211 protein-coding genes, 4 tRNA genes and 4 pseudogenes are annotated in these 227,236 nt (G+C 64.1%); 146 read left to right on the top strand and 73 right to left on the bottom strand.

The window, feature by feature from the left end:
- Nucleotides 1–310: 310 nt before the first annotated feature.
- The 14 genes from rpoZ (at nt 311) to AC0L30_RS02280 (ending at nt 15,888) form a co-directional block, all read left to right on the top strand.
- Nucleotides 311–703: a DNA-directed RNA polymerase subunit omega gene (rpoZ, locus tag AC0L30_RS02215; RefSeq protein WP_007603391.1), complete on the top strand. Its 393-nt coding sequence runs from the start codon at nt 311–313 to the stop codon at nt 701–703.
- A gap of 209 nt (nt 704–912) precedes the next feature.
- Nucleotides 913–3,198, top strand: a complete 2,286-nt coding sequence (locus AC0L30_RS02220) for a RelA/SpoT family protein (protein ID WP_473365442.1) — start codon at nt 913–915, stop codon at nt 3,196–3,198.
- Nucleotides 3,199–3,243: 45 nt separating this feature from the next.
- Nucleotides 3,244–3,996: a pyridoxine 5'-phosphate synthase gene (locus AC0L30_RS02225; protein ID WP_473365443.1), complete on the top strand. Its 753-nt coding sequence runs from the start codon at nt 3,244–3,246 to the stop codon at nt 3,994–3,996.
- Nucleotides 3,993–4,412: a holo-ACP synthase gene (gene acpS, locus AC0L30_RS02230; RefSeq protein ID WP_473365444.1), complete on the top strand. Its 420-nt coding sequence runs from the start codon at nt 3,993–3,995 to the stop codon at nt 4,410–4,412. Before AC0L30_RS02225 ends, acpS begins: the two co-directional genes overlap by 4 nt.
- Nucleotides 4,413–4,660: 248 nt before the next feature.
- Nucleotides 4,661–5,425 carry a signal peptidase I gene (gene lepB / locus AC0L30_RS02235; protein WP_007603395.1) on the top strand — a complete coding sequence of 255 codons (765 nt, stop codon included), beginning with the start codon at nt 4,661–4,663 and terminating at the stop codon, nt 5,423–5,425.
- Nucleotides 5,422–6,273: a ribonuclease III gene (gene rnc / locus AC0L30_RS02240; RefSeq protein WP_007603396.1), complete on the top strand. Its 852-nt coding sequence runs from the start codon at nt 5,422–5,424 to the stop codon at nt 6,271–6,273. Before lepB ends, rnc begins: the two co-directional genes overlap by 4 nt.
- On the top strand, nt 6,263–7,189 hold the full coding sequence (gene era / locus AC0L30_RS02245; RefSeq protein WP_219684708.1) for a GTPase Era: 927 nt from the start codon (nt 6,263–6,265) through the stop codon (nt 7,187–7,189). The genes rnc and era overlap by 11 nt, the downstream gene beginning before the upstream one ends.
- 21 nt (nt 7,190–7,210) lie before the next feature.
- Entirely contained in the window at nt 7,211–7,591 is a 381-nt protein-coding gene (locus AC0L30_RS02250; RefSeq protein ID WP_007603399.1) for a hypothetical protein, read from the top strand.
- 91 nt (nt 7,592–7,682) lie between these two features.
- Complete coding sequence (recO, locus tag AC0L30_RS02255; protein ID WP_007603400.1) at nt 7,683–8,435, top strand: DNA repair protein RecO; 753 nt, start codon at nt 7,683–7,685, stop codon at nt 8,433–8,435.
- Between the two features lie 99 nt (nt 8,436–8,534).
- Nucleotides 8,535–8,819, top strand: a complete 285-nt coding sequence (locus tag AC0L30_RS02260) for a hypothetical protein (protein ID WP_007603401.1) — start codon at nt 8,535–8,537, stop codon at nt 8,817–8,819.
- 61 nt (nt 8,820–8,880) lie between these two features.
- The gene (gene parC, locus AC0L30_RS02265) at nt 8,881–11,139 is read left to right on the top strand and encodes a DNA topoisomerase IV subunit A (protein WP_007603402.1); all 2,259 of its coding nucleotides are present in this window, start codon (nt 8,881–8,883) and stop codon (nt 11,137–11,139) included.
- 253 nt (nt 11,140–11,392) lie between these two features.
- On the top strand, nt 11,393–12,943 hold the full coding sequence (locus AC0L30_RS02270; protein WP_473403721.1) for an ABC transporter substrate-binding protein: 1,551 nt from the start codon (nt 11,393–11,395) through the stop codon (nt 12,941–12,943).
- Between the two features lie 4 nt (nt 12,944–12,947).
- Nucleotides 12,948–14,492 carry a GMC family oxidoreductase gene (locus tag AC0L30_RS02275; protein ID WP_007603405.1) on the top strand — a complete coding sequence of 515 codons (1,545 nt, stop codon included), beginning with the start codon at nt 12,948–12,950 and terminating at the stop codon, nt 14,490–14,492.
- Nucleotides 14,493–15,537: 1,045 nt separating this feature from the next.
- A complete protein-coding gene (locus AC0L30_RS02280) occupies nt 15,538–15,888 on the top strand; it encodes a hypothetical protein (RefSeq protein WP_007603407.1) in 351 nt (116 codons plus the stop codon).
- A gap of 107 nt (nt 15,889–15,995) precedes the next feature.
- On the opposite strand, the gene chrA is transcribed toward AC0L30_RS02280, so the two are convergent.
- Nucleotides 15,996–17,381 (bottom strand): chromate efflux transporter, encoded by a 1,386-nt coding sequence (chrA, locus tag AC0L30_RS02285; protein ID WP_007603408.1) that lies wholly within the window; start codon nt 17,379–17,381, stop codon nt 15,996–15,998.
- On the bottom strand, nt 17,381–18,199 hold the full coding sequence (locus tag AC0L30_RS02290) for a chromate resistance protein ChrB domain-containing protein (protein WP_007603409.1): 819 nt from the start codon (nt 18,197–18,199) through the stop codon (nt 17,381–17,383). Before AC0L30_RS02290 ends, chrA begins: the two co-directional genes overlap by 1 nt.
- A 195-nt stretch (nt 18,200–18,394) precedes the next feature.
- On the opposite strand from AC0L30_RS02290, the gene dmeF reads away from it, so the two are divergent.
- Entirely contained in the window at nt 18,395–19,339 is a 945-nt protein-coding gene (gene dmeF, locus AC0L30_RS02295; protein WP_007603410.1) for a CDF family Co(II)/Ni(II) efflux transporter DmeF, read from the top strand.
- Nucleotides 19,340–19,417: 78 nt separating this feature from the next.
- Complete coding sequence (locus AC0L30_RS02300; RefSeq protein WP_007603411.1) at nt 19,418–20,248, top strand: N-acyl homoserine lactonase family protein; 831 nt, start codon at nt 19,418–19,420, stop codon at nt 20,246–20,248.
- Between the two features lie 5 nt (nt 20,249–20,253).
- On the opposite strand, the gene AC0L30_RS02305 is transcribed toward AC0L30_RS02300, so the two are convergent.
- Together AC0L30_RS02305 and AC0L30_RS02310 are read right to left on the bottom strand one after the other, a co-directional pair.
- Complete coding sequence (locus AC0L30_RS02305; protein WP_219684702.1) at nt 20,254–20,445, bottom strand: hypothetical protein; 192 nt, start codon at nt 20,443–20,445, stop codon at nt 20,254–20,256.
- 31 nt (nt 20,446–20,476) lie between these two features.
- Nucleotides 20,477–21,634: an MFS transporter gene (locus AC0L30_RS02310; RefSeq protein WP_007603412.1), complete on the bottom strand. Its 1,158-nt coding sequence runs from the start codon at nt 21,632–21,634 to the stop codon at nt 20,477–20,479.
- Between the two features lie 183 nt (nt 21,635–21,817).
- Here AC0L30_RS02310 and AC0L30_RS02315 point away from each other — a divergent pair, with 183 nt between their 5' ends.
- Nucleotides 21,818–23,077, top strand: coding sequence for an adenylate/guanylate cyclase domain-containing protein (locus tag AC0L30_RS02315; RefSeq protein ID WP_007603413.1), 1,260 nt, complete (start codon nt 21,818–21,820; stop codon nt 23,075–23,077).
- Between the two features lie 154 nt (nt 23,078–23,231).
- Here AC0L30_RS02315 and AC0L30_RS02320 read toward each other — a convergent pair whose 3' ends face one another.
- Nucleotides 23,232–24,476, bottom strand: coding sequence for an MFS transporter (locus AC0L30_RS02320; RefSeq protein WP_007603414.1), 1,245 nt, complete (start codon nt 24,474–24,476; stop codon nt 23,232–23,234).
- A 168-nt stretch (nt 24,477–24,644) separates the two neighbouring features.
- On the opposite strand from AC0L30_RS02320, the gene AC0L30_RS02325 reads away from it, so the two are divergent.
- The gene (locus AC0L30_RS02325) at nt 24,645–25,997 is read left to right on the top strand and encodes an Nramp family divalent metal transporter (protein ID WP_007603415.1); all 1,353 of its coding nucleotides are present in this window, start codon (nt 24,645–24,647) and stop codon (nt 25,995–25,997) included.
- 119 nt (nt 25,998–26,116) lie between these two features.
- Here AC0L30_RS02325 and AC0L30_RS02330 read toward each other — a convergent pair whose 3' ends face one another.
- The 3 genes from AC0L30_RS02330 to hemB all read right to left on the bottom strand — a co-directional run bounded on the left by AC0L30_RS02330 (nt 26,117) and on the right by hemB (nt 28,991).
- Nucleotides 26,117–26,893, bottom strand: a complete 777-nt coding sequence (locus AC0L30_RS02330; protein ID WP_007603416.1) for an arginyltransferase — start codon at nt 26,891–26,893, stop codon at nt 26,117–26,119.
- Between the two features lie 149 nt (nt 26,894–27,042).
- A complete protein-coding gene (locus AC0L30_RS02335; protein ID WP_007611123.1) occupies nt 27,043–27,582 on the bottom strand; it encodes an RDD family protein in 540 nt (179 codons plus the stop codon).
- Between the two features lie 347 nt (nt 27,583–27,929).
- On the bottom strand, nt 27,930–28,991 hold the full coding sequence (gene hemB, locus AC0L30_RS02340; RefSeq protein WP_007603418.1) for a porphobilinogen synthase: 1,062 nt from the start codon (nt 28,989–28,991) through the stop codon (nt 27,930–27,932).
- Nucleotides 28,992–29,113: 122 nt separating this feature from the next.
- On the opposite strand from hemB, the gene AC0L30_RS02345 reads away from it, so the two are divergent.
- From AC0L30_RS02345 to AC0L30_RS02420, 16 genes are all read left to right on the top strand, one after another.
- Entirely contained in the window at nt 29,114–29,611 is a 498-nt protein-coding gene (locus tag AC0L30_RS02345) for a DUF6163 family protein (RefSeq protein ID WP_007603419.1), read from the top strand.
- Nucleotides 29,612–30,017: 406 nt separating this feature from the next.
- A complete protein-coding gene (ldtR, locus tag AC0L30_RS02350; protein WP_007603420.1) occupies nt 30,018–30,536 on the top strand; it encodes a transcriptional regulator LdtR in 519 nt (172 codons plus the stop codon).
- A 199-nt stretch (nt 30,537–30,735) separates the two neighbouring features.
- Nucleotides 30,736–30,972 carry a hypothetical protein gene (locus AC0L30_RS02355; protein ID WP_007603422.1) on the top strand — a complete coding sequence of 79 codons (237 nt, stop codon included), beginning with the start codon at nt 30,736–30,738 and terminating at the stop codon, nt 30,970–30,972.
- A 37-nt stretch (nt 30,973–31,009) separates the two neighbouring features.
- Complete coding sequence (locus AC0L30_RS02360; RefSeq protein WP_007603423.1) at nt 31,010–31,231, top strand: hypothetical protein; 222 nt, start codon at nt 31,010–31,012, stop codon at nt 31,229–31,231.
- Nucleotides 31,232–31,501: 270 nt separating this feature from the next.
- Nucleotides 31,502–32,800 carry a serine hydroxymethyltransferase gene (gene glyA / locus AC0L30_RS02365; protein ID WP_007603425.1) on the top strand — a complete coding sequence of 433 codons (1,299 nt, stop codon included), beginning with the start codon at nt 31,502–31,504 and terminating at the stop codon, nt 32,798–32,800.
- A 29-nt stretch (nt 32,801–32,829) separates the two neighbouring features.
- The gene (gene nrdR, locus AC0L30_RS02370; RefSeq protein ID WP_007603426.1) at nt 32,830–33,312 is read left to right on the top strand and encodes a transcriptional regulator NrdR; all 483 of its coding nucleotides are present in this window, start codon (nt 32,830–32,832) and stop codon (nt 33,310–33,312) included.
- Entirely contained in the window at nt 33,309–34,457 is a 1,149-nt protein-coding gene (ribD, locus tag AC0L30_RS02375; protein WP_473403722.1) for a bifunctional diaminohydroxyphosphoribosylaminopyrimidine deaminase/5-amino-6-(5-phosphoribosylamino)uracil reductase RibD, read from the top strand. Before nrdR ends, ribD begins: the two co-directional genes overlap by 4 nt.
- Nucleotides 34,457–35,083: a riboflavin synthase gene (locus AC0L30_RS02380; protein WP_007603428.1), complete on the top strand. Its 627-nt coding sequence runs from the start codon at nt 34,457–34,459 to the stop codon at nt 35,081–35,083. The genes ribD and AC0L30_RS02380 overlap by 1 nt, the downstream gene beginning before the upstream one ends.
- Nucleotides 35,084–35,234: 151 nt before the next feature.
- Nucleotides 35,235–35,726 (top strand): 6,7-dimethyl-8-ribityllumazine synthase, encoded by a 492-nt coding sequence (ribH, locus tag AC0L30_RS02385; RefSeq protein WP_219685266.1) that lies wholly within the window; start codon nt 35,235–35,237, stop codon nt 35,724–35,726.
- Between the two features lie 2 nt (nt 35,727–35,728).
- Nucleotides 35,729–36,226: a transcription antitermination factor NusB gene (gene nusB, locus AC0L30_RS02390; RefSeq protein ID WP_007603430.1), complete on the top strand. Its 498-nt coding sequence runs from the start codon at nt 35,729–35,731 to the stop codon at nt 36,224–36,226.
- A gap of 176 nt (nt 36,227–36,402) precedes the next feature.
- Nucleotides 36,403–37,401 (top strand): thiamine-phosphate kinase, encoded by a 999-nt coding sequence (gene thiL / locus AC0L30_RS02395; RefSeq protein ID WP_007603431.1) that lies wholly within the window; start codon nt 36,403–36,405, stop codon nt 37,399–37,401.
- A gap of 234 nt (nt 37,402–37,635) precedes the next feature.
- On the top strand, nt 37,636–39,756 hold the full coding sequence (locus tag AC0L30_RS02400) for a sodium-translocating pyrophosphatase (protein WP_219685265.1): 2,121 nt from the start codon (nt 37,636–37,638) through the stop codon (nt 39,754–39,756).
- 345 nt (nt 39,757–40,101) lie between these two features.
- Nucleotides 40,102–41,310, top strand: coding sequence for a class I SAM-dependent methyltransferase (locus tag AC0L30_RS02405; RefSeq protein WP_246649478.1), 1,209 nt, complete (start codon nt 40,102–40,104; stop codon nt 41,308–41,310).
- On the top strand, nt 41,307–42,857 hold the full coding sequence (locus tag AC0L30_RS02410; protein WP_007603434.1) for an amino acid adenylation domain-containing protein: 1,551 nt from the start codon (nt 41,307–41,309) through the stop codon (nt 42,855–42,857). The genes AC0L30_RS02405 and AC0L30_RS02410 overlap by 4 nt, the downstream gene beginning before the upstream one ends.
- 35 nt (nt 42,858–42,892) lie before the next feature.
- Nucleotides 42,893–44,371 carry a hypothetical protein gene (locus AC0L30_RS02415; protein WP_007603435.1) on the top strand — a complete coding sequence of 493 codons (1,479 nt, stop codon included), beginning with the start codon at nt 42,893–42,895 and terminating at the stop codon, nt 44,369–44,371.
- Nucleotides 44,368–44,640 carry an acyl carrier protein gene (locus AC0L30_RS02420; protein WP_007603436.1) on the top strand — a complete coding sequence of 91 codons (273 nt, stop codon included), beginning with the start codon at nt 44,368–44,370 and terminating at the stop codon, nt 44,638–44,640. Before AC0L30_RS02415 ends, AC0L30_RS02420 begins: the two co-directional genes overlap by 4 nt.
- Before the next feature lie 79 nt (nt 44,641–44,719).
- Here the strand turns inward: AC0L30_RS02420 and AC0L30_RS02425 are convergent, their stop codons facing one another.
- Nucleotides 44,720–45,721, bottom strand: a complete 1,002-nt coding sequence (locus AC0L30_RS02425) for a Bug family tripartite tricarboxylate transporter substrate binding protein (protein ID WP_473403723.1) — start codon at nt 45,719–45,721, stop codon at nt 44,720–44,722.
- A gap of 86 nt (nt 45,722–45,807) precedes the next feature.
- Nucleotides 45,808–46,293: an outer membrane protein assembly factor BamE gene (locus AC0L30_RS02430; RefSeq protein ID WP_007603438.1), complete on the bottom strand. Its 486-nt coding sequence runs from the start codon at nt 46,291–46,293 to the stop codon at nt 45,808–45,810.
- 98 nt (nt 46,294–46,391) lie between these two features.
- On the opposite strand from AC0L30_RS02430, the gene AC0L30_RS02435 reads away from it, so the two are divergent.
- The 8 genes from AC0L30_RS02435 to AC0L30_RS02470 all read left to right on the top strand — a co-directional run bounded on the left by AC0L30_RS02435 (nt 46,392) and on the right by AC0L30_RS02470 (nt 51,925).
- Nucleotides 46,392–46,943: a ubiquinol-cytochrome C chaperone family protein gene (locus AC0L30_RS02435; RefSeq protein ID WP_007603440.1), complete on the top strand. Its 552-nt coding sequence runs from the start codon at nt 46,392–46,394 to the stop codon at nt 46,941–46,943.
- Nucleotides 46,940–47,503 (top strand): YceD family protein, encoded by a 564-nt coding sequence (locus AC0L30_RS02440; protein WP_219685261.1) that lies wholly within the window; start codon nt 46,940–46,942, stop codon nt 47,501–47,503. The genes AC0L30_RS02435 and AC0L30_RS02440 overlap by 4 nt, the downstream gene beginning before the upstream one ends.
- Before the next feature lie 298 nt (nt 47,504–47,801).
- Nucleotides 47,802–48,863 carry a phosphate acyltransferase PlsX gene (gene plsX / locus AC0L30_RS02445; protein ID WP_219685260.1) on the top strand — a complete coding sequence of 354 codons (1,062 nt, stop codon included), beginning with the start codon at nt 47,802–47,804 and terminating at the stop codon, nt 48,861–48,863.
- A complete protein-coding gene (locus tag AC0L30_RS02450; RefSeq protein WP_219685259.1) occupies nt 48,860–49,840 on the top strand; it encodes a beta-ketoacyl-ACP synthase III in 981 nt (326 codons plus the stop codon). Before plsX ends, AC0L30_RS02450 begins: the two co-directional genes overlap by 4 nt.
- Nucleotides 49,841–49,973: 133 nt before the next feature.
- Entirely contained in the window at nt 49,974–50,315 is a 342-nt protein-coding gene (locus tag AC0L30_RS02455) for an integration host factor subunit alpha (RefSeq protein ID WP_018456841.1), read from the top strand.
- A 27-nt stretch (nt 50,316–50,342) separates the two neighbouring features.
- A complete protein-coding gene (locus tag AC0L30_RS02460) occupies nt 50,343–50,921 on the top strand; it encodes a MerR family transcriptional regulator (protein WP_007611070.1) in 579 nt (192 codons plus the stop codon).
- A gap of 110 nt (nt 50,922–51,031) precedes the next feature.
- A tRNA-Pro gene (locus tag AC0L30_RS02465) sits at nt 51,032–51,109 on the top strand.
- A gap of 123 nt (nt 51,110–51,232) precedes the next feature.
- A complete protein-coding gene (locus AC0L30_RS02470) occupies nt 51,233–51,925 on the top strand; it encodes a hypothetical protein (RefSeq protein WP_354128894.1) in 693 nt (230 codons plus the stop codon).
- A gap of 6 nt (nt 51,926–51,931) precedes the next feature.
- On the opposite strand, the gene AC0L30_RS02475 is transcribed toward AC0L30_RS02470, so the two are convergent.
- Both AC0L30_RS02475 and AC0L30_RS02480 read right to left on the bottom strand, forming a co-directional pair.
- Entirely contained in the window at nt 51,932–52,732 is an 801-nt protein-coding gene (locus AC0L30_RS02475; RefSeq protein ID WP_473403724.1) for a tetratricopeptide repeat protein, read from the bottom strand.
- 249 nt (nt 52,733–52,981) lie between these two features.
- Nucleotides 52,982–53,323 carry a DNA methyltransferase gene (locus AC0L30_RS02480; protein ID WP_473403725.1) on the bottom strand — a complete coding sequence of 114 codons (342 nt, stop codon included), beginning with the start codon at nt 53,321–53,323 and terminating at the stop codon, nt 52,982–52,984.
- On the opposite strand from AC0L30_RS02480, the gene AC0L30_RS02485 reads away from it, so the two are divergent.
- Nucleotides 53,304–53,549, top strand: coding sequence for a hypothetical protein (locus AC0L30_RS02485; protein WP_157158691.1), 246 nt, complete (start codon nt 53,304–53,306; stop codon nt 53,547–53,549). The two genes, AC0L30_RS02480 and AC0L30_RS02485, sit on opposite strands and share 20 nt — an antisense overlap.
- Nucleotides 53,550–54,097: 548 nt before the next feature.
- On the opposite strand, the gene AC0L30_RS02490 is transcribed toward AC0L30_RS02485, so the two are convergent.
- Entirely contained in the window at nt 54,098–54,337 is a 240-nt protein-coding gene (locus tag AC0L30_RS02490) for a hypothetical protein (RefSeq protein ID WP_007603449.1), read from the bottom strand.
- Between the two features lie 330 nt (nt 54,338–54,667).
- On the opposite strand from AC0L30_RS02490, the gene AC0L30_RS02495 reads away from it, so the two are divergent.
- The 3 genes from AC0L30_RS02495 to AC0L30_RS02505 all read left to right on the top strand — a co-directional run bounded on the left by AC0L30_RS02495 (nt 54,668) and on the right by AC0L30_RS02505 (nt 58,078).
- Nucleotides 54,668–55,576, top strand: coding sequence for a dihydrodipicolinate synthase family protein (locus AC0L30_RS02495; RefSeq protein ID WP_007603450.1), 909 nt, complete (start codon nt 54,668–54,670; stop codon nt 55,574–55,576).
- 141 nt (nt 55,577–55,717) lie between these two features.
- On the top strand, nt 55,718–56,689 hold the full coding sequence (locus AC0L30_RS02500; protein ID WP_007603451.1) for an SDR family NAD(P)-dependent oxidoreductase: 972 nt from the start codon (nt 55,718–55,720) through the stop codon (nt 56,687–56,689).
- 276 nt (nt 56,690–56,965) lie between these two features.
- On the top strand, nt 56,966–58,078 hold the full coding sequence (locus AC0L30_RS02505; protein WP_007603452.1) for an alpha/beta hydrolase family protein: 1,113 nt from the start codon (nt 56,966–56,968) through the stop codon (nt 58,076–58,078).
- A 10-nt stretch (nt 58,079–58,088) separates the two neighbouring features.
- On the opposite strand, the gene AC0L30_RS02510 is transcribed toward AC0L30_RS02505, so the two are convergent.
- Nucleotides 58,089–58,595, bottom strand: a complete 507-nt coding sequence (locus AC0L30_RS02510) for a MarR family winged helix-turn-helix transcriptional regulator (RefSeq protein ID WP_007603453.1) — start codon at nt 58,593–58,595, stop codon at nt 58,089–58,091.
- 406 nt (nt 58,596–59,001) lie between these two features.
- Here AC0L30_RS02510 and AC0L30_RS02515 point away from each other — a divergent pair, with 406 nt between their 5' ends.
- The gene (locus tag AC0L30_RS02515; RefSeq protein WP_007603454.1) at nt 59,002–60,558 is read left to right on the top strand and encodes a porin; all 1,557 of its coding nucleotides are present in this window, start codon (nt 59,002–59,004) and stop codon (nt 60,556–60,558) included.
- A 294-nt stretch (nt 60,559–60,852) separates the two neighbouring features.
- On the opposite strand, the gene AC0L30_RS02520 is transcribed toward AC0L30_RS02515, so the two are convergent.
- From AC0L30_RS02520 to AC0L30_RS02530, 3 genes are all read right to left on the bottom strand, one after another.
- Nucleotides 60,853–61,332 carry a GcrA family cell cycle regulator gene (locus AC0L30_RS02520; RefSeq protein WP_007603455.1) on the bottom strand — a complete coding sequence of 160 codons (480 nt, stop codon included), beginning with the start codon at nt 61,330–61,332 and terminating at the stop codon, nt 60,853–60,855.
- Between the two features lie 72 nt (nt 61,333–61,404).
- Nucleotides 61,405–61,602, bottom strand: coding sequence for a hypothetical protein (locus tag AC0L30_RS02525; protein ID WP_007603456.1), 198 nt, complete (start codon nt 61,600–61,602; stop codon nt 61,405–61,407).
- A gap of 199 nt (nt 61,603–61,801) precedes the next feature.
- Complete coding sequence (locus AC0L30_RS02530) at nt 61,802–62,743, bottom strand: acetamidase/formamidase family protein (protein ID WP_473403726.1); 942 nt, start codon at nt 62,741–62,743, stop codon at nt 61,802–61,804.
- Nucleotides 62,744–62,925: 182 nt separating this feature from the next.
- On the opposite strand from AC0L30_RS02530, the gene AC0L30_RS02535 reads away from it, so the two are divergent.
- Genes AC0L30_RS02535 through AC0L30_RS02550 form a run of 4 tightly spaced genes read left to right on the top strand, consistent with a single transcriptional unit; the run spans nt 62,926 to nt 66,909 of the window.
- Nucleotides 62,926–63,675, top strand: coding sequence for a YdcF family protein (locus AC0L30_RS02535; RefSeq protein ID WP_245286059.1), 750 nt, complete (start codon nt 62,926–62,928; stop codon nt 63,673–63,675).
- Nucleotides 63,676–63,731: 56 nt separating this feature from the next.
- Nucleotides 63,732–64,514 (top strand): DUF169 domain-containing protein, encoded by a 783-nt coding sequence (locus AC0L30_RS02540; protein ID WP_007603460.1) that lies wholly within the window; start codon nt 63,732–63,734, stop codon nt 64,512–64,514.
- A 14-nt stretch (nt 64,515–64,528) separates the two neighbouring features.
- On the top strand, nt 64,529–65,707 hold the full coding sequence (locus AC0L30_RS02545; RefSeq protein WP_007603461.1) for a saccharopine dehydrogenase family protein: 1,179 nt from the start codon (nt 64,529–64,531) through the stop codon (nt 65,705–65,707).
- A 26-nt stretch (nt 65,708–65,733) separates the two neighbouring features.
- Complete coding sequence (locus AC0L30_RS02550; protein WP_007603462.1) at nt 65,734–66,909, top strand: saccharopine dehydrogenase family protein; 1,176 nt, start codon at nt 65,734–65,736, stop codon at nt 66,907–66,909.
- Here AC0L30_RS02550 and AC0L30_RS02555 read toward each other — a convergent pair.
- A complete protein-coding gene (locus AC0L30_RS02555) occupies nt 66,893–67,366 on the bottom strand; it encodes a hypothetical protein (RefSeq protein WP_007603463.1) in 474 nt (157 codons plus the stop codon). The genes AC0L30_RS02550 and AC0L30_RS02555 overlap by 17 nt on opposite strands.
- A 118-nt stretch (nt 67,367–67,484) precedes the next feature.
- Between AC0L30_RS02555 and AC0L30_RS02560 the strand changes: the two genes are divergently transcribed.
- A complete protein-coding gene (locus AC0L30_RS02560; protein ID WP_007603464.1) occupies nt 67,485–67,958 on the top strand; it encodes a MarR family winged helix-turn-helix transcriptional regulator in 474 nt (157 codons plus the stop codon).
- A 67-nt stretch (nt 67,959–68,025) separates the two neighbouring features.
- On the opposite strand, the gene AC0L30_RS02565 is transcribed toward AC0L30_RS02560, so the two are convergent.
- The 3 genes from AC0L30_RS02565 to AC0L30_RS02575 form a co-directional block, all read right to left on the bottom strand.
- Nucleotides 68,026–68,982 (bottom strand): quinone oxidoreductase family protein, encoded by a 957-nt coding sequence (locus AC0L30_RS02565; RefSeq protein WP_007603465.1) that lies wholly within the window; start codon nt 68,980–68,982, stop codon nt 68,026–68,028.
- A gap of 3 nt (nt 68,983–68,985) precedes the next feature.
- Nucleotides 68,986–69,882 (bottom strand): SDR family oxidoreductase, encoded by an 897-nt coding sequence (locus AC0L30_RS02570; protein ID WP_007603466.1) that lies wholly within the window; start codon nt 69,880–69,882, stop codon nt 68,986–68,988.
- 133 nt (nt 69,883–70,015) lie between these two features.
- Nucleotides 70,016–71,212, bottom strand: a complete 1,197-nt coding sequence (locus AC0L30_RS02575; RefSeq protein ID WP_007603467.1) for an FAD-dependent monooxygenase — start codon at nt 71,210–71,212, stop codon at nt 70,016–70,018.
- A 146-nt stretch (nt 71,213–71,358) separates the two neighbouring features.
- Between AC0L30_RS02575 and AC0L30_RS02580 the strand changes: the two genes are divergently transcribed.
- Nucleotides 71,359–71,835, top strand: a complete 477-nt coding sequence (locus AC0L30_RS02580; RefSeq protein ID WP_051058561.1) for a MarR family winged helix-turn-helix transcriptional regulator — start codon at nt 71,359–71,361, stop codon at nt 71,833–71,835.
- Here the strand turns inward: AC0L30_RS02580 and AC0L30_RS02585 are convergent.
- From AC0L30_RS02585 to AC0L30_RS02595, 3 genes are all read right to left on the bottom strand, one after another.
- A complete protein-coding gene (locus tag AC0L30_RS02585) occupies nt 71,804–73,060 on the bottom strand; it encodes an O-antigen ligase family protein (protein ID WP_007603470.1) in 1,257 nt (418 codons plus the stop codon). The two genes, AC0L30_RS02580 and AC0L30_RS02585, sit on opposite strands and share 32 nt — an antisense overlap.
- Before the next feature lie 160 nt (nt 73,061–73,220).
- Entirely contained in the window at nt 73,221–74,771 is a 1,551-nt protein-coding gene (locus AC0L30_RS02590; RefSeq protein WP_007603472.1) for an undecaprenyl-phosphate glucose phosphotransferase, read from the bottom strand.
- Nucleotides 74,772–74,891: 120 nt separating this feature from the next.
- A complete protein-coding gene (locus AC0L30_RS02595; RefSeq protein ID WP_007603473.1) occupies nt 74,892–76,025 on the bottom strand; it encodes a glycosyltransferase family 4 protein in 1,134 nt (377 codons plus the stop codon).
- Between the two features lie 203 nt (nt 76,026–76,228).
- Between AC0L30_RS02595 and AC0L30_RS02600 the strand changes: the two genes are divergently transcribed.
- The gene (locus AC0L30_RS02600; protein WP_007603474.1) at nt 76,229–78,505 is read left to right on the top strand and encodes a GumC family protein; all 2,277 of its coding nucleotides are present in this window, start codon (nt 76,229–76,231) and stop codon (nt 78,503–78,505) included.
- Between the two features lie 201 nt (nt 78,506–78,706).
- Here the strand turns inward: AC0L30_RS02600 and AC0L30_RS02605 are convergent, their stop codons facing one another.
- Nucleotides 78,707–79,888 carry a GNAT family N-acetyltransferase gene (locus AC0L30_RS02605; RefSeq protein ID WP_007603475.1) on the bottom strand — a complete coding sequence of 394 codons (1,182 nt, stop codon included), beginning with the start codon at nt 79,886–79,888 and terminating at the stop codon, nt 78,707–78,709.
- Nucleotides 79,889–80,011: 123 nt separating this feature from the next.
- Here AC0L30_RS02605 and AC0L30_RS02610 point away from each other — a divergent pair, with 123 nt between their 5' ends.
- Nucleotides 80,012–81,055: a polysaccharide deacetylase family protein gene (locus AC0L30_RS02610; protein WP_007603476.1), complete on the top strand. Its 1,044-nt coding sequence runs from the start codon at nt 80,012–80,014 to the stop codon at nt 81,053–81,055.
- Nucleotides 81,056–81,076: 21 nt separating this feature from the next.
- Here AC0L30_RS02610 and AC0L30_RS02615 read toward each other — a convergent pair whose 3' ends face one another.
- Entirely contained in the window at nt 81,077–81,298 is a 222-nt protein-coding gene (locus AC0L30_RS02615; RefSeq protein ID WP_007603477.1) for a DUF2842 domain-containing protein, read from the bottom strand.
- Between the two features lie 93 nt (nt 81,299–81,391).
- Here AC0L30_RS02615 and AC0L30_RS02620 point away from each other — a divergent pair, with 93 nt between their 5' ends.
- The gene (locus AC0L30_RS02620; RefSeq protein ID WP_354128904.1) at nt 81,392–82,474 is read left to right on the top strand and encodes a COX15/CtaA family protein; all 1,083 of its coding nucleotides are present in this window, start codon (nt 81,392–81,394) and stop codon (nt 82,472–82,474) included.
- Nucleotides 82,475–82,487: 13 nt separating this feature from the next.
- Here the strand turns inward: AC0L30_RS02620 and AC0L30_RS02625 are convergent, their stop codons facing one another.
- From AC0L30_RS02625 to AC0L30_RS02640, 4 genes are all read right to left on the bottom strand, one after another.
- Nucleotides 82,488–82,832: a hypothetical protein gene (locus AC0L30_RS02625; protein WP_007603479.1), complete on the bottom strand. Its 345-nt coding sequence runs from the start codon at nt 82,830–82,832 to the stop codon at nt 82,488–82,490.
- Between the two features lie 181 nt (nt 82,833–83,013).
- On the bottom strand, nt 83,014–84,294 hold the full coding sequence (locus AC0L30_RS02630; RefSeq protein WP_219682239.1) for an O-acetylhomoserine aminocarboxypropyltransferase: 1,281 nt from the start codon (nt 84,292–84,294) through the stop codon (nt 83,014–83,016).
- 138 nt (nt 84,295–84,432) lie between these two features.
- On the bottom strand, nt 84,433–85,017 hold the full coding sequence (locus AC0L30_RS02635) for a CoA-binding protein (RefSeq protein ID WP_219682238.1): 585 nt from the start codon (nt 85,015–85,017) through the stop codon (nt 84,433–84,435).
- A 122-nt stretch (nt 85,018–85,139) separates the two neighbouring features.
- Nucleotides 85,140–85,964, bottom strand: a complete 825-nt coding sequence (locus AC0L30_RS02640) for an enoyl-CoA hydratase (RefSeq protein ID WP_007603482.1) — start codon at nt 85,962–85,964, stop codon at nt 85,140–85,142.
- 72 nt (nt 85,965–86,036) lie between these two features.
- Here AC0L30_RS02640 and AC0L30_RS02645 point away from each other — a divergent pair, with 72 nt between their 5' ends.
- From AC0L30_RS02645 to AC0L30_RS02670, 6 genes are all read left to right on the top strand, one after another.
- A complete protein-coding gene (locus tag AC0L30_RS02645) occupies nt 86,037–86,465 on the top strand; it encodes a PaaI family thioesterase (protein ID WP_007603483.1) in 429 nt (142 codons plus the stop codon).
- Nucleotides 86,466–86,622: 157 nt separating this feature from the next.
- Entirely contained in the window at nt 86,623–87,087 is a 465-nt protein-coding gene (gene rplM, locus AC0L30_RS02650; RefSeq protein ID WP_007603484.1) for a 50S ribosomal protein L13, read from the top strand.
- Nucleotide 87,088: 1 nt separating this feature from the next.
- Nucleotides 87,089–87,568: a 30S ribosomal protein S9 gene (gene rpsI / locus AC0L30_RS02655; protein ID WP_007603485.1), complete on the top strand. Its 480-nt coding sequence runs from the start codon at nt 87,089–87,091 to the stop codon at nt 87,566–87,568.
- Between the two features lie 229 nt (nt 87,569–87,797).
- Nucleotides 87,798–89,030 carry a GGDEF domain-containing protein gene (locus tag AC0L30_RS02660; RefSeq protein ID WP_007603486.1) on the top strand — a complete coding sequence of 411 codons (1,233 nt, stop codon included), beginning with the start codon at nt 87,798–87,800 and terminating at the stop codon, nt 89,028–89,030.
- A 57-nt stretch (nt 89,031–89,087) separates the two neighbouring features.
- Nucleotides 89,088–89,324, top strand: a complete 237-nt coding sequence (locus AC0L30_RS02665) for a hypothetical protein (protein WP_007603487.1) — start codon at nt 89,088–89,090, stop codon at nt 89,322–89,324.
- A 100-nt stretch (nt 89,325–89,424) separates the two neighbouring features.
- A complete protein-coding gene (locus tag AC0L30_RS02670) occupies nt 89,425–89,721 on the top strand; it encodes an antibiotic biosynthesis monooxygenase family protein (RefSeq protein WP_007603488.1) in 297 nt (98 codons plus the stop codon).
- Nucleotides 89,722–89,727: 6 nt separating this feature from the next.
- Here AC0L30_RS02670 and AC0L30_RS02675 read toward each other — a convergent pair whose 3' ends face one another.
- Nucleotides 89,728–90,861, bottom strand: a complete 1,134-nt coding sequence (locus tag AC0L30_RS02675) for an AI-2E family transporter (RefSeq protein ID WP_007603489.1) — start codon at nt 90,859–90,861, stop codon at nt 89,728–89,730.
- A 256-nt stretch (nt 90,862–91,117) separates the two neighbouring features.
- Between AC0L30_RS02675 and AC0L30_RS02680 the strand changes: the two genes are divergently transcribed.
- Nucleotides 91,118–91,891: a gamma-glutamyl-gamma-aminobutyrate hydrolase family protein gene (locus tag AC0L30_RS02680; RefSeq protein ID WP_007603493.1), complete on the top strand. Its 774-nt coding sequence runs from the start codon at nt 91,118–91,120 to the stop codon at nt 91,889–91,891.
- A 265-nt stretch (nt 91,892–92,156) separates the two neighbouring features.
- On the opposite strand, the gene glnA is transcribed toward AC0L30_RS02680, so the two are convergent.
- Both glnA and AC0L30_RS02690 read right to left on the bottom strand, forming a co-directional pair.
- Nucleotides 92,157–93,566, bottom strand: a complete 1,410-nt coding sequence (gene glnA, locus AC0L30_RS02685) for a type I glutamate--ammonia ligase (RefSeq protein WP_007603494.1) — start codon at nt 93,564–93,566, stop codon at nt 92,157–92,159.
- A 149-nt stretch (nt 93,567–93,715) separates the two neighbouring features.
- The gene (locus tag AC0L30_RS02690; protein ID WP_007603495.1) at nt 93,716–94,054 is read right to left on the bottom strand and encodes a P-II family nitrogen regulator; all 339 of its coding nucleotides are present in this window, start codon (nt 94,052–94,054) and stop codon (nt 93,716–93,718) included.
- A 381-nt stretch (nt 94,055–94,435) separates the two neighbouring features.
- Between AC0L30_RS02690 and AC0L30_RS02695 the strand changes: the two genes are divergently transcribed.
- From AC0L30_RS02695 to AC0L30_RS02710, 4 genes and pseudogenes are all read left to right on the top strand, one after another.
- The gene (locus tag AC0L30_RS02695) at nt 94,436–95,935 is read left to right on the top strand and encodes an NAD(P)H-hydrate dehydratase (protein WP_473403727.1); all 1,500 of its coding nucleotides are present in this window, start codon (nt 94,436–94,438) and stop codon (nt 95,933–95,935) included.
- A complete protein-coding gene (locus AC0L30_RS02700) occupies nt 95,935–96,384 on the top strand; it encodes a GNAT family N-acetyltransferase (RefSeq protein ID WP_354128907.1) in 450 nt (149 codons plus the stop codon). Before AC0L30_RS02695 ends, AC0L30_RS02700 begins: the two co-directional genes overlap by 1 nt.
- A gap of 32 nt (nt 96,385–96,416) precedes the next feature.
- Nucleotides 96,417–96,701, top strand: a pseudogene (locus AC0L30_RS02705) (type II toxin-antitoxin system RelE/ParE family toxin); the annotation flags it as partial.
- Nucleotide 96,702: 1 nt separating this feature from the next.
- Complete coding sequence (locus AC0L30_RS02710; RefSeq protein WP_007603498.1) at nt 96,703–96,990, top strand: addiction module antidote protein; 288 nt, start codon at nt 96,703–96,705, stop codon at nt 96,988–96,990.
- A 10-nt stretch (nt 96,991–97,000) separates the two neighbouring features.
- On the opposite strand, the gene AC0L30_RS02715 is transcribed toward AC0L30_RS02710, so the two are convergent.
- A complete protein-coding gene (locus tag AC0L30_RS02715; RefSeq protein ID WP_473403728.1) occupies nt 97,001–98,317 on the bottom strand; it encodes a multicopper oxidase family protein in 1,317 nt (438 codons plus the stop codon).
- A gap of 153 nt (nt 98,318–98,470) precedes the next feature.
- Between AC0L30_RS02715 and AC0L30_RS02720 the strand changes: the two genes are divergently transcribed.
- The 8 genes from AC0L30_RS02720 (at nt 98,471) to AC0L30_RS02755 (ending at nt 107,111) form a co-directional block, all read left to right on the top strand.
- A tRNA-Leu gene (locus tag AC0L30_RS02720) sits at nt 98,471–98,555 on the top strand.
- 173 nt (nt 98,556–98,728) lie between these two features.
- Entirely contained in the window at nt 98,729–100,090 is a 1,362-nt protein-coding gene (gene tig / locus AC0L30_RS02725) for a trigger factor (RefSeq protein WP_007603500.1), read from the top strand.
- A gap of 318 nt (nt 100,091–100,408) precedes the next feature.
- Complete coding sequence (locus AC0L30_RS02730) at nt 100,409–101,044, top strand: ATP-dependent Clp protease proteolytic subunit (RefSeq protein WP_007603501.1); 636 nt, start codon at nt 100,409–100,411, stop codon at nt 101,042–101,044.
- A gap of 441 nt (nt 101,045–101,485) precedes the next feature.
- Entirely contained in the window at nt 101,486–102,757 is a 1,272-nt protein-coding gene (gene clpX, locus AC0L30_RS02735; RefSeq protein WP_007603503.1) for an ATP-dependent Clp protease ATP-binding subunit ClpX, read from the top strand.
- Nucleotides 102,758–103,080: 323 nt separating this feature from the next.
- Nucleotides 103,081–105,504 (top strand): endopeptidase La, encoded by a 2,424-nt coding sequence (gene lon, locus AC0L30_RS02740; RefSeq protein WP_007603504.1) that lies wholly within the window; start codon nt 103,081–103,083, stop codon nt 105,502–105,504.
- 73 nt (nt 105,505–105,577) lie between these two features.
- On the top strand, nt 105,578–105,982 hold the full coding sequence (locus tag AC0L30_RS02745; RefSeq protein ID WP_007603505.1) for a GFA family protein: 405 nt from the start codon (nt 105,578–105,580) through the stop codon (nt 105,980–105,982).
- A gap of 63 nt (nt 105,983–106,045) precedes the next feature.
- Nucleotides 106,046–106,122 (top strand) — tRNA-Val (locus AC0L30_RS02750).
- Nucleotides 106,123–106,250: 128 nt separating this feature from the next.
- On the top strand, nt 106,251–107,111 hold the full coding sequence (locus AC0L30_RS02755) for a class I SAM-dependent methyltransferase (RefSeq protein WP_007603506.1): 861 nt from the start codon (nt 106,251–106,253) through the stop codon (nt 107,109–107,111).
- 126 nt (nt 107,112–107,237) lie between these two features.
- On the opposite strand, the gene AC0L30_RS02760 is transcribed toward AC0L30_RS02755, so the two are convergent.
- From AC0L30_RS02760 to AC0L30_RS02785, 6 genes are all read right to left on the bottom strand, one after another.
- Nucleotides 107,238–108,206, bottom strand: a complete 969-nt coding sequence (locus AC0L30_RS02760) for a cation diffusion facilitator family transporter (protein WP_007603508.1) — start codon at nt 108,204–108,206, stop codon at nt 107,238–107,240.
- A 2-nt stretch (nt 108,207–108,208) separates the two neighbouring features.
- Entirely contained in the window at nt 108,209–111,427 is a 3,219-nt protein-coding gene (locus tag AC0L30_RS02765) for an efflux RND transporter permease subunit (RefSeq protein WP_007603516.1), read from the bottom strand.
- A complete protein-coding gene (gene ihpB, locus AC0L30_RS02770; RefSeq protein ID WP_473403729.1) occupies nt 111,420–112,409 on the bottom strand; it encodes a divalent metal ion exporter adaptor subunit IhpB in 990 nt (329 codons plus the stop codon). Before ihpB ends, AC0L30_RS02765 begins: the two co-directional genes overlap by 8 nt.
- Nucleotides 112,406–113,680, bottom strand: coding sequence for a divalent metal ion exporter subunit IhpA (gene ihpA / locus AC0L30_RS02775; RefSeq protein WP_219682223.1), 1,275 nt, complete (start codon nt 113,678–113,680; stop codon nt 112,406–112,408). Before ihpA ends, ihpB begins: the two co-directional genes overlap by 4 nt.
- A gap of 55 nt (nt 113,681–113,735) precedes the next feature.
- Nucleotides 113,736–114,101, bottom strand: coding sequence for a hypothetical protein (locus tag AC0L30_RS02780; RefSeq protein ID WP_473403730.1), 366 nt, complete (start codon nt 114,099–114,101; stop codon nt 113,736–113,738).
- 120 nt (nt 114,102–114,221) lie between these two features.
- Nucleotides 114,222–114,446, bottom strand: coding sequence for a protein-tyrosine phosphatase family protein (locus AC0L30_RS02785; protein ID WP_219682221.1), 225 nt, complete (start codon nt 114,444–114,446; stop codon nt 114,222–114,224).
- A 352-nt stretch (nt 114,447–114,798) separates the two neighbouring features.
- Between AC0L30_RS02785 and AC0L30_RS02790 the strand changes: the two genes are divergently transcribed.
- A complete protein-coding gene (locus AC0L30_RS02790; RefSeq protein ID WP_473403731.1) occupies nt 114,799–115,692 on the top strand; it encodes a hypothetical protein in 894 nt (297 codons plus the stop codon).
- A 22-nt stretch (nt 115,693–115,714) separates the two neighbouring features.
- Here the strand turns inward: AC0L30_RS02790 and AC0L30_RS02795 are convergent, their stop codons facing one another.
- The 3 genes from AC0L30_RS02795 to AC0L30_RS02805 all read right to left on the bottom strand — a co-directional run bounded on the left by AC0L30_RS02795 (nt 115,715) and on the right by AC0L30_RS02805 (nt 118,295).
- A complete protein-coding gene (locus tag AC0L30_RS02795) occupies nt 115,715–116,530 on the bottom strand; it encodes an alpha/beta fold hydrolase (RefSeq protein WP_473403732.1) in 816 nt (271 codons plus the stop codon).
- Between the two features lie 82 nt (nt 116,531–116,612).
- Entirely contained in the window at nt 116,613–117,863 is a 1,251-nt protein-coding gene (pepT, locus tag AC0L30_RS02800; RefSeq protein WP_219682219.1) for a peptidase T, read from the bottom strand.
- Between the two features lie 102 nt (nt 117,864–117,965).
- Nucleotides 117,966–118,295 carry an HU family DNA-binding protein gene (locus AC0L30_RS02805; RefSeq protein ID WP_007603525.1) on the bottom strand — a complete coding sequence of 110 codons (330 nt, stop codon included), beginning with the start codon at nt 118,293–118,295 and terminating at the stop codon, nt 117,966–117,968.
- A 234-nt stretch (nt 118,296–118,529) separates the two neighbouring features.
- Between AC0L30_RS02805 and AC0L30_RS02810 the strand changes: the two genes are divergently transcribed.
- Together AC0L30_RS02810 and AC0L30_RS02815 are read left to right on the top strand one after the other, a co-directional pair.
- Nucleotides 118,530–118,606: transfer RNA gene (locus AC0L30_RS02810), tRNA-Asp, on the top strand.
- 202 nt (nt 118,607–118,808) lie between these two features.
- On the top strand, nt 118,809–119,642 hold the full coding sequence (locus tag AC0L30_RS02815) for an FkbM family methyltransferase (RefSeq protein WP_473403733.1): 834 nt from the start codon (nt 118,809–118,811) through the stop codon (nt 119,640–119,642).
- Nucleotides 119,643–119,733: 91 nt separating this feature from the next.
- On the opposite strand, the gene AC0L30_RS02820 is transcribed toward AC0L30_RS02815, so the two are convergent.
- From AC0L30_RS02820 to AC0L30_RS02830, 3 genes are all read right to left on the bottom strand, one after another.
- Nucleotides 119,734–119,937 (bottom strand): hypothetical protein, encoded by a 204-nt coding sequence (locus tag AC0L30_RS02820; protein ID WP_473403734.1) that lies wholly within the window; start codon nt 119,935–119,937, stop codon nt 119,734–119,736.
- A gap of 141 nt (nt 119,938–120,078) precedes the next feature.
- Nucleotides 120,079–121,374 (bottom strand): spinster family MFS transporter, encoded by a 1,296-nt coding sequence (locus tag AC0L30_RS02825; RefSeq protein WP_473403735.1) that lies wholly within the window; start codon nt 121,372–121,374, stop codon nt 120,079–120,081.
- A gap of 60 nt (nt 121,375–121,434) precedes the next feature.
- On the bottom strand, nt 121,435–122,625 hold the full coding sequence (locus tag AC0L30_RS02830; protein ID WP_007603530.1) for an aromatic ring-hydroxylating dioxygenase subunit alpha: 1,191 nt from the start codon (nt 122,623–122,625) through the stop codon (nt 121,435–121,437).
- A 181-nt stretch (nt 122,626–122,806) separates the two neighbouring features.
- On the opposite strand from AC0L30_RS02830, the gene AC0L30_RS02835 reads away from it, so the two are divergent.
- The 29 genes from AC0L30_RS02835 to AC0L30_RS02975 all read left to right on the top strand — a co-directional run bounded on the left by AC0L30_RS02835 (nt 122,807) and on the right by AC0L30_RS02975 (nt 152,396).
- The gene (locus AC0L30_RS02835; protein WP_007603531.1) at nt 122,807–123,322 is read left to right on the top strand and encodes a MarR family winged helix-turn-helix transcriptional regulator; all 516 of its coding nucleotides are present in this window, start codon (nt 122,807–122,809) and stop codon (nt 123,320–123,322) included.
- Between the two features lie 199 nt (nt 123,323–123,521).
- Nucleotides 123,522–125,771, top strand: coding sequence for a TonB-dependent siderophore receptor (locus AC0L30_RS02840; RefSeq protein WP_473403768.1), 2,250 nt, complete (start codon nt 123,522–123,524; stop codon nt 125,769–125,771).
- A gap of 576 nt (nt 125,772–126,347) precedes the next feature.
- On the top strand, nt 126,348–126,713 hold the full coding sequence (locus tag AC0L30_RS02845; RefSeq protein WP_007603535.1) for an NADH-quinone oxidoreductase subunit A: 366 nt from the start codon (nt 126,348–126,350) through the stop codon (nt 126,711–126,713).
- Nucleotides 126,704–127,291: a NuoB/complex I 20 kDa subunit family protein gene (locus tag AC0L30_RS02850; RefSeq protein WP_007603537.1), complete on the top strand. Its 588-nt coding sequence runs from the start codon at nt 126,704–126,706 to the stop codon at nt 127,289–127,291. Before AC0L30_RS02845 ends, AC0L30_RS02850 begins: the two co-directional genes overlap by 10 nt.
- Nucleotides 127,292–127,302: 11 nt before the next feature.
- Complete coding sequence (locus AC0L30_RS02855; protein ID WP_007603539.1) at nt 127,303–127,917, top strand: NADH-quinone oxidoreductase subunit C; 615 nt, start codon at nt 127,303–127,305, stop codon at nt 127,915–127,917.
- Nucleotides 127,918–127,919: 2 nt separating this feature from the next.
- Nucleotides 127,920–129,116, top strand: coding sequence for an NADH-quinone oxidoreductase subunit D (locus AC0L30_RS02860; RefSeq protein ID WP_007603549.1), 1,197 nt, complete (start codon nt 127,920–127,922; stop codon nt 129,114–129,116).
- On the top strand, nt 129,116–130,078 hold the full coding sequence (locus tag AC0L30_RS02865) for an FkbM family methyltransferase (RefSeq protein WP_219682258.1): 963 nt from the start codon (nt 129,116–129,118) through the stop codon (nt 130,076–130,078). The genes AC0L30_RS02860 and AC0L30_RS02865 overlap by 1 nt, the downstream gene beginning before the upstream one ends.
- 12 nt (nt 130,079–130,090) lie before the next feature.
- Entirely contained in the window at nt 130,091–130,702 is a 612-nt protein-coding gene (gene nuoE, locus AC0L30_RS02870; RefSeq protein WP_219682217.1) for an NADH-quinone oxidoreductase subunit NuoE, read from the top strand.
- Entirely contained in the window at nt 130,702–130,908 is a 207-nt protein-coding gene (locus tag AC0L30_RS02875; RefSeq protein ID WP_007603552.1) for a hypothetical protein, read from the top strand. Before nuoE ends, AC0L30_RS02875 begins: the two co-directional genes overlap by 1 nt.
- 15 nt (nt 130,909–130,923) lie before the next feature.
- Nucleotides 130,924–132,249 (top strand): NADH-quinone oxidoreductase subunit NuoF, encoded by a 1,326-nt coding sequence (gene nuoF / locus AC0L30_RS02880; protein ID WP_473403736.1) that lies wholly within the window; start codon nt 130,924–130,926, stop codon nt 132,247–132,249.
- Between the two features lie 5 nt (nt 132,250–132,254).
- Nucleotides 132,255–134,330: an NADH-quinone oxidoreductase subunit NuoG gene (gene nuoG, locus AC0L30_RS02885; RefSeq protein ID WP_354128703.1), complete on the top strand. Its 2,076-nt coding sequence runs from the start codon at nt 132,255–132,257 to the stop codon at nt 134,328–134,330.
- A gap of 4 nt (nt 134,331–134,334) precedes the next feature.
- Nucleotides 134,335–135,402, top strand: a complete 1,068-nt coding sequence (gene nuoH / locus AC0L30_RS02890) for an NADH-quinone oxidoreductase subunit NuoH (RefSeq protein ID WP_007603555.1) — start codon at nt 134,335–134,337, stop codon at nt 135,400–135,402.
- A gap of 14 nt (nt 135,403–135,416) precedes the next feature.
- Complete coding sequence (gene nuoI / locus AC0L30_RS02895; protein WP_026232873.1) at nt 135,417–135,905, top strand: NADH-quinone oxidoreductase subunit NuoI; 489 nt, start codon at nt 135,417–135,419, stop codon at nt 135,903–135,905.
- A 9-nt stretch (nt 135,906–135,914) separates the two neighbouring features.
- On the top strand, nt 135,915–136,553 hold the full coding sequence (locus tag AC0L30_RS02900; RefSeq protein WP_007603557.1) for an NADH-quinone oxidoreductase subunit J: 639 nt from the start codon (nt 135,915–135,917) through the stop codon (nt 136,551–136,553).
- Nucleotides 136,550–136,858: an NADH-quinone oxidoreductase subunit NuoK gene (nuoK, locus tag AC0L30_RS02905; protein WP_007603558.1), complete on the top strand. Its 309-nt coding sequence runs from the start codon at nt 136,550–136,552 to the stop codon at nt 136,856–136,858. Before AC0L30_RS02900 ends, nuoK begins: the two co-directional genes overlap by 4 nt.
- A gap of 61 nt (nt 136,859–136,919) precedes the next feature.
- Complete coding sequence (nuoL, locus tag AC0L30_RS02910) at nt 136,920–139,019, top strand: NADH-quinone oxidoreductase subunit L (protein WP_007603560.1); 2,100 nt, start codon at nt 136,920–136,922, stop codon at nt 139,017–139,019.
- On the top strand, nt 139,020–140,528 hold the full coding sequence (locus AC0L30_RS02915; RefSeq protein WP_473403737.1) for an NADH-quinone oxidoreductase subunit M: 1,509 nt from the start codon (nt 139,020–139,022) through the stop codon (nt 140,526–140,528). It begins immediately after the preceding gene.
- A gap of 22 nt (nt 140,529–140,550) precedes the next feature.
- A complete protein-coding gene (gene nuoN / locus AC0L30_RS02920) occupies nt 140,551–141,987 on the top strand; it encodes an NADH-quinone oxidoreductase subunit NuoN (protein ID WP_007603562.1) in 1,437 nt (478 codons plus the stop codon).
- Between the two features lies 1 nt (nt 141,988).
- Nucleotides 141,989–142,795 (top strand): biotin--[acetyl-CoA-carboxylase] ligase, encoded by an 807-nt coding sequence (locus AC0L30_RS02925; RefSeq protein ID WP_007603563.1) that lies wholly within the window; start codon nt 141,989–141,991, stop codon nt 142,793–142,795.
- Nucleotides 142,795–144,465, top strand: coding sequence for a ribonuclease J (locus tag AC0L30_RS02930; protein WP_007603564.1), 1,671 nt, complete (start codon nt 142,795–142,797; stop codon nt 144,463–144,465). The genes AC0L30_RS02925 and AC0L30_RS02930 overlap by 1 nt, the downstream gene beginning before the upstream one ends.
- Before the next feature lie 12 nt (nt 144,466–144,477).
- Complete coding sequence (mce, locus tag AC0L30_RS02935) at nt 144,478–144,882, top strand: methylmalonyl-CoA epimerase (RefSeq protein ID WP_007603572.1); 405 nt, start codon at nt 144,478–144,480, stop codon at nt 144,880–144,882.
- Between the two features lie 9 nt (nt 144,883–144,891).
- On the top strand, nt 144,892–145,167 hold the full coding sequence (locus AC0L30_RS02940) for a DUF1467 family protein (RefSeq protein WP_007603573.1): 276 nt from the start codon (nt 144,892–144,894) through the stop codon (nt 145,165–145,167).
- Nucleotides 145,168–145,197: 30 nt separating this feature from the next.
- Complete coding sequence (locus AC0L30_RS02945) at nt 145,198–145,545, top strand: hypothetical protein (RefSeq protein ID WP_007603574.1); 348 nt, start codon at nt 145,198–145,200, stop codon at nt 145,543–145,545.
- A 31-nt stretch (nt 145,546–145,576) separates the two neighbouring features.
- Nucleotides 145,577–146,860: an S-methyl-5-thioribose kinase gene (gene mtnK, locus AC0L30_RS02950; protein ID WP_007603577.1), complete on the top strand. Its 1,284-nt coding sequence runs from the start codon at nt 145,577–145,579 to the stop codon at nt 146,858–146,860.
- 122 nt (nt 146,861–146,982) lie between these two features.
- Nucleotides 146,983–148,572, top strand: coding sequence for an ABC transporter substrate-binding protein (locus AC0L30_RS02955; RefSeq protein WP_088941256.1), 1,590 nt, complete (start codon nt 146,983–146,985; stop codon nt 148,570–148,572).
- A 60-nt stretch (nt 148,573–148,632) separates the two neighbouring features.
- The gene (locus tag AC0L30_RS02960) at nt 148,633–149,556 is read left to right on the top strand and encodes an ABC transporter permease (protein WP_354128702.1); all 924 of its coding nucleotides are present in this window, start codon (nt 148,633–148,635) and stop codon (nt 149,554–149,556) included.
- Nucleotides 149,553–150,374, top strand: a complete 822-nt coding sequence (locus AC0L30_RS02965; protein ID WP_007603580.1) for an ABC transporter permease — start codon at nt 149,553–149,555, stop codon at nt 150,372–150,374. Before AC0L30_RS02960 ends, AC0L30_RS02965 begins: the two co-directional genes overlap by 4 nt.
- On the top strand, nt 150,371–151,351 hold the full coding sequence (locus AC0L30_RS02970; RefSeq protein WP_007603581.1) for an ABC transporter ATP-binding protein: 981 nt from the start codon (nt 150,371–150,373) through the stop codon (nt 151,349–151,351). The genes AC0L30_RS02965 and AC0L30_RS02970 overlap by 4 nt, the downstream gene beginning before the upstream one ends.
- Nucleotides 151,344–152,396: an ABC transporter ATP-binding protein gene (locus AC0L30_RS02975; protein WP_007603582.1), complete on the top strand. Its 1,053-nt coding sequence runs from the start codon at nt 151,344–151,346 to the stop codon at nt 152,394–152,396. The genes AC0L30_RS02970 and AC0L30_RS02975 overlap by 8 nt, the downstream gene beginning before the upstream one ends.
- Before the next feature lie 97 nt (nt 152,397–152,493).
- On the opposite strand, the gene AC0L30_RS02980 is transcribed toward AC0L30_RS02975, so the two are convergent.
- The 3 genes and pseudogenes from AC0L30_RS02980 to AC0L30_RS02990 form a co-directional block, all read right to left on the bottom strand.
- Nucleotides 152,494–153,114: an alpha/beta hydrolase gene (locus AC0L30_RS02980; protein ID WP_473403738.1), complete on the bottom strand. Its 621-nt coding sequence runs from the start codon at nt 153,112–153,114 to the stop codon at nt 152,494–152,496.
- A gap of 8 nt (nt 153,115–153,122) precedes the next feature.
- Nucleotides 153,123–153,734 carry a hydrolase gene (locus AC0L30_RS02985; RefSeq protein ID WP_007603584.1) on the bottom strand — a complete coding sequence of 204 codons (612 nt, stop codon included), beginning with the start codon at nt 153,732–153,734 and terminating at the stop codon, nt 153,123–153,125.
- A 472-nt stretch (nt 153,735–154,206) separates the two neighbouring features.
- Nucleotides 154,207–155,145: pseudogene (locus tag AC0L30_RS02990) on the bottom strand (alpha/beta fold hydrolase); the annotation flags it as partial.
- A gap of 105 nt (nt 155,146–155,250) precedes the next feature.
- Here AC0L30_RS02990 and AC0L30_RS02995 point away from each other — a divergent pair.
- Nucleotides 155,251–156,210, top strand: coding sequence for a LysR family transcriptional regulator (locus AC0L30_RS02995; protein WP_219682212.1), 960 nt, complete (start codon nt 155,251–155,253; stop codon nt 156,208–156,210).
- A gap of 118 nt (nt 156,211–156,328) precedes the next feature.
- Here the strand turns inward: AC0L30_RS02995 and AC0L30_RS03000 are convergent.
- The 4 genes and pseudogenes from AC0L30_RS03000 to AC0L30_RS03015 form a co-directional block, all read right to left on the bottom strand.
- Nucleotides 156,329–156,472: pseudogene (locus AC0L30_RS03000) on the bottom strand (LysR family transcriptional regulator); the annotation flags it as partial.
- A 95-nt stretch (nt 156,473–156,567) separates the two neighbouring features.
- Nucleotides 156,568–157,827, bottom strand: a complete 1,260-nt coding sequence (locus AC0L30_RS03005) for a lipoprotein-releasing ABC transporter permease subunit (protein ID WP_219682211.1) — start codon at nt 157,825–157,827, stop codon at nt 156,568–156,570.
- A gap of 342 nt (nt 157,828–158,169) precedes the next feature.
- Nucleotides 158,170–159,159, bottom strand: a complete 990-nt coding sequence (locus tag AC0L30_RS03010) for an alpha/beta hydrolase family protein (RefSeq protein WP_354128698.1) — start codon at nt 159,157–159,159, stop codon at nt 158,170–158,172.
- A gap of 69 nt (nt 159,160–159,228) precedes the next feature.
- Nucleotides 159,229–159,855: a LysR family transcriptional regulator gene (locus tag AC0L30_RS03015; RefSeq protein ID WP_473403739.1), complete on the bottom strand. Its 627-nt coding sequence runs from the start codon at nt 159,853–159,855 to the stop codon at nt 159,229–159,231.
- 128 nt (nt 159,856–159,983) lie between these two features.
- Here AC0L30_RS03015 and AC0L30_RS03020 point away from each other — a divergent pair, with 128 nt between their 5' ends.
- Both AC0L30_RS03020 and AC0L30_RS03025 read left to right on the top strand, forming a co-directional pair.
- Nucleotides 159,984–160,376, top strand: a complete 393-nt coding sequence (locus AC0L30_RS03020; RefSeq protein WP_219682210.1) for a RidA family protein — start codon at nt 159,984–159,986, stop codon at nt 160,374–160,376.
- A 42-nt stretch (nt 160,377–160,418) separates the two neighbouring features.
- Complete coding sequence (locus tag AC0L30_RS03025; RefSeq protein ID WP_007603592.1) at nt 160,419–161,111, top strand: L-2-amino-thiazoline-4-carboxylic acid hydrolase; 693 nt, start codon at nt 160,419–160,421, stop codon at nt 161,109–161,111.
- A gap of 339 nt (nt 161,112–161,450) precedes the next feature.
- On the opposite strand, the gene AC0L30_RS03030 is transcribed toward AC0L30_RS03025, so the two are convergent.
- The 4 genes from AC0L30_RS03030 to AC0L30_RS03045 form a co-directional block, all read right to left on the bottom strand.
- On the bottom strand, nt 161,451–162,479 hold the full coding sequence (locus AC0L30_RS03030) for an ABC transporter permease (protein ID WP_007603594.1): 1,029 nt from the start codon (nt 162,477–162,479) through the stop codon (nt 161,451–161,453).
- A 12-nt stretch (nt 162,480–162,491) separates the two neighbouring features.
- The gene (locus tag AC0L30_RS03035) at nt 162,492–163,994 is read right to left on the bottom strand and encodes a sugar ABC transporter ATP-binding protein (protein WP_007603595.1); all 1,503 of its coding nucleotides are present in this window, start codon (nt 163,992–163,994) and stop codon (nt 162,492–162,494) included.
- A gap of 6 nt (nt 163,995–164,000) precedes the next feature.
- Complete coding sequence (locus AC0L30_RS03040) at nt 164,001–165,023, bottom strand: sugar ABC transporter substrate-binding protein (protein WP_007603596.1); 1,023 nt, start codon at nt 165,021–165,023, stop codon at nt 164,001–164,003.
- A 141-nt stretch (nt 165,024–165,164) separates the two neighbouring features.
- The gene (locus AC0L30_RS03045) at nt 165,165–165,569 is read right to left on the bottom strand and encodes a globin (RefSeq protein ID WP_473403740.1); all 405 of its coding nucleotides are present in this window, start codon (nt 165,567–165,569) and stop codon (nt 165,165–165,167) included.
- A gap of 477 nt (nt 165,570–166,046) precedes the next feature.
- On the opposite strand from AC0L30_RS03045, the gene AC0L30_RS03050 reads away from it, so the two are divergent.
- From AC0L30_RS03050 to AC0L30_RS03085, 8 genes are all read left to right on the top strand, one after another.
- Complete coding sequence (locus tag AC0L30_RS03050; RefSeq protein ID WP_245286061.1) at nt 166,047–166,421, top strand: DUF2946 family protein; 375 nt, start codon at nt 166,047–166,049, stop codon at nt 166,419–166,421.
- Between the two features lie 84 nt (nt 166,422–166,505).
- Nucleotides 166,506–168,713 (top strand): TonB-dependent receptor family protein, encoded by a 2,208-nt coding sequence (locus AC0L30_RS03055; RefSeq protein WP_007603599.1) that lies wholly within the window; start codon nt 166,506–166,508, stop codon nt 168,711–168,713.
- A gap of 140 nt (nt 168,714–168,853) precedes the next feature.
- Complete coding sequence (locus AC0L30_RS03060; RefSeq protein ID WP_473403741.1) at nt 168,854–169,372, top strand: copper chaperone PCu(A)C; 519 nt, start codon at nt 168,854–168,856, stop codon at nt 169,370–169,372.
- Nucleotides 169,373–169,404: 32 nt separating this feature from the next.
- Nucleotides 169,405–169,923, top strand: a complete 519-nt coding sequence (locus tag AC0L30_RS03065; RefSeq protein ID WP_007603602.1) for a YcnI family copper-binding membrane protein — start codon at nt 169,405–169,407, stop codon at nt 169,921–169,923.
- Nucleotides 169,923–171,485, top strand: a complete 1,563-nt coding sequence (locus AC0L30_RS03070; protein ID WP_007603604.1) for a copper resistance CopC/CopD family protein — start codon at nt 169,923–169,925, stop codon at nt 171,483–171,485. The genes AC0L30_RS03065 and AC0L30_RS03070 overlap by 1 nt, the downstream gene beginning before the upstream one ends.
- 153 nt (nt 171,486–171,638) lie before the next feature.
- Nucleotides 171,639–172,958, top strand: a complete 1,320-nt coding sequence (proS, locus tag AC0L30_RS03075) for a proline--tRNA ligase (protein ID WP_007603605.1) — start codon at nt 171,639–171,641, stop codon at nt 172,956–172,958.
- 90 nt (nt 172,959–173,048) lie between these two features.
- Nucleotides 173,049–174,329 carry a lipoprotein-releasing ABC transporter permease subunit gene (locus AC0L30_RS03080; protein ID WP_007603606.1) on the top strand — a complete coding sequence of 427 codons (1,281 nt, stop codon included), beginning with the start codon at nt 173,049–173,051 and terminating at the stop codon, nt 174,327–174,329.
- A 7-nt stretch (nt 174,330–174,336) separates the two neighbouring features.
- The gene (locus AC0L30_RS03085; RefSeq protein WP_007603608.1) at nt 174,337–175,038 is read left to right on the top strand and encodes an ABC transporter ATP-binding protein; all 702 of its coding nucleotides are present in this window, start codon (nt 174,337–174,339) and stop codon (nt 175,036–175,038) included.
- Nucleotides 175,039–175,116: 78 nt separating this feature from the next.
- Here AC0L30_RS03085 and AC0L30_RS03090 read toward each other — a convergent pair whose 3' ends face one another.
- Nucleotides 175,117–176,196, bottom strand: coding sequence for a zinc-binding dehydrogenase (locus AC0L30_RS03090; RefSeq protein WP_473403742.1), 1,080 nt, complete (start codon nt 176,194–176,196; stop codon nt 175,117–175,119).
- A gap of 107 nt (nt 176,197–176,303) precedes the next feature.
- Between AC0L30_RS03090 and AC0L30_RS03095 the strand changes: the two genes are divergently transcribed.
- On the top strand, nt 176,304–177,077 hold the full coding sequence (locus AC0L30_RS03095; protein ID WP_473403743.1) for a helix-turn-helix transcriptional regulator: 774 nt from the start codon (nt 176,304–176,306) through the stop codon (nt 177,075–177,077).
- A gap of 25 nt (nt 177,078–177,102) precedes the next feature.
- On the opposite strand, the gene pdxR is transcribed toward AC0L30_RS03095, so the two are convergent.
- Nucleotides 177,103–178,521 (bottom strand): MocR-like pyridoxine biosynthesis transcription factor PdxR, encoded by a 1,419-nt coding sequence (gene pdxR, locus AC0L30_RS03100; RefSeq protein WP_473403769.1) that lies wholly within the window; start codon nt 178,519–178,521, stop codon nt 177,103–177,105.
- Nucleotides 178,522–178,646: 125 nt separating this feature from the next.
- Between pdxR and AC0L30_RS03105 the strand changes: the two genes are divergently transcribed.
- Both AC0L30_RS03105 and AC0L30_RS03110 read left to right on the top strand, forming a co-directional pair.
- Nucleotides 178,647–179,111 (top strand): carboxymuconolactone decarboxylase family protein, encoded by a 465-nt coding sequence (locus AC0L30_RS03105; protein WP_007603613.1) that lies wholly within the window; start codon nt 178,647–178,649, stop codon nt 179,109–179,111.
- Between the two features lie 90 nt (nt 179,112–179,201).
- A complete protein-coding gene (locus AC0L30_RS03110; protein WP_473403744.1) occupies nt 179,202–179,840 on the top strand; it encodes an HD domain-containing protein in 639 nt (212 codons plus the stop codon).
- A gap of 35 nt (nt 179,841–179,875) precedes the next feature.
- Here AC0L30_RS03110 and AC0L30_RS03115 read toward each other — a convergent pair whose 3' ends face one another.
- A complete protein-coding gene (locus AC0L30_RS03115; protein WP_246648830.1) occupies nt 179,876–180,259 on the bottom strand; it encodes a hypothetical protein in 384 nt (127 codons plus the stop codon).
- 366 nt (nt 180,260–180,625) lie between these two features.
- Here AC0L30_RS03115 and AC0L30_RS03120 point away from each other — a divergent pair, with 366 nt between their 5' ends.
- Entirely contained in the window at nt 180,626–183,775 is a 3,150-nt protein-coding gene (locus AC0L30_RS03120) for a GAF domain-containing protein (protein WP_473403745.1), read from the top strand.
- Nucleotides 183,776–183,853: 78 nt separating this feature from the next.
- Complete coding sequence (gene map / locus AC0L30_RS03125; RefSeq protein WP_219682256.1) at nt 183,854–184,603, top strand: type I methionyl aminopeptidase; 750 nt, start codon at nt 183,854–183,856, stop codon at nt 184,601–184,603.
- Between the two features lie 68 nt (nt 184,604–184,671).
- On the opposite strand, the gene AC0L30_RS03130 is transcribed toward map, so the two are convergent.
- Together AC0L30_RS03130 and AC0L30_RS03135 are read right to left on the bottom strand one after the other, a co-directional pair.
- Nucleotides 184,672–184,920, bottom strand: a complete 249-nt coding sequence (locus tag AC0L30_RS03130; RefSeq protein WP_219682202.1) for a DUF3551 domain-containing protein — start codon at nt 184,918–184,920, stop codon at nt 184,672–184,674.
- Nucleotide 184,921: 1 nt separating this feature from the next.
- Nucleotides 184,922–185,243: pseudogene (locus AC0L30_RS03135) on the bottom strand (DUF3551 domain-containing protein).
- A 252-nt stretch (nt 185,244–185,495) separates the two neighbouring features.
- Between AC0L30_RS03135 and AC0L30_RS03140 the strand changes: the two are divergent.
- The 15 genes from AC0L30_RS03140 to fabZ all read left to right on the top strand — a co-directional run bounded on the left by AC0L30_RS03140 (nt 185,496) and on the right by fabZ (nt 205,915).
- Complete coding sequence (locus AC0L30_RS03140; protein WP_007603620.1) at nt 185,496–186,215, top strand: outer membrane protein; 720 nt, start codon at nt 185,496–185,498, stop codon at nt 186,213–186,215.
- A 454-nt stretch (nt 186,216–186,669) separates the two neighbouring features.
- The gene (gene dnaE / locus AC0L30_RS03145) at nt 186,670–190,173 is read left to right on the top strand and encodes a DNA polymerase III subunit alpha (RefSeq protein ID WP_354128696.1); all 3,504 of its coding nucleotides are present in this window, start codon (nt 186,670–186,672) and stop codon (nt 190,171–190,173) included.
- Nucleotides 190,174–190,290: 117 nt separating this feature from the next.
- Nucleotides 190,291–191,031 carry a carbonic anhydrase gene (locus AC0L30_RS03150; RefSeq protein ID WP_219682199.1) on the top strand — a complete coding sequence of 247 codons (741 nt, stop codon included), beginning with the start codon at nt 190,291–190,293 and terminating at the stop codon, nt 191,029–191,031.
- 189 nt (nt 191,032–191,220) lie between these two features.
- Nucleotides 191,221–193,764 carry a caspase family protein gene (locus AC0L30_RS03155; protein WP_473403746.1) on the top strand — a complete coding sequence of 848 codons (2,544 nt, stop codon included), beginning with the start codon at nt 191,221–191,223 and terminating at the stop codon, nt 193,762–193,764.
- A 221-nt stretch (nt 193,765–193,985) separates the two neighbouring features.
- Nucleotides 193,986–194,975, top strand: a complete 990-nt coding sequence (locus AC0L30_RS03160; protein WP_007603625.1) for a 30S ribosomal protein S2 — start codon at nt 193,986–193,988, stop codon at nt 194,973–194,975.
- A 131-nt stretch (nt 194,976–195,106) separates the two neighbouring features.
- Nucleotides 195,107–196,030: a translation elongation factor Ts gene (gene tsf, locus AC0L30_RS03165; RefSeq protein WP_007603626.1), complete on the top strand. Its 924-nt coding sequence runs from the start codon at nt 195,107–195,109 to the stop codon at nt 196,028–196,030.
- A gap of 60 nt (nt 196,031–196,090) precedes the next feature.
- Nucleotides 196,091–196,807, top strand: a complete 717-nt coding sequence (pyrH, locus tag AC0L30_RS03170; protein WP_007603627.1) for a UMP kinase — start codon at nt 196,091–196,093, stop codon at nt 196,805–196,807.
- Nucleotides 196,808–196,874: 67 nt separating this feature from the next.
- Nucleotides 196,875–197,438 carry a ribosome recycling factor gene (gene frr / locus AC0L30_RS03175; RefSeq protein WP_007603628.1) on the top strand — a complete coding sequence of 188 codons (564 nt, stop codon included), beginning with the start codon at nt 196,875–196,877 and terminating at the stop codon, nt 197,436–197,438.
- Nucleotides 197,439–197,530: 92 nt separating this feature from the next.
- Nucleotides 197,531–198,289, top strand: a complete 759-nt coding sequence (locus AC0L30_RS03180) for an isoprenyl transferase (protein ID WP_007603629.1) — start codon at nt 197,531–197,533, stop codon at nt 198,287–198,289.
- Complete coding sequence (locus tag AC0L30_RS03185) at nt 198,286–199,128, top strand: phosphatidate cytidylyltransferase (RefSeq protein WP_473403747.1); 843 nt, start codon at nt 198,286–198,288, stop codon at nt 199,126–199,128. The genes AC0L30_RS03180 and AC0L30_RS03185 overlap by 4 nt, the downstream gene beginning before the upstream one ends.
- A gap of 4 nt (nt 199,129–199,132) precedes the next feature.
- The gene (gene dxr / locus AC0L30_RS03190) at nt 199,133–200,356 is read left to right on the top strand and encodes a 1-deoxy-D-xylulose-5-phosphate reductoisomerase (RefSeq protein ID WP_219682195.1); all 1,224 of its coding nucleotides are present in this window, start codon (nt 199,133–199,135) and stop codon (nt 200,354–200,356) included.
- A 44-nt stretch (nt 200,357–200,400) separates the two neighbouring features.
- Nucleotides 200,401–201,552 carry an RIP metalloprotease RseP gene (rseP, locus tag AC0L30_RS03195; protein ID WP_473403748.1) on the top strand — a complete coding sequence of 384 codons (1,152 nt, stop codon included), beginning with the start codon at nt 200,401–200,403 and terminating at the stop codon, nt 201,550–201,552.
- A gap of 180 nt (nt 201,553–201,732) precedes the next feature.
- Nucleotides 201,733–204,264: an outer membrane protein assembly factor BamA gene (bamA, locus tag AC0L30_RS03200; protein ID WP_007603633.1), complete on the top strand. Its 2,532-nt coding sequence runs from the start codon at nt 201,733–201,735 to the stop codon at nt 204,262–204,264.
- Nucleotides 204,265–204,389: 125 nt separating this feature from the next.
- Complete coding sequence (lpxD, locus tag AC0L30_RS03205; protein WP_007603634.1) at nt 204,390–205,457, top strand: UDP-3-O-(3-hydroxymyristoyl)glucosamine N-acyltransferase; 1,068 nt, start codon at nt 204,390–204,392, stop codon at nt 205,455–205,457.
- 41 nt (nt 205,458–205,498) lie between these two features.
- Nucleotides 205,499–205,915 (top strand): 3-hydroxyacyl-ACP dehydratase FabZ, encoded by a 417-nt coding sequence (fabZ, locus tag AC0L30_RS03210; protein ID WP_051058562.1) that lies wholly within the window; start codon nt 205,499–205,501, stop codon nt 205,913–205,915.
- 6 nt (nt 205,916–205,921) lie between these two features.
- Here the strand turns inward: fabZ and AC0L30_RS03215 are convergent, their stop codons facing one another.
- On the bottom strand, nt 205,922–206,266 hold the full coding sequence (locus AC0L30_RS03215; RefSeq protein WP_007603639.1) for a KTSC domain-containing protein: 345 nt from the start codon (nt 206,264–206,266) through the stop codon (nt 205,922–205,924).
- 175 nt (nt 206,267–206,441) lie between these two features.
- Between AC0L30_RS03215 and lpxA the strand changes: the two genes are divergently transcribed.
- The 3 genes from lpxA to lpxB are packed head-to-tail and all read left to right on the top strand — an operon-like array spanning nt 206,442 to nt 209,291.
- A complete protein-coding gene (gene lpxA, locus AC0L30_RS03220) occupies nt 206,442–207,233 on the top strand; it encodes an acyl-ACP--UDP-N-acetylglucosamine O-acyltransferase (protein WP_007603640.1) in 792 nt (263 codons plus the stop codon).
- A gap of 19 nt (nt 207,234–207,252) precedes the next feature.
- Nucleotides 207,253–208,110, top strand: a complete 858-nt coding sequence (locus AC0L30_RS03225) for an LpxI family protein (RefSeq protein ID WP_007603641.1) — start codon at nt 207,253–207,255, stop codon at nt 208,108–208,110.
- Nucleotides 208,107–209,291, top strand: a complete 1,185-nt coding sequence (lpxB, locus tag AC0L30_RS03230) for a lipid-A-disaccharide synthase (RefSeq protein ID WP_088941263.1) — start codon at nt 208,107–208,109, stop codon at nt 209,289–209,291. The genes AC0L30_RS03225 and lpxB overlap by 4 nt, the downstream gene beginning before the upstream one ends.
- A 218-nt stretch (nt 209,292–209,509) precedes the next feature.
- Here the strand turns inward: lpxB and AC0L30_RS03235 are convergent, their stop codons facing one another.
- The 9 genes from AC0L30_RS03235 to gltX form a co-directional block, all read right to left on the bottom strand.
- Nucleotides 209,510–211,639, bottom strand: coding sequence for a sensor histidine kinase (locus AC0L30_RS03235; RefSeq protein ID WP_219682191.1), 2,130 nt, complete (start codon nt 211,637–211,639; stop codon nt 209,510–209,512).
- Between the two features lie 240 nt (nt 211,640–211,879).
- Nucleotides 211,880–212,647, bottom strand: a complete 768-nt coding sequence (locus AC0L30_RS03240) for an SDR family NAD(P)-dependent oxidoreductase (RefSeq protein WP_219682190.1) — start codon at nt 212,645–212,647, stop codon at nt 211,880–211,882.
- A complete protein-coding gene (locus AC0L30_RS03245; RefSeq protein ID WP_219682189.1) occupies nt 212,644–213,753 on the bottom strand; it encodes an ABC transporter ATP-binding protein in 1,110 nt (369 codons plus the stop codon). Before AC0L30_RS03245 ends, AC0L30_RS03240 begins: the two co-directional genes overlap by 4 nt.
- 10 nt (nt 213,754–213,763) lie before the next feature.
- A complete protein-coding gene (locus AC0L30_RS03250) occupies nt 213,764–214,621 on the bottom strand; it encodes a carbohydrate ABC transporter permease (RefSeq protein WP_219682188.1) in 858 nt (285 codons plus the stop codon).
- A complete protein-coding gene (locus AC0L30_RS03255; RefSeq protein ID WP_007603650.1) occupies nt 214,614–215,537 on the bottom strand; it encodes a carbohydrate ABC transporter permease in 924 nt (307 codons plus the stop codon). The genes AC0L30_RS03250 and AC0L30_RS03255 overlap by 8 nt, the downstream gene beginning before the upstream one ends.
- On the bottom strand, nt 215,534–216,820 hold the full coding sequence (locus tag AC0L30_RS03260) for an ABC transporter substrate-binding protein (protein WP_007603651.1): 1,287 nt from the start codon (nt 216,818–216,820) through the stop codon (nt 215,534–215,536). The genes AC0L30_RS03255 and AC0L30_RS03260 overlap by 4 nt, the downstream gene beginning before the upstream one ends.
- Nucleotides 216,821–216,877: 57 nt before the next feature.
- Nucleotides 216,878–218,056 carry an ROK family transcriptional regulator gene (locus AC0L30_RS03265; RefSeq protein WP_198288333.1) on the bottom strand — a complete coding sequence of 393 codons (1,179 nt, stop codon included), beginning with the start codon at nt 218,054–218,056 and terminating at the stop codon, nt 216,878–216,880.
- 177 nt (nt 218,057–218,233) lie between these two features.
- Nucleotides 218,234–219,538 (bottom strand): citrate synthase, encoded by a 1,305-nt coding sequence (gltA, locus tag AC0L30_RS03270; protein ID WP_007603656.1) that lies wholly within the window; start codon nt 219,536–219,538, stop codon nt 218,234–218,236.
- A gap of 183 nt (nt 219,539–219,721) precedes the next feature.
- Nucleotides 219,722–221,152: a glutamate--tRNA ligase gene (gene gltX / locus AC0L30_RS03275; protein WP_473365472.1), complete on the bottom strand. Its 1,431-nt coding sequence runs from the start codon at nt 221,150–221,152 to the stop codon at nt 219,722–219,724.
- A 67-nt stretch (nt 221,153–221,219) separates the two neighbouring features.
- On the opposite strand from gltX, the gene AC0L30_RS03280 reads away from it, so the two are divergent.
- The 5 genes from AC0L30_RS03280 (at nt 221,220) to AC0L30_RS03300 (ending at nt 226,653) form a co-directional block, all read left to right on the top strand.
- Entirely contained in the window at nt 221,220–221,807 is a 588-nt protein-coding gene (locus AC0L30_RS03280) for an NAD(P)H-dependent oxidoreductase (protein ID WP_007603660.1), read from the top strand.
- A 79-nt stretch (nt 221,808–221,886) separates the two neighbouring features.
- Nucleotides 221,887–223,563: a glutamine--tRNA ligase/YqeY domain fusion protein gene (locus AC0L30_RS03285; protein WP_354128691.1), complete on the top strand. Its 1,677-nt coding sequence runs from the start codon at nt 221,887–221,889 to the stop codon at nt 223,561–223,563.
- Nucleotides 223,564–223,571: 8 nt separating this feature from the next.
- On the top strand, nt 223,572–223,958 hold the full coding sequence (locus tag AC0L30_RS03290) for a YybH family protein (RefSeq protein WP_354128690.1): 387 nt from the start codon (nt 223,572–223,574) through the stop codon (nt 223,956–223,958).
- An 86-nt stretch (nt 223,959–224,044) separates the two neighbouring features.
- Nucleotides 224,045–224,278, top strand: coding sequence for a DUF2171 domain-containing protein (locus tag AC0L30_RS03295; protein WP_007610829.1), 234 nt, complete (start codon nt 224,045–224,047; stop codon nt 224,276–224,278).
- Nucleotides 224,279–224,373: 95 nt separating this feature from the next.
- Nucleotides 224,374–226,653 (top strand): ComEC/Rec2 family competence protein, encoded by a 2,280-nt coding sequence (locus AC0L30_RS03300; protein ID WP_473403749.1) that lies wholly within the window; start codon nt 224,374–224,376, stop codon nt 226,651–226,653.
- Nucleotides 226,654–226,790: 137 nt separating this feature from the next.
- On the opposite strand, the gene AC0L30_RS03305 is transcribed toward AC0L30_RS03300, so the two are convergent.
- On the bottom strand, nt 226,791–227,225 hold the full coding sequence (locus tag AC0L30_RS03305; protein WP_007590582.1) for a hypothetical protein: 435 nt from the start codon (nt 227,223–227,225) through the stop codon (nt 226,791–226,793).
- Between the last annotated feature and the right edge of the window lie 11 nt (nt 227,226–227,236).

A 227,236-nucleotide genomic window follows, 5' to 3' on the forward strand; every position in this document is an offset into this window, starting at 1 on the left:
TTCGTGATTGATCGTTTTTTGTTGGCGCGGCGACAGCAAGCCGCGCACTTCTAAAGTCCCGCCGAAACCCGTCGAAACCGCAAATCCGGAGAAGTCGGTGCAATCAAGGTATAGTTATGGCCAACTCGCACACTCCCGGCGCCGCCGTCGCCGGCAGCCCGGGAAACCACCCATCCCAGCCCCAATGTGGGGGTAGCAGAGCCGTTTGGCGAGGCCAAATCACAAATTGGCCTTGCGAAACCCTCCCGGCACCTATAACTACCGGCATTCATCCACATATTTCGTCCCACCCACAACGGAGCGACAGTCGATGGCTCGCGTCACCGTAGAAGATTGTATCGACAAGGTCGACAACCGGTTTGACCTGGTCCTGCTGGCCGCCCACCGTGCCCGCATGATTTCGTCTGGTTCACAACTAACGGTTGACCGCGATAACGACAAGAACCCTGTTGTGTCTTTGCGCGAAATTGCAGAGACCACCATTTCGCCGGAGGACCTCCGCGAGGAACTGGTGCACTCGCTGCAGAAGTTCGTCGAGGTCGACGAGCCCGAGCCGGACACTGTGCCGCTGATCGGTTCCGCCGGTGCAAGCGTGGATGCAGACGATACCGAAGTCGCGGTTGAGCGCATGACCGAAGAAGAGCTCCTGAAGGGTCTCGAAGGCCTCGCGCCTCCCGAGGAGCAGCCCGAGGAGGACGAGTAAATCGTCCCGTCGCGCTCATCGACTTCTTTGTGATCTGATCAAAGGCCCGAACCGTTGTTCGGGCCTTTGCTTTTGTTTGCGTTTTCGTGGTTACCATAGCGTCGTCGGTTAGCGCCTGCCCCTGTCACTGAATTGATCGGACACGCGCGCGATCGGAGCTAAGATGTATACAACGGGCTCTGTCGTGGTCCGTTTGAAGGCAGGACGGCATGGTATATCGACGCCGCACACCAACGCAGATGCAGGCCGCAACCGAATCGGTTGCTGTGGCCCCGACTGCGCCGGTGGCGCGCCCGGCGAAGCCTCGCGCACGCATGATGCGTCAATATGACCTCGTCGAGCGCGTCAGGTCCTACAATCCCAACACCGACGAAGATCTGCTGAACCGCGCCTATGTTTACGCCATGAAGGCGCATGGCTCGCAGACCCGCGCCTCGGGCGACCCGTACTTCTCCCATCCGCTCGAAGTGGCGGCGATTCTCACCGACCTGAAGCTCGACGACGCCACCATCGTGGCTGCGCTGCTCCACGACACGATCGAGGACACCGAAGCGACGCGGGCCGAGATCGACCAGATCTTCGGGCCCGAGATCGGCGCGCTGGTCGAGGGCCTGACCAAGCTGAAGCGGCTGGAACTGGTATCGCGGGAGGCCAAGCAGGCCGAGAATCTGCGCAAATTGTTGCTGGCCATTGCCGACGATGTCCGCGTGCTCCTGGTGAAGCTCGCCGATCGCCTGCACAACATGCGCACGCTGGACTTCGTGCCGACGGAATCGCGACGGCGCATTGCCGAGGAGACGCTCGACATCTATGCGCCGCTGGCCGGACGCATGGGCATGCAGGAGATGCGCGAGGAGCTGGAGGACCTGTCGTTCCGGACCCTCGACCCGGAAGCCTATTCGGTGGTGATGCAGCGGCTCGATGCGCTGGCCGAGCGCAACCGCAATCTGATCGGCGAAATCGAGGACCAGCTCTCGAACAATCTGCGCCACCGGGGCCTGGGGGCGCGGGTCTATGGCCGCCGGAAGAAGCCATTCTCGATCTGGACCAAGATGGAGCGCAAGTCGGTCGGCTTCGAGCAATTGTCCGACATCTTCGGTTTCCGCGTCGTCGTCAACGACATCGAGGCCTGCTACCGCGCGCTCGGCATCGTCCACACCAACTGGCCGGTCGTGCCCGGCCGGTTCAAGGACTACATCTCGACGCCGAAGCAGAACGACTACCGCTCGATCCACACCACCGTGATCGGCCCCGGCAACCAGCGCGTCGAGTTGCAGATCCGCACCGAGGCGATGGACCAAATCGCCGAGCGCGGCATCGCCGCGCACGTGTTCTACAAGGAAGGCGTGGGCTCGCCGACCGAATTCCTCAAGCGCGAGTCCAATGCGTTCGCCTGGTTGCGCCACACCATCGGCATTCTCTCGGAGAGCGCCAACCCCGAGGAATTCCTCGAGCACACCAAGCTCGAGCTGTTCCACGACCAGGTGTTCTGCTTCACCCCGAAGGGCAAGCTGATCGCGCTGCCGCGCCATGCCAACGTGATCGACTTCGCTTATGCCGTACACACCGACGTCGGCAACAGCGCAGTGGGCTGCAAGATCAACGGCCAGTTTGCGCCGCTGTCCTCGGAGCTCCAGAACGGCGACGAGGTCGAGGTGCTGACCTCGGAAGCGCAAGCGGCGCCGCCGTCGGCCTGGGAAACGCTCGCGGTCACCGGCAAGGCACGCGCTGCGATCCGCCGCGCCACCAGGACTGCGGTGCGCGATCAATATGTCGGTCTCGGCCGGCGCATCGTCGAGCGCCTGTTCGAGCGCGCCAAGATCGAATACGCCGACGACAAGCTCAAGGGCGCGCTGCCGCGACTGGCACGAACCTCGATCGAGGACGTCATGGCGGCTGTGGGACGCGGCGAGATCAAGGCCTCCCACGTCGCGCGTGCGATGTATCCCGACTACAAGGAGGAGCGCATCGCGCGCTACGGCGTCAAGAAGGGGCTTCCCGGCAAGCTCAAGGAGAAGTCGTCCGAACCGCCGCGCAGCCCGGTCGCGATCCCGATCCGCGGCATCAATTCCGACCTGCCGGTGAAGTTCGCGCCGAACGGCGGCGCGGTGCCCGGTGATCGCATCATCGGCATCGTCACGCCGGGCGAGGGCATCACCATCTACCCGATCCAGGCGCCGGCCCTGAAGGATTTCGAAGAGGAGCCGGAGCGCTGGCTTGACGTGCGCTGGGACATCGAGGACTCCGCGCCGCAGCGCTTCCCGGCCCGCATCAAGGTCGAGAACGTCAACGAGCCCGGCGCGCTGGCGCAGATCGCGACCGTGATCGCCGAGCACGACGGCAACATCGACAACATCAGCATGCAGCGCCGCTCACCGGACTTCACGGAGACGACGATCGATCTCGAAGTCTACGATCTCAAGCATTTGAGCGCGATCCTGGCCCAGCTGCGCGCGAAGGCGGTCGTCGCCCGCGCCGAACGTGTTAATGGATAGACGCCTTCCGTCCTGGTCTGTCCCTATGATTCCGTGAGTCCTGAAATGCCTGCACCTCCGCTCCGCCTCGGCGTCAATGTCGATCATGTCGCGACCCTGCGTAACGCGCGCGGCGGCCGCAATCCCGATCCGGTGCGCGCGGCGCTGCTGGCGATCGAGGCCGGCGCCGACGGCATCACCGCTCATTTGCGCGAGGATCGCCGGCACATCCGCGACGAGGACATGGCGCGGCTGAAAGCCGAGATCTCCAAGCCGCTCAATTTCGAGATGGCGGCCACCGACGACATGATGCGCATTTCGCTCGCCACCAGGCCGCACGCGGTGTGCCTCGTGCCGGAGCGGCGCCAGGAGGTGACGACCGAAGGCGGGCTCGACGTCGTCGGACAGCACAATGCGCTGGCGCCTTCTATCGCGCGGCTGAACGATGCCGGCATCCGGGTGTCGCTGTTCATCGCGGCCGATCCTGCCCAGATCGAGATGGCGGCGCGGCTGCGCGCGCCCGTGATCGAGATCCACACCGGCGCCTGGTGCGACGCCGTCGTCGATGGTCACACTGATAAGGCCGAGGCCGAATGGCGGCGAATCGTGGCGGGGGCGAAGCTGGCGAAGGAAGCAGGGCTGGAGGTTCACGCCGGACACGGGCTGGACTACGCGACGGCGGAGACGATCGCCGGCTTGCCTGAGATCATGGAGCTCAACATCGGCTACTACATGATCGGCGAAGCCCTGTTCGTCGGTCTCGCCGAGACGGTGCGCAGCATGCGCGCGGCGATGGACCGCGGCCGGAGCCGGGCATGATCATCGGCATCGGCTCCGATCTGATCGACATCACCCGTGTCGGCAAGGTGATCGACCGCCATGGCGAGCGCTTCCTCGACCGCATCTTCACCGCGGCCGAGCGGGCCAAGGCGGAACGGCGCGCCAAGAACGAGAAGATGGTGGTGGCAACCTACGCCAAACGCTTCGCCGCCAAGGAGGCCTGTTCCAAGGCGCTCGGCACCGGCATCAGGCGCGGCGTCTGGTGGCGCGACATGGGGGTGGTCAACCTGCCGGGAGGGCGGCCAACCATGCAATTGACGGGCGGGGCGCTGGCCCGGCTCCAGGCCCTGACGCCGGAGGGGTTCACGGCGCAGATCGACCTGTCGATCACCGATGACTGGCCGTTGGCACAGGCCTTGGTCATCATTTCCGCCGTGCCGCTGGACAAACCCTGATTGGGCACCGATCATTTTATAATTCGCATTCAAAATCAAATGCTTATGCAGTTTTGATGCGATCCTTGATTGCGTGGCCTCCGACAACCGTCTAAAAGTCCGCGGACGCAAATCAGGCTGGGCGAATTCGGCTTTACGCCGGAATTGGCCCTCATTATCAGAATCAGGACAATCTCCTTGGGCCGCGAGCGATGGGCTGTTCGCGGGAGGAGGGCGCGCTGTGACCGCCCGCCGGAATTGAGAGAGCAATGAGCGTGACTTCAGGAACGAAAACTGAGAGCGGCGTCGGCGAAACGATCCGGGTCGTGATCCACGCTCTCCTGATCGCGCTGGTGATCCGCACCTTCCTGTTTCAGCCGTTCAACATCCCATCCGGCTCGATGAAGGCCACGTTGCTGGTCGGCGACTATCTGTTCGTCTCGAAATATTCCTACGGCTACAGCCACTATTCGATCCCGTTCTCACCGCCGTTGTTCTCGGGGCGGATCTGGGGCTCGGACCCGAACCGCGGCGACATCGTCGTATTCCGCCTGCCGAAGGACGATTCCACCGACTACATCAAGCGCGTGATCGGCCTGCCCGGCGACCGCATCCAGATGCGGGACGGGCTGCTCTACATCAACGACACGCCGGTCGAGCGGCAGCGCATGAGCGAATTTGTCGGCGAGGATCCCTGCGGCGCCGAAGGCAGCGGCGTCTCCCGGGTGAAGCGCTGGAAGGAAACGCTGCCGAACGGCGTGTCCTACGAGACGCTGGACTGCGCCGACAACGGCTACGTCGACAACACCAACGTCTACACCGTGCCGACCGGCCACTTCTTCATGATGGGCGACAACCGCGACAACTCCACCGACAGCCGCTTTCTCGGCCAGGTCGGCTACGTGCCGCAGGAGAATTTGATCGGGCGCGCCCAGATGATCTTCTTCTCGATCGCCGAAGGCGAGCATGCATGGATGTTCTGGCGCTGGCCGTGGGCGGTGCGCTGGAATCGCTTCTTCAAAATCGTCCGATGAAAGACGAAGCCAAGGACATCGCGACCCTGCCGACCGAGGCGCAAGCGGGCCCCGACGGCGAAGCTGCGACCAAGAGCCTTGAGGGCAAGACGCCTGAAAACAAGACGCCCGCAAAGAAGAAGCGGGTGCGGAGCAGCAAGGCCAGGGGCTCGGATGCGAACGCGGGGCTCGAGGCACGCATCGGCTACAGCTTTGCCGATCCGAACCTTTTGATGCAAGGCATCACGCATGTCTCCGCGTTGAAGTCCGGGCGCAAGCGCGGCGACAGCTATCAGCGCCTGGAATTCCTCGGCGACCACGTGCTCGGGCTCGTCGTCTCCGACATGCTCTATCACGCCTTCCCGAACGCTGACGAAGGCGAGATGTCCAAGCGACTTGCCGAACTTGTGCGCAAGGAGAGCTGCGCCGATGTCGCCAAGTCGCTCGGTCTGCTGGACGACATCAAGCTCGGCTCGGTCGGCTCCAGCGCCGACGCGCGCCTGCGCAAGAGCGTGCTCGGCGACATCTGCGAGGCCGTGATCGGCGCCGTCTTCCTCGACGGCGGCTACGCGGCGGCGGCCGATTTCGTCAAGCGCAACTGGACCGAGCGCATGCACAAGCCGCGGCGTCCGTTGCGCGATCCCAAGACCGTTCTCCAGGAATGGGCGCAGGGCAAGGGATTGCCGACGCCTGTTTATCGCGAGGTCGAGCGCACCGGCCCGCATCATGATCCGCAATTCCGCGTCGCGGTCGATCTTCCGGGACTCGCTCCGGCGGAAGGCATCGGCGGCAGCAAGCGTGCGGCAGAGAAAGTGGCAGCTTCAGTGATGATCGAACGTGAAGGCGTTGGCGGCGGCAATGACGGTTGAAGCAAGCGGCGAGGCACCCACCGCGACGCGCTGCGGCTTCGTCGCGCTGATCGGCGCGCCGAACGTCGGCAAATCCACGCTGGTCAATGCGCTGGTCGGGGCCAAGGTCACGATCGTCTCGCGCAAGGTGCAGACCACGCGCGCGCTGATCCGCGGCATCGTGATCGAGAACAATTCGCAGATCATCCTGGTCGATACGCCCGGCATCTTCCTGCCCAAGCGCCGGCTCGACCGCGCCATGGTCTCGACCGCCTGGAGCGGCGCGCATGACGCCGACCTCGTGTGCGTGCTGCTGGATGCCAAGGCCGGCATCGACGAGGAAGCCGAGGCGATCCTCACCAAGGTCGCCAGCGTCAAGCACGAGAAGATTTTGGTCATCAACAAGGTCGACCTGGTCCAGCGCGAGAAGCTGCTGGCGCTGGCGCAGGCCGCCAACGAGCGCATGGCCTTCGCACAGACGTTTATGATCGCGGCGATCTCCGGCGACGGTGTCGACGACCTCAGGCATACACTGGCCGAGATCGTGCCGCCGGGGCCGTTCCTCTATCCCGAAGACCAGATGTCGGACGCGCCGATGCGGCAGCTTGCGGCCGAGATCACCCGCGAGAAGATCTTTCGCAAGCTGCACCAGGAATTGCCCTACCAGTCCACCGTCGAGACCGACAAGTGGGAGGAGCGCAAGGACAAGTCGGTGCGCATCGAGCAGACGATCTTCGTCGAGCGCGAAAGCCAGCGCAAGATCGTGCTCGGCGCGGGCGGCGCCACCATCAAGTCGATCGGCGCGGACTCGCGCAAGGAGATCGGCGAGATCCTGGGCGTGCCGGTGCACCTGTTCCTGTTCGTCAAGGTGCGCGAGAACTGGAGCGACGATCCCGATCGCTACCGCGAGATGGGCCTGGAATTTCCCAAAGAATAACCAAGAAAAGATCGGTCGGCGATGAGCGTACCCAGCAACGTACGGCGCTTCGAAGCGTTGCTCTATGCATCGTTGATGCTGGATGCCTTGTCGGTGGCGGTGCAGGACCGCACGCCGACTGCCGAGATGACCGAACAGATGATCATGACGTCGTCGCTGCTTGCCGGCGGCATGATCCTGCTGCTGGTTTATTTCGTCCGGCTGGCCGCGCGCGGGCGCAAGAACTGGCCGCGCTGGGTGCTGGCGGCAGCACTCGTACTGTCGGTGATCTCGCTCGGCCAGATCATCGGCGAGAAGGGCATGGAACTCGACAGCGCCATCGAGATCGTCTCCTGCGTGCTGACGGCGATGGGATTGTATTTCTCGTTCCGCGGCGACGCGCAGGGCTGGTTCAACGCGTGAGGCCGCGTCGGGTGGATTGGCGGCGCTTCACTTTCCGGCCTCCCGCCAATCCGCCCTACGATTGAAGACCGGAATCCGCTAGACTTCACCGATGGAATGGACCGACGAAGGCATCGTGCTGGGGGTGCGGCGGCATGGCGAGAGCAGCGCCATCGTCGAGCTGCTGACCCGTGCGCACGGCCGCCATCTCGGTCTCGTCCGCGGCGGCGCCGGCTCGCGGATGCGGCCGCTGCTGCAGCCCGGCAACAGCCTCAGCGTGGTGTGGCGGGCGCGGCTCGACGAGCATCTCGGCACCTATGCCATCGAGGGCCTCAAGCTGCGGGCGGCGACGCTGCTGGGATCATCCCACGGAGTCTACGGCATCACCCACCTCGCTTCGATCGCACGGTTGCTGCCGGAGCGCGATCCGCACGAAAACCTCCTGGCGCTGCTCGAACATTCGCTGGACGATTTCGACGACATCGGCAGCGCCGCCGTACACGTGATCCATTTCGAACTGGCAATGCTCACCGAGCTCGGCTTCGGGCTGGCGCTGGAAAACTGCGCCGTAACCGGAGAGACCACCGACCTGATCTACGTCTCGCCCAAATCCGGCGGCGCGGTGTCGCGCGGGGCGGGCGAACCGTGGCGCGACCGGCTATTGCGGCTGCCGCCGTTCCTGCGCCAGGGCGAGGTGCAGGGCGACCTCACCGACGAGGATCTTCAGGACGGCTTTCGACTGACCGGCCTTTTCCTGTTGCGCCACGTGCTGGAGCCGCGCGGGCAAGGCCATTCCGACGCGCGGGCAGGCTTCATCAGCGCGTTGACGCGGCAGCAGGCAAAGGCCGCGATTCCCGCGCCATGAGTCAAACGCGGCTCTGCATTGTCGCAATATGTCGGCCCGCCGTGGAACGAAATCGGGTTTCCCTGACTTGCCCCCGGGGTTCCAACCGGGGATATCCTGATGCTGATCAAGGGACTTGTGATATCGGCAGCGCTGATGGCGCTGGCGCCGGACGCCCTCGCGGGTGAGCAGCCGGGCGTCTTTCGCCGTGCCTCCTGTACCGTCGTCAGATTCTATGTGGCCAAATATTCTGCTGCAGCCGCAGAGGCATGGGCGCGGTCCAAGGGCGCGACGGAGGCCGAGATCGAGACGGCCCGGCGGTGCCTGACCAATGCCCCGGCCACCACGCAGGCCAAAAACGCCCAACCCACCCAGACCTTCACCGCAGGCTGGGCCGGCCAGTAGGCCGCCCACAGGGAACCAATCGATCCTTGCCCGATTCGCTTCCACGGTTTAACCGGGCGGCATGGGAAAACGATTGATTCCGCCGGAGGAACCGGCCGAAATTCACGAGGTGCCGCTGCGTGAGGCGCTGGAAGAGCGCTATCTTGCGTACGCGCTCTCCACCATCATGCACCGCGCACTGCCCGATGCCCGCGACGGCCTGAAGCCGGTGCATAGGCGCATCCTCTATGGCATGCGCCTGCTCCGGCTCGATCCGGGCACGGCTTTCAAGAAGTCCGCCAAAATCGTCGGCGACGTGATGGGCTCGTTCCATCCGCACGGCGACCAGGCGATCTACGACGCCATGGTGCGTCTCGCTCAGGATTTCTCCTCGCGCTACCCGCTCGTCGACGGCCAGGGCAATTTCGGCAATATCGACGGCGATAATCCCGCCGCCTATCGCTACACCGAAGCGCGCATGACCGACGTCGCGCGGCTTCTGCTCGACGGCATCGATGAGGACGGGGTCGAATTCCGTCCCAATTACGATGGCCAGTCGAAAGAGCCGATCGTGCTGCCCGGCGGCTTCCCGAACCTGCTCGCCAACGGTGCGCAGGGTATCGCGGTCGGCATGGCGACCTCGATCCCGCCGCACAACGCCGCCGAGCTCTGCGACGCCGCGCTGCATCTGATCGAGAAACCGGACGCGAAATCCAAAGCGCTGCTGAAATGGGTCAAGGGTCCGGATTTCCCGACCGGCGGCATCTGCGTCGATTCCAAGCAGGCGATCGCTGAAGCCTACACCACCGGCCGCGGCTCGTTCCGCGTCCGCTCCCGATGGGAGCAGGAAGAGGGCGCGCGTGGCACCTGGGTCGTTGTCGTCACCGAGATACCCTTTCTGGTGCAGAAGTCGCGGTTGATCGAGAAGATCGCCGAGCTGCTCGACCAGAAGAAGCTGCCGCTGGTCGGCGACATCAGGGACGAGTCGGCCGAAGACGTTCGCATCGTGATCGAGCCGAAGTCGAAGAACGTCGATCCCGCGCTGATGATGGAATCGCTGTTCCGGCTGACCGAGCTCGAAAACAAGATTCCGCTGAACCTGAACGTGCTGATCAAGGGCCGCGTCCCCAAGGTGGTGGGGCTCGCTGAGTGCCTGCGCGAATGGCTCGACCATCTGCGCGACGTGCTGATCCGCCGGACCAACCATCGCAAGGCCGAGATCGAGCGCCGGCTGGAGATTCTCGGCGGCTTGCTGATTGCCTATCTGAACATCGACGAGGTGATCAGGATCATCCGCAACGAGGACGAGCCGAAGCCGGCGCTGATCAAGGCGTTCAAGCTCACCGAGGTGCAGGCCGAAGCCATCCTCAACATGCGGCTGCGCAGCCTGCGCAAGCTCGAGGAGATGGAGATCCGCACCGAGGACAAGGATCTGCGCAAGGAGCTGAAGGGGATCGAGGGACTGCTGGCGTCCGAGCCCGAGCAGTGGAAGAAGGTCAGTGAGCAGGTCGCCAAGGTCCGCGACATGTTCGGGCCGAAGACGCCGCTCGGCAAGCGCCGCACCACTTTTGCCGATGCGCCCGAGCACGATCTCGCCGCCATCGAGGAGGCCTTGGTCGAGCGCGAGCCGGTGACCGTCGTCGTCTCGGACAAGGGCTGGATCCGCACCTTGAAGGGCCATGTCGAGGATCTCTCGGGGCTTGCCTTCAAGCAGGACGACAAGCTCGGCTTTGCCTTCTTCGCCGAGACCACGTCCAAGCTGCTGCTGTTCGCCACCAACGGCAAATTCTACTCGCTCGATGTCGCAAAGCTGCCGGGCGGTCGCGGTCATGGCGAGCCGATCCGCCAGTTCATCGACCTGGAGCCGGAGGCCGCTCCCGTCGTGCTGTTCGTCAACAAGGGCGGACGCAAATTCCTGGTCGCGAGCCACGAGGGCCAGGGCTTTGTCGTCAACGAGGACGACTGCGTCGGCACCACCAAGAAGGGCAAGCAGGTCCTCAACGTCGACATGCCGAACGAGGCGCGCACGGTTACCGAGGTGCTCGGCGATACCGTCGCCGTCATCGGCGAGAACCGCAAGATGCTGCTTTTCCCGCTCGACCAGGTGCAGGAGATGCCGCGTGGCCGCGGTGCGCGCCTGCAGAAATACAAGGACGGCGGTCTTTCCGACGTCGCCGTGTTCGACGCCAAGGCGGGCCTGACCTGGAAAGACTCCGCAGGCCGCGAATTCTCCGCGACCATGAAGGAGCTCGCCGAGTGGAAAGGCAACCGCGGTGACGCTGGCCGCCTCGCGCCGAAGGGATTCCCGAAGTCGAACAAGTTCGGCAGGGTGATCGGGTAGGGCTCGCCGTCGCCATATCGACAGTGTCATGCCCCGCGCAGGCGGGGCATCCAGTACGCCGCGACCTCTCGGCTCAATCATAGCTTTCTCTGGAATACTGGATCGCCCGGTCAAGCCGGGCGATGACAGCCAGGGTGTAGCGCGCAAACGCGCGGCAGATAGCCGTGAGCGCATGAGTGCCTTCCTCGAACGGGCACGAACATTGCCTTTTCCTGGCGACAGCAAACAGCTGGTCAAAAGGCAAAAGGCACCAATGTCCAAACTGAAGGCTTTCATTCCAGCGCTGTTCGCGTTGGCGCTGACCGCGCCGCCGGCGCATGCGGCGGGTAATCTCGTCGCGGTGCTCGAGGCGGAGATCGTCACGCTCGATCCGCATTTCTCCGCGGCCTACATTACGCGCACTTTCGGCTACATGGTGTTCGACACGCTGTTTGCGAAGGATTCCAAAGGCGAGATCAAGCCGCAGATGGTGCAGGACTGGAATGTCTCGGCCGATGGCCTGACCTACAGTTTCACGCTGCGCGACGGCCTGAAATGGCATGACGGCCAGCCGGTCACGGCCGCCGATTGCGTCGCTTCGCTACGCCGCTGGGGCACCCGCAGTGCGCTCGGCCGCCGCATCTTCGCGATCACGACCTCGCTCGAGCCCACCGACGCAAAAACCTTCGTGCTGACGCTGAAGGAGCCATCTGGTCTCGTCATCGACGCGCTCGGCAATCCCGTCAGTCCGGTCGCCTTCATGATGCCCGAGCGCATTGCCAAAACGCCCGGCGACCAGCGCATCACCGAGATCGTCGGCTCTGGCCCGTTCGTCTACAGCAAGGCCGATCACCGCACCGGCGACCGCATGGTCCTGAAGAAATTCGCCGACTATGTGCCGCGTCCCGAGCCTGCCGACTTCCTCGCCGGCGGCAAGCGCGTCAACATCGACACGCTCGAGATCCGCGTCATTCCAGATGGTGCGACCGCAGCCTCCGCGCTGCAGGCCGGCGAAGTCGATTTCATGCAGTATGCGCCGTTCGATCTGCTGCCGACGCTTGAGAAGAACTCTCGCGTGAAACTCGTCAATTTCACCGGCGGCAACATGTTCGCGGGCGCCTATCGCCTCAACGCCGCATCGAAGCCGTTCGACGATCCCGCCATCAGGCGCGTGCTGTGGAAGCTGGTCGATCAGCGCGAGGTGCTGGACGCACTCGGCCTGGACGCCAAATACGCGGCCCCTTGCGCGACATACTTCACCTGCGGCACCACCTATGACAGCAAGGCCGGCACCGAGGCCGCGGTGAGCCCGTCGATCGAGGCGGCGAGGGCGGCACTGAAGGCGACGAAATATGCCGGCGAGCCTGTTATCGTGATGGAGGCGAACGATCTCGAAGCCCCGCGCGTCTCGGCGCAGGTGCTGGCCGAGCGGCTGAAGCAGGCCGGTTTCACCGTCGATCTCCAAGTGATGGACTGGGCGAGCGTGCTGGCACGCCGCGCCAAGAAGGAGGGCTGGAGCGTCTATGGCGTCCACGCCGGCGGTTTCGATCTCGGCTCGCCCTTGACCAACGTCATGGTCGCCTTCAACTGCGCCGACTTCACCGGCTGGCAGTGTGACGCGCGCATCACGCCGCTGATGGAGGCCTTTGCCAAGGCGCCCGCCGAGGAGGATCGCAAGAAGATCGCAGGCGAGATCCAGGCCGTCATGTACGATCAGGCACCCGCAATACCGTGGGGCCAATTCGCCCAGCCTGCCGCCTCTCGCGCCAGTTTGCGCGGTCTGATACCGTCAGCCATCCCGGTGTTCTGGAACGTTGAGAAGTAGCCCGATGTACGATGTCATTGTTGTCGGCGGCGGCTCCGCCGGCGCCGCCGTTGCGGCGCGGCTCTCGGAAGATCCCGCGCGGCGCGTCCTGCTGCTCGAGGCGGGTCTGGACTGGCGCGCCGACGAGGCGCCCTGGGAAGTGATGACGCCAAATCCCATCCCGATCATCCACAAGCGCGAGTACCAGGAGAAATGGCAATGGCCGGATCTTCTGACGCGCCGTGTGGCCGGCCAGGAGCCGCGCTTCTACTGGCGCGGCAAGGGGCTCGGCGGCTCGTCGATGATGAACGGCCAGATCGCCATCCGCGGCGTCGCCGCTGCGTTCGACGAATGGGCCGCCAATGGCTGCACCGGCTGGTCGGCGAAGGACGTGATGCCGTTGTTCTCGGTGATCGAGGATGATCTGGAATTCGGCGACGCCGCCGGCCACGGACGCGGCGGACCGCTGCCGGTCTATCGCGCGCTGCCGGACAAATGGGGACCGATCGATCGCGGCTTGCGCGATGCGGCGCTGGCGAGCGGCCATCCCTGGTGCGCCGACGTCAACGGCCCGGACGGCGAGGGCGTCGCCTGCTATCCCATAAATAGCCGCGACAGCCGCCGCATCACGACTAATGAGGGTTATCTGGAGCCCGCGCGCGGCCGCGCCAATCTCGAGATTCGCGGGCATGCACTGGTCGACCGGGTCCTGATCAGCGACGGAAGGGCGACCGGCCTCCGCGTTCACATCGAGGGGCAGGGCACCAGCGAGATCAGCGCGCGCCAGATCGTGCTGTGCGCCGGCGCCATCCACAGTCCGGCGATCCTGCTGCGCTCGGGCATTGGACCCGCGCATGAGCTGAAGGCGATGGGGATCGCGGTCGAGCGCGACCTGCCGGTCGGCCGGCACTTCTTCGACCACCCGCTGTTTCGCGCCACGATCCAGCTCCACGAAAACCTGCGGCCGACCGATCCGGACACCCGCCATACCAATTGCTGCGTGACTTATTCGTCGGGCCTCGCCGACGGCGGCAAGCGCGACATGATCATGATCGCTTTCAATCATCGCGGCATCGGCGTGCCGGGGGCCATCGGCGCCGGGCTGTTCAACGCGTATTCGCGTGGAACGCTCAAGCTGGCCTCGACCGATCCTGCGATCGATCCTGTCGTCGAGGAAAACATGCTGGCCGATCCCCGCGACATGCTGCGCATGAAGGATGCGGTGAAGCGGCTGGCCGTGATCACCACCCACCCGGCGCTATCAGGCATCGCGGACTGGATCCGGCTCGCCGACACGGATTTGAGCTTGCCCCAGGCTGCGGCCTTGCCCGATCACGAACTCGACACGCTGCTGCGCCGTGAGACCGGCGATATCCAGCACGCTGCCGGCAGTTGCCGGATGACTGGTGTCAACGACGCCGACGGCGTGGTCAATCCTGATGGTACGGTGAAGGGTATTACGGGCCTGCGCGTCGCCGACGCCTCGATCATGCCGTCGGATTGCCGGGCGAACACCCACTTCACGACGGTGGTGATCGGGGAAGCGATTGCGCGGATGATGATGCGGTAGAGCGAAAACGACAGTGTCATGCTCCGCGAAGGCGGGCATCCAGTACTCCGAGGCGCCGCTGGGTTCGCACAATGCCGCCGTTGAATACTGGATCGCCCGCCTTCGCGGACGATGACACGGAGAGTGGGCTAGACTAGTCGTCGCGCCGATACACGTTTCAAACAACGGACGAGCGTTCGCCCTCTCGCGGCGCGTTCCGCCCGAGTTTTGCGTCGGCGCATTGCCCTCGTTGAGACAAGGGCGCAGGGAAGACCGGGCGCCGGCTGGCACCCGCAGATCCGTGGGCGATAGAAATGCACACGGGGTGGATCACAGGTTCGCCGGATCGCCCGGCCTTCCCTGCGCGATGGTTTTAACGTGTCCTTCGTGCTCTCCCCGGGGAGCGATGCACTATTGCCCCCGTCGCCATGCAGATGACTGATGCGCGCGCCCGGTCGGGCCGCCACATCACCGCAGGACTTGACGCACAGACCCCGGGCGTCAGGACCACACGACTTGTTCGTCCGCGCACGTCTTCGCTGGAACTTCGAGTGCTGGCGTGTGCTCACACCCGAGGCCATGCGAAAACGCTTTCGGCGTCGTGTCGTAGGCACGAAAGCCATTGCTCACAGCCGAAGCCGCCCTGCAATGCCGATCGTACTCGACGCCGTCGCGTCCATCGCTACCCAACCCGCGGTTCGTGACGATCGCGATCCGCCCCTCGTCTCGGGCCAGGGTGTGTCGCTTGTACGTCAAATCCGAATTTCGGTAAAGCGGAATATTTTGCGAGGTGGGCTTGACAGGAAGTGTGGCGGAAGTGGTCGGCTGTTTTGCCCGACGGGCATGCGGAGGCGAGGGTGACGGCTTTCGCCCGAGGCGCGTGCCGAGAGACGCTAGCTTTTGAGGGCAGAGCGGAAGTCGTTCGGCTCGGTCAACGAAAGTGTTGAAGTTTGTAGCTAGATCCATCTGCCCACCTCGATGGATCAGCCGGCGGGCTTGCAAAGCCGCTGGGAACTTTGCCAAGGCCTCGTCGTTCCCGTGAGCGGGGCGAACGCAGGCAGAAGCTATGAAATGGATGCTGGTGGTTTTGGTAAGCGGCGTCTCGCCCGTCAACACCGATCTTGTGTTCGACAAGTTCAGTGATTGTCTCGCCGCAGAAGAGCAAATGCGACAGCACTACGCTGATGCCTTCGAGGCGTGGGATCGCATGGCTGCGGCAAGGATCGACCGGCGCAGGGACTACAAGAAAGCTCGCGATGTCGAAGCCAAACGACTGCTGAGCAACGTTGGGACGTGTGTCCCGCATGGTGGCGGCGATCAGCAGCCGGTCAATGCTCAGCAGCAGCAACCCCCCGCTACGTCATCGCAGCAGCCGGAAACGAAACCGTCGCCACCGCAGCCGGGGCCACGGAGTTAGCGGCAGCGATGCCGGCTTGTGGTCGATAGCAGCCGCCATGCAACTCTGACGGCTTAGTGACGCCTTCCATTGGCAAACCGGACGCGACGTACCAATGACTCCGCGTCCTAAATCACCCCCGCCAGCCGCAGCGCCACACCAGCCGCGCAGCTGCCGGCCAGCACCGTCAACATCCCCAGCTTGAATCGGAAGATCGCGGTTGCGGCCGCGATCGACAGCACGAGCGCAGGGATATCGACGCTGGTCAGGACCGGCATGTCGAAGGCAAACGGGAAGGTGTGCACCGGCACGGTGTCGCGGAACAGCGTGTGCAGCGCGAACCAGATCGAGAGGTTGAGGATCACGCCGACGACGGCAGCGGTGATGGCACTGAGCGCACCGCCGAGGCCCTTGTTGCCGCGCAGCCGTTCGACGTAAGGGGCGCCTACGAAAATCCAGAGGAAGCAGGGCGTGAAGGTGACCCAGGTCGCGAGCAATCCGCCGAGCGTGGCCGCGAGCATCGGCGACAGGCCGCTGGCGTCGCGGTAGGCGGCCATGAAGCCCACGAACTGAAGCACCATGATCAGCGGGCCCGGCGTGGTCTCGGCCATGCCGAGACCGTCGAGCATCTCGTGCGGCTTGAGCCAGTGATAATGCTCGACCGCCTGCTGGGCGACATAGGCCAGCACTGCGTAGGCGCCGCCGAACGTGACCAGCGCCATCTTCGAGAAGAACAGCGCGATGTGACTGAAGACATTGTCTTGTCCAACAGCGAGCAACAGCGCGATCACCGGCACCAGCCAGAGCGCAAGCCAGAGCGCGCCGACGCGAATCGCGCGCGCGGTGTTGGGGCGTACATGTTCGGGCACAGCGTCGCCGAGCATGCTGTCGATCACGGCGCTGCTGCCGGCAGAGCCGTGACCGGCCGGCGCGAATTCCGGACGGCCCTGTTTGGCGCCGATATATCCGATGATGCCGGCGGCGATGATGATGACCGGGAAGGGGATCGCGAAGAAGAAAATCGCGACGAAGGCGATCGCGGCGAGCGCGATCATGATGCGGTTCTTCAATGCGCGCTTGCCGACCCGCACCACGGCCTCGACGACGATGGCGAGCACGGCGGCTTTCAAGCCGAAGAACAGCGCCTCCACGAAGCTGACATTGCCGTAGGCGGCGTAGACGTAGCTCAGGCCCATGATGGCGATGATGCCGGGCAGAATGAACAGACCGCCAGCCATCAGCCCGCCGGCGGTGCGATGCATCAGCCAGCCGACATAGGTCGCGAGCTGCTGCGCCTCCGGGCCCGGCAGCAGCATGCAGTAATTGAGCGCGTGGAGGAAACGGGCTTCCGAGATCCAGTTCTTCTCCTCGACCAGGATGCGGTGCATGACCGCGATCTGGCCCGCGGGCCCGCCAAAACTCAGGCAGGCGACACGGAGCCAGACGCGAAACGCTTCACTGAAGCTGACGCCGTGACCGGCATCAGCTCCTGCTTCGATCGTACGCGTATCCATCAAGCCTTCGCCTTGTTGGTCGGCCAGTTGTGGGTCTCAGACGTAGCGTCACGGCACCAGCGATAGAAGGCGTCGTAGAGCAGCATGCCGGCTTCGAGCTGTTCGAGGTCGTCATCATACATCCGCGACAGCCCGAGCGAAGCTGCGAGCAGGCCGGGTGCCTCCGGCGCAAGGTCGGGCCGCCCGGTGTCGGCGCCGCGCACCAGCGTTGCCAGCCGGAGCAGCGCCGGCGCGGCAATCCCGAACTCCTCGATCATCACGTCGAAGGTGCAGAGCTCGCCACGGTGGCTCCAAAACACGTTCTCGATGTCAAAGGGGGCTGCGTTGAAGCGTTGCCCGACGGCCGCCACTTCCGAAGGCGCCACGAACAGGAACACGGCCGTAGGGTCGACGAAGCGGCGGATCAGCCAGGGGCAGGCAATGCGGTCGACCTTGGGCCGCGCCCGCGTGACCCAGACGGTTCGCCCCTTGGCGTCGCGCGGCGGCAGCTTGCGGGTGTCGACCAGCGGCAGTTTTGCCGCCTTCCAGCCTTCGAAGCCGCCCTCCAGCGTCTCGGCTTGCACGCCGAGCTGCCTGAGCCAGGCCGCCGTGCCCTGCGCGAGCTTTTCGCCGCGCAGGCACGAGACGATCGCGGAACGGCCGGCGAAGTTGGCGCCCCAGTCGGGAACATTTTCGTGGCTGAGCTTGATCGAGCCGGGGATCAGCCGCCGGTCGGCGGCAAAATCCTCGTCGGTGCGCACGTCGATCAGGACAGGGGCATTCGCCGTGCCGATCAGCCGTGCCATTTTTTCAGATGATATCGTCGTGTAGGAAGACATGATGCGCCCTCGTAAGAAGAAACGGGACGCGATACTTGGGCATGTCGCCTCGTGGGGAGATCGCTCAAATCCCCATGGCCTTCATTACACCGAAACGGCACCGACCTGTCAATCGGCTCATTCCGGCGATTTTGCCCAGAAGACTCGCAGGTCTATATTAGGGGTCAACGGCCCGGACCTTTCGGAGACTTTGCGATGCATTCCCATTCCATCGAACAATGGACCCATGACCACGCCTTTCTGGGCGACAAGCACGACGAGAACGAGCGGCGCACCTGGCTCGTGGTCGTGCTGACGCTGGTCATGATGGTCGGCGAGATCGTCGCCGGCTCGCTGTTCGGCTCGATGGCGCTGCTCGCCGACGGCTGGCACATGGGCACGCATGCGGCGGCGCTGGGGATTGCCGCATTCGCGTATCGCTTTGCGCGGCGGCACCTGGGGAGCTCGCATTTCAGCTTTGGCACCGGCAAATTCGGCGATCTCGCCGCCTTCGCCAGCGCGGTCATCCTCGGCCTGATCGCGGTCGAGATCGCCTATGAGAGCGTGCTGCGGCTGTTCACGCCGGTGTCGATCGTCTATGGCGAGGCCATCGCGGTCGCTGCCCTCGGCCTGTGCGTTAACCTCGCCAGTGCCTGGCTGCTCCGCGGCAGCCACGATCACCACCATCACGGTCATGCGCATGATGATCACAATGATCATGATGATCATCATCACCACCACGACAACAATCTCCGCGCGGCCTATGTCCACGTCATGGCGGACGCAGCGACCTCGGTGCTGGCGATCGCCGCGCTCGTGGTCGCCATGTATTCGGGATGGGCCTGGGCCGATCCGGCGGTCGGCCTGATCGGCAGTGTCGTGATCGCAAGCTGGGCGTTCGGCCTGATCAAGGCATCAGGCGCGGTGCTGCTCGACGTGCGCGCCGACGAGAAGCTCGAGCGTGTGATCCGGGCGCGCATGGAGGTCGGCGACGATCGCGTCACCGATTTGCATCTGTGGCAGGTCGGCCCCGGCCATTGCGCCGTGCTGGTGTCGGTGGTCTCGGACAAGCCGAAGCAGCCGGCGGTCTACAAGAAGCGGCTCGCCGGGCTGAAGGGCCTCAGCCATATCACCGTCGAGGTCGAGACCTGCCCGCATTGAAGCGGTCTGCGGGAATTCTGCGAACTGGCCGGGGTTGACCCTCGGTCACAGCCGACAATGGCTGCAAGGGAGGAACGAATGACGCCAAGGATCATGCTCGCTCTCGCCGTCGCCGCGCTCGCTCTGTCCGGCCATGCGGCGCTGGCGCAATCGGAAAAGACCGGTGTCGAAAAGCTCTACGTGCTCAATTGCGGGGAGGGCACCGCCGGCGACATCTCGCGGTGGACGCCCGGCCTCAACGAAGGCAAGACGATGGACTTCGTCGACAGCTGCTATCTCGTCAAGCACGCCAAGGGCTGGTTCCTGTGGGACACCGGCATCGCCGACGCAGTCGCCGCGATGCCGAATGGTCTTGCGCCCGCGGATCCCAAGGCGGTGACCTGGCGGCGGCCGAAGACGCTTGCCGCCCAGCTCGAACAGCTCGGCCTCAAGCCCGGTGACGTCAAGATGATGGCCGTCTCGCACACCCATCCCGACCACACCGGCAATGTCGAGCTATTCCCTCAAGCCACGCTCTACGTGCAGAAGGCCGAGTATGACTGGCCCGGTGCCAACAACGAGCCGCGATTCAAGCCGTCGCATCCGGTCGAGCTGCTTGCGGGCGACAAGGACGTATTCGGCGACGGCAGCGTGACCATCCTGTCGACGCCCGGCCATACGCCGGGACACCAGTCGCTGCTGGTGAAGCTGCCGAAGACCGGCGCCGTGGTGCTGTCGGGCGATGCGGTGCACTTCAAAGACAACTGGGACAACCGCCGTGTGCCCAGCATGAACGCCAACAAGGACCAGAGCGCGGCCTCGATGCAGAAGATCGCCGACACCCTCGGCAAGGAGAAGGCGCAGCTCTGGATCAACCACGACAAGATCCAGCGCGACAGCCAGAAGATGTCGCCGGAGTTTTACGACTGACGCGGCTAGCCTTTCGGTGCAGTCACGGCGGGCGGGCTCGCGTCCAGCGTCTTCTTCGGCTTCAGCGAGCCGGCGTAGAAGGAGACCAGCCAGACCAGGATGATGGCGAGGAGATAGACACCCCAGGCCTGTGGCGGCGTGGTCGCCCAGCGCAAGAGGCCTTTGAATGTGCGGGGCGGGCGGGTGTCTTCGGTCATGCTCCGCTTGTGCGCGAAAGCTCCCGCCGGGTCAATCCGGCCGCGGTTGTGCGCGGATCATGAACAGCGCGGCCAACGCCGAGAGGCTGAGCGCAGAGGAGACGATCAGCACCTTCGCCCCCATGACGTCGATGAGCAGGCCGAAGGCCAGCGGCGCCACGGCCTGCGCCATCCGTGCCGGCGCGCCGATGATGCCGAGGCGATAGCCGAAATCCTTGGGGCCGAAGATCGACAGCGGCAGCGTGCCGCGCGCGATGGTCAGGATGCCGTTGCCGGAGCCGTGGAACAGCGCAAACGCACTGGCCGCGGCGCCGCCGAAGATCGCCACGACCACGGCGCCGATCGGGTGGGTGAGGCAGGCGAGCCGCGTCGACCACAGCGGATGAAAGCGGCTGAGGAAGCCCGCTTCCAGAACCCGCGCCGCGACTTGCGCGGGGCCGATCAGCGCACCGGCCGCGATCGCCTCGACCGGCGTCGCGCCGGTGGTCTCCAGGATGCGCGGGAAATGCGCGGCCATCGCGCCGGTGACAGTCCAGACTGCGGCGAAGACGAACGCGAGCAGGATCATGGTGCGGTCGAGCGGCAGATGCGGCTTCTCTGCCGCCGCCTTAGCTTGCTTGGCGCCCTTGATCGTCGGCAGCACAAAGAAATTCAGGGGCAGGCCGATCAGGATGTTGGCGGCGGCCCAGGCGAAGCAGGTCTCGCGCCAGCCGATATGGGCAAGGCCCCAGGCGGTGAGCGGCCAGCCGACGGTCGATGCGAAGCCCGCCATCAGCGTGATGCCGGTGATCGGCCTGCGCGCCTCGGTGCCGTAGATGCGGCCGAGCGCGGCGAAGGCGGCGTCGTAAAGCCCCATCGCCATGCCGATGCCGAGCACGAGCCAGGCCATCGCCATCACCGCCACCGATTGCGAGAGGCCGAGCAGAACGAGACCGGCAGCGATCGTCAGGTTCGACACCGAGAGGACCTGCCGGCCGCCGACCAGATCGATCTGTCGCCCGATGCGTGGCCCGAGCAGCGCAGAGATCACCAGCGAGGCCGAGAACGCGCCAAAGACCCAGTTGGAGGAGATGCCGAGATCGCGCGCCATGGGATCGGCAAGCAGCGCCGGCAGATAGTAGCTCGAGGCCCAGGCCAGGGTCTGCGTGGTACCGAGCGCCAGGATGATCGGAAGCTGGCGCTGGCTCATATCCCCGTATTTCTGATCGGCCGTGTCATCATTCGCATTTGCGCCCGAGGCGGGGGGACGTCAACAGCGTCCGCGACATATGCGACCTGCCGCCGGTGGGAGCCTTGCCCGTGAGCGGAGCTTTGGCGGCGCAAGCTCCGCGCGCCGCCTTTCGCTCGTCACGAATGCACGGCATAATGGCGCATGCAATTGACCTCGCGCCTTGCGCTGATGAACTGGTTGGCCGGCCAGGGGCTCACCGGCCTGCCCGAACCCGAACTGCTGCGGGGCTTCTGCGAGCGCTGCCGCGCCGAGGGGCTGGAACTCTCGCGTGGGCTTGTCGTCATCGATACGCTGCACCCGATCTACGAGGGACGCGCCTTCCGCTGGAGCGATACGCCGACCAACGAGAGCGACGTGGTCGAATACGGCTCGACGGCCGAGGGCGACGCGGCCAACAATTGGCGCCGGTCGGTGTTCTATCATTTGCTCGAGCATGGTCACGACGAGATGGTGATCGATCTCGCCGACGCGCCCTCGCTCGATTTCTCGCAGATCGGCGAGCTCGCTGAAACGGGTCACCGCCATTTCCTGGCCTTTGTGCATCGCTTCGGGGAGACCGGAGCGCTCGGGCAGATGGATTGCCTCTACTCCTCCTGGACAACGCGACGCGACAGCGGCTTCGCCGAAGGCGAGCTCGCCGCGCTGCGCGATCTCGTGCCGGTGCTGGGGCTCGCGATCAAGTCGGCGCAGCAGGTCGACATCGCGCGCACGCTCGGCCGCGTCTATCTCGGACGCGATGCGTCAGAGCAGGTCTTGAGCGGACGTATCTCGCGCGGCGTCACGGAGCGCATCAACGCCGTGCTGTGGTATTCGGATCTGCGCGGCTCGACCGGAATCAGCGAGAGCATCGGCCCCGACGAGATCATCCCGTTCCTGAACGACTATGCGCAGGCCGTGATCGACGCGATCCACGACGCCGGCGGCGACGTGCTGAAGCTGATCGGCGACGGCGTGCTCGCGATGTTCACCGGCGAAGACATGGCGCATGCTCGGCGCGCGGCGCTGCGCGCCGAGCATCTATTCCGCAAGAACGTTGCAGCGCTCAATCTGCGGCGGGGCGCCGAGGGCCGTCCCACCACGTCCGCCTATATCGGCCTGCATGTCGGCGAGGTCTTCTACGGCAATATCGGCAGCGAGGACCGGCTCGACTTCACCGTGGTCGGTCCGACCGTGAACGAGGTCAGTCGCATCGCCTCGATGAGCCGTTCGGTCGATCGCGAGCTGCTGGCCTCGGCGGAGTTCTACAAGGGCCTCGATGCCGCCGGCCGCCGCTATCTCGTCTCCACCGGCCGCTACGCGTTGCGCGGCATCGGCCGCGCGCAGGATCTCTACACGCTCGATCCCGAGGTGGATGCGAGCGAGCCGGTGACGGGGAGCTACGAGCGGTATCTGGCGAATTAAATTCCGCGGTGCCCCCCAATGTCGTCCTGGCGAAAGCCAGGACCCATAACCACCGCCTGCAGTTTTGCGAAGACTCATAGTTGGCGATTTTTGCCAAACTTCTCCCTGGGGTAATGGATCCTGGCTTTCGCCAGGACGACGGCGGAGGAACTGCCTAACACCGCGCCACCGCCTCATCGCCCACCATGTCGGGCTGCCGGTCCAGGGCCACCGCGGGCGAGAGCCAGATCACCAGCGCCTGCACGCCGAACACGGCGGCGGCGAGATAGAGGCACGCTTCCGCGCTCCAGAGGCCGCCGACGATCGCACCCAGCGCCGAGCCGACCGGGCGGGCGCCGTAGCTCATGATGTTGATGGCGGAAACGCGGCCGAGCAGGCGAGGCGGCGTCACCGACTGGCGCAGCGTTGTGGTCGAGATCACCCACAGGATCGGCCCGACGCCGAGCAGGAAGAAGCTCAAGGCGGCAAGCCAGGGGGAGGGGACCAGCACCGTCAGCGCCATCACCATTGCGGCGACGAAGCCGGTGACGGGGCCAAGGCCGACCACCGTGCCGAACGCGACGCGCTTCATCACGCGCGTGGCGAACAGCGCGCCGATCACCATGCCGACACCGTACATCGTCAGCACGGTGCCGACGCCGACCGCGTTTAGGCCGAGGTGACGTACGGCGTAGGGCACGAACACCGCGATCTGCAGGAACCATCCGGTGTTGAAGATGAACTGGGTGATGAAGACCGGCCGCAGCAGCGGATGATGAAACACGAAGGCCGCGCCCTCGCGGATGTCCTGGAGCGGATGCCGCCGTGGCGCCGGCGTGCGGGCGGGCTCGTAGATGCCGGAGAGCAGCACGACGGCGATAGCCGAGAGCGCGGCCGCGAAGCCGAAGGCCGGGCTCGCGCCCCACCACCCCACCAGCGCGCCACCAAGCGCAGGCCCGCTGGCGAAGGCGATGGTGCGTGCGAGCTCGATCCGCGCATTGGCCGCCGGCAACAGGTCCGAACTCACCAGCGAGGGCACCAGCGCCGGCGCGGCCACGCTGTAGACGACGGTACCGCACACGGCGGCAAAGCCGAGTAGCGCAAGCAGCGGCAGGTTGAGCGCGCCGAGCGCGAGCAGCAGCACGATCGCTGCAAGGGCCGCGGCACGCAGCGCCTCGGCGCCCGCCATCAGCGAACGGCGGGAGATGCGGTCGGCCAGCAGGCCGGCCGGGATGGCGAAGAGGACGAAGGGCAGGGTCAGCGCGGTCTGGAGCAGGCCGGTCTGGCCTTCGGCGACGCCGAGCGTCAGCACCGCGACGATGGGGGCCGCGGCCAGCGCGATCTGTTCGGCCGACTGTGCCGCCAGGTTCGACCAGGCGAGGCGGTTGAATGTCTCGGGGAGGCGAAGCGGATTTGACATGGCTCATTTCCTGCAAAGTCGGGTTGGCGCCGAGTATCTGCCTCGGAAGGCCGCCAAACCCACCCGCTTCCCGACAGGGGCGGCACATAGCGGCCGCCGAGGGACCGATGCGGCTAGATGCAGTTGCAAATGAGTTGCAATAAGGCTCGACTTCGGTATTCTCGCCCCATGGATGCTCGCTCTCCCGATCTGACCCGAGACGCCGCCGGCTGGCGCAATGATGCGCCTGCGACCAAGAGCCTGGCGGAGGTGAATGCCTCGGTCGCCCTCCCCATCGCGGGGGTGTGGTGGCGGCGCCTGCTCGCCTTTGTCGGCCCGGGCTATCTGGTCTCGGTCGGCTACATGGACCCCGGAAATTGGGCGACCGACCTCGCAGGCGGGTCCAAGTTCGGTTACACGCTGCTCTCGGTCATTCTGCTCTCGAATTTGATGGCGATCCTGCTCCAGTCGCTGGCAGCGCGGCTCGGCATCGTCACCGACCGAGATCTCGCGCAGGCCTGCCGTGCGACCTATTCGCCGGCCGTGAATTTCCTGCTCTGGATCGCCTGCGAGGCGGCGATCATCGCCTGCGATCTCGCCGAGGTGATCGGCACGGCAATTGCGCTAAAACTCCTGTTCGGCATTCCCCTGATCGGCGGCGCGCTGATCGCTGCGCTGGATGCTTTTTTGCTGCTCATCCTGATGAACCGTGGCTTCCGCTTCCTCGAAGCCTTCGTCATCGCATTGCTTGTCGTGATCGCAGTCTGCTTCACGGTCCAGCTTGCCGCGGCAGCACCGCCGGTGGCCGAGATGCTGAAGGGATTTGTGCCGAAGACCGAGATCTTCACCAACCCCGAGATGCTCTACATCGCGATCGGCATCATCGGCGCCACCGTGATGCCGCATAATCTCTATCTGCACTCCTCGATCGTGCAGACGCGCGCCTATGAGCGCAACGATACCGGCCGGCGCGAGGCGATCAAATGGGCGACCACGGACTCGACCGTCGCCCTGATGCTTGCGCTGTTCATCAATGCCGCGATCCTCGTCGTGGCTGCCGCAACTTTCCACAAGAGCGGCCATTCCGACGTCGCCGAGATCGGCCAGGCCTTCGAGCTGCTGTCTCCGCTGCTTGGCCTCGGCATCGCCTCGACGCTGTTCGCGGTGGCGCTGCTCGCCTCGGGCCTGAATTCAACGGTGACGGCGACGCTCGCCGGACAGATCGTGATGGAAGGCTTTCTCGACCTGCGCCTGCCGAGCTGGGCGCGCCGGTTGCTGACGCGCGGCATCGCGATCGTTCCCGTGATTGTCGTCACCGCGATCTACGGCGAGCGCGGCACGGCTGATCTGCTGGTGTTCAGCCAGGTCGTGCTGTCGATGCAATTGCCGTTCGCCGTCATCCCGCTGGTCCGCTTCGTCTCCGACCGCCGCAAGATGGGCAAGTTCGTCATCCCGGCGTGGGTCGCGGCGATCGCGTGGATCGTTGCCGGCATCATCGTGGTTTTGAACTTGAAGCTGCTGGCGGATACGCTGTTCGGGTGAACACATCGCGGCTGTCGTCGTCCGGCTCGACCGGACGACCCAGTATTCCAGAGACGGTTGTGATTGACCCGAGAAGCCGCGGCGTACTGGATGCCCCGATTTCGCGGCACGACGGAGAGCTAATCCTGCGGCTCGGATGCCGCGTCGCCTTGCGCGTCGATGCGCAGCCAGCCTGACGGCGCGAGGCGCTGCTGCGGCAGGAAGCGGGCCTTGTAGTCCATCTTCTTCGAGCCTTCGATCCAGTAGCCGAGATAGACGTAAGGCAGTCCTTGCCGGCGGGCGCGGGCGATGTGGTCGAGGATCATGAAGGTGCCCATCGAGCGGCTGACTTCGCCCGGCTCGAAGAACGAATAGACCATCGACAGGCCGTCGCTGAGCACGTCGGTCAGCGCGACCGCGATCAGCTCCTCGCCGCGGCCGGTGATGCCGCTGTCGGGACCACGCTTGCGGTACTCGATGATGCGGGTCTCGACATGGCTGTCCTCGACCATCATGGCATAGTCGAGCACGGTCATGTCGGCCATGCCGCCGTGGCGGTGACGGGAATCGAGATAGGCGCGGAACACCGAATATTGCTCGGAGGTCGGCACCGCGCTGCGCTGCTCACCGATGATGTCGGCGTTGCGCGCGATCACCTTGCGGAAGTTGCGGGAGGGGCGGAACTCGTTGGCGATCACCCGGACCGAGACGCAGGCGCGACACTGGTCGCAGGCCGGACGGTAGGCGATGGATTGGCTACGACGGAAGCCGCCATGGGTCAGGAGGTCGTTGAGGTCACCGGCGCGCTCACCTACGAGGTGCGTAAACACCTTGCGCTCGTGTCGGCCCGGCAGATAGGGGCAGGGGGACGGCGCCGTGAGGTAAAATTGTGGGGTGTCGCGCGAGTGCTGGGTCAAGGGACGTCGTGGGCCTCCAAAATGTGCATCAGCATCGCGCTACAAAAGCCCCCGGTCAATCGGTCTACTCGGCAGGTCAGATCGGTCAGCATAGCGGGTCCAGGTTGATAGGTTCTTGATCCGGGTTGGTTGATCAGTAGGTCCTTTGATCAGTAGGTTCTGGCGCCCTGAGGCACCGGCGCACGAACGGAATTGTTGATCACGACCGTTCCCAGCACGAAATCCTGCAGCAAGCGCCTGCGGCCGTTGAACAGCCCGACCAGCACCACGAAGGGCGACAGGAACGAAACGGTCACCCAGAACAGCACGGCGTGGGTGGCGCCGAGCACGAAATAGCCGGGCGCGCCGTACCAGGTGCGGAGCTCCAGATCCATCACGCGCATGCCGATGGTCGCGGACGACGGACCGCCGATGCAGGCGCCGTAATAGACGATGGCCCAGATCACGGAGGCCGGCCAGGCTAGCCAGAACAGCGCCCAGCCGATGCCGAGCGTAACCACGCCGAACACCGCGATGAAGAGGTAGCCGAGGATCACCGGCACCGAGATCACGACCATGTCGATCAGGAAGGCGAACACCCGCCGCGTCGCAACGCCGCGGAACAGTTCTGGGTGCAGATAGGGATCATAGGCATGCGGCTGCGCCCCGCCGTCATTGCGCCAGGCATTGCCCGAGTCCGAATACGACATGACCGTTCTCCCGAGGGAAACTCCCGTGGCAGGACTCCCGTGGAAGGACATGGGAACAGGTCGTCCGCGCGCCAAGGGTGCCGACATTAACAAGCCGAAATATTCCGGCGATTCGGGGGCGGCGGTAGCCGGGAGAGCGGGAGCTGGCGCCACACCCCTCAGTGTCGTCCTGGCGAAAGCCAGGACCCATTACCCCAGGGAGAAGTTTGGCGAAGGCTGGAGGTTGGTACGTTCGCCGGTGTCGATACCGCGTGCTCTTGATAGATCACGCGGTATGGGTCTTGGCTTTCGCCAGGACGACGATAAGAGACAGGGGCGCCCGGCCTTCGCCGGGACGACATTGGGGCTTACCCCTGTGCCCGCAGCTTCTCCGCCGCCTTCGGTGCGAAATAACTCAGCACGCCGTCGGCGCCGGCGCGCTTGAAGGCGAGCAGGCTCTCCATCATGGCGCGGTCGCCGTCGAGCCAGCCGTTGTTGGCGGCGGCCGCGATCATCGCGTATTCGCCGGACACTTGGTAGGCGAAGGTCGGCATCGCGAACGTGTCCTTCACGCGGCGGACGACGTCGAGATAGGGCATGCCGGGCTTGACCATCACCATGTCGGCGCCCTCGGCGATGTCGAGCTCGACCTCGCGCAACGCCTCGTCGGTGTTGGCGCTGTCCATCTGGTAGGTGCGCTTGTCGCCGGTGAGCGTCTTGGCCGAGCCGATGGCATCGCGGAACGGGCCGTAGAAGGCGGAGGCGTACTTTGCGGCATAGGCCATGATCTGCACGTCAAGCAGACCGGTGCGATCCAGGCCCTCGCGGATCGCGGCGACGCGGCCGTCCATCATGTCGGAGGGCGCGATGATGTCGCAGCCGGCTTCGGCCTGCACCAGGGCCTGACGCACCAGCACGGCGACCGTCTCGTCGTTCAGGATCTTGCCGTCGGAGATCAGGCCGTCATGGCCGTGGCTGGTGAAGGGATCGAGCGCGACGTCGCAGAGAATGCCGATCTCCGGAAACTCCTTCTTGATCGCGCGGACCGCCTGGCAGACCAGATTGTTCGGGTTGGTGGCTTCCGAGCCCTCCTCGTCGCGCAGAGACGGCTCGGTATAGGGAAACAGCGCGAGGCAGGGGATGGTGAGCTTCATCGCGCGCTCGGCGTCGCGCACGGCCTGGTCGACGCTGAGACGCTCGACGCCCGGCATCGAGGCGATCTGCTCGCGCTTGTTGTTGCCGTCGATCAGGAACAGCGGCCAGATCAGATCGTCGGTCGTGAGCACGTTCTCGCGCACCATGCGCCGGGCCCATTCGGCCTTGCGGTTGCGGCGCGGGCGGACGGTCAGATCGAGGGCAGGGGAGGCCCCAGTGCCATCCCGGCGCGAGACCTCGCGCAATTCGATCGGACGTCCGTATTTGATCGCCATCACTCTTCCTCCGGCTGGAATTATTCTTATACCAGCTCGCATGGTTCCCGTCACCGCGGCTTGACGTGCCGCAAAAGATGGCAGCCGATTGATTTTGCGGGGCAAAGCAGCCAGAAGGGGGCATGTCCGAGATCTCCACCCGCGATGCGGCCCGCGACAGTGCCAGGGACGCCGTTCGAGACAATGCCAGAGACAGCGCAATGTCGGTGGCGGCGATCTCGTCGGAGCGGGCTGAATCCGACGATAATGTCTGGACGCGCCGGCTCGTGCTGTTCCTGCGGGTGATGGCGCTGCTCTCGATCCTCAAGGGCCTCTATCATTGGGCGCAGGTGACGGGCTTCGTCGGCGGCGAGGACGAGGCCTTCGAGAACCAGTCGATGGCGTGGCAGGCCTCGACCATCTACTTCGCTGTGATCGAACTCGTTGCAGCGGTTGGCCTCTGGCTCGCCACACCCTGGGGCGCGGTGGTGTGGCTCACGACCGTGGTGTCGATGGCGGTGATCGAGCTGATGTTCCCGGGCATCTACGGCGGCAGCCTGGTCGTGGTCGGGGTCGAAGCCTTCATGCTGGCTGCCTATCTCGCACTGGCCTGGATGGCCGCACGCGAACGGCCGCCATAGCAAACTCTCGTGCCCCGGCTCTGCGCGCCGCTTCGCTGTGCTGGTCCGGGACACGAGAATGTCGCGCTTGGTTGACGGTTGGTTGCGTAAAATTCGACGTAAGTTTTCGCTAACCAGCATGTTCCGCCACAGCTCTTACGCGGCCGTTTCGAAACGGGGCGGGGCTGTTCTGGAATGCGACAATCGGGGCGGACGGAGGGTGAACAGGACCTTGCGAGAGTCAACAGACTATTGCGAAAAGTGCTTGTGGCACAGGCTTAATCCGCAATTCACTGTCTTAAATTCATGATCTCTTTATTCTCTTATTTAAGCCGATCTTCAAACGAGCCCCTTAAGTTGCACCTATCAGACGGGACACAAGTTTCGTCGAATGAGTGTCGATAAAAACGACAACAGGGGAAGTGTCATGATGAAAGCCGTCGCAACTGCGGCAGATACCGCAGAGCGCGTCTCCGGCCAGCAGGGTTCGGTGCAGACGCTCTATCTGGAAGCTTTGACTCTGGTGGAGCGGCTGCATCGCCGGCTGCTCGACGTCATCAAGGACGAGTTCGATCGCCGCGGTCGTGCGGACATCAACTCGGTTCAGGCGCTGCTGCTCTACAACATCGGCGACAAGGAGCTGACCGCGGGCGAACTGCGCACGCGCGGTTATTACCTCGGCTCCAACGTCTCCTACAATCTGAAGAAGCTCGTCGAGCTCGGCTTCCTTGACCATCAGCGCTCGCGCGTTGATCGCCGCTCGGTGCGCATCCGCCTGACGCCGCAGGGCCAGGAAGTCCGCCGCATCGTCGACTCGCTCTACCAGAAGCACGTCAAGACGGTCGAGCAGGTCGGCGGCATCTCGGGCGAGGAGTTCTCGACCCTGAACAAGTCGCTGCACCGCCTCGAGCGGTTCTGGACCGACCAGATCCTGTATCGTCTCTGAGCTCTTTCGACGGGATTTGGCCAAGCCGGCCCACAACAAGACCGGCAAGCCTCCCGAACGTGCCTGAGCTTCCCCAAGCGCGCCGGCCCGGCCGTGTCCGGACCGGTGCGTTTTTATTTCGCGGTTGCGAAAAAATTCCCCGACACCAGGGAACGAGTTCCCGGTTCGATGCTTATCTCCTCCGGATCGGAGGCTGACGATGCTGGTCGAGCGTGGCGTTGGGGTGATGAACGTGGAACTCGTGAGCGAGGCCTACGCGATCGCCGCGAACTATCTTCGCCGCTCCGGCGCGATCCGGGACACCCTCGTCACCGACCAACGCCTGCTCGAGATCGTCATCAAGCTGCTCCAGCTCGGCGAATTCAACAAGATCAGGTTGGCCAACAAGGCCATCGTGAGGTTCGAGGCGCAGTCCGAGGCCAAAGCGGTTGCCTGATCTCAACTCCCAAACGCGGCAAGAACCAGAGGGTGCCATGGAAGCTGCCATCGACCGGATCATGCATACCTATGACCTGCTCGCCAACCGCACGTCTGCGGCGAGCGCGGAGGCGCGGGAAAAGGTGACGAACTACCTCAACACGTTGATGGAAGCCGGCGAGAAGGACACCCACAGGTTGACGGTTTGCGGCCTGACCTATCTGCGGCAGCTCGACGGCAGCGTGGACCCCGTGAAGGCGGGGTATACCGGGCTTTAGAGGCCGGCCGGACGGTCAAGCCGGTCGCACCGCGCGGCGTTTCGAGCCCAAAGCGGGCCTTCCCGGACCTTTCGGGAGCATTGGACGACCGGATGCCGGCCGGTCGTCCAAATTTCCAATCCCACCATATCTTGCATAAATCACAGGCCCGACCCGCAAACCCTTGGCCTGTTGCGGGCAATGTGGTAGATCGCGCACGCCGCTTCCGATCGCCACACCAGACCCGCCCGTAGCCCGCCAAAAGGCTGCGGCGGTGGAGATATTCGCAAGATGACCTTCGCCAAAACCGCCTCCGCGCCCGATTCGTTTTTCACCGCCTCGCTCGAGCAGGCTGACCCGGAAATCGCAGCCGCCATCAAGGGCGAGCTCGGCCGCCAGCGTCACGAGGTCGAGCTGATCGCCTCCGAGAACATCGTCAGCCGTGCCGTGCTGGAAGCGCAGGGTTCGGTGATGACCAACAAATATGCGGAAGGCTATCCGGGCGCGCGTTACTACGGCGGTTGTGAGTGGGTCGACGTCGCCGAGAACCTTGCGATCGATCGCGCCAAGAAGCTGTTCGGCGCCAACTTTGCCAACGTGCAGCCGAACTCCGGCAGCCAGATGAACCAGGCGGTGTTTCTGGCGCTGCTCCAGCCCGGCGACACCTTCATGGGCCTCGATCTTGCGGCCGGCGGCCATCTCACCCACGGCTCCCCCGTCAACATGAGTGGCAAGTGGTTCAAGGCCGCGCACTACACCGTGCGCCGCGAGGACCAGATCATCGACATGGACGCGGTCGCCAAGCAGGCGGAGGAGGTCAAGCCGAAGCTGATCGTGGCCGGCGGCTCGGCTTATTCGCGCGCCTGGGACTTCAAGCGCTTCCGCGAGATCGCGGACAGCGTCGGCGCGTACCTGCTGGTCGACATGGCGCACTTCGCTGGTCTCGTCGCCGGCGGCGTGCATGCCTCGCCGGTGCCTCACGCGCACATCACCACCACCACGACCCACAAATCGCTGCGCGGTCCGCGCGGCGGCCTGATGCTGTGGAATGACGAGGCGCTGACCAAGAAATTCAACTCGGCGATCTTCCCGGGCCTGCAGGGCGGCCCCCTGATGCATGTGATCGCGGCGAAGGCAGTCGCCTTTGCCGAGGCGCTGCGGCCGGACTTCAAGGTCTATGCCAAGAACGTCGTCGAGAACGCCAAGGCGCTGGCCGAAGCGATGAAGAGCCACGGGTTCGACATTGTCTCAGGCGGCACCGATAACCATCTGATGCTCGTCGACCTCAGGCCGAAGGGCCTGAAGGGCAACGCCTCGGAGAAGGCGCTGGTTCGCGCCGCCATCACCTGCAACAAGAACGGCATTCCTTTCGACCCCGAGTCGCCGTTTGTCACCTCCGGTATTCGTCTGGGGACGCCAGCGGCGACCACCCGCGGTTTCGGCGTCGCTGAATTCCAGCAGGTCGCCAGCATGATCGCTGAAGTCCTCAACGCGATCGCGCAATCTTCCGACGGCAAGGCGCCGCTGGTGGAAGCCGCGATCAAGGAACGGGTCAAGGCGCTCACCGACCGTTTCCCGATCTATCAGTAAGGCTCAAGAAAACCGGTCAAGGTCAACGGATGCGCTGCCCGAACTGCAACAGTCTCGATACGCAGGTGAAGGACTCGCGTCCGACCGAGGACTCTTCCGTGATCCGCAGGCGGCGCGTGTGCGTCGCCTGCAATTTCCGCTTCACCACCTTCGAGCGCGTGCAGCTGCGCGAGCTCACGGTGATCAAGCGCAACGGCCGCCGCGTTCCGTTCGACCGCGACAAGCTGATGCGCTCGGTGTCGATCAGCTTGCGCAAGCGGCAGGTCGAGCCGGAAAGGGTGGAGAAGATGGTCTCCACCATCGTGCGCGAGCTCGAGACCGGGGGCGAAGCCGAAATCTCCTCCGAAGTGATCGGCGAGACCGTGATGGAGCATCTGCGCACGCTCGACGACGTCGCCTATGTCCGCTTCGCCTCGGTCTACCGCAATTTCCGCGAAGCCAAGGATTTCGCCGACGTGCTCGGTGAGCTCTCCGGTGAGGAGGAAGCGCGGCTCGCCGCGATCCGCAAATGATCTTCCGCATCCTGGAGGATCAATTCGCGCAGAAGGCGCGCGAGTCCAGGGATGCCGACCGGCGCTTCATGGAGCTTGCGCTGGCGCTCGGCAGGCGCGGGCAGGGACGTACCTGGCCCAATCCCGCCGTCGGCGCCGTCATCGTCAAGGACGGCGTGATTGTCGGCCGCGGCTGGACCCAACCAGGGGGACGACCGCATGGCGAGCCTGAAGCGCTGCGGCGCGGGGGCGAGGGCGCGCGCGGCGCCACGCTCTACGTCACGCTGGAGCCGTGCTCGCATTTCGGCAAGTCGCCACCGTGCGCCGACGCAGTGATCGCCGCCGGCATCAAGCGGGTGGTGGCCGCGATCGAGGATCCCAATCCGGAGGTCGCCGGTCAGGGCCATGCTCGGTTACGCGCGGCCGGCATCACGGTGGATGTGGGTCTGTGCGCGCGCGAAGCCGCCCTCGATCATGCCGGGCATTTCCGTCGCGTCAGGGATCACCGCCCGCATGTGATCCTGAAGCTCGCGGTCTCGCCCGACGGCAAGATCGGCGCGGCCGGCGGCAAGCCGGTCGCGATCACCGGCGAGGCGGCGCGCAACCGGGTGCATCTCCTGCGCGCCTCGAGCGACGCCATCCTGGTCGGCATCGGCACGGTGCTGGCGGACGATCCGCTACTCGACTGCCGCCTGCCGGGCATGGCAGCGCGCTCACCGGTGCGCGTGGTGCTCGATCAGAGCCTGCGCATTCCCGGCGCAAGCAAGCTCGTGGGCTCCGCGCGCGAGATTCCGCTGTGGGTGGTGGGTTCTGAACTGGCGGAGGCCGCGGCCGCCACGCGGCTCGGTGCTGCCGGCGCCCAGGTGATCCGCGTGCCGCCCGGCAACGCCTCGGGACTCGATCTTGCGGCGGTGCTGCATGCATTGGCCGGGATGGGCATCACGCGGCTGATGGTCGAGGGCGGCAGCCGCGTCGCGGCGTCCTTTATCGCCGCCGACCTCGTTGACGAGATCTGGCTGTTCCGCGGTGCGGAGGCGGTGGGCGTCGACGGGGTGGATGCGCTCGCTGCATTGCCCCTGTCGAAAATCACGCAGTCGCAAGCCTACAAGGTTCATGCTAGCGAGACCTTCGACAAGGATACTCTCACCATCTACGAGCGCGCGTAATGTTCACCGGCATTGTCACCGATATCGGCGAGATCGTCGGCTTTACGCCGACGGCGCAGGGCCAGTTGCACCGGCTGCGCATCGCCTGTCGCTACGACCAGACCACCATTGCGGACGGCGCCTCGATCGCCTGCAACGGCGTCTGCCTGACGGTGGTTGCGTCCGGCGTCGAAGGCGGCAAAGACTCTGCTCAAAGAACCTGGTTCGACGTCGATGCCGCGGCCGAGACGCTGGCGCTGACGACCGCCAAGCACTGGAGGGTCGGCACCAGGCTTAATCTCGAGCGTGCGCTCAAGATCGGCGACGAGCTTGGCGGGCATATTGTCGCCGGCCACGCCGATGGCATCGCGACCCTCGTGAGCCGCGAGGACCTGCCCGACATGGCGCGGTTCGAGCTCTCCACGACGCGGGAGCTGGCGCGGTTCATCGCGACCAAGGGCTCGATCACGCTCGACGGCGTCTCGCTGACGGTAAATACGGTGAAGGACGTGAGCTTTTCGGTGCTGATCATCCCGCACACCCTGACGGTCACGACGATCGGCGGCTGGAAGGCGGGGAATGCGGTCAATATCGAGGTCGATCTGATGGCCCGCTATGCGGCGCGGCTGACGGAAATGACTGCGTAGCCGTCATTCCGGGATGGTCCGCAGGACCAGACCCGGAATCTCGAGATTCCGGGTTCGATGCTTCGCATCGCGCCGGAATGACAGTTTAAAACTTGGCTTGCCGGCTTGCGGCGACTACAAAACGGCCGACCCAAAATAGACGGATTGAGCAATGGCAGACGCGCGGCGCGCACCCCTGAAGGACCAGACCGACATCTCCGGCGCGCGCGCGCTGATTGTCGAGGCGCGGTTCTACGACGATCTCCAGGACGCGATGCTGGAAGGCGCGGTGGCCGAGCTGAAGGCGGCCGGTCTGACCCACGACGTCATCACGGTTCCCGGCGCACTGGAGATTCCTGCGGCGATCGCCATCGCGATCGATTCCGCGGCCGCCAATGGCAAGCCGTATGACGCCGCGATCGCGCTCGGCTGCGTGATCCGTGGCGACACCATCCATTTCGAGATCGTCTCGCAGGAATCCTCGCGCGCGCTGATGGACCTGGCGGTGGCGCGCAAGCTGCCGCTCGGCAACGGCATCCTCACCGTCAACACCGAGGCGCAGGCCTGGGCGCGGGCGCGCGCCAGCGAGCTGAACAAGGGCGGCGACGCCGCGCGGGCCGCGATTGCGATGCTGCGCATAAAGCGCCGGCTGGCGCGGGCTTGATCATGGCCGATAACAACAAGAAGCCGCCGGTTGGCACGGAGAAGAAGGCGAATCGGCGCGGTGCGGCGCGGCTCGCAGCCGTCCAGGCGCTGTACCAGATGGATATCGGCGGTGCCGGCATCAACGACATTTTTGCGGAGTTCGAGAGCCACTGGCTCGGCAACGAGGTCGAGGGCGACACATATCTCCCTGCGGAAGCGGCGTTCTTCCGCGACGTCGTCTCCGGCGTCGTGCGCGACCAGAAGAAGCTCGATCCGCTGATCGACGAGGCGCTGTCGAAGGGCTGGCCGTTGAAGCGCATCGAAGCGATCCTGCGCGCGGTGCTGCGGGCAGGGGCCTACGAATTGGAACACCGCAAGGACGTGCCGGGCCGCGTCGTCGTCTCCGAATATGTCGACGTCGCCAATGCCTTCGTCGACCGCGAGGAGACCGGCATGGTCAACGCGGTGCTCGACCAGATCGGCCGCCAGTTTCGCGGTGACGAGTTCGGGCGGGGGTAGATTGAGGCGCAGGGCGGTGATTTGATGCGATGTGGCTGCCCCATATTCCGCTGTCATCACCCGCGAAGGCGGGTGCTCCAGTACGCCGCGGCGGTGGTGCTTGAGCAGAGGCGGCTCGGCGTACTGGATCGCCCGGTCAAGCCGGGCGATGACAGCGATGTATGTGGCGGACGCTAATGACCAGCCCGCACAATCCCTCCGCCGAAGACTCCCTCATCGCGCGCTATTTCAAGCCGCTGGCGACTGATCCCGGCGCGTTGGGGCTGGTGGACGATGCCGCCATCCTGCAGGCGCTCGGCAGCGATATCGTCGTCACCACCGACGCGGTGGTGGAGGGCGTGCATTATCTTGCCACCGATCCGCCCGATACCATCGCGCGCAAGGCGCTGCGGGTGAACCTGTCCGATCTCGCTGCCAAGGGGGCCGCGCCGGCCGGCTTCGTGCTGACACTGGCGCTGCGCAGCAAGGAAGACGCCTGGCTCAGGCCGTTCGTGGACGCGCTCGGCGAGGATGCGAAAGCCTTCGCCTGTCCGCTGCTCGGCGGCGACACGGTGTCGACGCCGGGGCCGCAGATGATCTCGATCACCGCCTTTGGCCGCGTGCCGCAGGGGCGGATGGTCGGCCGCACCGGCGCCCAACCGGGCGACCGTATTCTGGTGACGGGAACGATCGGCGACGCCGCGCTTGGCCTCGATGTGCTCAAGGGCGGCGCGGTGGCGAATGCGCTGGCCTCCGATTCGCACGCGCGCGAGACTCTGATCTCGCGCTATCGCGTGCCGCAGCCCCGCAATGCTCTCGCGCAAGGCGTGCGTGAGCATGCGACGGCTGCGATGGATGTCTCCGACGGGCTGGCCGGAGATCTGACCAAGCTCTGTGCGGCGTCAGGCGTCTCGGCCACGATCGACGTGACCAGCGTGCCGCTCTCGGCAGCAGCCGCCGCCCTGATCGCGGGCAAGGTCGTTGGCGTCGAGACGCTGCTGGCCGGGGGTGACGATTACGAGGTGCTGTGCACCGTTCCGCCGGCGCAAGGTGACGCACTGATTGCCTTGGGGCGGGCGGCAGGCCTTGCCGTCACGGCGATCGGCACGATCGTCGCGGGCCATGAGCGGCCGCGCTTCCTGGACGGGCAGGGCCAGGAGCTGGTCTTGAAGCGACTGTCCTACAGCCACTTCTAGGAAATGCTCCAAACCGGCGTCCGGGCTGCCAAGACCGGCTAAATACCTGCCGAGATCGGCTTTTCGGACTTATCTGGCGTTGCACCCTCAATTTGATTTTGGCAAGGTCGTGACCGACTAAGGCCGCGCCTTCGGGCAAGGGGCGGCCTTTTTCAAATCAAGGCGCCGCACCGCACGACGGAAAACAAAAGGCGCTGGGGGTACGTTCATCAAGGATCTGAGGCAAAAAATCACATGACAGCATTATGGTTGATTGTGCTCTGCGGAGTGCTTTCCGTCGTCTACGCGATCTGGGCGACGTCTTCGGTGTTGAGCGCGGATGCGGGGTCTCCGCGCATGCAGGAAATCGCGGCAGCGGTGCGCGAAGGCGCACAGGCCTACCTGCGGCGTCAATACACCACGATCGGAATGGTCGGCATCGTCATCTTCGTGCTGCTTGCCTATTTCCTGGGGCTCTATGTCGCGATCGGTTTTGCCATCGGCGCGATCCTGTCGGGGGCGGCCGGGTTCATCGGCATGAACGTCTCGGTCCGCGCCAATGTGCGCACCGCCCAGGCGGCGACGACGTCGCTCGCGGGTGGTCTCGAGCTTGCCTTCAAGGCGGGCGCCATCACCGGCATGCTGGTGGCGGGTCTCGCGCTGCTCGGCGTGACCCTCTATTTCGGCTTCCTGGTCCATTCGCTGAAGCTTGCGCCTGACAGCCGCGTCGTCATCGACGCCATGGTGGCGCTCGGCTTCGGCGCCTCGCTGATCTCGATCTTCGCCCGTCTCGGCGGCGGCATCTTCACCAAGGGTGCGGACGTCGGCGGCGACCTCGTCGGAAAGGTCGAGGCCGGCATTCCCGAGGACGATCCGCGCAACCCGGCCACCATCGCCGACAACGTCGGCGACAATGTCGGCGACTGCGCCGGCATGGCCGCCGACCTGTTCGAAACCTATGCGGTGACCGCGGTCGCCACCATGGTCCTGGCGGCGATCTTCTTCGCCAAGACGCCGATCCTCGCCGACATGATGACGCTGCCGCTCGCCATCGGCGGCATCTGCATCATCACCTCGATCATCGGCACCTTCTTCGTGAAGCTCGGGCCGAGCCAGTCGATCATGGGCGCGCTTTACAAGGGCCTGATCGCAACCGGCGTCCTGTCGCTGGTCGGCATTGCCGGCGTGATCTATTACCTGATCGGCTTCGGCAAGCTCGCCGGCGTCGACTATACCGGCATGGCGCTGTTCGAGTGCGGCGTGGTCGGCCTCGCCGTCACCGCGCTGATCATCTGGATCACCGAATACTACACCGGCACCGACTATCGTCCGGTGAAGTCGATCGCCCAGGCCTCCGTGACCGGCCACGGCACCAACGTGATCCAGGGCCTCGCCATCTCGATGGAATCGACCGCGCTACCCGCGCTCGTGATCATCGCCGGCATCCTGGTCACCCACAGCCTCGCCGGCCTGTTCGGCATCGCGATCGCGACCGCCACGATGCTGGCGCTCGCCGGCATGGTCGTCGCGCTCGACGCGTTCGGTCCGGTCACCGACAACGCCGGCGGCATTGCCGAGATGGCAGGCCTGCCGAAGGAGGTTCGCAAATCGACCGACGCGCTCGACGCGGTCGGCAACACCACCAAGGCGGTGACCAAGGGCTACGCGATCGGCTCCGCCGGTCTCGGCGCCCTGGTGCTGTTCGCGGCCTACAACGAGGATCTCAAGTTCTTCATTGCGGACTCCGCGCACCACGCCTACTTCGCCGGCGTCAAACCGGACTTCTCGCTCAACAACCCCTACGTCGTGGTGGGCCTGTTGTTCGGCGGGCTCTTGCCGTATCTGTTCGGCGCGATGGGCATGACCGCCGTGGGCCGCGCGGCGAGCGCGATCGTCGAGGAGGTCCGCCGACAATTCCGCGAGAAGCCGGGCATTATGCAAGGCACCGACAAGCCGGATTACGGCAAGGCGGTCGACCTTTTGACCAAGGCGGCGATCAAGGAAATGATCATCCCCTCGCTGCTTCCGGTGCTGTCACCGATCTTCGTCTACTTCGTGATCTATGCGATCGCGGGGGGCGGGGCGGCCGGCAAGTCGGCGGCGTTCTCGGCCGTGGGCGCGATGCTGCTCGGCGTGATCGTGACGGGCCTGTTCGTCGCGATCTCCATGACCTCGGGCGGCGGCGCCTGGGACAACGCCAAGAAGTACATCGAGGACGGTCATTTCGGCGGCAAGGGCAGTGACGCCCACAAGGCGGCCGTGACCGGCGACACCGTCGGCGATCCCTACAAGGACACGGCCGGCCCGGCGGTGAACCCGATGATCAAGATCACGAACATCGTTGCCTTGCTGCTGCTGGCGATCCTGGCGCACTGAGGTACACATTGCTGAACAAAGACCCCGCGGCGCAGGCCTGCGGGGTCTTTCTTTGCGTGCGTGCCGGGGCCGCCGCATCATCTGAAGGGCCAACGAGACGTGGAACTGCAACAATCCGGTCATCAGAGCCATCCATCGATGCCGAGAGCGTAAGCCGCCCGAAAATGTGCATCCTACGCGTGCGCCACATTTAAGGTTGCTTAACCGGCCGAGCTCTAGAAATACGCGAGATTGTCGGCGGCATTTTAGCGAGTTCCGCAGCACGCGTGGAGATGCTCCGCGCGAGGCGCGCTCTCGGTATGTTCAGGGGTTCGCTGCTTGCCGCCCGCACGAGGGAGGTTTCCATTGCCTGCACGGCCTGTGAACGAGATTGAACGGGCATTGATGGCGCATCCGGGCGTGGCGGATGCTTTCTTCAGCGCCGAGCCTGGCCACGGCGGCCAGTCCGAGGTCGCTTTCATCGCAATTGACCCCGATCATCTGAGCGCCGGCAAGGCGAAGCGTCTTCAGGCCGAGACAGATCGCAGAGTTGCGCAATGGCGTCGCGCTTTCGATCAAGCGTATCGCCATGATGCCGATGGTGTTGTGCCGTCATTCGTCGGTTGGACCAGCAACTTCACCAACAGGCCCATTCCCGAACCCGACATGGTCGATTGGCTGGATCATACGGTCCTGCAAATTCGTGCTCTTGGTGCAAGGCGGGTATTGGAGATCGGATGCGGCGTCGGCTTGCTCGTCGAAAAGCTCGCGCCCGGCTGTGACGTATATTGCGGCACCGACCTCTCGCCGGTAGCGGTTCAGCGGCTGCGTGCGTTCGCACAGTCGAAGCCCGAGCTTCGGCATGTCGAATTTCTCGAGCGGGAAGCCACCGATTTGAGCGGCTTGTCGCTGAATTCGTTCGATGCAGTGGTGCTCAACTCGGTCGTGCAATACTTTCCCGGCATCGAATACCTGCACGCAGTCTTGGAGCAAGCCGCGGGCCTGGTGGCTCCTGGGGGGCACATCTTCGTCGGCGACGTTCGTAACCTCGAGCTCCTGCCGGTGTTCCATCGCGAAGTTCAATCCGCGAAAGTTTCGAGTGCCACCGATGCCGCACTCGCGCGAAAGATCTTCCTGTCGATCGCCCAGGAGCGCGAGTTGGTGATCCATCCCCACTATTTTCAGGGCATTTCCCGATCCATCCCGCGGATATCGGGTACGGAAATCCTGCTCAAGCGCGGATCAAGCTACGAGCTGACCCGCTATCGCTATGACGTGGTGCTGCGTGTCGATCGCGAAGCTGCTTCAGCTGGCAGCGAGAACAGCAGCCTCGTGCCCGATATGAACCAGGGAGCAAGTGAGGGCAGGCCGCTGGCGACCGATCCGATGGCCGCCGCGTTCCTTCAGCATCTCGGCATGGAGTTCGGGGGCGTGTTGCAGGCCCAGTTTCCGGAGGCGAAATTGCCCGCGGCCGTGATCGCGCTCAACCAGCGAGATTTTGCCGAGATCGTGCAGGCCTCGTCGAACGCGCCGGGCGATCCCGGCGACAATGAAATGATCGAGGCGTCGGTATGACCGCCCATAATCTGGCGCTGCATTTCGAAGAGGTCGTTGCGTCCTCGCCGGACGCCGTCGCCCTGTACTGCGAAGGCGATAGCTTTGCCTTTTCGGAGCTCAACCAGTTGGCAAACCGGTCGGCGCGCTGGTTGACATCGCGGGGCGTCAACAAGGGCGCCGTGGTGTGCCTTGAATTGCCGAAAATCGCCGAGGCCTATGCGCTCGCGATCGCCTGCATCAAGATCGGAGCACCCTATGCGTTCCTCGATCCCGCGGCCCCGGAGGAACGTGCCCGGCTGATGCTGGAGCGATGCCGGCCCGCGCTGATCGTCAGCGTGCGCGAGGGTGCTGGACCGCGGACATTGATCGGCGATGCAAGTGCCCGGGCCGCCTTGCATCATGCCCTGTCGCAGCTTGAAGACGACAATCTGTCGCTGACGTCCTTGATCACCGGGGCCGATCCGGCCTATGTCATGTTCACCTCGGGATCGACGGGCGAACCGAAGGGCGCGGTCATCCCCCATCAAGGGGTGCTTCACCTGGTCGCCTGGGCGAAGAACGATCTTGGAATTGGACCCGGTGACCGGCTGACGAATGTCAACCCGATCTATTTCGACAATTCGGTCTTCGACATCTATGCCGGCTTGCTGAACGGAGCGGCGGTTGTCGCGCTGGACGCGCTGAAGGGGCGGCCCCCCGCAGAGCTGGTGTCGGAGATCACCAAGCATCAGTGCACGTTCTTCTTCGCCGTGCCGACCCTCTTCATGTTCCTGGACTCCATGCACCTTCTGAGCCCGGATTGGCTGCCGAGCATCAGCCGGTTCATGTTCGGCGGTGAGGGGTTTCCGCTGGCCCGGCTTCGTCGGTTCCACGACGCGTTTGCCGGCAAGGCGAAGCTGATCAATTGCTACGGGCCGACCGAGACGAGCTGTATTTGCAGTGGTTTCGAGATCGTCGAATCCGTTTTCGAGACCACGGACGGGCTGGCTCCTCTGGGACGGCTCAATCCCAATTTCAGCTACCGGATTCTGGACGAAGAGATGAAGCCGGTGCCCGGGGGCACCGCCGGCGAGTTGTGGCTGGGAGGCCCTGGGGTAGGGCTCGGCTACATCAACAACCCGCAAGAGACGGCCCGCCGTTTCTGTCAGGACCCTCTAATCGACGGCTATCGGTCGATCCTCTATCGGAGCGGCGACCTCGTGGAGGCCGACGTTGAAACCGGCGTCCTGCGCTTCCGCGGTCGCGCGGATAATCAGGTCAAGCTTCGGGGGTATCGGGTCGAGCTGGAGGAGATCGACCACGCGCTGATGGCGTGCAGGGGAATAACCCGTGCGCTTGCCGTGGTGCAGCGCGACGCCAGTGGTGCCAGTCGGCTGCTGGCCGCGTATTCGGGTGCAAGAATGGCGGAAAGCGATCTGCGCCAGCACTGCGCGGCGCACCTTCCCGCCTACATGGTGCCGGGCCGATTCATCTGGATGGAAGACATTCCCATCAACGCCAATGGCAAGGCGGACCGGCGCTCCGTGGTGTCACTGCTTGGCGAAGCTGTTGCAAGGGCCTCTTAGATGCAACAGCTCGTCGTGATCGCGCGCGTTGTCCGATGAGTGTTGAAAGCCAGTCCTACGGCTACGCGCCGTCGGGTCCTCATGGGAAGCCGTCGTGGCGGTTGATCCCGAAGATCGATCGGAACCCGAGGCTCGTGGCGGGGGTCCAGGACATCGGTGGCCGCGTGCTGCTCTGCTGCGCGGTCGGACTGCTCGTGGTTTTGTTTCGGCAGATAGGTATCGATTTTTCAGCGGCGGGATTCGCGCTGGTGTGCGCCTATGCCGGCCGGTACCGGCGCGTCCTGATCCTGCTCGCAACCTTGCTGCTGCTCTATCGCAGCGGCTTCCTGATCGACCGAGGTTTTCTCGAACGGCTGGCGATCGACGAAGGCGTTGGCGACCGGATCCATCAGCCGCTGCTGGAAGCGGTCATGGTGGCCGTCGTGTTTGCGCTGTTCGCGGGGTTGCTGATCATGCAGGGCGCAGGGACGGTGGTCTTCCGCCGCCCGACGCTCAGCCTGTTGCTGGCGTTCCTGGCACTCGTCGCGCTGACACAGGCCACGATGATGGCCGGCCTGCCGCGCGTTCTGCTGTGGTCATTTCTGATGACGTTCCAGCCCTATTTGTGGTTTCTTGCCTATGGTCTGGCCGATGCGGGCAGGAAGCGATCTCCGGTGTGGCGGCATCTGAGCGTTTTCCACCCCTTCTGGGGATCGTCGCTGACGCCGTTCGGGAAGGGGCTGTCGTATCTCGACCGCTTCGAGGCCAAGACACCCGAAGAGCTTGCGGTGACGCAGCTCAAGGGCTTCAAGCTTGCGGTCTGGATCCTTGTGCTCGCCATCATCAGGATCTGTCTCGTCGAGCTCGTCCACGGGCGTTTGCAGCTTCCAATGTTCGACGACAACCTGCCGCAATATCTCGCGGGCCATCCCTGGTCGCGTTTCGTCGGATGGGCGAGCCTCGTCAGCTTCTTCGTCGAGGACCTGCTGAGCATGACCGTGTTCGGCGGCGTCATCATCGCCACGGCGCGGCTTGCCGGCTTTCGCCTGCTGCGCAACACCTACCGGCCTCTGGAGTCAACGACGCTCGCGGAATTCTGGAACCGCTACTACTTCTACTACAAGGAACTGCTCGTCGATCATTTCTTCTACCCCACCTTTGTTCGCTGCCTCCGCGGCCATCGCCGGCTTCGCATGTTCTTCGCCACCTTTGCCGCGGCCTGTGTCGGCAACCTGCTGTTTCACTTCATTCGCGATATTCATTTCGTCGGCGAAATGGGCCTTTGGCGGGCCGTGGTCGGTCAGCAATCCCACGCGTTCTACACGTTTGTCCTGGCCGTCAGCGTCGGGCTCTCGCAGATGCGCCGCGCCCCACAACAGGCGCCGCGAGGATGGCTGCGTGGCCGCTTGCTGCCTTGCCTGTGGGTGTCGAGCTTCTTTTGTCTCATTCACATCTTCGATGCGCCGCTCGACCGCGAGCATTCGCTCGGGCAACGCGCCGAATTCCTGTTCTATCTCCTGGGAGTCTCGACATGACCACGAAAGCCGGCCCTGAAGTCAGATCGCAGATGCGACGCTACATCGTGCAGCGGCTGCTGATGAAGGGCGACAGCGCGCCGCTAGGTGACGACGATCTGCTGTTCACCAGCGGCCGCCTCGATTCGCTCGACGCGGTCGAGCTGATCATGAGCATTGAGACCGACCACGGGATCAACTTCTCCGACATCGGCTTCGATTTGACGCGCCTGGACTCGATTTCGGCGATTGCTGCTTTGGTGGGACAGCCGTCGGCCGAGCTTGCATAGCAACCGATGTGTCGCCACGCGCTCAACCCGAAAACACGGGCCGGCGATGCATGTTGGGCCGTGTCCGCGGATGCGAAGGCTACTGCACGTCCATCTGCAGCCCTTCCTTCTGGATGATGCCGGCGAACTTCTTCGTCTCGGCGTCCACGAAGGCGGCAAACTGGTCGGGCGTGCCGTAGTCGGCGCGGGCGCCCATGGCGACGATGTTCTTCTTGATGTCGTCGCGCTCGAGCATCGCCTTCACTTGAAGGTTGAGCGCTTCGACAACGGCAGGCTGCACACCTTTCGGCAGGAACACCGAGAACCACGACGAGACGTCGAAAGCCGCAAGCTCCGGCGCGCTCTCGCGCATGGTCGGCAGGTTCGGCGCGAGGTCGCTGCGCTCGGTCGTGGTGACGCAGAGGCCGGTGAGGGTGCCGTTCTGCACCTGCGGCAGGCTCGGATAGAGGTTGTCGAACAGGATCTGGATGTCGCCGGCGAGCGCCGCCTGGAGCGCGGGACCGGCGCCGCGGAACGGGATGTGCGTCATCTTCAGGCCGGTGAGCTGCAGGAACCAGGCGCCGGTGAGATGAGGGCTCTGGCCGACACCGGAGGAGGCGTAGCTGAGCTTGTCCGGATTGGCCTTGAGATAGGCGACCAGCTCGGCGATCGACTTGATGCCGGTCTTGGGATGCGCCGAGACGATGTTCGGGATCCGGATCATATTGGAGACCGGCTGGAGCTGGTCCGGCTTGTAGGTGAGGTTCTTGAAGATGCTGTAGGCGATCGCGTTCGGGCCGGGATTGCCGATCAGGATGGTGTGGCCGTCCGGCTTGGCGCGGACCACCTCGGCCGTGCCGATCGTCCCGCCGCCGCCGGAGCGGTTTTCCACCACGGCCGATTGGCCCCAGGCGGTCTGCAGATGCGCGGCCAGAAGCCGACCCATCACGTCGGTCGAGCCGCCGGCGGCCGCCGGCCCGACGAGGCGGACGTTTTCGGTGGGCTTCCAGTCCGCCAGGCTCGATCGCGGCAGGATCGCTGCGGCCGAGAGGGCGGCAGCACCGGTGAGCACACGACGGCGGGACAGCAATTGATTGGGCACGAATCCACTCCCTGGGTCTTGTTTTGCGGGGAGCGTATGGAACCGGACGCGCAACGGCAAGCCGCACGAGGCCGCAGGCTGAAGGCTCAGTTAAAGCTGAGCAGTTTGAAGATCGGCGTAAGGTAGCTCATCTCCTGGCCCGACGTCGGCGTTGTGCGGCTGACGAAGTCGAAGATCTTGCCGTCCTGCAGGCCGTAATTCGCAAGCCGGCGCACGCGCCGGTTCTTGTCGAAATAGACCGCGATGACGCGCTGATCGACCACCTTCTGGTTCATGAAGGCGACCATGCGCTCGGAGCGCTGCGAGATGTAATAGAACACCTCGCCGTCGAGGGTTGCGACGGTGGAGGGGGTGCCCATCACGATCAGCACCTGATCCTGGCTCGCGCCGATCGGGATCTGCTCCAGCGCGTTGGGCGGCAGGATGTAACCCTTCTGGAACTGCTCGCCGGTGCAGCCCGCAAGCGCAGCGCCCACCAGGGCCGCGGCCGCGAACAGGCGCAAGCCGCGCCAACGTGCTTGAAGGCCGCGCCGCTTGTCTGCACGCAGGCTGGTCTGGTTCGTTATCGTCATAGCGGAACTGATTCCGTCCCCTTGCGTCGCGCGAGGCGCTGAAGTACCGGGCGGAGGCTCTGAATGCAACACGCGCGCGCCCGCTTGCGGAAACCACAATGCTTTGGCCGTTCAATCACTTCAGGAAACCCCGCCTAGCCTCGCCGGGCACCATTGAAGCCATCTATGGCATGATCGTGACGCAGGCGCGAGAACCCATATTTTACCGAGACTTGGGCGTGCCGGATAGCGTTAACGGGCGTTTCGATCTGTTGCTGCTGCACCTCTGGCTGTTGCTGCGCCGTCTGCGCACGGTTCAGGGCGCCACCGAGCTGTCGCAGGCGCTGTTCGACCGCTTCTGCGAGGACATGGACGACAATCTGCGCGAGATGGGGATAGGCGACCAGACCGTGCCGAAGCGGATGCGGGCCTTCGGCGAGGCATTTTACGGCCGGGTCCAGGCCTACGATCAGGCCATGGAAAGCGGCGGCGAGGCGCTGGCATCGGCGATCTGCAAGAATATCTTGAATGGGGCCGGCATGGACCAGGCGCAGCGGCTCGCGGCCTATGCCAGGGCTGCCGAGGCCGAGCTCGGCCGGACCGGCGAGGCCGCACTGCTGGGTGCGTCCTTCAAGTTTCCTCCAGCGCTTCCTGAGGATGTCACGCCATGACCCGACCGATACCAGCATCCGGGCCCGATCCCTGGCGGGTGCCCGTCATCGTTGCCCAGATCCCGGATACCGGCCTGCATCGCAAGCTCGAGGCCTCGGCCGCCGAGCGGCAGGCCATGGCCGAGACGGCAGGCTTGCGCGAGGTTGTCTCGGTCCAGGCCGACTTCGATGTCGTGCCGAAAAGCGGCAACCGGATCCAGGTTACGGGCCATGTTCGTGCTCGGATCGGCCAGACCTGTGTGGTCACGCTTGACCCGATGGAGAGCGAGATCGACGAGGAGGTGGACCTGATATTTGCCCCCGAGGCCGAGGTCCGCCGCCTGGCCGACCTGATGGAGGAGGGGCAGGACGATCAGGAGCAGGTCGCCGACCCCCCGGAGGCGATCGTCAATGGCATCATCGACCTCGGCCGGCTCGCCACCGACGCCCTGTTTCTGGCGGTCGATCCCTATCCGCGGAAACCGGGGGTGGTGTTTGAGCCCGAAATCATCGCCCCCGATCCGGAGGACCATCCCTTTGCGGTCCTGAAGGCACTCCAGGACAAGAAGAAAGACCAATAGGTGCCGTCTCCCCCAGAGGACCGCTTTGCTACGGGGCGCGAGGTGTTTGCGATGGTGGTTTGAAAGGTCGAATTATCTGTTTGATTTTGATGCGTTTCTTGTGAATTAGTCCGTCCGCGGCCCGATGCTCCCGAATCCAAAAGGCTGGGGGCAAGAGGTTGTTTCGGGATAACAAAACGCTATTGTCGCGCCCCGGTCGGGGTGCAGCGTGGCGCTTGACCGACCGCCATGTTCGTGGCGGACCCATTTGCGGCCCCGCTCGTTCAAGACCGCACCAGACCAGGTTTCCAGGACTTTTATGCCAAGCAAGGTTCGCATCGCGCTTGACGCCATGGGGGGCGACGCCGGCGCCGCCGTGGTCATTCCAGGCGCCGCCATCTCGCTTGATAGGCATCGCGAGATCGAATTCCTGCTGATCGGGGACCGCGCCAAGATCGAGCCCGAGCTCGAGCGCCACCCCGCGCTGAAGGCGGCGTCGAAGATCATCCACACCGATGTCGCGGTCAGCGGGTCGGACAAGCCGAGCCAGGCGCTGCGGCGCGGCCGCCGGACTTCCTCCATGTGGCTTGCCATCGATGCGGTGAAAAAGGGCGAGGCGGATGTTGCGGTCTCGGCCGGGAATACCGGCGCGCTGATGGCGATGTCGCGCTTCCACCTGCGCACGCTGCCCGGCGTCGACCGTCCGGCCATCGCCGGCATGTGGCCGACCAGGCGCGGCGATTCCGTGGTCCTCGACCTCGGCGCCAGCATCGGCGGCGATACCCACCATCTGGTGTCGCTCGCCATCATGGGCGCGGCGATGGCCAGCGTGTTGTTCAACAAGAAACGACCCACGGTCGGCCTGCTCAATATCGGGGTGGAGGAGATCAAGGGGCACGAGGAGATCCGCGAGGCCGGCGAAATCTTGCGCGCCAGGAACCTGCCTGAGCTCGACTATCTCGGCTTCGTCGAGGGTGACGGCATCGGCAAGGGGGTGGCGGACGTCATCGTCACCGAGGGCTACAGCGGCAACATCGCGCTGAAGGCTGCGGAGGGAACCGCACGGCAGATGGCGGAATTGCTCAGGGACGAGATGAAGCGGAACTGGCTGTCAAAGCTCGGCTATCTCTTTGCGCGCAACGCCTTCCAGGCCCTGCGCAACAAGATGGATCCGAACAAATCCAACGGCGGCGTGTTGCTGGGATTGAACGGGATCGTGGTCAAGAGCCATGGCGGAATCGCTGCCGAAGGCTTTGCCTATGCGATTGATGTTGGCTATGAGATGGTCAAATTCGATCTCCTCAACAAGATCAATCAGATGCTCAACCGCGAAGGTGGTGCGCTCAATTTCGTGCAGCCCGCGCCGGAGGATGTTTCGTGACTCAAATTCGTTCGGTCGTGCTGGGCTGCGGCTCCTATCTGCCGGAGCAGGTGGTGACCAACGCCCAACTGGCGGCGCGCATTGACACGTCCGACGAGTGGATCGTGCAACGCACCGGCATTCGCGAGAGGCATATCGCGGCCGAGGGCGAGTTCACCTCGCATCTGGCGCTGAAGGCGGCGCAGGCTGCGCTTGCCGATGCCGGCGTGGACGCGCAGTCGATCGACCTGATCGTGCTCGCGACCTCGACGCCTGACAACACCTTCCCCGCGAGCGCGGTCGCTGTGCAGCACGGGCTCGGCATCAACCACGGCGCGGCCTTCGACCTTCAGGCGGTGTGCTCGGGCTTCGTGTTCGGGCTCGCCACCGCCGATAATTTCCTGCGCACGGGCGCCTTCAAGCGCGCGCTGGTGATCGGGGCGGAAACCTTCTCGCGCATCCTCGACTGGACCGATCGCGGCACCTGCGTGCTGTTCGGTGACGGCGCCGGCGCCGTGGTGCTGGAGGCACAGGAGCAGCCGGGCAATGCCGCGACCGACCGCGGGATCGTGACCACGCATCTGCGCTCCGACGGCCGTCACAAGGCGAAGCTGTTCGTCGACGGCGGCCCGTCCTCGACCCAGACTGTCGGCCATCTGCGCATGGAGGGCCGCGAGGTCTTCAAGCACGCGGTGGGCATGATCACCGACGTGATCGTCGACGCCTTCGAGGCGACCGGGCTCAATGCCGACAGCATCGACTGGTTCGTGCCGCACCAGGCCAACAAGCGAATCATCGACGCGTCCGCGCATAAGCTTCATATCGCGCCGGAGAAGGTGGTGCTGACGGTGGACCTTCACGGCAACACCTCGGCGGCTTCGATCCCGCTGGCGCTGTCGGTGGCGCGCAAGGACGGCCGCATCAAGCGCGGCGACCTGGTTCTGCTGGAAGCCATGGGCGGCGGCTTCACCTGGGGCTCCGCGCTGGTGCGCTGGTAAGCCACAGTCGATAAAATTTTGCCCGAATCAGATCGGATTATCGATGCGCCTGCATTGATGAGGGCTGTTGACCGCCGTATCGTAAGCTCATAATTTCAGACAACAATTGTTCGCCGTGATGTGGGGCAGGGCGATGACCGATCAAAGTAAAACCGTAACGCGTGTCGATCTGTGCGAAGCCGTCTACCAGAAGGTAGGGCTGTCGCGCACGGAATCGTCCGCCTTCGTGGAACTCGTGCTGAAGGAGATCACCGATTGCCTTGAGAAAGGCGAGACGGTGAAGCTGTCCTCGTTCGGCTCCTTCATGGTCCGCAAGAAGGGTCAGCGCATCGGTCGGAACCCCAAGACCGGCACCGAGGTGCCGATCTCGCCCCGCCGGGTCATGGTGTTCAAGCCGTCGGCGATCCTGAAGCAGCGGATCAACGCCCAGCACCGCACCAATGGCGACGCCAGCAAGGCGCAACCCGAGGCGTAATCCGCCTTCCGGATAAGGATTTGGCATTTGGACAAGGCGCCGGATGCGTTCCGAACCATCAGCGAAGTAGCGCAGGAACTCGACATTCCGCAGCACGTGCTGCGGTTCTGGGAGACGCGTTTCTCCCAGATCAAGCCGATGAAGCGCAGCGGCGGCCGCCGCTATTACCGGCCCGACGACGTCGACCTGCTCAAGGGCATCCGCCGTCTGCTCTACGGGGAGGGCTACACCATCCGCGGGGTGCAGCGGATCCTGAAAGAACACGGCGTCAAATCGGTGCAGGGCCTCGCCGACAGCGCGGCCGCGGTCTCGTTCGGCGCCATCGAGGACGCCGTCGGCGCCAGTCTGATGGAGCCCGAGGAAGAGACAGGTGTCCGCGGCGCCCGCGACAGCGACGATGACGATTACCAGGGCGAGGAGGAGGAGGGCATCGACTTCCGCTTCTCCGAGACCGACGACGAGGAAATCCTCACCACCTTCCGCAAGGGCGGCACCCCCGCCGCGCCCGCAGGCCCCAGCGCCATCGACCGCGAGCGCCTCGGACGGGTGCTCGCCGAGCTTATCGCCTGCCGCGAGATGCTGGATCAGGCGCTGAAGGACGCATGACGCCGGCCCCCTCGGCTTTGGGCAAGTTCCGTGGGCCTTTCGGCAGAGGCACCAAAATGGTGTGAGCTCGCCTTGCGCAAACCGGCGATCCTAGCTAATGGAACGACGTTCGGAGCGTGGCGCAGCCCGGTTAGCGCACTAGTCTGGGAGACTAGGGGTCGGAGGTTCAAATCCTCTCGCTCCGACCATTTTGTTCGTAGGCTTGGCTGAGCACACGCGCGAAAAGCATCGCAACGGATGCATTGTCTGTTGGCGATCAGGCCTAGGCGCGCCCGCCGACAATGAGAGCATCAGAAGTGCCCGACGAGCCAATGACCCTCAAGTTCCGCTGTCCGCCGGGTCTTGAAGACAAATTGCCGCCACCGGTCCCTGCAAGTTTAGGCCTGCCTGCCTGGCTGAAGGCGATGCCGACGCAGGCCTTCAACGCGATCAATCAGCGCGAGGAGGATACGGTCAAGCGGTGTCCTCCGGTCGTCGACGCCATGACGAGCGGCTTCCTGATCCCATTGATGTGCGATGTCAGGTTTGAGAACGGGGAAATTTCCTGGGACAGTGACCTGCCAGCCGGTGGTGAACTCGATTTCCCGCGCTCTCCCGTTGGATTTCACGACTCGAGTCAGGTCACGGGATCGCCATTGTTCGAGCCGGACCGGCTTCTCATCAAGTTTCGTAACCCATGGCTGATCGAAGCGCCGGAAGGCTATTCGGTTCTGTTCATGCATCCGATCAATCGGTTCGATTTGCCCTTCACGACGCTGACGGGCCTCGTCGATTGCGATCGATATCGCGACAGTTGGATCCATTTCCCGGTGCACTGGCACGACGTGAATTTCAACGGCGTGCTGCCGAAGGGGACACCGATCGCGCAATGCATGGCGGTCAAGCGGGAAACCTGGGTCGCTCAGACCGCACCACTGACTGCAGAGGAGATGCGGCGGGTGTTCGAGGTGACGAAGTCGGTCGCGCAGGAGCCTGGCGCCTATCGACGGCAGTTCCGTGCGTGAGCCGCATCACGGCACCTCGCCTTGCAGAAACTTCTTGAGCGCGCTCGGGCGGAAGAAGAAGCGCCCGTGGGATGAATGGACGAGCGTGTAGGCGGCTTGTGCCAGCATTCGAGGGCGGCCGTGTAAGGCCGAACGAAGGCTCGCCTCGCCCGCTTCGCGTTCACCCAACTCAAACAGGCAGCCCGCGAGGTTGGCCCGTGCCATGGCATCGTCAGGGCGTAGCGCCAGCGCGAGCCGGTACATTTCTGCGGCTGCGGCATAATCACCGTCCTGGCGCAGCACGCGTGCAAGTAGGGTCGAGATATCGGGACGCCCAGGCGCGGCCTCGTGGGCCTTGACGAGAATCGCGCGCGCCTCACCGCGCGTATTGCGCTCGAGATGCAGGCGCGCAAGATCCAGTTGCAACTCGATGCTTTCCGGCGCGAGCGCGAAGGCGTTGCCGATCACGGCGATGGCCTCATCGAGGCGCCGATCCTTGGCAAGCTGGCCGGCGAGTTCCTGGAACGCCGGCAGGAAAGGCGGGCGACGCGCCGCGGTCCGGCGCAATTGTTCGACGGCTTCCGTGCGACGTCCGGATTCGCCCAAGGCCGCGCCAAGCAGAGTTTCAATGCCCGGATCGCTCGTGCGGCGCGCCGCCTTGTCCAAGGGCAGGATGGCCTCCGCTGCGCGGTTCTGAGCGAGCAAGGCGCGGCCGAGAACCCATGTCGCGACGATATCGTTCCGGCTCGTCCTCAAGGCTTCGGCTGCAAGCCGCTCCGCCTCGGCGAAATTCTGCATTCGCAGCGCGAGCGTGGCGCGCTCGCGCAAATCGGTTTGATGAGGTCCGCGGCTGGGGGGAGGAACAGGGCGCTTCGACACGGGGCTCGCGATCGACGACAATCGAGGCGCGAAGTATGGCCTCGGCTCCGGCCTCGGGCAACCGCTATTCGCCTTCGCGCGCTGACGCCGGATGGACGGCGTACGCGTGCGATCATCTTGCGAGCAGTGGCTTAAGGAGAAGGTGTGATTGTCACAAAACGCGCCCCGCAATGGGGTCTTGTACTTCCTGCCTCGCTGCTAGGCTGCTAATATATCCTCGCGGATTGCCGTTTTCTTTAAACTCCGTCGGATACCCCCAAAGCCGGCCGAGCTGTATCCCGTGCCGAATCTGGGGGACACTTGCGCGACCTCAAAGCCGCCGCCCCCCGCCCACGAGAGCATCTCGGTAATCCCGCCCGGGCCCGTGCCACTAACTACATGTTGGAGTCGTGGCAGCAAGAAGTCTCGAACTGTTTGAAAATTTCGTTCCGTTATTAGCCAACGACGCCGCATCTTATGGGCAACGGCCGCAGTGGTTCCGCTTCCGCCAAACAAATCGACGACCAAGTCTGATGGGTTCGTGGCGATAGACCCGTCCAATGGTATTTGTCTTTCGCTTCTTGTGGATCGCGCGTTTGAAAATGGTCACCTCCTAATTGATGACGATCTTATTGTTCGCATCGATGGGGATCGGGTGGGCGATGACGATGTGCTAAGAAGCAATCTTGAGCCATACAATGGAAAAAAAATTCAGGCTCCTAAAATCGGAAAACCAAAACTTGATTATCTTCAGCGCAGACGTGCGCTGATAAAATCTTTTCCGTAGTGTGGCATCGCCCGCTCGCAGATATACACAAGTCGGTCTGTCGCACTCATGGCTATCTGGCTTCTCCGGCAGCGCCTTTGCTTCGCTGAGGCGCTCGTGGTCATTCCAATCGTCAAAAGCTACATCCCTATAAGGGAAAGTTAGTCGATACGCAGAGGAGCTGCGCTGAGATTCGCGCGTGACCGCTGCATTCCAATCTCAGCGGTGATGATCGCCAGTCTTTTAGCCTAGTGAGGTGGGCACGACAGCACACTTCGGCGCCGGTTACATAGCATATTTGGACAGTGTCGAGCTTGCTCATTGGGCGAGCCGGTCGAGCTGCATCTACTCTGTGGACAGCCGCACCACTATGCGCTGATGCCGACGCCGAAGGGGCGACAGGCCTGTGCGATCATTTTGTGTGCGGTGGCCTGAAAGGAAGGTGTGATCGTTGTCACAAAGCTCGCCGCCGCAATGGGGCTGGCGCTGTCGATGCCCGCGCGGACAGGCCATGCGGCGCCCGGGGCGTTTCCTCGTCGTCGTCTTGGTATCAGTAGTTTTGCGGGGCCTCAGGCGTGGCCCTTGATCTCGTAGCGACCCGGAACGCATTTGTAGCGATCGAGCCGCCAGTTGGCGTGGTAGATCGGATGCTCGCCCATCCATTTCGCCAAGGGGGCCTGTGCGCCGATCGCACACTGCATCATCGACATCTCGGGCGTCATGTTGCTGTCGGTCACGATTTCCTCGATGCAACTGCCTGAGCTGGCTGCACTTAGCCGGCAGAGCACGGCAACGACGGTCACGAACATTCCAGTCACCTCATCGGTAGTTTCTGACCACGAAGAGGATGCAAGCGGAGTGCCAGAGCCTGTGACGCAAACAACACGCTGGCCTGGCCGACTCGACCCAGCGTCCGGACTCCATTTAGCGATTCGGATTGTAAAAAAATTGCTCGTAAACCGAAGCCGGGCAAATACGGGGGAACCGGCCGGGCTGAGTCGCAGCGATGATCGATTGTGGGGGCAGCGCCGCGCCGGCGGCGCTTCACAGGCCGCGCGCAGCCGCTAGGCTTTCAGGACCGTGGCCACCCGCCAAAAGAGCGGGGCTGCCACAAGGGATATGAAACGCGAGGGCACACCATGAAGACACGACCGACCGGCGTGATTCCGCCGATGACGACGCCGTTCAGGAAGGATGGCGAAATCGACTACACCCTTGTGGCAGCCCAGGTCGACTGGATGATCGGCGCTGGCGCGCATGGTGTCGCGGCCGGCGGTTCGACCGGCGAGGGGCACACGCTCGATCACGAGGAATATCGCGACCTGATGGAGGCGACGGTTGCGGCGGTGAAGGGGCGCATTCCCGTGATCGCAGGCATTATCGTCGATTCCACGCGCGATGCGATCCGCCGCGGCAAGCTCGTGCGCGACATGAATGTCGCGGCGCTCCAGGTCACGCCGGTGCATTATCTGTTCAGGCCGGACGACGAGGCGATGGTGGCGCATTTCCGCGCCATGGCGGACGAGACCGGCATGCCCATCATCATCTACAACGTGGTGCCGTGGTCGTATCTTTCGCCGGCGCTGCTGACGCGGATCATGACCGAGGTGCCGCTGGTGGTCGGCGTCAAGCAGAGCGCGGGGGATCTGAAGCTGTTCGCGGACCTCATGATGATGGCCCCGGACAAGCTGATCTACAGCGCGGTCGATGCCCTGATGTATCCGTCCTACACATTGGGGGCCCAGGGCTCGATCGCCGCGATCCTCACCGCGGCGCCGCATGCCTCCGTCGCGCTGTGGGATGCCGTGAAGGCGGGTGACCATCCGCGCGCGCTCGACCTGCACAAGAAGCTGCTGACGCTGTGGAACGCCGTCATTGCCGACAATCTGCCGGCCTGCACGCGCTATGCGCAGACGCTGCAGGGCCTGCCCAGGACTTATCCGCGCGCGCCGATGCCGGAGCCCTCAAGCGCGCAGCAGGCGGCAATCCGCAAGGCGCTCGACGGGCTCGGCGCGTTGAACGAGCGGCGCGTCGAGGCGGCCGAATAGTCCACGCCCCGAAATTAGTGGTGACGATGGCAGCGCCGATCCGCTTTTACCTGCGGATGCGGCGCTGCTACATTTTGCGCGCGCTCCGATGCGCGGCGTAGCGATGAAGAAACATACCGACAAGGGAGGGCCGAAAGTCCCATGAAGGATTTTGCAGGAAAGACCGCCGTCATCACCGGCGGCGGCACGGGAATGGGACGCGAGCTCGCGCGGCAGCTCGTCGCCGAGGGCTGCAATGTCGCGATGTGCGACGTCTCGGAAGCCGCGATGGCCGAGACCAAGCGGCTGTGCGAAGTCGAGAAGCTGCCGCAGGGCTTGCGCATCACGACCCATGTCGCCGACGTCTCGATCGAGGATCATCTCAAGCGATTCCGCGACGAGCTCGCCGAGCAGCAGAAGACCGACCGGATCCACCTTCTGTTCAACAACGCCGGCATCGGCGGCGGCGGCAGCCTGTTCACCAACACGCGCGAGCAGTGGGAGCGCACCTTCAACATCTGCTGGGGCGGGGTCTATCTCGGCGTTCGCACCTTCCTGCCGATGCTGGTCGCGGCCGACGAGGCCCACATCGTCAACACCGCGAGCGTCAACGGCTTCTGGGCCTCGATCGGCATGACCCAGTCACACACCGCCTACAGCTCGGCGAAGTTCGCCGTGAAGGGATTTACCGAAGCGCTGATCACCGACCTCCGCCTGCACGCGCCGCACGTCAAATGCTCGGTGGTGATGCCCGGCCATATCGGCACCTCGATCGTCTCCAATTCGCGCAAGGTGCAGAGCGCCGACGGTTCGGAGCGGCTCAACGGCGACGAGGTCGCGCTGACCCGCAAGCGCATGGTCGCGGCCGGCGTGCCGGATGCCGACAAGATGTCGGACGAGGACATCCAGGCGGCGTTCGCCGAGCGCGCCCGCAGCTTCCTCGAGGATGCGCCGACGACGGCGGCACAGGCCGCCAGGATCATCCTCGACGGGGTCAAGGCGGAGCAATGGCGCATTCTCGTGGGCGAGGATGCAAAGCGCCTTGACGAGCGCGTTCGTGCTACGCCGGAGCAGGCCTACGACCGCGCCTTCTACGAAAGTTTTACGCAGGAGGTCGGCTGGCGGCTCGGCTGAGGCAGGCGACGAGCGCGCGCCGATATAGGTATGATGTGCATCATGGCAAGAGGCGCGCAGGCAATTTCATGTGCCACCTTTTGCCAGTGTGCTGCCGGCGTTTCTTGCAAGCGTTCGGCCACTCATGACGCATTGGAATGTCACGCATGCGACACGTCCCTGCGTTCAAGCGATGGTGATCGCTAACGGCTCCCATTGGGCGCACGGCAGCTTGGTCAGGGAACCAAAATAGTTTATTCAATCATGTGTAAGGCGATGACCAGAGCGTAGCTCCCGATGATACCCGCATGCCTCTCCGACGACTGGATTCTTTGCCCGGAGCGAGAGGACATCTCCGCTGAGTTCACGCGGCTCCTCACCGCGGCCCAGGAGGGCGGCGCCACGATCGCGGAATGCCTGATGATCGCGCGGCAGCTGAAGCGGGGCGACGACCAGTCCTGGCATCGCGAGTGGAAGAAACTGGCGCAGGCCAATCGGCATCGTGCCGAGGCCGCATTCGCGGAAGGTCACAGGGCGACCGCGCAGCGCAACTGGCTCCGCGCCATGAATTACTACAGCGCGGCCGCAATGCCGCTCGATCAGGCGGACGAGCGCCGCTGGGTCGCGGTCCTCGCGATGCAGGATTGCGCCCGCCGCTTCCTCGTCGCGCGCGAGCCTGCCGGGGAGGTCGTGACGATCCCTTGGCTCGACGGACATTCGTTGCAGGGCTATTTCCTGCCCGCGCCGTCGGGACGCGTGCGAGCCCCGACCGTGATCTGCATCGGCGAGCCCGGCCACCGCAAGGAGGAATTTCTGTTCAAGCTCGTGCCGCATGCGCGCGAGCGCGGCTTCTCGCTGCTGGCGCTGGACCTGCTCGGCGACCAGCGCGACGACTATCTCGACGCGCTGTTGCGGCGCCGGGATCTCGAGAGTGCGATTCCGTGCGTCATGGACTATCTGGAGACGTGCAGCGAGGTTGATTTCGAGCGCGTCGCGATCGTCGCCGATGGCTGGGGCTCTTCCTTCGTGGCCCGCGCGGTGTTGCAGGAGCCGCGGCTTGCGGCCGCCGTCTGCGATGGCGGCCTGTGGGATCTGCACGAGCGGGCCTTCTTTGCCAGCCGATTCGCGATGAGCGACGTCAGCATCGTTCCGGTGCCGCATGCGCCGCTGATGGCCTCCAGCGCCGATTGTCCGGTGCTGATCACGCTCGGCGAGGACGGCTGGCTCAAGGCCGATCGGGCCCGTCAGATCGTCCAGACGTCCCGGCTCGGCAGTTCGGATGTCATGTTGAAGGTGTTCACCGCGGCCGAAACCGGCGCGGCACAGGCCCATGCGGACAATCCGAGCCTTGCCAATGAATACATCTTCGATTGGCTCGAATCGCGGCTCGGCGCCGCGGGGCGCATCTAGGGACGTTACCTCAGAAGTCGAGGGTCAGGCGGACGCAGGCCTTTTCGAGGCGGGTCTTGAGCATCGCGAGCTTGGTCGTGAATTCCGTCAGTTCCTTCTCGTCGAACTCCTGGAAGACGAATTCCTTGATCGTCTTGTACTGCTCGTTGAGGCTCGCCAGGTGCTTCTGCGTCTTCTCGGTCAGGGACAGCCGGACCACCCTTGCGTCGGTCGGCGAGGGGCGACGGCGCAACAAGCCCTTCTTCTCGAGCAGCTTGGACTGGGTGGTGACGAACGACGGATCGACGTGGAGGAGTTTCGAGACGACGTTGACCGGAATGCCGTCGTCCTTGTCGAGGTCGGAGATCGCCATCAGGATCAGCCATTGCGGACCGCTGATGCCAAGCGTTCTCGCCCAGAACTGACGCAGCTCCTCCAGATACATGTTGATCGACGATATCTCCCAGGTGAAGCGCCTGATGATATCCAGATTGCCGATGGAGCGGAGGCGCGCCCCTTCTTTCCTCGTCGCTGACACAGCGTCACTCCCGTGATCTGATTTGTATGCGGCCGGTGTCGTGCAAGCCATAGTCCACGCAAGCCTGCTCTGACGCAAGTGCAGGGCAGGGTAATTTCGTCACTAAAACTACAAAGATGATCAGCTCATGGAATCGCCTCACTGCGGTGTTGCGTACAGGGCACAGTTTTAGCGAAATAACAAACCTTATTAAATAAGGTATTTTGATTAGTGAACGGCGCAGGCATATTGCGTCGTGACGGTGGGGGGTACTCGATCGTCCCGTTGCCAGGTGGTTTGCTCACGTCCCTCGCTTCGAAAGAGGGTGTGTCCGAAGCGCAAAGCGGCCGAGCGGATTTTGAAAGACGGGGATCTGGGGGGCCTCACGGTCCGGTCTTCGTAACATGAGCAACTTGGAGGTTTTAATATGAAAGTGGTGAAGAGCCTTTTGCTCGGCACTGCGGCGGGTCTGATCGCCGTCGGTGGAGCTCAGGCGGCTGATCTTCCGGTCAAGGCCAAGGCGGTCGAGTACGTGAAGGTCTGCTCGCTCTACGGCGCGGGTTTCTACTACATCCCGGGCAGCGACACCTGCATCAAGCTGGGCGGCTATCTGCGTGCCGAAGTGGCGCTCAATGCCGGCGGCAATTACAGCGCCCAGTACAACAACGTTTTCGCGGCCAACAACCGCCTGACGAACTATTATTCGATGCGCGCTCGTGAAGATCTCAACATCGACACGCGCACCGCGACCGAGTACGGCGTTGTCCGCACCTATTTCGATGCGGTCTTCACCTGGACGACCGGCAACTATGTCGGCGCCGGCTCGGGAACGGGTGCCACCCAGTACAGCAGTACGCTCGGCCTCAATGCCGCGGGCACGGGCCTGATCGGGTCCAGCGGCGGCGCCATCAACGGCACCGACGGCGGCATTTCGGGCGGCGCGCTCGGTGTCTACTACGCCTTCATCCAGTTCGCCGGCTTCACCATGGGTAAGGCCGTGTCGCAGTTCGACGCGCCCTGGATCAACTATCCCGGCAACAACTTCGACCAGCTCGTGGGCGGCAGCGGCACCACCAACGGTGTTGCCCAGTTCACCTACACCGCCGATCTCGGCCAGGGCGTGACGGCGATCGTCTCGGCGCAGGACCAGACGCAGGTCTTCCAGACCGCCCTCTGGAACACGGCCGGCATGTCCACCGCCGGCGTCCTCGGCGGTGCGTACGGCTCCAACGATCTCGGCGGCACCCGCGCCCCCGATCTCGTCGGCACGCTCCGCGTCGACCAGGCCTGGGGCCTGTTCCAGGCCTCGGTCGCGGCGCACGACAACCACGTCGCCTATTACGGCGCGAGCGAAGCCACCGGTCATCCCGAAGACAAGTGGGGCTGGGCCGTCCAGCTGGCTCTGTCGATCAAGAACATCCCGACCGGTGCAGGCGACGTGATCAATATCTCGGGCGTCTACACCGACGGCGCGAGCCGCTACAACTTCCAGGAGCTGGCGGCGACCAGCTACTCGATGTTCGGCGGTTCGGGCGGCGCGTATCAGAGCATCGGCTTCGCCGGCGTGTCTGACGCGGTGTTCGCACCCGGCAGCGGCCTCGAGCTGACCAAGACCTACGGCTTCCGTGGTGCCTACACCCACAACTGGAGCCCGTACTGGAACTCGGCGCTGTATGGTGCGTGGGCTGCCGTCAACTACAGCGGCACGGCCAAGGGCATGATCTGCGGCAGCGCCGCGTTCGCGACCCTGACCGGCACCTGCAACCCGGACTTCAACATCGGCCAGATCGGTGTCATCACCCGCTGGACTCCGGTCAAGAACCTGACCTTCTCGGCTGACTTCACCTACAGCCATCTTGACCAGAAGTACTCGGGCGTGATCACGACGCCGGCGCTCACCAGCGTTGCCAAGCCTGCAGCGACCTATGAGCTGAAGGACCAGGACACCTACAGCCTGTTGGTTCGCGCCCAGCGCAACTGGTAAGCCTTGATCTTCGGATATGACGCAGCCCCGGCGGGACACCGCCGGGGCTTTTTTTATGAGATGAGCTTCTTTACGAAGATGGCTTTCGGAAATCCGGCAGCCTGTGCGGGCGACGAAGACGAGCCATGCGATTCGATCGGCCCCAAATTTATTTACTTACCTGAGTTACTAAGCTATATAACTCGAAGCCGATGACGAAAGTTGCGGCTCTGACTTGATGCTAAACCTCCAGAAACCTCCGGCAATGCCCTGCCGGAGGTTTTTCGTTTGAGGACACGGCTCTAGGATATGGTTCTAAGCGCGCATGACGCGCGCGCGGGAATTCGGCCGGTAGGCGAGGCGGCTGTGGCCGGCGCAATAGGACTGGCCGTCGGGCGCGGAGTTGCCGCAGAAGCAGAAATCGTCGGCGCCGGGCGTCGAGATCGGCCAACGGCAGCGGTTCTCGGCAAGTTCGAGTAGCGAGCAGCGATTGGCGTCGTCGATCGGAGCGGCGACCATCGGCGCGCTGGTCTCGCCATAGATCGTGGCGAGCATCTCGTATTGCAGCCGCGGCACGGTCCGCGGCGTGCGCGAAGGCGCCAAGCCCCTGTCCTGAACCTTGCGGTCGTCGATGGTCCGGCCGCGCGTCAGATTGAGGCGAGACAGCTTGCCGATCACGGCATTGCGGCTGACGCCGATGTCGGCGGCGATCTCGCGGCAGGAGAGGCCGGCCTCGAAATGCTGCTTCAAAAGTTCAAGTCGTTCGTCGGTCCAGGTTGGTGAGAGAACAGGCATTGGTGCGGTCCCAGGTTGCAGATGTCGGCCATCCGCCTCTCGAGATCCGTCCGCCTCACGTTCGGCGCGCGCTCACGTCCTGCCATTGTCGCGGATCGACAAAAGCCCGTCCTTGATGGCGAGACGGATGCCTTCCTCGATCAAGGTACGTGCGACGCCGGGAACGCTGGTGCCGTGGGTGCCCTGTCTCACCAGCTTCTCCAGATAGGTGATGGTCGAGAGCGCCAAGGTTACGGGAATGCGGTCAGTCTCGGCTTTTTCGGTGGCCATGGACGAACGCTAGCCTCATACGCGGGTACATAAAAGTTACGATTAAGACTCTATTTAGGTTTAGAGGCAGAAGTCAAATGCAGGCTGCGGCCCGTGTTCAGCCTGTTGGAATCGCGAGGGAAATTAGGCATGACAAGGCACGCCGCGCGGCAGGCAGGCGGCGGCGTAGCTTCGACCGGTCAGGCGTGGGCGGGTCGGCTCAGCCGTGCACGATCGTCTTTTCGATCATGCAATGGATGCCTTTGGAGCCGTTGACGGTTTGGGTCACCCGCAGATCGGCCGCCAGGCTGCACAGCGTATAGGCGTCCTCGCGCGACAAATTGCGCCTTTCGCCGAGCAGCACGATCATGTCGCGCAGCGCCCGCACCACGCACTGGTCGAGGTCGGGGTCCATGGCCATGGTCATGTAATGCGTCGCCGTCTCGCCACGGGGATAGTCGAGCCTGAGGTCCTTGCGCAGCGTCAGACGGAAGCGGCCCTGGAGCGCGGTCTCGATCGCGGTGACGCAGACCTCGCCGTCGCCCTGCACGCCATGGCCGTCGCCGCAGGAGAACAGCGCGCCCGGGACGAACACCGGCAGGTACAGCGTCGCCCCGGCGCCAAGCTCCTTGTTGTCGAGATTGCCGCCCATGGCGCGCGGGACCAGCGAGGAGATGCGGCCCCAGGCGGGAGGCGGTGAAACGCCCATGACGCCGAAGAACGGCTTGAGCGGCAGGTCGAGTCCCCACGGCATGCGGGCGACCATCCGCGACCGGTCGAGCGGGATGTTCAGGATGCGCGTCTCGTGGAAATCGTCGGGCAGGGTGCCGGACAGCGGCTTGATCATGTTCCAGCCCCAATCCTGCCGGAGCTGAACGTCGAGGATCTCGACCGCGAGCACGTCGCCAGGCTCGGCCCCCTCGACCGCGATCGGGCCGGTGAGGATATGGCCGGGGAGCATGCGCTCGTTTTCGGCATGAACCTCGTGCATCTCGGGCGGAATGTGAAACTTGCTGCGGTCGGGCAGCATATCCGGACCGCCGCTGATGGTGTCGACCGTGACCTCGTCGCCGCTCGCGATGGTGAGGACGGGCTTGAGCGCAGCCTCGAAGAAGCCCCAATGACAGGTCTCGGGGCTGGAATGCAGGTGGTGATGGGTCATGTGGCGTCCGTCCGTTTCACAGGCCCGGGCTTGACCAGGCAATCGATCCTCTTCCAAGAAGCTTTCTGAAGATCGACGGGCGGGTCAAGCCCGCGCGCAACAGGCACGACCATTCCAGCGAGGCTCCCCTGCTTTTTGTCCTGTCCAAGACCCTCGGCGCCGCGGTGCTGCCGATCAACTTGATGATCGAGCTCGGAATCGTCTCGGTCGTCCTGATGGCGACGCGCTTTGCCGCCTTCGGCCGCAAGCTCGCCGCGGCCACGCTGATCATGCTGGCGCTCGCCGCGTTTTCGCCGCTCGGCAACCTCTTGCTCTATCCGCTGGAGTCGCGTTTTCCGCCGTGGGATCCGTCGCGCGGTGCGCCCGACGGCATCATCGTGCTCGGCGGCTCGGTCGACACCGATCTGTCGGCGGCACACCGCACGCCGGTCGTGGCGCACGCGGCCGATCGCCTGTTTGCGCCGGCCGAGCTCGCGCGCCGCTATCCGAACACGCGCGTTGTTTTCACCGGGGGCACCGCGAACCTGGTTTCGACGGACTCCCGGGAGGCCGACTACTCCGCGCCGATCCTGGAGAATCTGGGCATCGCGAAGCAGCGCCTGATCCTCGAGCGGGACTCTCGCAACACCTACGAGAATGCGATCTTCACCAGGCAATTGGTATCACCGAAACCGGGCGAACGCTGGCTCCTGGTCACCTCGGCTTTTCACATGCCGCGTTCGATGGGGATCTTTCGCAAGGCGGGATTTGACGTCGAAGCCTATCCCGTGGACTGGCGAATGGGCGGCCGTGACGATCTCTTCTCTTTCACCAATGTCGGCACGGACGGGCTCGGCCGAACCGAGGTCGCCGTGCGCGAATGGATCGGGCTCGTCGCCTACCGCCTGATGGGCCGGACTGGCGAGTTGCTCCCGGGACCGGCGAAGGACTAGAACCGTTCAACAAGCAATAACAGCGCCGGCGCGCGACGGCCGGCCGGGAGGACGCCATGCAACAGCAGAGTGCAGACAGCATCGATCTTGCCGGCCTCGTCACCGATCTCAACAGCCTGTTGCGGCTGAAGACTACGGTGATCGGCATGAAGCTGTTCGCGCGGACAGCGGACATGGAGGCAATCCCGAAAATCCGGCGGCCGAACGCGGTCCACACCACCGACCAGATCGTCAGCATGGCGGCGCGTCTGGGCTGGACCGTCGGCATCACCGCCGACGATCTCGTCGGCGCGCAATGCCGCGCCGTGATCGGTCTTGCACCGCAGGATGAGAAATGGCTCGCCGGCGAAAACTATGTCGGGGTCTGGCACGGCACGGCCGAGGACGCGCGCAAGCGCCAGGAGGCGCTGGACGTGGTTCCGTTCGGGCAATATCAGGCGCTCGCGGTCAGTCCGCTGGCGAGCGGCCGGCTCGATCCGCCGGACATCTGTCTCGTCTATGCGACGCCGGGGCAGATGATCATCCTGATCAACGGGCTGCAATATACCGGCTACAAGAAGTTCGAATGGGGCGTGGTTGGCGAGACCGCCTGCGCCGATTCCTGGGGCAGGGCGCTCAAGAGCGGTGAGCCCAGCCTGTCCTTGCCATGCTATGCCGAACGGCGCTATGGCGGCGTGCCGGACGAGGAGATGCTGATGGCCTTGAAGCCGGAACATCTCGCCAAGGCGGTTGTGGGCATGAAGGCGTTGGCCAAGAACGGACTGCGTTATCCGATCCCGCCCTATGGTATCCAAAGCGACGTCCGTGCCGGCATGGGCGTGAGCTACGCGAAGAAGTAAAGTAAAGGCCGACCATGAGCTCTGCGAAATTCGACATCGTCGTCTATGGCGCGACCGGTTTTACCGGCCAGCTCGTCGCCGAATACCTGACCCAGCATTACAAGAGCGACCATTCGCTCAAATGGGCGATGGCGGGCCGCAGCCTCGGCAAGCTGAAATCGGTCCGCGATGCGATCGGCGCGCCCGGGAATACAGAGCTTATTGTCGCGGATGCGTCGGATGCGGCCTCGCTGAAGGCGATGGCGGAACGGACGATGTCGGTGATCACCACCGTCGGGCCGTATCAGCTCTACGGTGAGGAACTGCTCGCGGCCTGCGTGGCCACGGGCACGGATTATTTCGATCTCTGCGGCGAGCCGATCTGGATGCGCCAGATGATCGACAAGTACGAGGCGGCTGCAAAAGAGAGCGGCGCGCGGATCGTGTTTTCCTGCGGCTACGATTCCGTGCCGTTCGAGCTCGGCACGTTCTTCGTCCAGGAAGAAGCCAAACGTGTGTTCGGCGCGCCGGCCTCGCGGGTGAAAGGGCGTGTGCGCGACATGCGCGGCACGCTCTCGGGCGGCACCGCCGCGAGCGCGAAGGCGACCTTCGATGCGGTGGCCAAGGATCTCAGCCTTGTCGCCATTCTCAACGATCATTTTGCGCTGACGCCCGGCTTCACCGGCCCGAAGCAGCCGAAAGGCAACAGGGCCGCCTTCGAGGAGGACCTGCAATCCTGGGCGGCGCCGTTCATGATGGCGCTGATCAACACGCGCAACGTTCACCGCTCCAACATGCTGATGGGATTTCCCTACGGCCAGGACTTCGTCTACGACGAGATGGTCCTGACCGGTCCCGGCGAGAAGGGCGAGGCCAACGCCAAGCTCGTGATGGCTGCCAATGCGGGCAAGACCGGCCCCGACGCACCGAAGCCCGGCGAGGGGCCGTCGAAAGAAGAGCGCGACAACGGTCTGTTCGATCTGCTCTATATCGCGATCGCGCCCGATGGCCGCATGGTTCGCGCCGGCGTCACCGGCGACCGCGATCCCGGCTACGGGTCGACCTCGAAGATGATCTCCGAATGCGCGATCTGCATGCTGCGTGACACGACCGACGTCGCAGCCGGCTTCTGGACCCCGGGCGCGGCGATGCAGCACAAGCTGATCAAGCGGCTGCAGGAGAATGCTGGGCTGACCTTCGCTGTGGAAGCTTAAAGCCCACGATCCCAGGAAGCCGATCCGTGTCCGCAAAATTCGACATCGTCGTCTACGGCGCAACCGGATATACTGGCCAGCTCGTCGCCGAGTACCTGGCCGCGCATTACGTCGGTGACGGCGCGCCGACATGGGCGATGGCGGGTCGCAGCAGTGACAAGCTCGCATTGGTCCGCGATGCGATCGGCGCGCCTGCCGACACGCCGCTCATCGTTGCGGACGCAGCCGATTCTACGTCATTGCGGGCGATGGTCGATCAGGCGAAGCTGGTCGTCACCACGGTCGGTCCATACCAGCTCTATGGCTCCGATCTGCTTGCCGCCTGCGTCGCGTCGGGCACCGACTACATGGATCTCTGCGGCGAGCCGATCTGGCTGAAGCAGATGATCGACAAGCATGAAGCCGCAGCGAAAGCGAGCGCCGCCCGGATCCTGTTCTCCTGCGGATTCGACTCGGTGCCGTTCGAGCTCGGTGCGTTCTTCGTGCAAGAGCAGGCCAAGCGCGCGTTCGGCGCACCGGCACCGCGCGTCAAGGGCCGCGTCCGCGACCTCAGCTGGAAATTCTCCGGCGGCACTTCGGCAAGTGCAAGGGTCACCTTTGAGGCGGTGGCGCAGGACCTCAGCCTGGTGTCGATCCTCAAAGACCCATTTGCCTTCACGCCGGGCTTCGAGGGACCGAAACAGCCGCGCGGCAACAGGCCCATCTTCGAGGAGGACCTGCAATCCTGGTCCGCACCGTTCGCGATGGCGATCCTCAACACGCGCAATGTCCATCGCTCCAACTTGCTGATGGGATTCCCGTATGGCCGGGATTTTGTCTACGACGAAATGGTGCTGACGGGGGCGGGGGAGGAAGGGCAGGCCAACGCCAAGCGCGTCATGGCCGCTAACAGCGAAAAGACCGGTCCTGAAGCGCTCAAGCCCGGCGAGGGCCCCTCAAAGGAGGAGCGCGACAACGGTCATTACGACCTGCTCTATGTCGCGATTGCTTCCGATGGCCGTCAGGTTCGCGCGGCAGTCAAGGGCGATCTCGATCCGGGTTATGCGTCGACGGCGAAGATCATCTCCGAATGCGCAATCTGCCTGTTGCGCGACACGCCGAACGTAGAGGCCGGCCTCTGGACTCCGGGAGCAGCGATGCAGCACAGGCTGATCAAGCGGCTGCAGGAGAATGCAGGGCTGACGTTCACGGTGGAGAAGTAGCTGTCACCTTCCCTTCTCCCAGGCGGCGAAACCGACCTTTCATCCTCAAGCCGTCTCGCGTGTTGAGCACGAGCAAGGTGATGTTCACAGCCCCTGCGGCAAGCTCGACAGCCTGCACCGCATAGAAGACTGCATCAAACTCGGCGGCGCTCGCCTTATGTGCGAGGAACAGTGCGGCGGGGACGAGGACCAGGACGCCATTGCCGGCGATCAGCGGCATTCGCTTGATCTTGGCGCCGACCAGGCCGGCTCGCCGACCCCGTGCCAGCGTAAGGCCCGTGCCCCCCGCCGCCGCCAGCGCCGGGACCAGCAAAAGAAAGCCCCATGGTATGGCGGTCTTGACGGCGGTGATGACGGCTTGGGATGCGAAAAGCTCGCTGAGTGCGGTCGACAACCAAAATGTCGAGATGGTCAGAAGCGCGATTGCGCCAGCAATGGGATGGATCACCTTGATCATGATTGGGTTCCCTTGACCGAAGACGGCCAGCCTGTTCAATGTGACATGATGATGTCGATATTTATGCTACAGAGAGCCATATTGACATTATGATGTCAACTAACGTCATGGTAACAATATGCGCGCTACCAAGCGATCCCCGGCCGGTGATGCTTTGACTGAGCTCATTCTCGATCTGTTCAGGGTCAACAACCTGACCGTGACGTGGGGCGACCGGCTGGTCGCTCCGCTCGGCCTGACCAGCGCGCGCTGGCAAATTCTGGGGGCAATCGTAGCCGCGGACCGCGCCCAGCCGGTCGCCTGGCTCGCCCGCGACCTCGGAGCGAACCGCCAGAACGTTCAGCGCATCGTCAATGACCTGGCCCAGGAAGGGCTCGTTACGTTCGAGCCCAATCCACATCACCGTCGCGCGCACCTTGTGGTGCTGACGGACAAGGGACGGAAGACTTACGACGCTGCCATCCGCCTGTATGACCCCAGAGTCAACTCCCTGGTGCAAGGTCTCCCGATGGAAGACCTCAGGATCGCCGGTCGCCTCATGAAGGCGCTGCGCAAGAAGCTTGAAGACGAGGAGAGTGCTACAGGCGCCTGAGCGAATCCTCGTGCCGACGTCCGCTCACGTGGAGCCGAATGATCGGGGATTCGAAGATTGAGCAGGTCTATGGTCGGAAGACAATCCGGTGGTCATCCGCAGCGTCGTTCCAGGCCTCGGCTATCGCCGTGAGGGGCAACGTCTTCACCGGGGTGTCAAAACCGCCGGCTGGCAGAGCCGCCAAAAGTTCTCCGGCCCCCGAGATCAGTTCCGAAATCGAGAGACTGCCGATCCCGCTGCCAAGAATCTCCAGGCCAGAGCTGCGCAGCGCATGCGCCGAAAGTGGGATTGTTTCTCCAGCGATTGAGCCGAGCTGGACGTAACGAATGGCAGGTTCTCCACTGCGAGATCCGCGTCCGTCCGTTGCCGCAGCGATGACTCTGGTTGCGGGCTCCCCCCAGAGATAGTCGAGAACTACATCGATCTTTCCGGAGAACGCGCGTTGCAGCGAAGCGTCCACATTTTCGTCCAGTCGGATTGTCTCGACCGTCTTGGGGAACGCGGCGAGCTTGGTTGCATTTCGCCCGGTCACGATGATCCTGCTGGCGCCCAGATAGGAGGCGATCTGAACCGCCAGGCTTCCCGCCGACCCGGTCGCACCGTTAATCAGCACGGCCTCGCTCCGCACGAACTTCGCACGGCGCGTGAGAGCAACCCACGAAGAGAGCCCGCTGGTTACGACGGCAGCCGCCCGCGCGTCGTCAATACCATCGGGCACAGGCACGGTCGCGCTCGATGCGACCAGCGACTTCTCCGCCATGGAGCCGAACGGGGACTTGGGAAATATGAAATACACCCGTTCACCGGTGGAATTCATCCCAACCCCATCGACACCAGGCACGAAGCCAGCGCTGCCCGAACTGGTATTGCTCGTGTAGTGCTTGCCCGCGGCGAGACTTTTCACGATCGGGCTCAGCGGCGCGGCGAGAACGTCGATGACCGTTTCGCCAGCCTCCGCGCAAGGCTCTGCAAACTCGCCAAAGGTCGGTGAAGAACCAAACGAATGAACAATTGCAGCTCGCATTGACTATCCCTTCACGGCGACAGGCGGTGGCGCTTGGAGGGCCACCGCTGCAAGTGCATCGGAGACCGCCGCACGCAACGGCGTCGTCGGACGACCAATAAGGTCGCTCAAGTCGCGCCGATCGTCGAACAGATCGCCCTTTGCCGCTGCGATGTCGAACCCGACGAGCATGCGCGCCACCGGCTCGGGAAGGTCCGCGCCAATGAGCGCCTCACCAAACCCTGCTTCCGACATGTTCCTGTAGACGATTGGTTTGCCTGTCTGGCGCGCAACTTCGGCCGCCAGTTCGGCAAGCGTGTAGGGCTCGTCGCCCGCCAATTCGTAAACCTTGCCCGATTGATCCTCCCGCGACGTCAGGACTGCGGCGGCGGCATCCGCGTAGTCGAGGCGGCTCGCCGACGCGATGCGCGCTTCGCCGGCGCAGCCGACAAACGCACCATGCGCAAGCGCCATTGGCAACGCGCCGAGATAGTTTTCGGTGTACCAGCCGTTGCGCAGCAACACATATGGCACGCCGCTCGCCTTCAGCAGCGTCTCGGTCGCCCGATGATCGGCGGCAAGCTCCAGTGTCGAAATGTCTGCATGCAGCAAGCTGGTATAGGCGATTAGCTCAACCCCAGATTCCTTCGCCGCGGTGATCGCGTTCTCATGCTGGCGAACCCGCTTGCCGGGCTCGCCGGCCGAGATCAGCAACAGCTTCCTTACGCCGGCGAAAGCACGTTCCAGGCCCGTGGGATCGTCGTAGTCGCCTGGGCGGACGGCAGCACCTTCAGCCTTGAAGGCCTCTGCTTTGGCTGGATCTCGGACGACGGCTGTAATCTGCTGTGCTGGCACAGCCTTCAACAAGGAAGGGATGACAAGCCGGCCGAGTTGGCCAGTGGCACCGGTCACTGCAATCATGGGATGGTCTTTCCAATATGGTTATGCAGCTTATGGATGTGACATTGGTTATAATGACTATGTTTCAACGCTCTGCGACTGGTTCTTCTTGCGCCGTCCATGACGCGGCCGAGTACGGTTCGACCTGATGCGCTTACACCGCCCGCGCGTCGTACGCGTACATGAACTCCATGCTCTTTGCGCCCAGGGGCAGCAGCCACTTCATCACTTGATTTCGCATCCACGCGCCGGTGGCGCTGAACTCGCGCTTGCTGTTGCCGTTGCGGCGGGCCATGGCGACGATCTTTTCCGTGCGAGGGCGTCGTTCGGCCTCGAAGGCCTGGAAGGTGACGCCGAGCTCCTGGCCTTGCTGCATCAACCGGGCGAGGCGCATCGCATCTTCCAGCGCGAGCGAGGCGCCCTGGCCGGCGTGCGGGCTGGTCGCATGGGCGGCATCGCCGATCAGCAGCGAGCGCTTGCGCGACCAGGTCGGCAGGGTGGCGACGTCGAGCGTGTCGGTGACCACGATGTTCTCGGCTGCATCGATGATGCCAGGGATCGGGTCGTGCCAGCCGTGGTGGAAGCCGCGCAGGTGCTGCTTCAGCGTTGCATCGTCGAGCGCGCGAAACATCGCCGCGTCCATGCCGTGCGCCGGCTGCGTGCTCCACCACATCACGCCGTCGTTCGGATCGGGACTGCAATAGCCATAGCCGAAGAAGCCGCTCTGCCCGAACGTGGTCTCGACGTGCCGACCGATCGGTCGGCCACCGAGGACGGCGTGCGGCACGAAGCCGCCGAAGCCGATCAGCCCGGTGTCGAACGGTTGCGGCCCGTCCGGCACCACTTGGCGGCGCGTCACTGAGTGCACGCCGTCGGCGCCGATCAGGAAGTCGCCTTCGGCCGTGGTGCCGTCGGCGAAGTAGGCGATGATCGGCTGGTCGCCGCGATCCTCGATCTTGATCAGGCGCTTCTCGAAATAGAGTGAAACGCAGGCGCACCAGGCCTTGTCGATCAGCATCTCGTTCAGCGTGGCGCGGCAGACATTGACCGCGGGCTGGCCGAAACGCCGCGCCATGTCGCGATTGATCGAGCCGAGCCTCTCTCCGGCTTGCGAATAGAAGTCGAACGATTCCGCGATCGAGCCGCGGCTGATCAGCTCGTTCGAAAGGCCGATCTCGTCCATGATCTGCATGCCGTTCGGTGCGATCTGAAGGCCGCCGCCGATGCCTTTCGAATAGGGCCAGGCCTCGTAGATCGCGGACTCGATGCCGGCGCGGCGCAGCAGGATGGCTGCCACTGGCCCGGCGATGCCGGCGCCGATGATCAGGGCCTTGCGGGGAGGATAGGACATGGCTTGCTCCCGACGTTTCCGTGGTGCTAGGAGAATTATGGTCGCTAAATATCTTAGTGACTAAGATATATATTGACTAAGATACGAGGTCTGCCTTGTCAAGGACGAAGGCGCGCGCTGCGCTGCTGCAGGAACTCGAGGAGGCGATGCGCAGATCGTCCGCGCAGGGCGTGCTCTATGGCCAGACCGTTGCGAACGTTGCCGGAATTGCCAATTCCGACCTCGAATGCATGGACATCCTGTATCTGGAAGGCCGTGTCACCGCCGGCCGGCTCGCCGAAGTCACGGGCCTGACGACGGGGGCCATTACCGGCGTGGTCGACCGGCTCGAAAAGGCAGGCCTGGTCCGTCGTGAGCGCGACGATGCCGACCGTCGCAAGGTCTTCATTGCCGTCGTGCCGGAGGCGATAGAAAGGCTCGGCCAGTTCTACGTGCCGATGCAGCAGGCGATGGAGAGGGTTTTTGGCGGCTATTCCGACCAGGAATTGCGCCTGCTGCTGCGCTTCGCCAATGAGGGCTACAAGGGCGTGCTGGCGGCGACTGCGGCGCTGAAGGGCCTGCTCGATACGCCGCCGGAGAAACGCCCCGATCTCAAGCTGAAGAAGCTTCGTCGCCAGCCCTAGCCTTGTAGATCTGCGCGGCCGCGATCATGCCCCACATCGCGCCCAGCATCATCCAGAAGTGCCGCCAGTGGTCGGTGTCGATCACGAAGCTTTCGCCGACGGTGCCGACGAAGGCCGAGAACACCGCAAGATAAGCGCGCTGCCACGGCACAGGCACGAAGATGTGCCTGACACCCATGATGACAGTCGTGAAGACCAGCGCGGGATAGCAGATGCCGGACAGCCAGCCGCCGGACATGAAGGCGTTGAGATAGGAGTTGTGGGTGTCCTCGGGGAAGAAGCGGTGAAATTGCAGAGGGCCGATCCCGAACGGCAGGTCGAGCGCCATCTCCGCTCCCAGGATGTGCCGGCCGAACCGGCCGAACCTGCCTTCGTCATAGCTCTGGTCGAAGCTCGCGCGCTGCTTGAACATCTCGGCGGTGGAATCGAACGACATCAACACCGCGATCAGCGCGAGGCCCAGCACCGCGGCGAGGATCGCCATGACGATGATGCGCGAGCGCTGCGCGTTGGTGCGGCTGGTCAGCACCATCAGCGCCAGCATGAAGGCGGATGTCAGCACCAGCCCGCCCCAGGCGGCGCGGGAGAACGCGAGCAGGATCGCCAGCGACATGATGCCGAAGGCGATGACGTTGCGAAACGCCTTGCCGGCCTTGTCGGAAACCACGCTCTGCAGCGAGAACAGTGCCGGCAGGATCAGGAAGGCGCCGAGCACGTTCGGATCCTTGAAGGTGCCGCGCGCGCGTCCATACAGCGTGAGGAGATCGTCGCCGCCGGGAACCAGGTGGAAGTAGCCGGCGACGGCCGAGAGCGAGGCGACCATCGCGCCGACCACGAGCCCGCGGCGGAGCATGTCAAGCCGGGCCGCGGTGTCCTCCGACGTGACCATGGCGAAGAACACGACTGTCACCGCCATGTACCAGGAGGTCGCAATCCAGCTCACCACCTCGGACTGCTCGAACAGCGGGATCGCGCTGATCGTGTAGCCGACATTGAGCAGGATCAGCATCAGCACCAGCGGCATCAAAGCGAGCCGCAGACGCAGGCCGGTGGCGAAGAAGGTGACGGTGGCCAGCAGCGTCACGATCTCGTAGGGGCTCGGCTCGATGAAGACGATCGCGCCGGAGGCGCCGACCAGCCATACCAGCGCGCGCTGGAGCGCCAGCACGCCGGGCGCAGCGCGAACGGCTGCATTCATCTCCCCGGCTGTTGCCGCATACGCCATCACATGCTCACGCTATTCTTACCACACAACTTCCGCCGTCATGCCCCGCGAAGGCGGGGCATCCAGTACTCCGAGCCGTTGGTGGCAGTTTCCGCTGCCGGTGATTACTGGATCGCCCGGTCAAGCCGGGCGATGACAGCGTAGCTCGGGCACGACAAACTCAATACGCGTTCTCGTTCTTGGTCAGCAGCGAGATCGGCGTCTTTAGCAGAATGACAAGATCGAACAGCACCGACCAGTTCTCGATGTAATAGAGATCGAACTCGACGCGTTTCTGGATCTTCTCTTCATTGTCGATCTCGCCGCGCCAGCCGTTGATCTGGGCCCAGCCGGTGATGCCGGGCTTGACCCGGTGCCGGGCGAAATAGCCGTCGACGGCTTCGTCGAACAGGCGGCTCTGCAGCTTGCCCTGCACCGCATGTGGACGCGGGCCGACCAAAGAGAGATCGCCGGAGAAGACCACGTTGAAGAGCTGCGGCAACTCGTCGAGGCTGGTCTTGCGGATGAAGCGGCCGACGCGGGTGACGCGCGAGTCGTTCTTGGTCACGACCTTCGAGGCCGTCGGATCAGCCTGGTGATGGTACATCGAGCGAAACTTGTAGACGTCGATGCGCTCGTTGTTGAAGCCGAAGCGCTTTTGTCGGAACAGCACGGGGCCGGGGCTGTCGAGCTTCACGGCCAGCGCCACCAATCCCATCACCGGCAAGGCCACGAGTAGCGCGAGGGTGCCGACCACGCGGTCGAACAGCCATTTCATCACCAGGTCCCAGTCGGTGATCGGCGCCTCGAACACGTCCAGCGTCGGCACCTCGCCGATATAGGAATAGGAGCGGGGGCGGAAGCGCAGCTTGTTGGTGTGTGCGGAGAGGCGGATATCCACCGGCAGCACCCAGAGTTTCTTCAGCATCTCCAGGATGCGCGTCTCGGCGGAGATCGGCAGCGCGAACAGCACGAGATCGACGCGGGTGCGGCGGGCGAACTCGACGATGTCGTCGACCTTGCCGAGCTTGCGCGCGCCGGCACAGGTGTCGAGCGCGCGGCTGTCGTTGCGGTCGTCGAACACGCCGAGCACGTGGATGTCGGAATCCTCCTGCCCTTTCAGGGCCTCGACCAATTGTTCGCCGTTGCGGTCGGAGCCGACGATGATAGTGCGTCGGTCGAGCCGGCCCTCGCGCCCCCAGGCGCGCACCAGCGAGCGCAGCACCAGACGCTCGCAGAGGAGCGCGGCAAGCCCGAGGACGTAAAAGGCGGCAAGCCACAGCCGCGATATTTCGCTGCCGAACTTGGCGAAGAAGGAGATGCCGATGAACAGCAGGAAGACGAACGACCAGGACGAGATCATCCGCGTCATCTGCCGGAGCTGACCACGGAACAGCTGCACCTGATAGATGTCGGCGGCCTGGAAGCAGACCACGGCGGAGATCGCGACGGCGATGATCTGCGCGGGATAGATCCAACTGAAGGAGCCGGCGTGCGGCATGACATAGCCGAGATAGAGTACGATGCCGACGAGGCTCAGCAGCGCGAAATCGGCGAGGCGTACGAAGCCGGTGATCACGATCGGCGAATAGGCGCGGGCGACCTTCTGGTTGACGACGTCAAGCGCGGCGAGCGAGAGCCGCTGGCGGCGCTCCACAAAGGGCTGGTCAGCCGGCTTCGCCGCGGCGCTGGTCGCGGCATCGAGCATCGAGCGTGCGTTGAGCGGTTCCACGGGAGTCCACGTCCATTCCAAAAACCCGCGGGCAGCGTCCTTGCGCCCCGGGCGAGCATCCCCTGGGCCTTGGATTATCGGACAAATCGGAAGATTCTCTAAAGCGGGTCTTAAGAATGGTTAGTGATTGGTAAATGCGTCGCGATAGCCCGCGAGCACGCCCTCGACCATCGCCTGCTGGGAGAAATGCGCGGAGATGCGCTCGCGAAGCGACGAGGCGCGCTGCGCTGTTCCTAGCGGATTATCGAGCGCGGCGGCAATCGCTTCCGCCATGGCCTCCGCGTTGCTCGGCGCAAACAGCGCCGGGTTCTCCGCGCCGAAAATCTCGGGAATGCCGCCGATCTTGGACGCGATCATCGGAATGCCGGCGGCACCGGCCTCGATCACGACATAGGGCATGGAATCGCCACGCGAGGGAACGACCAGCAGCCGCCCCTTGGAGAAGCCGTAGCGTGCCTTGACGTGACCGATGAAGCGGATGGCGCTGGAGAGGCCGAGCCGCTCGACTTGCGCTTTCAGCGCCGCGGTCTCCTCACCATCGCCGCCGAGCGTCAGTGTGACCTTCTTGCCGCCCTCGTGCAGGCGCGCCACCGCTTCGACCAGCAGATCGGCGCCCTTGATGTGCCTGAACTCACCGACATAAGCGAGGTCGGTGGCGTCGTCGGCCATGACGACAGGTTCGAATTCCTCCGGCGTCACGCCATTGAAGACGCAATGCACCACGCCCTTCGGCTTGCCGACGATGCGCTGATAGGTGTCGCGGGCAAACGCGCTTTCGAACAGGAACAGGTCGGTCGCGTCCATCAGCGCACGCTCGAGCCGCGCGTAAAACTCGCCCTTGAAAGTGTTGAGGGGATAATGCAGTGAGCCGCCATGCGGGGTGTAGATGCGGATGGTGTCGTCGGATCGCCTCCGCATGCGGATGAAAGCGCCGGCCTTGGCGCCGTGGCCATGCATCACGTCGGGCTTGAGCGTGGCGATCAGGCGCCGCAAGCGGAACCAGACCAGGACATCGTCGGGCGAGGGTTCGCGGCGGATCGCCATCCGGTGCACACCGAGTTTCAGCCGCGGTGCGAGCTCGGCAAGGGCCTTCTCGGCGCGTTCACCGCCGGTGAGACTGTCGGCGAGGATGCCGACATGATGGCCACGATCGACCTGGCCGTTGGCGACGTCGAGGATGTGGCGGAAGATGCCGCCGACCGGAGCGCGCACAGCGTGCAGGATGCGAAGCGGCTGGTCGGGAGAGGGGGGCATGATCAAAACCAGCGCTCGACGGCGAATGCTCGAACAATCTGACGAAATATCGAGACGAATTAAGAGCCCTCGTGGTTAACAAACGGTGACGGACGTGCACGCGCGAGCTGCCGCACGCCACGATTAACCCAGCGGCAACCTTAATGGAGTGTAATCGCCCTGGTTGAGGTAGGTTCGTGGCGTTGCGCCTGCGGGAGTGTTCGATGCGTTTAGCGTTCTGGCGTGCCGGCAAGGACAAGGCGGTGGTCGAGCGGGCTGTCGCGAAGGCCGCAGCCAAGCGGGCCGAGCTCGAGCCCCGGATTGAAGCAAAGCCTGCGCCCATCGCACCGAGGCCGGCGCCAGTCGAGTCCGGCGACATCGACCTGCACGCGCTCGGCGCGGCATTGGCGCGCAAGCGCGGCTGGATCATCGTGCCGACGGTGCTGGCACTCGTCACGTCCGTCGCGATCGTCAATCTCATCACGCCGCGCTACAAGTCGGAATCCCGTATCCTGATCGACGGCCGCGAGAACGTGTTTCTGCGCCCCAACAGCGATCGCGCCGAGGAACGGCAGGCGCTCGACGCCGAAGCCGTCACCAGCCAGGTGCAGCTCGTGCTGTCGCGCGATCTCGCGCGCGAGATCATCAAGAAGAACAAGCTTGCGGAGCGGCCCGAGTTCGATCCGGTGCTGCAAGGCATTTCGCCACTGAAGTCGCTTGCGGCGCTGATCGGCATCGGCCGCGATCCGTTCTCGATGACGCCGGAAGAGCGCGTGCTGGACGCCTATTACGAGCGCCTCCAGGCCTACGCCGTCGACAAGTCGCGCGTGATCGTGATCGAATTCCAGTCTGCCGATCCCGATCTCGCCGTGCGCGTCGCCAATTCGATCGCCGACGGCTATCTCGTGCTCCAGCAGGATGCGCGCCAGGATCAGGCCCGAAACGCCAGCCAGTGGTATGCCGGCAGGATCGACGAGCTGCGACGGAACGTCTCCGAGGCCGAAGCGAAGGCCGAGGACTTCCGCTCCAAGTCGAGCCTGTTCGTCGGCACCAACAACACGACTCTGTCGAACCAGCAGATGGGCGAGGTCAACACCCAGCTCAACAATGCGCGCGCGCTCAAGGCCGATGCCGAGTCCAAGGCGCGCCTGATCCGCGAGATGATCCAGAGCGGCAAGCCGATCGAATCGTCGGAAGTGCTGAACTCGGAATCGATGCGCACGCCCTCCCAGCAGCGCGTGGCGTTGCGGGCCCAGCTGGCCGAGCAATCCTCGACGCTGCTCGGCAACCATCCGCGCATCAAGGAATTGAAGGCGCAGCTCGCCGACCTCGACACCCAGATCCGCGACGAGGCCGCCAAGCTCGCCCGCACGCTCGAAAACGATGCGCGGGCCGCCAGCGGGCGCGTCCAGGAATTATCCGCAAGCCTGGAGCAGCTCAAGAAGCAGGCGACGGCCACCAACGGCCAGGACGTGCAGCTCCGCGCCCTCGAGCGTGAGGCGAAGGCCCAGCGCGACCTGCTCGAAACCTATCTGGCGAAGTACCGTGAAGCCAACACCCGCGAGACCATCGACACCGCGCCGACAGATGGCCGCATCATCTCGCGCGCCATCGTCTCGAACACGCCGGCCTATCCGAAGAAGCTGCCGATCGTGCTGATCGCGACGATCGCGACACTGCTGCTTTCGTCCGGCGTCGTCGTCACCGGAGAGTTGTTGCGCCAGACTGCGCCCCGGGCGGTCGCGGTGTTCGCGCCAACGCTGACGCGGGCGTCGGCTCGCCAGGAACAAATCGTCCAGCCGGCGGTCGTCGAGCCCTTCGTCGAGCCGGTCGTCGATCCAGTCATGGCAGAACCCGCGCCGCTCCAGCCGGAGATGACGGCCGATGCCGATGTCACCGCATTCGCGGAGATCGAGCATCTGGCCGACAGCCTCCGCGCCGCCGGAGCCATGGCGAAGAAGGTTACGGTACTCGGCACTGCCAGCGGCGAAGCCATCACGCTGTCGACGCTGACCTTGGCCCGGCACCTGGCGCGCGATGCGCGGGTCGTCGTGGTCGATCTTGCCGCGTCCTCGCCGACCATGGCCGCCGTGTCCGTCGATGCCTCGGCCCCCGGTCTTGCCGAACTGATGCAGGGCGAGGCGTCGTTCGCGCAGATCATCACCCGGGACAAGCTTTCGCGGCTGCATCTGGTCATGGCCGGCCGTCCCGGCTTCGATCGCAGCCTGTTGCAGTCGCCGCGCGTGACGCTCGCGATCGACGCGCTGCTGCGCGCCTACGACCACGTGCTGCTCGATGCCGGCAGTGCCTCCGACCTTCCGGCTGAGCTCCTGACGGCGAATGCCCGCGCCGTCGTGGTGCCCGACGCGTCGATGGCGCCGGATGCGCGCGCGCTGATGCGCGAGCAGCTCAGCGCCGTCGGCTTCAGCGAAGTGACGATGCTGAGCAGGCCGGTGCAGCCGTCGGATGCGAGGGATGCGCCGCGGGTCGTGGCGGCGTGATGTCCTTGCCTCTCCGTGGGGACCGAGCGAGCGCCTCGTCCTTCGAGACGACCGCTTCGCGGTCTCCTCAGGATGAGGCTTGGCTAAATCGGAATCCGTTGAAGCTGCTGCCGCGAACTCTGTCCTCGTCCTGAGGGCCCGCCAGAGGCGGGCGTCTCGAAGGATGGGCCGCAGGGGAGCGTTTCCCAACCGCAGAATTTCTTACCCGAACGCTCGCCGCAGCCGCTGCGCCAGGTCGAACAGCATCTGGTTCTGTTTCACCAGCCGCTTGCCGTGGCTCAGCGAGGACATCGCCATTGCCGCGAGTTTTCCACGTGACGTTAGCGGAACAAAACTGTCGAAGATGTCCTGGTCGTCCTTGCAGAACATCCGCTTGTACTCGTCCGAGCCGATGCCGAGGTCGAGCGAGCGGTGGCCGCGCTCGGCGCAGCGGTCGATGATGTAGCGCATCAGGATCAGCCCGGGGCTGTAGCGGGCGTGCTCGGACATCGTGTAGGTGTTGAACATCATCGAGAAGCGCTGGCCGTCGGCGACGCCGGCGAAGATCGCAATCACCTCGTCGTCGCATTCGAGCGCATGGATGTCGATGACGCGGCCGTCACCGCGTGACGCAAGGCAGGCGCTGCGGACGAATTGCTCGACGCCGGGTTCGGCGAAGACATTGGGAAGCTTCTGCTCGGCCATCCGCGCCGGCTTGACGCGGAAGAACCAGTCGAGCAGGCGGGTGATGTCCGCGTCGGTGGTCGCCAAATGATAGCGATAGCCGGCGAGCGCCTGGAGCTTCTTCTCCTTGCTCTTGAGGCGGCGGCGGAAGGAGTTGCTGATCCGCGATGCCGGGGGGCCGCCCGGTTCCATCGTGAGCAGTGGGCAGCCGTTGATCGCGCTCTGGCGCGGCAAATGCGCGAACGGGTTCTGCTGGTCGTTCCAGCGCAGAGGCTGCTGCGTCAATGCGAGCACGTCGGCATGCTCGCCAAGCGGCGCAAACAGCGCGTCGAGATCGCCGATGCCGACCTGCGCTGCAAATTCGGCGTTCCACAGGCCCATGTTGAAGGTCGTATGCTTGCCGCCCATGAAGCAGGCCGTGCGCACGCCGTGGTTCTGGCGCAGCGAGAGCGGCAGCAGCAGCAGCGGCTGATGCTCGGCGTCGCGGGCAATGACGATGAAAGGGCGGGCGCGTTCGTGCTCCCCGACCAGACGCTGCCAGGGACTGAGCAGATCAAACCGCTGATAGGGCGTGAAGAGGTGACCGGGTTGCTCGAAGGCGCGCCAGACGGCCTCGGCCGCGCCGAGATCGGTCACGATATCGACATGCGCGATACGGCCCGCTTTCGACCGCGCTGGCAATTCCGCCGTCCGGCTTTGCATCGCCGCAGCCATGGTCATTCGCGAACCTGTCGAGAAAAAATATGCGTAATTCGGCCTGTGGCCGACCTTTGCAAAGAAATGTCAACAAAGGGTAATGACTATAAGAGGGGGAACGGTCGCCGACGGGCGCGAGGTGGGACATTGGCATCCGACGACAGATGGCTGGAACGGCTGCGCCTTGAGCTGACCTGGTTCACAGGCCAGGCTGCGCTGCGCAGTCGTGGTGCCGGCGCCATCCTGCGCTTTGCGCATGTGCGGCCGCGGCGGCGCGGCGGCTTTCAGCCGTCGCGCGAGAACGAGATCACGCCGCATTTCCTCGATCGCGCCATTCGCGCGCTGAAGCGGTGGAAGTATGATTTTATCGGCATGGACGAGGTCTGCCGGCGCGCGGTGACGCTGTCGGAACACCGCCGCTTCGTGGCGCTCACTTTCGACGGCGCCGGCAAGGATCTGATCGACTTTGCCTATCCGGTGCTGGCGCGCCACGCCGTGCCCTTCACGATCTACGTGCCCACGGCGTTTCCCGATGGCGTCGGCGGGGCCTGGTGGCTCGGCCTCGAACAGGTGATCGCGCGCGAGAGCCGTGTCAGCCTGATGATGGGCGAGAAGGAGCAGCGCTTCACTGTCGCTGATAACGCCGGGAAGCAGGCGCTGTTTTCGTTCGTCGAGGCCTGGCTGCACTCGCTGCCGCCGGCGGATGTGTCGGCTGCGATCGCAGATCTCTGCACGCGCTACCGGGTCGACCTTGCCGCGCTCTCACGCGAGGCATCGATGAATTGGGAGGATCTGGCGAGGCTTGCGGCCGATCCGCTGGTGACGATCGGCAGCGCGACCGTGAACTATCCCGTTCTCGCCAACATGAAGGATGCGGCCGCGCTGCGCGAGATGACGATGGGCAAGGCGGTGGCGGAGGCGGCCTTCGCTCGCGACATCCGGCATCTCGCCTTTCCGTTCGGCGATCGCGCCTCGTTCCGGCGCAGCCATGTCATCATGGCGGAGGAGGCCGGCTTTGCCAGTGCTGTGACGACGATCCCGGGCGTCGTGGACGCGGAGGGCCGCACCAATCTGCGCGCGTTGCCGCGCATTTGCTGGGATGGCCGGGTGCGCTCGCTGCGCATGATGCGGGTGCTGGTGTCGGGCACGGCCTTTGTGCCGGTGAAGCCGACGGGCACTGCGACACCCTAAAAGCGCTACGAACTGGAAGCGCTACGAGCTCGACTTGGCCCGGTCGGGCCGCTGCATCCAGCTCACGATCGGCATCGCCGGCAGCACCCAGCCCATGCCGACCACCACGTAGTAGATTGCCTGCCGCCAGCCGGACTCGGCGATCCACGGCATCTGCGCCAGCGCCATGCCGAGCAGCGCCCAGACGGTGGCGAGCACCAGGAGCAGGATGGTGCCGAGGAACTTGCGGGTGCGGATCGTCATGACGGAATGTCGCGGCTTTCGCGTAACTTGCGCTGCGGGAGCGGGGGACTATAAGGGGCACGCAGTCCCGTTCAAGCTCTGGTTTTGCCTCGAATGACGACGATTTCCGCCCCGTCCGAGCCGCATCGCGCCGTGCGCTGGTGGCTGATCTCAGTGGCTGCGCTGATTGCGCTGATGGTGCTGGTCGGCGGTGCGACGCGGCTGACGGAATCCGGGCTCTCGATCGTCGAATGGAAGCCGGTCACGGGCAGCGTGCCGCCACTCTCGGAAACGCAGTGGACGGCGGCCTTCGAGGCCTACAAGAAGATCCCGCAATATCGCGAGCTCAACGCCGGCATGAGCCTGTCCGAGTTCAAGGAGATCTTCTGGTGGGAATGGAGCCACCGGTTGCTCGGCCGTTTCATCGGCGTCGCCTATCTGTTGCCGTTCCTGTTCTTCCTCTGGCGCGGCGGCCTGTCCGGTGATTTGAAGCGGCGGCTGTGGCTGTTGTTCGGGCTCGGCGGGCTCCAGGGCGCGGTCGGCTGGTGGATGGTGGCCTCGGGGCTGTCTGAACGCGTCGAGGTGTCGCAATATCGGCTGGCGACGCATCTTGTGCTCGCGCTCATCATCTTCGCCGGCATCGTCTGGACGGTGCGGCGGCTCGCAGAACGGCCGCAGATCGCGGCATCGTCGCGGCTGCGCTTCACGAGCGGCTTGCTCCTCGTCGTGACCTTTATCCAGATCTATTTCGGTGCGCTGGTTGCGGGCCTGCGCGCCGGTCGCGCCTACAACACCTGGCCGCAGATCGACGGCGCGTTCATTCCCTCAGGCGAGCGGCTGTGGTTCGAGACGCCGTGGTGGCGCAACATGTTCGACAATGTGCTGACGGTGCAGTTCGAGCACCGCATGACGGCCTATGCGCTGTTGGCGCTGGCGGCGTTGCACGCGTTCGATGCGGTGCGTTCACGCGCGGGATCCGCGGCGCGCGGCGCGCTCTTGCTGCTGGGCGCGATAAGCCTGCAAGCATTGCTCGGCATCCTCACGCTGCTCAACCAGGTGCCGATTGATCTCGCGCTCGCACATCAGGCGGTCGCGATCGTGGTGCTGACGCTTGCGGTGACGCAGATGGAGCGGCTCGCTCCACGGCATTCAACCGAAGCGCAGCCGCGCGCGGTTCCCATCGGTCAGGCCGGCTGATCGGATCTGCTCTTCAGCAATAGCCGTAGATGCCGCACGAGTAGGGCAGGCGCCAGAAATAATCGACCTGCTTCCCGCCGTAATACGAGCCCTGGTAATCGTAGTCCCAGGGACGGCCGTAATAGCCCGGCAGCGTGTGCGAGCCCGGCAGCAGTGGCGTCCCCGGCAAATTGCGGATGTAGCTGCCGATGCCGTAGGCCGGCGAGATCAGCGCATCCGGATCGGTCTCGACATAGACCTGCGGCGGCTCCTGTGGCGGAGCGGCAGCCCGTCGCCTCGGCGTGGCCGGCAAATCGGCGGCAATCGCAGCTGAGACCGTCAGCATCGCCGCAAGGGCAGGCACCATCCAGCGCAGCATCGTCGGCTCCGAATCAAAGGGGCGATCCAGTGACGATGTATGCGGCAGATATGGTTAATGACTGTTAACGGCGATCGTCATTCCGGGGCGGTGCGAAGCACCGAACCCGGAATCCAGAGCTTATGATGCGACGTCGAGATTCCGGGTTCGCGCTGTCGCGCGCCCCGGAATGACGGTGATGCTACGTACCCAGCGCCTGTTCCAAATCGGCGATCAAATCTTCCTTGTCCTCGATGCCGATCGAAAGCCGCACCACGTCGGGGCCGGCGCCGGACTTGATCTTGGCAGCGTCGTCGAGCTGGCTGTGCGTGGTCGAGGCCGGATGGATGACGAGCGAGCGGGTGTCACCGACATTGGCCAGGTGCGAGAACAGCTGCAACTTCGACACCAGGCTGACGCCGGCATCGTAGCCGCCCTTCAGGCTGAAGGTGAACACGGCGCCGGCGCCCTTCGGTGCGTATTTGCGCGCGAGCTGGTTGTACTTGTCGCTTGCAAGCCCCGCATAGTTCACCGCGGCCACCGCCGGATGGCCGGCGAGGAATTCGGCGACCGCTTTGGCATTGTCGCAGTGCTTCTGCATGCGCAGCGGCAATGTCTCGATGCCGGTGAGGATCATGAAGGCGTTGAACGGCGACAGCGCGGGTCCGAGGTCGCGCAGGCCGAGTACGCGGCAGGCGATCGCGAAGGCGAAATTGCCAAACGTCTCCTGCAGCCGGATGCCGTGATATTCGGGCCGCGGCTCGGAGAGCATCGGATATTTGCCGCCGGTCGACCAGTCGAAGGTGCCGGCATCGACGATGATGCCGCCGATCGAATTGCCGTGGCCGCCGAGAAACTTCGTCAGCGAGTGCACGACGATGTCGGCACCATGATCGATGGGACGGATCAGATAGGGCGAGGCCAGCGTGTTGTCGACGATCAGCGGGACGCCTGCCTTGCGCGCCACCGTCGAGATCGCCTCGATGTCGGTGATGCTGCCGGCGGGATTGGCGATGGACTCGATGAAGATTGCTTTCGTGCGCGGCGTGACCGCGCGCTCGAAGCTCGCGATGTCGTCGGGATCGGCCCACACCACGTTCCAGCCGAAGCTCTTGAACGCGTGCGTGAACTGGTTGATCGAGCCGCCATAGAGCTTTCGCGCGGCGATGAACTCGTCGCCGGGCTGGAGCAATTGCTGCAGCACCACGACCTGCGCGGCATGGCCCGAGGCCACCGCAAGCGCGGCAGTGCCGCCTTCGAGGGCCGCGACGCGCTCTTCCAGCACCGCATTGGTGGGATTGCCGATGCGGGTATAGATGTTGCCGAACGCCTGCAGGCCGAACAGCGAGGCGGCATGGTCGGCGTCGTTGAAGACGAATGACGTCGTTTGATAGATCGGAGTCGCGCGCGCACCGGTGGTGGGATCGGGCTGTGCACCGGCATGCACGGCGAGGGTCGAAAATCCCGGAAGGCGATCGCTCATTGAGGGCGTCCTGTTCTCGTGGTCTGAAATCGCGCGGCATGCTGATTGGCGCCGCGGCTGCCGTCAAGGCGGGGCTTCACATCGGAACGATCGTGCTACGCATTGTCGCGTTCGCGAAATGAAACCTTCGCAACTGCGTCAGCTTTGCTCAGTCTTGTTTTTGGCGGCGCGGTCCGAGGCCGCGGTTTCGCCGCCGCCAACACTCATCCGATTGAGGGATAGCCGCATGCCCTGCGTCGGCGCCGGCGCGCGCTTGGAGCTCAGCGTGCGCGAATTGACGCCCATCCAGGAGATCTCCGAGGACAGGCGGCCATATTCGATCTTGGGGCAGCGGTTCATCACCACCTTGATACCAACCGATTCCGCCTTCAGCGCCGCCGCATCGTCGCGCGCCCCCAACTGCATCCAGATCACCATCGGCAGCGGATCAAGCGTGAGGGCTTCCTCGACCACCGGCATGATGTGACTGGAGTTGCGGAAAATGTCGATCATGTCGACGGGACGGTCAATGTCGGACAGCGAGGCGACGAAGGGTTTTCCGAGCAGCTCCTTTCCGACATGGCCGGGATTAACCGGAATCATGTCGTAGCCGCGCTGGGCCAGATATTTGAACGCGAAATAGCTCGGCCGCACGTTGGCCGGTGAGGCACCGACCATCGCGATCGATTTCACGTTGTTGAGGATGCCCCGGATGTAATTGTCGGGATAGGCGTCGTGGTTCATCTTCTTCTTTCTCTGACCTCATGGTGAGGAGCGCGGCACGCGCGTCTCGAACCATGAAGCCGCAGTCGGGCCTCTATCCTTCGAGACGCCGCGTTCCGCGGCTCCTCAGGATGAGGAGTTGACTATTCATCCCGCCATGTCGGCGTACGCTTCTCGATGAAGGCGCCGATGCCTTCCTCGGCGTCTCGCGCCATCATGTTCTCGGTCATCACCTCTGCCGCATAGCGATAGGCGTCTGCAAGGCTCATCTCGGCCTGGCGGTAGAACGCCTCCTTGCCGAGCTTGACGGTATAGGCGGATTTCAGCGCGACCTGTTCGGCGAGCGCAATGGCGGCGGCGCGCTCGGTGCCGGCGGCGACGACACGATTGACGAGGCCGATCTCGCGGGCGCGTACGGCCGGGATCGGCTCGCCCGTCAGCAACATCTCCATCGCCTGCTTGCGCGGCACGTTGCGCGACAGCGCCACCATCGGCGTCGAGCAGAACAGGCCGATGTCGACGCCGGGGGTAGCGAAGTGTGCTGCTTCCGAGGCGATCGCGAGATCGCAGCTTGCCACGAGCTGACAGCCCGCGGCGGTCGCGATGCCCTGGACGGATGCGACCACGGGCTTGGGCAGGTGCACGATCGCCTGCATCATCGCGCTGCAGGCGGTCATCATCTCGGCGAAGAAGGCACGGCCGCGATCCGGGTCGGCGCGGCGCGCGGTCAGCTCCTTCATGTCGTGGCCGGCGGAGAAGGCGGGACCGTTGGCCGCGATTACGACGCCGCGGATGGCCTTGTCGTCGCGGATCTCGTTGAGCGCGGCGTGCAGGCTTGCGATCATCGTCGCCGACAGGCTGTTGCGGGCGGCCGGGCGGTTGAGGGTCAGGACCGCGATGGGGCCCACGGTCTCGCGCAGCAGGATAGGTGGTTGCGGGGAAGGGGCGCGGGCGGCCTGGACGGACATCAAAGCGTTTCCGGTTGGATGACGCAGATAACTTAATGTAACAGGGGACGTGAAGCGAGGGTGAGGGGTAGCATGGCGTTAGCGAAAATGAGCGTGGCGGAGCTCGAGCAGTTCCTCCGCAACGAGTTTCCCCAGGCCTTCAGCGGCGACGACATCACGATCGAGAGCGCGGACGGTCAGGCCTGCCTTTTGCGTCAGCGCTATAGCGAAAAGATGCTGCGGCCAGGCGGAACCGTGTCCGGCCCGACATTGATGGCGCTCGCCGACTTCGCGATGTACGTGGTGCTGTTGTCCGCGATCGGGCCGATCGGGCTCGCCGTGACCACCAATCTCAACATCAACTTCCTGCGCAAGGGGCAGCCCGGGCAGGACGTGCTGGCGGAGGCGCGGCTGCTCAAGCTCGGCAAGCGCCTCGCGGTCGGCGAGGTGAAGCTGTTGTCCGGTACCTCGCCCGATCCGATTGCGCATGTCACCTCGACTTATTCCATTCCAAACGTTTGAGCTTTTTGCGGGTATCTTGATACCTTAATTATAAGCAATTGATATTGCACATGTAAATTACAGCTTTGGGCATTGACCGCGGCGCCCCTGTTCTCTAGAAAACCGCCAGTCCGGTGCGGTGTTCGCGCCGATGCTCCCCGTCCACGGAAACTCTGACATGAAAACCTTTTCGGCAAAGCCGGCTGAGGTGACGAAGAAGTGGGTACTGATCGACGCCAAGGGTCTGGTCGTCGGCCGTCTCGCCACCATCGTCGCCATGCGCCTGCGCGGCAAGCACCTCCCGACCTACACCCCGCACGTTGATTGCGGCGACAACATCATCATCATCAACGCGCAGTATGCGGTTCTCACCGGCCGCAAGCGCGAGCAGAAGACCTATTACAAGCACACCGGTTACGTCGGCCACATCAAGGAGCGCACCGCGCGCCAGATCCTCGAGGGCAAGCATCCCGAGCGCGTGCTCGAGAAGGCCGTCGAGCGCATGATCCCGCGTGGTCCGCTCGGTCGGGTCCAGATGGGCAACCTCCGCGTCTATGGCGGCGCCGATCATCCGCACGAGGCCCAGACGCCCGAGAAGATCGACATCGCCAAGTTGAACCGCAAGAACACGAGGGCCGCATAACATGGCCGAATCCATTCAGTCGCTCGACCAGCTCTCGCAGCTCAAGACGGCGGCCGCGCCCGACGCGCCCAAGCACGAGAAGAAGGTCGACAAGTTCAACCGCGCCTACGCCACCGGCAAGCGCAAGGACGCGGTCGCCCGCGTCTGGATCAAGCCGGGCGCCGGCAAGGTCACGGTCAACGCGCGCGAGGTCGAGGTCTATTTCGCCCGTCCCGTGCTGCGCATGATGATCGAGCAGCCGTTCTCCGTGGCCGCGCGGTCCGGCCAGTATGACGTGATCTGCACCGTCGCCGGCGGCGGTCTGTCCGGCCAGGCCGGTGCCGTCCGTCACGGCATCTCGAAGGCGCTGACCTATTTCGAGCCGGAGCTGCGCACCGTGCTCAAGAAGGGCGGCTTCCTCACCCGCGACTCCCGCGTGGTCGAGCGCAAGAAGTACGGCAAGGCCAAGGCCCGCCGGTCCTTCCAGTTCTCGAAGCGTTAATCGCTTCGGTCGCATTCGCCGCGAAAGCGGCTTCAATGAGATGCAAAAGGGCGCTGATTTCAGCGCCCTTTTTGCTGTTCGTTTGTATGCAAATTGATGGCGTGTTTCCTGAAAACTTGGGCCCGCATGAAAACCTGAATGGAACCCGCTGGACATAGCGTCGCATTTGGAAGGGCGCGCAAATCGGCTGAGCCGATCGCGTAACTGCTATGTCTAAGAGGGGGCCGACATGATGTCGCTCGATAGCATCACGCTCTATTTGGTCGCCACCATGGTCGCCGCACTGCTCGGCGCCATGATGGTATTTTTCGGAAGGCAGGAGAACAGCCCTGCGCTGAAATGGTGGGGCACCGCGTATCTGCTCGGCGCCGCATCGGTCGCGCTCTGGACGGCGGCCGGGGACAGATTGGGGCCGCATCTTTACCTTGCGCTGAACGCGGTCGGCTTCGTCGCCTGCGGCATGGTGTGGAATGCGGCGCGCGTCTTCCACGGCCGCAAGCCGAACTGGCCGGGACTCCTGGTCGGCGCGCTCGCCTGGGCCGCTGCCGCCACGCTGCTCGATCCCACCGCGTCCATGCTGCGCATGATCGTCGGCGCCGGCATCGTCTCGGTCTATGCGGCGCTGACCGCGAGCGAACTCTGGGTCGAGCGGCGCAAGAGCCTGCAACGGCGCTGGCCGGCCTTCGTGGTCCCGGTGATGCACGGCTGCGTCTTGATGCTGCCGATCGTGCTCGGCAGCTTCCTGCGCCCGAACGATGCGGGCTTCTCCACCAGCATCTGGGTCACCGTGTTCGCGGTCGAGCTCGTGCTCTATGCCGTCGGCACCGTGTTCGTGATCTTCATGCTGGTGTCCGAGCGCACGGTCACCGCGCACCGGACCGCCGCCTCCACTGATCCCCTGACCGGCATGCTCAACCGCCGCGGCTTCTCGGAAGCCTGCGGACGCGTGATCGAGCGCGAGGCCAAGGCCGGCCGTCCCGTGACCGTGATGATCTTCGACATCGATCATTTCAAGTCGATCAACGACCGCTTCGGCCATCCCGCCGGCGACGAGATGCTGAAACTGTTCTCGACCGTCGTCGTCAGCAATCTGCGCATCAGCGACATGTCGGGTCGCATCGGCGGCGAGGAGTTCGCCGCTCTGCTGCCCTGCTCGCTGGAGGAGGGCGTGCTGGTCGCCGAGCGCGTGCGTGAGGCCTTCGAGACCTCCGGCGTCGTCGTCGACGAGGGCCCGGTCGACACCACCGTCAGCATCGGCGTCGCCGGCGGTCCGGCCGGCACCGAGCTCGAAGTGCTGCTGGCCTCGGCCGACACCGCGCTCTACCAAGCCAAGCGCGGCGGCCGAAACCGCGTCGAATCGGCGGAGGAGCTGCCCCTGTCGCTGGAGAACTGGCGCCGCCAGAGCGCCGCTCGGATCGGCGTGCACAACACGCAATCCAAGACACAACCGGCGACGGCCTAGGCAAAGGAGGCCTCGCGGTAATCCCCTGTTTACCATTCGATCCCTACCATTGCGGTCATGGAATCGATCCGTCGACAGAATCCGCAGACCGCCCTGATGTCGCTCGAAGCCGCGGCGACTTCGGCACGCGGCGGCTTCGCCTGCCTGTTTTCGACCGCGGACGAATACGAGAGCGCGCTGATCACCGAGCGCCGCGCCCAGGGGCGTTACACGCAAGGCCGCAATTACTGGCCGCTCGCGCTGTTCGCCGGTTGTGCGCTGACAGTGGCGGGCACCGTTCTGCTGCTTGCCTGAGTGATCTGCATTTCTGGACCGGGCAGGCGCCGTTTCGGCGCCTTTTTCTTTGTCGCGGGCTGCGGTAGACACGCCCATCAAACAAAATGGGTGGAAACAGATGATCACCGAGATCGCGCAAATCGACGTCAAGCCGGGCAGCGAGAAGGACTTTGAGGCCGCCGTCGCCAAGGCCAAGGCCGCTTTCGGCCGCTCCAAGGGTTTTCACGGTTTCGAGCTGCACAAGTCGATCGAGAAGCCGCAGCGCTATCGTCTGATGGTGAAGTGGGAGACGCTCGAGAGTCATACCGTCGATTTCCGCGGCTCCGAGAATTTCACCGAATGGCGCGGCCTCGTCGGCCAGTATTTTGCGGCACCCCCCGAGGTCGAGCACACCGAAACCGTGCTCACCACCTGAGGCGGCTCAGGCCGCCTCCGCCAGAGGCGGCGCTTCATACGTCTTGAAATGGTCGATCATCACCTTGGCGATGGCGACCAGCGGCAGCGCCAGCGCCAGGCCCCAGATTCCGAACACGACGCCGAGCAGGATCTGGAACGCGAACAGCGTGGCCGGCGGAATGTCCAGTGCCTGCCGCTGAAGGATCGGCGTCAGCACATAGCTCTCCATGGCGTGCACGCCCATGAAGAGGAGAAAGGCCGACAGCGCCGGAATCCATCCTGAGGCGAGGCTCGCCAGCACGACCACGACGCCGGCTATGATGGCGCCCACCGTCGGAATGAAGGCGAGCAGGCCTGCCTGAATCCCCAGGATGAACGAGCCGGGAATGCCGATGAGGACGAGCCCGATCCAGGTCACCACGCCGACCGCAAGCATCACGATGATCTGCGCGATCAGCCAGCGCTCCAGCGTCTCGCCGATACCGTCGATGATCAGGGTGATGCGGGCGCGATGCCTGGCCGGCGCGAGAAACAACAGGCCGTCATGATAGACCGCGGGCTGGGCGGCGAAGGCGAGCCCCAGGAACAGCACGATGAAGATGTTGCCGACCGCGCTGATGGTGCCGAGCAGCAGCTTGAAAGTCTGGCTCACGATCGCGCCGCCGCTCGAGGCCAGCGCGCCTGCGCCCGGCAATCCGCCGTGCGAGCCCGAGTTCGGCGCGGGCGCCGGCGTCGCATCGGTGGAGGCGGCGGGCGCGGCGTTGCCGAGATCGAAGAAGCTGGTGTCGATCCCATGGTTTTCGAGGAAGGACCGGACGTTGGTGATCTGCGACTTGATTGTCTTGCTCAGCAGCGAGGCCTGCTCGGCAATGGTGGCGCCGCCGAGATAAGCAACGCCTGCGAGCATTACCGCCAGCGCGGCACAGACGATCGCGAGCCGGACCGCGTGGGGCAGGTGCACGCGGCGGCCAAGCGCGTTGGTCAGCGCGTTGAGGCCGACGCCCAGCAGCATGCCGGTGAAGATCAGGAGCAGGGTAGCTGCAAAATACCAGGTGAAGACCAGCATTGCCGCGAACAGCACGATTCCGATGCCCCCGACCGAGATCGCCCAGGCCAGATCGGTGCGGGTCCGGGGCCGTTCATCTGCGGGAATGGTCACATCGGCTCCTATGCGAAGGCGGCAGGCGGGTACTCTTTCGCGAAATCCCGCCTCGGATCAAGCCAGGCTCTGGCGCGATTGACGCGTCCTTGGCCCTGCGGGCCACGGACGCCGGCGAGAGAGGGGGCCATGCCCGTCCTCCGCCCGGCCATTTGCGCGAAAATAGCATTGCCGTCCCGCGTACCCTTCTGTTGAATTTGTTCCATCCCAGGGGCATGTTTGGAGAATCGTCTTCGGCGAAAGGTCTGAACGGGAGATGAGAAAGCCGGTCGTCGGCGTGATCGGGAACGCCCATCGCGTTGAAAATCGATTTCAGGTCCAGATGGTCGGCGAGCGTAATCTGCGCGCCGTGGCCGAGGTGTCCGGCGGCCTGCCGGTGATGTTCGCGGGCTCGCCCGATATCACCGATATCGGCGCGCTGCTCGACACTGTCGACGGCATCGTGCTCACCGGTGCTCGCGCCAATGTCCACCCAACCCGTTTCAACGTCGATCCGTGTGAGGCGCACGAGCCCTACGACATCCACCGCGACGAGGTGGCGCTGGCGCTCTCGGTCGCATGCGTTGCCCGCGGCATCCCGCTGTTCGGCATCTGCCGGGGCCTCCAGGAGATGAACGTCGCCTTCGGCGGCTCGCTGCATCCCGAGATCCGCGAAATCCCGGGCCGCATGAACCACCGCATGCCGAGGCTCGAGAACGGCGAGATCCATCCCGATCCGACCGTGGTGTTCGCCGATCGTCACGACGTCGATCTGACGCCGGGCGGCGCGTTCGCAGAATTGCTCGGCTGTAACAAGATCAGGGTCAATTCGCTGCACGGCCAGGGCATCCTCGATCCCGGCAAGCGCGTGCTGATCGAGGGCATCGCCGAGGACGGCACCATCGAGGCAATCCGCATCGCGGAAGCCAAGGCCTTTGCACTCGGGGTGCAATGGCACGCCGAATACGACCCGCAGCACAATCCGATCAACCGAAAACTGTTCGAGGCGTTCGGTGAGGCGATGGTGGCGAAGCAGCGCGCGGCGGCGTAGCTGCGGAGCGCGCCGAGGCCTATAACCATCGTCATCGTGAGCGCAGCGAAGCAAATCCAGTCGCTGTCGGGTGACGGCGTGAAGGCGGCCTCGATCTCTCGGGCGTAATAAACCAGTTATCAAGAAATGGTGCGCGCCGGTTTTCTCGATTCCGATTCGTTCTTTGAGAACGAAGTGGAGTCAGACACAGAACGAAAGTCGAGGACCACAAACAAAAAAGGCGCCCCGAGGGGCGCCTTTCGTGTGTCGCGGTCGTTCGGGCCCCTTAGCCCGAATAGTACATTTCGAACTCGACCGGATGCGGTGTCATCTCGAAGCGGGCGACTTCGGTCATCTTCAGCTCGATATAGGCGTCGATGAAGTCGTCGTCGAACACGCCGCCGTTCTTCAGGAAGCCGCGGTCCTTGTCGAGATTTTCGAGTGCCTCGCGCAAGCTGCCGCACACCGTCGGGATCTGCTTCAGCTCTTCCTTCGGCAGATCGTAGAGGTCCTTGTCCATCGCCGGACCCGGATCGATCTTGTTCTTGATACCGTCGAGGCCGGCCATCAGCATCGCGGCGAAGCCGAGATAGGGATTGGCGAGCGGATCTGGGAAACGCACCTCGACGCGCTTGGCCTTCGGCGAAGCGGTGTAGGGGATGCGGCAGGAGGCCGAGCGGTTGCGCGCGGAATAGGCGAGCAGCACGGGAGCCTCGTAGCCCGGGACCAGACGCTTGTAGGAGTTGGTCGACGGGTTGGTGAAGGCGTTGATCGCCTTGGCGTGCTTGATGATGCCGCCGATGTAATGGAGGCAGGTCTCCGACAGGTCGGCGTATTTGTTGCCGGCGAACACCGGCTTGCCGTCCTTCCAGATCGACTGGTGCACGTGCATGCCCGAGCCGTTGTCGCCGAAGACCGGCTTCGGCATGAAGGTGGCGGTCTTGCCGTAGATGTGCGCAACCTGGTGGATGCAGTATTTGTAGATCTGCATGTGGTCGGCCATCAAGGTCAGCGTGTCGAACTTCATGCCGAGCTCGTGCTGGGCGGAAGCGACTTCGTGATGATGCTTCTCGACCTTCACGCCCATCTTGGCCATGGCGCCGAGCATCTCCGAGCGCATGTCCTGCACGGAATCCTGCGGCGGTACCGGGAAGTAGCCGCCCTTGGTGCGGACGCGGTGGCCGAGGTTGCCGCCTTCATATTCGGTGTCGGAGTTGGTCGGCAGCTCCGAGGAGTCGAGACGGAAGCCGGTGCTGTAGGGGTTGGCGGAGAAGCGCACGTCGTCGAACACGAAGAACTCGGCTTCGGGGCCGACGAACACGGTGTCGCCGACGCCCATCGACTTCACCATCGCCTCGGCCTTCTTGGCGATGCCGCGGGGGTCGCGGTTGTAGGGCTCGCCGGTGGTCGGCTCGAGCACGTCGCAGGTGATGACCATGGTGGTCTCGGCGAAGAACGGATCGATCGTCGCGGTCACCGGATCGGGCATCAGGCACATGTCGGACTCGTTGATCGCCTTCCAGCCGGCGATCGAGGAGCCGTCGAACATCGTTCCTTCGGCGAAAATGTCTTCATCGATCATGCTGATGTCGAAGGTGACGTGCTGCCACTTGCCGCGCGGATCGGTGAAGCGCAGGTCGACGTATTTGACGTCGTTGTCCTTGATCGATTTCAGGACGTCTTTGGCGGTCTTCATGCATACCCCTTTTGGCTCTGCGGGTCGGTTTCCAAGCTTCAAGCGACCGTGTTCACGCTTCTTGAGGCGCGCGAGGCACAAACAAAATGAGGCCGCCGAAGCAGCCTATTTCTTGTCAGAATGTCGCAAAATGCGGGATAGCACCCGGCTCAGATAGCGTCCAGCCCGGATTCGCCGGTTCGGATGCGGATCGCCTCTTCGATGTTGGAGACGAAAATCTTGCCATCGCCGATGCGCCCGGTTTGCGCTGCGCGGCGGATTGCGTCGATGGCGCGCTCGACCAGATCGTCGCCGATCACGATCTCGATCTTCACCTTGGGCAGGAAGTCGACGATGTATTCTGCGCCGCGGTACAGCTCGGCGTGACCCTTCTGCCGGCCGAAGCCCTTGGCTTCGGTGACGGTGATGCCCTGAAGGCCGACTTCCTGAAGCGCTTCCTTCACCTCGTCGAGCTTGAATGGCTTGATGATGGCTTCGATCTTCTTCACTGCGCGCCTCCCGGCCTTTCGAACAAATAGCAACGTCTTCGTCAGGATGCGCTTTTCTTAACGCACGATCTTGTCTTCGCTATGCCGGGATCCCTGACCAGTCCGGCAACAACGGCCGGCCACACCCTGATAAATGCCAGTGAGCACGACGAACCGAAGCGACTTCCGCGAAAGCAGGGTCTATGCCAAGTTGCAAATGCCCTGATTATTGGAGCGTTATCAGCCTTTTAACGTGCAGCTCCGATAGGTGGCGCCGACCCGCACAAAATACCGCAGACTACGGAATAGGCAAACGGTCCAATATTTGTGCAGATCGTTGTTCCGTCGGATCGCCCGACGCAGAACGTGCCTCTTGAAAAGGCTTTTGGACAGGGAAGTGGCATGGAAGTTCTGACCAACGCCGAAATGCAGCGTGCCGACCAGCTCAGCATTGCGGCAGGCACCCCCGGCTTCAAGCTGATGCTCAGTGCTGGCCAGGCGGTCGCCGAGGCCGCCAACGCGCTGGTGGAGGAGGGGCCGATCCTGATCGTGGCCGGCCCCGGCAACAACGGTGGGGACGGTTTTGTCGCAGCCGCCGAGCTCGCCGCGCAAGGCCGCGAGGTCTCGGTCATCCTGATGTGCGAGCGCGACCAGCTCCAGGGCGATGCGGCCTCGGCGGCACGGGGCTGGAAACACCCGGTGCTCCCGTTCAACCCGCAGGCGATCGGGCGACCGGCGCTGATCATCGATGCGCTGTTCGGCGCGGGCCTCAGCCGTCCGGTCGACGGCGAGGCACGTGAGATGATCGAGGCGATCAACGCCAACGGTGCGCCGGTGCTCGCGGTCGATCTGCCAAGCGGCATCAACGGCACCAGCGCGGCCGTGCTGGGCGTGGCGGTGAACGCCACCGAGACCGTCACCTTCTTCCGCAAGAAGCCGGCGCATCTGCTGCTGCCGGGGCGCATGCATTGCGGCCACGTCCGCGTCGCCGACATCGGCATCGAGGCGCAGGTGCTGGACGAGATCGCGCCGCAGATTTTCGAGAACGATCCGGACCTCTGGGGCACCGCCTTTCCGGTGCCGCGCATCGACGGCCACAAATACGCGCGAGGCCATGTGCTGGCGGTCTCGGGCGATGCGGCCGCGACCGGTGCGGCGCGTCTCGCCGCGCGCGGGGCGCTCCGCGCCGGCGCGGGCCTGGTGACTCTGGCTACGCCGCGTGATGCGCTGGCGATCAATGCAGCTGCGCTCACCGCGGTGATGGTTCGCCCCGTCGATACCGCCATCGAGTTCGGCGAGCTGCTCGGTGACAAGCGCTACAACACCTGCATGATCGGCCCCGGCGCGGGGGTCGGCGAGCGCACCTGCGATCTCGTCCACACGGCGCTTAACGCGCAGCGGCGCCTGGTGCTCGACGCGGATGCGCTGACGAGCTTTGCCGCCAATCCCGAGCGCCTGTTCGAATCGATCAAGACGTCGCAGGACAAGGCGGTAGTGCTGACGCCGCACGAGGGCGAGTTCCCGCGGCTGTTCTCCGACCTCAGCAATAAACATCCGGGGCGCTCGAAGATCGAGCGCGTGCGCGCCGCCGCCGAGCGCTCCGGCGCGGTCGTGCTGCTGAAGGGCGCGGACACCACGATTGCCGCGCCCGACGGCCGCGCCACCATCGCCGCCAACGCGCCGCCCTGGCTCGCCACCGCGGGCGCCGGAGACGTGCTCGCCGGCATCATCGCAGGGCTGCTGGCGCAAGGCGTGCCGGCATTCGAAGCCGCCAGCATCGCTGTGTGGATGCATGGCGAAGCGGCGAGCGAGGCGGGACCGGGCCTGATAGCAGAGGATCTCACCGAGACGCTGCCGGCCGTGCACCGGCGGATCTATAATGCGCTGGGGATTGAATATTGATGCTCAGGCAGCTCGCGCTCACTGATATGGGCGCGGCGGCGCAGGTTCACCGGGCTGCATTCGACCATGCGATGCCCTGGCTCGCTGGGCTGCATACGCCGGACGAGGACCGCTGGTTCTACCGCGAGCATGTGTTCGCGACGTGCCGCGTGTGGGGACGCTTCAACGGCGATGTACTGAGCGGGATCATCGCTTTCCGTGACGGCTGGATCGAGCAGCTTTACGTGCTTCCTGCTGTTCAAGGGCGGGGGACTGGCGCCGAACTTCTCGACGTCGCCAAGCATGCCAACGAACGGCTGGAGCTCTGGACCTTCCAGTGCAATGCGCGCGCAAGGCGCTTCTATGAAGCGCGCCAGTTTACGTTGATCGAGCAGACCAACGGGACCCGAAACGAGGAGAAAGAACCCGACGCTCGGTACCTCTGGATGCGTAGGCCACTTCATTTGTGAACAATTGTAGTCTAAAAACTACATGTGATTGAAAGCAGACTGAGACGTTTCGGAAGTGGCGATCACGTCTCAAGGATGAGCGTGCCAGAGCGCTGATTGCTTCGCGATTGGATCGGTTGGCTCATGGACACGCAGGCGACGTCGAACCGGTGGGCGACGGTGTGAGCGAGCTGCGTATTCATCACGGGCCCGGATATCGCATCTATTTTCGGAAGCGGGGCAACGCGATCATCGTTTTGCTGTGCGGGGGCGACAAGAGCACGCAGGTGAAAGACATCAAGGCGGCGAAGCGCCTTGCCGAGATGTGGAGCGAATGAGATGGGCGAGAAGCTGACGACCTATGACCCGGCCGAAGACCTGCAGTCCGACGAGGCCATTGCCGTGTTCATGGAAGAGGCGTTCAAGACCGAGGATGCGGCCTATATCGCCCATGCACTTGGGGTCGTCGCCCGCGCCAAGGGGATGACGCAGATCGCCAAAGAGACTGGTCTTTCTCGCGAGCAGCTCTATCGCTCGTTCAGCACCAACGGCAATCCGACGCTGAAAACGACTATTGCGGTGATGAAGGCGCTCGGGATCGAACTCACAGCCAAGCCGCACGCCTAGTCGGAGCCCCTCACTCCACCCCGTACCAGCGCACCAGCCGCGGGGCGGCCCATTCGGTTACGACGGTTTCGATCAGCCATCGCCCGGGGGAGGCCGCAGCGAACGCGATGCGCTGAGTCTGGCCGGGTTCGATCGCGAGCGTGTCGAGCCAATAGGGCTTCCAGCCGTCGTCGAGCTTGTCGAGCAGGCGGAAATGGTGGCCGTGCAGATGGACGACGATGGCGACGGGTGCGGGGTTCTTGAGCGCCAGCACGAGGGTGCGGCCGGCCTTGGTGCGAAAAGCGGGGGCGGAGGACGTCGAGAAATTTGCGGGCCGTACCCACCCGGCGTCGGCTGCCCCGAGCGCGACATCGAACCGCAGGGCGCCTTTCAGATCGAGTCGCTCGGGCAGGTCATTCGGAGGGAGCGGCTGCGGCGGCAACAGCGGCGCGCGCCGCTCAAGCTTGCCGGAGACCGTCAGGCGGCCGACCTGGCGCGCCTCATTGCCGTCATGCAGCAGGAATGGGGCCGATGTGGCCGCATCCACGAAGGCGTCGGCGCGTGCGCCGGGAGCCAGCACCAGGGCGCCGTTGCGAGCCGGGAACGGCTCAGCCGGCTGTCCGTCCAGGGCCAGCACCTGGACCTCGTGACTTTCCAATTTGATCGCCAGAACAGAACGTTGCGAGCCGTTGATAAAGCGCAGCCGCAGCCGCTCATTCGCCGAAGCTGAGAGTTCGAATGAAGTCGTTCCGTTGATTGTATAGAGCGGGGACGTGTCCTTCGGGTCCCGGCCCGGGAGAAGCGCGGTCCCATCCGGCCGCAGCCGCCATTCCTCGATCAAGAGGACCACGTCGCGATCGGCGGCGACCGCGTTGGTCTCGGTGGCGATGATCGGAAGCGGGCGCGCGGGCTGCTTCAGGCTGTCCTCGAACAGGCGAAAGTCGGCCAGCAGGGTTCCTGCGTTTGGCACTGAAATAATTGATGTTTCCGTCGCGTCCGGGGCCGTCGGGCTGCGTCCTCGAAGCGGGTCGGCCGCGTCCGGGCCATTGAGGCCGTACCAGACTGGTGCAAGCGGTACGGGCAGGCCGTTGCGAAAGACCACCTCGCAGCGGTCGCCACGTTTGAGACGGACATCCCCGAGGTGGCTTACGGCAGCCAGCTCCCAGATGGGTGTAGCCGGCTGACCCGGCCTCAGAGCCAGCGTCGCCGGCCTCGCTTGAAGGGCGAGCTGGGCGGTCATGGCCGGGACTGCGCCGCCCGCCATCAGCCCGGCCGCAGAGGCTCCAACGCCGACTCCAAGTACGGCCAAAACCTCGCGCCTCGTCGGGTCGAAAATCCGCGTCTTCATGGCCGATCCCGACCACGCCGTGCTGGATAAGTCCAGCCGTCGTGCCTAGTTGAAGCCCTGCCTCTATCGGGCCATTTTTTTGCTGCGAACAGGCGGGCACATGCTATAAGCCCGCCGCCCGCGGCATCGCGGCCGGTCTTGATGCAAATTTACGCGGGCGTGGCGGAACTGGTAGACGCGCTGGATTTAGGTTCCAGTGACGAAAGTTGTGGGGGTTCGAGTCCCTCCGCCCGCACCAAGCGCTTTCAGCGTTTGCACGGATTACGCGATCTGCTCCCGCGCGGATGTTTGTCCGCCGGAAGTCGGTCCGATGAACCACCGGCGTTGAGGCGTTCGCCTCGCGCCGGATCGATTAATGACAGCGTCCCGACGCATGCGCGCCGGGACCGAACGAGAAGAAGATTGGACACCATGCAGGTCACAGAAACCCTCTCGGAAGGTTTGAAGCGCGAGTTCAAGATCAGCGTTCCCGCGTCTGATCTCGACGCCAAGGCCGGTGCCAAGCTCGTCGACCTCAAGGACAAGGTTCGCATCAACGGCTTCCGTCCCGGCAAGGTGCCGGTCACGCACCTCAAGAAGGTCTATGGCCGCTCGGTGATGGCCGAGACCATCGACCAGACCATTCGTGACACCAATACGCAGCTGTTCTCCGAGCGCGGCTTCCGCCTTGCGACCGAACCCAAGATCACCATGCCGACCGAGCAGGCTGAGGTCGAGGAGCTGCTCAACGGCAAAACCGATCTGACCTACACGGTTGCGATCGAGGTGGTGCCGTCGATCGCGCTCGCCGACTTCAAGACCTTCGAGGTCGAGAAGCCCGTCGCCGAAGTCACCGACGCCGACGTCGACGAGGCGATCAAGCGCATCGCCGATTCGAACCGTGGCTATGCCGCGAAGGGCGAGGGCGCCAAGGCCGAGTCGGGCGATCGCGTCACCGTCGCCTTCAAGGGCGCCATCAACGGCGAGCCCTTCGAGGGCGGCGCCGGCGAGGGTATCCAGGTCGTGATCGGATCCAACACCTTCATCCCCGGCTTCGAAGAGCAGCTCATCGGCATCGGCGCGGGCGAGACCCGTACGCTGAAGGTGGCGTTCCCCAAGAACTACATGAACGACAAGCTCGCTGGCCAGCCGGCCGAGTTCGAGACCACTGCGACGCTGATCGAGGCGCCGCAGGATCTCGCGATCGACGACGAGTTCGCCAAGACACTCGGCCTCGAATCGCTGGACAAGCTGAAGGAAGCGGCGCGCGAGCGGCTGGTCGCCGAGTTCGCGACCGCGACGCGCCAGCGCGTCAAGCGCGCGCTGCTCGACCGCCTCGACGAGGCCCATCGCTTCGAAGCTCCGCCCTCGCTGGTCGACGAGGAGTTCAATCTGATGTGGAACTCGGTGAAGGCCGAGATGGACTCCGCCGGCAAGACCTTCGCCGACGAGGACACCACTGAAGACGCCGCCAAGGAAGAGTACCGTAAGATCGCCGACCGCCGCGTGCGGCTCGGCCTCGTGCTCTCCGAGATCGGCGAGAAGAACAAGATCTCCGTAACCGACGACGAGGTCGGCCGCGCCGTGATCGAGCGGGCGCGCTCGATGCCGGGCCGCGAGAAGGAGGTCTGGGACTATTACCGCAGCAACGCCCAAGCGTTGGCCCAGCTTCGTGCACCGATCTATGAGGACAAGGTCGTCGACTTCATCCTCGAGCTTGCCAAGGTGACTGAGAAGAAGGTCTCGCGCGACGATCTCTACAAGGACGACGAGGCGGAAAAGACCGCCGCCTGAGGGCTCCAGAAGAGCCTTTAGGAGAGCCTTTGGGATAGCCTTGCATTAAGGATGATCAGCGAAGAGGTCGAGCTAGCCAGGTGGCCGGCTGGGCCTCTTTGTACGAATCAGCTTCAACTGCCTCACGGATTAAGCCTTAATTCGCTCCGCACTTGTCAGGCGCGAATTGGGCTATATCTGTCGCTACGCCTTCTGCTTCTACCAAGTTCTTCTACCAAGTTCCTGCATCACGGGACGTCCATCGGCCTTCCGGCAGATCCAGCCCCGACTGGCAGCCGGGCCTGGCGATGTCCGCCTCTTCAAAACCCTAGGTGACTCATGCGCGATCCGGTTGAAACCTACATGAACCTCGTGCCCATGGTGGTCGAGCAGACCAACCGTGGCGAGCGCGCCTACGACATTTTCTCGCGCCTTCTGAAAGAGCGCATCATCTTCCTGACCGGGCCGGTCGAGGACGGCATGTCGACGCTGATCGTCGCGCAGCTGTTGTTCCTTGAGGCGGAAAATCCGAAGAAGGAAATCTCGATGTACATCAACTCGCCGGGCGGCGTGGTGACGTCGGGCCTCGCGATCTACGACACCATGCAGTTCATTCGTCCGCCGGTCTCGACGCTGTGCACGGGCCAGGCCGCCTCGATGGGCTCGCTGCTGCTCTGCGCCGGCGAGAAGGACATGCGCTTCTCGCTGCCGAACGCGCGCATCATGGTGCATCAACCTTCCGGCGGCTTCCAGGGCCAGGCCACCGACATCATGCTGCACGCCCAGGAAATCCTGAACCTGAAGAAGCGGCTCAACGAGATCTACGTGAAGCACACCGGCCAGACCTACAAGGCGATCGAGGACGCGCTGGAACGCGACAAGTTCCTTACTGCGAGCGACGCCAAGGAGTTCGGTTTGGTCGACAGGGTCATCGACAAGCGCGCCGAGGAAACCGCGGCGCCGAAGACTCCGTAGCACTACGGTGCCGGCAATCCCTCTGGGATCGCCGGCACCGTCAGGGAGCGTTCACGTTAAGGACACGTGCGCGCGTCGCAAAACGCAGTTTTGCGCCCTGCGACAGGCAGAAAGTTCCGCTTTCGTGCTTGTTTTTCGTGGCAATCCAGCAACGCCGGGGTGATTTCGATCACTTCGCCCGTGCCAAGACCGGAAATCACGGTATTGTCACGGGTAGCCGGCGCTCCCCGATTAGCGAATTCTTGATAGTCGGGTGACAGCATGGTTCGCTACGACTGATCGGCTATGATCGCGGAGAATCGAGTGACCGTGATTCGCACGGCATGCAACGCGTAGGGTCTTTTTTGGTACGGAATTTGCTCTATTTGAAGGACTGTACCGGCTGTCGTGCCGGAATAGGGCGATCGAGCGGACGGGATCGAACCGCGGACGGAGACATGAATGAGTAAGGTCGGCACGAGCGACTCCAAGAACACGCTGTATTGCTCGTTCTGCGGCAAGAGCCAGCACGAAGTTCGCAAACTGATCGCGGGTCCCACGGTCTTCATTTGCGACGAGTGCGTCGAGCTCTGCATGGACATCATTCGCGAGGAGAACAAATCCTCGCTGGTGAAGTCGCGCGACGGGATTCCGACGCCGAAGGAAATCTGCAAGGTGCTGGACGATTACGTAATCGGACAGAACCATGCGAAGAAGGTCCTCTCGGTCGCGGTGCACAATCACTACAAGCGCCTCAACCACCAGACCAAGCACAACGACGTCGAGCTTGCGAAGTCGAACATCCTGCTGATCGGTCCGACCGGTTCGGGCAAGACGCTGCTCGCGCAGACGCTCGCCCGCATCCTGGACGTGCCGTTCACGATGGCGGATGCGACGACGCTGACCGAAGCCGGCTATGTCGGCGAGGACGTCGAGAACATCATCCTGAAGCTGCTCCAGGCCGCCGACTACAATGTCGAGCGTGCCCAGCGCGGCATCGTCTATATCGACGAAATCGACAAGATCAGCCGCAAGTCCGACAATCCCTCGATCACGCGGGACGTGTCGGGTGAGGGCGTGCAGCAGGCACTGCTCAAGATCATGGAAGGCACGGTGGCTTCGGTCCCGCCGCAGGGCGGCCGCAAGCATCCGCAGCAGGAGTTCCTGCAGGTGGACACCACCAATATCCTGTTCATCTGCGGTGGTGCGTTCTCGGGCCTCGAAAAGATCATCTCGGCACGCGGACGGTCGACCTCGATCGGTTTCGCCGCCCAGGTGCTCGCGCCGGAAGACCGCCGCACCGGCGAAATCTTCCGTCACGTCGAGCCGGAGGATCTCCTGAAGTATGGCCTGATCCCGGAATTCGTCGGCCGTCTGCCCGTCGTGGCGACGCTGGAGGATCTGGACGAGGCTTCGCTCAAGAAGATCTTGGTCGAGCCGAAGAACGCGCTGGTGAAGCAGTACCAGCGGCTGTTCGAGATGGAGAACATCGAGCTGACCTTCGCCGACGAGGCGCTTGGCGCGGTGGCCCGTAGGGCGATCGAGCGCAAGACCGGTGCGCGCGGGCTGCGTTCGATCCTCGAGGCGATCCTGCTCGAGACCATGTTCGACCTGCCGGGCCTCGAAGGTGTGGAAGAAGTCGTGATTTCCCGCGAAGTCGTGGAAGGAACGGCGCGCCCGCTCTACATCTACGCCGATCGGTCCGATCGCGCCGTCGAGAACGCCAGCGCCTGATTTCGGCGCTGGAACGCTCCAATCGTCTCATCAAGCAAGGGGCTGCGGAAAATATCTCCGCAGCCGGTGTTGTGTCGCTTGTTCGCGTGCGTAAGCGCCTGATGGCGCGCGTCTTTCAATGACTTGACACCCCCCGGGTCGATAGCCACCTAATGTCGGCGGCGAGCAAAAATTCTCTTCAAGATTCGCCTCAGTTCCGATCCGGCAGGCCGGTCCAACCTCAGAAGGACCGACCGGTTTTGCGGATCACCTCGGCACCTTGTGGCGGTTGCGCATGAGCATGGCGGGCTGCGTGCAAGGGGGCAAAGCAAAAGGAAAAGGCCATGACCAATCCAAAACCCAGGCCAACCATCGTTCATGGCGAAACGCACGCCTATCCCGTGCTGCCGCTGCGCGACATCGTCGTCTTCCCGCACATGATCGTTCCGCTCTTCGTCGGCCGCGAGAAGTCGATCCGCGCGCTCGAAGAGGTGATGAAGAACGACGCGCTGATCATGCTCGCGACCCAGAAGAACGCGTCCGACGATGATCCGGCACCCGATTCCATTTACGAGACCGGTACGCTTGCCAGCGTGCTTCAGCTCTTGAAGCTTCCCGACGGCACCGTGAAGGTGCTGGTCGAAGGGCTCGAGCGTGCGCGCGTGCAGAAGTACACCGATCGTGCCGACTATTACGAAGCGACCGCGATTGCGCTCGCCGACACCGACGCGAAGTCGGTCGAGGCCGAGGCCATGGCGCGCTCGGTCGTGTCCGACTTCGAGAGCTATGTGAAGCTCAACAAGAAGATCTCGGCCGAGGTCGTCGGCGTCGTGCAGGCGATCACCGATTTCGCCAAGCTCGCCGACACCGTCGCCTCGCATCTCGCTGTCAAGATCGCGGATCGCCAGGGCATCCTGGAGACGCTGTCGGTCACGCAGCGCCTCGAGAAGGTGCTGGGCCTGATGGAGAGCGAGATCTCGGTGCTCCAGGTCGAGAAGCGCATCCGCTCGCGCGTCAAGCGCCAGATGGAGAAGACCCAGCGCGAGTACTATCTCAACGAGCAGATGAAGGCGATCCAGAAGGAACTCGGCGACGACGACGGTCGCGACGAGCTCGCCGATCTCGAAGAGAAGATCTCCAAGACCAAGCTCTCCAAGGAAGCGCGCGAGAAGGCGCAGCATGAATTGAAGAAGCTGCGCCAGATGTCGCCGATGTCCGCGGAAGCGACCGTCGTGCGCAACTATCTGGATTGGCTGCTGTCGATTCCGTGGAACAAGAAGTCCAAGGTGAAGAAGGATCTGGAAGCCGCGCAGGCGGTTCTGGATGCCGATCACTACGGGCTGGAGAAGGTCAAGGACCGCATCGTCGAGTATCTCGCCGTGCAGTCGCGTGCCAACAAGCTGACCGGCCCGATCCTGTGCCTCGTCGGCCCTCCTGGTGTCGGCAAGACCTCGCTCGGCAAGTCGATCGCGAAGGCGACGGGGCGCGAATTCGTGCGCGTGTCGCTCGGCGGCGTGCGCGACGAGGCCGAGATCCGCGGTCACCGCCGCACCTATATCGGTTCGATGCCCGGCAAGATCATCCAGTCGATGCGGAAGGCGAAGTCGTCCAATCCGCTGTTCCTGCTGGACGAGATCGACAAGATGGGCGCCGATTTCCGCGGCGATCCGTCCTCGGCTTTGCTCGAGGTCCTCGACCCCGAGCAGAACGCGACCTTCAACGACCACTATCTCGAGGTCGACTACGATCTCTCCAACGTGATGTTCATCACGACCGCGAATACGCTCAATATTCCCGGGCCGCTGATGGACCGCATGGAGATCATCCGGATCGCGGGCTACACCGAGAACGAGAAGGTCGAGATCGCGCGCAAGCACCTGATCCCGAACGCGGTGTCCAAGCACGGCCTGGACTCCAAGGAGTTCTCGATCGACGACGACGCGCTGCTGCTTCTGATCCGCCGCTACACCCGCGAAGCGGGCGTGCGCAATTTGGAGCGTGAGCTCTCCACACTCGCCCGCAAGGCGGTGAAGGAGCTGATGATCTCTAAGAAGAAGTCGGTCAAGGTCACCGAGAAGACTCTGGAAGAGCTGCTCGGCGTGCCGAAGTACCGCTACGGCGAGATCGAGAGCGAGCCGCAGGTCGGCATCGTCACCGGCCTTGCCTGGACCGATGTCGGCGGCGAGTTGCTGACGATCGAAGGCGTCATGATGCCTGGCAAGGGCAAGATGACGGTCACGGGCAATCTGCGTGACGTCATGAAGGAATCGATCTCGGCGGCGGCGTCCTACGTCCGCTCGCGCGCGATCGTCTACGGCATCGAGCCGCCACTGTTCGACCGCCGCGACATCCACGTGCACGTGCCGGAAGGCGCGACGCCGAAGGACGGTCCGTCGGCGGGCGTGGCGATGGCCACCGCGATCATCTCGGTCATGACCGGCATCCCGGTCCGCCACGATGTCGCGATGACCGGCGAAATTACGTTGCGCGGCCGCGTGCTGCCGATCGGCGGCCTGAAGGAGAAGCTGCTGGCCGCTGCCCGCGGTGGCATCAAGACGGTGCTGATCCCCGAGGACAACGCCAAGGATCTCACGGAGATTTCCGATGCGATCAAGGGCGGCATGGAGATCATCCCGGTCTCGCGCCTCGACGACGTCGTTGCCAAGGCGCTGGTCAAGAAGCCGGTGCCGATCGTCTGGGAAGAGGACACCAAGGTGACGGTGAAGCCGGACGGCGACGAAGCCGCCGGTGGCCTGACCGCTCACTGAGATCGCAGCTCGAAAAGATGATAAAACGGCGCCTTCGGGCGCCGTTTTTGCTGTGGGGCAGCGGATGACGACAATGCACATCGACGGGCAATGCCATTGCGGCCAGATTACCTTTGAAGCCGAGATCGACCCCGAGACGGTGTCGGTCTGCCACTGCCGGGACTGCCAGACCCTAACGGGATCGCCGTTCCGGGTGACGGCGATCTGCACCAAGGCCGACGTCAAGCTGACGGCCGGTACGCCCAGGATCTACGGCAAGCGCGGCGACAACGGCCGGATGCGCTTCCAGCACTTCTGTGCCGACTGCGGTTCCCCGCTATTCACGAGCGGCGAGGGCGACCAGGAGGACGATTGGGGCATCCGCTGGGGCAGCATCCGCCAGCGCGACAAATTGCGGCCCGTCAGGCAGATCTGGTGTCAGTCGGCGGCAGTGTGGATCGACGCGGTGCCACTGCTGGCGGGCCGGCCACAGGATTGAGGGCCAGGAATTGGCGTTCCGCGCTTGCCCGTTCGGGGCAGGTGGGGATAAAGAAGCGGCGTGGGGCGGTTAGCTCAGCTGGTTAGAGCATCTCGTTTACACCGAGAGGGTCGGGAGTTCGAATCTCTCACCGCCCACCAGCCTTTGCTCGCTTCGCGAGCTTCGGCTCGGCGAGCCAGCCTCACACTTTATTGGCGCGAAGCGAACGAAGGCTGCCGCGCCGAAGCCAATAGGCGCAGGCGGGCGATACCGAGCCACAGAGGCCCCAATGGAACACCCTAGCGGACACGAGCAGAACGCCGATCAGATCGCTTATTGGAATGGCCCCAGCGGGCAGCGCTGGGCCGATCGCCATGCGGCGCAGGAAAGCCTGCTCGGCCCCATCGCCGATGTGCTGATCGAGCGCGCCAGGCCGACGCCGGGCGAGCGCATCCTCGATGTCGGCTGCGGCTCCGGTGCGACGACGTTCGCGTTCGCGAAGGCTGTCGCGCCTGATGGCTTTGCGCTCGGGCTCGACGTCTCCGAGCCGATGCTGTCGCAGGCGCGCGCGTTTGCGCCAAAGGGCCTGCCGCTCGATTTCGTGCTGGCGGATGCGACGGTGCATCCGTTCGAGCCGGCGAGTTTTGACCTGCTGGCCTCGCGGTTCGGCGTGATGTTCTTCGCTGACCCTATCGCCTCTTTCACTAATCTCCGCCGCGCGCTGAAGCCGACGGGGCGGCTGGCGTTTGCCTGCTGGCGCGAGCCGAAGGAAAATCCCTGGATGATGGCGCCGCTGATGGCGGTCTACAAACATGTGCCCAAGATGCCGCCGGTCGGGCCGGAAGAGCCTGGCCCGTTCGCCTTTGCCTCCGAAGAGCGCGTGACGCGCATCCTGAAGGGCGCGGGCTTCGTCGACGTCGCCATGGAGCCGCACAATCTCGCGATGGATGTCGCGATCGGTGGCGGGCTCGATGCCGCGGTCGAGGGCTCGCTCCAGATCGGCCCCGCCAGCCGCGCTCTGCAGGGCCATCCTCCGGAGACATATGCCGCGGCAAAAGCCTCGATCCGCGAGATGCTCGCGCCGTTCCTCAAGGGGCAGTCAGTGGCGTTGCAGGGCGCGATCTGGATCGTCACGGCGAAGGCGGCGTAGGCGCCGCTCTGTCCCCGTCATTGCGAGCGCAGCGAAGTAATCCAGACTGTTCTCCGCGGAGGTAGTCTGGATTGCTTCGTCGCTTCGCTCCTCGCAATGACGACGGGGACGCAGCCGCGCAGCTCCTCACACCACATCATCCGGCGCCAGCGCGCAGCCATTGTCGGGATGAGTCTCGACCTGAAGGGTGGTGTGGCCGATGCGGTGGGAGCTCTTCAGCATCTGCGCGGTCTCCATCAGGAATGCATCGCCGGCGGCGCCGGTGGGCATGACGAGGTGGCAGGTCAGCGCTGTCTCGGTGGTCGAGATCGGCCAGATGTGGAGATCGTGGATCGCAGTTACACCGGGCCTCCCCAGCAGAAGGATCTTGATCGCGGCAATGTCGGTGCCCTTGGGCGCAGCCGCCATCGACATGTCGATGGAGCCGCGGAGCAGGCTGGTGGTGCTCCAGAGGATCGTGACGCAGATGACGAGGCTGGTGACGGGATCGAGCCAGAGCCAGCCGGTCCAGATGATCAGCGCCGCCGAAATGACGACGCCGAGCGAGACCGCGGCATCGGCCGCCATGTGCAGATAGGCGCCTTCGATATTGATGTCGTCCTTGCGTCCGCGCGCGAACAGCATGGCCGTGAAACCGTTGACGACGATGCCGATGCCGGCGACCACCATCACGGTGATCCCGGCGACCGGCTCCGGTTCGCGCAGGCGCAAAAACGCTTCCCAGCCGATCGCGCCGGTTGCGACCAGCAGGAACACCGCGTTCGCCAGCGCCGCCAGGATGGTGGAGGCGCGCAGGCCATAGGTGAAGCGGCCGCTGGGCGCGCGCCGCGCCGCGATCGACGCGCACCAGGCCACGACCAGGCCGAGCACGTCGCTAAGATTATGGCCGGCGTCGGCGAGCAGGGCCGTAGAGTTGCCGATGTAGCCGTACACGGCCTCGGCCACGACCAGCGCGGTGTTGAGCGAAATGCCGATCGCGAACGCCTTGCCGAAACTGGCGGGTGCGTGGACGTGCGCATGGCCAGCGCCATGATCGTGACCATGATCGGCACTGTCGTCATGGTGATGATGACCGTGATGGTCGTGGTTGCCCACCTCTAGCGCTCCCCGGAAGCTGCCAAATCAGGCGCCATTGTAGGCCTTTCGGCGCCCCCGTCACCGCGGAACAGCACATAGAGCGCCGGCAGCACCAGCAGCGTCAGCACGGTCGAGGAGATGATGCCGCCAATCACCACGGTCGCGAGCGGCCGCTGCACCTCGGCACCGGCGCCGGTCGCAAGGGCCATCGGCACGAAGCCGAGGGACGCCACCAGCGCCGTCATCAGCACCGGACGCAGGCGTGTCAGCGCGCCCTCCCGCACGGCATCGGCAACGGGGTGGCCCTGGCTGCGCAGCCGCTCGATGAAGGCGATGATGACGAGGCCGTTGAGCACGGCCACGCCCGACAGCGCGATGAAGCCGACGCCGGCGCTGATGGATAAGGGGATGCCGCGCAGCAGCAGCGCGGCAACGCCGCCAGTCAGCGCCAGCGGCACGCCGGAGAACACGAGCGCCGCATCCGCCGCCGATCCCATGCCCATGAACAGCAACAGGAACACCAGCAGCAGCGCCACCGGCACCACGAGCGTCAGCCGCTTGGTGGCGGAGACCAGTTGCTCGAACTGTCCGCCCCAGCCGATCCAGTAGCCTGGTGGCAGTTTGACCTTCTCCGCGACGGCTGCCTCCGCCTCGGTGACGAAGGAGCCGAGATCGCGCGCGCGGACATTGGCGGTGACGACGATGCGCCGCTTGCCGTTCTCGCGGCTGATCTGGTTCGGGCCGGGCGTCGCATCGACGGCGGCAACCGACGACAGCGGCACATAGCGCATCTGAGCAAGAGGAGGGGCGGGCAATGCCGTCCGGATTGGCGCACCGATTGCCGCTTCCTCACCCGGCGGCAGCGGGATCGGGATCGCCTTGATGGCCTCGAGATTGCCGCGCAGATGTTCCGGCAGGCGCACGACGATGTCGAAGCGGCGGTCGCCCTCGAACAGCTTGCCGGCCGACTTGCCGCCCACGGCGATCTCGACAATGCCCTGCACCTCGCTGATGCTGAGCCCGTACCGGGCGAGCGCCTGGCGGTCGAGGCGGACGGTGAGGATCGGCAGGCCCGAGACCTGCTCGATCTTGACGTCGCTGGCGCCGCGAATACGGCGGATCGCGGCCTCCACCTGTTTTGCCGCGCCTTGCAGGATGTCGAGGTCGTCGCCGAAGATCTTGACGCCGACGTCGCTGCGCACGCCGGAGATCAGCTCGTTGACACGGAACTGGATCGGCTGGGAGATTTCATAGGCGCTGCCGGGGATGTCGTCGGCGGCACGGTCGATGGCCTCGATCACGTCGGACTTGGGCCTGCCCGGGTCGGGCCATTCGGCGCGCGGCTTCAGCATGACGTAGCCGTCGGTCTGTGCCGGCGACATCGGGTCGGTTGCGATCTCCGCGGTGCCGATGCGGGTGAAGAATTCCTTCACCTCCGGAATCTGCGTGATGCGTTTTTCCAGCGCCTTTTGCAGGTCCAGCGACTGGGTCAGGCTGGTGCCGGGAATCCGGATCGAGGCGAGCGCGACGTCGCCTTCATCCAGACTCGGAATGAACTCACCGCCCATGCGCGCGGCGGCAACGCAGCTTGCGACCACGATGATGGCGGCCATGATTGCGACGCTGAGGCGATGGTCGATCGCCAGCCGGAGCAGGGGGAGATAGGCGCGCTTCGCCAGCCGCATGAACAGGTTTTCGTGTTCCGACACCTTGCCGGTGACGAAGATGGCGACCGCGGCCGGCACGAAGGTGATGGAGAACAGCACCGCGGCGCCCAGCGCCATCAGCACCGTCAGCGCCATCGGGGTGAACATCTTGCCTTCGACGCCGGTCAGCGTCAGCACCGGCAGGTAGACCACCGCGATGATCAGCGTTCCGAACAGGCTCGGCTTGATCACCTCGCTCGAACCGCGCCGGATCGCACGCAGCCGTTCGGAGGTCGTGAGCAGGCCGCCTTTCTCGCGCTGGGCCTCGGCCAGCATGCGCAGGCAGTTCTCGACAATGATCACGGCGCCGTCGACGATGATGCCGAAATCGATCGCGCCGAGGCTCATCAGGTTCGCACTGACCCTGGTCTCGACCATGCCGGTGACCGTCATGGCCATGGACAGCGGAATGACGCAGGCCACTACCAGCGCTGCGCGGATGTTGCCGAGGATCAGGAACAGCACGGCCACGACCAGGGCCGCGCCTTCCACCAAATTGTTCTCGACGGTGCGGATGGTGGCTTCGACCAGATCAGTGCGGTCGTAGACGGTCCGCGTCACGACGCCGTCGGGCAGCGATTTGGCGATCTCCTCGAGCCGGGCCGCGACACGGCGCGCCACGGTGCGGCTGTTTTCGCCGATCAACAGCATGGCGGTGCCGAGCACGGTTTCCTCGCCATCGCGCGTTGCGGCCCCCGTGCGCAAATCGCGGCCTTCGGTGACGGTCGCGATGTCCCTGATCCTGACGGGATTGCCGCCGCGCGAGCCGATGACGATGTCCCTGAGTTCGCCGACATTGCCGACCTGGCCCGGCGAGCGAACCAGATATTGCTCGCCGTTGCGCTCGATATAACCGGCGCCGACGTTGGCATTATTTGCGGCGAGCGCCGTCATGACGTCGTGGAAGCCAAGCCGGTAGGCCATCAGCTTGCCGGGATCGGGGAGCACGTGGAATTGCCGCTCGAAGCCGCCGATGGTGTTGACCTCGATCACCCCCGGCACGTTGCGAAGCTGCGGCTTGATGATCCAGTCCTGCACCGTGCGCAAATCGGTCAGCGAATAGTCGTGGCCGCCTTGCGTCTTCGCGCCCGCCTTGGCCTCGACGGTGTACATGAAGATTTCGCCGAGCCCGGTCGAGACCGGTCCCATCGCGACCTCGACGCCGGCCGGAAGCTGGTCCTTTACCTGCTGGATCCGTTCGCCGACGAGCTGGCGGGCAAAATAGATGTCGGTGCCGTCCTTGAAGACGACCGTCACCTGGCTCAGGCCGTAGCGCGAGAGCGAGCGGGTGTAGTCGAGCTTGGGCAGCCCGCCCATCGCGGTCTCGACGGGGAAGGTGATGCGCTGCTCGGTTTCCAGCGGCGAATAGCCGGGGGCGCGGGTGTTGATCTGGACCTGGACGTTGGTGATATCAGGCACGGCGTCGATCGGCAGGCGCTGGAAATTCCACACTCCGAGGGCGACGGCGCCGAGCGCGAGCAGCAGGACCAACCAGCGCTGCTGCAGCGAGACCGCGATGAGACGCTCAATCATGCTCGGCCTCGCCCTTGCCCATCTCCGCCTTCACGACGAAGCTGTTTTCCGCGACGTAATGCTCGCCGGCCGATAGTCCGGCCCTGATCTCGACATGGCGGGAATCGGAATCGCCAAGCTCCACCGGGCGCGCCTCGATCTTGTCGCCGTCCTCGCGGACGAAAACGATGGTCCTGTTCTCCAGCGTCTGGATCGCGCTTTTGCGCACGGCGACCGCGACGTCGCGCGCGGCGAGGATCAGCCGTGCCGTGACGAACAGGCCGGGACGCAAGCGCCCGTCGGGATTTGGCAGCACCACGCGCGCCAGCGCGGTCTGGGTGTCGCTCGAGCCGATCGGGGCCATGTAGGAGACGGTGCCCTTGATCTCGCCGCGGCCGTCGTCGGGATCGATCAGCACCTCGTCGTTGAGGCGGACGCGCCGCAGGTCCTGCCGGTAGATCGACAGGTCGACCCAGATGGTCGAGAGATCGGCGACGACGAAGGCCGGCTTCTGCTCGGAGGCGTATTCGCCGAGCGAGATCTGCCGCTCGATGATGGTGCCGGCAAGCGGCGCCTTGAGCTCGTAGACGGTGAGGCTCTGGTTGCTCTCGATTGCGGCGAGCAGATCGTCTTTGCCGACCCTATCGCCGATGCGCTTCTGGATCGATTTGGCGACGCCGGGAAAGCGCGGCGTCACCTGCACCACGGCTTCCTGGTTGGCGCGCAGGATGCCGTTGAAGGCGAGCGTGTCGGTCAGCGTGACGCTCGCGGCTTCCGCCAACGTCACGCCGGCGGCTGCGAGCTTGACGTCGGAGATGCGGATCCGGTCGGCGCCGTGCTCGTCCTGCTCGACATGGTCGTTCGGCTTCTCCGGCTTCTTGTCTGCGGCGTGTTCGGCATGCTCGACCCTGGCCGGGCCGAGCAGGGAATAGCCGTAAGCGCCAAGTGCGGTGCCAAGCGCGGCGGCAACGAATGCGACGAGGATGGTGGAGGACGTCTTCATCGTGCGCTCTCCCGCGCCAGCGTGAAGGGGTTGCCGACGAGGCCTTCGATGGTCGCCACCCCCGCGTGGAAATTCTGCAGCGCCTCCTGCTCGCGCAGCCGCGCCTGGGTGACGCTGGCCTGGGCGTCGAGCACTTCGAGCAGACTGAAACGGCCCTGGCCGTAGCCTTGAGCAATGGCGTCAGACGCTTCGGTGGCCTTGGGAATGGCGCTCTCGCGCAGCACCGCAAGCTCGCGCAGCGAGCCCTGGAGCGAGTCGTAGGCGCGGCCGGCGACCACGATCAGCGTGTTGCGGTTGGCCTCGCGCTCGGCCTTGGTCTTGGCGAGGCTTTCCTGCGCCGAGAGGATATTGCCCTGGTTCTGGTCGAACACGGGGATCGGCACCGAGACGGTGAGGCGCGCCGCGTCGTCATTGGTCTCGTTGAAATGGCGCCAGCCGGCGGCGATCCGCACGTCGGGATAGGGCCGCAGCCGCGCCAGCAACAGCTCGGCATTGCGCTGGGCATAGATCGCGGTCCAGCGCACCAGCTGCGGATTGGCATCGATCGCGGCGACGACGGACTGGAATGTCGGCGGCCGTCCCATCGTGTCGAGCCGTCCGGAAACCTCGCCGAATTTCGGTGCCGCGTCGCCCATCAGGACTGCAAGCTCGCGCCGGGCGCTGGCCAGCGTCGCCTTGAAGCGCTCGCGGTCGGCCCTCACCAGGGCGGATGCCACTTCCGCACGGCCGGTCTCGGCCGGCGAGGAGGCGCCGGCCTCGACGCGGCGGCGCAAGAGCGGCGTCAGCCGATCGATGGCGGTGATCTGCTCGTCGAGGATCTGGATGCGCCGCTGCGCGCCGAGTACGCTAAGGAAGGCAATCGCGGTCTCCGACAGCACCTCCAGCCTGACGGCCTTGCGCTGGATCGCGGCCACCTCGATGCCGGCGACACCCGCCGCAATCCGCGCGTCGCGTTTGCCGAACAGCTCGAAGGCCTGGCTGATCTGAAGCGTGGTCTCCGCCGATCGCGTGCCGCGATAGATGCCGGACCCGAACGAATTGTCCTGTTCGTAGCTCAGCTCCGGATTGAGGAGCGCACCGGCCTGGATGCGCTGGCCCGTGGCGATGCCGACATCGCGCTCCGCCGCGGTCAGTCGCGGGCTCGTGGCCAGCGCGCGCGAGAGCGCGCTCCGCATCGTCAGAGTCTGGGCGTGAGACGGCGCAAGCGCCAATCCGACAATCAGACACGCTACCGCGCACGCCAGGCGCGCGGCCATTCCCCTGTAAAACATGAAACCGACCTGTGAAGGATGAACCTCATGGGCGCGGAGCGCCCGACCAATCCATTCAGGTCATATGTTTGGGAGGCGGGGAGTCGGTGTCGGGAACAATTCCGGCGAGCCGGGGTGCGCGTTGTGGGCGCGATACGGACACGAGCCCGATCGATGCGGCCGGTGGCGCCGGCTGCGCCACCGTCACCGAGAAGCAGCCATGGCAATGATGTCCGCCGATGGCCTTGTGGTCGTTGTGATCTGCGGAGCCGTCAAGGACCGCGCTGATCTCCGAGCCGCCACCGGGCGTGGTGACGTCGATGTCGTGCAGGCCATGCAGCGCTCCCGCGAGCAGGTAGACAACCGCGATCAGCACAGACAGCAGCAGCCCGCGCCAGTTGCGCGGCCGGCATGATCCTGAGGGCTGGCGGTTCGCGAGCACGATTTCACTCTGGTTGCGGTCTGCGTCCGGCCTAGCATGGGGGCGGGAACAGTGTCGACCCGCAACATTGTTACGTCCCTGGAACAATTGCCGCAGCGGTCGCGAAGACGGCAGCTCTTCTCATTGGCGCGTGATCAAGCTGAGCTGAGCATCGGCTGACGCTCCGCCTGCCACGTTCGGCACATCGCCGGCTTCGACCGTGACGACGGCGCGACAGCCGGCTTCCATGGCGCGTTCCAGCCATTTGATGGCTTCGTCGATCCACTGGTCGTGGTGCTCGGGATCGGCGATTGCCTTTTCCCGGAATGCATCTGCCTGATGAAGGCACGCGGTTCTGCGATCCACGCGGCTCTCCCAATCCAGAGGTTCCGCCCCGATCGCATCCTTGATGATCGGAGAGCCGGCGTCGTTAACATAGGACAGGAACCGCCGCCCAAAAACAAAGCCCCAGCCGGGACCGACCGGCTGGGGCTTTCGTGCTCACAAACTTCATCCTTGGGACTTGGACAAATAATCCGCATCGCGCCGGTTCGTTCCCGCAGGCTCGGTCCAATTTGGAACCTTCCTTATTCGTTGTGATTAGCGACGAGGAGACATTGAGGAGGACGGACCATGGACGGATTGATTTATCTCATCGGCTTGATCGTCGTGATCATGGCGATCCTGTCGTTCTTCGGCCTGCGTTGAGAGGGCGGTGATGACGATGGAAACTCTCATACGGGAAGACATCATGGAAGGCGGCGGCGTCGCTGCCGATGACCGGCGCACCATCCAGTGGAGCTCGGTCATCGCAGGCGCTTTGGCTGCCGGCGCTATGTCGTTCATCCTGGTCGGCTTTGGAGTCGCAGTCGGGCTAGGGGTCAGTTCAGCCTCGCCGACATGGCGCGATGCATCGGCGGCGCTCGCGCTGTTGTCCGGCCTGTACCTGATCATCCAGGCGATTATCAGCTTCGGCTTTGGCGGCTATGTCGCCGGCCGGACGACGCGACCAGCCCCGGCGGTCACAACGATCGAAGACGATGGCGAACGACGGGACGGCGTGCATGGGCTGATGTCCTGGGCGCTTGCCGTGCTGCTTGGTGCCGCTCTGCTCGCGATGCTCGGCGCAGCTGCGATCGACCGTTCGCCGATGCGCAGTTCGGCAAGCAATACCTCCGCCGCCGAGCCTCTGTTGAGTTATGAGCTGGACAAGCTGTTTCGCGCGCCGCGGCGGCCGCCTAACACGGACCTCAGGGAAGCCCGCGCCGAAGCAGGACGCATCCTGATGACGTCGTCGAGCCACAGCGGCGTCAGCACCGATGACCGGGCCTACCTCGTGCAGCAGGTGGCCGCGCTGACGGGACTCGCGGCACCCGACTCGGAACGACGGGTCGACGCCGTGATCGCGGATTCAAGAACGGCGATCAATCGGGCGCGGCGTAACTCCATCATCGTCGCCTTCTCCGTTGCGGCAGCAACCCTGATCGGCGCGGCGGTGGCCTGGGCTGCGGCGGTTGCCGGTGGTCGCCATCGCGACGGCGAGCCGCTGCCGAACTGGATGGCGAGTTCGAACCGCTTCCATCGCAATCCGCGCGCGATGCCGGTGCCGTAAGCGGATCGGGCGTTGTTGCTGTCTACCTGTCGGTCCCGGCGCGCCGGCGGATAAACTCGGCAATGACAGTTGTGATTTCCGCCGGGCGCTCCAGGTTAGGGAGATGTGCCACGCCCGGCATTTCGTGGCTCTCTGCGTCTGGGACTGACGCGACGACTTGGCGACAGCGTTCCTGGACGTAGGGGAAATCCAGGTCGCCCCATACAACCAGGGTTGGTACCGCGATTTCATGAAGCCGGTGGAAGAAGGGGCGAATGTCGACCTCCGATCCGAATGGCGGGCACCGGAGCGCTATGCCGTTCATATCAAGGAGCAAATCGCGAGCGGCACCGACTACGCGGCCTTCGGGCGCCAGCGGTCCATCAAGCCAGAGGCGCGCCTTCATGGCGTTCAACCGACCGAGGTCGCCGGATGCCTCGGCCTGCCTCGATTGGATTATCAGCGTCTCGATGTCAGGGGTGTAGACCGGATCGGCTGCGCCTGCGACATTCGGCGCGATCAGAACGAGGGCGCGAACACGCGACGGATGCCGGAGGGCGGCATCGAGCGCGATGCGGCCGCCGAGGGAGCAGCCAACGAGGATTGCGGGCTGGTCGTCTGCGGTAGCCTCCAGCACCGCGACCAGGTCTGCGAGTGCGGAAAAGTCCTCCGGCTCGGCGCGAGTTTCGCCGAACCTCCGTCGATCATACGCGACCGTCTTGTGAGTGGCGCCCATTCCCTTCAATTGGGCGCGCCACATGCGCCGGTCGCACACGTTGGCATGAAGAAAGACCATCGCAGTGCCGCTGCCTGCAACCTCGGTTGCAAGCCTGGCGCGACCAGACACGATGTGTTGCATCGATTGCATGTCCAAGACCGTCGACGGGACGCGCCCAGCCGATGGCCGGGGCAAGCCGGCCATGTTGCCTCTCCGAGAGGCGCTAGGCCTTCTCCTCCCAGATCATGGCGAGGTGGACGATCGTCTGAACCGCCTTCTCCATGTCCTGCCGGCTGACCCATTCGAGCCGGGAGTGAAAGGCGTGCTCGCCGGCGAAAATGTTGGGGCAGGGCAGCCCCATGAAGGACAGGCGGGAGCCGTCGGTGCCGCCGCGGATCGCGGTGCGCATCGGGCGCAGGCCGGCGCGGCGGATCGCTTCGATGGCGTATTCGAGAATGTGCGGGTGGCGATCGATCACCTGCTTCATATTGCGGTACTGCTCCCGCACTTCGAATGTGTAGGTCGAGCGCGGAAAATCCTTCATCACGTCCTTGACGATGTTCTCGAGCAGGATCTCCTTTTCCTTCAGCCCTTCCTCGGTGAAGTCGCGCACGATGAAGGAGAGCGTCGCCTGCTCCAGCGCACCCTCGATGCCGATCGGATGCAGAAAGCCCTGCTTGCCTGATGTCGTCTCGGGCGAGCAGCCTTCCCGGGGCAGGCGCTCGACGATGGCGGCAGCGATCTTGATGGCATGCTCCATCTTGCCCTTGGCGTAGCCGGGGTGGGCACTGACGCCGTTGATGGTGATGGTGGCACCGTCCGCCGAGAAGGTCTCGTCCTCGACGCTGCCCGCACTCTCGCCGTCCATGGTGTAGCCGAACTCGGCGCCCAGCTTCTTGATGTCGACATTGTCGACGCCGCGGCCGATCTCCTCGTCAGGCGTGAACAGGATCTTGATGGTGCCGTGCTTCACTTGCGGGTTGTTGATGAAGAAATGCGCGGCATCCATGATCTCGGCGACGCCGGCCTTGTTGTCGGCGCCGAGCAGCGTGGTGCCGTCGGTGGTGATGATGTCGTTGCCGATCTGGTTCTTCAGCGCCGGATGCTCGGCGAAGCGGATCACCTGGCTGGTGTCGCCTGGGAGGGTGATATCGCCGCCGCGATAGTTCTTCACCATTTGCGGTTTGACGTCCTTGCCGGTGACGTCGGGCGAGGTGTCCATGTGCGAGCAGAAGCAGATCACCGGCACCTTCTTGGGTGTGTTGCCCGGGATCGTTCCGTAGACGTAGCCGTAATCGTCGAGATGAGCGTCCTCGACGCCCATTTCCCTGAGCTCGGCGGCGAGCACACGGCCGAGATCCTTCTGTTTCTCCGTCGAGGGCGAGCTCGGGGATTCCGGATCGGACTGGGTGTCGATGGTGACGTAGCGCAGGAAGCGCTCGGTCACGGTGTGCGAAAAGGTGAGGGAGGACATTTCTGGTCAAACCGCCGAGTGAGGTGAGAGAGGCGGTATACCAGAAAACTGGGCCGCGTTGCGGCCGGAGCACGCCGATCAGGCTTAACGAAACGTGAGTGGTCAGATCGCCTCTTTCAGCTCCTTGACCGGGCGGAAGGCGACCTTCTTGCTGGCCTTGATGTGGATGGGCTCGCCCGTGGCAGGATTACGGCCGGTGCGGGCGGCGCGCTTGCGCACCTGCAGGATTCCAAGCCCGACGATCCGGACGCGGTCGCCCTTCTTCAGATGCTTGGTGATGAGGTCGACCATGTCGGTCAGAACGGCCTCGGCGCGCTTCTTCGACAGGTCCTGGCTCTCCGCAATGTCGGCGGCGAGGTGCTTGAGCGTGATGGTGGCGGGAGCGGCTGCCTTCTTCGCCGAATCCTTCTTGGCCGAGTCTTTCTTAGCCATGTCTGGCCTCCTCGATTCCTGCCGGTGGTCGGGATGACGGCCCCCAAACCGCGCAAGTTCCCGGAGGGGTAGACGATTCGGGGCTGGACTGACACGTCAGGCCCGCGGGCGAGGGTCACGTTCGTGCGCGCTCTCAGCGGAAAACCGATCGTTCCGGCTGTGGATGCAACATCCTTGACTTCAACAGGTCCGGCCTTTAAGTCCCCCCTCGTTCCGCAGACATTTGCGTGTCACGCGGGAGTAGCTCAGTTGGTTAGAGCGCCGGCCTGTCACGCCGGAGGTCGCGGGTTCGAGCCCCGTCTCTCGCGCCATTTTTGGCAATCCTTTCATACCCTTATCTTCAAATCCTGATCTCGCTTCGATCCCGGGTCACGCGCGACCCGACGCCTGCACGCTTTTTGGTCTTCGACCTCCGCAAAAATTCCTCGCCCGCGCGACGGCCGTCAGGCGCCGGATTGATCGCGCCGTCGATCGCATGGTACCGCTCAATCCGGGATTGTTCGGATCGATTTGATGCAGGCAGCCGATTTCAGCGCGACGTTGCAGAATTTGTTCGCGAAGGGCGTGCGCTACGGGACCGTCATCGATCTGGGCTGCGCCGATGGGCACTTCGTGCTCAACCATCAGTCGTGCCTCGGCGGTGCGGTGCCACTGAACGTCGATGCTAACAGGATCTACGAGGACTCCCTCAAGGCGATCAAGGAGGTGCTTGGCGGGCACTATCGCATTTGCACCATCACCGACCACGAGGGCGAGATCGAGATCACGGAATCCGTGCATCCCTACTGGTCATCGCTGCGCCCCGCCGGCGACGTCTACTGGTCGCGGGTCAACGACCTCTCCACCAGCAAGGTGAAAGTGCCGGCGACGACGCTTGATGCGCTGGTCGAGGAGCTGTCGCTCAAGCCGCCGTTCCTGCTCAAGCTCGATGTGCAGGGCGCGGAACAGGCCGCACTGAAGGGCGCGCGGTACGTGCTCGAGAATTGCAGCGTGGTCGTCTGCGAGACTGACGTTGACGACTTCCAGGACATCAACGCGATGCTGCTGGACGCAGGTTTCTTCCTCTACGATTTGACGACGCTGCAGCGCCTGCGCGACGGAACGCTCGGCTGGTTCTACCCGGTCTATGTCAGCGGCAAGCTCGCCCATCTGAAGCCGCAGGCGTTCTGGGACGCCGGCGACAATGCTGCCGTGATCGGCGTGCAGGAGACGCGCCGCAAGATGATCCTGGAGCAGAACAGGAAGGCCCTCAACCGGCTGCGTTATGGGCAGAGCGGTGTCGGCCGCAATGATCCCTGTCCCTGCGGTTCAGGCGAGAAATTCAAGCACTGCTGCGGCAGCTATTGACCCGATCCATATCGGAGCATCACCCCATCGCCTGAATCAAAAAGGCCGCCCGAAGGCGGCCGTTCGGTATCAAACCGGACCTTTTTGGTCCTCAGCGGATCTCCGACGTCCCGGCGCTGGTCACCACGACTGGCTTGCCGGCCTTGATCACGTGGGCGGATTGGGCGGTCTGGCTGTAATGGGCATTGGTCCGGGCTGCGATCCCGAAGCCGGCCACCGTGATGCCGGCCACCAGCGCCACCACCACGATCTTCAGGTGGGTCGCACGATCAGCAGAGTGAATGGAGTGGTTCATCTGAGCCTCCCGACGGGCTTTGCCGCCGTCTATGGCTCTTCTTGTAAGGACCGTCTGTTTCCGGATGGTTTCGCGGGTTCCGCAAAATGGTTTCATGAATACGCCCGGTTGGTTTCGCAGGGCTTGCGGTCTGCACCGGCCTCAGACGGCCGCCCGGCCGATATCGTCCCGGATCGAGCGCGCCGCCCAGACGAACAGGAGCGCCCCCAGCGTGGTCGTGACCGCCGCCGAAAGCAGGGAATAGCGCACGGCCTCGGCGCCGTAAGCGCCCTTCAGGGCATCGTTGACCACGCCTACCGCGAGCGGCCCGACGCCCTGGCCGAAGCAGGTGGCGGTGAGCGCGATCAGGGCGGAGGCCAGCGCCCGCATGCTCGGCTTGGCCACCGTCTGCGCGATCGCGAAGATCGGTCCGAGATGGAAGCCGACCAGGAACGAGGTCAGCGCCAGCGTGGCCACCATCATCGCAAAGTCCTGCGTCAGCATGCACAGCGCGAACACCGGGCCGGCAAGGCCCGAGGTGATGGCGGGCGCCCACAGCTTCCAGCGATCGTCGCGGCGGCTGATCTGCGCCACCACGAAGCCGCCGAGCAGGGTGCCCGCCAGGCCGGCGAGCCCCTTGAAGGTGCCGGCATAGGTGCCGATCTCGGCGCTCGACAGATGGTGCACGCGCGCGAGGAACGGCGGTATCCACGCCGCGGTCGCATAGTTCGTGTAAGTGGTGAGACAGAAGCCGATCAGCACGATGATGAAGCTCTGCTGCGAGGCCAGGAAGCGCAGGGTCGGCCCGAGCGGCTCAGGCACGAAAGTCTCCTGCATGGCGCCGCGCTTCGGCTCGGAGATCGTCAGCCACAGGACAATAGCGAGCAGGATACCGGGCAGGCCCGCGACGTAGAATGCCATCCGCCAGCCATAGTGCTGGTTGACGTACCCGCCCACGAAATAGCCGAGGAAGACGCCGAGATAGGTGCCGACGGCGTAGATGCCGAGCGCGCGCGGACGCTCATTCTTGGCAAAGAGATCAGCGACGATCGATTGCGAGGCGGGAGAGCCCGCGGATTCGCCGATGCCGACGCCGATCCTCGCCAGCGCCAGCGAAGTGACGCTCGAAGCGGCGCCGCACAACGCCGTCATCGCACTCCAGAACGCGAACGCAGCGGCGACGATGTTGCGCCGGTTGAGCCGGTCGGCGACGCGCGCGATGGGAATGCCGAGCAGGGAATAGAACAGGGCGAAGCCGAAGCCCGCGAGCAGGCCCATCATGGTGTCGCTGAGCTGGAATTCCTTCTTGATGGGCTCGATCAGGACGTTGAAGATCGTGCGGTCGAGGAAGTTCAGCGCGTAGATGATCGTGAGCAGGCCGAGCACGTAATAGCGCCGTGCCGAGGGTTTTGCCGCGGCGGCCGTTTGCACCGACATCTGTGACGTCACATCGACCATCGCTTCCCCCAATTTGTCGTTGTTCTCGTTGTCGGTCCAGCCCTGATTGGAGCTGGCATGTCAGCCTTCGCGGATGTAATTCCCCGCTTCGAATTCGACCGGAGGCGCGTTCACATCGAATGAGATTCCGATCGGATTGCGGCCTGCTTCCATCGCTTCGAGCTGCTCGCTCAGCATGCGCCGGATCATGAGGATGCCGCGGTCGCTCTGGCCGAAATGCTCCTCGGAATGGATGGTCTGCGGTCCCTGGCCGACCTGGGCTTCGTAATCGCCCGGAAATTGCTGGTGCTCTTCCTCGGTCATGTCCCACCAGAATTTGCCGTTGAACTTCGAACGCATGCGGCCGATGTCGCCGGCGCTCTTGACGCGACCGGCGACGTAGATGCGGAACGAGGTGTCATCGATCGGCAGCGTCCAGCCAAGCGACTCGACGCGGGCGAACTGCGCCACGCGAGGGTTCGGCACGACGCGCAAGGTGGGGAGCGCCGCCTCGGTGACGCGGTAAAACACACGGCCGTCATCCTGCTTGCGGATCGAGCGTACGGCGATGCCGCGCGGCGTTTTGTCGAACGTCACCTCCGGCATCGACGCCATCATGTTGGTGAATTGCGGACCCGAGAACGAGCCGTGCAGCACCGGCACGTGGTAGGGATCGACCACATTCTCGAAATGCTGGAGCCAGTTGCAGGGGATGATCGCGGGACCGCCGCCGCCGATCGAGGAATCGTCGGCCTCGACGAACTCGCCGTCGTCCATGGTCTCCAGGCATTCATAGGCCGGTAGCACCGGACGTTTCTCGGCCGGGCCCATATAGGCGAAGATCAGTCCGTAGCGTTCCTCGACCGGATACCAGGGCTGGCGCACCTTGTCCTTGAACTGGCCGCCGTCGGGCTCGCAGGGCTGCTCCAGGCAATGACCCTCGGTGTCGAACTTCCAGCCGTGATAGCAGCAGCGGATGCCGTCCTCCTCGACCTTGCCATAATAGAGCGTGGTGCCGCGGTGGCAGCAGCGAGCGTGCAGCAAACCGGCGCGGCCGTGCTTGTCGCGGAACAGCACCAGATCCTCGCCGAGCGTGCGGACTTTCTTCGGCGTGTCGGTGGCGTCACTGATGAGGCCAACCGGATGCCAGTAGCGGCGGAGCAGTTCGCCCATCGGCGTGCCGCGCACGACCGAGGTGAGCTCGGTGCGGGTGTGCGCCGGCTTCATCGCATAGGCCGTGCCGAGATCGCGATCCCGCTGGGTGATGCTCATACCGGTCCTCCCGCAGTTGGCCGTACCGGCCGGGCCATTTTTGATGCCTTGTGCCAAGTGAAGATTAGATAGATGATAATGTCAACGATTTCTAAATGCCTCTTAGTCGCATTCGGATCAGGCTGGGGAGGTCGCGCTACCAAGACTTGGCACGCCGCGGCTTTCTTGGCAGAGGTGGACCATGAGCCAGACATCAAGCAGGGCCGGGCGCACATCGTCCGATGCGGACGAAAGTCAGTCGCCGGCGCCGATCACCGTCATGCTATCGTCGCGGCTGATGGTGCTGGCCAATCTGCTCAAGCGCGGTGCCATCCTGCGCTACAAGCGCCTCGCCGGATTGTCATCGGTCGAGTTCGGCCTGGTCGCCTCGCTCGGCCGGCGGCCGCCGATGAGCGTGGCGCGGCTTGCGGAAGCCGTCGGCCAGGACAAGGGGCAGATCAGCCGCGCGCTTGCGGAACTCGTGTCGCGCAAGCTGATCGCGAAATCGGCCAACCCGAAAGACAGCCGCGAGGTGCTGGTCTCGCTGACCGCAACGGGCCTTGCGGCACATGATGCGATCGTCGCCGGTGCGCAGGAGCGCAATCGGCGTTTGCGCGAACATCTGAGCGAAGCCGAGTTCGCGACCTTGCTGCAGCAGGTCGATCAGCTGACGGCGATCGCCGCCGAGATGCTCGAGAGCGAGAAGATTTCGCGCTGACGTTTCGGCGATCCCGGAACATGTTGGATCGCTTCCAAGACCCTTTCCAAGACTCTTTCTAAGACTCCTTCTAAGAGGCTTTCAATTAGGGAATTCGCGCGCGCTCCCCTAAGCGTCACCGCAAGCGCATGCCGTCATGGGCCGACAGCATGTGCAATCAAAACACGCAGTTTTGGGGTTGCGCGTGAACAGTCTTGGAATGCTGCGGTCGGCCGTATTGGCGACCGCATCCGCCTGGGTTTTGCTGCCGCAGGCATCGCTTGCACAATCTCCTGCGCAGAGTGGCGCGCAGAACATTCCGTCGGTGACCGTCACCGCGCCGGAAGCGCGCCGCCGGGCGGCGCCCTCCGTCCAGCGCCGCGCGCCGCGATCATCCGAGCAGACCGCCAGCCGGAGCAGGCCGCCGCCGCGCAATGTCGGTTTCGTCGAGACGCCACGCGGGCCGGTGCACGGCTACGTCGCCGGCCGCAGCTCGTCCGGCACCAAGACCAACACGCCGATCATGGAGACGCCGCAGGCGGTGTCGGTGATTGGCGCGGAGCAGATCCGCGACCAGAAGGCGAACAAGCTCGACGAGGTCCTGCGCTATGCCGCCGGCGTCCGCGCCGGGACCTTCGGCGCGGACACGCGCAACGACTGGTGGCTGATCCGCGGCTTCAAGTCCGACGATGTCGGACTGTTCCTCGACGGCATGCAGCTGTTCTACACGTCCTATGCGAGCTGGAAGCTTCAGACGCCCAACATGGAGCGCGTCGAGGTGCTGCGCGGTCCGTCGGCCGTGCTCTATGGCGGATCGAGCCCGAGCGGCATCGTCAACGTCATCAGCAAGATGCCGCCCGCGGAGCCCGTCCGTTTCATCGAGACCGGCGTCAACAATTTCGGCAATGCCTATGTCGGCTTCGATGTCGGCGGTCCGGTCGCGACGAGCCCTGAGAACGGCAAGCTGTTCTACCGCGTCGTCGGCCAGGTCCAGAACGGCCCCACGCAGGTCAATTTCACGCCGGATAACAACTACTTCATCGCGCCCTCGGTGACCTGGAAGCCGGACGCCGACACGACGTTCACGGTGCTGGCTTCAGCTTCCCGGCAGGAAACCCGAGGCATCAACTTCCTGCCCTATGAGGGCACGGTGACCAACGCTCGGTTCGGCAAGATCCCGACCAGCTTTTTCGCCGGGGATCCCAGCGTCGACAAGTTCACGCGCGAGCAGGAGATGCTCGGCTATCAGGTCGAGCGCAATCTCACCGACGATCTGACATTCCGGCAAAATGCGCGCTTTGCCCATGTCGACGTGACCTATCGCGGCTACGTCGGCAACAATTGGGCTGACATCAACACGGCTAGTCTTGGTCGCTACAATTGGTATGCGAAGAACACCGCCAACCAAGCCAATCTCGACAACCAGCTGGAGTACCGCTTCAACACCGGCGCGGTGCGGCACACCATGCTGTTCGGGGTCGATTTGAAGGGCTACCAGATCGACGACTATCAGGCTTTCAACTTCGGCACCGTTCCTTCGATCAACGTCTTCAATCCCGCCTATGGATTTGACATTCCGTTGACGGGCGCACCGTTCCGCAACTTCCAGATTACGCAGAAGCAGGCCGGCACCTATCTTCAGGATCAGATGAAGCTCGGCAACTTCACGCTGGTGCTGAGCGGCCGCAACGATTGGGTCGAGACGACGCAGGCTGGCCGTGATACCGGCGCCACGCTCGCCAGCCGCGACGACAGCAGGTTCAGCGGGCGCGCCGGGCTGATCTACAATTTCGACAACGGCATCGCGCCCTATGTGTCGTACGCCACAAGCTACAATCCAATTATCGGCCTCAACGCGCAAAACCAGCTGTTCCTGCCGGAGACCGGCCAGCAGGCGGAAATCGGCGTCAAGGTCGCGCCGCGGGGATTTGACGGCTACTTCACCGCTTCGGTGTTCGACTTGAAACGTCAGCATGTGGCAACGACCGACCCTGTCGTCACGACCTTGCAGAACCAGACCGGGGAGGTGACCTCGCGCGGCATCGAGCTCGAAGCGGTGGCGAACGCCACGCGCGAGCTGAAGCTGATCGGCTCGTTCACGGCCTACCATTTGTTCAACAGCAGGGATCTGGACCCGGCGTTGGTCGGCAAGACCCCGACCAACACGCCTGAGCTTCTGGTGTCCGGCTGGGCGGACTACACCTTCAAGGACGGGCCGCTGGCGGGCTTCGGCTTCGGCGGCGGCGTCCGCTATATCGGTTCGTCGTGGGCGGATGCGGCCAATACCCTTGAGGTTCCCGCGGTCGTGCTGGGCGATCTCGCGCTCCACTATGAATGGCAGAACTGGCGCACCGCGCTGAACGTGGTCAATTTGACCGACAAGATCTACGTCGCCAGCTGCGCGGCGGCGTCCTCCTGCTTCTACGGCGACCGCCGGCGCGTCACCGCCAGCGTTTCCTACAAATGGTGAGGACAGGCCAAATGGTGGGGAAAGGCGAAAGGCGATCGTGAGAGCCTGACCGGCTCGTCACCCGGCTTCCACCACGAGATCGATGAGCTCGCGGGCCATGCCCCCCGGCCCGAAGCTCATGCGAGCGCGGCGCGCGACGACCCAGCCACGTTGCCGCCGCGCTCGCCACCCATTTTTCGCTGCGGCGAAGCGGGCGCCTCCTGCCCGACGCATTCGCCAGACGAGCCCGGGTCCGATCGTGATGCATGGCTCCCGGGTCGCTCGCCCGATAATGGGCGCGCTTGGCCTCGTTGTAATCTGGACTTTGCAGCGTCGCGGCCTAGATAGAGTGAGCCTTCCCAACCACGGACGTCACGGCCCAGCGCGTGTGGACTGATCGGGGCGCCCTTGCTGGGGCGGTCGATCTGCTCCATACCAGCCGCGGGGTGATTCCGGGATTTCCACCGTTCTGAGGGCGACAAAGGGCCTAAAAAGAGCGTGTCTTGCGCCCATTGGTGCACTGCGCTAAGGCTCAGAACAATTCCAAACTGGACGAATCCGTGGCTGTCCCGAGGCTGCGGGAAAAAGGGCTCGTCAATGAGCGGCATTCTGCAGAACTATCTTCCACTCGTCGTCTTCATAGGGGTAGCGGGCCTCATTGGCCTGGTGCTGCTGATCGCGCCGTTCATCGTGGCGTTCCAGCAGCCTGACCCGGAAAAGCTGTCGGCGTATGAGTGCGGTTTCAACGCCTTCGACGACGCCCGCATGAAGTTCGACGTCCGCTTCTATCTCGTCGCCATCCTCTTCATCATCTTCGACCTCGAGGTGGCGTTCCTGTTTCCCTGGGCTGTGGCGTTCGGCAAGCTTGGCGCGACCGGCTTCTGGTCCATGGTGGTGTTCCTTGGCGTGCTGACGGTCGGGTTCGCCTATGAATGGAAGAAAGGCGCACTGGAATGGGATTGAACCCTGTGTCGTCCGCCGGTCCGGTTCTCGCGCCGGCCCCCAAGGGCATCCTTGACCCGTCGACCGGCAAGCCGGTCGGGGCCAATGATCCGTTCTTCCTCGAGGTCAATTCGGAACTGTCCGACAAGGGCTTCTTCGTGGCCGCGACCGACGACCTCATCACCTGGGCGCGTACCGGCTCGCTGATGTGGATGACCTTCGGTCTCGCCTGCTGCGCGGTCGAGATGATGCAGGTGTCGATGCCGCGCTACGACGTCGAGCGCTTCGGCTTCGCGCCGCGCGCCTCGCCGCGTCAGTCGGACGTGATGATCGTCGCGGGGACCCTGACCAACAAGATGGCGCCGGCGCTGCGCAAGGTCTACGACCAGATGCCCGAGCCGCGTTACGTCATCTCGATGGGCTCCTGCGCCAACGGCGGCGGCTACTATCACTATTCCTACTCGGTCGTGCGCGGTTGCGATCGTATCGTGCCGATCGACATCTACGTGCCGGGCTGCCCGCCCACGGCGGAAGCGCTGCTCTACGGCGTGCTGCTGCTGCAGAAGAAGATCCGCCGCACCGGCACCATCGAACGCTAAGGTTTTACGTCATGGACGACGCCAAGCTCGACGCCCTGGGGCAGACGATCGTTAGCGCGCTTCCGGGCGCCGCCATCGGTCATTCGGTGGCCTTCAACCAGCTCACGGTCGATGTCGAGGTCAGCAAGATCGTCGAGGTGGTCAAGTACCTCCGCGACGACCCGAACTGCCGCTTCATCAATTTCACCGACATCACGGCGGCGGACTATCCCTCGCGCGAGAAGCGCTTCGACGTGATCTATCACTTCCTGTCACCGACCCTGAACGCGCGGGTCCGGCTCAAGGCCCAGGCCGACGAGACCACGCAGGTGCCGTCGCTGATCGAGGTGTTTCCCGGCGCCGACTGGTTCGAGCGCGAGGCCTACGACCTCTACGGCGTGATCTTCGTCGGTCATCCCGACATGCGCCGCCTCCTGACCGATTACGGCTTCGAGGGTCATCCGCTGCGCAAGGATTTCCCGACCACCGGCTTCCTCGAGGTCCGCTATGACGACCAGGAGAAGCGGGTGGTGTACGAGCCGGTCAGGCTCAACCAGGAATTCCGCAAGTTCGACTTTTTGTCCCCGTGGGAGGGCGCCGACTATCCGGTCCTTCCGGGCGATGAAAAAGCGGGGCCGAAGGTCTGATCATGAACGAGCAACCCGAACAGCTTCGCAACTTTACGATCAACTTCGGACCGCAGCATCCAGCTGCGCACGGTGTTCTTCGTCTTGTGCTTGAATTGGATGGTGAGGTCGTCGCCCGCGTCGACCCGCATATCGGCCTGCTTCACCGCGGCACCGAAAAGCTGATCGAGCAGAAGACCTATCTGCAGGCGATCCCTTATTTCGACCGTCTCGACTACGTCGCGCCGATGAACCAGGAGCACGCCTTCTGCATGGCTGCGGAAAAGCTGCTCGGCATCGAGGTGCCGCGCCGCGCGCAGCTGATCCGCGTGCTCTATTGCGAGATCGGCCGCATCCTGTCGCATTTGCTCAACGTCACCACGCAGGCGATGGACGTCGGCGCGCTGACCCCGCCGCTGTGGGGCTTCGAAGAGCGCGAAAAGCTGATGGTGTTCTACGAGCGCGCCTCCGGCAGCCGCATGCACGCAGCCTATTTCCGCGTCGGCGGCGTGCATCAGGACCTGCCGCAGAAGCTGGTCGACGACATCGACGCCTGGTGTGATCCGTTCCTGAAAGTGGTCGAAGATCTCGACCGGCTGCTCACCGCCAACCGCATCTTCAAGCAGCGCAACGTCGACATCGGCGTCGTCTCGCTGAAGGAAGCCTGGGAGTGGGGCTTCTCCGGCGTGATGGTGCGCGGTTCGGGCGCGGCCTGGGATCTGCGCAAGTCGCAGCCCTATGAATGCTACGCCGAGATGGATTTCGACATCCCGATCGGCAAGAACGGCGACTGCTACGACCGCTATCTGATCCGCATGGAAGAGATGCGCCAGTCCGTGCGCATCATGAAGCAGTGCATCCAGAAGCTGAACGCAGCCGACGGGAAGGGCCCCGTCGTCGTCGAGGACAACAAGGTCGCACCGCCGCGCCGTGGCGAGATGAAGCGCTCGATGGAAGCGCTGATCCACCACTTCAAGCTCTACACCGAAGGCGTCCACGTGCCGGCCGGCGAGGTCTATGCCGCGGTCGAGGCGCCCAAGGGCGAGTTCGGCGTCTTTCTGATCTCGGACGGCACCAACAAGCCCTACAAGTGCAAGATCCGCGCGCCGGGCTTTGCGCATCTGCAGGCCATGGACCACATCTGCCGCGGTCATCTGCTCGCCGACGTCTCGGCGATCCTCGGCTCGCTCGACATCGTGTTCGGAGAGGTCGATCGGTGATGGCGCAGGCGCCGATCCAGTTTGACCGCGCCTCGGGGGCCCTTGAAGGGGCCAACCTGTGGGAGCGGACGGCTGCCTTGGCGCTGGTGACGGGATCGAAGATCTCGTCGCACTTCTCGCATATGGGCTACATCGCCTGCGCCAATCTGCTGCGGAAGACGCTGCCCGAGCGCAACATCGCGATCAAGCTCAACCCCGACGCCGTGTTCGAATTTCCCTACGGCGACGGCTATTGGAGCAAGCTGCTGAACCGCTCCTACAATTATGAGGACGAGCTGGAGCTGTTGTTCGCCGATTCCATCGACGTCGACTACACGCTGCTCGATTGCGGCGCGAATTACGGCTATTGGTCGGTGCTGGTGTCGAGCAAGCCGTTCGGTTCGCACAAGGCGATCGCGATCGAGCCGTCGGGGCAGAACTATCCGAAGCTCGCCAACAACGTCCGCATCAATGGCAGCCGCTTCGAGACCATGAAATGCGCGATCGGCGCGGCCCGTGGCACCGCGCGTCTGTCAGGCACCAAGCACGAGGCCTTCAGCATTGCCGGCGATGCGTCGGCGGTCGGCGAGGACGTGCCGGTCATCGCGCTCGACAATCTGATCGACGACGGCAAGGTCGCTAGCACCGGCAAGTACCTGATCAAGCTCGACGTCGAGGGCGTCGAGATCGAGGCGATCAAGGGCGGCGCCCGGCTGCTCCAGGCCGACAGCGTCGTCATGTGCGAGGAGCACGGCAGCGACCGCTCGCACGCAGTATCGCGCTACATCCTCGAACACACCCCGCTGAAGCTGATCGTCTACGATCCCAGCACAAGGCGTATGGAGACGGTGACCGAGCTGTCGATCCTCGACCGCATCAAGGTCTCCACCCATGTCGGCTACAATGTTTTCGGCACCGCAAGCGCATTCTGGCAGGACAGGATCAATGCCCTGAATGCGAAAACCGCGCGCCGCATGCAATGAGAGATTGAAGAGATGTCCGTTCGCCGATTAGCACCGAAGGAAGTCCAGCCCGCGAGCTTTGCGTTCACGGAGGAGAACCTCGCGTTCGCCAAGCAGCAGATCGCGAAATATCCGGCCGGGCGCCAGGCTTCGGCCGTCATCGCCATCCTCTGGCGCGTTCAGGAACAGCACGAAGGCTGGGTCTCGGAGGCCGCGATCCGCGCTGTCGCCGACATGCTCGATATGCCCTATATCCGCGTGCTCGAGGTCGCGACCTTCTACACGATGTTCCAGCTGGCCCCGGTCGGTAAGAAGGCCCACATCCAGGTCTGCGGCACCACGCCGTGCCGCCTGCGCGGCGCCGAGGATCTGATCCACGTCTGCGAGCACCGCATCCATCACGAGCCCTTCCATCTCTCCAAGGACGGCAATTTCAGCTGGGAGGAGGTGGAGTGCCTCGGTGCCTGCGTGAATGCGCCGATGGTGCTGATCGGCAAGGACACCTATGAGGATCTGACCAAGGAAAGCTTCGGCAAGGTGCTTGACGGCTTTGCTTCGGGCAATCCGCCCAAGCCCGGTCCGCAGAACGGCCGCCAGTTCTCGGCGCCGACCGGTGGGCCGACCACGCTGAAGGAGATCACCTGATGCGTGATCTCTCGGCGCCGCGAGTTGAAGGGAGCAGTGTTGTGAAGAAGTGGGGCTTCGTCGCAATGCATTCCGCCGTGGCGGCCACATTCATTTTCCTGCTTCAGCGCTTCGCCCTCAGCGCGTCGCTGGAATCCAGCCTGCTCTGGGCGCTGACCTTTGCCGTCTGCGCCGCCGGGCTTGCCTACAAGCAAGCCAACCGTTGATCGGAAAGCACTGACATGCTCGAGGACAAGGACCGCATCTTCAAGAACCTTTACGGCCTCCACGATTGGGGGCTCGAGGGCGCGCGGCGCCGCCGCGCCTGGGATGGAACGAAGAACATCATCGACAAGGGCCGTGACTGGATCATCAACGAGATGAAGGCCTCTGGCCTGCGCGGCCGCGGTGGCGCCGGCTTCCCGACCGGCCTGAAATGGTCGTTCATGCCGAAGGAATCGACCGACGGCCGGCCGAGCTATCTCGTCGTCAACGCCGACGAGTCCGAGCCCGGGACCTGCAAGGATCGCGAGATCATGCGGCACGATCCGCATCTCCTGATCGAGGGCTGCCTGATCGCGAGCTGTGCGATGAATGCGCATGCCTGCTACATCTATGTCCGCGGCGAGTTCATCCGCGAGCGCGAGCATCTCCAGGCGGCGATCGACCAGGCCTATGAGGCCAAGCTGGTCGGCAAGGACAATATCAACGGCTGGCCGTTCGACATCTATGTCGCCCACGGCGCCGGCGCCTACATCTGCGGCGAGGAAACTGCGCTGCTCGAGAGCCTCGAAGGCAAGAAGGGCCAGCCGCGGCTGAAGCCGCCGTTCCCGGCGAATGTCGGCCTGTACGGCTGCCCGACCACCGTCAACAATGTCGAGTCGATCGCGGTTGCGCCGGACATTCTGCGCCGGGGCGCGGCGTGGTTCGCCGGCATCGGCCGTCCGAACAATGTCGGCACCAAGCTGTTCTGCATTTCCGGCCACGTCGAGCGGCCCTGCAACGTCGAAGAGGCCATGGGCATTCCGTTCCGTGAGCTGATCGAGAAGCATTGCGGCGGCGTCCGCGGCGGCTGGGACAACCTCAAGGCCGTGATCCCCGGCGGCTCCTCGGTGCGCATGGTGCCGGCCGAGCAGATCATCGACACGCCGATGGATTTCGACTCGTTGAGCAAGCTGCGCTCGGGCCTCGGCACCGCGGCCGTGATCGTGATGGACAAGTCGACCGATTTGATCCGCGCCATCGCCCGCATCTCCTATTTCTACAAGCACGAGAGCTGCGGCCAGTGCACGCCATGCCGCGAGGGCACCGGCTGGATGTGGCGCGTCTTGACCCGCATGGCCGACGGTCGCGCCCACAAGCGCGAGATCGACATGCTGCTGGAAGTCACCAAGCAGGTCGAAGGCCACACCATCTGCGCGCTCGGCGACGCGGCGGCGTGGCCGATCCAGGGCCTGATCGCGCATTTCCGTCATGAGATCGAAGCGCGCATCGACCAGTATTCGCATAAGGCCGACATCGACGATGCCGGCGTCCGCGATCCCGTGAACATGGTCGCGGCGGAGTAGAGACAATGACCAAGCTCATCATCGACGGTAAAGAGATCGATGTCCCCGCCGAATACACGCTGCTTCAGGCGTGCGAGGCGGCCGGCGCCGAGATTCCGCGCTTCTGCTATCACGAGCGGCTGTCGATCGCCGGCAATTGCCGGATGTGCCTCGTCGAGGTGAAGGGCGGCCCGAAGCCGGTCGCGAGCTGCGCCTGGGGCGTGCGCGATTGCCGTCCGGGTCCCAAGGGCGAGCCGCCGGAAATCTCCACCCGTTCGCCGATGGTGAAGAAGGCGCGCGAAGGCGTGATGGAATTCCTTCTCATCAACCATCCGCTGGATTGCCCGATCTGCGACCAGGGCGGCGAGTGCGACCTGCAGGACCAGGCGATGGGCTATGGTGTCGACACCAGCCGCTTCGCCGAGAACAAGCGCGCCGTCGAGGACAAATATCTCGGCGCGCTGGTCAAGACCTCGATGAACCGCTGCATCCAGTGCACCCGCTGCGTCCGCTTCTCGGCGGAAGTGGCCGGCGCCCCCGAAATGGGCGCGACCGGCCGCGGCGAGGACATGGAGATCACGACCTATCTCGAGCACGCGCTGACGTCTGAGCTCCAGGGCAATCTCGTCGACATCTGCCCGGTCGGCGCGCTGACCTCGAAGCCTTATGCCTTCGCCGCGCGCCCGTGGGAGCTCGGCAAGACCCAGTCGATCGACGTGATGGACGGCGTGGGCTCTGCGATCCGCGTCGACACCCGCGGCCGCGAAGTGATGCGTATCCTGCCGCGCATCAACGAGGCCGTGAACGAGGAGTGGATCTCGGACAAGACCCGCCACGTCGTCGACGGCCTGCGCACGCAGCGCCTCGACCGGCCCTATATTCGCGAAGCCGGCAAGCTGCGCGCGGCCAGCTGGCCCGAGGCCTTTGCCGCGATCGCCTCCAAGGCGGCCCGCACCGACGGCAAGCGGATCGGCGCGATCGCGGGCGATCTCGCCGGCGTCGAAGAGATGTTCGCGCTGAAGGATTTGCTGGCCAAATACGGCTCGGCCAATCTGGCGGTGCAGGGTGGCGATGCCTTCGATCCCGCGCTCGGCCGCGGCTCCTACATTTTCAATCCGACGCTCGCCGGCGTCGAGCAGGCCGATGCGCTGCTCATCATCGGCGCCAATCCGCGGAAAGAGGCGGCCGTGTTCAACGCCCGCATTCGCAAGCGCTGGCGCGCCGGCGGTTTCAAGGTCGGCGTGATCGGCGCCAAGGCCGATCTGACTTACGACTATGATCACCTCGGCGCGGGCACCGAGACGCTCGGTGAGCTCGCGGCCGGCAAGCACTCCTTCATGGACGTGCTGAAGAACGCCAAGAACCCGATCATCCTGGTCGGTGCCGGCGCCGCCTCGCGCCACGACGGCGCCGCCATTCTCGCAGCCGCGGCCAAGCTCGCGCTCGACGTCGGCGCGCTCAAGGACGGCTGGATCGGCTTTGGCGTGCTGCATGAGAGTGCCTCGCGCGTCGGTGCGCTCGACATCGGCTTTGTCGCCGGTCAGGGCGGGCTGAACGCGGCGCAGATGACGACGTTCGGGACGCTCGATCTGCTGTTCCTGCTCGGCGCCGACGAGATCAAGCCGTCGGACGGCACCTTCGTCGTCTATATCGGCACCCACGGCGACCGCGGCGCCCATCGCGCCGACGTGATCCTGCCGGCAGCCGCCTATACCGAGAAGTCGGCGATCTACGTCAACACCGAAGGCCGCGTGCAGATGACCGGACGGGCCGCATTCCCGCCGGGCGAGGCTCGCGAGGACTGGGCGATTGTCCGCGCGCTGTCGGAGGCGCTCGGCAAGAAGCTTGGCTATGATTCGCTTTCGGCCCTGCGCCAGGCGATCTTCAAGGCCGTGCCGCATCTGATCCGTCTCGATCAGATCGAGGCCGGCTCGGCCGATCAGATCAAGAAGCTCGCGGGGAAGGGCGGCACAACGGAGAAGGCTCCGTTCAAGCCGCTTGTCGAGGACTTCTATTTGACCAACCCAATCGCGCGTGCGTCCGCCGTGATGGCGGAGTGTTCGCGGCTTGCCTCCGGGCAGATGCTGACCGCAGCGGAGTGAGCCGATGGAATTCTTCGAAAGCGCATTCTGGACCGGGTTTCTCTGGCCGCTGATCATCATGATCGCGGAGAGCGTCCTGGTGCTGGTCGTCCTGCTGGTGGCGATCGCCTACATCCTGCTCGCCGACCGCAAGATTTGGGCGGCGGTGCAGATCCGCCGCGGCCCGAACGTGGTCGGTCCCTGGGGCCTGCTGCAATCCTTCGCCGACCTCCTGAAGTTCGTGCTGAAGGAGCCGATCATCCCGTCCGGCGCCAACAAGGGCGTGTTTCTCCTTGCCCCCTTGGTCTCATGCGTGCTCGCGCTCGCGGCCTGGGCGGTGATCCCGACCAATCTCGGCTGGGTGATCTCCGACATCAATGTCGGCGTTCTCTTCATCTTCGCGATCTCGTCGCTGTCGATCTACGGCATCATCATGGCCGGCTGGTCGTCGAACTCGAAATATCCGTTCCTCGCGGCGCTGCGCTCGGCGGCGCAGATGGTCTCCTACGAGGTCTCGATCGGCTTCGTCATCATCACGGTGCTGCTCTGCGCCGGCACGCTGAACCTCTCGGCCGTGGTCGAGGCGCAGCATGTCCGCGGCCTCGCCAGCCTGATCGGGCTGCCGCAGCTCACCATCCTGAACTGGTACGTCTGGCCGCTGTTCCCGATGTTCGTGATCTTCTACGTCTCGGCGTTGGCGGAAACCAACCGCCCGCCGTTCGACCTCGTCGAAGCGGAATCCGAGCTCGTCGCCGGCTTCATGGTCGAGTACGGCTCGACGCCGTATCTGCTGTTCATGCTCGGCGAGTATGTCGCGATTGCCACGATGTGCGCGATGGCGACGATCCTGTTCCTCGGAGGCTGGCTACCGCCGGTGGACCTGCCGCCCTTCAATTGGGTGCCGGGGATCATCTGGTTCTCGCTGAAGCTGTTCTTCATGTTCTTCCTGTTCGCGATGGCCAAGGCGATCGTGCCGCGCTACCGCTACGATCAACTGATGCGCCTCGGCTGGAAAGTCTTCCTTCCGTTGTCGCTGGCGATGGTGATCGTGGTGGCCGGTGTGCTGCACTTTGCCGGCATCGCGCCGAAGTGAGGGCCGTCATGGGTATCAACATCAACGCCACTGCACGCTCGCTTCTGCTGTCGGAATTCGTCTCGGCGTTCTTCCTCGCCATGCGCTATTTCTTCCAGCCGAAGCCGACGCTGAACTATCCCTTCGAGAAGGGGCCGATCTCGCCACGCTTCCGCGGCGAGCATGCGCTGCGGCGCTATCCGAACGGTGAAGAGCGCTGCATCGCCTGCAAGCTGTGCGAAGCGGTTTGCCCGGCCCAGGCCATCACCATCGAGGCCGGTCCGCGCCGCAACGACGGCACCCGCCGGACCGTGCGCTACGACATCGACATGGTGAAGTGCATCTATTGCGGCCTCTGCCAGGAAGCCTGTCCGGTCGATGCCATCGTCGAAGGTCCGAACTTCGAGTTCGCGACCGAGACCCGCGAGGAACTGTTCTATGACAAGGCCAAGCTGCTCGCCAATGGCGACCGCTGGGAACGCGAGATCGCGAAAGCGATCGAACTCGACGCGCCGTACCGGTGAGATGAGAGCATGATCCTTCCCGCGCTGTTCTTCTATCTGTTCGCCGGCGTCTGCGTCGCCTCGGCGGTGATGGTGATTGTCTCGCGCAATCCCGTGCACTCCGTGCTGTACCTGATCCTGGCCTTCGTCAACGCCTCCGGCCTGTTCGTGTTGATGGGCGCCGAATTCCTCGCGATGATCCTGATCGTCGTCTATGTAGGCGCCGTCGCGGTGCTGTTCCTGTTCGTGATCATGATGCTCGACGTCGACTTCCTCGAGCTGCGCGAAGGCTTTATCGAGTACCTCCCGGTCGGCCTCGTGATCGGCGGCATCTTCCTGTTCGAGCTGCTGCTCACGGTCGGCTTCTGGGTCATCAACCCCGGCGTCGCCAAGACGATCACGGCGGCGATCCCGACCAACGTCTCCAATACCGAGGCGCTGGGCCTGGTGCTCTATACCAAGTACATCCACTACTTCCAGCTCTCGGGCATGGTGCTGCTGGTCGCGATGATCGGCGCCATCGTGCTGACGCTGCGGCACAAGGCGAGCGTCAAGCGGCAGGACATCAACGTTCAGAACGCGCGCACGCCCGAAATAGCGATGGCGATACGCAAGGTGACGCCGGGGCAGGGGCTCCAGGATTCTGACGCGGCGGAGTGGGTGAAATGACGATCGGGCTCGGACACTATCTTGCGGTCGGCGCGATCCTGTTCACGCTCGGCATCCTCGGCATCTTCCTGAATCGCAAGAACATCATCGTCATCCTGATGTCGATCGAGCTGATCCTGCTCGCGGTCAACGTCAACCTCGTGGCGTTCTCGACCTTCCTCGGCGACATCGTCGGGCAGGTGTTCGCGCTCCTGGTGCTCACCGTCGCGGCCGCTGAAGCCGCGATCGGTCTCGCCATCCTGGTGGTCTATTTCCGCAACCGCGGCTCGATCGCGGTTGAGGACGTCAATCTGATGAAGGGCTGATCGCATGATCCGGAAAAGTGGATACCGGTTTTCCGACCAGATCATGCGGAAAGATTAAATCATGGTCCAGGCAATCGTCTTCCTGCCTCTGCTGGGTGCCATTCTGGCCGGCTTGATCGCGCTTTTCGGCGCGCATGCCCGCAACCCCTCGGGCGACACGGTCGAGCATCACGATGATCACGGCCATGGCGCACACGCCCATGCGTCCGACACGATCAATGAGGATGCGTCGGTCATCCACGAGACCCACCACGAGCCCGGCGACGGCCACGACGACCACCACGTCTCCGAACCGCCCGCGGCAGGCTCGCGCGGCGCCGAGCTGATCACCACCGCGTTGCTGTTCGTGTCGGCGGCGCTGTCCTGGATGACGCTGGTCGATGTCGGCTTCATGCACCACGACATGCGCATTCCGCTGCTGCCGTGGATCCTCTCCGGCGATCTCCAGGTCTACTGGACGCTGCGGGTCGACACGCTCACCGCCGTGATGCTGGTGGTGGTGACCACCGTGTCCTCGCTCGTTCACCTCTATTCCATCGGTTACATGGACGAGGATCCGAACCGGCCACGCTTCTTCGGCTATCTCTCGCTGTTCACCTTCGCCATGCTGATGCTGGTGACCGCGGACAATCTCGTGCAGCTGTTCTTCGGCTGGGAAGGCGTGGGTCTGGCGAGCTACCTCTTGATCGGTTTCTGGTACCAGAAGCCGTCGGCGAACGCTGCCGCCATCAAGGCCTTCGTGGTCAACCGCGTCGGCGACTTTGGTTTTGCGCTCGGCATTTTCGCGATCTTCCTGCTGGCCGGCTCGACCGATTTCGAGACCATCTTCCATGCTGCGCCCGGCCTGACCGGCAAGACCATCGACTTCCTCGGCTGGCACGCCGACGCACTGACCCTGACCTGCCTGCTGCTGTTCATGGGCGCGATGGGCAAATCGGCGCAGTTCCTGCTGCACACCTGGTTGCCGGACGCGATGGAAGGCCCGACCCCGGTGTCGGCGCTGATCCACGCCGCGACCATGGTCACCGCCGGCGTCTTCATGGTGGCGCGCCTGTCGCCGCTGTTCGAGCTCGCGCCGAACGCGCAGGCCGTCGTGATGTTCTTCGGCGCCACCACGGCGTTCTTCGCGGCGACCATCGGCCTCGTCCAGAACGACATCAAGCGCATCGTCGCTTACTCGACCTGTTCGCAGCTCGGTTACATGTTCGTGGCGATGGGAGCAGGGGCCTATTCGGTCGGCATGTTCCATTTGTTCACGCACGCCTTCTTCAAGGCGCTGTTGTTCTTGGGCTCCGGCTCGGTGATTTACGCGATGCACCACGAGCAGGACATCCGCAACATGGGCGGCCTGTGGCGCAAGATCCCCTACACTTACGCGGTGATGGTGGTCGGCACACTCGCGCTCACCGGCTTCCCGCTGACCGCCGGCTATTTCTCCAAGGACGCGATCATCGAGTCCGCCTACGCCTCGCATAATCCATTCGCGATGTACGGCTTCCTGATGACGGTCATCGCGGCCGGCCTGACCTCGTTCTACTCGTGGCGCCTGATCTTCAAGACCTTCCACGGCGAGCCGCATGACGAGCATCACTACGAGGCTGCGCATGAAGCGCCGATCTGGATGCTGATTCCGATCGGTGTGCTCGCGGTCGGCTCCATCCTGGCCGGCTTCCCGTTCAAGGAGCTGTTCGCCGGTCACGGCATCGAGGAGTTCTTCCGCGAATCCGTGAAGATGAACCCGCACATCATCGAGGAGATGCACCACATCCCCGAGACCATCGCCTTCCTGCCGACGGTGATGATGGTGCTGGGCTTCCTGGTGTCGTACCTGTTCTACATCCGCCGGCCCTATCTGCCGGTCGAGCTCGCGAACACGCAGCCGATGCTGTACAAGTTCCTGCTCAACAAATGGTACTTCGACGAGCTCTACGACATCATCTTCGTCCGTCCGGCGAAGTGGATTGGCTACCAGCTCTGGAAGAAGGGCGACGGCTTCATCATCGACGGGCTCGGTCCCGACGGCGTCTCGGCCCGCGTGCTGGATGTCACCCGCAATGTCGTGAAGATCCAGACCGGTTATCTCTACCACTACGCGTTCGCCATGCTGATCGGTGCCGCCGGCCTGATCACCTGGTTCATGTTCGGCTTTGGAGGCCAGTAAATGACGACCTGGCCAATTCTATCCGTCACGACGTTCCTGCCGCTGGTCGGCGCGCTGATCGTCTATCTCAGCCGCGGCGATGACGAGGCGGCGCGGCGCAACTCGCGCTGGATCGCGCTGTGGACCACGCTGATCACCTTCGCGGTGTCGGTGATCCTGGTCATGCGGTTCGATGCGTCGAACGCCGACTTCCAGTTCGTCGAGAAGGCGAACTGGCTCGCCACCGGCATCACCTACCACATGGGCGTGGACGGCATCTCGCTGCCGCTGGTGATCCTGACCACCGCCATCATGCCGTTCTGCATCATCGCGAGCTGGAAGGCGATCACTAACCGCGTCCGCGAATACATGATGGCGTTCCTGATCCTGGAAACGCTGATGGTCGGCACCTTCTCGGCGCTCGATCTCGTGCTGTTCTACCTGTTCTTCGAAGGCGGCCTGATCCCGATGTTCCTGATCATCGGCGTCTGGGGCGGTCCGCGCCGGGTCTATGCGTCCTTCAAGTTCTTCCTCTACACGCTGCTCGGCTCGGTCCTGATGCTGCTCGCCATCATGGCGCTGTACTGGAACGGCGGCACCACCGATATCCCGACCCTGATGCACACCGCCGTGCCGCGCTCGCTGCAGACCTGGGCGTGGCTTGCTTTCTTCGCCTCGTTCGCGGTGAAGATGCCGATGTGGCCGGTGCACACCTGGCTCCCCGACGCCCACGTCGAGGCGCCGACCGCAGGCTCGGTGGTCCTGGCGGCGATCATGCTGAAGATGGGCGGCTACGGCTTCCTGCGTTTCTCGCTGCCGATGTTCCCGCTGGCCTCGCACGACTTCGCGCCATTGATGTTCACGCTCTCGACCATCGCCATCATCTACACCTCGCTGGTGGCGCTGATGCAGGAGGACATGAAGAAGCTGATCGCGTACTCCTCGGTGGCGCATATGGGCTTCGTCACCATGGGTATCTTTGCCGGTACCATGCAGGGCGTCGCCGGCGGCGTGTTCCAGATGATCTCGCACGGCATCGTCTCCGGCGCGCTGTTCCTCTGCGTCGGCATCGTCTACGACCGCATGCACACCCGCGACATCGCGGCCTATGGCGGCCTCGTCAACCGGATGCCGCTCTACGCGCTGACCTTCATGGTCTTCACCATGGCCAATGTCGGTCTGCCCGGCACCTCCGGCTTCGTCGGCGAATTCATGACGCTGCTCGGCACCTTCAAGGTCTCGATCCCGACCGCGTTCTTCGCCACCTTCGGCGTGATCCTGTCGGCCTGCTACGCGCTGTGGCTCTACCGCAAGGTCGTCTTCGGGGCGCTGGTCAAGCCGTCGCTGATGAGCATGAAGGATCTCACCTTCCGGGAGGGCCTGACGCTGTTCCCGCTGATCGCGCTGACGATCCTGTTCGGCATCTATCCGAAGCCGGTGCTCGACATGTCGGCGGCCTCGGTCCAGCAACTCGTCAACAATTACAACACCGCTGTGACGGCCGTGAAGGCCGCCGCACTGCTCCAGTGAGCGGGCAGGTCAGGATATCGCCATGAGCTTTGAGACTGCAGGTTATCAACTGGCGCCGGTGCTGCCCGAGCTCGTGCTCGCGGTCGGAGCCATGGCACTCCTGATGCTCGGCGCCTATCGCGGGCAGGAGACCACCAAGACGGTCACGACGCTTGCGGTGCTGCTCCTGATCGTGGTCGGCGTGCTCGAATACATGCTGCCCGCGGGCAAGCACGTGACCTTCGGCGGCAGCTTCATCGTCGATGATTTTGCCCGCTTCATGAAAATCCTGGCTCTGATCGGCTCGGCCGTGACGCTGGTGCTGTCGACCGAGTTCCTGTCGGATCCGTCGCGCCGCATCTTCGAATACGCGATCCTGGTGCTGCTCTCGACGCTCGGCATGATGGTGCTGATCTCGGCCGGCGATCTGATCTCGCTCTATCTCGGCCTCGAATTGATGTCGCTGGCGCTCTACGTTGTGGCGGCCTCGAACCGTGACAACGCCAAGTCGACCGAAGCCGGCCTGAAGTATTTCGTGCTCGGCGCGCTGTCGTCGGGCATGCTGCTCTACGGCTCCTCGCTGATTTACGGATTCACCGGCACCGTCGCCTTCACCGGCATCGCGGCGGCCGCGACGATCTCGAATGTCGGCCTGGTGTTCGGCCTGGTCTTCCTGCTCGCCGGCCTTTGCTTCAAGGTCTCGGCCGTGCCGTTCCACATGTGGACGCCCGACGTCTACGAGGGCGCACCGACCCCGGTCACCGCCTTCTTCGCCTCGGCCCCGAAAGTGGCCGCGCTCGCGGTCTTCACGCGCGTCACGCTGACCGCATTCCCGGGGATCGTCTCGCAGTGGCAGCAGATCCTGGTGTTCGTGTCGATCGCCTCGATGGCGCTGGGTTCGTTCGCCGCGATCGGGCAGAGCAACATCAAGCGCCTGATGGCCTATTCCTCGATCGGCCATATGGGCTTTGCCCTGGTCGGCCTCGCCGCAGGCACGGTCGAGGGCGCGCAGGGCGTGCTGATGTACATCGTGATCTATGTCGCGATGACGCTGGGCTCCTTCGCCATCATCCTGGCGATGAAGCGCAACGGCCAGCCGGTCGAGCAGATCAGCGATTTCGCAGGTCTCTCGCGGACCAATCCGCTGCTCGCCTTCATGTTCGCGATGCTGCTGTTCTCGCTCGCCGGCATCCCGCCGCTGGCCGGCTTCTTCGCCAAATGGTACGTCTTCGTCGCCGCCATCAAGGCGAATTTGTTCACGCTCGCCGTTATCGGCGTGCTGACCAGCGTGGTCGGCGCCTACTACTATCTCAGCATCGTCAAGACGATGTATTTCGACGAGCCGGCCGGGCAGGTCGATCCGGTGCGCGTCGAAGTCAAGACGGTGCTGGCGGTTGCGGGTCTGTTCAACATCCTCTTCGCCCTGTTCGCGGGCCCGGTGGTGAGCGTCGCCTCCGCCGCGGCCAAGTCGCTGTTCTAGGATGGCATTCGCGCTCGGTCCTCGTGCGGCGTCGGCGGGCTACAAGCTCGCAGCTTTCGAACGGACCGGCTCGACTAATACCGAGGCGATCGAGCACGCGAGGCGCGGCGAACGCGGCCCGATGTGGTTCGTGACGTCGGAGCAGACCGCCGGCCGTGGCCGCCGCCAACGCGCCTGGATCGCACCGAAGGGTAACCTCGCAGCCAGCGTCCTCGAAGTGCTGGACGTCGCCCCTTCTGTCGCCGCGACGATCGGCTTTGCGGCCGGGCTGGCCGAGGAGGCCGCCCTGGAGAAGGTCAGCCTGGAGGCGGCACTGCGCCTTGGCGAGGGCCGTCCCCGCTACACCCTGAAATGGCCGAACGACGTGCTGGCCAGCGGCAAGAAGCTGGTCGGCATCGGCCTGGAGGCCGAAGCCATCGGCGACCGCCTTGCCATCGTCGTCGGCATCGGCACCAATGTCGTCGCCGCGCCCGAGGGCACGCCCACACCGGCGGTGTCACTGGCCGCGCTCGGCGTCCAGATCAGCGCTGAAGAGCTGTTCTCGGCGCTCTCCGATGCCTGGGTGGAGTTCCGCGGTATCTGGGACAATGGCCGCGGCTTTGCCGAAATTCGCAAATTGTGGCTGGAGCGCGCCGCCGGCCTCGGCGAGCGGGTCGCGATCCACACGGGAGTGATGACGCTGGAAGGCATTTTTGACACGATCGACGACACCGGCTGCCTGATCGTCCGCACTGCGGAGGGCCGGCGCGTGCCGGTGGCCGCGGGCGAGGTGTTCTTCGGCACGGCCGCCTCCGTGGGAGCTGCGTGATGGCGAAGCCTGAAGAACTGGTATTTGCACCGCTCGGCGGCGTCGGCGAGATCGGCATGAATTTGTCGATCTACGGCCTCGGCAACCGCCAGCAGCGGGCCTGGCTCGCGATCGATCTCGGCGTCTCCTTCGGCGACGAGGAGCATCTGCCGGGCATCGACCTGATCATGCCCGACGTCAGCTTCCTGGAGAAGGAACGCAAGAACCTGATGGGGCTGGTGCTGACCCACGCCCATGAGGACCATTTCGGCGCCATCATCGACCTGTGGCCGAAGCTGAAATGCCCGATCTACGCGACGCAGTTCAGCGCCGCGCTGTTCGAGGCCAAGTGTGCCGCCGAGCGCAATGCGCCGAAGATCCCGGTGACGGTGGTGCCGTCGGGCGGGCGCGTCGATATCGGCCCGTTCAACGTCGAGTTCATTCCGGTCGCGCATTCGATTCCGGAGTCGCATGCGTTGGCGATTCACACCGACGTCGGGACGGTGCTGCACACCGGCGACTGGAAGATCGATCCGACCCCGATCATCGGCCGCCCGACCGACGAAAAGCGGCTGCGGGAGCTCGGCGATGCGGGCCTGCTCGCCCTGATCGGCGATTCCACGAACGCCGTGCGCGACGGCCGCTCACCCTCGGAAGCCGAGGTTGCCAGGTCCATCACCGAGCTCGTCAAGGCCGCCAAGGGCCGCGTCGCAGTCACGACCTTTGCCTCCAACGTCGCGCGTCTGAAGGCCGTCGCCATCGCTGCGAAGGCCGCCGACCGTGAGGTCGTCGTGGTCGGCCGCGCCATGGAACGCGTGGTGCAGGTCGCCCGCGAGACCGGCTATCTCGACGGCGTGCAGAGTTTCCGCTCCGCCGAGGTCTACGGTCATCTGCCGCAGGACAAGGTGCTGGCGCTTTGCACCGGCAGCCAGGGCGAGCCCCGTGCCGCGCTGGCGCGGATCGCCAATGACGACCATCCCGAGATCACGCTCAACCGCGGCGACAGCGTGATCTTCTCCTCGCGCACCATTCCCGGCAACGAGAAGGCGGTCGGCGCGATCATCAATGGCCTGGTCTTGCAGGGCGTGGAGGTCATCACCGACCGCGACCAGCTGGTCCATGTCTCCGGCCATCCCCGCCGCGACGAATTGCGCGACATGATCGCCTGGACCAGGCCGCAGCTCCTGATCCCGGTCCACGGCGAGGCCCTGCACCTGAACGAGCACGCCAAGCTCGCGCGTGCCGCCGGCGTGCCGCGCGTGCTGGTCTGCCGCAACGGCGACCTCGTCAAGCTCGGCCCCGGCGATCCCGGCATCATTGGGCAGGTGCCTGCGGGCCGTCTCTACAAGGACGGCACGATTCTGGAGGACTCCAAGTCCCGCGCCGTGGTGGAGCGGCGCCGCATGGCCTTCTCCGGCTGCGCCTTCGTCGCCATTGCCATGACGCAGCAAGGTGAACTCGTCGACGATCCCGAGGTCGATCTGATCGGCATCCCCGAGAAGAACAAAGCGGGCGAGCCCTTCGACGACATCGTCTTCGACGCCGTGGTCTCCACCATCGAAGGTCTGCCGAAGGCGCGCCGTCGCGACGCGGATGCGCTGGCTGAATCTGTGCGACGCGCTGTCCGTTCGGTGATCAACGAACATTGGGGTAAGAAGCCCCCCTGTCTGGTACATGTGCTGACAGTGTAACGGGAGAGAAACATGCTGGGCCGGCTCAATCATGTCGCGATCGCGACCAAGGACGCCGTCAAGGCCGCCAAAATCTATGGCGCCGCATTCGGGGCCCAGATTTCGGAGGCCGTCGCGCTGCCCGAGCATGGCGTCACCACCGTGTTCGCGACGTTGCCCAACACCAAGATCGAGTTCATCGAGCCGCTTGGCGAGGCCTCGCCGATCGCAAAGTTCCTCGACCGCAACGCCGACGGCGGCATCCACCACGTCTGCTATGAGGTGGTCGACATCATCGCCTCGCGCGACACGCTGGTGAAGGAGGGCGCAAGGGTGCTCGGCGACGGCGTGCCGAAGATCGGCGCCCATGGCAAGCCGGTGCTGTTCCTGCACCCGAAGGACTTTTCCGGCGCGCTGGTCGAAATCGAGCAGGCATAGGCCGAAGCCATGGCCATCCAGATCTCAACGGCAATCGCGATCTACTTCGTCATCTGGTGGATCGCGCTGTTCCTGACGCTGCCGTTCGGCGTGCGCAGCCAGCACGAGGACGGCGTCGGAGTGCCGGGCAGCGACCCCGGCGCGCCGATCCTGACGCGGATGAGGAGCAAGCTGATCTGGACCACTATCATCTCGGCGATCATCTACGGGATCGCCATGGTCGCCTATCACGCCGGTTATCTCTCGATCGAACGCCTGTCGAAATTGATGGGCATGCCGTTTTAGGATTTCGTGGTTGGCTTTGTTGGGGGACCAATGACTTTTCAGAGGATCGTCGTCGCGCTTCTGGTGCTGATCGTCGCCGGCCTCGGTGCCATCGGCTATTTCGAGTGGAAGATGGCCGTGCAGGTGCGCACCCTGAAGGCGTTTGTCGAGGGCTACGTTTTCAACGAGGCCGTGATCGCCTGCGAGCAGGCCAAGAGCTCGACGCCGTTCAAATGGAACGGCGGCAAGAGCACCGCGGTGATCGGCCTGAACTCGGTCAAAACAGACAAATACACCGTCAGCGCCAGCTACACGCTGGTGGCGGACAGCGTCTATTGTGATTACGATCCGATCAAAAGAAAGGCCGAGATCGGCTCGAGCTTCCTGGAGCGGGAGTAACGATCCGGCCCCTAGATGGGATGGGATCGTCATGACCGGAGACGGGGCAGGGGATTATCGGATTCTGCATGAGGCTGACTTGCGGGATTATCTCGCAGGCGTTCCGGACCTCGCAGGGACCCTCGGTGGCGAGCCGGCCTCCTGGTCGATCACCGAAGTCGGCGACGGCAATCTCAATCTCGTCTTCATCGTCAAGGGCGGCCGCGGCGGCGTCGCCGTCAAGCAGGCGCTGCCCTATGTCCGCCTCGTCGGCGAAAGCTGGCCACTGCCGCTGTCCCGGGCTCATTACGAATATCTCGCTTTGTCGCGGCAGGCCGAGCTCGCGCCCGGCCTCGTGCCGGCGCTGCTGCATCACAACGAGGCCTTGGCGCTGACAGTGATGGAGCTGCTCGAGCCCCACATCATCATGCGCAAGGGGATGGTTGCGGGGACTCAGTACCCGCGCTTTGTCGATGACATCACCACCTTCATGGCGCGGACCTTGTTCTTCACCTCCGACCTCGCGCTGTCGGCGGCCGAAAAGAAGCAAGCCATCGCAGCCTTCGCCGGCAACCATGCACTGTGCAAGATCACTGAGGATCTGATCTTCACCGATCCCTACCGCATCGCCGAGCAGAACCGCTGGACCGCGCCCTATCTCGATGCGCTCGCCGCAGAGCTCCGCGAGGACATGGACCTGCATGTCGCGATCTCCCGGCTGAAGCTGAAGTTCATGGCCAGCCCCGAGGCGCTGCTCCACGGCGACCTGCACACCGGCTCGATCATGGTCACGGACGGCGAGACGCGGGTGATCGACCCCGAATTCGCATTCTACGGCCCGATGGGTTTCGACGTCGGCGCGGTGCTGGCGAACCTCCTGATGGCTTATTTTGCCTCCGCCGGTCACGAGCGCTCGCCGGGCGAGCGGCGTGCGTTCGAGGCCTGGGTGCTGGAGACGGTCGAGAACGTCTGGAACGCGTTCGCGCGCAAGTTCCTCGAGCTCTGGCGCGCCGGCGCCGCAGGCGATGCCTATCCCGCCTCGCTCTTCGCCGGCGAGACAGGCGCGGCACGACTGGAGGCCGAGCGGCAGGCCTACATGCAGCGGCTGTTTGCGGACACGGTCGGCTTCGCCGCGGCAAAAACCATCCGCCGCATCTTCGGTCTCGCCCACAATATCGATTTCGAGCTGATCGAGGATCCGCGCCGGCGCGCGATCAGCGAAGCACGCGCCGTGCGGCTGGCAAGGACGATGATGCTGGAGACGGGGGCGTTTCCGACCATCGCGGACGTCACCGCCGCAGCGCGAAAATTGCGCGACTGGCAGCCGGAGTTCTAGCGGGCGTCCTCGCAAATCGGCGCGACCCGCGCATACGTCAACCCCTTCAAGGCGCTTGCGCTCGACGTGCCGCGGATGATCAACTCTCGGACCAGAGCACGGCTTGCGTTGTCGGAGGGACCATGATGTTCAGGATAGTGGCGATCGTCGCGGGTTTGGGACTGGCGCTCGTCGCCTCGGCGGAGGCCCAGACGCCGCGCAAGGGCGGAACCATCCGCATGACCGCGCCTTATGGCTCGAGTTTCACCAGCCTGGACATTCTTACCACGCAGCGCGCCCAGGACGAGATCTACGCCAAGGCGTTGCACCGGTCGCTCTACATCTGGAATTCCGCGGAAGGCAAGCCGGTTCTGGAGCTTGCCAAGGAAGATGTGATCTCGGGCGGCGGTCTCGTTCACACCTTCAAGCTGCGCGACGACGCCTATTTCCACAACGGCCGCAAGATGACGGCCGACGACGTCATCTGGACCTACAACCGCATCATGGACGGCACCAAGGCTTATCCCGGCGCGCGTTATGTCCGCGTGATCGAGGGCGCGGCGGCGGTCGAGAAGGGGCAGGCCAAGGAGATCTCCGGCCTGAAGAAAATCGACGACTTTACAATCGAGATGAAGCTGACCGAGAAAGTCGATCCGGGTTTCTACTTCTGGAACGCGATCACGTCGATCTATCCCGCCGACGAAGCCGCCAAGGACAGCTTTCTCCAGAAGCCGATCGGTCTTGGGCCGTTCAAGTTCGTCGAGCACGTGCCGGGATCGCGCATCGTTCTGGAGCGGTGGGACCGGTTCTACAAGGCCGGCAAGCCCTACGCCGACAAGATCATCGTGTCGGTCATGGGCGAGGCCGCGGCACGCGATGTCGCCTTCCGCAACAAGGAGATCGACACCTCGGTGCTGGGACCGGCGCAATATGTCGCCTATCAGAACGACGCCGACCTCAAGGGCACCGTCGTCGAAGTCGCCGAGGTCTTCACCCGCTACATGGGGATGAATCCCGCGTTCAAGCCGTTCGCCGACAAGCGGGTCCGGCAGGCGATCAACTACGCGATCGACACTGACCTGATCATCAACAAGCTGGTCAAGGGCAAGGCCTACCGGGCCACCAGCTGGCTGCCGCTGACCTCTCCCGCCTACGACAAGGCCATGAAGCCCTATGCCTTCGATCCCGCCAAGGCCAAGCAGCTGCTCGCTGACGCCGGCTATCCCACGGGCTTCGAATTCGAATGGACCACCAGCCAGAACGAGAGCTGGGGTCTGCCGATCGTCTCGGCCGTGATCCCGATGCTGGACCGGGTGGGCATCAAGGCCAAGGTCAAGCAGGTCGAGACCGCGGTGCTGGCGGAGGTGGTTCGCAGCGGCGACTACCAGGCCTTCATCTACTCGCAGGCGACCGGACCAGATCCCCAGGCCGCCCTCAAATGCTTCCACTCGGCGACGCCGCAATCAGCCTGCAACTACATGAACTTCAAGAATCCCGAGTTCGACAAGCTGATCGACGAGGCCGGACAGTCCGATGACGCTGCAAAGCGTACCCAGCTGCTGCAAAAGGCCAACGCGCTCCTCTACGAGGAGGCGCCGGTCTGGTTCTTCAACTACAACAAGGCGGTCATGGCGGTGCAGCCGTGGCTCAAGGGAATTCAGCTGAACGCGACGGAACTCACCCATCAGAATGTCGAAGACCTCTGGGTCGACGAGAGCTCGCCCGCGAAGTGACACACGCTCTCGCGCTCCCTCCGTCGAGATGAACGACGGAGGGAGAGAGGAAAACTGCCGATGCTCTCCTTCCTGTTCCGCCGCCTGCTGCAGACCATTCCGACCGTGCTCGCGGTGGTGGCTCTGGTGTTCGTGCTGTTCAGCGTCGTTCCCGGCAGCATCGTCTCGTCCATGAGCGACGATGCCGATCCGCAGGTCGAGCTGCGCATGAAGAAGCAGCTCGGCCTCGACGATCCCGTCTATATCCGCTTCGGCACCTACATCGCCAAGCTTGCGACCGGTGATTTCGGAACGTCGTTCCGCACGCGCGAGCCTGTGACGTTCATGATCGCCAAACGGATATGGCCGACGCTCCAGCTCATCTTCACCGCCATGGTGTTTTCTGTCGTGATAGGGGTACCCCTGGGTTTCATCGCCGCGCTGAAGCCGGGGGGCATCGTCGACACGCTGGCCATGGTCGTGGCGGTGTCAGGACTTTCGATCGCCAAATTTTGGCTCGGACTGGTGCTGATGTATTTGTTTGCGTTGAAGCTCGGCTGGCTGCCGAGTTTCGGCTATGGCGATGGCGCTCTGAAATATCTGATCCTGCCTGCCGTGACGCTCGGCGTCTCGCCGATGGCGCTGTTCGCCCGGACGACACGCGCCGCCGTGCTCGAGATCATGACCGCGGATTTCGTTCGCACCGCGCGCTCCAAGGGCATGAGCGAGACCCGGGTCGTGAAGTGGCATGTGATGCGCAACGCGCTTGTCATCATTCTCACCACCGTCGGCCTGCAGTTCGGCGGGCTGATGGGGCAGGCGGTCGTGGTCGAGAAATTGTATTCCTGGCCGGGCATCGGCTCGCTGCTGGTCGACAGTGTCCTGCAGCGCGACATTCCGGCCGTGCAGGGCTCCATTCTCGTCGTGGTGCTGTCCTTTCTCGCCATCAATCTGCTGATCGACGTGCTCTATGGCGTGATCGATCCCAGGATCAGATACGCATGAAGCTCCGCGCCAATCTCATCATCGGTGGCGCGCTGTTCGCGCTTGCGATCCTGGTCGGCCTGCTCGCGCCCTGGCTGGCGCATACCGATCCCGTCCTGGACGCCAATCTGCTCAACGCGGAAGAGCCTCCGAGCTGGACCTGGTGGTTCGGCACCGACGACCAGGGCCGCGACATCTATTCCCGCGTCGTCTATGGCGCGCGCGTTTCGCTGACGGTCGGCATCGTCTCGCAGCTCATCAACAGCGTCATCGGCGTGGCGCTGGGCCTGAGCGCCGGCTATTGGGGCGGCTGGTGGGACGATGTCGTCAACGGCCTGACCAATCTCATGCTCGCGATTCCCTCGCTGATCTTCGCGCTGGCCATCATGGCGGTGCTTGGCCCCGGCCTGACCAGCCTTCTGATCGCACTCGGCTTGACCAACTGGTCCTTCACGTGCCGGATCGCGCGGGCCTCGGCGCTGTCGCTGAGGAGCCAGGGCTATGTGCAGGCCGCGACCGTGCTCGGCTACGGCGATCTGCGCATCATGATCACCCAGCTGCTGCCGAACATGTTGGGGCCGATCGTCGTCATCGGCACGCTCGGCATGGGCAGCGCGGTCTTGTCGGAAGCCGCATTGTCGTTCCTCGGCCTCGGCGTCCGCCCGCCGTTCCCGAGCTGGGGCAGCATGTTGTCGGATGCCCGCGATCAGATCACGACGGCGCCGTGGCTCTCGGTGTTTCCCGGCCTTGCCATCTTCCTGACGGTGCTCGGCCTCAATCTGCTCGGCGACGGCCTGCGCGACATTCTCGATCCACAATCGCGGAGCCGGCGCACATGACCGGCGCGCCGCTGATCGAAGTCGAGGATCTGCGTATCGATCTCGACGATGGAACGCAGCGCGTTGCGGCGGCCGAGGGTATTTCATTCCGCATCGATCGCGGCGAGACCTTCGGCCTCGTCGGCGAATCCGGCTGCGGCAAGAGCATCACCGCGCTCGCCTTGATTGGTCTGTTGCGGCAGCCTTTGTCGATCGGCGGCGGCGTCATCCGGTTCGAGGGGCGCGAGATCCAGCACCTTTCAGCCGGCCGGCAACGGGATCTGCGCGGCAATCGCATCGCCATGATCTTCCAGGAGCCGATGACGGCGCTGAACCCGGTCTCGCCGGTGGGCCGACAGATCGCCGAGATGTTCGTGCTGCACAAGGGCAAGAGCTGGCGGGAAGCCGACAGACTCGCGGTCGAGGCGCTTGCGAGCGTCCGCGTTCCCGCGCCGGAGCGGCGCGTGAACGATTACCCGCACCAGCTGTCCGGCGGCATGCGTCAGCGCGTGATGATCGCCATCGCGCTCGCCTGCGGTCCGGATCTCCTGATCGCCGACGAGCCGACAACCGCACTCGACGTCACCGTGCAAGCCGAAATCATTGAGCTGATGCGGAATCTGTGCGCCGAGCGGGGAACCGCAATCCTGATGATCAGCCACGATCTGGGGCTGGTTGCCAATGTCTGTCGCCGCGTGGCTGTGATGTATGCCGGCCGCATCGTCGAGGAGCGCGGCTCGGCCGATATTTTCCGGGCACCCTCGCACCCCTATACGCGGGGCCTGGTTGCCTCGCTGCCGCGGCTCGGCAGTCGCGCCGCGCTTGGCCGCACCCGGCTGACGGAGATCGCGGGCGTCGTCCCGGCCATCACCAATTTCCCCGACGGCTGCCGGTTCAATCCGCGCTGCGCACAGGCGACTGATATTTGCCGGACCACCGCGCCGGGTGCGGATTTGCTGGAGGCCGGCGGTCTGGTCAGGTGTCATCACCATGCATGAGCCGCAAGACAGGTTGGGTGAGACGCGGCCGGACGACGATGTCATTCTCAGCGTCAGGGATCTCGCGGTCCATTTTCCGCTCGGCGGCGGCCTGCTGGGGCGAGGCCGTCGGCTGCTCCGTGCCGTCGACGGCGTCGATCTCACCCTGAAGCGCGGCGAATGCCTCGGCCTCGTCGGCGAGTCCGGCTCCGGCAAGTCGACAGTCGCATTGTCGATCCTTGGTCTCGTGACGCCGACGCGCGGCCGCATCGTGCTGGACGGACAGGACGTGACGAACAGGCCATCCGGCGATCGCAAGGCGCTGGCCCGCATCGTGCAGATCGTGTTTCAGGATCCCTACGCCTCGCTCAATCCACGCCAGACCGTTCGCCGCACGCTGGAAGATCCCCTGCGTGTGCATGGCGTCACGGCCAAGAGCGAGATCGAGGACCGCGTCGCGAAGATGCTGCGGCATGTAGGCCTGCGGCCGGAGCAGGCCGACCGCTACCCGCATGAATTCTCAGGCGGCCAGCGCCAGCGCATCGGCATCGCCCGCGCCCTGATCCTCAATCCCAAAATCGTCATCTGCGACGAGCCCGTCTCGGCGCTCGATGTCTCGATCCGCGCCCAGATCATCAATCTGCTGCTGGAATTGAAGGAAACGCTCGGTCTCTCCTACATCATGATCAGCCACGACCTCGGCGTCGTCGAGCACATGAGCGACAAGGTCGCCGTGATGTATCTCGGCCGCATCGTCGAGAACGGCCACTGGCGCGAGATTTTCGAACGGCCGGCGCACCCCTACACCCAAGCCCTGATCGCCGCCATCCCCGATCCACTGCGCCACGCACCGCTGGCGACGACAGGCGGCGATCTTCCCAATCCGCTCAATCCGCCGAACGGATGCGCGTTCAGCCCGCGCTGCCGGTATGCCGAGGCGGTGTGTCGGCGCGAGCCCGGGCCGGCGCTGGAAACGCGGACCGATGGGCACGCGGTGCGATGCTGGCGAGCGGATGAGATTGCGGGGCAGGCGGCGTTGGTGTCGACCGAGGGCGAACATTTTTAGGAAGGAGTGCGGCGACCGAAGCGGAAAAGTTGGTGAGCCATCCGCTGCCTGGCCAGAAGCGGCAGTTGAGCTGCCCTCAAACACGAGCGACTGAACGCTATAAAAGGCATAGAAAGCGTCTCACGAATGTCAGCGCCGTCTGCGCCACCTCCCGCCAGCCGCTGTTTATGGGCAGCGAGCGGTCGCGTCGCGGAAGTTGGACGAACTCGGTAACAGGGCGCTTATTGCGCTTCTGCCGTTCGTAGGCGGCGCGGGTGACCGATGGCGGCACGGTGTGGTCGCGCTCGCCGGAGATCGTCAGCAGCGGTCCGCGCCCGGCGGCCTCGACGTCGACGGGAGCCTCGGTCCAGACGGGCAGCTCCAGCACCCCGCGAAACGGAGCCGGTTCGATCGCCACCGTCGCAGCCGAAAGCCCGCGCCCGGCCAGGGTCTGCGCGATCAGCCCGCCAAACGAATGGCCGATCAGCGCCGGGCGGCGGTCGAGCGCCCCGGCGATGCGGGCGAAATGTGCCGCGACCTCGCCGATGGTTTCCGGTGCCGCGGCGCCGCCCAGCTCCGCCGGCCACCCGGGCGCCAACGGAGCATAGCCGGCGGCCTCGAACATTTCGGCCCATCGGTCCCACGAGCTGGGCTTCGACCACAGGCCATGGATGAAGATGACTGGCGGCTTCTGCGATGCGTTGGTCCGCTCGATCATCGCAGCGTCGACGGTCTCCATGATCATGATCAGTGGCCTTCGACCGCGAACAGGATCTCCGAAAAGCCGGTCACTGTTGCCGCGCGGTTCCAGTCCCGCTGCAGTTCGCAGATCAGCTGCACCCAGCTGGTGGGCTGGGCACCGGCTTGGACCAGGCGCAGCAAGCCGGCGTCGTGCGCCTCGCGGGAGGTGCCACCCACCGCGTCGACCACCGGATAGACTTCGAAACCCTCCTGTAGCGCGTCCAGCGCCGGGTGCACGAGGCACACCTCGGTCCAGAGCGCCGTCATGATCAGCTTCTTGCGGCCGGTGTTGCGGACTGCGGCGACGAAGTCCGCGTCCTCCCACGCGTTGATCGAGGTCCGGTCGATTGGCACGACATCCGGAAAAACATCCGATATCTGGTGGATGGTGGGTTGGTTGCGACCGGTGGCGACATTCACGGTAGCGATCACCGTCGGCAGGGCGAATAGCTTCGCGGTCCTGGCCACCGCGGTGATGTTGGCGACGAGGGTCCGCTTGGGCATCGATTGGATCGAGCTGACCTGAACCGGTTGGTAGTCGATGATCACCAAAGCCGCATTATGCGGGGTCAAAAGCTGGTCAGTCTTGGGATCGCGGATGGTGGAGAAGGACGTCATCGGAATTTCCTTTGGATCTGAAGTGCTCTGGAGCAGGTCAGTGGGATGCGGGCGGGGGGATGAAAGCCGTGTCGCTGGGGCCGATCCCGGTCAGACGGACGACCGCACCCTCGGCTCGTGTGAAGGCGAAGTGCGCAACGCCGCCGGGCTCGGTGTAGAGGCCGCCTGCCGTCAATGGCTTGACCGGCGCGTCGGAAACCTTGCTGCCGTAACCGAAGTACCAGGTGCCGGAGATCACCGTGGCGAAGCGGTCGTCGCGGTGGGTGTGCGGTGCGATCGCGGTGTTCGGCGGCACGTGAATTTCGAGCACATACGGGCCGGCCTTGGCGGGGTCGCCCGAGAGCAGCACGGTACGGATAGCAGGCACTCCGGAGGTGCCGGCGCCTGCGCCGGACTGCGGCATTGCCTGCGTCTGCTCCAGCGTCAGAGCGGTCTGACCCAGGTGCCCATTCTCCGCGGCGACGGGCCGTTCGTTGAGGAAGGCCTCGATCGCGGCCGACGTAGCCGCGGGTTGCTCCTCCATCAGCCAGTGACCGGAGCCTGCGATGACCCGCTCCTGCACGTCGATCGCGCCGGCCTGCATCACCGCCGCCATTGCCGGGCCGAAGGATGCGGCGCCACCGACCGCGAGAACCGGCATGAGCAGCTTGCCGTGCGCCGAGAGCCAGGCGCGGTTGTCGATCGCGTCCTGATCGAAGGCGGCGAACTGGCGGAAGCCGGCGTGCATGCGCCCCGGCGCGGCGTAAAGCTGCGCGTAGTGGGCTCGGGACGCCTCCGGGAAATTGGCCGGATTGGCCGAGAAGTCGTTCCAGAACCGGTCGAGATAGATCCGCTCGCGGCCGGCCACCAGGCGCTCCATATCCGGCCCGCCGAACCGGAAGTGCCACAGCAACGGGTTCTTCAGGATTTCTTCCCACGGCCCGACGCCCGGCACCGGCGCATCCATCAGCACCAGGTTCGTCACCCGCCCGGCGTGCCGTGAGGCCAGAGCGAACGCGACCATGTTGCCGATGTCGTGCGCCACGATGTCAGCGCGCGGCGCTTGCAGCGTGTTCATCACGCCGACGATGTCTTCCGCCTGATTGACCTTCTCGAAACCGGCCTCGGCGCGGGCGGAAAGGCCCATGCCCCGCAGATCGGGCACGATCACCGTGTGATTGCGAGCAAGGTTCGTCGCGAGCGGCGCCCACATGTCTCCGGTCTCGCCATAGCCATGCAGCAGCACGACCGTCGGTCCAGACCCGCCGACCCGGACGTGGAGGGTGGTGCCATTGGTCGCGACCTCTTCGGTGTGGAAGGTATTCGGGAAATCCGTGGGCCCGTCGGCCGCTGACGCGGCGGCGGTGCCGGCCAGGATGGCGAGCGCGGCTCCGGTGAGGGCAAACCGGCGAAGCTGGTCGGGGACGTTCATGGGCGATCTCCTGTGTTGGCCTTTTTCGTAGACGCAAAGCTAGACGAGGAAGATCGTTGGGATTAGCTACTACCCAGGCCAAGCATTTTTGACTGGAGCGCAAAGGTGGCAGCAGATACCGCGGACCGTGCCCGGGAACTGGAAGTGTTCTGCGCGGTCATCGACGGCGGCAGCTTCTCGGCTGCGGGTCGCGCGTTTGGACTGACGCCGTCGGCCGTGAGCCGCACTCTGGACCGGGTCGAGCAGCGGCTCGGCGTACGCTTGCTGTTGCGGACGACGCGCGCGTTGACGCCGACCGCGGAAGGCCGCGCCTATCTCAGCGCGGCCCGCCGCATTCTCGCCGATCTCGACGAAGCCGAGCAGGCGATCTCCGACCAGGGTTCGCCGCGCGGCCGCATCCGGGTCAGCGCTGCGGTCTCCCACGGGCGTCTTTGCATCGTGCCTCTGCTTGGCGAGTTCGTGCGCCGCTATCCGAACATCGTGGTCGACATCAATCTTGGCGACGGGATCGTTGACGTCGCTGCGGGGCAGGCGGATGTGGCGGTTCGCGGCGGTCCGCTGACTGACAGCGCGCTCACGGCGCGGCGCCTCAGCGAGAACGGCCGAACCATCGTCGCCTCGCCGGACTACCTGGCGCGCTGGGGCGTGCCCGAAACGCCGGAAGAGCTCTACAACCACAATTGCCTGAATTTCAGTTTTCGCCGGGCCGAGCCGGTTTGGCCGTTCCGCCGGGACGGAGTCGACTTCGCCCTGAAGGTGCGAGGCGCCATCGAGGCGAACAGTGGCGAGACACTGGGCCAGCTGGCGCTCGACGGCGTCGGCATCGCCCGTGTCGGCAATTTCAGTCTCGGGGACGCGATCGCGGAGGGGCGCCTGGTCCCGCTTCTCGAACCGTTCAATCCTGGTGACAAGGAGATCTTCCACGCCGTCTTCGTCGGCGGGCCGAACATGCCTGCTCGCGTCCGAGTATTCGTGGACTATCTTGTGGAGTGCATGGGCGGCAGTCGTGTTGAGGGAAAATCTGGTTGGCACGCGAGGCGTGGAACGGAATCGGTTTCGACCTGACGCGACAGAGGCGGTCGACGGTTTCGGCTCTCCAGAACCTATGATGTCTGGTGCTATCGATATCCGCCAACGACATGTGAAATGGCATCGCGGCGAGGCTATCGATTGTCGGTTGAGCCTATCGTCTGACGCCGACCAGACGAGGGCGGGGATTTGCGAGCGCCTTCCCGACGGGCAGGGCACGCAGCCATTCGCGGAAGCTGACGATCTCGGGACAATCCGCGGTACCCTCAGGCGCAATCAGCCAATCACCCAGACCTGATATCTTTAGGGGGGCCAATCCGCGCTTCCCAGACGCGCGATCGACGCCATGATGGAATTAGGTTCGGCATCATGGGACCACAACAATTGTCGATCTCACCGCCTAAGCGCTTCCACGGGATCGAGCCGGGCGGCGTGCCACGATGGGTAGAGCGTTGCGAGAAGCGACAGGGTTAGCGCCATGATCAAGACCGCGCTGGTCTCCCCGAAATCAATCTCCGCTGGCAGCTTCGAGAGAAAATAGAGTTCTCTCGGGAACAAGTCGGCGCTGGTCAGCCAGGATAGAAACTGTCGGATCGAATCGATATTAAGACAGACGAGAAGCCCAACGACCAACCCGACCGACGTTCCCACGACGCCGATCGAAGCACCCGTAATCAGGAATATCCGCATGATCGAGCCTCGTGAAGCACCCATGGTCCTGAGGATCGCTATATCGCTGCCCTTATCCTTCACCAACATGATGAGCCCAGATACGATATTCAACGCAGCTACCAGCACAATCATGGTCAGAATCAGAAACATCACATTGCGCTCGACCTGAAGCGCATTGAAGAAGGTCGAGTTCCGCTGCCGCCAGTCCACTAAGAAGACTGGCCGCCCGGCTGCTTCCGTCACAGCCTTGCGAAACTGATCGATGCGAGCGGGATCGGCTGTAAAGATCTCGACCGCAGTCACGTCCTTGTCGCGGTTGAAGTACGACTGAGCCTCTGCGATTGGCATGAAGACCATGCTCGCATCATATTCAGACATACCAATCTCGAATATGGCTCTGACTTCACACTTCTTGATCCGCGGCATAACCCCCATCGGGGTGACCGCGCCGTGTTGCGCAACGAGCGTGATGGCGTCACCGGCATGGAGCGAGAGCTGATCGGCGAGGCGCTGCCCGATGGCAACCCCCTGGTTCTCGTCAAAGCCTTCGATCGATCCTTGCTTGATGTTGTCGGCGATAGAGGTGAGCTTCTTAAGATCGTCGGCGCGAATGCCACGCACCAGAACTCCAGATGCGCCGGAAGACGACGCTAGCGCGGTGCCGTCGACGACAGGCGCGGCCAAGCGGATACCTGGCACCAGGCTGAGACGCTCGGCCATATCCTTCCAGTCGGTTAGAGGTGTTTCCAGCGGCTGGACTAGAATGTGACCGTTGAGACCGAGGATCTTGTCTAGAAGCTCTTTGCGGAAGCCGTTCATGACGGCCATGACAATGATTAGCGTGGCAACGCCAAGCATAATGCCGAGAAACGAAAATCCGGCGATGACCGAGATAAAGCCGTCCTTGCGGCGCGCCCGCAAATAGCGAGCTGAGAGCATCCATTCGAAGGGCGCAAACGGTGCGGTCGGCGGCTCTGTCATGATCTCAGCTTATGCCCGGTAATGACCGTCATTCTGTCCCATTGCGACGCGCTTGGCTAGTCGCGCACGCTTAAGTTGTCTGGTTTGGGCCGTCATCCAGGCGGCCTGATCCCGACTTCGAGCCAATTCCCGGACCGCACGGTAGCAGTTAGCTTCGCCATCAAGCGGCAGCACCGCAAAGTTTCGAGCGCCGTCACCTCAGTCGAGCCAACACCACGTCGCGGACTAGCCGAATGCCTCTCGTCGGCGTAATTTCCGCGCGCTCCCCGCCTTGAGACATCGTTTCCCCGAGGCTCAGTGCTGTCGGTGCAGGCCATAAATGGAACAGTTAGAGCGGTATCGCTATTGGCCAGCACCGTCAGCGAAGTGCTTGCGGTAAAACGCCACGACGTCGGTGTGGAAACTCCGATGAAAATCGACACGGTCGAAATTCGGCGCATCGGTGCAAGCGGTAGGGTTGGCCTGCGTCTCCTTCGGGATGCAAGTGGCAAGAAAAGAGAAGTGTTTGGCGTTGGCCACGAAGTGATAATCCGGCGCCGGGAGCCGTTGTTTGATCGTTGAAGCACAGCATCCGGAGAGTCCGTCAGCATTTTGCGCCGGATCGGAACTCCATAGTTGCACCGGTATCGCTATTTTCTTCAGGTTCTCCTCGGAGAAAACAAAAGCCGGATAAGGATCGGCAATTACTGCGGCTATGACGCGGGGGTCAGGTGTGATCGGTTGGCCCGGCACCTCGCCGCTTTCAAGCTGCTTGCAAGCCAACAGGCTCGATGTCGCGCAATTGGACAAGCCCTTTCGTAATTCTGGATTGCCGCCGATGACGGCGAGACCCGTATAGCCGCCAAACGAGAAGCCGTAGAGGCCAATGTGCCGGGCGTCGATGCGCGATGCATCGGGCCAGCTTTCGAGCATGTAGTCGATCAGTCGCTTGATATCCGCGGGGCGTTCGACGAGCACGGAAAGGCTGTCGGTACGGCTGGCATCGCGCCAGGTGTCACCGGGATGATTGAGCGCAGCGACGACAAAACCAGCATCGGCCAGCGCCGCGGCCGTGTCGTGGTGACCACCGAACCATCCTCTCCTGCCATGCGATATCACGATAAGAGGAAGCTTTTCGCCAGTCACCGAGCACCCGGGTACGGCGAAGAAAATGGCACCACGTGCGTCCATCTCTTTTGGAGGCTCGGCGCATGGTGTCCAGACCAGCAGCCTGATCGCCGGCCCGGCCGCGGCAGCGGGAATGTCGAAATTTCTGACCCCCGCAGCGTTTGCCGCGGTCAGCCCAAAGAAGAAGAAACAAATAGCGAGAACGAGCTTGGCGCGACCCATCATTTGCCCCGGTAGCTTCACCTCACAAGAAGACAACTTGAATCAAGCGATTATGTCGCCTTTGGGTCATTTTCAGCTCCCGACGCCGCCGACCAGTCGAGGGCGACGATTTCCGAGCGCGTTCCGGGCCGGCAGCGCCCGCAGCCACGCGCGGAAGCTGACGATCTCGGGACAATCCGCGGTGCCTTCAGGCGCAACGAGCCAATCACCCAGACCCGATCCCTCATCGACCCGGTCGCAGCGATAGCCCGGATGGTGGCCGAGGCCGCGAGCGATCAGCAGGTCGACCTTGCCTTCGACCAATTCGTGCAGGCCGGCCGGATCCAGCACCCGTAAGCCGATCTCCGCATGCGTGCTGCGAAACGCCGCGAGATCGAGGCGGCGGAGGTCGAAGCTGCCATGGATGCCCAATTGCAGCAGCACCGCACCTGCCGGCCTCAATTGTGAGGTCGCATCCGCAATGTGGCGAAAGCCTTCGGAGACCCCGGGCAGATAGGCCTGACCGGCGACGGTGAGGATGAGCTGCTTGTGCAGCCGCTCGAACAGCTGCACGCCGAGGCGCGCCTCCAGCGCCTTCACCTGCTGCCCCACGGCGGCGGGCGTCACGTGTAGCTCGTGCGCGGCCAGCTTGAAGCTGAGATGCCGGGCGGCGGCTTCGAACGCGCGGAGCGCGTTGAGTGGGGGAAGGATGTAGGTCATCGGTCTCCATTTTGACACCGATGAGCTGTGGCCTTGCAATAGATTTTCTTGCGCTGAGCCGCAGCGATGATGCTTTGCGAAGCGGTGACGGCGCCGGATACGATCGACCTGCAATCCGGAGAAATCCTATGTCCCCAGCTCACATCGTCAGCCACAATCCCGCAACGGTCCATGCTCCCGCCGGCGGCTACTGCATGGGACTTGAACTGACGCAGCATCGCCGCCTGTTGTTCATCAGCGGCCAGGTGCCCCAGAGATCCGACGGCACCGTCCCTGACGGTTTTGAGGCGCAGTGCGAGCAGGCCTGGCGCAATTTGATCGAGGTGCTCGCCGCCGCGGGCCTTGGCGTCGCGCATCTGGTCAAGGTCACCACGTTCCTGACCGACCGCGCTCAACTCGTGACCAACCGCTCCATTCGTCGCGCGATGCTGGGCGAACACCAGCCCGCGCTGACGGTCGTGATTGTCGAGACCGTCGACAGCAAATGGCTGCTGGAGATCGAGGCGATCGCCGCCGAGTGAAACCGGCCGACTTTGCAATGAGCCAATCATATCAGGTGTCCCATGGCTGAGATCATCCATCCGTTTTACGAAGCGCATCGCGGTGCCATGGAGGCCGCCATGCGCGATCGGCTCGACCTGGCCGAAGCGATGTTGCGCGAGCGCGCGCAGCTTTCGGACATCGACGGCATCAGGCGGGAGGTGATGGACGAATTCGAAATCGTGCTCACCCAAATGCCCTATGTCGGCGGCGCTGCGAGCCGCATGAGCGATTTCTTCATGCGGTTGATGGGCTTCATGGCCATCAGCCGGGTGCTGCGGCGCCACGGCGTGCCGGTGGCTGTGATCGGCGAGATCGAGCGGGAAACCTACAAGGCGCAATTGCTCACCGTATCGGAAGCGCAACGTCTCGCCTCGGGGCGTCAATTCATGTCGCCGGAGAACCAGGCCCTGCTACGCGAGCAGGCGGCGAGAAGCACGACCGAAAGCCATCAGACCGAATTTCCGGAAGATTTCGTCTATGATTTCGTCGAGCCTGATACGGGTGACAGTTTTGAATTCGGCATCAACTACAAGGCTTGCGGCTTCTGCAAGCTCGCGGCGCGCCATGGAGACAAGGACGCCCTGCCGAATATTTGCGGGCTCGATTTCGTCGCCTACGCAGCGCGAGGCATCCGCCTGGAGAGGACACAGACGCTAGCGGGCGGTGCGAGCCACTGCAATTTCCGGTTCTCGCGGCTTGGGTCGGATGACTAGGCCGAGAGCTAGGCCGCGGTCTCATGCTCCGCGATCGAAGGTGAGGCTGGATTGCCCCTGCGGTCACGTCGTCATTGCAAGCGCAGCGAAGCAATCCAGAATCTTTCCGCGGCGGCAGTCTGGATTGCTTCGCTGCGCTCGCAATGACGGAGGTTGGGGCGCTGTCCGGAGCCGACCTGCGCACACCGCCACGATGACATCATGCTCCTGTTTTGCCCGACGAGTCAAACGCCGCCACGGTCGCTGCTACACAATTTCGGGTTTTTGTAAGTCGTTGAAGTCCCTCACAGTCTCTACTGTGCATGGGGTTGTTTTCGCGCTTTTGGTTTTGAGGGGCGGCTATTCCACCGCCTTTTCCCTCAGCCGCTGCGCATAGACATTGATGACAAGCGCCGCCAGCAGGATCAGGCCGCGGATCAGGATCTTCAGGAAGCTGTCGATGTTGACGTGGTCGAGGCCGTTGTTGAGAACGCCGAGCACGAACAGCCCGACGATGGTGTTGCCGATGCCGCCGCGGCCGCCGAACAGGCTGGTGCCGCCGACCACGACGGCGGCGATGGAGTCGAGCAGATAGGTATCGAACTCGTTCTGCTGCGCGCTGCCGAAATGGGCGACACCGAGCATGCCGCCGATCCCGGAGCACACTGCCGAAATGACCATCACCGCGCCGAGGATGAGCTTGACGTTGAGGCCGGAATATTCGGCCGCCTCGCGGTTGCCGCCGACCATGTAGACGTAGCGGCCGAAGCGCGTGTAGGTCAGCACCAGATGGCCGCCAAGCAGCATGATCGCGGCGACGATGACGATCCATGGGATGCCGCCGATCGAGCCGGAGCCGAGCGTGGTAATCACGCCGGGCACCTTGTAGGCGATCTGGCCGCGCACCAGCAGCGCCGAGATGCCGGCCGCGATCTGCATCATCGCCAACGTCATGATGAAGGAGGGGATGCCGATCACGGTCAGCCCGAGCGCATTGACGAGGCCGAGCAACGCGCAGAGCAAAATAGCCAGCAGGATCGCCGCTGCTCCGGGCAGGGGAATGTTGGGAATGTTGACGTAGGATTCCTGGAGCGTGAAGTAGGCGACCGCGATGCCCGTGACGTTGGCGATGCTGGCGATCGAGAGGTCGATCTCCGCGCAGAGGATCACGAAGGTGAGGCCGACGGCGATGATTCCCGTGACCGACACCTGCGTCAGGATGTTGCCGAGATTGTCCAGCGTCGCGAAGGAGGGGCTGGCCAGTGCAAAGAAGCCGGACAGAAAAATCAGCGTCAGGAACGGGGCGATGTTGCGCATCTGCGAGCGCAGGAAGGGCGCAAGCCCCCGCGCCCGCTGCCCCGCCGCCAAAGCCGTGTCACTGCTCGCCATCGTGCTTCTCCGTCACGCCGCTTCCAGCAGGCGGTCCTTGCTGACCGGCTCGTTCGTGAACTCCCGCACCAATGCGCCGCGCTTGAGCACGAGGATGCGGTCAGCCAGTGACAGCACCGTTTCCGGCTCGGTCGACAGCACGATGATCGCAAGCCCTTTGGCGCGGAGATCGCGGACGATGTTGATGACGTCGTTCTTGGCGCCGACATCCATGCCGCGGGTGGGCTCGCACAGCACCAGGAGTTTGGGCGGATAGGTCAGCCATTTCGCCAGCGCGACTTTCTGCTGATTGCCGCCGGAGAGCATGCCGAGATCGAGGCCGACCACCGGCGGTCTGATCTGGAGCTGCTCGACCTGGCGCTTTGCGATGTCGCGCTCCTGCGCCGGCTTCAGCAGCAACGCCGAGATGCGATCGAGGATGCTGATCGAGATGTTCTTGTAGACCGGCTCCTGGTGAAACAGCATCGCCCGCCGGCTCTCGGGCACCAGCGCCACGCCGGCGCGCCGCGCCGCTGCCGTGCTCGCGAAAGTCTTGGGCTTGCCCTCGACCGCGAGCGTGCCGCCGTCCGGCTTCAGCTTGCCGAACAGGATGCGGGATAATTCCTGCTGGCCACAGCCCATGAAGCCGTAGATGCCGAGCACTTCGCCGGCGCGCGCCTCGAAGGAGATGTCCTTCAGGCTGCGGGCCAGCGACAATTGGTTGACCTTCAGGACCACCGAGCTGTCGCTCGGCTGCGGCAGCATCAGATCGTCGCTGTAGCTGTGCTCGAGCGCTTCGCCGCCGCGACCGATCATGGCCTCGATCAGCGCGCCCTTGCTGGTCGCCGCACTTGCGGTCTCCGCGACCTTCCGCCCGTTGCGGAACACAGTCACCGTGTCGGACACGCGCAAGATGTCCTCGATGAAATGCGAGATGAAGACGATCGCCGTGCCTTCCTCGCGCAGGCGCCGCAGCGTCGCGAACAGTCGCTCGACCTCGGGCGGGGAGAGGGCGGACGTCGGCTCGTCCAGGATGACGATGCGTGCGCCGGAGAACAGCACGCGGGCGATCTCGATCAGCTGCTGGAGCCCGATCGGTAAGTCACCCAGCCTGCTCATCGGATCGACATCGATGCCGAAGCGGGCGAGCTGCTCGCCGGCCTCGCGCGCCATCCGCCGCCATTGCACCAGGCCGAGCCGGTTGGTCGGCTGGTTGCCCAGAAACACGTTCTCCGCGACCGTGAGGTCGGGCGCGACCGACAGCTCCTGGTGCACCATGGCGATGCCGGCGCTGTGCGCGTCGCGGGCCGAGCGGAAATGCGTCTCCTGTCCGTCGATCAGGAAGCGGCCGGAGAATTCTGTGTGCACGCCGGCGATGATCTTCATCAGCGTGCTTTTTCCCGCGCCGTTCTCGCCGACGAGACCGTGGATCTCGCCGGGTGAGAGCGCGAAGTCAACACCACGAAGCGCCTCGACGCCGCCGAAGCTCTTCGTGATGCCCTGCAGTTCCAGGATGGGCGAACGATCCTCTCGCATGGAGACTCAGATCAGGAAATGATCCTGCATCCACTGCATCCCGGCGGCGTTGGCCTTGGTGACGACCGGTCCGTCGGTAACGACGTTCTTCGGAATGCCCTGTCCGCTCTTTTCGCCGCCGACTACGGCGGAAACGCCCGCGATGATCGCGCCGCCATGGATTCGGCAGGACGGATTGCGGACGGTGGCAAACATGCGGCCTTCGCTGACCGCCTGGATCGCCGGTGGCATCGCATCGACGCCGCCAATCAGGATGTTGGTGCGGCCCCGCGCCTTCATGATGTTGGCGGCGGCGAGCGCCATGTCGTCATTGTGGAAGAACGCCGCGTCGATCTGCGGGTACTTCGTCAGGTAGGTTTCCCAAAGACGTGCGGTCTTCGACACATCCCAGTCGGCCGGCTGCGTGTCCAGCACCTCAATGCCGGGGAATTGCTTCACGACGTTGTTGAAGCCCTTGGCGCGGCCCTGCGCGCCGGTGTGGCCGAGGGCTCCTTGCGTCATGATGATCTTGCCCTTGCCGCCCATGGCGTTGCAGAGCGCCTGCGTCACCGAGGCGCCCATGAACTCGTTGTCAGGGGCGAGGAAGGAGTGGACATTGATCTGGTCCAGCGGCGCAATCAGCGTGTCCATGTCGATCACGGGCGTGCCGGCGTCGATCATCTTCTGCACCGGCTGGGTGAGGGTGCCGATGCCAAAAGCCTGGATCGCGACGAAGTCCCATTTCTGCGACGCCATGTTGTCGATCGCCGCGCGCTGCTTCACGGCATCGAGCTGGCCGTCGAACCAGGTGACTTCGACATTGAACAGCTTGCCCCAGAATTCCGCCGCCTGCTTGCCCTGCGCGCACCAGGTCGCCTGGAGGCCTGCGTTGGAGAACGCCGCTTTCAGCGGCTTCTCGCTGCGTCCGACTTCGGCTGCAAGGGCGGGGTTTATGCCCATGCTGCCGAGGATGGCAGTCGCGGCGCCGGCGATTGCTGCCGCCTGAAGAAGATCGCGCCTCGTCGTCGAGAAATCTTTCGTCCCGGACATCGCTCGCTCCCATACAATTCTATTTTCGACGCGTCATTGATTGCGCGACCGATGTCCGAAAGTGTCTCACAAGAGTTGGCGCCACTCAATCCGCAATCAACGGCGGGATCGCCGCGAGACGCGTTGGTGCAGCGCAAATCGTCAGGCCGGGGCGCCGGCGAACGCGTCGATCTCGATGAGCAGTCGGTCCCAGGCCTGCGCGATGTCCGACGACCATTCATCGCCGAGAAGATCGCGCAGCGTGTCCCTGACGACGGCGAAGAAGGCAGTGAACAGCTCGCGCGGCGTGCCGTAGCCATCGTGCGACACGACCTCGCATGCGCTCAGCCGGAATTGCCCACGGCGATCACCGGCGAAGTCGAGAATCGCCTCGATCGTGAGTGCCAGCATCGAGCCCATCACGAGTTCGCTGCCTTGTTTGCGGAACATCGCCCGCGTTTCGGGATGCTGTTCGAACAGCCGTCGATAGACGAGTGGCGTGAGGTCGATGCAGCGCGAGGCTGCAAGTTCAAAGCTCTGTTCGATCGGATTGGGAGACAGGTTCATCGGCGCTGTGGCCATTCAGACAAAAAAAGAGCGGGGCCCTAGCCCCGCTCGAAAATTGTGTCGACCCTATTATCCCCGATTCTAAGATTTGATCTTGATTGGCGGGGCGACGCTGCATTTTGCGCGTCAGGGGCTCCTCCCGAGACTTGGACCACCAGACTTCGACCTCGCGGCCAGCCTGAGCAAGGGGATGCTAGATCAACTTTTCTCACTTGTCATCATTTTCGGCAACGAATGTTCAAAATTCGAGCAATTGACGAAATGATCGGGCTGCCGGCCGGGTAAGCATATGACAAACATAAGAAATCTGTGGATGGGCCATCGGCTCGACTGCCTCAAATGCCGGAGGTTCCCTCCCGTGGGCGGTCGGACCACGGTTTTCCGGGAAGTTTGCGCTGGATTAAGAAGGCGGCGGAACCGGGCTCGACTCGGCCATAGCGCGGTGTTTAGTTAGTAGACGAACGAATGGTTCGGCGGATGCGCGCACGGCTGCAAAAATTCCTACCTCTGGTCCTGCTCGCCCTGGTGATGCAGGTGCTGGCGCCGATTGCCGCCTGTCTGGCGGCCGGCCAAGCCGTGGCCGATCCGTTGTCCGCCGCCGTCATCTGCCACAGCGCGAGCGAGCAGGGCGGCCTGAACGACCCAGCGGGTACGCCGGTCGCACATGCCGGTGCGTGTGCCCTCTGTTGCCTGGCGCAGGTGGGCGCGTCGCTCGATTCGCCGCCGCATGCCGCGCTCTCCGTTCCCTTCCGCCATGCCGAACGCGTGGTGTGGCACGCGGCGGAGGCATCCGCCGGGGCGGCCCATAAAGGCACAAACGCGCAGGCGCGCGCACCGCCTCAATTTTCCTGACGACTCTCGTGATCGCCGCGGTCCGCCGTAGGCGATTAATGCTGTCGAAAGGCCGGAGAGAAAGCCCGGCGTCAGGAATGCCCCATGTTACGTTGTCATGCCCGCCGTGGTGTGAGCGTCGTTGCCATTCAGGCCGCGCTGCTTGCATCATCGAACGGAGCCTTTGCCCAAAGCAGCAGCGCAGTGCTGCCGCCTATCACAGTTGAGGCGCCTCAGCAGAAGCGTGCGTCGGCCGTCCGATCGCCACGCAATTCTGCGCGATCGGCCCGCGTCACGCGAAGCCTGCGAACGACCCCATCGCCGCAGCAAACCGCGAGCGAACAGAGTGCAGGGGCTCCGGGTGCCCTGACGGTTCTGACTGCGCAACAAGCGCTGGCGGAGATTAACCAGACTCCGGGCGGCGTGGCGCTCGTCTCGGCCGATGCGTACAGGAACTCGACGCCGTCCAACACGATCAAGGATGTTCTGGATTACGTGCCCGGCGTGTACGCCCAGCCCAAATGGGGCGACGACACCCGCCTTTCGATTCGCGGGTCCGGCCTGTCGCGCAATTTTCATCTGCGCGGCGTGCAGCTCTATATGGACGGCATTCCGATCAACACCGCGGATGGTTATGGCGATTTCCAGGAGATCGATCCGAGCGCCTACAAATATGTCGAAGTCTTCAAGGGCGGCAACGCGCTTCAGTTTGGCGCCAATTCGCTCGGAGGCGCGATCAACTTCGTGACTCCGACCGGCCGCGACTCGTTTCCGAATGGTGTGTCCTTCGATGTCGGAGGATTCGGCTACAAACGCCTTCAGGCGAACGCAGGAGGCGTCAACGGGCGGTGGGACGGTTTCGTGACCGCTTCCGCGCAGGCCGCGGACGGTTTTCGCGATCACAGTTTTGGCTCGAGCAACCGTTTGAGCGGCAATATTGGGTATCAGTTCTCACCGGATGTCGAGACCCGGTTCTACCTCAATGCCAACGAAGTCCGGCAGCGAATCCCGGGTACCGTGACCAAGACATCCGCTTTGACCGATCCGGAAGCTGCTGCACCCGCGAATGTTGCGATGGATCAGCAGCGCAATATCGATACTGTCAGGCTCGCCAACAAAACCACCGTTCGTTTCGATGACACCAAAGTCGAATTCGGCGCCTTTGGTGTCGATCGCCATTTGATGCATCCGATTTTCCAGTGGCTGGACTACCGTTACAAGGACTATGGAGGATTCGCGAAGATCACGGATGACCGCACCATTGGCGGCTTCCGCAACAGGTTGGTCGCGGGCGTCTATGTGCTGAACGGCAGCATCGACAACCAGCAGTTCGCCAACATTGGCGGGCAGAAGGGTGCACTGCTTTCTTCCTCGATCGATCGGTCGGAGAATACCTCCGCCTATGTCGAAGACAGCTTCTACGTCATTCCAAATCTTGCGGTGATCGGCGGCACGCAATTTCTGTACGCGACCCGCAATCGGCAGGATCGTTTCCTCAGCGACGGGGATCAATCGGGGGCAACGCGCTTTAATGTCTGGTCGCCGAAAGGCGGTCTGTTGTGGCAAATCGATCCGGCCTGGCAGGCCTTCGCCAATGTCTCGCGGAGCGCCGAGGTGCCGAGCTTCGGCGAAAGCGCGATTGGTCCTGGCATTCCGACGATTCCGTTCACCAGCATCCGCCCGCAGATTGCGACCACGTACGAAATCGGGTCTCGCATGAAGCGGCCTGATTACGCCTGGGAACTGACGGCGTACCGGGCCAACATTCGCGACGAACTGCAATGCCTCTATAGTGCTTTTGGCAACTGCAATGTGACCAATGCCGACCACACCATCCATCAAGGCATCGAGGCCGGCGCGGGCGCAGCAATCTTTCGTGACATCTTCGTCAACGGCCCGGCGCCGGACAAAATCTGGCTGAATGTCGCTTATTCCTTCAACGACTTCCGCTTCGACAAAGATCCCACTTTCGGAAACAATCGATTGCCGGGAGCCCCAAGTCACTATTTGCGCGCGGAGCTTCTCTACAAGCACCCTACCGGTTTCTATGTTGGACCCAACGTCGAATGGGTGCCACAGGCCTACTTTGTGGACAGCATGAACACGCTGACGACAGAGCCTTACGCCTTGTTGGGATTGAAAGCCGGGTTCGACAATGGCGGCCCGATGTCTGCCTACATCGAGGGGCGCAATCTCACCAACAAGACCTACATAGCCAGCGCGAGCATCATCGATCGAGCGACGGCGACGTCAGCATTGTTTGAGCCGGGTACGGGAAGAGCAGTGTACGCTGGAATGAGGTATCGATGGTGACGGGCAAATGGCACTTGGGTCTATGTTCGGCTCCGCGGCAGGCCGGCGTTCCGAATGCCGATGCTGACGGCAGCGGAAGGGTGTCGCGGAAGAATGCAGGGCCATTCTCGGCCCGATCAATCGTGAAAGAGGCAATCAACATGAAGACTATCGGACGAACTCTCCTTGCAATTTCACTGTTGCTGACCGGCTGTGCCGTCGCGCGGGCCGACGACGTCAAGGCGGGCGATCTCGTCATCTCGCAGGCGTGGAGCCGGGCGACACCGGGCGGCGCTAAGGTCGCCGGCGGCTATCTCACCATCGAGAACAAGGGCACAGTGGCCGACAAGCTGGTCGGCGTCTCCGCCGAGATCGCGGGGAAGGCTGAGGTCCACGAGATGGCGATGGACAATGGCGTGATGAAGATGCGTCTGCTCGACAAGGGTCTCGTGATCGATCCCGGCAAGACGGTGAAGTTCGCCCCCGGCGGCTACCACCTGATGCTGCAGGAGCTGAAGGGCCCCTTCAAGCAGGGCGACAAGGTGCCGGTGACGCTTCAGTTCGAGAAGGCCGGCAAGGTCGCCGTCTCCCTCGACGTACAGGGCGTCGGCGCCCAGACGCCGGGCGAGGGCGGGCACATGATGAAGAAAATGCCGGATCATTCGGGAATGAAGATGTGACGAGCATGATCTGGACCTTCGGGAGACCCAATATGTCGAAGCGAACCTGGCTGATCTTTCTGAGCGTCTTTGCGGCAACGCCAGCGACCGCGCACGTCTTCCTCGAAGGCAAGCAGGCCACGGTCGGTGCTTCCTACAAGGCCGTCTTCGCCGTCCCGCACGGCTGCGCGGGCTCGCCCACGGTGAAAATCCGGGTGCAGATCCCGGAAGGCGTGATCGCGGTGAAACCGATGCCGAAGGCGGGCTGGAGTGTTGACGTGGTCGAGGGCAAATACGCCGGCGAATACGATTATCACGGCAACAGGCTCTCCTCCGGCGTCAAGGAGGTGACTTGGTCCGGCGGCAAGCTGCCGGACAAGAACTATGACGAGTTCGTCATGCACACGGCCCTGACCGACACGCTCAAACCGAACACAATCCTGTACTTTCCCGTAATCCAGGAATGCGAGACCGGCGTCAGCCGCTGGATCGAGATCCCCGCGGAGGGGGCCGGGCATTCGCACGAGGGCAAGTCACCGGCGCCGGGCGTAAAACTCCTGCCAAAACCCTGATGCGCCTGCTCGCCGCGCTCGCGACGCTGCTCCTCGTCGTCGGCTTCGCAACCGGCGTCTCGGCGCACGCGGCGCTCGTCGCCGTCGAGCCGGCGAGCGGCAGCATGCTCGCGAGCGCGCCAAAGGCGGTGGAGTTGCGCTTCAACGAGACGGTGACGCCGGGCGCGATCCGGCTGATCGACGGCGCAGGCAGGGCGCGGGATGATGTGCGCGTCAACGCATCGGGCGAGACCATCTCGGTCGTGATGCCGGCGGACCTGCCGCAGGGCACGGCCGTCGTCAGCTATCGCGTCATTTCGCAGGACGGCCATCCCGTCGCGGGATCGGCGATCTTCTCGATCGGCACGCCGACGGGGACGCAACCTCCCGCAAACGCCGATGGCGGATTGAACGTGCTGATCTGGCTGGCGCGGGTCGGTCTCAATCTTGGCCTGTTCGTCGGCGTCGGCGGCGTGTTCTTTGCTCGCTGGGTTGCGTGGTCGATGACCGGCATGACCGTTCCGCGCGTGGCGCTCGCCATCGGCCTCACGAGCGCGGTGGTGTCCATTGGCGTGTTGGGGCTGGATCTCCTCGGCCTACCGCTGTCCGCTCTCGCGACGATGGCTCCCTGGAAAGTCGCATCCGGGACCAGCGCGGGCCCAGCCTTGCTCGTGGCCATCGCTGCAATGCTGTTCGCGCTGCTGGCGCTAGGCCACGCGTGGTGCGCGCGCGCTCTGGCGATCATTGCCTTCGTCGGCGTCGGCTTGTCGCTGGCCATGACCGGGCACGCCGCTACGGCACCGCCCGAACTGTTGACCCGCCCGACAATCTTTCTCCATGGTCTCGGTGTGGCCTTTTGGATTGGGGCCCTCGCGCCGCTGGTCGCCCTGTTGTCAAAGACATCGGCCGCGGCATTGCCTGTCGTGAACCGCTTCTCCCGCATCGCCGCGCTGGCCGTTGGCGTTCTGGCATTGACCGGCCTCGCGCTCGCCATCGTCCAGCTTGAGAAGCCGTCCGCATTGGTCGAGACTCGGTATGGACTCATCCTCTCGATCAAGCTGGCGCTGGTGCTCGTGCTGCTGGCGCTTGCCGCGCTCAACCGCTTTCGCCTGACTCCGGCTCTGGCGGGGGATCACAAGGCCGCGCAGAGCCTGAAGCGCTCGATCGTGCTCGAATGCGCCATCGCGCTCGGCATCTTCGCCGTCGTGGCCGGCTGGCGCTTCACGCCGCCGCCGCGGACGATCATTCCAGAGACGCCGCTGGCGATCCACATCCACACCGACAGGGCGATGTTCCAGGTCCTGGTCTCGCCGGGTAAGGCGGGTATCGACGATTTCGTGCTGCAGCTCATGACCGGCGAGGGGGCGGTGCTTGAGGCCAAGGAGGTGACGCTGACGCTGAGCCTGCCCGAACGCGGCATCGAGCCGATGGAGCGGGACGCCTCGCGCGGGCCGGACCGCTACTGGCACGTGCGCAAGGTCGAGCTGCCCTTTGCCGGCCGCTGGCATGTGCGGATCGACGCGCTCTTGAGCGATTTCGAGAAGATCACGCTGGAGGACGAGCTCGAGGTGGCGGCGCCCTGAATCGGGCTCTTCGGCGCATCACGTCGAACCTGAAGTCGACGGAAAAATGACAGGAATTCCGCTGTGTTAGCGGGTTTTCCTCATTCCCGGTCTTGTGTTTTGGCTCCCAATCCGGTTTCACTGCAAGCCATCACTGATTCCTCGAGTATTGCCATGCGGTTGTCGCGGTTCTTTCTGCCCATCCTGAAGGAAAATCCGAAAGAGGCGGAGATCGTCTCGCATCGGCTGATGCTGCGTGCCGGCATGATCCGGCAGGAGGCCGCCGGCATCTACGCTTGGCTGCCGCTCGGCTTCCGCGTGCTCAAGAAGATCGAGCAGATCGTGCGCGAGGAGCAGGACCGCTCCGGCGCGCTGGAACTGTTGATGCCGACGCTTCAGCTTGCCGATCTCTGGCGCGAGAGCGGCCGCTACGATGCCTATGGCCCCGAGATGCTGCGCATCGCCGACCGGCACAAGCGTGAGCTGCTATACGGGCCGACCAACGAGGAAATGATCACCGAGATCTTCCGCGCCTATGTGAAGTCCTACAAGAGCCTGCCGCTGAATCTCTATCATATTCAGTGGAAATTCCGCGACGAGCAGCGTCCCCGCTTTGGCGTGATGCGCGGCCGCGAGTTCCTGATGAAGGATGCCTATTCGTTCGACCTCAACGAGGCCGCGGCGCGCGTCGCCTACAACAAGATGTTCGTGGCGTATTTGCGCACCTTCGCGCGGATGGGGCTGAAGGCGATCCCGATGCGCGCCGAGACCGGCCCGATCGGCGGCGATCTCAGCCACGAGTTCATCGTGCTCGCCGAGACCGGCGAATCCGGCGTGTTCATCAATCGCGACGTGCTGGACCTGCCGGTGCCGGGCGAGGACGTCGACTACGAGAGCGATTTGACGCCGATCATCAAGCAATGGACCTCGGTCTATGCGGCGACGGAAGACGTTCACGACGCGGCGCGCTTCGAGCAGGAAGTGCCCGCGGACAAGCGGGTGAACACCCGCGGGATCGAGGTTGGGCAGATCTTCTATTTCGGCACGAAATATTCCGACGCGATGAAGGCGCTGGTGGCGGGCCCCGACGGGGTCGACGTGCCGATCCATGGCGGCTCCTACGGCGTCGGCGTCTCGCGCCTGCTCGGCGCCATCATCGAGGCCTGCCATGACGATGCCGGCATCAAATGGCCGGAGGCCGTTGCCCCGTTCCGCGTGTCGATTCTCAACCTCAAGCAGGGCGATGCGGCGGTCGATGCGGCCTGCGAGAAGCTCTATGCGGAGCTGTCCGCCAAGGGCGTCGACGTGCTCTACGACGACACCGACCAGCGCGCCGGAGCCAAATTCGCCGCCGCCGACCTGATCGGCATTCCCTGGCAGATCATGATCGGGCCGAAAGGGCTCGCCGACGGCAAGGTCGAGCTCAAGCGGCGAAGTGACGGCGCCCGCGAGACCATGTCGCCTGCGGACGTGGTCGCAAGACTTGTGGGCTGATAAGGCTGGTCGGCTGAATATTGTTCATCGCCCCAGATTGCGGCCGCCAATCCGGCCACATTTGACCCCGAATCATGGGACTATCGAGCGATGGATGAGACCATGACCGAAACCGTTCAAACTGCGCCTTTTGCGCCATTCGAGTGGATGCTGTCGGCGCGCTACTTACGGGCGCGCCGCAAGGAGGGATTCATCTCGGTCATCGCCGGGTTCTCCTTCCTCGGTATCATGCTGGGCGTGGCGACGCTGATCATCGTCATGGCCGTCATGAACGGCTTCCGCAAGGAGCTGCTCGACAAGATCCTCGGGCTCAACGGCCACATCCTGGTCCAGCCGCTGGAGTCGCCGCTGACCGACTGGAAGGACGTCGCCGACCGCCTCAGCCAGGTCCAGGGCATCCGGCTCGCGGCGCCCGTGGTGGATGGCCAGGCGCTGGCGTCATCGCCGTGGAACGCCTCCGGCGTGCTGGTGCGCGGCATCCGCTCCGACGACCTCAACAACCTCACCTCGATTGCCAAGAACATCAAGCAGGGTTCGCTCGAGGGCTTTGACGACGGGCAGGGGGTCGCGATCGGCCGGCGCCTCGCCGACCAGCTGTCGCTGCACGCCGGCGACAGCATCACGCTGGTGGCGCCGAAGGGCGCGGTCACCCCGATGGGCACGACACCGCGCATAAAACCGTACAAGATCGCGGCGGTGTTCGAGATCGGAATGTCCGAGTATGATCTCGGCTTCGTGTTCATGCCGCTCGCGGAGGCGCAGGCCTATTTCAACCGCAGCAACGACGTCACCTCGATCGAGGTCTTCACCACCAATCCGGATCAGATCGTCGCGTTCCGCCAGGCCGTGACGGAGGCGGCGGGCCGGCCGGTGTTCCTGGTGGACTGGCGCCAGCGCAACTCGACCTTCTTCAACGCGCTCCAGGTCGAGCGCAACGTGATGTTCCTGATCCTCACCATGATCGTGCTAGTCGCGGCGCTCAACATCGTCTCCGGCCTGATCATGCTGGTGAAGGACAAGGGCAGCGACATCGCGATCCTGCGCACGATGGGGGCTTCGCAAGGCTCGATCATGCGCATCTTCCTGATCACGGGCGCCTCGATCGGCGTGGTCGGTACGATGGTCGGCTTCATCGTCGGGCTGGTGATCTGCCTGAACATCGAATCGATCAGGCAATTCCTGTCCTGGCTGACCAGCACCGAGCTATTTTCGCCAGAGCTGTATTTCCTGTCGAAGCTGCCCGCCGAGATCGACATCGGCGAGACCTCGGCCGTCGTCATCATGGCGCTGACGCTGTCGTTCCTGGCGACGCTGTATCCGTCTTGGCGCGCCGCGCGCCTCGATCCCGTCGAAGCGCTGCGGTACGAGTGAGGGGCTGATGGAGAGCCAGGGGGCGGAAGATGTACCGGTCATTTATCTCCACGAGATAAAGCGGCAGTACTTGCAGGGCGAGGTGCCGCTGACGATCCTCGACGGCGCCAAGCTCGCGCTGTGGGCGGGCCAGTCCGTCGCGCTGGTGGCGCCGTCCGGCTCGGGCAAGTCGACGCTGCTGCACATTGCGGGACTGTTGGAAGCGCCCGATTCCGGCGAGGTCTACGTCAATGGCGCGCCGACCTCGCAACTGCCCGACATCGAGCGCACCCAGCTTCGCCGCACCGATATCGGCTTCGTCTACCAGTCGCACCGGCTGCTGCCGGAGTTCTCGGCGCTCGAAAATGTGATGATGCCGCAGATGATCCGCGGCCTCAAGAAGTCCGAGAGCGTCAAGCGCGCCAAGGAAATCCTGGGCTATCTCGGCCTCGGCGAGCGCATCACGCACCGTCCGTCTGAGCTGTCGGGCGGTGAGCAGCAGCGCGTTGCGATCGCGCGCGCCGTGGCCAATGCTCCGCGGGTGCTGTTCGCGGACGAGCCGACCGGCAATCTCGATCCGCACACCGCGGACCACGTCTTCCAGGCCCTGATGCAGCTCGTCAAGGCGACCAAGGTCTCCATGCTGATCGCGACCCACAACATGGAACTCGCCGGCCGCATGGACCGCCGCGTGTCGCTGTCGAACGGCCAGGTGGTCGAGCTCGAGTAAAAACCGCGAAAACAACCCCATACACAGTAGCCAAGTGCTTGGCCGGATTGACGAAAAAAATGGCGTTCCCCGGGGTGCTCAAGGCCGGATCACCGTCATTCTGAACGGTCCGCCATTGGCGGCGGCATGGTCCACCGCCTCATTGGCATGGTCGAGATCGAAGGCGGTGGCCTCGTACTCCTCCAGCCTGAGCAGTCCCGCGCGCACCAGCGCGATCAGGCGGCTTGCTGCATCCGGCGGGTACATCCAGACGCCGTGGATGCTGATGCAATTGCGCATGATCCAGGGGTAGGGCAGCTCGAGGCCGGCGCCGCCGGCCATGCCGACACCGCCCATCAGCACGACACGGCCGTAAGGACGCACCGTCATGATCGCCGCGCGCACCACATTCGTGCTCACCGAGGGCGGCATGATGTCGAGCACGCAGTCGATCGGCCCGGGCGCCGCGCGCTTCATGCTCTCGCGGTCGTCGTCCTCGTTGCCGGAGAGACTGACCGGCCTTACGCGATCGCCGAAGCGGCGGACCAGGTCGGCCAAGACCTTGTCGTTGCGGCCGGGCGCGACCACGCAGGCCGCGCCCATTGCGAGCGCGACCGAGACGGCCGCGCTGCCGAAATTGCCGGTGGCCCCGCTCACCAGCACGGTCTCGCCCGGCTGAAGATTGGCGGCAAGGAAGCCGCCATAGGGCACCAGCAGCGTCCCCAGCGCACACCATCGCGTGGCTTCGTCGGACGCGATTTGACCTAGGCGCTTCACGTTCTCCGTTGGCACGCGCATCTGCTCGGCGAACGAGCCGTGGCGAAAATGCCGTTGCAGGCGCATGGCGCCGGCACCGGGGGCGGTGAGTCCTTGCAGGGCAATGTCGGGCGCTGCGGCGTCGTCGCGCGAGCGCACCGTCGGGTCGCAGAACACCCAGTCGCCAACGCTGAGCTTCGTCGCGTCCGGGCCGATGGCGCGGACCCGGCCGATGCCGCCAGGCCCCGGGATGATCGGCAGGTCGAGCGCATAGTTGCGCGCCCCGCTGAAGACCTCGTTCATGTAGGACAGCACCCGCGTTGCGACGACGTCCACGATGACCTCGCCCGTGCCGAGCACAGGGTCCGCGGCTTCCTCAATCGCAAGCGGCGATCCAAACGATTTCAATACGGCAGCCTTCATGATCTCACCTCAAAGTGGAGTGAAGCCCATATGCGCCGCCTTTCCAGGCCCGGGAAGGCCTGGTATTATCCTAGTATTCCCCAAGCCCTCCATCGAGGCACGTCACCATGGCCGACCCACGCCGCGTCGAATTCGGCGACTTCCTCAGGTCCCGCCGCGAAAAGCTGTCGCCGAAGACGGTCGGGCTTCCCGCCGGCCGGCGACGCCGCACCGCGGGCCTGCGCCGCGAGGAGGTCGCGCAGCTCGCCGGCATCGGGGTCGACTGGTACATCCGCCTCGAGCAGGGCCGCACCGTCAGCCCGTCGGTCACCACCGTCGACGCGCTGGCGCGCGCGCTCCGCCTCAGCAAGGCCGAGCACGCCCATCTCAAGGCGCTGGCGCGCGACGGCGACAAGCGCGCGTTCACGCGCGAGATCGTGCCGCCGCCCGTTCGGCGGATGATCGAGAGCCTGGCGCAGCCGGCCTACATCACGGGGCGGCGCTGGGACGTGCTGGCCTGGAACGACGCCGCCGAGGAGATCTTCGGGTTCGGGCAATTGCCCGAGCAGGATCGCAACACGCTGCTGCTGGTGCTGACGAACAAGCAGACGCGAAAATTCTACGGTGCCGGCTGGGCCGACGTCGCCAAGAGCATGGTCGCGATGTTTCGCGCCACTCACGACGTCTGGGCCGGCGATCCGGCCTTCACGGACTTGTTGACGCGGCTGCGCCAGGGCAGTCCGGAATTCGTCAAATGGTGGGAAGCACACGAGATCCGCAGCACCGCGGCGGGCCTCAAGATCATGAACCATCCGACCAAGGGCGTGCTCCGGTTCGAGCACACCAGCTTTCAGGCCAATGACGATCCGGCGTTGAAGCTGGTGATCTACACGCCGGTGTAGATTGCGGAAGCATAGGGCCTGCTCGTCACGTGTGACGGTCGATGATCTGAAGCAGCCGATCGCAGGATGCCTCGATCCTCTTGTGGGGCGATGTGGCGACGCCCAGCAACAGGCCGGATCGCGCCGAGGCCGCAGACGCATGCCATAGCGACAGCGGCGTGGGCGCCAATCCAAACGATGCCGCTTCCCGCGCGATCGCGACGTCGGAGGTTCCGTCCGGCAGTCTCAGGACCGCGGCCAATCCGGCGATCGCAACGTCCTTGGCAACGTCCTTGGCGCCTGCCTTCAAATATTTCAGCAGCGCATCGCCTTGCGCGGCATAGGCCCGCTTCGTGCGTCGAAGATGCCGTAGATAGTGGCCGTCGCGGATGAATTCGGCGGTTGCGAGTTGTACGGAGGGCCCGGGCGCCGGAGCGAGGCATGCCGCAACCTCGGCAAAACGGGAAGCCAGAGAGGCGGGTGCAACGACGAAGCCCAGCCGCAAGGCAGGAGTCAGGGTCTTGCTGAAAGACCCGATGTGAATGACGCGCCCGAAACGATCGAGAGAAGCGAGCGCCGGTGTGGCCCGGCCTCTCAGCTGAAGCTCGCTGAGATAGTCGTCCTCGATCACCCAGACCCGTTCCTGGGCGGCCCAGTCGAGAAGACGCGAACGTCTTGCCAGTGACAATGTGGAGCCAAGCGGTGCCTGCTGTCCCGGGGTCACGACGACCAATGCAGCATCGGGAGCGTGTTTCAGGCCGTAACCGACGTCGATGCCGTCCGCGTCAACCGGGATCGGCGTGATCGACAAGCTTGCAAGCTCAAGCCCGTGCCTAGTGAAGGGGAAGCCCGGGTCCTCCATCCAGACCTTTTTCTGCTCGAGGCAGAGAACCCGGAGTGCCAGTCCGAGCCCGCTGCTGAAGCCGCCGGTGATGATGATCTGCGACGGTGCACATTCGATCCCCCTCGCCAGCGCCAGATACGCAGCGATGTCGCGCCTCAATTCCAGCTCGCCGCGGGGATCCCGGTAGATGGCCGGTGCGCTCGTCTCCGCGCGCACCGCCCGCGTGCGCATCCTCGCGAACAGCTTGGCGGGAAAGGTCTCGTGAGCGGGCACACCCATCTGGAAAACGGCCGGTCCCGCAGTCAGCTCCTGGTACATCTCCATGAACGAGCCGGGGTGGGGAGCTGCTTCCTGCCGAGGGGTAAAGGCGGGCCGATCCGCAACATGCGTTCCGGTCGCGCGCGACGCGACGATCAATTGCGCGGAGGAGAGCTTTTCGTAAGCCGAACGCACGGTGCCGCGCGCGACACCCAGCTGAGCCGCCAAATCCTGCCAGGACGGCAGACGAGCTCCCGGCGCCAGCACGCCGCTCTCGATGGCAGCTCCGATACCTCTGCGGATTTGTTCCGCCAATGGCGTCTTCGCAGATCGATCGAGCTCCAGCCGCAGCGGCTTGACCATGCCTTCGTGGTACACGATTTTTGTCCATTCTTGGTGCTTTTTTGTAGACCAGTGCGAGGACATTTATCAGACAAGGAACGTATCCGGCGACCGCCGCCGAACAGAACCGATCATGGAGTATGAAAATGGCCAAGCGTCTCGATTACGACCGCATCGCACCCGCAGGGATGAAAGCGCTCGGCGGCGTCTACGGCTATGTCATGCAGAGCAATCTTCCTGCCACGCTCGTCACTCTGGTCTATCTGCGCATTTCGCAGATCAACGGCTGCGCCTACTGCCTCGACATGCACACGCGCGATCTGCTGAAGAGCGGACAGAAGATCGAAAAGATCGCGCTGGTGCAGACCTGGGCGGAAGGCGGTCATCTCTTCGACGAGCGGGAGCGTGCCGCCCTCGCATGGGCCGAAACGGTGACCCTTGTGGCTGAAACCGGCATCCCGGATCAAGCTTACGAGGCTGCCCGCGCCGTCTTCCAGGAGCGCGAGCTCGTCGATCTCACCATCGCGATCGGCCTGATGAACGCGTACAATCGCATGGCAATCAGCTTCCGAAATACGCCACAGGCCGCGAAGGAGGAGATGGCAGCCTGACCGCGGTGCCAGACGGCAAGAGGGTACAGACATGCCTTCGACTACGACGGCATGTCCTGAGAAATCGGCGATTCAAGGCAGGAGCTTGATATGACCATCGCAATTTCCGGCGTGAAGATTCCCGACAGTAAGATCGCACGGGAGGCCGCCGAGCTGGTGCGCCAGTACGAAAACGACATGTTGTTCAACCACTCGGTCCGCGTCTTTGTGTTCGGCGCGATCAAGGGACATCGGAAAAATCTAAAATTCGATTCCGAGCTGCTCTACATCGCGGCGCTGTTCCACGATCTCGGGCTTGTTGACCATTACCATACACAGACCATCCGATTTGAAGTTGATGGCGCCGATGCCGCCCGCGAATTTCTGAGGGGACACGGCATTGACGAGCCAAAGGCCGATCTGGTTTGGGAGGCGATCGCGTTACATACGACGCCTGGAATTCCACAATACATGCGGCCGGAAATCGCTCTCACGCATGCGGGCGTTTTGGTCGACGTCGTGGGGATTGGCTATGATGAGTACACGCCGGAGCAGCGCGACCAGGTGACCACCGCATTTCCGCGCGGTGACTTCAAGAACGAGTTCCTTCAGATACAAACCTGCTCAGCCTTGAAGAAGCCGCAGACCACGTTCGGGACTGTTAATTTCGATTACATCGAAGATCACGACCCCACATTTCACAAGCCGAACGCATGCACTCGCATCCGCAACACTCCCTGGCAGAGCTGACCTTCGGCGCGATGTTCGAGTTTCGCTACGTTGACTCATGGCGACGGTGCGGCCGGGGGCGTTACGCTGGCGTTCGGCTGCTGAATAGCCGGCCACGGGCTCTTGGGAGCCGGCGTCGTCACCGCGCATGACGTCGCAAGCTGCGGCCACACTGACGTCAGGCCCGTCAGGTCGATGTCGAATTTCGTGATGTCCGCCTTGTCGTCGGGTAGCAGCATGGTTTCGCGGACATGCAGGGAGCGGGACGCCAGTATCGCCTTGACCATCTCGGGATCGATGCTGCCGCGCCAGACCTCATATTTTCCGGCCCGCAATGCAGACCCTCCGGCCGTCTTGTCCGGAGCGGCGTCCGCCGTCACCAGGATGGTGCTCTTGCCGACGGCCGTCTCGTCGATCTCGCCCGCGAATGTCAGCGGCACGCGCTTTCTGCTTTCGCAAGACAGACGCCATTCTCCATAGGCCGGAACGAAGCGCCGTTCTCCTTCTTCAGCATCGCGATCTTGCGGACGAAGGGGCGCGCTTCGTTTTCCAGTTTCCAGGGTCCGTCCGCCACGTCTGGATTGGTAATCTGGCGACCAGGTGGGAGCAGGCAGAACGGCAGCCTCCCAGGGGACGGTGACGACGGGAACCTAAATGCCATCATGCGGTTATCGCGCAGACAATTTGCGCGACCCGGCTGCATCACTCAGAAAGTCAGGCGGGCTACCTGTGGTCGAAGCGAACAGCAGCGGGACGATCAAACGGCTGGCTCCTCGTGGAGCTAGGGAAGTGGCAGGGGAACACCAATGACGACAGCGACCGGGGTCCGCTCGGCCGATCGCAATTCCGTCTTAGCCACACTCGGCGACTACATCCGAGAGATCAGCAATCCCGACGATCTCGCCTACGCCGCGGCGGAGCTGCTCGGCCGCAGCCTGAACGTCAGCAGGGCAGGTTACGGCACGGTCGACACCTCAGCCGAGACCATCACCATTGTCCGCGACTGGAACGCACCGGGCATCCTGAGCCTCGCAGGCGTGCTGCGGTTTCGCGACTATGGCAGCTACATCGAAGACCTCAAGCGGGGCGAGACCGTCGTCTGTGCCGATGCGGAGAAAGACCCTCGCGTCGGCGATCGTGCCAATGCTCTCGAGGCGATCTCTGCGCGCGCGCTCGTCAACATGCCGATCTCGGAGCCCGACGGGGTCGTGGCGCTGCTCTATCTGAACGATGCCAAGCCGCGCGAATGGAGCCCCGAAGAGCTGGAGCTTATTCGCGATGTTGCCGAGCGCACGCGCACGGCCGTCGAGCGCCGCCGTGCGGAAACGGCTGTGCGGGAGAACGAAGCCCGCCTGCTTTTCCTGGACGCACTCAACAAGGAGACGGCCAGGACTCGCGATGCCGACGGCGTGATGGCGGTCACGACCAAAATGGTCGGCGAGCATCTCGGCGTCTCGAACTGCGCCTACGCCGACATGGATCCGGACCAGGACGGCTTCACCATACGCGGCGATTGGGCCGCGCCCGGCGCAATGCATATCATCGGTCACTACAGTCTGGCCGATTTTGGCAAGCAGGCGGTGCGAGAGTTGAGTGCGGGCAGGCCGCTCATCATCAATGACAATCTAAGGGAGATTGCGCCGGACGAAGCCGCCACTTTCCAGAACATCGGGATCGGTTCGACGATTTGCATGCCCTTGGTGAAAGAAGGGCGACTGACCGCCCTGATGGCGATTCATCACCGCGGCCCGCACCAGTGGACGCCGCGCGAACTCGCCTTGCTCACCGAAGTGACCGAGCGATCGTGGGCCCACATCGAGCGCGTCCGATCGGAACAGGCGGCGCGGGAGGCTGCCGAACGACTGACGCTTGCAAACAAGGCGGCTGGTATCGGCACCTGGGACTACGACCCGGTCAACAACGTTCTTCGATGGGATAGCCGCTGCAAGGAGGTATTCGGCTTATCGCCCGACGCCGAAGTCAGCTATGAAGGCTCGTTCCTGAAGGGCCTTCATCCCGAGGACCGGCAGCGCGCCCACGAGGCCGTCTCCGCAGCGCTGACGCCGCACTCTCCGCCAAACTACAACATGGAATACCGGACCATTGGCATCAAGGATGGGGTCGAACGCTGGATCGCCGCGACCGGTCAAGCCATCTTTGCCGACGGCCAGGCTGTTCGGTTCATTGGAACGGTTCTGGATATCACCGCGCAAAAGAAAACCGAGCGTCATCTCAGAATACTGAATGATACCGGGGCCTCGGTCTCTCGCGAACGCGACCTCGACAAGATCGTCCAGATCGTCACGGATGCCGGCGTCGGACTCACGGGTGCTCAATTCGGCGCCTTTTTCTACAACGTTCTGGCGCCGGATGGCGGCAGCTATATGCTGTATTCGCTGTCCGGTGCCTCGCCATCCGCGTTTGAAAACTTTCCGATGCCGCGCAACACCGCCCTCTTTGGCCCGACTTTCGAGGGCTCCGGCGTGGTGAGGTCCGACGACATTCTGCAGGACCCCCGCTATGGCAAGAACGCGCCGCGGAAAGGCATGCCCGAGGGCCATCTTCCGGTCCGATCCTATCTGGCGGTCCCTGTGATCTCGCGCACCGGCGAAGTCTTCGGCGGACTTTTCTTCGGTCACGCCGAGACGGGTAAATTCCAGGCCGAGCATGAATCCGCATTGCTTGGTATTGCGGGCCATGCCGCCACCGCTATCGACAACGCCCAGCTCTTGACCCGGCTCGAGGCGCTCAATGCGGGATTGGAGCAACGTGTTGCCGACGAAATCGCCGAGCGCATGAAAGCTGAAGAGCAATTGCGGCAATCCCAGAAGATGGAAGCCGTCGGTCAATTGACCGGAGGTATTGCTCACGACTTCAACAATATGCTGGCCGTGATTCTCGGCAGCCTGAACCTTGCCAAGCGGCGGCTCAGCAGGGGAGAGGTCAGCATAGACCGCTTCATCGAGGGCGCCATCGACGGTGCAAATCGCGCAGCTACGTTGACGCAGCGACTGCTCGCGTTCTCGCGCCAGCAGCCGCTCGCGCCTGAAGTCGTGGACATCAACAAGATGGTCGGCGGGATGAGCGAGCTGCTCGAGCGGTCGCTTGGCGAGCTAATCCGCCTCGATACGGTGCTGACGGCGGGCCTCTGGCGGGTCAAGGCAGACCCGGCCCAGCTCGAAAGCGCCGTGATCAATCTCGCGGTCAATGCGCGCGATGCCATGCCGAAGGGCGGCAGGCTGACGATAGAAACCAGCAACGCCTCGATAGACCGAAAATATGCTCGCGAGTACGCACTCGCACCCGGGCAGTACGTTCTCGTCGCGGTGACGGACAACGGCACGGGAATTCCGGCCGATGTGCTCGGTAAGGTGTTCGATCCGTTTTTCACGACCAAGGTCGTGGGCAAGGGCACCGGCCTCGGCCTCAGTCAGGTTTACGGTTTCGTGCGGCAGTCGGGCGGCCATGTCAAAATTGACTCGGAAGTCGATGTTGGCACGACCGTGAAGATCTACCTTCCACGCTTCGCCGGCGAGGAGGCGGGCTCAGATCTGTCGCAGGAAGAGACACCCGCCGGTGCGAGCCATCAGAACGAAACCATTCTCGTCGTGGAAGACGACGAGCGCGTCCGCAGCATGTCGTCCGAAAGCCTGCGCGAACTTGGCTATACCGTCATCGAGGCAGCCAGCGCCAAAGAGGCGATCAGGACGATCGAAAATGGTTTCGTTCCGGATCTGCTGTTCACGGATGTCGTCATGCCCGACATGACCGGCGCCGAGCTGGCGGCCGAGCTGTCGAGACGATTCCCGGCGCTGAAAGTGCTGTTCACCACCGGCTACACGCGCGATGCAATCGTTCACAATGGCGTGCTCGATGCCGGCAAGCATCTGCTTCCGAAGCCCTTCGCTATCGAAGACCTGGCTGCCAAAGTCCGCAGCTTGCTTGACGATATCTGAACGCGCTTTGGAAACGGTCTCTCCCGTTTGCAAGCCGCCGTCACAAGGGCTATGTCCCGGCTTTCGGAAGAGCATGAAATGACAATCTCGGATGACAACGACCTCGCGCGCCTGAAAGAAATCGGGCGCATCGTCGCCAATATCCTGGAGGCAATGGGGAAGGCGCTCGAGCCGGGCATGACCACCTCCGAAATCGATCGGATCGGGCGTGTACTGCTGGAGGCTGCCGGCGCACGTTCGGCTCCGGAGCTGGCCTACGACTTTCCGGGCGCAACCTGCATCAGCGTGAACGAGGAGATCGCTCATGGCATCCCGGGCGATCGGCGGATCGCGCGTGGGGACCTCGTGAACATCGACGTGTCAGCCGAGAAGAACGGCTTCTTTGCGGATACGGGAGCATCGTTCGCCGTTCCACCCGCAACGCGAGTGGTCGAACGTCTTTGCAGGGATGGCCGGCGCGCAATGTGGACGGGCCTGCAGCAGGTTGGAGCCGGCAAGCCGATCGCCGGAATCGGTCAGGCCATCGGGACATTTGCGCGGAAGAACGGTTACAGCCTGGTCAGGAACCTTGCCAGTCACGGTGTCGGCCTGTCGCTCCACGAAGAGCCGACGGAGATCGCAACATGGCCCGACCGCTCCGAACGCCGCATCATGAGCGAAGGCCTCGTGTTCACCGTCGAGCCGTTCCTGTCTCTCGGCGCCGAATGGGCACAGGATGGCGATGATCCTTGGACGCTCTACAGCAGCCCCGAGGCGCCGACCGTTCAATACGAGCACACGGTGATCGCCACGCGAAGCGGACCGTTGATCGTGACGATGGCTGGTTAAGGAGGCGTCCTCAAGCCACCGGATCTCGGGCCGCAGCCAAAAGGCGGGCCGCATATCAGAGTCCCGATTTAATTGATGCGCCGCGAGTGGCGAGGGGGCTTCTTCTGCGCGAAATACGGGTTCGCTACGCACGTCGCCGACCGACCGACTGCTAAAAATCTGCACTGCTCGAGCGAGGTGTAGCGGCAATCGAAATAGCCAACGGGGCCGTAGATCTGCATGCAGACCGGATAGCTCGGATCATAGGTCTGCGCGCGCGCAGGCGCGCCCGCGAGGAGCAGGCCGATCGCGAGGAGCGCGAGGCGAGTGCGACGCATCTCAGCGCGGCACGTAGTAACCGGGTGAATAACCCGGCACCTGCGCGCGCGGCCTGTTCTGATACGCATAGGGGTCATCGCTCTGACCTGCGAAATAAGGGTTCGCGATGCAGGTGAGGGCGCGGCCCGACGAACTCGCCTGGCACTGCGCGTAACTGTCGAACGTGCAATTGCTCAGCCCCGGCCATTCATCGCCGGTCAGGCAGAAGGCATGGTGGGTCCCGAACGCGCGCGCAGGCACGCTTGCGCTGAGCGTGAGCCCAAATGTGGCGAGGGCGAGCGAAAAATATGGCGACAATGGGGAGGGCAATTCGTCTGCGCATTCAATTCTCCAATCACGCGAACGTGCGCGCGACGTTGTCACGCGCGTGTGCCGCAGATGTCGTGTAATCGACAATGGAACTCGTGAAAACACTTGTTTCAAAGGGCTTCCAGCGCGCGCTGGTAAATCTTCATTAATGAAGCGCGATCCTTTGGCGCGGACTGTGGCGTCGAGGTTACAGCAATTCCGTCGCGCGCTGGTATGACGACGCCACGGCCCGGGGGCCTAACGACGAAACTGGAACGGGAATCAAATGAACAAGAATCTGTTGCTTGCTGCTGTGAGCCTTGTCGCGCTCGGCGCGACCGCACCGGCGCTGGCTGCTGACCTCGCTGCGCGGCCTTACACCAAGGCGCCGGCGATGGTTGCCGCGATCTACGACTGGAGCGGCTTCTACATCGGTATCAACGGCGGCGGCGGTTCCGCCCATTCGACCTGGGATCTCGTCGGCGGTGGCCGCGAGGGTTCGCACGATGCGACCGGCGGCACGGTCGGCGGCCAGATCGGCTACCGCATGCAGTCGGGCCAGTGGGTGTTCGGCATCGAAGGTCAGGGCAACTGGGCTGACTTCTCCGGCGACAACGTCAGCGCGCTGTTTGCGACGCGCAACCGCTCCAAGATCGACTCGTTCGGTCTGATCACCGGTCAGATCGGCTACGCCTGGAACAACGTCCTCGTTTACGCCAAGGGCGGTGCGGCTGTCGCCGGCAGCAAGTATGAAGTCTCGACCCTTGGCGGCGCGCTGCTGTCCTCGAACGATCAGACCCGTTGGGGTGGCACGATCGGTGCCGGCCTCGAGTACGGTTTCGCCCCGAACTGGTCGGTTGGCGTCGAGTACAACCACATCTTCCTGCAGGACAAGAACGTCACCTTCGCGCTGGTGCCCTCGACCGATCGCATCCGTCAGGACGTCGACATGGGCCTCGTCCGCCTGAACTATAAGTTCGGCGGCCCGAGCCTCGGCCGCTACTGAGTAGATGCCTGATATCGATCGCTCGACTTCGAGCGGTCGGCGAAAGCCCCGGCCATCGGCCGGGGCTTTTTTGTTGTTGGACTTCAGCGGGTTAACCATTCCGTTTCGAGACGGTCGAGATGGCTTGACTCTTGAGAACGAAATGAGAACAATGTTCTTCATACGTTCTCACCATGGAGTAAGCCATGTTCAGGATTTTCGTCGAAGAAGCCGCCGCGCTAGCCTCGATCGCGCTGTTTGTCGGGATGATCGCGATCTGGGCCCAGGTGCTCCCGCAGCTCTAGGCGCTGGCCAGGTTGGGGAAAAGCAGGACGACGCGGCCGATTGGCCGCTCTGGCGTGGACTCTGGCAGCGTGACGCCCCACCATTATGAGGCGAGTCGGCCGGGCGAGTGCAGGATGCCTCCCGTGCCGGTGACCGCTCCATCTCATCTGCAAGAGGCCGTCACGCGACCATGCCGAGCGCCGGATTTGTCCACCTTCACGTTCACTCGGCCTATTCGCTGCTCAAGGGCTCGATCAAGATCGCCAAGCTCGCGGAGCTTGCCAAGAAAGACCATCAGCCGGCGCTGGCGCTGACCGACACCGACAACATGTTCGGTGCGCTGGAGTTCTCCGACAAGATGGCGGGCTCTGGTATCCAGCCGATCGTGGGCTGCGAGATCGCGATCGAGTTCGGCGACCAGGATCCCACTGCGCGTAACGTGCTGCTGCCCTCGCGCGTGGTGCTGCTGGCCGCGCAGGAGCGCGGCTATCGCAGCCTGATGCGGCTGAACTCGCGCGCGTTCATGGAGACGCCCGACACTCATGCTCCCCACATCAAGTTCGACTGGCTCGAAGGCGAGACCGAAGGCCTGATCGCGCTGACGGGCGGTCCGGACGGGCCGATCTCGCTGGCGCTTGCCGGCGGTTATAGCGAGCTCGCGGCGGCGCGCTGCGAGCGTCTGGCCAGCCTGTTCGGGGACCGCCTCTACGTCGAATTGCAGCGCCACAACATCGAGAAGGAGCGGCGGGTCGAAAGCAGCCTTATCGACATCGCCTATACCAAGGGCCTGCCGCTGGTCGCGACCAACGAGCCGTATTTCGCCGCGACCGACGATTACGAAGCCCATGACGCGCTGCTCTGCATCGCCGGCGGCCGGCTGATCGCGGAGACTGAGCGCGAGCAGCTCACGCCCGATCACCGCTTCAAGACCCGCGCCGAGATGGCGGTGCTGTTCGCCGACATTCCGGAGGCGCTGGCCTCGACGGTCGAGATCGCCGAGCGCTGCTCGTTCCGGCCGATGACGCGCAAGCCGATCCTGCCGTTCTTCACGGTCGGCGCTGCCGCAAGCTCCGATGCCGCCTCCGTCGAGGCGGCCGAATTGAAGCGGCAGGCGGAGGAGGGGCTCGCCAACCGCCTGCGCGTGCACGGGCTGTCGCAGGGCACGACGGAAGAAGACTACAACGCGCGGCTTGCGTTCGAGCTCGACGTCATCATGCGCATGAAGTACGCGGGCTACTTCCTGATCGTCTCCGACTTCATCAAATGGGCAAAGGGCCAGGGCATTCCGGTCGGGCCAGGCCGTGGCTCCGGCGCGGGCTCGCTGGTTGCGTGGGCGCTGACCATCACCGACCTCGACCCGATCAAGTTCGGCCTGCTGTTCGAGCGCTTCCTCAATCCGGAACGCGTCTCGATGCCGGATTTCGACATCGACTTCTGCCAGGACCGCCGGGGGGAGGTGATCAGATACGTCCAGGAGCGCTACGGTCGCGACCAGGTCGCGCAGATCATCACCTTCGGTACGCTGCAGGCGCGCGGCGTGCTGCGCGACGTCGGCCGCGTGCTGCAGATGCCCTATGGCCAGGTCGACAAGCTCACCAAGCTCGTGCCGCAGAATCCGGCCGCGCCGGTGACGCTGGCCGCCGCGATCGAGAGCGAGCCGAAGCTCCAGGCGTTCCGCGACGAGGACCCGGTGGTGGCGCGCGCCTTCGACATCGCGCAGCGCCTCGAAGGCCTGACCCGTCACGCCTCGACGCATGCGGCCGGCATCGTGATCGGCGATCGGCCGCTGAGCGAACTCGTGCCGATGTATCGCGATCCCAAGTCCGACATGCCGGTGACCCAGTTCAACATGAAATGGGTCGAGCCCGCGGGCCTCGTGAAGTTCGACTTTCTCGGTCTGAAGACGCTGACCGTGCTCGACGTGGCGTGCAAACTGCTCAAGCCGCGCGACATCCATGTCGATCTCGCGACGCTGCCGATCGACGATGCCGAAAGCTACCAGATGCTGGCGCGCGGCGAGGTGGTCGGCGTGTTCCAGGTTGAAAGCCAGGGCATGCGGCGCGCGCTGGTCGACATGCGCCCCGACCGTTTCGAGGACATCATCGCGCTGGTCGCGCTCTATCGACCGGGTCCGATGGCGAACATCCCGACCTATTGCGCGCGCAAGCACGGCGACGAGGAGCCGGAATATCTCCACCCCGTGCTGGAGCCGATTCTCAAGGAGACCTTCGGCGTCATCATCTACCAGGAACAGGTGATGCAGATCGCGCAGGTGATGTCGGGCTATTCGCTCGGCGACGCCGACCTGCTGCGCCGCGCCATGGGCAAGAAGATCCGCGCCGAGATGGAGAAGCAGCGCGAGATCTTCGTTGCAGGCGCAGTGAAGAACGGCGTGCCGAAGGGGCAGGCCGATACCATCTTCGAGCTGCTGGCGAAATTCGCCGACTACGGCTTCAACAAGAGCCACGCGGCGGCCTATGCGCTGGTGTCCTACCACACCGCCTACATGAAGGCGCATTACCCGGTGGAGTTCATCGCGGCGTCGATGACGCTCGATCTCAACAATACCGACAAGCTGTCCGAATTCCGCGCCGAGGCGCAGCGCCTCGGCATCAAGGTCGAGCCGCCCAACGTCAATCGCTCCGGCGCGACTTTCGAGGTCGGCGACAAGACCATCTACTACGCGCTCGCGGCGCTGAAGGGCGTCGGCATTGCGGCCGTCGAGCAGATCATCGCGGAGCGGACCAAAAACGGCTTGTTCACCTCGCTCGCCGACTTCGCCGCGCGAGTGTCGCCGCGCGCGATCAACAAGCGCATCATCGAAAGCCTCGCTGCTGCGGGCGCCTTCGACACCCTGGAGCCGAACCGGGCGCGGGTCTTCGCCGGCGCCGACTCGATTCTCGCCGCATGCCAGCGGGCGAACGAAGCTGCAACCATCGGCCAGAACGACATGTTCGGCAGCTCGGCCGACGCGCCGACCATCATGCTGCCGCAGATCGAGCCCTGGTTGCCGGCCGAGCGGCTGCGCCGCGAATATGATGCGATCGGCTTCTTCCTGTCGGGGCATCCGCTCGACGATTACGCCACCGTGCTGAAGCGGCTGCGTGTGCAGTCCTGGGCCGAGTTCTCCCGCGCGGTGAAGACCGGTGCCACCGCCGGCAAGGTCGCTGCCACCGTGGTGTCGCGCATGGAGCGGCGCACCAAGACCGGCAACAAGATGGGCATTATGGGGCTCTCTGATCCCACGGGTCACTTTGAGGCGGTGCTGTTCTCCGAAGGCCTTGCGCAATATCGCGACGTGCTGGAGCCGGGCGCCGCGGTGCTGCTCCAGCTCGGCGCCGAGCTTCAGGGCGAGGACGTCCGCGCGCGCGTGCTCCACGCCGAACCGCTGGACGAGGCGGCGGCCAAGACGCAGAAGGGCCTGCGCATCTTCGTGCGCGATACCAAGCCCCTGGAATCGATCGCCAAGCGTCTCGCCGGTCCCGACATGGCCGGTTCGAACGACGCCGCGCCGAAGGTCGGCAGTCCCGGCACAGCGCGCCGCTCCAACGGCGACGGCGAGGTCTCGCTGGTCATGATGCTCGACCTCGAGACCGAGGTCGAGATGAAGCTGCCCGGCCGCTTCAAGGTCTCGCCGCAGATCGCCGGCGCCATCAAGGCGGTCGCGGGCGTGGTGGACGTGCAGCAGCTCTGATCGAGTGGCCAGCGCTGAAGGTCGTGCGTGCTCCCTGCGGATGTTGTGGTTTCGTCACGTCATTGCGGCTATGATCGCGGCGATGCCATCGTCCACCTCGCCGGGAGGAAACGCGACATGTGCGACAAATGCTCTGAAGCTCTGCAGGGAAACGCTGGGCCGTCGCGGCGGTCCGCAATGCTGTTTGGCGCCGCCGCGTTCGGCCTTGCCCTCGCCGGCAATGCTTTCGCCAAGGAGACCAAGGCGCCGCCCAAGCCGCAGAACGTGCTGTCACCCGATGCGTCGTTGAAGCGCCTGACGGAAGGCAATGCGCGCTATGTCGACGGGGTGTCGCGGCGGCACGATTTCAAGCACGAGCGCGAGGCGTTGGTCGGCGGACAGAACCCGTTTGCCGCCGTGCTGAGCTGTGCCGATTCGCGCATCGCGCCGGAATATGCCTTCGACACCGGCCGTGGCGATCTGTTCGTTTGCCGCGTCGCCGGAAATTTTGCCGGCACCGAAACCATCGCCAGCATGGAATACGCGGTGGCCGTACTGAATACGCCGCTGATCCTCGTGCTCGGCCATGACGCTTGCGGCGCGATCGATGCGACGCTGAAGGCGATCAAGGACAACAAGCCGCCGCCGGGCCATATTCCCTCGCTGGTCGATGCGATCACGCCCGCCGCCAAGGCTGCGATGCAGCAGGGCGGGGACGTCCTCGACAAGGCGATCCGGCAGAACGTCATCGACAACATCGCGAAGCTGAAATCGGCAGCGCCGATCCTCAACGCGGCCGTGGAGCAGGGCAAGCTGAAGGTCGTCGGCGGCATCTATCGGCTCACGACGGGAACGGTCGACCTGATCGCGCAGGGCTGAACCGGCTGACTTCGCCTCGCGCCGGTGCGTCGCCGCGTCACTTACGCGGAGCTGACGCCGGCGCGGGTGGCCATCCCTCCGCCTCAATCCAAGTCTTCGCTATTTGGAAGCCTTTCGTTCAAGTGCCATTCAGCTGGCCACGCGTCTGATGCGGGGCGGCACCTCAACAACAAAACGGGCAAGCAAGCCATGCGTGGGACGCTCAGAGCCTTCATTTGCCTTCTCCTGCCGATCGCGGTCCTTGCCGCAGGCGCGCCGGAGCCGGCGCGTGCGCAGCAGCAGGAAAAGCGTATCGCGCTCGTGGTCGGCAACGGCGCTTATGCCAAGTCGCCGCTGGCGACGACGGCAAACGATGCCGGCCTGATCGCGCAGACGCTGCAGGCGGCGGGCTTCGACGTCGTCGGCGCCCGCGATCTCGACGGCGACACGCTGCGCAAGAGCTTTCGCGATTTCATCCAGAAGGCGCAGGCCTCCGGACCGGGCACCGTCGCGATGGTGTATCTCGCCGGCTATGGCGTGCAGCTTGCGGGTGAGAACTATTTCATCCCGGTCGACTCCAACATCACCCGCGACACCGACATTCCGACCGAAGGCTTGCGCATCGGCGACTATCTCCGCCAGCTCGCCTCCGTTCCGCTCAAGGCCAACATCATCGTGCTCGACGCCGCGCGGGCGCAGCCCTTCGTGGAGGGCGGCCAGCAGATCGCGAGCGGACTTGCGCTGGTCGAGCCCGACGCCAACATGCTGATCGCGTTCGACGCCGCGCCCGGCACGGTGGCGCCCGAGGAGCCCGGACCGTACGGCATCTATGCGCAGTCGCTGGCGGAGATGATCCGCACCGGCGGCCTGCCGCTGCCCGAAGTGTTCGACCGCGTTCGCCTGCGCGTCAACGAGGCCAGCAAGGGCGCGCAGGTGCCCTGGAACGAGCAGAAGATATCGGCGCAATTCTCGTTCTTCGAGCGCGGGCCCGACGCGCCGCCGCCGGAGGCCGCGCCCGACCAAGTCGCTGCGATCCGCAACAAGCCGATCCGCGATCTCGGCGTGCAGGATGCCTATGCCGCCGCGCTCACGCGCGACACGCTTCCAGCTTACGAAGAGTTTCTCTCCGCCTATCCCGGCGACCCGCTGTCGAAGCGCGTGTTGGTGATCGTCGCGGCGCGCCGCGAGGCCATCACCTGGCGGCGGACCTATCGTACCGACACGCCGGAAGCCTATTGGTCGTATCTGCGTCGCTATCCGCGCGGTCCGCATGCGGCGGATGCGCGCCGGCGCCTGGCGATTCTCACCGCGCCGCCCGAGCCGCCGCCGAGCTTCGCGATGATCGACTACGACGTGCCGCCACCGCCGCCGGAGGAGGTGGTCTATGTCGACCGTCCCGTACTGTATTTCAGCGATCCGGATTTTGGCTTCGCGCCGCCACCGCCGCCGCCGGTCTACTATCTGCCGCCGCCGCCGCCGGATTTCGTCGTGCTGTCGCCGCCGATGCCGGTGATCGGCCTGTTCGTGCTGCCGCAGCCGATGTTCGTGCCGATTCCCGTGTTCGTCAGGCCGCCGGTCTATGTCGCACCGCCGCCGAACAACATCATCTATCAGAACATCCATAATACGACGGTCATCAACACAGTGATCAACCAGCCGCCGGCACCGGCGGTGGGTGCGGGTGCGGGTGCGGGTACCGGAGCGGGACCGGGCAATCTCACACCGGCCATTGCCGGGCGCACCAATCCGGCTGGTCCAGCCATGCCGCAGGCGGTCCTGCAGCGTGCCGCCCTGATTCAGCAGGGCAAGGCGCCGATGCCGCCGAGCGCGACGATGCGGCCGACGGCGAGGCCAGGAACGCCTCCGGCGACGCCCGCCAATGCCGCGCCGACCGGTACGCCACCTGCCGCTCCGCCTGCCAGTCCATCTGCCACGCCACCGGCCAAGCTGCCCCAAGCCAACACGCTGCCGGTTCCCGGCACCCATGGCGGTCCACCTGTACCGTCAGCGGAAGCCGGGCCACTGCCGGGCGGCAGACCCGGGCAGTCGACAGCCACTGCTCCCGGCGCGCCGCTGCCGACCCATTCGGGAGTGCCTGCGGGAGTGCCTGCGGGAGCGCCGACGGGCGCGCCGACGACTGCTGCTCCCGGCACCACGCCGCCAGCCCATCCCGGTGCACCGACCGGCGCGCCGGCGACTGCGCCCACGGCGACAAGCCCGGCCGCTGTGCCCGGCCAACTGCCGAAGCCGCCGGTTGCCCGGGCCCCGCCCGGGACCGGGCCTGGGGACCATGGCAAGTCCGCGACCCGGGAGCCGGCTGGCTCGCCGCCGGCTGCCCGCACGCCTCCGCCTCCTGGCCCAGTTGGACGACCGGTCACGCGGCCGCCCTCGGCGGTGCGGGAGCCGATCCGGCCGCAGCATCAGCCGACCGCTGCTCCCGCCCAGGCTGCCCGGCCGCCGGCACCACCACCACCGCGGCCTCAGGCCGTGGCGCGCCCGACGCCTCCGCCTCCACCGCGTATTGCACCGCCGCCACCGCCACGGGTGGCTCCGCCCGCCGCGGTCGCTCGGCCGGCGCCGCCGCCAATGGCGCGTCCCGCGCCGCCGCCGCCGGTCGCCCGGCCGGCGCCACCTCCGCCGCCTCGGATGGCCGTCGCGCCACCGCCGCCGCCGCGCCCAGCAGCGCCCCCACCGCGTCCTCCGGCTCCGCCGCCGGCGGCAAAGAAGTGCCCGCCGAACCAGCCCAAATGCTAGTGGGGTCCGCGGGCGCAGCGTGATCTTTACGGAAGAGGGCCTTTCGCGGGCGAAAGCCGCCCCGAAAGGCCCTTATTTCCTTGCTTCTGGTCGAAATCGCGCTATACACCGCGCCATCTCACACGGAAGCATGGCTCACAAGGCCGTCCGGTGGCAGCCGGGGCGACAACGCTCCGTTCTGCTCACACGCTTCCGGAGGAACCAACCGGAGAATTAGAACGATGGCACTACCCGATTTCACTATGCGTCAGCTCCTCGAAGCCGGCGTGCACTTTGGTCACCAGTCTCACCGCTGGAATCCGAAAATGGCGCCGTTCATTTTCGGCGCTCGCAACAACATCCACATCGTCGACCTCGCGCAGACCGTGCCGTTGCTGCATAACGCCTTGCAGGCGGTCAGCGACACCGTCGCCAAGGGCGGCCGCATTCTGTTCGTCGGCACCAAGCGCCAGGCGCAGGACGGCGTTGCCGACGCGGCCAAGCGCTGCGCTCAGTATTTCGTCAATTCGCGCTGGCTCGGCGGCACGCTGACCAACTGGAAGACGATCTCGGGCTCGATCAAGCGCCTGCGTCATCTCGACGACGTCCTCGCCGGCGGCGATGCCTCCTCCTACACCAAGAAGGAGCGCCTGACGCTTCAGCGCGAGCGCGACAAGCTCGATCGCTCGCTCGGCGGCATCAAGGACATGGGCGGTCTGCCCGACCTGATCTTCGTGATCGACACCAACAAGGAAGACATCGCGATCCAGGAAGCCCAGCGGCTCAACATCCCGGTCGCGGCGATCGTCGACACCAATTCGGATCCGAAGGGCATCACCTATGTGGTGCCGGGAAATGACGACGCCGGCCGCGCGATCGCGCTCTATTGCGATCTGATCGCACGCGCTGCGATTGACGGTATTTCGCGCGCCCAGGGCGATTCCGGCATCGACGTCGGTGCTTCGGTTCGGCCGGTCGCAGAAGAGCTGCCCGCCACGAGCGGCTTCCAGGGCCTCGCCGGCCCGCGTGGCACCTCCGACGATCTCAAGAAGCTCCCGGGCGTGTCGGGCGCGATCGAGAAGAAGTTCAACGACCTCGGCATCTTCCACTTCTGGCAGCTGGCCGAGCTCGATCACGACACCGCGCACAAGATCGGCGAAGAAGTCGGCTTGCCGAGCCGCGCGGACGCCTGGGTGGCCAAGGCCAAGGCCCTGACCGCGGAAGCGGAATAGTCAAAAAGAGCGATGGGTTGGCCGGACAAGTTCCGGCCACCATTTCAGTTGACGCGAATTCCTGAGATGGACCGCGGCGAGGCGATCTGGCCGCGCCGCGGCAAACCGGCAGGCAAAAAGGATTTTGAACGATGGCAACGATCACAGCTGCGATGGTCAAGGACCTGCGCGAGTCGACCGGCGCAGGCATGATGGACTGCAAGGCCGCGCTGACCGAAAACGACGGCAACATGGAAGCGGCGCAGGATTGGCTGCGCAAGAAAGGCCTGTCGAAGGCCGCCAAGAAGTCGGGCCGCGTCGCCGCCGAGGGTCTGATCGGCGCGCTCACCAAGGGCAACAAGGGCGTCGTGGTCGAGGTCAATTCCGAGACCGATTTCGTCGCGCGCAACGGCCAGTTTCAGGGCCTCGTCAAGATGATCGCCCAGGTCGCGTTCAACGTCGGCGCCGATGTCGACAAGATCAAGGCCGCCAAGGTCGGCGACGTCACGATCGAAACCGCGATCAATGACGCGATCGCCACCATCGGCGAGAACATGACGCTGCGGCGTGCCGCTTCGCTCGAAGTCAGCCAGGGCGTGGTGTCGAGCTACGTCCACGGCGCGGTCGTCGAGGGCGCCGGCAAGATGGGCGTGATCGTGGCGCTGGAATCGCCGGGCAAGGCCGACGAGCTCGCAACGCTTGGCCGCCAGATCGCGATGCATGTCGCGGCCGCCAACCCGCTGGCGCTCGATCCGTCCGGTCTTGATCCGGCGGTCGTCAAGCGCGAGAAGGACGTGCTCGCCGACAAATATCGCCAGCAGGGCAAGCCCGAGAACGTGATCGAGAAGATCGTCGAGTCCGGCCTGAAGACCTACTACAAGGAAGTCTGCCTGCTCGAGCAGGCCTTCATCCACGACACCGGCAAGTCGGTGGCGCAGGCGGTGAAGGAAGCCGAAGGCAAGGTCGGCGGCGCGGTGAAGATCGCGGGCTTTGTGCGCTATGCTCTCGGTGAGGGAATCGAGAAGCAGGAAAGCGACTTCGCGGCCGAGGTCGCGGCGGCCAGCGGCAAGAAGTAAGCGCCGGAACGTTCCTCCCGGCGTGCCGCCGGAAGCGGCGGCCGGACAAGGAAAGTGCTCATGACTGATCCGGTCTATCGTCGCGTCGTGATCAAGCTGTCCGGCGAATATCTCGCCGGATCGCAGGGTTTTGGCATCGATCAGCCGACCATTGACCGGGTCGCCGACGATCTGATCGCAGCCCGCCATCTCGGTACCGAAGTCGCCGTCGTGATCGGCGGCGGCAATCTCTTTCGCGGCGTCGAGGTCTCCTCGCGCGGCGTGTCGCGCCCGACCGGCGACACCATGGGCATGCTCGCGACGATGATGAACTGCCTCGCGCTGGAGGCCACGATCGAGCGCAAGGGCACGCCTGCGCGCACGCTGTCGGCCTTCGTCATGCCCGAGATTTCCGAACTGTTCACCCGCACCGCGGCACACAAATACCTCGCCGAGGGCCGGATCGTGTTGCTGGGTGGCGGAACCGGTAATCCGTTCTTCACCACCGACACGACCGCGGTGCTGCGTGCGGCCGAGATCGGCGCCCAGGCGGTGCTGAAGGCGACCAATGTCGACGGCGTCTACTCGGCCGACCCGAAGAAGGACCCGACGGCGACGCGATTCGACCGTCTGACGCATTCGCAGGCGATCGAGGGTGGCTACAAGGTGATGGATGCGACCGCCTTCGCACTTGCCCGCGAGACGTCGCTGCCTATCATCGTGTTCTCGATTGCGGAGCCGGGTTCGATCGGCGCTGTACTGCGTGGCGGCGGCCACGGAACCATTGTCGCCGGCTGACGGCTTGTCGTTGCACCCTAAGAGAAGGGGTGCGGAGAGGTCGCCGGGATTTTGAAGGAGAAACGTGATGGCCACGGATAATTTCGATCTCAACGAAGTGAAGCGCCGCATGCAGGGGGCGATCCAGTCGCTCAAGCACGAACTTGGCGGCCTGCGCACCGGTCGCGCCTCCGCCTCGATGCTCGATCCGGTGCAGGTCGACGCCTATGGCAGCCACATGCCGCTGAACCAGCTCGCCACCGTCAGCGTGCCGGAGCCGCGCCTGATCTCAGTGCAGGTCTGGGACAAGTCGATGGTCAAGGCGGTGGAAAAGGCGATCGTCGATTCCAATCTCGGCCTGTCGCCGGCGACCGAAGGCCAGGTGCTGCGCCTGCGCATCCCCGAGCTCAACGAGGAGCGTCGCAAGGAGCTCGTCAAGGTCGCGCACAAATATGCGGAAGCCGCCAAAGTCGCCGCGCGCCATGTCCGCCGCGACGGTCTCGACGTTCTCAAGAAGCTCGAGAAGAATCACGAGATGTCCGAGGACGATCAGAAGCGTCACGCCGACGAGGTGCAGAAGGCGACCGACGGCACGATCTCCGAGATCGACCAGTTGCTGGCCGCCAAGGAAAAAGAAATCCTCACCGTCTAAACGCGATGGATCGCGCTTTAGGTTATTGTTCGCGCATGATCTTTTCGGAAAACCGCGTCGCACTCTTCCGGATCATGCTTTAAGGCAGCCTCATGTCCAACGCCGCCGCGCCCGCAACGGAAGGACCCGATCGGTCCGATGCGCCTGCGCATGTCGCCATCATCATGGATGGCAACGGACGTTGGGCGGCCGCGCGCGGCTTGCCACGGGCGGAAGGCCATCGCCGCGGCGTGGAGGCCCTGCGCCGCGTGGTTCGCGCGTCGCATGAGCTTGGCATCCGCTATCTCACCATCTTCTCCTTCAGCTCGGAAAACTGGTCGCGCCCGGCGAGCGAGATCGGCGATCTGTTCGGCCTGTTGCGCCGCTTCATCCGCAATGATCTGGCGAGCCTGCATCGCGACGGCGTCAGGGTACGTATCATCGGCGAGCGGGACGGGCTGGAGGGCGACATCTGCGCGCTTCTCAACGAGGCGGAGGAGCTGACGCGCGATAACACGCGCCTCACGCTCGTCGTCGCCTTCAATTACGGCTCGCGGCACGAGATCGCGAAGGCGGCGCAGAAGCTCGCGCGCGAAGTCGCCGAGGGCCGGCGCAATCCCGACACGATCGATGCCGAGACATTGGGGGCGCATCTCGACGCGCCCGACATTCCCGACCCCGATCTCATCATCCGCACCAGTGGCGAGCAGCGGCTGTCGAATTTCCTGATGTGGCAGGCCGCCTATAGCGAGCTCGTCTTCGTGCCGATTCACTGGCCCGATTTCGACAAGGCGGCGCTGGAAGGCGCAATCGCCGAATTCGCCAGGCGCGAGCGCCGTTTCGGCGGCCTGGTCGCGAAAACCGCCTCGTGAGCGAACCCGACTCCGCACCGGCCGGCTCTCAGCCTGCCCCGAGCAATCTCGTGATGCGAATCCTCGCAGCGCTGGTGCTGGCGCCGCTCGCCATTGCGCTCGCTTATGCCGGCGGCTGGCTGTGGGCGCTTCTCGTCACCCTGGTGTCGATCGGACTGTTCGCGGAATGGCTGATGGTGGTGGGCGCAGGCTCGACCGCGCTGACCGGGGCGGGAACGATCGTCATCGCCACGATGGGCTTGTGCGTTGCCTTCGGCGCGCTGAAGACCGCAATCATCACCGGCTTGATTGGCGGGGCGATCGTGACGGTGATCGCGCGGGGCAAGTTCGTCTGGGCGGCCTCCGGATTCGCCTATGCGTCGGCGGCGCTACTGGCCTCGATCCTGCTGCGGAAGGATCTCGTGAACGGCTTCGCCGCGCTGATGTTCGTGCTGCTCGTGGTGTGGGCGACCGATATCGGCGGCTATTTCGCCGGCCGCGGCATTGGCGGACCGAAGCTGTGGCCGCGCGTCAGCCCGAAGAAGACCTGGGCAGGGGCGCTCGGCGGCTTTGCCGCAAGCCTTTTGGTCGCGGCCGGCTTTGCCGCTTGCGGGATCGGAAAGATGGCTCCATTGCTGCTCGTCGCCGCGGCTCTGTCGGTCGTGTCGGCCTGCGGCGATCTGTGCGAATCCGCGGTCAAGCGGCGCTTCGATGTCAAGGATTCCAGTCACTTAATTCCCGGCCACGGCGGCCTATTGGACCGTCTGGACGGTTTTGTCGCTGCCATTCTGGTGGCATGGATTATCGGCTTCCTTCGCCATGGTGTGCATAGCGCCGGAAGCGGTCTTATGGTTTGGTGAACATATGAGCGCGGTTCCATTGCGTAACAACAAGGCTGCGGCATCGACCGTCCGCAGCGTCACGGTTCTCGGCGCCACCGGCTCGATCGGCGACAGCACGATGGATCTGCTGCGCGCCTCTCCCGAGCGCTACCGTGTCGAGGCGCTGACGGCGAACAGCAATGTCGAAGCGCTGGCAAAGCTCGCCAAGGAGTTTTCGGCGCGCTTCGTCGCGATCGCCGACACCTCAAAATTTGCCGAGCTCAAGGCCGCGCTCGCGGGCACCGGCACCGAATGCGGCGCCGGTGAAAGCGCAGTGATCGAGGCCGGCGCGCGTCCGGCCGATTGGGTGATGGCCGCCGTGAGTGGCGCGGCCGGGCTGAAGCCGGCACTGGCGGCGGTCGACCGCGGCGCGCATGTCGCGCTTGCGAACAAGGAATGTCTCGTCTGCGCCGGCGATTTCTTCATGCAGCGCGCGGCGAAAGCGGGCGCCTGCATCCTGCCTGCGGATTCCGAGCACAATGCGCTGTTCCAGGCGCTCGCCTCGGGCAATCGCGACGAGCTCGTCCGTGTCATCATCACGGCCTCCGGCGGCCCGTTCCGGACCTGGAAGCCTGCCGACATCGAGCAGGCGACACTCGAGCAAGCCCTGAAGCATCCGAACTGGAGCATGGGCCAGAAGATCACGATCGATTCCGCCTCGATGATGAACAAGGGGCTCGAGGTGATCGAGGCTTCCTATCTGTTCGCGCTCTCGCCCGACGAGATCGACGTCCTCGTGCACCCGCAGTCGATCATTCACGGCATGGTCGAGTTCTCCGATCGCTCGGTCGTGGCCCAGCTCGGCGCACCCGACATGCGCACGCCGATCGCGCATTGCCTCGGCTGGCCCGACCGCATCAAGGGTCCCGCCGCCAAGCTCGATCTGGCCAAGATCGGCCAATTGACCTTCGAGGCGCCGGATTTCGAGCGCTTCCCCGGCCTGCGCCTGGCCTTCGATTCGCTCCGGACCGGGAAGGGGGCGACCACCGTCTACAACGCCGCCAACGAGGTCGCGGTCGCGGCCTTCATCGCGGGCAAGATCCGGTTCGGCGCGATTGCCCGGCTGGTTGAGGCGACGCTGGACGACTGGGTTCGTGGCGGGAACCAGGCCCCGCTGACGTCAGCGGACGATGCAATCGCTGTTGACCATGTTGCGCGAAATAGGGCTGCCGCCCTATTGCCTCAAATTGCCTTAAAGGCATCCTAGATGGTTCGGGGCCAGGGCCTTGCGGCGCTGGATGAGGGAATTCGATGATTGACTTTTTCGTCCATAGTTTCAATACGTTGAGCCATGGGCTCCTCGGCTACGCGGTTCCCTTCCTGTTCGTCCTGACTATCGTCGTGTTCTTCCATGAGCTCGGCCATTTCCTGGTCGCGCGCTGGGCAGGCGTTCGCGTGTTAACTTTTTCGCTCGGTTTCGGACCTGAGCTGGTCGGCTTCAACGACCGTCATGGCACCCGGTGGAAGATCTCGGCGATCCCGCTCGGCGGCTACGTCAAGTTCTTCGGCGACGAGAGCGAGGCTTCGACGCCGTCGTCCGAGAAGCTTGCGGCCATGACGGCCGAGGAGCGCGCCGGCAGCTTCCATCATAAGAAGGTCGGCCCGCGCGCCGCCATCGTTGCCGCCGGACCGATCGCCAATTTCATCCTGGGCGCGCTGATCTTCGCCGGCATGGCGCTGTATTACGGCAAGCCGAGCACGATCGCGCGCGTCGACGGTGTCGTCGCCGACGGTGCTGCGGCGGCAGCCGGCTTCAAGATCGGCGACGTCGTCGTCCAGATCGATGGCAAGCCGATCGAAAGCTTTGCCGATATGCAGCGCATGGTTGCGATGAATGCCGGTTCGCCGCTTGCCTTCCAGGTCAAGAGGGAGGGCACCATCGTGTCGCTGACCGCGACGCCGGCGTTGCTCGAGCGCAAGGATCCCTTCGGCAACAGCCACCGTCTCGGCGTGCTCGGCATCGAGCACAAGTCTCAGGCCGGAGAGGTCTCGACTTCGCCGGTCGGCGTCGGCGAAGCGCTCAAGATCGGGGTTGAACAGGTCTGGTTCATCATCACCAGCACCTTCAAGTTCCTGGGCTCGTTGTTCGTGGGGAACGGCAATCCGAACGAGGTCAGCGGCGTGCTCGGCATTGCCAAGATGTCGGGGCAGGCGGCCAGCGCCGGGTTCCAGTTCGTGATCAACCTCTGCGCGGTGCTGTCGGTGTCGATCGGTCTGTTGAATCTGTTCCCGATCCCGCTGCTCGATGGCGGTCACCTTATGTTCTATGCGGCGGAGGTCGCCCGTGGTCGGCCCCTGTCCGAGCGGACTCAGGAGATGGGGTTCCGAATCGGGCTCGGCTTGGTGCTGATGTTGATGGTGTTTGCGACCTATAACGACATCCTCCGGATGGCCTCATCCTGATAGGGGCTTTTTTGTGGCGTTGTCGGGCGTTGCTCTTGGGCAACGTCTTGGAATGAAAATGAAATTACGGCGCGCTCGACCGTTTGCGGCGTCGGTGAAATTGTCTACAAGCGGCTTGAACTTGGGGAATCTCCAGACCGGGGTTGGGTCTGGTACGGAATGATAAGGGCGCGTTGCGCAATGAAGTTTGGACTGCGACTCCGGGGGGGCTTGCTCGCAACCCTGATCATGTTCGGCGCGCCGGTGCTTGCCCCGGTTGGGGCTGCCTTTGTGTCTTCGTCTGCGCTTGCTCAGACCGTGCAGTCGATTTCCGTTGAAGGAAATCGCAGGGTCGAGGTGGAGACGATCCGCTCCTATTTCAAGCCGGGTCCCGGCGGTCGCCTCGATCAAGGCGCTATCGACGACGGCCTCAAGGCGTTGATCGAGACCGGCCTGTTCCAGGACGTCAGGATCAACCGCGGTGCCGGTGGCCAGATCGTCGTCTCCGTGGTGGAAAACCCGGTGATCGGCCGCATTGCCTTCGAGGGCAACAAGAAGATCAAGGACGAGCAGCTCACTGGTGAAGTCCAGTCCAAGGCGCGCGGCACCTTCTCCCGCGCCATGGTGCAGTCCGACACGCTGCGAATCGCCGAAATCTATCGCCGTTCCGGCCGCTACGACGTCCGCGTCACGCCTGAAGTCATCGAGCAGCCGAACAACCGCGTCGATCTCGTCTTCACGGTCGAGGAGGGCGCCAAGACCGGCGTCAAGTCGATCGAGTTCGTCGGCAACAACGCGTACTCGTCGTACCGCCTGCGCGACGTCATCAAGACGCACGAATCGAACCTGCTGAGCTTCCTCGCCAGCAGCGACATCTACGATCCCGATCGGGTCGAGGCCGACCGCGACCTGATCCGCCGCTTCTATCTCAAGAACGGTTTCGCCGACGTCCAGGTCGTGGCCGCGCTCACCGAATACGATCCGGAGAAGAAGGGCTTCAACGTTACCTTCAAGATCGAGGAAGGCTCCCAATACCGGGTCGGCTCGATCGACTTCCGCTCCAGCATTCCGAACTTCGATCCCACCTCGATGCGCAACTATTCGCGCGTCAATGTCGGCTCCCTCTACAACGTCGAATCGGTCGAGAAATCGGTCGAGGAGATGCAGATCGAAGCCTCGCGGCGCGGTTATGCCTTCGCCGTGGTCCGTCCCGGCGGCGACCGCAACTTCGAGGCGCACACCGTGTCGGTCGTGTTCAACATCGACGAGGGCCCGCGCACCTATATCGAGCGCATCAACTTGCGCGGCAACACCCGCACGCGCGACTACGTGATTCGTCGCGAGTTCGACGTCTCCGAGGGCGATGCCTACAACCGCGCGCTGGTCGACCGTGCCGAGCGCCGCTTGAAGAACCTCGACTATTTCAAGAGCGTGAAGATCACGACGGAGCCCGGCTCGTCGAGCGACCGCGTGATCCTGCTCGTGGACATGGAAGAGAAATCGACCGGCGACTTCTCGGTCTCGGGTGGTTACTCCACCACCGACGGCGCGCTGGCCGAAGTCTCGGTGTCCGAACGCAATTTACTCGGCCGCGGCCTGTTCGCCAAGGCGGCGGTGACCTACGGCCAGTATGCCCGCGGCTACTCGCTGTCGTTCGTCGAGCCCTATTTGCTCGACTACCGGGTCGCGCTGGGTCTCGACCTCTATCAGCGCGAGCAGAAGTCCAACAGCTACATCTCGTACGGCACCAAGACGCTCGGCTTCTCGCCGCGCCTCGGTTTCTCGCTGCGTGAAGATCTGTCGCTGCAGGTGCGCTACTCGATCTACCGGCAGGAAATCACGCTGCCGTCCTACCTGGCGAACTGTAACAACAATGTGGGTTCGGCGGCTTTCAATCCGAGCCCGGCCTTCGCCAATGCAAATGGCATCGACCTGAGCTCCACCAACGGCCTCGGCTGCTACAGCGACGGTGAAGCCTCGCTGCCGGTGCGCAAGGAACTTGCCAACGGCAAGACCCTGACCTCGGCGCTCGGCTATTCGCTGTCCTACAACACGCTCGACAATAACAAGAACCCCACCGACGGTCTGCTGGTCGATTTCCGGCAGGACTTCGCCGGTGTCGGCGGCGACGTCTCCTACCTGAAGACTGTGGTGGACGCGAAGTACTACACTCCGCTGGTGTCCGATATCGTCGGCCTCGCTCGCATCCAGGGCGGCATGCTGAACAAGATGGGCAGCGATCTGCGCATGCTCGATCACTTCCAGATGGGCCCGAACCTCGTCCGCGGCTTTGCCCCGAACGGCATCGGACCGCGCGATTTGAACCCCTTCGGTACGCAGGACGCGCTTGGCGGCACCAAATATTGGGGTGCTTCGCTCGAATTGCAGATGCCGTTCTGGTTCCTGCCCAAGGAAGTGGGTCTGAAGGGCGCCGTCTACGCCGACGCTGGCGGGCTGTTCGACTATCAGGGCCCGACGACATGGTCGGTGACCAACGAAATGACCACGACCAAGAACTCGAGCTGCACGCCGTCGACCGTCAATCCAGCTTCGGCTGGAACCTGCACCGGCCTGGTGTATGACAACGGCAATGCGGTCCGGTCGTCGGTCGGCGTCGGCTTGATCTGGGCCTCGCCGTTCGGTCCGCTGCGCTTCGACTACGCCGTGCCGCTGACCAAGGGCAAGTACGACCGTACGCAGGAGTTCCGGTTCGGCGGCGGCACCTCTTTCTAATTCGAACAGCACGGCACGATCCGGACCACGGGATCCCGTTTCCGAAAGGGATCGTGCCAATCCAGGAGATGAGGCATGATGCGGCTTGGCCGCTTCATGCCGAAGCCGGACCGCGACGGGGTGGAATGGCGCAGCCGACCTTCTTCACACAGCCGCCCGCCTCAGCGCTGGCCGACATAGCCACGCTGACCAAGGCGGAGCTGGTCGATCCCGCCAGGGGCGGCCAAATCATCAGGGGTCTTGCTTCGCTCGACGAAGCCGGCCCGATGCACCTGACGTTCTTCGACAATCTCAAATATGCCGATGAGCTCAAGGCGACCAAGGCCGGTGCTTGCCTGGTGAGCCCACGCTTCGAGGCCCGGGTGCCCGCGCACGTCGCCGTGCTGCGGGCGCCACAGCCGTTCCGCGCCTTCGTCAGGATCGCGCGGGAGTGGCACGGCGACGCGCTCCGGCCGCAATCCTGGACCGGCAACGACGGCATCGCGACGTCGGCCATCATCGACCCCACCGCCAGGCTTGAGGACGGCGTGATCGTCGATCCCCTGGCCGTGATCGGTCCTGACGTGGAGATCGGCAGTGGCACGGTGATCGGTGTGGGGGCCGTGATCGGCCCGGGCGTCAAGATCGGCCGGGACTGCAATGTCGGCGCACGCACCGCCATCCAGTGCGCGCTGATCGGCAACGATGTGCTGATCCATCCCGGCTGCTCCATCGGCCAGGACGGCTACGGCTTCATCTTCTTCGGCCCCGAGGGCCACCTGAAAGTGCCCCAGACCGGCCGCGTGCTGATTCAGAACAACGTGGAGGTCGGCGCCGGCACCACCATTGATCGCGGGTCCTTGCGCGACACCGTGATCGGCGAGGGAACCAAAATCGACAATCAGGTCCAGATCGGCCACAATGTGACCATTGGCCGGCACTGCCTGCTGGCAGCCCAGATCGGCCTTGCCGGCAGCCTCACCCTCGGCGACAACGTGGCGCTGGGAGCGAAGGTGGGCATCAACAATCACGTCAAGATCGGGGATGGAGCTCAGGTGACTGCCATGAGCGGCGTCAAGGACGACGTTCCTCCCAACGGACGCTGGGGCGGGTTTTTTGCCAAGCCGACCCGGCAGTGGTTCAAGGAAATTTTGGCGGTCGAGCGCCTGGCGCGCGACAGCAAGGCCGATCCGAAGCAGGAGGAACGGGAGTGACGGACGAAGCACCGGTCAGGTTCGAGCTTGTGGACATCAACATGATCCTGCAAACGCTCCCGCACCGTTTTCCGATGCTGCTGATCGATCGCGTGATCAACATCCGCACCGATTACAGCGGCATCGGCATCAAGAACGTCACCTTCAACGAACCGCCGTTCCAGGGCCATTTTCCCGATCGCCCGGTCTACCCCGGCGTCATGATGATCGAAGCGATGGCGCAGACTGCCGGTGTGATCGGCATCAAATCGGTCGAGGGCACCGACAAGCCGCGCGCGGTCTATTTCCTGACCATCGACAAGTGCAAGTTCCGCAAGCCGGTGCTGCCCGGCGATACCATCGAATATCACATGCGCTCGATCGGCCGCCGCAAAGCCATGTGGTGGTTTCACGGCGACGCCAAGGTCAATGGCCAGGTGGTTGCGGAGGCCGACGTCGGCGCCATGCTGACCGACTGAGCGGGATCAACTTCTCTGGATACGCTCGCGTGCAGGACAAGCGTACCGGCCGCCGCTGACCTCGCGCTTGATGTTCTGGTTGAAGAACTTTCCCATGGACGGTGCGCCCAGCAGGCGCTCGACCGTGTCGACCGGCACGCCGCAATAGCCGTCATAAACGCCATCCACAGCCACGATGAGGGCCTGCTGCGCACGGTCGTAACAGACCCGCTGAAGCACTGTGCTGCGGGTAATGTCGCGGCATTCGTATGTCTTGAGATCGACGAGGCGGTGTTCGGCGGTCTCGATCGTCTCGGATACGATCGGCGCGGCCGCGAGCTGTGCGAATAGAAGTGCCAGGGCCCTGACCACGATACCTGAAGCTCCGCGTGAACTTGTTGACGAACCGGGAAGGCTGCCTCATCCGGCACCTGAAACACGGAGAGATCATACGTCACTGGACAGATCGGGCATAGTCGCGCTAACCAGCGGAAAACCGAGCGACTTCAACACCTAATCAGACCTTCTTGATGAGTCAGATTGCTTGATGAGTAAGATTGATCCCACCGCACGGATCGCGGACGGCGCCGTGATCGGCGAGGGCACCGAGATCGGACCCTATTGCATCATCGGTGCGCATGTCGTGATCGGCAGTAACTGCAAGCTGATCGGACAGGTCACCGTCATCGGCCACACCTCGATCGGAGATGGCTGCGTGATCTCGCCGTTCGCGGTGCTGGGCGGGGCGCCCCAGGATCTCAGCTACAAGGGCGAGCCTACGAAGCTTGAGGTCGGCTCGGGCTGCACCATCCGCGAAGGCGCGACCATGAATGTCGGCACCATCAAGGGCGGTGGCCTGACGCGCGTCGGCAACGACTGCTATTTCATGAACAACAGTCATGTCGGGCATGACTGCATGGTCGGCAACAACGTGATCTTCGCAACCTCGGCGACGCTCGGCGGCCATTGCGAGATCGGTGACGCCGTCTATATCGGCGGCCTGTCCGCAGTGCATCAGTTCACCCGCATCGGCCCCTATGTGATGGTTGGCGGTGTCTGCGGCGTGCGCGACGACGTCATCCCGTACGGGCTGGTCAACGGCCAATATGCGGTGCTTGAGAGCCTCAACCTGATCGGCATGAAGCGGCGCAAGTTCACCAAGCAGCGGCTTGCGACCGTACGCGCGTTCTACCAGAAACTTTTCCATGGTCCCGCGACCTTTGCCGAACGCCTGGAGGCGGCGCGGCCGCTCGCCGGTGAAGATCCGGCGATCGCCGAAATCCTCGACTTCATCGGCAAGGGCAAGCGCCCGCTCTGTCTTCCCGCCATCGCGAAGTGATGATGGGATGGCCCCGGGCATGACATCGGCGGCTTCGGAGATTTCATCGCCGGTCGGCGTGGTCGCTGGCGGCGGCGCGATGCCGTTCGCGGTTGCCGAATCGCTCGCCGCCCGCGGCATCACGCCGGTGTTGTTTCCCCTTCGGGGCGCCTGTGATCCGGCACGGGTGGAAAACTTCCGCCATCGCTGGATCTCGGTCGGCCAGCTCGGCCGTGCCATGCGGCTGTTTCGCGAGGAGGGCTGCCGCGACCTGATCTTCATCGGCACGCTGGTACGGCCTTCGCTCTCCGAGGTCCGGGTCGACTTCACGACGCTCCGGCTGCTCGGCAATGTCATCCGCGCCTTCCGCGGCGGCGACGATCATTTGTTGTCCGGCGTCGGACGCATTCTCGAGCAGGGCGGCTTTCGCATGGTCGGCATCAAGGATGTCGCGCCCGAGCTCTTGATGCCCGAGGGCTGCATCAGCCGCGCCTGGCCGAGCGACACCGGCAAGACCGACATCGAGCGCGGACGCGCGGTGCTGACCGCGCTCGGTCCGTTCGACATCGGCCAGGCTGCGGTCGTGATCGACGGCCATGTGGTGGCGGTCGAGGACATCGAGGGCACCGATGCGCTGCTCGCGCGGGTGGCACGGCTGCGCGAAGAGGGCCGCATCCGCGCCGCCACCGGGCGGGGCGTGCTGGTGAAGGTCCCAAAGAGCGGGCAGGATCTGCGCTTCGACCTGCCGACGATCGGCCCGCGCACTCTCGAGGGTGTCGCCGCCGCAGGGCTCGCAGGCATTGCCGTCGTCGCGGGCAACACCATCGCCGCCGAGCCGCAGGCAATGATCGCGCTCGCCGACGCCAAATATCTCTTCGTCATCGGCCTGCCGGCGTGATGCAAGGCCGCGATCCCAAGCGCAAGATCTTCCTGATCGCCACGGAGGAATCCGGCGACCGGCTCGGCAGCGCCTTGATGAAGGTGCTGCGCCAGCGCCTCGGCGACGGCGTGCAGTTCGTGGGCGTCGGCGGCCACACCATGGCGCGCCAGGGGCTGGAGACGCTGTTTCCGATCGAGCAGCTCTCGATCGTGGGCTTCGCCGCGGTCGTGCAGCAACTGCCGAAGATCCTGCGGCTGATCCGCGAGACCGCGGAGGCCGTGACCGAAGCCGCGCCGGACGCGCTCGTCATCATCGACAGCCCCGACTTCACCCACCGTGTCGCCCGCCGCGTGCGGGCGCGCAATCCGGCGATCCCGATCGTCGACTACGTCTCGCCGCAGCTCTGGGCCTGGCGGCCGGGGCGGGCGCGGACCATGCTCGGCTATGTCGACCATGTGCTCGGCCTGTTGCCGTTCGAGCCGGAGGAATATCGCAAGCTCGGCGGTCCGCCATGCAGCTATGTCGGCCATCCCCTGATCGAGCAATTGCCCTCGTTGCGGCCGAACGCCGACGAGCAGGCGCGTCGCGGCGGCGAGCCGCCGGTGTTGCTGGTATTGCCCGGCAGCCGCCGCAGCGAGATCAGGCACCATCTCGACGTGTTCGGCGCGACGCTCGGCCGATTGCAGACGGACGGCCGCGCGTTCGAACTGATGCTGCCGACCATGCCGCATCTCGAAGCCAGTATTCGCGAAGGCATCGCGAACTGGCCGGTCAAGCCTCAGATCGTGGTCGGCGAGAACGAGAAGCGCGCCGCCTTCCGCATCGCGCGCGCGGCCCTGGCAAAATCCGGCACGGTGACGCTGGAGCTCGCGCTATCGGGCATCCCGATGGTGACGGCCTATCGCGTCGGTGCGATCGAAGCCTTCATCCTGCGCCGCGCGATCCGCGTCTCTTCGGTGATCCTCGCCAATCTCGTGATCGGCAAGGATGTCATCCCGGAGTTCCTGCAGGAAGACTGCACGCCGGAGAAGCTGGCGCCCGCGCTCTCGGAGCTTCTGACCGATTCACCACTGCGCCGGCAGCAGGTGGAAGCGTTCGCCCAGCTCGATACGATCATGTCGACCGGCAACAAATCGCCGAGCGTGCTCGCCGCCGACATCGTGCTGGCGACGATGCGAAAGGGCAGGCGGGCTAGCTAGGACGTGTACTCACAAGCGGCCCTAGTCCGCTTGGATCCAGCCATTCCAGCATTCAAACCCTCGCTATCCGATTTGGCAAAGAGGCGTTAATCCGAGCTTGAAGCCACATTAGAATTGAGGTCGGTGTCTCCTTGTGGCGCCAGGGCTGACCTGCCTCGCGCAGCCGGTCGAGGACTCGTGCCCCTGAACGGACATCGCGGATATCCAAATTCTTAATATCAATGGCGCTGCGGTAGCCCAGCAACTGAATGGGATGATGTCCTCGCAGTGGTTAATAGCTTCTCCTGGCCTCTCAGAGCGTCCAGCAGTTCGTCGGCCGAGAAGGGCTTGATCAGGACAGTGAGACCTTGCGCGGAGATCAATTTCATCGTTTGCGACCTGATGTCGCCCGTCATCACGACGGCCGGTAGGTTCAAGCCAAGGGCGACACGCAGGCTCTTAATGGTCTCGATGCCATCCGATGAGCCACGAAGGTTGTAGTCACACAGCAGTACATCCGGGCGCAGACCCTGCTCTTTGATCAGGGTCAAGGCTTCGCTCGCCGTTGCGATAACGGTGGCGTCAATCCCTCTTGCCTTCAACGATCTCTGCAGCGCCGATCGCAGGGACGCCTCGTCCTCTATCGCGAGAACGCTGCCCAGGAAGGCACCACTGCAAGGGGGCACCAGCGACGCCGCTTCTGGCGCATTGGCGCCGGATCGAGCGCGCGGAACCTCGATGAAAAACCGTGTGCCCCTCCCTGCGATAGAACGCACCTCGACCTTGTGATCCAGCATTTCTCCAAGCCGCCTTACGATCGCGAGGCCCAGCCCAAATCCGCCCCGTTCCGCGCCATCAGTCCCCTGGTAGTACTCATCGAATATGTGCGGAAGTTGATCTTCGGTGATACCGATTCCGCTGTCCCACACTTCGATGCGAACCTTGTCACCGACTCGTCGGCATCCAAGCAAAATTTGTCCCCGGTCAGTGTATCGGACTGCATTTGATAAGAGGTTGCGGATCATCTCCGCAAGCATTCGGCTGTCGCTGCGGACGATGAGCCCGGAACGTGCAACGCGCAGTCGGAGTCCTCTTTCCTGCACAGACGCGGCGAAGTCTCTAGCGAGCGGCTCGAAAATTTCAACTAGAGAAAACTCACTCACGGATGGACGCAGTTTTCCGGATTCCAGCTTGTTCACATCGAGCAGGCTGGAGAGGATGCTGGTCATGGTATCCAGCGATTTCCGAATGTCAGCGACAAGATCGTGCGCTTCACCGCTTGAATGGAGCGATTCAAGCGCTGCCTGCAGAAGCTTCAGGGTCTGCAATGGCTGGCGCATGTCATGGCTTGCCGCAGCAAGAAAGCTCGATTTGGCGCGATCGGCTAATTCTGCCGCTTCTAAAGCGCCCTGCAATCGGGACTCCCTTTCCAGAATGGCGTGATGGTGAAGCCTCCGCTCGCTAAACAGGGCAGCAAGAACAAGAGCACCTAATGTGATCGCCAGAATGGTAGCTTGAGCAGTCAGCACACGATCTTCGATCGACAGACGTGCGTCCCCGAAAATGCCGATGGTGAAGATTGTCGTCCAGACGACCGTAGTCGAGCATAAGAACGTGGCAATCGCCGTGAACGCTGAACGAAGGCGAGCCGCGATCCAGAGCAGAAGTGGACAAAGTGCGCTGACCGCCAGCACCGCAGTCCAGGGCTCATTGCGCAAGAAAGCCAGCAGCGCGCATATGAGAGACACCACGCCGAGCGCAAGAACGCCCTCCGCAACTTCCCCCCGCGGCGGGGGAGCGCGCGCTAGCGACGCCAGGCCAATTGCGAGCGGCGTCACCGCAATCGTCCCTGTTGCGGCAGATGAAACCCAGTGAAGCCAGATCACCGCCGGGGACGCAGCCGACCCGTGAAACAGCGCAAATACTGCCGTACCACCAAGGCCGGAAAGGCTCGCTGCAATACCGGTCGCGGCAAATAGCGCAAGTACGCTGCGCAGTTCATTCAACTCGAATGGAGATCCACAAAAGCGGTGGATCAGGCCCGCGATGATGACGACTTCACCGGAGTTCGTGACAGCAAAGAACAACGAACTCCAGATGTTGCGATCGCCTAGCAGGTTAGCCGCAATCGTTGCAGCGACCACTCCGAGCACGACAGGCAGCTGTGCCGCAGGACCAAGCGCGATCAAGATCCCCGAAGCCACCCCCCCCGCTGGCCAGAATAGGGCAACACCATCGGCCGGGTCCAGCAATGCAAGGCTCAGCCGCGCGGTGAGAAAATAGGCGAGTGCCACTGCGAATGTCAAAAGAACGTCTGCGCCGCTTGCGAGCGGGCGGCGAGCCACCATCTGTTTTGCGGTAATCCCCAATGCCTTCCACCACTCGTCTGGGCCCATATCCCTGACGCGCAAAGCCTTCCGGGGCCGCCGCGACGTCGCCAACTCGGCGGCTCTAGCGAGTATAGGCCAGATTTCCGCTCAAGCCATCATGTTGTCTTGCATTAGTCTTCCTGTGGCCCAACTCGGACCCAAGGTGAGATACGCCAACCCGACTGCTATCGGATACGGAGCGGACCTCTATGAGGGAGCTCGGGTGTGTCAGTACACGCTCTAGCCGAGACCAGCGTCGACCTGAAAACATTGGCGCGTGATGCGCTGGCTGTCGTCGGAGGCGAGGAACAGCGCCATGTTGGCGATGTCCTCAGGCGTCACCGCGTCGGGAATGGCCTGACGCGTGCGCAGCTCGGCGATCGCCTGGTCGTCCGGGTACCACAGCCGGCGCTGACGCTCCGTGATCACCATCCCCGGCGCTATCGCATTAACGCGGATGCGGTCGGGCCCGAGCGACCGGGCCAGGGAGTTGGTGAAGCCGACAATCGCGGCCTTCGCCGCGGCGTAGACCGGCAGCCCCGGCGCGCCGCGCATCCAGGCAATCGACGACATGTTGATGATCGAACCGCCGCCGCGCGCCTGCATCTGCGGCACCACCGCTTGCGCTGCAAAGAAGACGTGCTTGAGGTTGACGCCGATCATCCAGTCGAACTCGGCCGAGGTTACCTCGGCCAGTACCTGGCGTTGATCGTTAGCGGCGTTGTTGACGAGAACCGCGGCATCGCCAAGCGATCCCTGAACCTGCGCCATAGCGTCGCGCAAGGCGTCGATGTCGAGCAGATCGCACGGCACGAACAAGGGCGCGGTCCCAGCCGCGGCCTTTACATCCGCGACCAGCGCCCGGCCGGCTGCCTCATCGAGATCCAGGAACGCGACACGAGCCCCTTGCGCCGCGAACGACCGCACGAAGGCGGCACCGATGCCGCTGGCGCCACCGGTGATCAACACCACGCGATCCCTAAGACCGGCATAGCTCGTTCTTGTCATGCGATCAGTCGCTCCGTCTCGGGGTCGAACAGGCAGATGCGGCGGGTGTCGAGCGCGAACGGGGCGGCGGCGCCCGGTGTGGGGCGGATATCCGGCGTGATGCGCGCCAGCGCAGGCTCGCCGCCAAGCCGCAGCAGCACGATCGTTTCGGCTCCCGTCGGCTCGACCATCTCCACCGGCGCGTTGACGACGACGGGCGGATCGGCGGAAAATACGCGGCTGCCCTCGGCGATGCATTCCGGCCTGATCCCGACCACCACGTCTCGGCCGACAAAGGGGGCCGCCGCATCATATTGGCCAAGGCGGAGGCGGACCTCGTCCGGCCGTCCCGCGCCGATCACGACCACCGGCCCGCTGGCGTCAGCCTCCAGCCGTGCCGGCATCGTGTTCATCGGCGGCGAACCCATGAAACGGGCCACGAACAGATTGGCGGGATAGCGATACACGGTGTCCGGATCGGCAAACTGCTGCACCACGCCTCGATGCATCACGGCGATGCGCGTCGCCATCGTCATCGCCTCGATCTGGTCGTGGGTGACATAGACGATGGTGGCGCCGATGCGCTGGTGCAGACGCTTGATTTCCATTCGCATCTCGACACGCAGCTTGGCGTCGAGGTTGGAGAGCGGCTCGTCGAACAGGAAGAGCAGGGGATCGCGCACCAGCGCCCGGCCCATCGCCACACGCTGGCGCTGGCCGCCGGAGAGCTGCGACGGCTTGCGGCCGAGTAGCGGCTCGATCTGGAGCAGCCTTGCCACATTCGCCAGCGCCTTTTCCTGCTCCGCCTTCGCTACGTGGCGGCATTCCATGCCGAAGGTGATGTTCTGGCGCACCGTCATCGACGGATAGAGCGCGTAGGACTGGAACACCATGGCGATGTCGCGGTCCTTCGGCGGAATGTCGTTGACGACACGTCCGCCGATTTCCACGGTGCCTGAGCTCGGGAGGTCGAGCCCGGCGATGATGTTGAGCAGCGTAGACTTGCCGCAGCCGGATGGGCCGACGAGCACGGTGAATTCACCGCTCTCGATGTCGAGATCGATGCCCTTCAGCACCTCCAGATTGGCGTAACGCTTGGACAGGGCGCGAATGCTTAGGGCTGCCATGACGATCCGATCATTTCACGGCGCCGGCGGTGAGGCCGCGCACGAAATACTTGCCGCCGATCAGATAGATCAGCAGGGTCGGCAAGGCGGCGATCATCACCGCCGCGCTTTGCACGCCATGCTGCGGAATGTCGGCGACCGCGGCGGATAGCGCGATCAGCGCGGCGGTGACCGGCTGCTGCTGACCGGTCGTGAATGTCACGCCGTAGAGAAACTCGTTCCAGATATGCGTGAACTGCCAGATCACGGTGACGACCAGAATAGGCGGCGAGAGCGGCAGGATGATGCGCCAGAAAATACGAAAGAACCCTGCGCCATCGATGCGCGCAGCTCTTATCAAATCCGGCGGGATCGCAGTGTAGTAGTTTCGGCAGAACAAGACGGTAAAGGAGAGTCCCTGGATCGTGTGGATCACGACCAGGCCCGTGAGTGTGTTCATCAGGCCCGTATCGCGCAACACGATGGTCCAGGGAAGCAGGCGCATCTGCTGGGGAAGGAAGAGGCCGAGAGTCACGATGCCGTAGATCCAGCTATCGCCGCGAAAGCGCCAGAGCGAAATGGCGTAACCGGCGACAGCACCGAGCAGGGTCGAGAAAATCGTCGCGGGAATCGTGACCAGCGCGGAGTTCAGCATGTACGGCCGGATGCCGGCGCAGGTCTCGGCGACGCAGAAACCGCTCCAGGCGGTGGCGTAATTGCTCCATGCCCATTGTTTCGGCCAGCCGATCATCGAGGCCTGCGCGATCTCCTCGTTGCTACGGAGCGAGTTCAGCACGACGACGGCCAATGGCGCGAGCCACGCCGCAGCGACCAGCGAGACGACGAGATAGATCAGGATCCGGCCTGGCGCGAAGGTTCGCTCACGCATGGATCGCCCGCCGCCGCTGGACGTAACGCCACGCTGCATAGGGCAGCAAGACCGCAAGAAGAATGAGCAACATGAGCACTGCCGCCGCCGCTCCCCGTCCGAGCAGGCTGCGCTGGAACATGAGGTCGTAGACGACGAGGGCCGGCAGCTGGGTGGCGATCCCGGGACCGCCGTTGGTGAGTGCGCGGACGAGGTCGAAGGTCGAAATCGCGAACTGCAGCTGGATGACGATGACGGTGATGGTGATCGGCCAAAGGGTCGGCAGGATGACGCGCCGGTACATTCGGATCGGTCCGGCGCCGTCGATTTGCGCGGCCTTGATCAGGTCGGCGTCGACGGAGCGGAGGCCGGCCAGGAACAGCGCCATGGCAAAACCGGAAGATTGCCAGATCGCGGCGATGACAATGGTCCAGATGGCCATGTCGCGGTCGATCAGCCAGTCGAACCGGAACGAGATCCAGCCTAGGTCGCGAACCAGCTTCTGGATCCCGAGGCCGGGATTGAGCAACCAACTCCAGACCGTGCCGGTGACCACGAATGACACCGCCAGAGGATAGAGGAAGATCGACCGCAGCAGGTTCTCGCCGCGAATACGCTGGTCGAGCAGGATCGCAAGGATGAGGCCGGACGCCAGGCTCAGCAACACGAAGGCGCTGCCAAACAGCAGCAGATTGTCCAAGGCAATCTGCCAGTTCCGCGATGCTGCAACCGCAGAATAGTTGCGCAAACCGACCCAGCCCGAGACCGGGACCAGAGTGGACGGTGTGAACGATATCCAGATCGTCCACAGCGTAAACGCAATGAGGTGCGCGGCGGACATCAGCAGCGGCACCCAGATCGTCAAATATTCGGGCAGCCGGCGTACCCAGTCAGAGGCCGCCGGCCGGCCCGGTGTTGTCGAGACGGCGATCGTCAACGTGAGCTCTCGACGGCCTCGGCGAGGCGTATGGCCGCTTGCTCAGGCTTGATCGTCTTGTTCTTCACGTACTCCGTGATCACGTCGATCATCGCTGCGGTCATCCCGTTTTCCTGCGCCATGTTGTGCGCAAGACTGAGGACGGCCTGATTGCTGGCGATCGCGTCTTTCAGGGCTGCCGCGGTCCGCCGTTGACCGTCCGACCAGCCCTCGCCCGACAGATCGACATCGGTGCGCACGGGGATCGATCCCGTGATCTGCGAATACATGGTCTGGATCGCTGGATCCATCACGAGCTGGGCCATCAGCGTCTGGCCGGCCTGCAGATCTGCCTCCTTGCGCTGCCAGAATATGAAGGCATCGGCATTCAACAGGAAGACCGGCTTGCTGTTGTCGCTCGGGCCCGGAGCGATCATGAAGTCCTCGAACTTAAAGCCGGCGTTGCGCAAGACGCCCTGCGCCCACCCGCCCATGATCATCATGCCCATGTCGCCCTCGACAAAGCGCTTCAGGTTGGTCGAAAAGTGCTGGGCGCCGACGTTGGGGTCCATCCAGTCGGCAATCTTGCGCACCTGTACGAAGGCATCCTTTATCTCGGGGCCCTCCAGGGCCTTCTTGTCGAGATTCATGATGGCTGCGCGGTATGCGGCGGGACTGATGCCTGCCAAAGCGGCCTCGAATTTCTGGCCGTCGTCCGGGCGGGTGCCACCGTTGGCGATGGGATAGGGGACTCCGCCTGCTTTCATCTTCTCAGCGAGGTCGTTGAACTCAGCCCATGTGACGGGGACCTTGTCAGCCTTGGCCTTGTCCATCGCGCGTTTGGAAAGAAACAGCATGTTGGTGCTGTAGATCTGCAACGGCAGTGCAATCCACTTGCCTCCCGGTTTGTGCAATTTTGCAAGGTCAGGCGCGACAACCTTTTCGTAGCCGGCGGCAGCGACGACGGCATCGAGATCGACGGTTGGGGCAATCTTCGACCAGGCCGCAATCTCGGGGCCTTTGAGCTGCGAGCAGGCCGGTGGATCGCCGGCCATGATCTGGGCACGCAGCTTGTTCATCATCTCGGTGGTGAAGCCGGGGACGGGCGAGTGCTGCCAAACCCCGCCTTTCTCTTCGAACTTCTTGCCGAGCGCCGTGATGGCGGCCCCATCGCTGCCTGCGGACCATTGCGAGATCGCAGTCAGACGCGGCTTGATCGCGCCTTGCGCGCGGGCAAAGGCCGGCAGCGCAAGGGCAGCAGCGGATCCGGCGAGCAGTTGGCGCCTTGTTGTCGTGATCGGCATGGCAAGTTCCTCCCGGTGTGAACTCTTTCGCGCGAGAGCAGCGCGGCATCAGATATCTCAGGCGGCCTCGATCGATGCGGCCGGCATGCCGCCGCGGCAAGCGAGACAGAAAGCCGCGAATGCCAGCGCCGCTCGCGGATCGTTGCCATTCGACGGCGGTACGAAAGCGAGCGACACTTGCGCGTGATTGCGGCCGCCCAACAGACAGGCGTCGATCCCCTCGACGAGCGCGCTGCGATCGTCCTCGGCGAGGAGCGACGGCCAGCCGCTGATCGCGACGCCCTTGCATGGCTTCACGTTCAGCGTGTTGCCGATCGCAAGTCCAAGCCGGAACAGCCGCTGGCGCAATTCCTGCCGCACGCGCGACGAGAGCGGTATCGCGGTCACCCATTCGCTGCCGAGTTGAAGCAACTCGGCTTCCGCGACGCCAAGAAGCTCGGCCAGGGCGGGAAGCGACGTATAGGCCTCGACGCAGCCATGATGACCACAGCGGCAAATTGGTCCGTCGGCTTCGAACACCATGTGGCCGAGCTCGACCGGCTGGAGGGCATCGTCCTCGACCGGATCATCCATCCAGGTGCCCGCAACGCCCTGGCCGACGAAGACGAAGAGATGTGCGCCGCTGAAGGGATAATTCTCCGTGCGGCAGCGGTGAAAGATGGCGTGCGCGACGACCGAATTGGTGAACTCGACCGGCACCCCGGCAAACGCCTCGCCGAACATCTCGTTGATACGCCCGATGTCGCAGGGAATGATCGGATTGCTTGGCGCGCCCAGCCGGCTGAGACCCGGAATGGAGACACCGATCTGTGCGAGGGGGATGCGTCGGCGCCGCGTCCACTCGCGCAGCAATGTCATCGCCTCGCGAAACGCCTGGCCTACGGCCGCGACGGTCGGCGTCTTCGGCAGCGGCACTTGCCCGGTATAGCGCAGCTCATCCGACAGGCCCCCGACGCCGACGCTGAGCCGCTGGGTGGTCAGCTCAAACGCCGCGAGCGCCACCGCTTTATCGAGCGACACGAGGCCGGTCGGGCCACCGACATAAGGGGCAGGGCGCCGCACTTCCTCAATCAGGCCCTCGGCCCTCAGGTCGAACAGGATGCGCGACAGGCTCGCTTCCGACAGGCGCACGGCCTTGGCCAGCGGCGGGCGAAACGACCCGCCTGACTGAAGCAGATGAGTCAAAATGGCAGCACGCGTCTGCCGCCGACTTCTCGGCTGCTCCGGCATTTCCATCCCTGTCGTCATTCTTACTTAGTGTAAGAATGCGCGCGGAGCATTTCGGCTGTCAAGCGATCGCCGACGCATTGCGCCGACTTGTTGTTGTGCGCGGCAGCAAGATTGTGTCGGCGCAAAACAAAAACGGCGCCATCCGGAGATGGCGCCGCTTCGAAAGCCGTGATGGGCTCGACCTTACTTGCGGTTGTTGATCGCGACGTAGTCGCGCTTGGTGACACCGGTGTAGAGCTGGCGCGGACGGCCGATCTTCTGCTGCGGATCCTCGATCATCTCGCTCCACTGGCTGATCCAGCCGACGGTGCGGGCGACCGCGAACAGCACGGTGAACATCGAGACCGGGAAGCCCATCGCCTTCAGCGTGATGCCCGAATAGAAGTCGACGTTCGGGTAGAGCTTGCGGTCGATGAAGTACTGGTCGCTGAGCGCGATCTTCTCGAGCTCGAGCGCCACCTTCAGCATCGGATCGTCGCCATGGCCGGTCTCCTTGAGCACGGCGTGACACATCTTCTGCATGATCTTGGCGCGCGGATCGTAGTTCTTGTAGACGCGGTGACCGAAGCCCATCAGGCGGACTTCAGAATTCTTGTCCTTCACCTTGGCGATGAATTCGGGGATCTTGTCGACCGAGCCGATCTCGGCGAGCATTGCCAGCGCTGCTTCGTTGGCGCCGCCATGCGCCGGGCCCCACAGGCAGGCGATGCCGGCGGCGATGCAGGCGAACGGGTTGGCGCCGGAGGAGCCGGCGATACGCACCGTCGAGGTCGAGGCGTTCTGCTCGTGGTCGGCGTGCAGGATGAAGATTTTGTCCAGCGCGTCAGCCAGCACCGGGTTGATCTTGTACTCCTCGCACGGCACGGCGAAGCACATGTGCAGGAAGTTCTCGGCGAACTTCAGCGAGTTTTTCGGATACACGAAGGGCTGGCCGACTGTGTACTTGTAGGCCATCGCAGCCAGCGTCGGGATCTTGGCGATCATGCGCATGGAGGCGATCATGCGTTGCTTCGGATCGTTGATGTCGGTTGAGTCGTGATAGAACGCGGCGAGCGCGCCGACAGCCGCCACCATGATCGCCATCGGATGGGCGTCGCGGCGGAAGCCTTGGAAGAAGCGGGCCATCTGCTCGTGCACCATCGTGTGATGGATCACGCGATCGTCGAAATCCTTCTTCTGCGCGGCGGTGGGAAGCTCCCCGAACAGCAGCAGATAGCAGGTCTCGAGGAAGTCGCCGTTCTCGGCGAGCTGCTCGATCGGATAGCCGCGGTATTCCAGCACGCCCGCGTCACCGTCGATATAGGTGATCTTGGACTGGCAGCTCGCTGTCGAGGTGAAGCCGGGATCGTAGGTGAACAGGCCGGACTGGCCGTAGAGCTTGCCGATATCGATGACGTCGGGCCCGACGCTGCCGCTGTGGATCGGAAGATCGAAATTCTTGTTTCCGACCGTCAGTGTGGCGGTCTTATTGCTTGGTTTTGCGTCCATCAGAGGTCCCCGATGTATGGTGAAACGGGCCGGACCCGGAGGCCCCGACGAGATATCGCGGGGCAGGCCGGATGTTCCAGAAGGTACGGGTGAGATGGGTATATTATTGCTGTGTGCGCTGCAAGATGGCGCCACGCATGGTCGACTTACGTCGTAGCCTGGTTCTTGGCCCCGATTCTTGGCCTAGTCCTTGGCCTGATCTTTAAGCCGGCCCAGGCTTTCCTGGCGTCCCAGGACGTCCAAGACCTCGAATATGCCGGGCGACGTCGTCCGTCCGGTCAGCGCCGCCCGCAGCGGCTGGGCGACCGCGCCGAGCTTGAGACTATTTTCCTCGGCATAGGCGCGCAGGGCGGCTTCCGCATTGGCCGCGCTCCACGTCTCGACTTTCTCCAGCGCGGAATGAAGCTGGCCGATCAGCTTGCGGTTCTCAGGGGTCAGCAGCGCTGCCGCCTTTGGATCAAGCTCCAGCGGCCGGTCGGCGAAGATGAAATAGGCGCTGTCGATCAGCTCGATCAGCGTCTTGGCGCGCTCCTTCAGGGCCGGCATGGCCTTCAGGAGCTGCGCGCGCGTGGCGTCGTTTAACTTGGCCTTAATCTCGTCGCGGCTGGGCACGACGTGGTCGAGCACGTCCTCGAACATCTTCACGAGTGATTGATCGTCGGCATTGCGGATGTAGTGGCCGTTGAGGTTTTCCAGCTTGGCGAAATCGAAGCGCGCTGCTGCGCGGCCGACGCTGGCGAGGTCGAAGGCTGCGATCATCTCCTCGGTCGAGAAGATTTCCTGGTCGCCATGGCTCCAGCCGAGCCGGACGAGATAGTTGCGGAGCGCGGCCGGGAGGTATCCCATGGCGCGGTAGGCATCGACGCCGAGCGCGCCGTGCCTCTTGGAGAGCTTCGAACCGTCCGGGCCATGGATCAGGGGGATGTGAGACATGCTCGGCAGCGTCCAGCCCATCGCGTCGTAGATCTGCTTTTGGCGGGCCGCGTTGATCAAATGGTCGTCGCCGCGGATGACATGGGTGACGCCCATGTCGTGGTCGTCGACCACCACTGCGAGCATGTAGGTCGGGTTGCCATCGCCGCGCAGCAGGACGAGATCGTCGAGGTTTTCGTTCTGCCAGACCACGCGACCCTGGACCTGGTCTTCGATCACGGTTTCGCCGGTCTGGGGCGCGCGGAGCCGGATGGTCGGCTTCACGTCGGTTGGGGCCGTCGCCGGATCGCGGTCGCGCCACAGGCCGTCATAGAGGCGGGTGCGCCCCTCTGCGCGCGCCTTCTCGCGCATCGCGGTGAGCTCCTCGGCGGTGGCGTAGCAGCGATAGGCCTTGCCCTCGGCGAGCAGCTGCTCGGCGACTTCGCGGTGGCGGGCGGCGCGGCTGAACTGGTAGATGACATCGCCATCCCAGCCGAGCTCCAGCCATTTCAGGCCGTCGAGGATGGCGCCGATCGCCGCCTCGGTGGAGCGCTCCCGGTCGGTATCCTCGATCCGGAGCAGCATCTTGCCGCCGTGCTTCTTCGCATAGAGCCAGTTGAACAGGGCCGTGCGCGCGCCCCCGATATGGAGGAAGCCGGTCGGCGAGGGAGCAAAGCGGGTGACGACGGGAGAGGTGTTCATTGACCGCGCGGGATAAGGGAGGTGGCTGATTGGCGACCGTGTATCATAGGCGCGGGAGATTGTGCCAATGCTAATCCAGGTCGTTCATAGCCATCCGCTCGCGGACAGTTACAACCATGCACTGTTCCATACCATCGTCGAGACGCTGAAAACTCGACACGAAGTGATCGCGACTGACCTTTACCGCGAGGGGTTTTCCCCGGAGATGACCGAGGCGGAGCGGCGCAGCTACTATCACGGCCCCTATGCAGAGGACGCGGTGGCGAGCCTCATCGAGCACGTACGGCGCGTCGACGGCATTATCTTCTGCTTTCCGCATTGGTGGTTTTCGATGCCTGCCATGCTCAAGGGCTATTTCGACCGGGTCTGGGCGCCGGGTACGGCGTTCGCCCACGATCTGAAGGGTGGGCGCATCAAGCCGCTGCTGACCAACATCCGCCTGTTCGGCGTTGTGACGAGCTACGGCTCACCGTGGTGGTTGAGCCGGATCGTCATGCAAGACCCCGGCCGCAAGGTGTTGCTTAGGGCACTGAAACCGATGTGTGGATCCGGCGTTCGGTCGTTCTATTTGGCGCACTACGATATGGATCGCTCCACCTTGGCATCCCGGGCTGCCTTCATCGAGCGCGTGCGTGCCAGAATCGCCGAAGTTTGACCGGACGGTGGGCATGGGGCTTGGCCTAGGGGCTCGAATTTGGCAGAAGGGCCGCTGATTTCCCTACAGGATTTTCGTAATGACAGAACCGGTGGCGAACGAGGTTGGGCGCGATTTCATTCGTGACATCATCCAGGCCGACCTCGATCAGGCCAAATACAAGGAGATCGTGACCCGGTTCCCGCCGGAGCCGAACGGCTATCTCCATATCGGCCACGCCAAGTCGATCGCGCTCAATTTCGGCATCGCCCAGGAGTTTCCGGGCCGCTGCCATCTGCGCTTCGACGACACCAACCCGGTCAAGGAAGAGCAGGAATATATCGATTCCATCCAGGCAGACGTGCGCTGGCTCGGCTTCGACTGGGGCAAGAACCTGTTCTTCGCCTCGGACTATTTCGACCGCCTCTATGAATGGGCGGAGCAGCTGATCCGAGACGGGCTCGCCTATGTCGACGACCAGACCCAGGAGGAGATCCGTCTTGCGCGCGGCACGCTGACCGAGCCCGGCAAGAACTCGCCCTTTCGCGATCGCACCGTGGATGAAAACCTCGACCTGTTCCGCCGCATGAAGGCGGGCGAATTCCCGAATGGGGCGCGCGTGCTGCGGGCCAAGATCGACATGGGTGCGGGCAACATCAATCTGCGCGACCCCGTGCTGTACCGCATCCTGCATGCGCACCATCCGCGCACCGGGACCAAGTGGAGCATCTATCCGAGCTACGACTATGCGCACGGCCAGTCGGACGCGATCGAGGGTATCACGCACTCGATCTGCACCCTGGAATTCGAGGACCACCGGCCGCTCTACGACTGGTTCATCGAGAAGCTGCCGGTGCCATCGAAGCCGCACCAGTACGAATTCGCGCGGCTGAACCTGACCTACACGCTGCTGTCCAAGCGCGTGCTGACCCAGCTCGTCCGCGAGGGCCATGTCGCGGGCTGGGACGATCCGCGCATGCCGACGATGGCGGGCATGCGCCGCCGCGGCGTGCCGCCGGCCGCCCTTCGCGAATTCGTCAAGCGCATTGGCGTGGCGAAAGCCAACAGCGTCGTCGACGTCGGCATGCTCGAGTTCTGCATTCGCGAGGAGCTGAACCGGACGTCACAGCGGCGGATGGCGGTGCTGAAGCCGCTAAAAGTCGTGATCGAGAATTATCCGGAAGGGCAGACCGAGGAGCTCGAGGCGATCAACCATCCGGACGATCCCTCTGCCGGCACCCGGAAGGTCACGTTCGGCCGTGAGCTCTACATCGAGCAGGACGACTTCATGGAGAACCCGCCGAAGAAGTTCTTCCGTCTGTCGCCAGGCAACGAGGTGCGGCTGCGCTACGCCTATTTCGTCAAATGCACCGGCGTGATCAAGAACGATGCCGGCGAGGTGGTGGAGCTGCGCTGCACCTACGATCCCGCGACCAAAGGCGGTAACGCGCCCGATGGCCGCAAGGTCAAGGCCACCATGCACTGGCTGTCGGCGGCGACATCCGTGCCCGCGGAAATCCGCATCTACAACCAGCTGTTTGCCAACCCGAGCCCGGACGCCTCGAATTTCGCGGCCGACCTCAATCCGCAGTCGCTCGAAATTCTCGCTGATGCGCGCGTCGAGGCATCGGTCGCGGAAGGCAATTCGACCGAGGTAATGCAGTTCGAGCGCCAAGGCTATTTCGTGCGCGACAAGGACTCGACGCCGGGCAAGCCGGTGTTTTCGCGCACCATCGGTCTGCGCGACACGTTCGCGAAGGAAGTCGCCAAGGGCTGAGGACGACCATGACCAGCGAAGCCGACGCCGTCGTTTCCGCCATCATCGCCAAATGGAGCGCCGGCTTCGCAACGCTCGACGCCGCGGCACTCTCGTCTCTGTATTCGAAGAACGCCTTCTTCTTCGGCTCCAACCCAAAGCTCTATCGGGGCAGGGATGGCGTCGCAGACTATTTCAACGGCCTGCCGCGCTGGCGCAAGCCGAGCGCGGTCTTCTCCGAGGTGTATGCGGCGCAGGCAGCTCCTGATCTCATCAATATGGCCGCAACCATCTCGTTCGATCTCGCCGGCGAAAGCCCCGATTTCTCGGTCAAGATGAGCTGGGTCATCGTGCGCGAGGATGGCGACTGGAAGATCGTCAATCACCATGCTTCCTCGCAGGCGCCGCTGATCTGAGCAGTGGGCACACGGCATTGTCATTCTCGCGAGAGAGAACGAACGTGCGCCCCACGCGTTGGGCTGGGTCCAACAAGGAGCCCACCATGCAGAACATCGCAGAGCACATGGAAGTCATCGGCGCCGACGGCGTCCATATCGGCACCGTTGACAAGGTCGAAGGCAATCGCATCAAGCTGACCAAGAAGGACAGCGGCGAGGGCAGCCACAAGGGGCATCATCACTTCATCGACAAGGGCCTCGTCGCGGACATCGAGGGCAACAAGGTCCGGCTGTCGGCCAAGGCGGATGTCGCGGTGACGATGGAAGAGGAAAAGTAGCGGTCGCGCCCTTTCGTTCCTGATCCGTACCGCTATCCGCCCGCCTGCACGTTCCGGTAGCTTCGGCCTTCGTTGCGTATCATCGAGTGCAGGGAATGGCGGAGCCGGGCCGGCCGGTACGGTCGCAGGGGATCGCGGGGACGTGGCCCGCGGGCCGCGCCGCGTCCGCGGGCGGCCTCGCGCCTGCAGGCCTCGACCTCTGGACATCGCTGGCCGAGACCTTGCGCGCGTGGCTGCGCGCCGAGGCTGGCGCCGGGCGGCTGTTGCCGTGGGTGCCCGTGGCGTTTGGCTGCGGCATCGCGCTTTATTTCTCGGCAGATCACGAACCTGTGCTGTGGGTCGTAGCCACGACCGCCATCGCGCTCCTGCTTGGCGCGGCTCTGTTGCGGCGGAGCCGGCTGTTCGCCCCGGCCATCATGATCGCGGCGGTCGCGGCCGGCTTTGCCGTCGCGACCTGGAAGACGGCGCGCATCGCTCACCCGGTGCTGGCAAAGTCGCTCTATTCGGTATCGTTGTCGGGCTTCGTCGAAGCCCGCGACATCCGCGAGCGTACCGACAGGTTCGTGCTGCGCGTCACCGCGATGGAGGCGCAGCGCAGCGACGTCAGGCTCGAGCGCGTGCGCCTGTCGGTCCGCAAGGGCACGGCGCCGGAGGTCGGCAGTTTCGTTCAGCTGAAGGCGCGGCTGATGCCGCCGCTCGCGCCGGTGCGGCCCGGCAGCTACGACTTTTCGCGTGACATGTTCTTCCAGGGCATCGGCGCCTCCGGCTTCGCGATGGGCGCAATCACGGTGGCGGCGCCGCCTGAGACCGCCGGCTTGCGGCTGCGTTACGCGGCCTTCATGCAAGGCCTGCGCGATGCGATCGATGCCCGCATCCGGGCGACGCTCGACGGCGACAACCGGGCGATCGCGACCGCGCTGCTCACCGGGCGGCGCGATGCGATCACCACGCCCGTCAACGACGCGATGTTCATCTCCGGCCTCGGCCACGTGCTCTCGATCTCCGGTTATCACATGGCGGTCGTTGCCGGTGTCGTGTTCTTCGCGGTGCGCGCGCTGCTCGCTCTGATCCCCAGACTGGCGGCCGGCTTCGCCATCAAGAAATGGTCGGCCGCCGCCGCGCTGGTCGCCGCTGCGTTCTACCTGCTGCTGTCAGGCGCGGAGGTCGCGACGCAAAGGTCGTTCTTCATGACCGCGGTAGTGCTGATCGCGGTGATGGTCGATCGCCGCGCCATCACCTTCCGCACGCTTGCTGTCGCCGCGCTGATCGTGCTCGCGGTCGCGCCGGAAGCGCTGGTGCATCCGAGCTTCCAGATGTCGTTTGCAGCAACGCTCGGGCTGGTGGCGCTGGTGCAGATCGGCATGCCGAATTTGTTTGCCTCGCCGGACCATTCGGCGACTGCACGCATTGCGATGTGGGGCGGCCGCGAGATCGCGATGCTGTTCATGGCTTCGCTGATTGCGGGACTTGCGACCACACCCTACGCCGCTTTCCACTTCCACCGTGTCACGCCGTTCGGCGTGCTCGCCAATCTCGGCGCGATGCCGGTGGTCTCGGCGCTGGTGATGCCGGCGGGGCTGTTGGGGCTGCTTGCTGCACCGTTCGGGCTGGACAGCGTGTTCTGGTGGCTGATGGGGATCGGCATCGACTGGATGGTCGCGGTCTCGCGCTGGGTCGCAGCATTGCCGGGTGCCGTCGGCCGCATCGCGGCGTTCGGGATCGGGCCGCTGATCGCGGCGAGCCTGGGAATCATCGTGCTGGGCTTGTTGCGGACGCCGCTGCGCTGGTCCGGCGCCCTGGTGCTGCTGGCAGCGATCCTGTGGGGACTGTCGGCGCGGCAGCCCGACATCCTGATCGCCGGGGATGGCGCGAGCGTCGCGGTGCGGGGCAAGGACGGATATCTGCACCTGATCAGGACCAGCAAGGACAGCTTTCTGCTCAAGGAATGGCTCGCTGCCGACGCCGATCCGCGCGATGCCGGCAGAGCCTCGCTGGCTGATGGCGTGTCCTGTGACGAATCCGGCTGCGTGACGCCACTGATCGACGGGAGGCTGGTCGCGCTGGCACTGCGGGTCGACGCTCTCGCCGACGATTGCAGTCGGGCCGCGCTGGTGGTGACGACGCGTCCCGCGCCGCCCGATTGCGCGGCGATGGTGGTCGATCGGCAGCGGCTCGCCAGCCAGAGCGCACTGGCGCTGACGCAGCGTGGTGACGGATTTGTGGTTCAGGTGGTGAGGGCGAGAGGCACGAGCCGCCCCTGGTTGCCGGTCGGCGCCGGCGAGGGTGATTTCGACGGCAGCCTTGCGCCGAAGGCGACCGCGCCCCGCATCAAGGACGCAACGCCGGCGGAGACCGACTTGCAGGCCGACGATTGATCTGATGGTGCGGAGCAACGCAGCGGGTCGGTGCGTCCGCTCGGATTCGCTGGCGCAAACCACACCATCTCGCCGGCCACGGCCGGCGATGGCAATTCAATCCTGACCTCCGACCTCGTAGCCGGAGGGCGGCTGTTTCAGCCGATCGGCAGGTGCGTGACGGTCGGCTGCCTGTCGGCGATGATCTGCGCCTTGTGCTCGCGCTCGATGACCGACTGGGTCACAGGCAGTTGCAGCACGGTCGCGCGCTGGCCTTCGACGAGCTGCGTCACCAGCACAAATTTGCCGTCGGGGAATTCGATCGCGTCATGATGGCGGTCGGGAACGTGCGGATCGATCTTGCCGAACTTGCCCACGCGGGAATTGATGGTCCGCGTCCAGATCCAGCGATTGTCGTAGCGGACGTCGTCTGCGAAGGCGAGCTCCGTTCCCGGCAGCAGGCAGACGGCAACAGACGGATCGGCTGCGGAGGCGAAGCCGCGCGTCGAGGTGCCGCGGAAATTTGTCGTGACGATCGTCTCGCCGACTTCGGCGGGGCGCGACGCGACGGCATGCAGGCTGTAGTCACACATCGGGTGCTCCT

Source organism: Bradyrhizobium sp. MI1.11 (genome assembly GCF_055811255.1).

Bases quoted from the DNA above. Each gene is read 5' to 3' on its own strand.
- rpoZ (WP_007603391.1), top strand. From the start codon at position 311: ATGGCTCGCGTCACCGTAGAAGATTGTATCGACAAGGTCGACAACCGG.
- AC0L30_RS02220 (WP_473365442.1), top strand. From the start codon at position 913: ATGGTATATCGACGCCGCACACCAACGCAGATGCAGGCCGCAACCGAA.
- AC0L30_RS02225 (WP_473365443.1), top strand. From the start codon at position 3,244: ATGCCTGCACCTCCGCTCCGCCTCGGCGTCAATGTCGATCATGTCGCG.
- acpS (WP_473365444.1), top strand. From the start codon at position 3,993: ATGATCATCGGCATCGGCTCCGATCTGATCGACATCACCCGTGTCGGC.
- lepB (WP_007603395.1), top strand. From the start codon at position 4,661: ATGAGCGTGACTTCAGGAACGAAAACTGAGAGCGGCGTCGGCGAAACG.
- rnc (WP_007603396.1), top strand. From the start codon at position 5,422: ATGAAAGACGAAGCCAAGGACATCGCGACCCTGCCGACCGAGGCGCAA.
- era (WP_219684708.1), top strand. From the start codon at position 6,263: ATGACGGTTGAAGCAAGCGGCGAGGCACCCACCGCGACGCGCTGCGGC.
- AC0L30_RS02250 (WP_007603399.1), top strand. From the start codon at position 7,211: ATGAGCGTACCCAGCAACGTACGGCGCTTCGAAGCGTTGCTCTATGCA.
- recO (WP_007603400.1), top strand. From the start codon at position 7,683: ATGGAATGGACCGACGAAGGCATCGTGCTGGGGGTGCGGCGGCATGGC.
- AC0L30_RS02260 (WP_007603401.1), top strand. From the start codon at position 8,535: ATGCTGATCAAGGGACTTGTGATATCGGCAGCGCTGATGGCGCTGGCG.
- parC (WP_007603402.1), top strand. From the start codon at position 8,881: ATGGGAAAACGATTGATTCCGCCGGAGGAACCGGCCGAAATTCACGAG.
- AC0L30_RS02270 (WP_473403721.1), top strand. From the start codon at position 11,393: ATGTCCAAACTGAAGGCTTTCATTCCAGCGCTGTTCGCGTTGGCGCTG.
- AC0L30_RS02275 (WP_007603405.1), top strand. From the start codon at position 12,948: ATGTACGATGTCATTGTTGTCGGCGGCGGCTCCGCCGGCGCCGCCGTT.
- AC0L30_RS02280 (WP_007603407.1), top strand. From the start codon at position 15,538: ATGAAATGGATGCTGGTGGTTTTGGTAAGCGGCGTCTCGCCCGTCAAC.
- chrA (WP_007603408.1), bottom strand. From the start codon at position 17,381: ATGGATACGCGTACGATCGAAGCAGGAGCTGATGCCGGTCACGGCGTC.
- AC0L30_RS02290 (WP_007603409.1), bottom strand. From the start codon at position 18,199: ATGTCTTCCTACACGACGATATCATCTGAAAAAATGGCACGGCTGATC.
- dmeF (WP_007603410.1), top strand. From the start codon at position 18,395: ATGCATTCCCATTCCATCGAACAATGGACCCATGACCACGCCTTTCTG.
- AC0L30_RS02300 (WP_007603411.1), top strand. From the start codon at position 19,418: ATGACGCCAAGGATCATGCTCGCTCTCGCCGTCGCCGCGCTCGCTCTG.
- AC0L30_RS02305 (WP_219684702.1), bottom strand. From the start codon at position 20,445: ATGACCGAAGACACCCGCCCGCCCCGCACATTCAAAGGCCTCTTGCGC.
- AC0L30_RS02310 (WP_007603412.1), bottom strand. From the start codon at position 21,634: ATGAGCCAGCGCCAGCTTCCGATCATCCTGGCGCTCGGTACCACGCAG.
- AC0L30_RS02315 (WP_007603413.1), top strand. From the start codon at position 21,818: ATGCAATTGACCTCGCGCCTTGCGCTGATGAACTGGTTGGCCGGCCAG.
- AC0L30_RS02320 (WP_007603414.1), bottom strand. From the start codon at position 24,476: ATGTCAAATCCGCTTCGCCTCCCCGAGACATTCAACCGCCTCGCCTGG.
- AC0L30_RS02325 (WP_007603415.1), top strand. From the start codon at position 24,645: ATGGATGCTCGCTCTCCCGATCTGACCCGAGACGCCGCCGGCTGGCGC.
- AC0L30_RS02335 (WP_007611123.1), bottom strand. From the start codon at position 27,582: ATGTCGTATTCGGACTCGGGCAATGCCTGGCGCAATGACGGCGGGGCG.
- hemB (WP_007603418.1), bottom strand. From the start codon at position 28,991: ATGGCGATCAAATACGGACGTCCGATCGAATTGCGCGAGGTCTCGCGC.
- AC0L30_RS02345 (WP_007603419.1), top strand. From the start codon at position 29,114: ATGTCCGAGATCTCCACCCGCGATGCGGCCCGCGACAGTGCCAGGGAC.
- ldtR (WP_007603420.1), top strand. From the start codon at position 30,018: ATGATGAAAGCCGTCGCAACTGCGGCAGATACCGCAGAGCGCGTCTCC.
- AC0L30_RS02355 (WP_007603422.1), top strand. From the start codon at position 30,736: ATGCTGGTCGAGCGTGGCGTTGGGGTGATGAACGTGGAACTCGTGAGC.
- AC0L30_RS02360 (WP_007603423.1), top strand. From the start codon at position 31,010: ATGGAAGCTGCCATCGACCGGATCATGCATACCTATGACCTGCTCGCC.
- glyA (WP_007603425.1), top strand. From the start codon at position 31,502: ATGACCTTCGCCAAAACCGCCTCCGCGCCCGATTCGTTTTTCACCGCC.
- nrdR (WP_007603426.1), top strand. From the start codon at position 32,830: ATGCGCTGCCCGAACTGCAACAGTCTCGATACGCAGGTGAAGGACTCG.
- ribD (WP_473403722.1), top strand. From the start codon at position 33,309: ATGATCTTCCGCATCCTGGAGGATCAATTCGCGCAGAAGGCGCGCGAG.
- AC0L30_RS02380 (WP_007603428.1), top strand. From the start codon at position 34,457: ATGTTCACCGGCATTGTCACCGATATCGGCGAGATCGTCGGCTTTACG.
- ribH (WP_219685266.1), top strand. From the start codon at position 35,235: ATGGCAGACGCGCGGCGCGCACCCCTGAAGGACCAGACCGACATCTCC.
- nusB (WP_007603430.1), top strand. From the start codon at position 35,729: ATGGCCGATAACAACAAGAAGCCGCCGGTTGGCACGGAGAAGAAGGCG.
- thiL (WP_007603431.1), top strand. From the start codon at position 36,403: ATGACCAGCCCGCACAATCCCTCCGCCGAAGACTCCCTCATCGCGCGC.
- AC0L30_RS02400 (WP_219685265.1), top strand. From the start codon at position 37,636: ATGACAGCATTATGGTTGATTGTGCTCTGCGGAGTGCTTTCCGTCGTC.
- AC0L30_RS02410 (WP_007603434.1), top strand. From the start codon at position 41,307: ATGACCGCCCATAATCTGGCGCTGCATTTCGAAGAGGTCGTTGCGTCC.
- AC0L30_RS02415 (WP_007603435.1), top strand. From the start codon at position 42,893: ATGAGTGTTGAAAGCCAGTCCTACGGCTACGCGCCGTCGGGTCCTCAT.
- AC0L30_RS02420 (WP_007603436.1), top strand. From the start codon at position 44,368: ATGACCACGAAAGCCGGCCCTGAAGTCAGATCGCAGATGCGACGCTAC.
- AC0L30_RS02430 (WP_007603438.1), bottom strand. From the start codon at position 46,293: ATGACGATAACGAACCAGACCAGCCTGCGTGCAGACAAGCGGCGCGGC.
- AC0L30_RS02435 (WP_007603440.1), top strand. From the start codon at position 46,392: ATGCTTTGGCCGTTCAATCACTTCAGGAAACCCCGCCTAGCCTCGCCG.
- AC0L30_RS02440 (WP_219685261.1), top strand. From the start codon at position 46,940: ATGACCCGACCGATACCAGCATCCGGGCCCGATCCCTGGCGGGTGCCC.
- plsX (WP_219685260.1), top strand. From the start codon at position 47,802: ATGCCAAGCAAGGTTCGCATCGCGCTTGACGCCATGGGGGGCGACGCC.
- AC0L30_RS02455 (WP_018456841.1), top strand. From the start codon at position 49,974: ATGACCGATCAAAGTAAAACCGTAACGCGTGTCGATCTGTGCGAAGCC.
- AC0L30_RS02470 (WP_354128894.1), top strand. From the start codon at position 51,233: ATGACCCTCAAGTTCCGCTGTCCGCCGGGTCTTGAAGACAAATTGCCG.
- AC0L30_RS02490 (WP_007603449.1), bottom strand. From the start codon at position 54,337: ATGTTCGTGACCGTCGTTGCCGTGCTCTGCCGGCTAAGTGCAGCCAGC.
- AC0L30_RS02495 (WP_007603450.1), top strand. From the start codon at position 54,668: ATGAAGACACGACCGACCGGCGTGATTCCGCCGATGACGACGCCGTTC.
- AC0L30_RS02500 (WP_007603451.1), top strand. From the start codon at position 55,718: ATGAAGGATTTTGCAGGAAAGACCGCCGTCATCACCGGCGGCGGCACG.
- AC0L30_RS02505 (WP_007603452.1), top strand. From the start codon at position 56,966: ATGATACCCGCATGCCTCTCCGACGACTGGATTCTTTGCCCGGAGCGA.
- AC0L30_RS02515 (WP_007603454.1), top strand. From the start codon at position 59,002: ATGAAAGTGGTGAAGAGCCTTTTGCTCGGCACTGCGGCGGGTCTGATC.
- AC0L30_RS02520 (WP_007603455.1), bottom strand. From the start codon at position 61,332: ATGCCTGTTCTCTCACCAACCTGGACCGACGAACGACTTGAACTTTTG.
- AC0L30_RS02525 (WP_007603456.1), bottom strand. From the start codon at position 61,602: ATGGCCACCGAAAAAGCCGAGACTGACCGCATTCCCGTAACCTTGGCG.
- AC0L30_RS02530 (WP_473403726.1), bottom strand. From the start codon at position 62,743: ATGACCCATCACCACCTGCATTCCAGCCCCGAGACCTGTCATTGGGGC.
- AC0L30_RS02535 (WP_245286059.1), top strand. From the start codon at position 62,926: ATGATCGAGCTCGGAATCGTCTCGGTCGTCCTGATGGCGACGCGCTTT.
- AC0L30_RS02540 (WP_007603460.1), top strand. From the start codon at position 63,732: ATGCAACAGCAGAGTGCAGACAGCATCGATCTTGCCGGCCTCGTCACC.
- AC0L30_RS02545 (WP_007603461.1), top strand. From the start codon at position 64,529: ATGAGCTCTGCGAAATTCGACATCGTCGTCTATGGCGCGACCGGTTTT.
- AC0L30_RS02555 (WP_007603463.1), bottom strand. From the start codon at position 67,366: ATGATCAAGGTGATCCATCCCATTGCTGGCGCAATCGCGCTTCTGACC.
- AC0L30_RS02560 (WP_007603464.1), top strand. From the start codon at position 67,485: ATGCGCGCTACCAAGCGATCCCCGGCCGGTGATGCTTTGACTGAGCTC.
- AC0L30_RS02565 (WP_007603465.1), bottom strand. From the start codon at position 68,982: ATGCGAGCTGCAATTGTTCATTCGTTTGGTTCTTCACCGACCTTTGGC.
- AC0L30_RS02570 (WP_007603466.1), bottom strand. From the start codon at position 69,882: ATGATTGCAGTGACCGGTGCCACTGGCCAACTCGGCCGGCTTGTCATC.
- AC0L30_RS02575 (WP_007603467.1), bottom strand. From the start codon at position 71,212: ATGTCCTATCCTCCCCGCAAGGCCCTGATCATCGGCGCCGGCATCGCC.
- AC0L30_RS02580 (WP_051058561.1), top strand. From the start codon at position 71,359: ATGCGCAGATCGTCCGCGCAGGGCGTGCTCTATGGCCAGACCGTTGCG.
- AC0L30_RS02585 (WP_007603470.1), bottom strand. From the start codon at position 73,060: ATGGCGTATGCGGCAACAGCCGGGGAGATGAATGCAGCCGTTCGCGCT.
- AC0L30_RS02595 (WP_007603473.1), bottom strand. From the start codon at position 76,025: ATGCCCCCCTCTCCCGACCAGCCGCTTCGCATCCTGCACGCTGTGCGC.
- AC0L30_RS02600 (WP_007603474.1), top strand. From the start codon at position 76,229: ATGCGTTTAGCGTTCTGGCGTGCCGGCAAGGACAAGGCGGTGGTCGAG.
- AC0L30_RS02605 (WP_007603475.1), bottom strand. From the start codon at position 79,888: ATGACCATGGCTGCGGCGATGCAAAGCCGGACGGCGGAATTGCCAGCG.
- AC0L30_RS02615 (WP_007603477.1), bottom strand. From the start codon at position 81,298: ATGACGATCCGCACCCGCAAGTTCCTCGGCACCATCCTGCTCCTGGTG.
- AC0L30_RS02620 (WP_354128904.1), top strand. From the start codon at position 81,392: ATGACGACGATTTCCGCCCCGTCCGAGCCGCATCGCGCCGTGCGCTGG.
- AC0L30_RS02625 (WP_007603479.1), bottom strand. From the start codon at position 82,832: ATGCTGCGCTGGATGGTGCCTGCCCTTGCGGCGATGCTGACGGTCTCA.
- AC0L30_RS02630 (WP_219682239.1), bottom strand. From the start codon at position 84,294: ATGAGCGATCGCCTTCCGGGATTTTCGACCCTCGCCGTGCATGCCGGT.
- AC0L30_RS02635 (WP_219682238.1), bottom strand. From the start codon at position 85,017: ATGAACCACGACGCCTATCCCGACAATTACATCCGGGGCATCCTCAAC.
- AC0L30_RS02640 (WP_007603482.1), bottom strand. From the start codon at position 85,964: ATGTCCGTCCAGGCCGCCCGCGCCCCTTCCCCGCAACCACCTATCCTG.
- AC0L30_RS02645 (WP_007603483.1), top strand. From the start codon at position 86,037: ATGGCGTTAGCGAAAATGAGCGTGGCGGAGCTCGAGCAGTTCCTCCGC.
- rplM (WP_007603484.1), top strand. From the start codon at position 86,623: ATGAAAACCTTTTCGGCAAAGCCGGCTGAGGTGACGAAGAAGTGGGTA.
- rpsI (WP_007603485.1), top strand. From the start codon at position 87,089: ATGGCCGAATCCATTCAGTCGCTCGACCAGCTCTCGCAGCTCAAGACG.
- AC0L30_RS02660 (WP_007603486.1), top strand. From the start codon at position 87,798: ATGATGTCGCTCGATAGCATCACGCTCTATTTGGTCGCCACCATGGTC.
- AC0L30_RS02665 (WP_007603487.1), top strand. From the start codon at position 89,088: ATGGAATCGATCCGTCGACAGAATCCGCAGACCGCCCTGATGTCGCTC.
- AC0L30_RS02670 (WP_007603488.1), top strand. From the start codon at position 89,425: ATGATCACCGAGATCGCGCAAATCGACGTCAAGCCGGGCAGCGAGAAG.
- AC0L30_RS02680 (WP_007603493.1), top strand. From the start codon at position 91,118: ATGAGAAAGCCGGTCGTCGGCGTGATCGGGAACGCCCATCGCGTTGAA.
- glnA (WP_007603494.1), bottom strand. From the start codon at position 93,566: ATGAAGACCGCCAAAGACGTCCTGAAATCGATCAAGGACAACGACGTC.
- AC0L30_RS02695 (WP_473403727.1), top strand. From the start codon at position 94,436: ATGGAAGTTCTGACCAACGCCGAAATGCAGCGTGCCGACCAGCTCAGC.
- AC0L30_RS02700 (WP_354128907.1), top strand. From the start codon at position 95,935: ATGCTCAGGCAGCTCGCGCTCACTGATATGGGCGCGGCGGCGCAGGTT.
- AC0L30_RS02710 (WP_007603498.1), top strand. From the start codon at position 96,703: ATGGGCGAGAAGCTGACGACCTATGACCCGGCCGAAGACCTGCAGTCC.
- AC0L30_RS02715 (WP_473403728.1), bottom strand. From the start codon at position 98,317: ATGAAGACGCGGATTTTCGACCCGACGAGGCGCGAGGTTTTGGCCGTA.
- tig (WP_007603500.1), top strand. From the start codon at position 98,729: ATGCAGGTCACAGAAACCCTCTCGGAAGGTTTGAAGCGCGAGTTCAAG.
- AC0L30_RS02730 (WP_007603501.1), top strand. From the start codon at position 100,409: ATGCGCGATCCGGTTGAAACCTACATGAACCTCGTGCCCATGGTGGTC.
- clpX (WP_007603503.1), top strand. From the start codon at position 101,486: ATGAGTAAGGTCGGCACGAGCGACTCCAAGAACACGCTGTATTGCTCG.
- lon (WP_007603504.1), top strand. From the start codon at position 103,081: ATGACCAATCCAAAACCCAGGCCAACCATCGTTCATGGCGAAACGCAC.
- AC0L30_RS02745 (WP_007603505.1), top strand. From the start codon at position 105,578: ATGCACATCGACGGGCAATGCCATTGCGGCCAGATTACCTTTGAAGCC.
- AC0L30_RS02755 (WP_007603506.1), top strand. From the start codon at position 106,251: ATGGAACACCCTAGCGGACACGAGCAGAACGCCGATCAGATCGCTTAT.
- AC0L30_RS02765 (WP_007603516.1), bottom strand. From the start codon at position 111,427: ATGATTGAGCGTCTCATCGCGGTCTCGCTGCAGCAGCGCTGGTTGGTC.
- ihpB (WP_473403729.1), bottom strand. From the start codon at position 112,409: ATGAAGACGTCCTCCACCATCCTCGTCGCATTCGTTGCCGCCGCGCTT.
- ihpA (WP_219682223.1), bottom strand. From the start codon at position 113,680: ATGTTTTACAGGGGAATGGCCGCGCGCCTGGCGTGCGCGGTAGCGTGT.
- AC0L30_RS02790 (WP_473403731.1), top strand. From the start codon at position 114,799: ATGACGATGGAAACTCTCATACGGGAAGACATCATGGAAGGCGGCGGC.
- AC0L30_RS02795 (WP_473403732.1), bottom strand. From the start codon at position 116,530: ATGCAACACATCGTGTCTGGTCGCGCCAGGCTTGCAACCGAGGTTGCA.
- pepT (WP_219682219.1), bottom strand. From the start codon at position 117,863: ATGTCCTCCCTCACCTTTTCGCACACCGTGACCGAGCGCTTCCTGCGC.
- AC0L30_RS02805 (WP_007603525.1), bottom strand. From the start codon at position 118,295: ATGGCTAAGAAAGACTCGGCCAAGAAGGATTCGGCGAAGAAGGCAGCC.
- AC0L30_RS02815 (WP_473403733.1), top strand. From the start codon at position 118,809: ATGCAGGCAGCCGATTTCAGCGCGACGTTGCAGAATTTGTTCGCGAAG.
- AC0L30_RS02820 (WP_473403734.1), bottom strand. From the start codon at position 119,937: ATGAACCACTCCATTCACTCTGCTGATCGTGCGACCCACCTGAAGATC.
- AC0L30_RS02825 (WP_473403735.1), bottom strand. From the start codon at position 121,374: ATGGTCGATGTGACGTCACAGATGTCGGTGCAAACGGCCGCCGCGGCA.
- AC0L30_RS02830 (WP_007603530.1), bottom strand. From the start codon at position 122,625: ATGAGCATCACCCAGCGGGATCGCGATCTCGGCACGGCCTATGCGATG.
- AC0L30_RS02835 (WP_007603531.1), top strand. From the start codon at position 122,807: ATGAGCCAGACATCAAGCAGGGCCGGGCGCACATCGTCCGATGCGGAC.
- AC0L30_RS02840 (WP_473403768.1), top strand. From the start codon at position 123,522: ATGCTGCGGTCGGCCGTATTGGCGACCGCATCCGCCTGGGTTTTGCTG.
- AC0L30_RS02845 (WP_007603535.1), top strand. From the start codon at position 126,348: ATGAGCGGCATTCTGCAGAACTATCTTCCACTCGTCGTCTTCATAGGG.
- AC0L30_RS02850 (WP_007603537.1), top strand. From the start codon at position 126,704: ATGGGATTGAACCCTGTGTCGTCCGCCGGTCCGGTTCTCGCGCCGGCC.
- AC0L30_RS02855 (WP_007603539.1), top strand. From the start codon at position 127,303: ATGGACGACGCCAAGCTCGACGCCCTGGGGCAGACGATCGTTAGCGCG.
- AC0L30_RS02860 (WP_007603549.1), top strand. From the start codon at position 127,920: ATGAACGAGCAACCCGAACAGCTTCGCAACTTTACGATCAACTTCGGA.
- AC0L30_RS02865 (WP_219682258.1), top strand. From the start codon at position 129,116: ATGGCGCAGGCGCCGATCCAGTTTGACCGCGCCTCGGGGGCCCTTGAA.
- nuoE (WP_219682217.1), top strand. From the start codon at position 130,091: ATGTCCGTTCGCCGATTAGCACCGAAGGAAGTCCAGCCCGCGAGCTTT.
- AC0L30_RS02875 (WP_007603552.1), top strand. From the start codon at position 130,702: ATGCGTGATCTCTCGGCGCCGCGAGTTGAAGGGAGCAGTGTTGTGAAG.
- nuoF (WP_473403736.1), top strand. From the start codon at position 130,924: ATGCTCGAGGACAAGGACCGCATCTTCAAGAACCTTTACGGCCTCCAC.
- nuoG (WP_354128703.1), top strand. From the start codon at position 132,255: ATGACCAAGCTCATCATCGACGGTAAAGAGATCGATGTCCCCGCCGAA.
- nuoH (WP_007603555.1), top strand. From the start codon at position 134,335: ATGGAATTCTTCGAAAGCGCATTCTGGACCGGGTTTCTCTGGCCGCTG.
- AC0L30_RS02900 (WP_007603557.1), top strand. From the start codon at position 135,915: ATGATCCTTCCCGCGCTGTTCTTCTATCTGTTCGCCGGCGTCTGCGTC.
- nuoK (WP_007603558.1), top strand. From the start codon at position 136,550: ATGACGATCGGGCTCGGACACTATCTTGCGGTCGGCGCGATCCTGTTC.
- nuoL (WP_007603560.1), top strand. From the start codon at position 136,920: ATGGTCCAGGCAATCGTCTTCCTGCCTCTGCTGGGTGCCATTCTGGCC.
- AC0L30_RS02915 (WP_473403737.1), top strand. From the start codon at position 139,020: ATGACGACCTGGCCAATTCTATCCGTCACGACGTTCCTGCCGCTGGTC.
- nuoN (WP_007603562.1), top strand. From the start codon at position 140,551: ATGAGCTTTGAGACTGCAGGTTATCAACTGGCGCCGGTGCTGCCCGAG.
- AC0L30_RS02925 (WP_007603563.1), top strand. From the start codon at position 141,989: ATGGCATTCGCGCTCGGTCCTCGTGCGGCGTCGGCGGGCTACAAGCTC.
- AC0L30_RS02930 (WP_007603564.1), top strand. From the start codon at position 142,795: ATGGCGAAGCCTGAAGAACTGGTATTTGCACCGCTCGGCGGCGTCGGC.
- mce (WP_007603572.1), top strand. From the start codon at position 144,478: ATGCTGGGCCGGCTCAATCATGTCGCGATCGCGACCAAGGACGCCGTC.
- AC0L30_RS02940 (WP_007603573.1), top strand. From the start codon at position 144,892: ATGGCCATCCAGATCTCAACGGCAATCGCGATCTACTTCGTCATCTGG.
- AC0L30_RS02945 (WP_007603574.1), top strand. From the start codon at position 145,198: ATGACTTTTCAGAGGATCGTCGTCGCGCTTCTGGTGCTGATCGTCGCC.
- mtnK (WP_007603577.1), top strand. From the start codon at position 145,577: ATGACCGGAGACGGGGCAGGGGATTATCGGATTCTGCATGAGGCTGAC.
- AC0L30_RS02955 (WP_088941256.1), top strand. From the start codon at position 146,983: ATGATGTTCAGGATAGTGGCGATCGTCGCGGGTTTGGGACTGGCGCTC.
- AC0L30_RS02960 (WP_354128702.1), top strand. From the start codon at position 148,633: ATGCTCTCCTTCCTGTTCCGCCGCCTGCTGCAGACCATTCCGACCGTG.
- AC0L30_RS02965 (WP_007603580.1), top strand. From the start codon at position 149,553: ATGAAGCTCCGCGCCAATCTCATCATCGGTGGCGCGCTGTTCGCGCTT.
- AC0L30_RS02970 (WP_007603581.1), top strand. From the start codon at position 150,371: ATGACCGGCGCGCCGCTGATCGAAGTCGAGGATCTGCGTATCGATCTC.
- AC0L30_RS02975 (WP_007603582.1), top strand. From the start codon at position 151,344: ATGCATGAGCCGCAAGACAGGTTGGGTGAGACGCGGCCGGACGACGAT.
- AC0L30_RS02980 (WP_473403738.1), bottom strand. From the start codon at position 153,114: ATGGAGACCGTCGACGCTGCGATGATCGAGCGGACCAACGCATCGCAG.
- AC0L30_RS02985 (WP_007603584.1), bottom strand. From the start codon at position 153,734: ATGACGTCCTTCTCCACCATCCGCGATCCCAAGACTGACCAGCTTTTG.
- AC0L30_RS03005 (WP_219682211.1), bottom strand. From the start codon at position 157,827: ATGACAGAGCCGCCGACCGCACCGTTTGCGCCCTTCGAATGGATGCTC.
- AC0L30_RS03010 (WP_354128698.1), bottom strand. From the start codon at position 159,159: ATGATGGGTCGCGCCAAGCTCGTTCTCGCTATTTGTTTCTTCTTCTTT.
- AC0L30_RS03015 (WP_473403739.1), bottom strand. From the start codon at position 159,855: ATGACCTACATCCTTCCCCCACTCAACGCGCTCCGCGCGTTCGAAGCC.
- AC0L30_RS03020 (WP_219682210.1), top strand. From the start codon at position 159,984: ATGTCCCCAGCTCACATCGTCAGCCACAATCCCGCAACGGTCCATGCT.
- AC0L30_RS03025 (WP_007603592.1), top strand. From the start codon at position 160,419: ATGGCTGAGATCATCCATCCGTTTTACGAAGCGCATCGCGGTGCCATG.
- AC0L30_RS03030 (WP_007603594.1), bottom strand. From the start codon at position 162,479: ATGGCGAGCAGTGACACGGCTTTGGCGGCGGGGCAGCGGGCGCGGGGG.
- AC0L30_RS03035 (WP_007603595.1), bottom strand. From the start codon at position 163,994: ATGCGAGAGGATCGTTCGCCCATCCTGGAACTGCAGGGCATCACGAAG.
- AC0L30_RS03040 (WP_007603596.1), bottom strand. From the start codon at position 165,023: ATGTCCGGGACGAAAGATTTCTCGACGACGAGGCGCGATCTTCTTCAG.
- AC0L30_RS03045 (WP_473403740.1), bottom strand. From the start codon at position 165,569: ATGAACCTGTCTCCCAATCCGATCGAACAGAGCTTTGAACTTGCAGCC.
- AC0L30_RS03050 (WP_245286061.1), top strand. From the start codon at position 166,047: ATGCGCGCACGGCTGCAAAAATTCCTACCTCTGGTCCTGCTCGCCCTG.
- AC0L30_RS03055 (WP_007603599.1), top strand. From the start codon at position 166,506: ATGTTACGTTGTCATGCCCGCCGTGGTGTGAGCGTCGTTGCCATTCAG.
- AC0L30_RS03060 (WP_473403741.1), top strand. From the start codon at position 168,854: ATGAAGACTATCGGACGAACTCTCCTTGCAATTTCACTGTTGCTGACC.
- AC0L30_RS03065 (WP_007603602.1), top strand. From the start codon at position 169,405: ATGTCGAAGCGAACCTGGCTGATCTTTCTGAGCGTCTTTGCGGCAACG.
- AC0L30_RS03070 (WP_007603604.1), top strand. From the start codon at position 169,923: ATGCGCCTGCTCGCCGCGCTCGCGACGCTGCTCCTCGTCGTCGGCTTC.
- proS (WP_007603605.1), top strand. From the start codon at position 171,639: ATGCGGTTGTCGCGGTTCTTTCTGCCCATCCTGAAGGAAAATCCGAAA.
- AC0L30_RS03080 (WP_007603606.1), top strand. From the start codon at position 173,049: ATGGATGAGACCATGACCGAAACCGTTCAAACTGCGCCTTTTGCGCCA.
- AC0L30_RS03085 (WP_007603608.1), top strand. From the start codon at position 174,337: ATGGAGAGCCAGGGGGCGGAAGATGTACCGGTCATTTATCTCCACGAG.
- AC0L30_RS03090 (WP_473403742.1), bottom strand. From the start codon at position 176,196: ATGAAGGCTGCCGTATTGAAATCGTTTGGATCGCCGCTTGCGATTGAG.
- AC0L30_RS03095 (WP_473403743.1), top strand. From the start codon at position 176,304: ATGGCCGACCCACGCCGCGTCGAATTCGGCGACTTCCTCAGGTCCCGC.
- pdxR (WP_473403769.1), bottom strand. From the start codon at position 178,521: ATGGTCAAGCCGCTGCGGCTGGAGCTCGATCGATCTGCGAAGACGCCA.
- AC0L30_RS03105 (WP_007603613.1), top strand. From the start codon at position 178,647: ATGGCCAAGCGTCTCGATTACGACCGCATCGCACCCGCAGGGATGAAA.
- AC0L30_RS03110 (WP_473403744.1), top strand. From the start codon at position 179,202: ATGACCATCGCAATTTCCGGCGTGAAGATTCCCGACAGTAAGATCGCA.
- AC0L30_RS03120 (WP_473403745.1), top strand. From the start codon at position 180,626: ATGACGACAGCGACCGGGGTCCGCTCGGCCGATCGCAATTCCGTCTTA.
- map (WP_219682256.1), top strand. From the start codon at position 183,854: ATGACAATCTCGGATGACAACGACCTCGCGCGCCTGAAAGAAATCGGG.
- AC0L30_RS03130 (WP_219682202.1), bottom strand. From the start codon at position 184,920: ATGCGTCGCACTCGCCTCGCGCTCCTCGCGATCGGCCTGCTCCTCGCG.
- AC0L30_RS03140 (WP_007603620.1), top strand. From the start codon at position 185,496: ATGAACAAGAATCTGTTGCTTGCTGCTGTGAGCCTTGTCGCGCTCGGC.
- dnaE (WP_354128696.1), top strand. From the start codon at position 186,670: ATGCCGAGCGCCGGATTTGTCCACCTTCACGTTCACTCGGCCTATTCG.
- AC0L30_RS03150 (WP_219682199.1), top strand. From the start codon at position 190,291: ATGTGCGACAAATGCTCTGAAGCTCTGCAGGGAAACGCTGGGCCGTCG.
- AC0L30_RS03155 (WP_473403746.1), top strand. From the start codon at position 191,221: ATGCGTGGGACGCTCAGAGCCTTCATTTGCCTTCTCCTGCCGATCGCG.
- AC0L30_RS03160 (WP_007603625.1), top strand. From the start codon at position 193,986: ATGGCACTACCCGATTTCACTATGCGTCAGCTCCTCGAAGCCGGCGTG.
- tsf (WP_007603626.1), top strand. From the start codon at position 195,107: ATGGCAACGATCACAGCTGCGATGGTCAAGGACCTGCGCGAGTCGACC.
- pyrH (WP_007603627.1), top strand. From the start codon at position 196,091: ATGACTGATCCGGTCTATCGTCGCGTCGTGATCAAGCTGTCCGGCGAA.
- frr (WP_007603628.1), top strand. From the start codon at position 196,875: ATGGCCACGGATAATTTCGATCTCAACGAAGTGAAGCGCCGCATGCAG.
- AC0L30_RS03180 (WP_007603629.1), top strand. From the start codon at position 197,531: ATGTCCAACGCCGCCGCGCCCGCAACGGAAGGACCCGATCGGTCCGAT.
- dxr (WP_219682195.1), top strand. From the start codon at position 199,133: ATGAGCGCGGTTCCATTGCGTAACAACAAGGCTGCGGCATCGACCGTC.
- rseP (WP_473403748.1), top strand. From the start codon at position 200,401: ATGATTGACTTTTTCGTCCATAGTTTCAATACGTTGAGCCATGGGCTC.
- bamA (WP_007603633.1), top strand. From the start codon at position 201,733: ATGAAGTTTGGACTGCGACTCCGGGGGGGCTTGCTCGCAACCCTGATC.
- lpxD (WP_007603634.1), top strand. From the start codon at position 204,390: ATGGCGCAGCCGACCTTCTTCACACAGCCGCCCGCCTCAGCGCTGGCC.
- fabZ (WP_051058562.1), top strand. From the start codon at position 205,499: ATGATCCTGCAAACGCTCCCGCACCGTTTTCCGATGCTGCTGATCGAT.
- lpxA (WP_007603640.1), top strand. From the start codon at position 206,442: ATGAGTAAGATTGATCCCACCGCACGGATCGCGGACGGCGCCGTGATC.
- AC0L30_RS03225 (WP_007603641.1), top strand. From the start codon at position 207,253: ATGACATCGGCGGCTTCGGAGATTTCATCGCCGGTCGGCGTGGTCGCT.
- AC0L30_RS03240 (WP_219682190.1), bottom strand. From the start codon at position 212,647: ATGACAAGAACGAGCTATGCCGGTCTTAGGGATCGCGTGGTGTTGATC.
- AC0L30_RS03245 (WP_219682189.1), bottom strand. From the start codon at position 213,753: ATGGCAGCCCTAAGCATTCGCGCCCTGTCCAAGCGTTACGCCAATCTG.
- AC0L30_RS03250 (WP_219682188.1), bottom strand. From the start codon at position 214,621: ATGCGTGAGCGAACCTTCGCGCCAGGCCGGATCCTGATCTATCTCGTC.
- AC0L30_RS03260 (WP_007603651.1), bottom strand. From the start codon at position 216,820: ATGCCGATCACGACAACAAGGCGCCAACTGCTCGCCGGATCCGCTGCT.
- AC0L30_RS03265 (WP_198288333.1), bottom strand. From the start codon at position 218,056: ATGGAAATGCCGGAGCAGCCGAGAAGTCGGCGGCAGACGCGTGCTGCC.
- gltA (WP_007603656.1), bottom strand. From the start codon at position 219,538: ATGGACGCAAAACCAAGCAATAAGACCGCCACACTGACGGTCGGAAAC.
- gltX (WP_473365472.1), bottom strand. From the start codon at position 221,152: ATGAACACCTCTCCCGTCGTCACCCGCTTTGCTCCCTCGCCGACCGGC.
- AC0L30_RS03280 (WP_007603660.1), top strand. From the start codon at position 221,220: ATGCTAATCCAGGTCGTTCATAGCCATCCGCTCGCGGACAGTTACAAC.
- AC0L30_RS03285 (WP_354128691.1), top strand. From the start codon at position 221,887: ATGACAGAACCGGTGGCGAACGAGGTTGGGCGCGATTTCATTCGTGAC.
- AC0L30_RS03290 (WP_354128690.1), top strand. From the start codon at position 223,572: ATGACCAGCGAAGCCGACGCCGTCGTTTCCGCCATCATCGCCAAATGG.
- AC0L30_RS03295 (WP_007610829.1), top strand. From the start codon at position 224,045: ATGCAGAACATCGCAGAGCACATGGAAGTCATCGGCGCCGACGGCGTC.
- AC0L30_RS03300 (WP_473403749.1), top strand. From the start codon at position 224,374: ATGGCGGAGCCGGGCCGGCCGGTACGGTCGCAGGGGATCGCGGGGACG.
- AC0L30_RS03305 (WP_007590582.1), bottom strand. From the start codon at position 227,225: ATGTGTGACTACAGCCTGCATGCCGTCGCGTCGCGCCCCGCCGAAGTC.